Origin of the sequence: Bifidobacterium sp. ESL0764, assembly GCF_029395515.1 — a bacterium.
In the GTDB taxonomy this organism is placed as follows: domain Bacteria; phylum Actinomycetota; class Actinomycetes; order Actinomycetales; family Bifidobacteriaceae; genus Bifidobacterium.
Genome location: NZ_CP113919.1, coordinates 346,028 through 576,713, shown reverse-complemented (window position 1 = coordinate 576,713; position 230,686 = coordinate 346,028). Strand labels below are relative to the sequence as shown.

Below are 230,686 nucleotides of genomic sequence, written 5' to 3'. Positions count from 1 at the left end.
GAGAAATCGATTTCGTCACCAATGGCGTGGATGGCCCAGCCTACTATCAGGTCTCGGAATCGGTCCACAACCCCAAAACCTTGGAGCGCGAGCTCTCCTCGTTCCGCTCCATCGACGACAACTACCCCAAGACCCTCATCACCCTGGACGACGAACGCCCCACCAGCCACAACGGCATTCGTCAGGTTTACGCCCTTGATTGGCTGTTGGAGGGATAAGACCAAAAAAACTTGTGCGCCGAATAGCGACAGACCGCAATTCCCCACACGAAAGAAACGTCATTCTGCGCTATCCTGGACATAACGTTTTCTCAAAGGATGTTATTGATATGGATACTGCACCAGTGCAGGTTGTCGGAGCTGCAATAAGAAGGAACGACACAATTCTTTGTGCACAAAGAGGACCGGCAAAATCCTTGGCTGGGTATTGGGAATTTCCTGGCGGGAAAATCGAACGCGGTGAAACACCAGAGGAAGCGTTACGACGTGAAATCAAAGAAGAACTGCTCTGTGATATCAAGGTTGGCTCCAAAATATGCTCAGCTCAGCAACACTATGATTTCGGGACCATCGAACTTACCACCTTCTTATGCTCCCTTGTCGACAGTGAACCCGAACTCACTGAACACACCCAGCTTCGTTGGATCCCCCAAAGCGAACTCAAAACACTGAATTGGGCTCCGGCCGATCGAGAAACAGTGCAACATCTAGCGGTGGAGAACCGGACAGGTGAGAAAGACGATGACTGAACACGAAGCAAACAAGGAAAACATGACTTACGAAACCGCGCCTTCGAACGATTCATTGGTGGAAGCGATAACCTCAGGATTCATCCATCAAAATCCCAATGCCGACAACACCCTTACTCCGACCCTTATTGCGAATCGCAATGGGTTGACCATGGAGGAATCCATAGAATCCGAGTTGGATCAATGTCATGATTTTGACATGTCTGTCGCATTCCTCAACAATGAGGAACTCAAAAGCCTCAAACAATATTTTCTGAATTTCGGTAAAGAAACAAGCGAGCGATCAGGTCGCATCATTACCTCTACCTATAACTATTTCAACAAACCTGAAGCCTTCAAAACCCTTCTGCAAATTCAGAATTGCACCAATATCAAGATATATATTTGGCAAGCCGATTCTGAAAATCATGGTTCGACCTCGATACCAAGCTATCGTTATCATCCAAAAGGGTATGTCTTCCGTCATCGCACCGAAGGCGGAAAAGAACTGGATTCAACCTACATTGGCAGCTCGAATCTGACATCCAGCGCGCTCAAGCTTAACAAAGAATGGAACCTCAGAGTTTCCTCACAGACCAACAGCGGTCTGACTCAACAAATCAACAACGAGATCGATGACCAGTTGAGTGAATCAGTCCAGCTCACGGACGAATGGCTGAAACAATACGAGGAAGATTTCAAACATTATGCTCCTGTGCAACGCGTCCTGCCACAGCCTAAAATCACGACGATCGAACCCAACGCCATGCAGCAGGAAGCGCTGATGAATCTGGCTCAGCTGCGAAAAGCCGGAGAAAGTCAAGCCATCATCGTTTCGGCCACGGGAACCGGCAAAACATATCTTTCGGCATTTGATGTACGACAATGCAGACCAAAGCGAATGCTTTACGTCGCCCAGCAGCAACAGATACTCAAGAAATCCATGGAGTCCTACCAAAAAGTGCTCGGCTGCGAAGATGAAGATCTAGGCCTGCTTTCCGGAACAAGCAAGCAGGGCAATCGCAAATATGTTTTCGCGACAGTGCAAACGCTGGTCAACAATCTGGATTCCTACGAGCCAAATTCCTTTGACTATATTCTTATCGACGAGGCGCATCATTCCGCAGCAGATTCCTACAGGAAAGTGCTAAATCACTTCACGCCGGATTTTCTCCTCGGCATGACGGCGACGCCAGAACGGACCGACGACGCCGACATCTTTGGCCTGTTCGGCAACAACATTGCCTATAACATTCGTCTCCAACGAGCGTTGGAAGAGAACATGCTGTGCCCGTTCCATTATTACGGCGTCCATGAGTATATCGAGGACAAGCCTGATCCAAATACGATAGGCGAACTCAATAGAAGCATTGACGTGGCACAAACCGGAGAGCGCACGGCACTCAACGGATGGATACAGAAATTGGTATCGCCTCAGCGCGTCCACTACATCATCGACAGATTGCAAACTTATGAAGATCCAGGAACTCCGGTAAAAGGCTTGGTCTTTTGTAGCTTGCAAAAAGAGGCGAAAGAACTCTCGGCCTTGTTCAATGCTCAATGGAATCAGCAAGCCGAACGCAAATACCACACGACAGCTGTCACCGGGGATAATGCAGTCGACCGAGACGAAGCTATCAGACAGCTTGAAAAAGGAGAACTCGACTACATCTTCACCGTCGATCTCTTCAATGAAGGCGTCGACATTCCCTCGCTGAACCAGATCGTCATGCTGCGTCAGACCAAATCCAGCATTATTTTCACCCAACAGCTTGGCCGCGGCCTGCGTAAATACCCCGGTAAAGAATCCGTCACCATCATCGATTTCATCGGCAACTACGCGAACAACTATCTCATCCCTATTGCCCTCTATGGCAATACTGGCGATCGGGACATCGAACGTAAAAATCTGCAGCGAAAATCGATCGGTCTTTCTTCGGTAAGCTTCGATCCCATTGCCGAGAAAAGGGTGTTGGCATCGATCGATAAGGCGGATCTCTCCGAAATGCGGTTACTTTCCAGCCAATACCGGCAGCTACGAAACCAGCTGAACCGCATTCCCATGCTCACCGATTTTGCCAAAACGGATCCGTCATTAATCTGTACATTGGCGGACAAGAAGGATAGCTATCTGCAATTCGTCCGTTCCCGCGAGCAGAGCCTTTCCCGTGGCAAGAACACGCAGACATCATATCTCGAGTTGCTGCAACCCACCGACGCGCGGGAAGACGGGGTTCTTAAAATGCTGACCTCAACATTACTGCGCGGATTGAGACCACATGAATTAATGGTTCTGGCAGACCTTTGCGATATCACGTTGCCGGACACATCCAACACCTCGGTTGAGCATCATATCGCTCGTTACCTTGGGCCAGATTCCAATCACGAGCTCTCAGCCGAAAATCTGAGAGCAACGCTATCGGCTCAATTCCCCCAGGCGGACAACAGCCCGGAGCAGATCGCACAAGCATTCCACGTGCTTGATCTGACGTATTTCACTACGAAAAACAAAGAACGTTTCGGCAATGTGCCACTGATACGTCAGACCGAAAACGGTACATTCATCATCGAGGATTGGCTGCTGCAATCGCTACGCTCAAATTCAACGTTCGCCCAGTTCTTCGCCGATACCATACAAGCAGGCCTGTTTAACTGCCAGGAACGATACAAGCAAATCTCAAATACGTCACTCGAACGCACACGCGGATTCATCTATGGAGAGAAATACAGTATCTTCGACGTCATGAGGCTGTGCGGATGGAAGAACGAGCAGGTACCGCAAAACGTGGGCGGCTACAAGCTTGACCGTGAGACGGATTCATTGCCCATTTTCATCAAGTACAAAGCAAGCCAGTATGGTGACCGATTCCTCAACACCAGCGAAATCGAGTGGTTCAGCAAGAATCAGAGAACGTTGAACTCAAATGAATTTGTCTGGCTCATGACCAATGCCAAAGGACCGGAATGGCAACGTTCTCACTTCGTCCCGATCTTCATTCGTCGTAAACAAGAGGAGAAGGAAAAGACCTATTATTACGTGGGCCATGTCGCCGCCGTCACCGGCATTCATCCGGACCACAACCTTGCCGACGACGGAAGAGAGCTGAATGTCGTCATTTCTACGCTTCGTCTCGACAAGCCCGTTGACCCGGAACTGTTCAGACACCTGACCGGCAAATCCGCCCTATAATGTCAAACCATTCGTTGTATCGAGTTGCACATGCAAATACCTTGGCTCACATCGCCCGCATACGATCAGCACGCTCGGTGAGCCAAACCTTGATGACGGCTTGGCGACTGATGCCGACGCGCGCAGCCTCGCCATCAAGGACGCCAATTAGCCATTCCGGCATCTGAAGGCTCAGAGAACGTTGCTCTTCCTTATCTTTATTGGGCTTACGCAATGTACTCATATCGGCATAATCAAGTATGCTCTCGTCACCATTGTCAAAGATGCGGTCGAGTTCAGCCGCTTTTCTCATTTTCATATATCCGTTCCTCCTTGGGATGCGAACGTCTAACACTGATAATTCTTGTACGATCTTTGCGATAAGTGATGATGGCGGTCCAATGCTTGCCGCGCATCATGCCGACAATCGCCCAACGTGGCTCATCGGTATAAGCAAGACGCACTTCGATGAAATCCGGATCGTCCCATAGCACTTGTGCCTGTTCAAAATCAACGCCATGCTTGACAAGATTTCGTGAGCTTTTATCCGGGTCATATTCAAAATCCACTCGTCATCACCTCCTTTATCCTTCTTTTATTTTAATATTGTTATTATATCAAAGTGATCCCATATATAATATTTATTTGCTATAGAATAAACTGACTTCTTCACTGAGGTCGAATCAGTAGCTTTCGCATTTATGCCGATACCAATGCAAATCCCATAAAACCAACATCGACTAGCACTATCACTTCATATAGCACCCTACATTGACTCAGTTCTCAAAACGTCGCAAAAGACGGTGTTCGTAATGCGTAAAACGTCGCAGAAAGTACCCTTTGCAATACGTAAAACGTCGCAGAAAAGCGCGCAAACCTTTATATTCCAACGGTTTACAAGACCACTGGCAAAAGCATAAAAAATCAGAGATTTTACTTATTAACGATAGGCATAAAACACCTTGCCAAACAACATTGGCCGGGCTTGTTGCGGAGAGACAAGACCGGCCAATGAGGGTTACTCAATTATCGATACGCATTCGGCGACCGCGACGAGTGGGGCCGGTGCCGAACGCGAAACTAAGCGATCAGAACTCGGTGATGACGGAACGGATGACCTTGCCCTGCTTGAGCTGGACGTAGGCCTCGTCGATCTGGCTGAGGTTGATGTGCTGGCTGACGATGTCGTGCATGTTCAGGCGGCCGTCGACGGCAAGGTCGGCGTACATCGGAATGTCGTGCTTGATGTTGGTCGAGCCCATCCAGACACCCTTGAAACCGCGCTGGTGCACCAGCAGGTCGGCCGGGTTGATCTCAAGGTTGATGGTCGCGTCGGGCTTGGCCAGGCCGATGCAGTATGCGGTGCCGTCAACGCCGAGCATATCCCAGCACTGCTTCATCGTCGACTCGAAGCCGATGGCCTCGAACGCCTCGTCAACACCGCCGTTGGTGAGCTCGCGAACCTTGGCGACCGGATCCTCCTTGGAGGAGTTGACCACGTCGGTGGCGCCGAACTTCTTCGCAAACTCGAGCTTGTTGTCCAAGAGATCGATGGCGATGATCTTCTTCGCACCGCAAATGCGAGCGCCGGAGATGATGTTCAAACCAATGCCACCGGTGCCCACGACGGCCACGGTGTCGCCAGGACGAACGTGCGCGGTGTTGATGGCAGCACCCGCGCCGGTGATGGTGGCGCAGCCGATGCAGGCGGCCTCATCCCACTTCACCTCGTTGTTGACCACGGCGAGCTGATTCTCATGAATCAGCGCCTTGTCGGCGAAACCGCCGGTGCCGAAGGCCTGCGTGATCGGGCGGCCGTCGGGGAAGGACAGGCGCGGCTTCTCGCCGGGCTTACGCACGCACTCCTGCTGCTGGCTGCAAGACTGCGGATGGCCGTTGAGGCAGTTGGCGCAATGGCCGCACACCTGCTCGAGCGAAGCGACGACGTGATCGCCGACCTTGATACCCTGGACCTCGGGGCCAACAGCCTCGACGATGCCCGCGACCTCATGGCCGATGACGGCCGGGAACGGGAAGAACTGGTCGTCATCCTCGACCAGATGCAGGTCGGAGTGGCACAGACCGCTCGCCTGCACGTCCACCAGTACCTCGGCGCCGATCGGGTCGTCGATGATGATCTCCTCGGGCTGGGCAAATCCCTTGCCGACGCCGTACGCTACGGATGCTTTGATCTTCTGAGGCATGGTTATGCTCCTCTATAGTTCTATAGTTGAAATGTAACGTAGGTCACATTACAGCATCGAATCCGACTTTTGCAACCGTCGGCGAATCGTCGCGTTTCCACAACAATTGCAAACATTCGCAACGCAGAAGAATCACATCACATAACCAGCAACCGCACATAAACGCAAATAACAGCTCAAAATATACCATCGTTCACAGCCGCAAAAGCCGCTCACCGCCGCTCGCGCCGCACGACTTTCTCACGTAATACACTGACGCCAATACTCACGGAGCACCCTCACACGACGTCCTCGCGCGACAGCACCACACAACGCCATCACGCATAGGTGAACGTCATCGGATCGTGACCAGCGCGAGTCGGCCCGTCCAATGCGTCGATCTGCGCATGCTCGTCTGGCGTCAAAGCAAAGCCGAAGAGATCGAGGTTCTCGCGCTGGCGATCGGTATGGACGGACTTGGGGATGATGATGGTGCCGTTTTCGATATGCCAACGCAGGATGGCCTGAGCAGACGAAACACCGTGGGCTGAAGCGATGCGGGCGATGGTGCCGTCGCCGGCGTTGAGGTCGGCGCCGCGGGCCATCGGCGAATACGCCTCCACCGCGATGCCGTGCTCACGGCAGAACGCGACCACTTCGCGCTGCTGCCAGGTGGGATGCAGCTCGATCTGGTTGACGGTCGGCCACTCCCCCGTTTCGCGGTGCAGCCGCTCGAGATGCTCCGGCAGGAAATTGCAGACGCCGAGCGTACGCACACGCCCTTCGTCGCGCAGCTTCATCAGCGCCTTCCACGTCTCGCCCGAACGCCAGTTGAACGGCGTCGGCCAATGCAGCATATACATGTCGACGTAATCGAGGCGCAAATCACCCATCTGGCGGTCAAAGGCCTTGAGCGCGTTGTCGTAACCCTGCTCGGAGTCCTTGAGTTTGGTGGTCACCCACAGGGTCTTGCGCGCCTGGCCAGTATTGAAGCCCGTTTCCGCGAGCGCACGGCCGACGCCCGGCTCGTTGTTGTACCCCGCGGCAGCGTCGATATGGCGGTAGCCGACCTCAAGCCCGGACTTGACAACGCTGGTCACCTCATCATCGCCGATACGCAGCACACCCAGCCCGACCTGTGGAATCTTGTTGCCATCACTCAACGTGACATTCGGAATTTCCGGTGCAGTTCCAACGGTTTCTTCAGCATTCATCGCAATAGCTCCTTTTGTCGTCAACTGGTATCCAGACTACTAGCCAACCCGAAAAACCGCGCCGGCTAGAGCGTGATGACGCGATCGGCGATCTGCATCGTAGAAGAGCGATGGGAGACCAACACGATGGAGACCGGACGCTCGTTGGCCAGCGTGTTGATGGAATGAAGAATCACCGATTCATTCAAAGCGTCGACACGACTCGTAGGTTCGTCGAAAAGCACCAAGGAGGCGCCGGTAAGGAAGATTCTCGCCAGACTGATGCGCTGACGTTCGCCTTCGGAAAGTCTGTAGCCGAGCTCGCCTACCTGCGTGTTCAGGCCGTCCGGCAAAGCCTCGATAAGACTGTCGATCGAAGCGCGTTCAAGCGCCTCATGCATCTGCAAATCAGAGGCGTGCTGGTCGGCGATCAGAAGATTATCGCGAATCGTTCCGTCGAACAGATACGTGTCCTGATCCATCATCGTCTCCACACGACGGCGATAATGCGCCTCGACGCCGGCCAAAGGCTCGCCGGAGAAATCGACGGAGCCGCCCTGCGGGTCCCAATAGCGCATCATGAGCTTCAAGATCGTGGATTTGCCATGTCCAGACGGGCCTTGCACTCCAAGAATCCCCGAGTGCAACGTGGTGAGGTTGAAGTCTTTCAGCACCAACGCAGAAGCAGGAATGGAAGTCGAACCGTTGGAAGAAAGCGGATAGCCGAAAGTCACATCCTTGAGCGAGACGGTTTCGAATTTCGGCGTGTCCTTTCCGGTCTCTTGAACCGCAGGCACTTCGTCGAACAAGGCGAACATGCGCCTGGCAGCCGCCAGCGGTTGGTTGAGATTCCCGGGCAAGTCGCTCAACGCAAGAGCAGGGCCGAACGAGCCGAAAATGAGCATCACTGCAACCACACACCTGGCCATCGAGACAGGATCGGCCGTAACGATGCCGAACATGATCCTCACCGCCACAAATGTAGCGGCCACGACACAAACCGCGCCAAGACCACCGAACACGCCATCTTTGCGGCTCAGCCTGCCCTCGAAAAGCCACAGACTTTTGTCTTCCGCGATGATATCGGTCAGACGACGGCGGCCTTGGTTGAATCTGATGATCTCATCCATACCGTGCATATCATCGATAAGCCTGTCGCCGAGTTTGGCGGAATCGGAACGAATTCTCGCGCCTATCCCGCGCACATTACCCGTATAAAGACGAGGCAGGACAAAGCCTACGACCAGATGGACGGCAATGAGCAACAGCGCGAACCAAGGATCGAGGGTGAACAGCGCCACCGCAAACACCACCGAAGTCGTCACCGCGATGACGACAGGAGAAATGGCGTGGGCAAAGAACGTCTCGAGCAACTCGACATCGGAGGTCACCAACGTCGTCAAGTCGCCTTTGCCTCGTCCGGCCAGTTTCGCCGGGGCAAGACGACGAAGGGATTCGAAGGCCTTTGAGCGGAACAGCGAGACCACACGGAAGCTCATCTCGCGGTTCATGTATTCCTCGGCATAATGCATGAAGCTCTTAAGAATGGCACACACCACCACGCCAACAATTGCGAAGGCGACATTCACGCTCCAAACCGGATGGCCGAAGAACGCCATCAAAGCCAGTACGCCGAAAACAGGCATGAAGGTTTCCGCAAGCCGTTCAATGGTCCCGCATAGGCTTGCACCGACGATGAACGGGGTCAGGCGCCCGACGCATCCGAGCAGCCTCAACGTCAGATGGAAGGTTCCCATATCCTTGTTTTCGCCGTGGGGACGATTGGCGACGTCCAGTATCGCATCTGCTTCATCGTGTTGTTTTGCAGGTTCGTCACTCCGTTTTCCATCGGAATGCCGACTGATCGCCGTGGCCGAAACAGGGTTGAGCGGAGAAGACGCGGTGACCCCGGACTTTTTCAGTGAAGTCCTTCCCCCGGCATATTTCGGGCGCTGCGCGCGATCCGTGGTGGCTTTGCCCGTTGCAACATGTACACGAGCGGCTTCGGTTTTTACCCGATGCCCGGCCGCGGCAACAGCGTCCGAGCGATGACGCGTCTGCTTCGTATTCGTTTTATCCGTTTTATCCGTTTTGGTTTTCGCGGCATCTCGAGTCTCAGGCCGATTGCCGAAATCATCGAACTCGTCATGATCCTGATAATCGAGCAACCCAAAATCAAATGGCCTGTGCACCTCATGTTCGGCGGATCGGGACTTGGCATAGGCACTTCCCCAGCTGTTACGATGCGAGACATGCTCGATTGATGCCTGGGTGGCGAACATCGTGGCGTATCGGCCTTCAATGGCCATCAGTTCGTCGTGAGTGCCGCTTTCCACCACACGTCCGCCGTCCAGAACGACGATATTGCTGGCATCCCTGGCCTGAGAAAGACGATGGGTGATGACGATGACCGTATGCGTTCTGGCCAAATCGCGGATTGCCCCGTCAATCAGTTCCTCGCTTTCGGCGTCGACACTGCTGGTGGCCTCGTCGAACACGTAAATCGGGCTGTCACGCAGCAACGCCCTGGCGATGGCGAGACGCTGACGCTGCCCGCCCGAAAGATTGCCGGCGTCCGGTTCTACACGCATATCGAGTCGCTGAGGCTGGGAATAGACGAAATCGTCGATATGGGCGCCTTCAAGCGCGAGCCACATTTCGTTGGCCGTGGCATCGGGCTTGGCCATCAGAAGGTTTTCGCGCAAGGAACCGGTAAAGAGATGACTGCGGGAATCGACGAGTGTGACCGCATCGCACAGCGAACGGTTCTTGAGACTGTGCAATTCACAGCTGCCCACGCTTCCCAGCACGCGGTAACCCAGTCGGATCGAACCAACATAGTCGTTGCGGGTACCGGCGATCAGCGCGCCGATAGTGGATTTGCCGGAACCGCTCACCCCGACAATGGCGGTGAAACCGTTGGCACGGGCACTGAAACTAACACCGTCCAAGGCTTTGTGAGGTTGAGAGCCGTCGCCGTCTTTGTGTCCGGCCGCGTTTCTTACAGCAGCGTCATTTCTGCAGACAGCATTATCGACGGACACAGCATTGTCGGATTCGGAATCGACGGGCTCATATGTGTAATCGACATTGCGGAAGGTAATCGAACAATCCTCTACGCCTTGCGGCAATGCCGCCTGTCCGTCCCCGGTCACCGGAACATCCAGCATCGCATAGATCCGTTTGATCGAAGCCAACCCGTTCAAGGCCGTATCACAACACGTTGCAAGGCGACGCAACGGGACGAAGAAACTGACACAAAGCAGTATGGTGACCAATGCGGCGGGAAGCTTCAGATGACCGCTGGCCACCTGGGCGATGACGATGGCAATGGCACCTGCAGTGCCGCCATAAGAGACCAGGTCCAAAACGAAGTGCGAGCGAAGTTCAAGGCGAAGGACCTTCATGGAGGTTTTCCGGAAATCTTCCGATTTCCGGTCCATACGTCGGGCGGCAGCCTCGTCGGCGTCGAAGGTCTTCAGCGTTTCCAGCCCCTGAACATTGTCGAGGAACGTGGCACCCATATCCGTGTATGCGTCCCAATATCTATCAAATGCGCGAGAAGTGGCCACCGACACCCACCAGACAATGCCGATGACGATGGGAACGCAGACCAGAAGCAAGCCTGCCGTCGGTGCGTTCAACGGCAGAATCGTCACGAACAGCGTCAAAGGACCGAGAACGGCGAAAACCAACTGGGGCAGATAATCTTCAAAGTAACTTTGTATATGATCGACGCCTTCGCCCAGCGATTGCACGACATCGGCGGTTTTCACGTGCTCCGAATACGTAGGGCCCAAATCGAGCATCTTGTTATACAGACGTTCCCGCAAGGCGATTTTGACACGTTCCGAGGCTTCCGTGCCGAAGAAATGCGAGGCACGTATGGCCAGGTATTTGATGATCGCGACGACCACCAGCGCGAAGATGAAGGCCGAATAGCCTTGCGGCACGGCCTGGAAATCCTTCAGCAGCTTGTTGACGAGCGACGGCTTGACACCGTCGTTGGCACTGGTAAGCACCGGAAAAAGATTGCCGAGCAGACCAACGGCGATGAACGCGAATCCGATATCAGAGAGCAGAGAAACCCAAAGGCTCAGCACTTTCGCGACGACGAATGCGCCACTGCGGTCAACGAGGGTGAAAAGCCGACGGTCGAACATAAAAGCACCTTTCCAGCGGCAATCCTGACGGCTACGTCTGACTATTCGACGCATTCCTGAAGTTGCCTATTACACAATACTGTAGGCCGAATACGATGCTATCTTGAAGCGAAATTCATCACAAAAGCACTAAATTCATAGGGTTTACGACACACTGGAAAACGGACATCTCGCTATTGAGGCCCCCGTTTTTGCCTTCGTTACGGCCTTGTCGTTTGGCGCGCGATAACGCGGGAATCCACGGTAAGCAGTTCAGGGGTCGAGACCTTCCCCTTGATTCTGCCGATGATACGTTCCACAGCCGTGGGAGCCGTCCAGTTCAGGCGCGAATCCATCGTGGTCAGCGGCGTCTGCAGATACGAGGACTCCTCAATATTGTCAAAGCCGATGACCTGCACCTGATCGGGAACCTTGATGCCGTTCGTCGCGAGCGCCGAAAGCGCCCCTATGGCGAGCTGGTCGTTGAGGGCGATCAGCCCATCGAACGCAATATCGTCATCGATCAGCCCTTGCGTCGCACGGGCTCCAGCGCCTATGCTCCAATCCTGTGAAGTGATGCCGATAAGTTCAGGGACAAGTCGCACATGACGCCGGTTGCATTCCTCGACAATGCCTTTCAGACGTAGCTGATCATTGCCTTCCACGGCATTCAACAATGACCGCTCATCGAGCGGCTTGCGCGCGCCGACGACGGCAAGACGTAAGCTGCCATGTTCGAGCAGGTATTGCGCGGCTTTCGCCGCCGCCTGAACATCGTCCGGAGTCACATGATCCACACGCCCCCAAGTGGTACGCGAGCCAACAACCACAAGCGGGTAATCGACATCGAAATCCTCGGGCGAAATGTCCTCCAGCTCGCTCATCGAAAGAATGATGCCGTCCGAAACCGTCGGATTGAATGTTTGCAATACTTCCCTGGCTCCTTTTGCCGAGCCCTCCGCATAGGTGGTGACATAGACCGAATAATCGCGTTTGCGGGCCTCATCGATCACACGGTTCGCCAATTCCGCAAGATAAGGCGGAGTCAGGGACGGCACGGCAAGGGTGATGAACCCGGTGAGCCCACGGTTCAAGTTGCGTGCGGCGACATTGACGCGGTAACCGAGGTCCGCGATAACCGATTGGACGCGAAGACGCGTGGCATCGGTCATGCGACCGGTACCGTTGATGACGTTGGATGCCGTTTTGAGCGACACCCCGGCGGCCTGCGCGACATTTCTCAGCGTGACATGCCTGTGATCGCCAGCCTGATCATCATGGATCGCACCTTCGGTCATCGTTCAGCCTCCTTTGCCGCACTCTTCAATGTAGCATCACCACACGTTTGCCGAGTGATCAATATCCCGTTGCGTTCGAGGACAAGAGCAGCATCCTCGGCCTGAACGCGAACAGTTGCCTCGCCATCAGCCATTTGCAGACCGCCTTCGGCAATTTGTCGGTCAGCTCCAGCGTTTTCAACACGACCTCGATAAAGGAAGACGACTTCTCCGCCGACATGATCGATACGAACTGGCTGACGGCCACGAGTGAGGTAGAAATCGAAGGCGAATCCTTCGCCGTTGCGACGGATATGGACCAAATCGGAACACGCATTGAACGCGTCCACGTTGTCAAGGGCGTCGACAGAACCCCGCATCGTCGTCTGCTCAACGTTATCGACACCGGCCCCGGAATGCGCCTGGGTCATCCCTAACTGCAAGTATCGCCGCAGGAACGACGCCAGCGCTTCCTGATCCAAGTCACAGCCGATGTAATAGGCCCGCCCTTTGCCATAACCATTACGAGTAATCGCCGGAATGCCTTCCAGCTCCCAATCCTTTGCCTCGTCTCCTTGGTAGCTGGCAAGCACCGTAACGCAATCAGCGACCGACCCGATGACCGTCTGCCAAAGCCTTGAAACGGCGCCGTTCGAAAGCTGCACGGAATCGTACTCTCCATCGATAGACCCAAGGATATTGAATTCTTCGCCCGACACCCCCAGGATTTTACGCAGCAGCCCGTTGCCGGCCCCCGGATAGCCGCCAAGACCCACATGGAAGTCCTCGTCGACAAGCCCTGTGGCGTAACCGACGATCACCGTTCCGCCGCGGGCAACGAACCGCTCAATACGTTGCGTTTGTTGATCGGAAAGCGACAAGACAGTAGGCAACACAATCGTGGTATATCCGCTGAAATCCCCGCGTAACGGCACGACGTCGGCACGGTGCCCCGCGTCCAGAAATGCGCTGTACCAAGTTGAGACATCGTCGAGATGGCTGAGCTTTCTGGTCGGCAGCGTCTTGCACTCGCTCGCCCACTGCGATTGCGCATCGAAAAGGATGGCCGTATCCGCCTGTTCGACCTTGCTGCCTTGCAGGCCGGCCTTCGAAAGCGTTTTCAAGGCCTCGCCAAGCTCGCACACTTCGCGGAAGATCTTGGTCTGCTCTCCGGCGTGAGGAATCATAGCGGAATGAAAGGCTTCCGACCCGGCTTCGGACTGACGGACTTGGAAGAAATTGATGGCATCGGCGCCCATGGCCACATGCGCCAGAGCATCACGGACCAATTCGCCGCCGCGTTTTCTGGCATTGACAGGCTTCCACTGCACCGCCGAGGTCGAATGCTCCATCAAGTACCAAGGCAGACGCAGCGAAATCGAGTCTACCAACGCATCGCCGCACAATAAGGCGTCGAGATGCTTCGCACCCGGTTCAAAATACTGGTCGTTGGAGACGAAATCGACCTCGTCGCTCCAATCGGCATAGTCCATCACGCATTGATCCGCGGCGACCATGAAATTCGTGGTCAACGGCTTGCCGGGGCAGATTTCGGCGATGGCATCGCGCTCGGCGGCAAAGAAATCCTTCAGGGCATCGGAGCCGAAACGCTCGAAATCCAGTTGAAGACCCGGATTGATCATCACGTCATCACCGGGATGCATCGGCAGCTGGATCTGGTCGAACGAACGCACCTGTTGGGACCAGAACGCGGTGCCCCAGGCCTCGTTGACAGCCTCGATGGTGCCGTAGCGCGCCTTGCACCACTGGCGGAAGGCATGCTGCGAATCCGGCGAATAATCATGGCGATTGTTCCAGCCGTATTCGTTGCCGACATGCCACGAGACCACATAGGGGTTGTCCTTATAATGCTCGGCCATCTTGCGGCACATCGAAAGAGCGTATTTGCGGAAAACCGGACTTGACGGACTCCATGACTGCCTCGAACCGGGGTGGACGATCGTGCCGTCCGATTCGAGCGGAAGCACCTCGGGATGCATCTGATACAGCCACATCGGCGCAGTTGCCGTGGCCGAGGACATATTCACCGCGATACCGGCCTTGCCGAGTTTTTCGACGATGCGGTCGAGCCAATCGAAATCCCAGGTCTGCGGATCGGGCTGGATGCGGCCCCAGCTGAAGATGGCCAAAGCCACGACGTTGACCCCGGCCTCCTTCATCAGGCGAATGTCGTCGTCCCAAGTCTCCTCCGGCCACTGCTCAGGGTTATAGTCGCCGCCGTAGGCGATGCCCCGTCCGTCAGGCGTCAGCAGATTCGGCCAGCGAAAAGCACGACCAGAACCTTTCGCCGAACGGCTAACGGTTGGCATGTGGGAGACAGACATGTTGGTTATTCCTTATTCCATGGCTCAAACAAATGGATCCTTGACCCATTGCAGCAGAATGCTTCCAGTGTCGTTTGCCCGGTTTGTCGCGTATTTACCCAGGATGTCTGAACGATATCCCGTCGCAGCGACCGACCGAATCCGGCAATGGACACCGGAAGCGTTCTCAATCAATCAATGTGTTTGCGGTTTGTCTTTTGACAACATCTGCAGCCAACCCGAACTGCCGATATCGTTCCGCGACAGACAGGGCCGCGGCAACGACGTCATGCACGGCACTCCAGCCATGTCGATCACGGCCATGAACGCCGCATCATCGGCGTCAGCCAACCCGCCGCAACCGACAACCCGCCGCAACCGTGTCTGTGCGGATCGCCAAAACCAAACCGCAGCACCTATCACTTGACGGTTACGGTGTAGCCTTCCTGCTTGCCGTGGTCGGCGAGCTTCTGGGCATAATTGCTCATGGCCTTCTCAAGTGTGATGTCCTTGTGATAAGCCTTGGAAATCTCATCGCCATAAGCGGTCTGGGCAAACGGGTTGTAGGGCAGATACTGGAACTTCTCAGTCGGACGCTGCGCGCCCTCGGCCAGAATCTTGTTGACGTTCTGGCCGCCGAAGTAGTCGTTGACCTTCTTGTTGGCCGCACTGTTCGGATCGGTGAAGGAGCTCGAATTGAGGATCTTCTTCAAACTGCTGAACGTGCCGCTGTCGGCCATCTGCTGGGCACCGGCGTCGTGGGTCATGTAACGCACGAACTTGTAGGCCGCGGCTTGAGACTTGTTGGCCTTCGGCACGGCGAGCGCGGAACCGCCGTCTTCTGCGGATACCTGCTTGCCGGCTTCCCATTGCGGCAGCGAGCCGACGCGCCAGTTGCCCTTCTGGTCGGGAGCGCCGCTCATGAGGTTGACCGGCATCCATGCGCCGATGGTCAGCGAGGCGAGGGTGCCGTCGTTCAGCTCACGGTTCCATTCGTCCGACCAGTTCGCGGTCTTGGTGTCGATAAGGTCTTCGTCGATCAGCTTCTGACGGAACTCGATGTACTTCTTCATGCCCGGGTCCTTGGTCATATCGATGGTGATCTTCTCGCCGTCGACCTTCCAAGGCTTGGCACCGGCCTGCCAGGCCTGCGCGGTGAAGGGCTGATAGTCGCCCGAGGCACCCGAGCTGTTGGTGATGTAGGAGCCGGCGGCCTTGATCTTCTTGGCAGCCTCGTAGTAATCGTCCCAAGTCTTGATCGACTCGCCGTCGACCCCGGCCTTGTCGAAAACGGCCTTGTTGTAGAAGAACATCTCAGGGCCTGCATCGATCGGCAGCGCATAGGGCTTGGCATTGTATTGCAGCTTGTTCCACGGTCCGGCGGTGAAATCGTCCGCCAGCTTGTCGGCGCCGAACTGGCTCAGATCCGCAAGATCGCCGGTGACCGCGAACTGCGTGACCGTCGGGTCTTCGAGCATCACCACATCCGGGATACCCTTTTTGGCCGCCACCGCGTTGGACAATGCGGTCGAAGTCTTTTCCGCAGTACCGGTGTTGTTGAACTTCACCTTCACGCCGGGGTTGTCTTTCTCGAAGTTCGCGATGATCTTCTTCATCGAGTTACCGGTATCCCAGCCCCAAAAGATCAGATCGGCCTTCGATTCCGAACCTTTGTTGCCGTCCGAATTGCCCGAGCCGCAGCCGGCCAGGCCAATCATCGTCGCCGCCGCAGCTACAACCGCAACAATTCTCTTTGCATTACCCATTTTGGCTCCTTTGTCTGTGCATCCATGCGCTACCATCTGCGCACTATATTGGGCAAACCGATAAAACCGTCCAAACACAGCTTTTCTTTTCGGATACTCAATTGCTTGATACAACTGTGTATCGCTTACGTTTTCTATGGTACACAGTTGTTTCAATTTGTCAATCCGAACAGGTAAGTCTGGATTATTGGATTTTTACATTATCGCTATCGGTATCCGCAACCGCCCAGACAGCACGCCGGCATCCTAAAATCTGAAATCTTCCGATAACGAAGTTGGGCGTCTCACGGTATTTCCATGAGACGCCCAACCCGATGTATTCGAATGACTGCGATCGGTTACCTACCAATCGGCATCATCGAACGAACTTTTTCAGCAGTGGTTGTCGAGGCGGTGATACATCTCGGAGAGCTCGAGTTCGCGCTCGAAGTCGCGCGGCGTGGTGTTCTCGTCGATGGCGGCCAGTTCGACGCCGGCGATGCGGGCGAAGTCCTCCCAGCCTTCACGGCCGAAGGAGGTGGTCATGCAGGTGTGGTGCGAGCCGCCGGCGCGCAGCCAGCACTCGGCCGCGCTCTTGAGCGACGGACGGGGCTGCCAGAGACCGCGTGCGCACGGCAGGGCCTTCAAGGAACCTTCCGGCTCGACCACGTCGACCACGTCCATCAGCAGGCGGAAGCGTTCACGCATGTCGGCCATGGAGATGACGGTTGCGGCCTTGTGCGGGGCGACAGTGAAGACCAGGCGCACCGGGTCGGACTTGTTGCCGATGCCGAGCGGATGGATCTCGAGCTTCGGCTTGGCGATCGTGCCGACCGAGGGCGAGACCTCGAGCATGTGCGAGCCCATGTCCATCTCGTGACCCGGCACAAAGTTGTAGGAATAGTCCTCCATCAGGCTCGAGCCGCCCTCAAGGCCGTAGCCCATGACGCTGGCGATACGCACCAGCACCGAGGTCTTCCAGTCGCCTTCGGCGGAGAAGCCGTAGCCGTACTCGCTGGGCAGGCGCTGGGCGCCCACGCCCGGCAGCTGCGGCAGGGTGCCGAGGTCCTCGAAGTTGTCGACCGCGGCGGTGGCGCCGTTGTCCTTCATCATGTTGACCATCGCGGCCTCTTCCTTGGCGGCGATGAACAGCTCTTCATAGCGGGCGTCCAGGAGCTCCGGGGCCACGTCGTACTTGGCCTTGTAGTCCTCGATGATGGCCTTGACCTGATCGTCCTTCACCTTGTCGTAGTATCCGCACAGCTCGTTGACGGCCCAGGTGTTGACCTGCGTGCCGAAGACGCGCTCGACCTCGGTCTTGTCGCCCTCGGTGACCGCGACGTTGCGCATATTGTCGCCCCAGCGCATCACGCGCATGTTCTGGGCCTCGTTCCAGCCGGCGCAAGCGCGAACCCATGTGGCGATGCGCTCGGCGACCTCAGGGTCGGTGTAGTGGCCGACGACGATCTTGCGCGGGATGCCGAGGCGGGTGAGGATGTAGCCGAATTCACGGTCGCCGTGGGCGGACTGGTTGAGGTTCATGAAGTCCATGTCGATGGTGTCCCACGGAATCTCCTTGTGGAACTGGGTGTTGAGCTGCAGCAGCGGCTTGGTCAGCACCTGCAGGCCGCGGATCCACATCTTGGCCGGCGAGAACGTGTGCATCCAGGCGATCACGCCGATGCAGCTGGGATCGGCGCTGGCCTCTGTCATGAATTCCTTGACACCGTCGGAGGACTTCAGGGTGGGCTTCAAAACGAGCTTCACGGGGATCTTGCCGGTGGCGTTCAACGCATCGACGATCTTGGTGGATTGCTCGGCGACCTGACGCAGCGCTTCCTCACCGTAGAGGTCCTGCGAGCCGACGCCGAACCAGATGGTCTTGCCTTCGAATGGGTTTTCGAATGTCATCATTACTTCCTTTTGTTTCTGTTATGTTCTTCGTTGATGATTGGTATTCATTACTGGATTCCACCGCGTTCAGGACGTTCGAATTCATTGAACGGCCTGAACGCGGCGTTAACCAAAATTCTCAGCTTTCCAGATCGATGGTCTTGATGGCGGCCTTTTCGATCGGCAGCGCGCGCGTGAACCGGGCGAAGAAGTCCTCGAAACCAGCGACGTCCTTCGGATCGGGTTCTTCGGTGGTCGATGCGGCATCGGCGAATACACGCTGGTCGAGATATACATCCAGCGGAGTGTCTTTGTGCCAGAGGTAGTCGGCGAGCACCGCCATGCCCCAAGCCCCGCCTTCGGCCGCCGTCGACATGACCTTGATCGGGGTGTTGAACGCGGCGGCGAGAATCTTCTGCGCCACCTTCGGGGTGGTGAAGATGCCGCCGTGGCCGACCATCGAGTCGACCTTGACGTGCTCGTCCTTGGTCATGATGTCCATGCCGATCTTGACCGGCGAGAACGCGCCGAAGAGCTGGGCACGCATGAAGTTCGCAAGGCTCATCTTGCTTTCGGGGCCACGGGCGAAGACCGGGCGGCCTTCTTCGAGCCCTGCCAGGAATTCGCCGGAATAGAAGCAGTAGTTGATCAGACCGCCGGCGTCGGCGTCGGCGTCCGGGCCGATTGCCGTGCGGAACAGCGTGCCGTAGAGTGTGCCGGCGTCGAGCGGGGTGCCGATGGCCTTGGCGAACTCGCTGAATACCTTCATCCACGCGTTCAAGTCGGAGGTGAAGTTGTTGGCGTGGCTCATGCCGCACGGGTCGCCGGCCGGTGTGGAGACCAGGTCGACTTCCGGGTGCAGGCGTTCGAGCGGATGGTCAAGCACGACGGAGGCGAAGATGGAGGTGCCGGCCGAGACGTTGCCGGTGCCCACGCGCACGGAGTTGGTGGCCACCATGCCGGTGCCGGAATCGCCTTCGGGCGGTGCCAGCGGCGTGCCGGGCTGCAGGGTGCCGGTCGGGTCGAGCAGCTTCGCGCCTTCAGCCGTCAGCGTTCCTGCGTCGCTTCCCGCCACCAGCGGTGTCGGCAGCAGATCCTCGATCTTCCAAGGCTGCGAGGCGACCTCGGGCAGCGCGGAGAACTGGGCGAGCATATGCTTGTTGAAGCCGTGGGTCTCGGGGTCGATCGGGAACATGCCGGAGGCATCGTCGATGCCGAGCACCTTCTTGCCCGTGAGCTTCCAGTGGACGTAGCCGGCCAGCGTGGTGAAGAACGCGACGGACGGCACGTGCTCCTCCTTGTTGAGGATGCACTGGTAAAGATGGGCGATGGACCAACGCTCGGGGATGTTGTACTGGAAGAGCTGGGAGAGCTTTTCGTGGGCGTCGTGCGTGTTGGAATTGCGCCAGGTGCGGAAGGGCACGAGCAGCTTGCCGTCCTTATCGAAGGCGAGATAGCCGTGCATCATCGCGGAGAAGCCCATCGTGCCGATCTTGGTCAGCTTCTCGCCGTAGGCGTTCTCGACGTCGTAGGCGAGCGAGGCGTACGCCGCCTGCAGGCCGGACCACACCTCGTCGAGCGAGTAGGTCCACAGGCCGTTTTCCAGGTGGTTCTCCCAGCCGTGGTCGCCGGCGGCAATCGTCGAATACGTGTCGTCGATGAGTACGGCCTTGATACGGGTCGAGCCGAATTCGATACCCAGCGAGGTTTTGCCCGCGCGTATCTTTTCGGCTATCGCCGCCACGTGTTCCGTGGTATCCAATGCAACTGTCATGGTGATCTAGCTCCTTTACTATCGCTCTGGCTACGGCGTTTGCAGGGAATTTGCCGTCGCCTGCGACAAAGCACGTGCCCCGTCAATCGCCACGAGCATATTCCTCCAGCCCACAAGTACCGCATGAACGTAGCGATATCGTATCGCCGATAATGTGAACGCTCACATCTTGATAGTCCCTATCTTACACGCAGCCGTTGCCAAGTCCGCGTTTTCGCAACGTTGCGCCGGATTTACGGTTTTCCTTCGGAATCTGGCCGATACCTCACCCTTAACCGGAACCTGACCGATGCCCATCCTTCTGCCGGAACCCAATCGATAAATCGAACCTCGCGTTCACCACGATCACACGGACAACGATCATGTGGATAACCAGAGCTCGAGACCGGCAAACCGTGGATAAGCCAAAACGACACGCCCGAGAATGTGGATAACCAGGAGCATCCGACCACAGCACCCGTTTTTGGCACGGTTTGCGAGCCGAATTCTCTAAGCTACGAAGAACAGACGAAAGCAATACGTCATCATATTTTGTCTAGTGTGGGATTGCAATTTTATACAAGTGCAGGATTGTGTTTTATATCTAGTGGAGGGTTTAGTATATGGTCTTAAGGAAATGGCCCATCAAACAGATACGCAAAGAAGCCAAAGCAAAGGGTATAGAGATACGGGAACGACAGGGAGGAAACCACGAGATTTTCTATCTAGACGATGTGAAAATCCCTATACCCCGACATAACGATCTTGAAAAAAATACCGCCCGACAAATCATTAAAGAGGCATCGGTCAAATTAGGAAAGGACTGGCTGAAATGAGAAGGAGATTCATAAAGAAAGACTATCTGGGGACGACCGCCGACGGCAAACCGACAGTACACAAAGAGAGTTATCCAGTTACCATCGAAGCGGGCGAGAAATACTGGATACTCACCATTCCCGGTGTCGGGGTGACCCAGGCACGCAAACTCAGCGAAGTGGACGACATGGCTCGCGACCTCATCGAGATCATGACCGGAGACCAAAACTTCGCCATGACCAAAGAAGTGAAGTTCCCCGAAGAGGTGGAAGCCCACCTGGAAGCCATGAAACGCTACCGCGAGCAGTCCAAGAAAGCGAACACGCTGGCGGCCCGGGAGTCCCGCAAAGCCGCGAAAGGATTGCGCCAGATCGGCCTCACCTTGCGGCAAATCGGCCAGGCCATGGGCATCTCCTACCAGCGCGCCAGCCAGCTGGTCAACGGCTGAGACCTTGACTTGCACAATATTTGCAAATGTCAAATGAGAAGACACGAATTCATAAAAAATCAAGAAATCTTGAATTTTGTCTAAATAATTGGCGTTTTGCAAGACATTTATATAAAATCGAGTCATGGAAGAGGCACAATCATCGCCAAGACGCGAACTACGTATTGTCATCATCGACGATGACCCCTGCGCATTGGAGCACGAAGCCAGCATCGTGGGCAGTGTCCAAAATCGCGACGGTTGCCATATCAAAATATGGCCGACGACAAAACTCGACGCGGGGATTCACCAATGTCTATATTCTCCTCGTCAACCTGATGTGCTCATCATCGATTTATCCGTCAACAGCGACATTATTGAACCCATTCTGAAAACAATCAAGGATTCCCGACCAGACATCATTCTCATCGGCATCACCGCCCACATCAACAGACACATCAATTCGACCGCTTCCCAACAGTATCTTCGCTGCATTATCAACAAGGCCGAGCTGAACCACGCACTTCCTGCCGAGCTCAAAGAGATCTATCACCAAAAGATATTGCATCCTCCTACCCAGCCGCTCGAACCGAAAAGGACCATCCCTCCCTCTCATTGCACAAACAGGCAAACGACACAACGCCGCAAACAGCGGGAACGGAAATCCCACAATCCTCATCGTTCGGCAAACGACGATGACGACCCCAACAGGCGGCAAACACGGACTACCCACAAAGGCGTGGCTTCAGACCCTGAACACGTTGCCTGCCAAACAGATCAATTGACAAATCCGAACACACCAATTCAACAACGGATTGCAACTCAAGGCCGCTATGGCGATGCACTCCCTGCGTCCGTAAATCTTCAAAGCGCTGATTCATCCGGCGATAACGACCTAGTACAGACACAGGAGCGTATGACTGCTACACTGCGCTTTCAACAAAAGCCCCTGCCTCTCTCACCGGCCGAATTACGCGTCATCAATCTGTGCTCGCAAGGAATGGGAACGGACGAGGTCGCCGAGCATCTGAGTATTTCCTCCAACACCGTTTATTCGCATCGAAGCCACATCATGGGCAAATACCACACACATTCCTGGCACGAGGCACTCACCATCTATGAGGAAAGGACGAAGAACGGAACCTCATAAGGCACCGAAGGCGCATAGTCCGTAAGGAAAATGCGCCAAGTCGAATCTTGGATCGTTCGCGTAATCCGAGAAAGATATCGACAGCAAGGAAACTCAGCAAGAAGCACAACCGACGCTAGGCAAGCTTGAAACCCAGCTCCTTGGCGGCATCTGCCGGAACCGGGTCTTCGCACCAATAATCCTCGAGATTTTCGTCGGTCGCCAAAGAACGGATCTCGGCCTGATCGATGTAGACCTCGCCGCTTAAATGATCGGTTTCGTGCTGGAAGATGCGGGCCGGCCAGCCGTGCAGGCGTTCCTCGTGTTTGTTGCCATCCTCGTCCTGCCAACGGGCGACGATGTCGAGCCAACGACGGCGAACAGCCTGATAGCCGGAGAAGCTCAGGCAGCCTTCGTAGAAGCTGCGCTGCTCGGAGCCGATGGGTTCATAGGTCGGATTGATGATGGCACGGAACGGGAATTCGGCGATTTCGCGCGGATCGTTCGTGTCGTCGATGACGTTTTCGTTGTCGTCATCGGTCACGCTGTTCTCTACGTCTGGCGTATCCTGGCCGTTGTTGCCACCGACATGACCTTCGGGGTTGTCGTCGACACCCCTGCCGCCGACGCGCACATGGTCTTCCACCACGGCGATACGCAGGCCGAGACCGATCTGCGGAGCAGCCAGGCCGACGCCCGGCGCCTCAAGCATCGTGACGCGCATGGCCTCAATGAGTTTAGATAGCGTGCGCTTGCTCAGCTGGCCATCATATTCCACCGCATTCTGACGCAGCACGGGCTCCCCCATCTGCACGATGGGCAGAATCTTCTCCTTGCCGCCGGTTTTGATCAGGTGCTCGACCGCACGATTGAGTTCGGTGTCGACTTTGGAATTTCGGGAGAACATCAGATCGCCAGCTCCTGCGCAACCACGGCGGCCAGACGCTGGCAGACCTCATCGGCCTGCTGTTGCGTTTCGGCCTCGACCATCACGCGGACCAACGGCTCGGTGCCACTGGGACGCAGCAGCACACGGCCGGTGCTGCCAAGCAGCTTTTCCTCGCGTGCCACGGCATCCTGCACCTTGGCGTTGGTGGGCGCGGCCTTCTTGTCGACCTTGGGAACGTTGATGAGCTGCTGCGGCAGCTGCGGGAAGTCGGCGGCGAGTTCCTTCAAGGACTTGCCGGACTTGACGACCTCGTTGCACAGGGTGAGCGCGGTCAGCGTGCCGTCGCCGGTGGTGGCGAACTCACGGTTGATGACGTGGCCGGACTGCTCGCCGCCGATGGAATAATCGCCCTTGAGCATTTCCTCAAGGACGTAGCGGTCGCCGACGTTGGTCTGCACCGTCGAGATGCCCATGTCTTTCAGCGCCAGCTTGAGACCGAGGTTGCTCATCACGGTGACCACCAGCGTATTGTGGTTGAGCTTGCCTTCGCGCTTCTTGGCACGCGCGAGGATGCCCATTTCCTGATCGCCGTTGACCATGTTGCCGTCTTCGTCCACAGCCAGGCAGCGGTCCGCGTCACCGTCGAAGGCCACGCCCATCGCGGCACCGGAGGCCTTGACCATCGCCTGCAGCTGCTCGGGGTGGGTGGAACCGGCCTTCTTGTTGATGTTGTAGCCGTCAGGCGAAGCGTTGATGACCAGCACCTCGGCTCCGGCACGGCGCAAGGCCTCGGGCGCGACCACGGAAGTGGCGCCATTGGCGCAATCGGCCACGATCTTCAGGCCCTTCAGCGGCTTGGGCTGGGTCTTGTCGGGCGCAATCGGCGCAATGGCCGAAACCAGGTGGTCGATATACATATTGGTGGCGGTATTGATGTCATGACTTACGCGGCCTACGCCGGCACCGGTCGGACGATCCCAATCCTTGCCAAGCACCGCTTCAATCTCGTCCTCCTTCTTGTCCGGAAGCTTGAAGCCGCCGCGAGCGAAGAACTTGATGCCGTTGTCGGGCATGGGGTTGTGGGAAGCGGAGATGACAGCGCCCATTTCGACGTTGAGTTCGCTGGTCAGATACGCCACGCCGGGAGTCGGGATAATGCCGGCATCGATGACGTCGAACCCCCCAGCGCTCATGCCCGCCGCGAGCGCCGAAGCGAGGAAATCGCCGGAAACACGGGTGTCACGGCCGATCAACGCACGCCGACGGCCCTCCTTGTGCTCTTCCTCGGTTCCAGACGAATCGCCAAGCACACGCACCGCCGCGTCGCCCAGGTCGAGCGCCAGCCTTGCGGTCAAATCCCTGTTCGCCAGTCCGCGAACGCCATCGGTTCCAAACATATTAGGCATGCTGCTTTTATCCTCCGCTTGCACGAATAGTACTGGACTTCATCTTACTCAAGAGACTTCACGTGCGCCGCACCGCCCCGCAACACTGCCCGATTTCGTCGCATTTGCCCAGACTCGCCTGACTGGCGGTGAACAGGTTCCGGGCGTAGTGGCCATGTATGCGAAACCCCACCGCGGATTACATGCGGCGGGGTTTCACTTCTGTGGCTGTTACCAGACGAATTACTTCAGGCTGGCGTTGTAGGCGGCGACCTTCACCGCGCGGCGGGAGGACTCGACGTTGCCGATGATGATGTTGCGCAGGGCGCGCGCGGCGTCCTGGTGAGCATCGAGCCATTCGTCACCCAGACGAACCAGCTCGGCGGCGTCCGCGTGGGCCGGATAGAGGTCGTTCAAGAGCGACTCGGCCATGTGGAAGGTGCGGTTCTCCCAGATCCAGTCGGCGGTCTCGAAATACTTGGCGGCATAGGGCTCGGCGAGCTTGCCGCTCAGATTGCCGGAGAAGCCGAGCGCCGCGGCCTCGAGCTGGGAGTTGGTCAGGCTCAGGTCGCGGATGGAGGCGTCCCAGGCCCATGCCTTGGCAACGGCTGTCGGCACGGAGGCCTTGGCGCCATAGGCGAACTCGCGGTTGTCGGTGGTATCGCGCAGCTTCAGTTCTGCGTCGATCGCCTCGTTGTCCATCTCGCCCACGGCGGCGAGCGCCTTGGTGAGCGCCCAGCGCATGTTGTTGTCGATCTCGAGGCCTTTGAGCTTGAGCGCCCCGGAGAGCAGGCCCTTGACGTTGGAGACGAACGGGGCGTCGCCCTGCGCGCCGTAGTCCAGATAGGCGCTGACCAGCTGGAACTGCTCGTCGCTGCCGGCCTCGGCCTCGTTGGCCAGGTCCCACAGGCCCTCGGCGACGTGCTTACGCACGGCCTCGCGGCGGGCGGGCGCCACATACTGCGTGGCGGTGACCTTCAGGCAACGCAACGCGTAGCGGAAGGTGGTGGACTCATGCTCGGTGGAGAGCATCTTCAGGCTCACGTCGAGGAAGCGCTCGGCCGGGAACTGCGCGTCGCGAGTCATGTCCCAGAAGGCCAGCCACACCACGGCGCGGGCCAGGGCGTCGTCGAACTCGAAGAGATGTTCGGCGGCGAAGTCGCGCGACTTGGCGTCGAAGCGCAGCTTGGTGTAGGTCAGGTCATCGTCGTTGAGCATGATGAAGTCGGGACGGGCCTTGCCGGCGGCTTCGGCGGCCACGGTGGTCTCGCCGGTGACATCGAGCTCGATACGATCGGTACGCACGATCTTGCCGGTCGCCGCGTCGCGGTTGTAGAAGCCGATGCCCATGCGGTGCGCGCGCAGCACCGGGTGATCGGCTGGCGCGGTCTGCGTCAGCGTGAGCGACTTGATGGTGCCATCGCCGTTCTCCTCGACGTCGGCCGAGATGGTGTTGATGCCGGACTCCTCGAGCCACTGCTTGCTCCAGGTCTTCAGGTCGCGGCCACTCGCGGCCTCGAGCTCGACCAGCAGGTCCTTCAGCGTGGCGTTGTCGTACTGGTGCTTGTTCAAGTAGCTGTTGATGCCCTTGAAGAACTTCTCACGGCCGACGTAGGCCACCAGCTGCTTCAGCACGGAGCCGCCCTTGGCGTAGGTGATGCCGTCGAAGTTGACCTCGGTGTCGTGCAGGTCGTTGATCGGCGCGGTGATCGGGTGAGTGGTCGGCAGCTGGTCCTGGTTCAGGGCCCAGCTCTTCTCGCCGGAGGTGAAGGTGGCCCAGGAATCGGTCCAATCGGTGGCCTCGGCGGTGGACAAGGAGGACATGAACTCGGCGAAGGACTCGTTCAGCCACAGGTCGTTCCACCACTTCATCGTCACCAGGTCGCCGAACCACATGTGCGCCAGCTCGTGCAGGACGGTGACGACGCGGCGCTCGGCCAGCGCGTCGGTGACCTTGGAGCCGAAAACGTAGGAGTCGCGGATGGTGACCATGCCGATGTTCTCCATGGCACCCGCGTTGTATTCAGGCACGTAGATCTGGTCGAACTTGGCATACGGATACGGCACGCCCCAGGTCTTGGCATAGAAGGCGAAGCCCTTCTTGGTGATGTCGAAGAGATAGTCCGCGTCTTTGGCGAAATCGTCCTTCAGGGACTGGCGGCAATACTGGGCCATCGGCACGGTGCGACCGTCCTCGTTGGCGTAAGTGGTGTGCCACTCGGCGTATGGGCCGGCGCAAATCGCGGTGAGGTAGGAACTCATCTTCGGCGTGGTCTCGAAGACCCAACGCTTGGTGCGCTCGGCCGGATGCGACTGCAGCGTGCCTTCCTCGGTCATCGCGTCAAGCTCGGCGGTGGAGGCGACCGGCATGTTGGAGGTGACGAGCCAGGATTGTGGCGCAGTGACCTCGAAGTCGAAGATGGCCTTGATGTCGGGCTGGTCGAAGACGGCGTAGACGCGGCGGGCGTCCGGCACCTCGAACTGGGAGTAGAGGTAGACGTTGTCGTCGGCCGGGTCGACCGAGCGGTGCAGGCCCTCGCCCGTGGTGGAGTACTGGCAGGAGGAGACGACCTTCAGGGTGTTGTGCGCCAACAGGTTCGGCAGCTCAATGCGATTATCGACATAATACTTCGACGGATCGAGCGTTTCGCCGTTGAGCTCGATGGCGCTGACCTCGTCGGCGATGAGGTCAGCGAAGCTGGAACTCCCGGCTTTCGCGTCAAACGTGATGACGGCAACTGACGGGAAATTCTTCGGCCCCTTCGTAAGGTCAAGGTCAACATGATAGCTGACCGGACCGGTGATGATCGACTTGCGTTCCTCGGCCTCGACACGGGTAAGATTCGCTCCTGGCATTTCGCTCCTTTTGAGATTGGGAAATAATACGATAATTCCATTATGCCAGCCGGAGCCGTCACCGGACAGTATTTTCAGCCAAAGCCATGATTGGACGTCGATTTCAAGGTCGGGATATACCCCCAAAAAATCTCGCGACGGGTCATGGACACACGCAAAATCGGGACAATACGGTCAATGATGTCTAGCAGCGCTTTATGCTAAAAGAGTTGAGAGAATATCGGGAAAGCTGTGTCACCATGAACATTAGCTATGAACGCTCGGGGTGCAAGCAGTTTTTCAAAAAGCATCGCGATGACGAAAAGACCATCAAAGCCTGCATTGAAAAGGCCCTGGCGACGCAGCTGGAGACCGGAATGTCGAAGGTCAAGCGCGCGGTGTCGGCGCGAGTGAACGGGCAATGCGTCTACGAATGCCGTATCAATCTCAAACGCACGGGCTCGGCGCGGGTCGCGTTCGTCATCAACGAAAACAACACCGATATCGATGTGCTCTTCATCTCCTCGGTGCTGCAGAAAGACGAATTCACCCATATGCTCGAACGAGATCTGAAGGAGGCCGGGCTATGCGACTGATTCCTGTGAAACAAGCGCTGAGCATGATGGAGAACGCGACGCCGGCGAAATCGGAATATAAAAAACTCACGTTCTGGACCGCCAAAAAAGACCGTTCGCTCTGCCTCGAACACGACGGAAACGGCCTGATTCTGCACGAGCTGGGCTATCGCGAGGAAAGCACGGCCTTCACTTCGGACAAGCACGACGTCCACGAATGCAAGCACGCCGTCAAACAGGCGTTCAAGCGCGAGTTCCCCCGCAGCCACAAGGTCTACGTTTCCGCGGTGAAATAACAAACAATATCAGAGCGGCGACCACCAAGCCTGGTAGCCACCGCTCTTATTAATTGCGTATCAATCTATCCTGTATGAACCAGTCATACCAGCGCATATTCTTGCGGATAGTGCTGCGCAAGCTGCTTGAGCAGCAGATGGCGCGCCAGCCAGAGCGCGAGCAGCGGCAGGGCGAAACCGACGGTGACGTCGGAGAGGAAATGGGCGCCTTGCATCATACGGCTCAACATGACGACCAACGCGTAAACCAGCGCAAGCCCAAAAACCATGCCCTCCTTGCTTTTCCAGCGCGGCTCGACCAGGGCGAGCAGGCAGAGCGACAAGGTTGAGCCGGCCCACAGGGAATGGCCGGAGGGGAAGGATTTGATATTGTCGGCCACACCACCAGCGGCGACGAGATAGTGCTTGCCATTCGGGTGATACCACGGCGTGAACAGGTCAAGATCGCCCTGCATCGCGCGGAAACGGACACGGCCCCAGAGGATTTTGGCGACTTCCAGCACACCCATCGAACACAGGAACACCGCCACGATCACGATGCCGGCCCAACGATAGCGCTGCTTCAACTCGTCGGGAATCTTATAGACGATGGCGGCGATCAGGATGGCGACGATGACGCCGTAGGCGACGCCGAACAGATGGCAGTATTTGTAGCACAATGCGAGTCCCACCAACGTCGAACCGAGGTAGACAAGGCCTGAAAGCACAAGTTTCGCAAGATTCTCTCGTACGAATCTGTAGGTCCAGAAGAGCAACGCCGCACCAATCATCAGTACGGTCGCGCCGATAAGCGGAGCCAGCCGCTCAAAGAACGCCGAAAAACCATTACCGGGCATGTACAGCGCCTGATCGATGCGCAGGTCAGCGAATGTGCCGATGATCAACAACACCAACGCGCCGATCGCCGTGACAGGAAACATCTTTTTCATACGTTCATTCCTTGTGGTCCATATCATTGTTCTTGTTCAGACCACTGCCGTATCACACGCCTCAAGCATATACCGCGACAGCCTCGGCCATCTGAAACCAAGTCAGGCCGTACAACGACTCAATACTCTATGCCGTCAAAAGCCCAGCACGACGCCGGCCAGCCAGAGGTTCGAGAAACGTTCACATAGCAATTTCCCCGGCAGGCCGGAACCTGTCGGGGAAATGCGATGATCATTGAGCGACGATGCTTGGCATCATACCGACCTCACACCGCAAGCGGCCGATGCTCAGCTCAGCCTCACCTGCCAGACGGAGTGCCGTCGATGACGTCGTGGGCGACGTCGGCGATGACCGGGACGATCATCGGCTTGCGATGAAGCTGACGGGAGACCCAGCCGCCGATGGTGCGGCGCATGATCTGCTGGAGCTTGTGGGTGTCGTGGGTGCCCTGCATCATCGCGTCCTCGAGCTGGCCGACGATCTGGCGACGCACCTTGTCGAGATCGCTCTCGTCATCGGGAATCGCGTTCATGTAGACCTTCGGGCCCGAGATGACGTTCTTGGCGTCGGTGTCGACCACGGCGAAGATGGAGACGAAGCCTTCGGTGCCGAGAATCTTGCGCTTCTCGAGCTCCTCGTCGGTCAGCTCGCCGACGGTGTCTCCATCGACGTAGACGTAGGCGCATGGCACGGATCCGACGACCGCGGCCTGGCCGTGATAGAGATCGACCACATCACCGTCTTCGGCGAGCACGACGTTCTTCGGATCGACGCCGGTCTTGACGGCGACCAAGCCGTTGGCGACCAGGTGGCGGTTCTCGCCGTGGATCGGCATGACGCACTTGGGCTTCAGGATGTTGTAGAAGTAGGTGAGCTCGCCCTCGTTGGAGTGGCCGGAGACGTGGATCTTCGCGTTGTCGCGGTTGACCACGCGCGCGCCCTTCTGGACGAGCTTGTTGATCATGCCGTAGACCTCGTTCTCGTTGCCGGGAATGAGGGAGCTGGCCATCACGACGGTGTCGAACTCGTTGATGGTGATATCGCGGTGGGTGCCATCGGCGATGCGGCCGAGCGCGGCCATCGGCTCGCCCTGCGAACCGGTGCACATGTAGACCAGCTTGTTGTCTTGGATATCCTTGGCCTTCTTCAGATCGACCACGGTGCCTTCGGGGATATGCAGATAGCCGAGGTCGGCGGCGATGGACATGTTGCGCACCATCGAACGGCCGACGAAGACGACCTTGCGGCCGACCTTGTGCGCGGCGTCGACGACCTGCTGGACGCGGTGAACGTGGCTGGAGAAGGAGGCGACGATGATCTTGCGGGTGGCCTCGCTGAAGGCTCGCTCGAGCTCGGGGCCGATGGTGCTTTCGGGACGCACGAAGCCGGGGACCTCGGCGTTGGTGGAATCGACCATCACCAGGTCGACGCCCTTCTCGCCGAGCTTGCCGAATTCCACCAAATCTGTAATACGATGGTCGATGGGCAGCTGGTCGAGTTTGAAGTCGCCGGTGTCGATGACGGTGCCGGCAGGCGTGTTGATGCACACAGCCAAGGCATCCGGGATGGAGTGCGTGACGGCGACGAACTCGAGGTTGAACGGGCCGACCTTGAGCTTGTCGCGGCCGTTGACCTCGACGCAACGCGGGTTCTGATGATGCTCCTCGCACTTGGCCTTGACGAAGGCGAGCGTGAGCTTCGAGCCGATCAGCGGGATGTCAGGGCGAAGGTTCAGCAGGTAGGGCACGCCGCCGATGTGGTCTTCGTGACCGTGGGTCAGCACGAGCGCCTCGATATCGTCAAGCCTGTCCTTGATATAGCTGAAATCAGGGAGGATGAGATCGACGCCGGGCTGCTCCTCGTCGGGGAAGAGCACACCGCAATCGACCAGCAGCAGATGGCCGTTGTATTCGACCACGTTCATGTTGCGGCCGATCTCGCCCAAGCCGCCGAGCGGGACGATGCGCATCGAGCCCTTGCGGTACTTCGGCGGGGCGATCAGCACGGCGTCCTGGTTGGGCGAGGTGCCGGGAGTGCGCGAAACCGTACGCGGGTTGGAACGGCGGCCACCAGAGCGGCTTCCGCCACGTGGGGCACGAGACGAATTCGAGCCGCTCGACCGACGTCCGCCCGAATGGGAGGAGCTACGGGATTCGCTACGCTTGCTGCTTGTGCGTTTCTCACCGCTCTTGGCACTCGTGCGCTTTTCGGAATTCTCGGCAACTTCTTCGCTTTTGCGAGCGCGTGCCTTGCTGGCGCTGCCACGGCGATGCGTGGCGGTAGTTTTTTCTTTTGTTTCTGTCATATTCTTTAACTGTTTTCTGTTTTCTTAGTGTCCGCACCTGTGTGTGGACGAGGTATAAAAACAGCGGACAAAAGCCCGCTGGACACTTACGCGCCGCCGACTTCCCCGCTGCAATGAGTAGTGCTTTTGCCTTGCTGTATCGTCAAAACCTTCTTAAAACCTAGGCATCCAGGATACCGGCAGCGACCATACCCTGATGGGCACGCTCAAATTCCGCTTGGCCCGGACCGACATTCGGCAGACGCATCGTGGTCTCGTCGAGCCATCCGCGCTCGTGCAGCGCGGCCTTGGCGAGCACACCCTGGAATCCGGTGCCGTTGATGGCATCGACCAGCGGGGCCAGACGAACCGCAAGACGCTGGGCCTGACGGATATCACCGCGGTCAAAGGCATCGGCGAGCTGGCGCATCGGGTCGGACGCGACGTGGGCAATCACCGAAATGATGCCGACGGCTCCGATGGAAAGGAACGGCAAGAACAGCGCATCGTCGCCGGAGTACCAGGTCAGGCCGGTTTCCATACGCTTGCGCACCGCTCCGGCGATGTCCCCCGTGGCGTCCTTGACCGCCTTGATATTCTCGAGCCCGGCCAGACGACGGTAAGTCTCCAGTTCAAGATGCACGCCCGTACGTCCTGGGACGTCGTAGACGATGATCGGCTTGTCCGCCGATTCGTTGACCGCCTGATAATGGCGGAAAATGCCTTCCTGCGAAGGACGGGAATAATAAGGAGCGACCACCAGCACCGCGTCGGCGCCGGCCTCCTGCGTCTGCTCGACCATACGTACCGTATGGGCGGTGTCGTTGGAACCCGCGCCGGAAATCACCGGCACGTCGACGGCCTCCTTGACCACTTCAACGAGCTTGACCTTCTCATCCATGTGGGTGACCGGGGATTCACCGGTGGTGCCGTTGACCAGCAGACCGTCGGCACCGGAGGCGACCAAATGCTTGGCCAATGCCGCGGATGCCTCGAAATCGATGGAACCATCATCGTGCATCGGCGTGACCATAGCGGGAATAACACGGCCGAATGGCGCCGGATCAAGAAGATGCATAGAAGACTCACTCATACTTCAACGCTACTTGCCGGGCGGGACGCTTAACGTCCCTACCTTAAAGGTCGAGGAACGCGTCGAGGCCTACGGTCAGGCCGGGGTGGGAACCGGAGGCGAGGTTGCGCACGGCCAACAGGACGCCGGACATGAAGGAGGCGCGGTCGAAGCTGTCGGCGCGGATGACGAGCTGCTCGCCGGTGTTGCCCAGCAGGACTTCCTCGTGGGCGTTTAGGCCCTGCAAGCGCACGGCATGGACGTGGACACCGTCGACGACCTGACCGCGCGAGGCCGCCTCACCTTGCGTACCATCGGGCATCGGGGAGCAACCGGCCTGCTTTCGGGCCTCGGCGATCGCCTGGGCGGTGTGGATGGCGGTGCCGGAAGGGGCGTCGACCTTGTCGGGGTGGTGCAGCTCGATGACCTCGGCGGACGTGAAGTATTTGGCGGCCTGCGCGGCGAACTTGTCGGCCAGGACCGCGGAGATGGCGAAGTTCGGGGCGATGAAGACCGCCTGATCGTGGCGCGGTGCCTTGGCAAGTGCGGCCTTGACCTGATCGAGCTTCTCGGCGGTCCAACCGGTGGTACCGACCACGACGTTGACACCTTGAGCCACGAGTTTCAGCACATTATCCAGTGAGGCGTTCGGCACGGTGAACTCCACCGCTACGTCGGTGTTGTCCGGCGTAATGGCGGCGATATCGTCATTCTCACCGACTTGCTGCGCGACTTGCATATCGTCCGCGGCCTTGACCGCCTCGACCACACTGCCGCCCATGCGTCCCTGCGCACCGACCACTGAAACTCTGATCATCACTCCTACCTTCCAGCCTAAAAAACAATTCATCGTCAATCGTACAACGACAATCTCACGCTCCCCCGCATTTCCGTTATTTTGTATATGTTGGTGCCACCAAGTGAGCGAAATTCAACAGATTTAGGAGTCATTTGCCAGAATAACGCCATCTTGGTGCACCAAGATGGCCGATTTTTAAAGAATTGATGCCGATTTACCTGATATCGATGCGCTTGGTGCACCAAGACCACCCTAAAATTGCACTTTTCACATTTAAAACCGAACGACACGCCGAAATGTGGATAACTCCGAGCATTCGACCACAGTACCCGTTTTAGCTTCACTCGGAAGGCAATAGCATTTACGCTTGAATGCATGACAAACATTTATGATACGCAAAGCATCGCTTACCAACAGCTCGATGCCATCCGCAATGAAACGACAGACTCCCTTCACGGCCTAACCGCGATATTCGGCAAAGGGATAATCGCCTGTCACACTACGGCACTCAAATTGTTACGCATTGAACTGCCCTCACATTCCAGCATCAACCAGGATAAGATCCATATCCTCACCGACAGGAGCAACGCCGACCGATTGCCCAATGCCGAACTCATCTCCTGCCATACATCAAGAATCCATTTTGAACCCATTGATGTCGACGAAGTGATCTCAGCGGTTCCGCCCGTATTCGTTTGGTGGCAGATGGCCGCTTATCTCGACTGGACAGAGCTTATCGTTCTCGGCGATAGCATGATGCGCGGGAACCATGCCATTCGACGTCTTTCGCTCAGTGATTTTCAAATGTTTATGGACAAGCTGCACCCGAATACACCACAATTGAAGAAATGCGCGACCTCATTGAGTTTTATGCGAGAGAATACGGATTCATCAATGGAAAGTCGTCTACGGATACAGCTGGCGAGACTGGGCCTAGGCGGTCTGAAAGTCAATGCCCAGGTTGCCGATCCTGAAGAAGGACATAACTGGTCGATTGATCTCGCATGGCCGAAACACCATATCGGAATTGAATATGACGGACAATATCATTTCGACAAGGCACAGGTAATCTCGGATACGCACAAAAGGCAACGACTTAGAAAAGCGGGATGGAAGATCATCACCGTCTACGCCCAAGACTTCTATGATCTCGTCGAATTTGGCACGTATTCGGATATCTTCAAAACCATCATCTCCGCGTTGCAACAGGCATCAGGCAAACGAGTATTGGCACATGAACCATTCACTGACGCAAAGATGATCAGGCACGGCGACAACCTTCTTCTTCGCCGACGATACAGGAGATGCAGCAGTCTCGCAGCATCTGGCAACAAAACCACAATAACCGGATAAAAAGCGGCAAATCACCGATACACGGGATCATGCAATTCTCGATTTTTCTTTTATAACAAATTCACGCTCGTTTTCGGGGTCTTGGTGCCACCAAGACCCCGAATTATATAAGAATGAGTGTGAATTCACTCAATTTTGGCCTGCTTGGTGCACCAAGCAAGGGTTTTTTAATGAATATGGTCTTATATGTGGCAAAAAACGGGGACTTGGTGGCACCAACAACACGAAAATGAGACGAAATGAACATTGTGGGCCGCGGCTTGCGTCGACTGCGGCTTTACAACGGCAGCATTGGGGCACGAAACGTATATCCCTGACTCCGCACGCCACATATCACCATCAGCAACTCGGGATGTCACTGCGTCTCAGCGTCTACGCGCCAAAGCCCAGCCGAGCACGGCCAGAGGCACGGCGGCGAAGGTGGTGGCGATCGGCAGGAGCAGACCGACATGCGGACTGGAGACGTCGAGCACCATGCCGGCCAGCGACGAGCCAAAGGACGTGCCGACCGTGCCGGCGGTGGTGACCCACGAGAGGCCTTCGGTGAGGCTCGTAGGCGGGACGATGTCTTTGATGATCAGGTTGCCGGTGGCGAACAGCGGCGAGACGCACAGGCCGGAAAGCACCGAGAAGACGCCGAGCAGGATGAGATTGTCCATCGCCAGGCGGCAGAGCACGTAGCCGCAGGTCAGCAGTGCCAGGTAGACCACCATATGCTTCCAGTTGGAGCCCTTGGGTTTGTGCGAGCCGAAGATGAACGCACCGACGCAGGAGCCGACGGCGAACATGGCCAGCTGAAGTCCCAGGAACTGGCTGCGGCCGATGGCCTTCATCATCGCGGTGACCGAGACGTCGAACTCGTTGAAGCTCATGTTGAAGACCACGAAGACGACCAGCAGTGGAATCACGCCGCCGTAGAGCAGCACGCTTTTGGGCTTCGGAGCGTGGGTGTGCAGCTGTTTGAGGCTCACCCCGTCCTCTTCGAGGCGCAGGCCTTCGTCGCCGCCACGATTGGCTGAGGCGGCCTTGACGTCGGCGTCCATGGGAGAGGCCGCGACGACCGCCACGCTTTCCAGAACGGGCGGCTGGGTGCCTTTAAGACTGAAGAAAACCGCTCCTCCGAGCGCGCAGGCGATGGTGGGCACGAAAAGCTGGGAGACGGGGCTGACCGACGTGGCGAGCCCTGCGGCGAGGATCGGGCCCAAAATAAAGACCATCTCATCAATGCCGGCCTCGAGCGCATAGGCCGTGTCAAGCAGGTCGCTGTCTTTCGGGTCGCGCAGCGCGTAGGCCCAGCGGGTACGCACCAGCGCGCCGAACGCGAACTGGGTCAGGCCCATCAAAATGGCCAGCACGAACAGGACGGGAATGGAGACGCGCGCCCACGCGGCGAACGCGAAAACCAGCATGAACAGCACGGAGACTACCAGCGCGGGCCAGCCGACCTTGCGCTGGCCGAACCGGTCGAAAAGACGGGCATAGAACGGCGTGACGACGGCGACGGCTAGGATGTAGGCCGCGCTCATCGTGCCGGCAATCGTCCAGTTGTTGTACATATGGTTCAACGCAAGCACGATCCCCAGGCTCATCATCGAGATCGGAAGCCTGGCCACCGCTCCGGAAATACAGAACGCTTTGGCCCCGGGAATGGCGAAAAGCCGCCCGTACGGCGACTTGTGACGCTGGCTCGACGAAGAACGCACCACGTTGCTCATTTACTTTCCACGATCCTTTCCGACAAGTCAGGATGAGGGGCGGCATCAAAATCGCGGTTTCCCCATGCCGAAACCAGCGAATCATCGCAAGACATGTCAACTACATCATTCAATGCTTTCAATGTATGTATCCAGTCTATCCGTTCTAGTCGGACGAAAGCCCGCAGCGTAACTCTTCGGTTCCGATACAGAAACGGAATCATGGAACAAACCTTGCCGAATACACGAAAAGCGGCACACGGCCGCTTTCCGAAATCCGGCAAAGGCAAACATACCAATCCATCGGTATTCATTGCATGATATCAACCGCGGTTCGTACCGCTCTCAAAGATCTATGCAACGACCTGCTTGACCTTGGCGGGGACGCCGGCGTAGATGAACATCTTGGTGGGAGCCAGCTGCGGGTCGCGGCCGTCGTCGGGGTGACGCTGCTCGTCGCGCTCGGCGACTCGCTTGAGGCCATGACGGTCGTAGAAGCTTACGTCGCAATCCGAGTCGGTGTGCAGATAGAACATCGGCACTTGCGAGCGCTCGAAATAATCCATGGTGCGGCTCCACAGCGCTCCGCCGACACCGTGGCCTCGGGAGGCGGAGGAGACCAGGAACAGCTCGACTTCGGCAGGCGCCTTGGCGTTGATACCGGACTGGCGCTCCATGCGCCGCTCGATCTCGAAGCCGAGTTCCGTGTCCGCCAGCGCGTTGTGCCCGGCCGGGGTGGAGTTGAGCCGTTCATCGATTTTCGCCATTTCCTGCGCGATGTTGCCGAACATCACCGGCTGGCCGGGAACCCGGGAAAGCGCGACGCCCATGAATTCGCCGTTCTTGTGCGCGATTTCGCCGCGCGTCGACGGCGCGATATAATGCAATACAAAGTGGTAGGAGAGCAGCATCGAAAGCTTACTGTCGTTGCCGGTAAGTCCATAATGTCCCCAGGTCTCGTCGAACTGCCGGGTAATGGCCTCGACGTCACTCCAGATCATCGGGGAATACACCACTCCGATTCCGCCGTCACCGTTCGCAATATTGTGCATACGTCCTTTTCCTCCGTAGTTATTGAGCGCCTGGCGCCTGCCGGCCCCTACCGGCACGGCCGTTCATCTTCCGGCCAGAAACTTTGTTGAAAGTCAAGTCAAAAATCAAACCACTACATCATACCCATCATCTGTTACGCTGCGAGCCATACTCGCCCAATCGGCGCGTTTGAACGCTCGCTGAGCGCAAACCACGGATACTATAGCACCGCGCGTTATACATCTTTGCCTTTTGTGTCTAGCTTTTAGCGCAAACACCTGCCACGTTTACCAACATTCGCCCCTCAGCGCCGACGTTTCGTCCTCATCGCTGACCGCTAGTCCTCATCGCCGGAAACCGGGATCCCGGCGTTCAGCTCCTTCAGGATTTCGGGTTTGGACTTGGGCTTGGCATGTTCCTCACGGCGGTCCTCGCTGGCGACACTGACGTAATACAATGTGGCGTCGATGCTGTCGAGCGGAATGCCTTTCATCTGCGCGAACATCAGCCGGTACATGTCGAGCTGGGCAAGTTTGCGGTCGATGTCCTCCGGCGTCATCGGCCTCTTGCCGGTCTTCCAATCGACGATGGTGAAGCGTTTCGTCGCATCGGTTTCATCGAGCCCGCCATAGAAAACCGCGTCAAGTTTGCCATTGACGATGCGGTCACCGAGCTCGGGGATGGCGACGACGATCTGCTCTTCGGCAGCATACGGGCGGCGCGACGCCCAACGGCCTTCGACCAGTCTGCGCTGCCACGCGAGAATCTTGCGATCCGTCGCGCTCTGTTCGGGCTGGGGGTGCCGTTCGGCTTGCTCGAGACCGGCGATCAGCGAGGCGCGGGTCTCGTGCTCACCGCCAGCCGCAATGGCCGCAACACCGTCGTCGGCAGGCATGTCGGCAACCTCATCGACACCGTACGCATCGATGAAGCGCTGCGCCCAGGCATGGAAACGCGTGCCGGCCTGCGCTGCCGGCGAGGCCACGCGAGGAATCGGACGCACAAGGGCGCGCCAATACTCACGGCTCTCCCTGGCGCTCATGTTGCCGGCGCTGGCCTGCAACGAAGTGACATTCTGGCGGCGGCTGGCAAGAATGCGCTCACCGCGCCGACGAACGACGACATCCAATGCGTCGGTGGTTTCGGCGCAGGAAGCGTTGCGGTGCGGGCAACTGGCCACCGCGTCGGATACGTCGTCGAACGCGTTACCAGGCATGCTGTCATTGCCGTTCCAGGACGCGCCCCCACCATTGCCGTTCCCACTGTCATTACCGAACAAACGATCGGCTCTGCTACCGTCGCCGTTTTGCACGACTTGCGTTGACGGCATCAGATCGTCGTCGGCCAGCAGCATACGAGTGCGCTTGGCGAGCGACTGACCTTCGGGCAAATCGGCGGCTATGCGGTCGACCGCAAGTGCGACGGCATCGGTTTCATCTTGGATGCCGGATTCTCGAGCTTGGGCTGCGACGGGGTTGCCGGCCTCGCCTTGGACGTCGGCTGCCCCGCCATCGCCGGCCCTGCTGCTCTCGACCCGACCCACCAGACGCTCGCGCATCTGCCGGGTCAATACAGCCGAACGATGCAACCGACCCGCCATCGACTCACTCAACGAGGCGGGCCACGGCAAGGTTTCGTCCGTCTGCTCTCGTTCGTCCTCGTCCAAAGGCGTCTGCCAAGCCTCCTCGACGATGGCCCGTTCATATTCCTTGGCGTTTGAGCCGACAAAAAGGCCGTCTGGCCTGGGAGCGTTCAATTGTGCCAACGAGCGGGGATCGTCCGAATCCGCATCTGCTGCACTTCCGGTTTCGACATCGCTATTGCCAGCACCGGCATGCCCAACCGCCGGATTATCACTTTGTGATATATCCTCGATACTCGCGCCTTCAACATAGGCCAAGTTGCCGCTATCGCTATCGGAGACCTGCGTATCGTCCTCGACCACGACCACATCATCCCGGTATGCCAAAGCGTCATGCACTTCGGTAAGGAAATTCGAGGGCTTGGCATCGTGGCCCGATCCGGCCGCCGCGGGGTCGCGCGAGAGTTCGGCGTGACGGCTGTAGGTCATCAATACTTCTTCGCGGGCGCGCGTCAACGCGACGTAGGCGAGCCGGCGTTCGTCGGCGTGCAACCGGCGGCCGTATTCCTCCTGCTGCGACAGATAGATTGCGCCACTGCCGTCACAAGACGTGGTTGTGCCCGAATCAAGCGCGTCGCCGTCACTTCCGTCGATCGCGTCGAAGGCCCGCATCAGCCCCTCGGACTCGTTGCCCACCACCTCCACGCTGGAAAGCTGTCGCAACGCCTCAAGCGGGTCGCTGCCCACGGCCGCATCGTGCGGGAAGCGGGGCAGGATATCGGCGTCGGCACGCACCGGGACTGGCACGGCAGCGGGGTTGTCGAGCCAGGTATTGGCCGTCTCGTGGTATTGCGGAGCCTGCCAGACGCCTTCTTTCAAGCCGCCGATATGATCTTCGTCCAGATCGATCTTGAGCCTGTCGCCCTGATTGGACGGGAAGCCCGTGGCCTTCATACCGACCATGGCCACGGCATCCCATTCAAGGCCCTTGGACTGGTGGATGGTCATCAGCACCACGTCGACCGGTTCGTCGGGCACCGCCGCCGTCTCGTCGGGGATGCTCTTCAGGGAATCCACCCAGGAGACGAATCCGCGCAGCGTTGGCGTGGCACCTTCAGTGATTTCCTGCGTATAGGTGTTGACCAGATCCACCAAAGCGTTCATCGGCGAACGAGCCAGAGCCGGATCCACCTGTTTTCCAGATTCCTGAATGGCCTGGGCCACGACCGTATCGATATCGAGACCGAGCGCTTCGATGGCGGTTTCGATGATTTCGACAAGGGCATGGTTGGCGACGGCATTGACCTGCCGCAAAACTCCCGCCGCATGACGGATGGCGGCAAGTCCGGACGCGCTGAAAAGCGAGGCGACACGAGGCGAATCCAAGGTCGCCCCAAGCTTGTCGTCGCTCAGAGCATCGGCGAGAAAGACCATGTTGGGCACCTGATCGCGATGCTCGGCGACCAGTTTCGCTCTCTGGTCCGGTTTGGCATCGGCCGGCACCAGCCCGGCCTGGGCCAGCGCGCGGAACCGGTATTCGTCGTTGCGACGGCTGGCGAGTCTGGCCAAAGCGTTCAGGTCATGGCTGCCCAAGCCGAAGCGAGGCGTTGCCAAAAGCCGCATCAAGGCACCGGAGTCCGTGTGATCGGCAACGACGTGCAGCAGGGCCAGTACATCGCGGATTTCAGGGCGGTCCAGAAGGGCCGAATACCCCACGGTCAACGTCGTCAATCCGGCTTTTTGCAACCTTAAAGCGAATTGCGGCATGGTGCTCTTGCCTCTAAACAGGACGGCCACATGCGGACGGACGTCTTTGCGTCCCGGGTCTTTGGGCGTATGCCTGGCGATGGAGGTTTTGGCGAACCGTACCACGGCATCGATCTCCTGGCCGAGCGTGTCGAAAACGAGCACGCCCAACGTGCCTTCCTTGGCTGTGTCGATCGTGGTCAACGCCGGCACCGGCACCTCACGCATCGGCGAACTCGATGGCGTCGCCTGAGGCGTGCGCAGCGGCTGGGTCAGGTCGTTGGCGGCTTCGAGCACCACTCGGGCATTGCGTCGGGTGACGCTCAGCGAATACGGTTTGGCACTCTCGTCCATGCCGAAGTCGCGTTGGAACATGCGGAACGCGCCCGGGCTGGCACCACGCCAGGCATAGATGGACTGGAAGGGGTCACCCACGGCATTGACCGCGGAATGCCGTGATGGTGACGCAGAAGAAGTGGAATCGTCAGGATGGAACAAGGCGGCGATCAGCGCGGCCTGGGTGGTGGACGTGTCCTGATATTCGTCGAGCAGGACGTGGGTGTAACGGCGGCGCAGACGCTCGCCGATCGAGGGGAAACGGGTGATCAATGCGTAGGCGGCGACGGTGAAATCGTTGAATTCCGCCATATTGAGCTGCTGCTTGCGTTCGTGGTAACGCTCGACCAAGGTCAACAGGACTTCGCGTTTTTGGGCGACGCTACGCAACCCCGCGCTGCGAAAGACGGCGAGACCATGGCCAGCTGCACGGTAATCGGCGATGCGCTCGGCGAATTGCTCGTCGCGCTCCTTCTTCCTGCGCTTCGGCGGCTTGCCGGGTTTCGGTTCGTCTTCCGGCACAGTTTCCTCGCCAATGACAGCGTCCATCTGCGCGATGAACGCCTGATCCCACGCGCGTATACGGGCGATGGCGTCGGGGACGCTCACGCAATGCTCGCCGATCATCGAGCCGCTGATGGCGTTGGAAAGGCTCAGCACGCTGGCGACGATATCGGCAAATCCCCCGAATCCCTGCCCTCGCAGGATGTCCATGTTCTCGTCGATGACGGAGACTGCAAGCTGGTGGGCTCCGGCCTCGCTCAGCGGCTGGGTGTTCTGGTCGAAGCCGACCAGCAGGCCGTATTGGCGCACGATGGACTGGAAAAAGGCATCGTAGGTGGAGACCTGCGGCTTGAGGAACACGTTGGCGCGACGCGGGGCGCCGGCAACGCTCGCCACGGCCTCGTTCGCCCGTGCGTTTTCAGCCACCGCGCCAGACACACGGCCCAGCAGCTCGGAGGCGGCCTTGCGCGTGAAGGTCAGCCCGAGGATCTTCTCGGGCGGCACGCCGACCTCGATCAGGTTGATGATGCGACGGGTCATGGTGTAGGTTTTGCCCGATCCGGCACCGGCGACCACGAGCACGTCGGCGTCCTGGGGCGCGTTGATGACGGCCGCCTGCTCGGGGCTGTCGGTATTGGCGGTCTTGACAGTATCACCGGTATCGCCGGTACTGCGTTTCATCCCGTTACGGTTATCATATTCGGATACATTCATACCGACCTGTACGCCTTCGATATCATCGAACCGGCCCAACCGTTCGCCTTCCGCCATCTCAGCCCCTCCTGACTTCATAGACCGTATCCACCTCGCCGGCGCAGGCCGGACACACCGTTTTCATCCTGCACCAGGTCACGTGGTCGGGTTGCGGCCGCGCGACCAGCACACTCGAACGGGAGGCCGCAGCAGCGTAGAAGATACGCGAGATCATCGTCAGCGCCCACACCGCTTGGGTGCCACGCAGCGAAAGGAACTGCTGCCAGGCGTGTTCGCCCACACCTTGTGGCGCGTCGGCCGGCAGGTCGGCAATATCCGCGAGTTTCTGCAAATCGGCATAGTGGCTGCGCGGCGTGAAACCGCCGCTGTTCAACGCCCCGCCGTGGAAAAGCGGCGGCTGGAACAGCGTTTCCGGAACCCGATAGCCATAGGCCGGAGCCGGCGTCGAGTCGACATCGAACAGGGCGCTTTGGGTGATGTCGGGCATGGCCTTCAAGGCCTCGACCCCGTGCAATCCGGCATTGGGCAGCACACTCGAAGTCCCTCTCCCATCGTTTTCTCCGGACCAATCCGCTTCGGGGAACGCCAGACCGAGCTGGTAGCAGACCAGCTGCAAATCGTTGAACATCTGCTTGGCCGTGTGCTTGTGCCCGGTTTTCCAATCGATCAGGCGCACATGCGCCTTGCCGTCGCCCAAGTCCCGCCATTCCAGCCGATCGATACGCCCGGTCAGACGCACCTGCAGATCCGTGTTCATGCCCTCAGGCCAGCCGCCGTTGAGTGCCGCCATGATACCTGCGAGATCATCGGCTCCAATCGGATCGATGCCGTCGATGGCGTTATAGGCCGCGCAGATGTCGTCAAGGCCGAACCGTGCCGCGAACGCATACTCGCTATCCGCATGCTGCAAACGGCCCACGGCGAAGTTCTTGAGATTGCCGTAAGGGTAATCCTTGCCATTCGAAGTCACAAAGTAGGTCGCGATATCGGTGAGCGTCTGCTGCGCACCTTCGTCCTTGCTTTCCGCCTTGTAGCGCTGCTCGGGGTCGTCAATGGCATCGAGGTCATCGGCAAGTTCATGGTACATCTCCATCATGCGAGCCGCGATCGCCTCGATACGTTCGTTTTCGGGCTTTTCTGCCATGAAATTCGGGGAATCCAGGCCGGCCTCGCCGGCAAGCTGGGCGACTTTGTGGATCAACGTGCCGAAACCGGTGGCCGCGTTCGACGGACGCGGGCCGGCGAACTGGCTTTCGAGCATCCAGCAGACCGGGCATGCCCAGATTCGGTCGACCTGCGAGGGGGAAAGCGTTACCGTGGGAGCCGAGGACGATGAATCATTGTTGTTCGATGCGTTGCGTGAAGGTTGGGCGGCCTGCAAGCCCGCGGGCAAAACGGTTTTATCGGATTGTGATGATTTCGAGGCATCCGCTTTTGTTCCGACTTCTGAACGCACACCTGCTTCACCGTGCAGGTTGAAGGTATACGGCCAGCTTTCGGGATCGGCCGCTTCGAGCCCGGCGTCGCCAAGCAATGCCAGCGACACGGCGGCATCCTGAATCCGCACCGAAGATGCGGCGTCAGACATGGCCTCCGATTGCAACGGACCGGCCGCAACGTCAGTCGAGTCAGCGTCCTTGCGCGCTGCGCTTGCAACAGCATCCGTCTGACGCATCAGCTCGATGCGCGAGGCCGCCACCAGCCCACGCGGGTCGGCATCAAGGCCGGCAAAGCGGCCGGAATCCGCAAGCGGCGTGTAATCCCGGGCCGCCGGATCCGCGTCGCGCACGCGATCGAAGCGTTCGGGCACGTAGGTATAGAGAAAATCGGACGGGACGGCGTCATCGCTCAGCACGGCGCTCAGCGTCACCTGCTCGCTCGCCCTCGTCAGCGCCACCAGGAAGCTTTTCTGTTCGGCCGAAAGCACCTGGGCAAGCTCCGGGTCTCCTCCGGCCATGCCCGGCTCGAGCTCGTCGCGCATGCCGCCGTGCAGGACGACGTCGGCAAGGTTCTCGCCGCCGAACATGGTGTTGCGCGCTGCCAGGTTCGGCCAGACATCCTGCTGGATTTCGGCGATGAACACGAAGGGCCAATGGCCGGCCGCGGCACCGGCGGGGGTGGTGAGTGTGACCGCCTGATCGATGGGCGCGACCTTGGCCAACGAATCGGCCTCAATGCGCATCGAACGGACGCTGGAAATGAAGTCCCCGACGATTTGCTTTTCGCCCGCGCCGGAAGCGTAGGCGAAAAGCCGCATCATCACGTCCAGCCGGTCGTTGGCGGCACGGCCGTCGGCGTTGTTGGCGAGCGCTGCCACCTGCCAGGAATCGGCCACATGACAGGCATCCCATGCCAGCCCGAGCGCATACTGCGGCTCACGGCTCGGCAAGGCGGCCAGTCCCTTTTCGACTTTGGCCACCAAATCCCAGACATGGCCGAAAGCCCGAGAATAAAGGCCGCCACCCACTTTGCCAATCAATTCCAGAACCGCTGCGGCGTCACCGGCAGATTCAGCTTCGGTCTGCGATGCGTCGTCCATGTCGGCAACATCGAACGCCAGCATGATATACATCGCATCCACGCCGAAGGGCATATCACCTTCGCTCTGCTGTCCGTCATCTGAAAGAAGGCTGTTATCGACTTCGATATCGCCCGTCGTACGTTGCGCGACAGCCCGATCCCGTAACGCCTTCCACATAGTTTGCAGACGCGGCAGTTGCGCGGTGACGTCCAAAGACTGCCTGGCTCCTTCGCCATTCGCCGCGGTGGTTTCGTTGTCCGTTTCCCCGTCGATCACCTGAGCCAACGAGGCGATGGCCTTCATCACCGATTCCACCGGGGACAGACGCGCCGGGTAAGCCGCGGAAGACGAACGCAGGCTCACCAACGGACTTTCCAACAAGGTCTGCACGCGGCTACGCACATATCTTGCCGTCTCGGCCAACGACATGCCGGAAGCATCGATACCGTCGTGGCGCAGCTTCGCCAGTTCCAGCAACGCAAACAGCCCCTGCACGCTCGGATCGTCCTTGAGCGGTCTGGTGACCGCCGAGTAACGAACCGGCACCCCGTCGCCGCGCAACCGCTCGCCGAACGCGCGCACCGTGTCGTTGTCGTGGGCGATCACCGCGAAATCATTCCACTGCCGGCCGCTTGAAAGATGCGCTTCCTTGATGCGCCAGACCACATCGTCCAGCTCCTCGCGCGAGTTGCGATACAGCAAGGTTCTTACGCTGCCGTCCTTCGGTTTCGGGTCGTTTGCGTCCAAGGTCTCGATAGGAAAGCTTGCGGCCAGGCGCGGCAGTTTTCCGGGCCGGTCGGGCAATGCCACGGAAGTTTGTTCGTTGGCGGCGATGGAAAGCGAGACGCGTGAAGCCAGCAGATCGAGATATGAGGACGACGCGGCGGAATGATTGCCCAAAACCGGTTCACCATTATTGCTGTGCCCGACGGCCCGGGAAGGGCCGGTTTCGACAAGTCCGTTTTCATTCGCCGAATCCGGAGAATCATTGTGTCCCGCGCCATCTTGCGCGTCATAAGATCTGCCCGAGACACTCGCGGCCTGGCAAATCCTTCGCGTCGGCAGTGTCATCGTCTCGGCCGAAAGCGGTGGCTGCTGCGCGCGCATGAACAGATACTCGGGGTAGGAACCGCGGAAGGTCTGCACGGCTTCGTCGGGATTGCCCACCAGAAGCAGCCTCACGCCACGTCGTGCCAACGCCTCGAGGAACGAAAGCCCGGCCAACGTCAGATCCTGGAAGTCGTCGATCACCACGAATGTCGGCAGCACCCGCGCGTCCACTTGTGTAGCCGCCAGCGCACCTTCAACCAGCAGGCGCGAGGAATCGAGCCGGAACTCACCCGGATAGCCGTCGACCACGGCCTGCATATACTCTTTTCGCAGGGCGAATGCCAGCCGCCACTGGACACCGAGCCGTTCGTCGCGCAAGCTGTAGGCATCGCTTGCATTCCGCGAATCCGCAAGCAAACGGAGGACCTCGTCTTCGCGCGCGGCCCCCAGACCCAGCTCGTCCATACGAGCCAGCATGTCTCGCAATTGCATTACAAACGCATCGTTGATACCTCGCGCAAAGAGTACGTCGCTGCTCCCGATGCCCTTCGAGGTGGAGCGGGGTTGCGATGTCGTGTCACGAACCGTTGTTGCGCCTTGCCTGCGGGAGGCCGAGCCGCGCGAGCCTCTGCCCGCCGCGCTTCCGTCATCGCCGTAGACGGTATCGACCCAATCGTCCGCGGCAAAATACCGTCGCATCAGCTCGCAGGTATCGCACAGCTCGCCGGCTCGGGCGTGCCCGACATGCACCGCCACGACCTGACGCAACAAGGCGTCCTGCTCCGCCCCGTTCAAGAGTTTCGGCAGGGGCTCGTGGCGACTCTCACGAATCCGCGAAATCATACGAAAGGCGATGGCGGAAAGTGTGGTCACCGGCCGGGCGCTTGAAGTGGAACGGACCTCACGAATGATTCGGTCGGAAAGCCTGTCGGCAGCCTGACGCCCGGAAACCGCCATGGAAACCCTGCCGTCGCCGAACCGCTGGATGCCCTCGAGCGTCGCCGCCAGTGCGAATTCGGTTTTGCCGCTCCTTGGCGCACCGGCCACCAGAAGCGTGCGGGCGCCGGTTTCGCAGGCATCGTCCAGCTTCGTTTTCACCGCATCCATTGCGGCGTAACCACTGAAATCCAACGTTTCGTTCCCACTCATAGCCATAGTCAAAGTCTAAAGGCCGGTATGGTCGCGAAGGTATAAGAAAACCTTCACGCACCCGACAGAGGCCACTTACCCTTGCTGCATTCCTGCCCTGGGGGGATTGGGTGACATAACGCCACGTGAAGGCTTAACCAGTATACCCCATACCGGGACCGAGCACACGACCTTCGACAATCCGTTTTAGAGCTAGCCGACAAACTCAGTATCCAATTGCCGCGCATCAGCCGAAAAACGAAATACGCACAAACAACATCTCAATTCGAATCCATTCACCGAACGGCATAAAACCGATGATTTGCACGCGCCCTACCAAGGCACGCACCACCGCGCATACGGCAACTCGCCGACGAGCATCATCAACCTGCGCCCAACCGCCACAATCGGAGTGCCCACTGGCTTGTAGTATGGAGACGATACGCGTCACGCCGATGGCGCAACACAATTGACGGAACGCCTTGCCGATGGACCGCGGAGGCTGAAAGGAAACAGATGAGCGACAACAAGAACAATACGCAACTGCCCGATCTGGTGGTCGTAGGGGCGGGGCTGTTCGGCCTCACCGTGGCCCAGCAGGCGGCCGAGCACGGCCACAGCGTCGAGATCATCGACGTGCGCGAACACATCGGCGGCAACGCTTACTCCTACATGGACGAGGAGACCGGCGCCGAGATCCACCAGTACGGCGCGCATCTCTTCCACACCTCCAACAAGCGCGTGTGGGATTACGTCAACCGTTTCACGAGCTTCACCAACTACCAGCACCGCGTCTACGCCACGCACGACGGCGAGGTCTACCCCATGCCGATCAACCTGGGCACGATCAACCAGTTCTTCCACGCGCACTACACACCGGGTGAGGCCAAGGCGCTCATCGACGAGCAGGCCGGCGAACTGGCCGGCACCGATCCGGAGAACCTCAACGACAAGGGCATCCAGCTCATCGGCCGGCCGCTCTACGAGGCGTTCATCAAGAACTACACCAGCAAGCAGTGGCAGACCGCGCCGGAAGACCTGCCGGCGTCGATCATCAAGCGCCTGCCCGTGCGCTTCAACTATGACAACCACTATTTCAAGGACACTTGGGAGGGCCTGCCCACCGACGGCTACACCGCCTGGATGCAGCGCATGATCGACGACCCGAAGATCCACGTGACGCTCGGCGTCGACTTCTTCGATGACAGCCAGCCGTTCAACAAGAAGGCCGTCGTCGGCCGCGTGCCCGTGGTCTATACCGGCCCGGTCGACAAGTACTTCGACTACCAGCTCGGCGACCTCAAGTGGCGCACCGTCGATTTCAAGGAGCAGCGCTACGACGAGGGCGACCATTTCGGCTGCCCGGTGATGAATTTCGTGGACGCCGACGTGCCCTACACCCGCGCCATCGAGTTCAAGAACTTCAACCCGGAGCGTCGCGAGTCCCAGAACCCCGACAAGACCGTGGTCTGGGAGGAGTACAGCCGCGCCGCCGGCCGCGACGACGAGCCCTACTACCCCATCAACACCACCGATGACCAGAAACTCTACCAGCAGTACAAGGACCTGGCCGCGCGCGAACCGCAGGTCGTCTTCGGCGGCAGGCTGGGCACCTACGCCTACTACGACATGCACCAGGTCATCAACAGCGCCCTGATCGCCTACGACAAGCAGGTCGGCCCGCTGCTGAGCAAGTAAGCAGTAGCACGAACCTTACCGAATGCGCCTTTTCCGATATCTCATTTACAGATGTCGGAAAAGGCGTATTTTGTATTATGCCGACATATTGATGCTGGTAAACGGACTATAACACGACGTCAAAGTCCGTTTACCAGCAGCAAACGCAAGGACGAACGCATCCAGACTACAGTGACATCCATGGCATACGACGATGGCCGCCACCTGCTTCATGCAGATGACGGCCATCAGATCAATTCAACCGGAACGACGCATAAGCGTCACTCACTCAGGCGTGCCAGACGTCCTTGCCGTTGTCCTTGGCGGTCTTCACATCGGCGTCGAGTTCGGCTTCATCGGCCTCGACTTCGCCGGCGATGTACTTCTCGACGAGGTGGCGGGCCTCGGAATCCTCATGCTGCACGGCCGGGGACTTCATGAAGTAGGAGCTCGGCGCGAGAATCGGGCCGGAGAGGTGGCGGTCGAGCGCGATCTTGGCGGCGCGCACGGCGTCGATGACGATGCCGGCGGAGTTCGGCGAATCCCAGTCCTCAAGCTTGTACTCAAGGCTGATCGGCACGTCGCCGAAGGTGGTGCCTTCCAAGCGCACGAACGCGAGCTTGCGGTCGTCGAGCCACGCCACATAGTCGGACGGACCGATATGGACGTTATGCGGATCCATCTCGTGAGGCACGATCGAGGTGACGGCGCGGGTCTTGGAGACCTTCTTGGACTCCAAGCGCGAGCGCTGCAGCATGTTCATGAAGTCCATGTTGCCGCCGACGTTCAACTGATAGGTGCGGTCGAGACGCACGCCGCGGTCCTCGAAGAGGCGGGCCATCACGCGGTGGGTGATGGTGGCGCCGACCTGGCTCTTGATGTCGTCGCCGATGATCGGCACGCCGGCGTCGCGGAACTTCTGCGCCCACTCCGGGTCGGAGGCGATGAAGACGGGCAGGCAGTTGACGAAGGCGCAGCCGGCGTCCATCGCGGCCTGCGCGTAGGCCTTGTCGGCCTGCTCCGAGCCGACGGGCATGTAGCTGACCAGCACGTCGACCTTCTTGTCGCGCAGCACCTGGGCCACGTCGACCGGCTCGGCGTCGGACTCGGTGATCATCTTCTTGTAGTACTCGCCCAAGCCGTCGTAGGTCGGCCCGCGCAGCACCTCGACACCCTTGTTCGGCACGTCGCAGAACTTGTAGGTGTTATTCTGCGAGGCGCCGATGGCCTCGGAAATATCCTTGCCGACCTTCAACGCATCGACGTCGAACGCCGTCACAAACTCAATGTCGCGGACCCGGTAGCCGCCGAAGTTGTTGTGCATCAGGCCGGGGATCTTCTCATCATCCTTCGCGTCCTTGTAATACTCGACACCTTGAATCAGGGACGAGGCACAATTGCCGATGCCTGCCACTGCCACGCGAATACTCATATTGACTCCTTTATTTCACGTGCAAAATTCCATTTACGAGTCTAGCCCTTTATAACGAAAAGGGCATCAGCACATAACTTCATACATAACCAATGTAACAGAAATCGCATAAATGGATACTCATCAACCGTATGATAGAGCTTAGGCAAGGATTATGCCCGTATTTGCGAAAACAACAGCGAGCCGAGAAAGCCTCCCTATCTTTCGTTACCGAAACTGCACAACTAAACCACTTTTGCCCGCCAATCCCAGTCGTTTTTCAGGGGCAACCATTACGGTAGTTGGCATGGTCACAGAGTTTCGCACGGCTTCGGCGCGCGCCGCAGGCACAGGTAGGACAAAGCCCAAACGCAAACACCAACACGCCAAGACAGCGCGCGGCCAATACCCACGCCGCAGCGCCAACGCCGCGAACAACCGTCCGAGAAAACAGGGCCCACAACGCAAAGCACCAAAAAAGCACAAACATCGTATTCTCAAATGGACGCTGGGCATCATCGCCCTGCTCGCCCTCGTCGGAGCCGGTGTGTTCGCCTACCTTTACGCCACCACCGAAATTCCTCTCCCAGAAAAAATCGCGATGGCCGAGAAAACGAAAGTCTATTACGCAGACGGCACCACGCCCGTCGGCGATTTCGCCACCCAGAACCGTGAAATCATCAGTTGCGACGCCCTGCCCAAATACATCGGGCAATCCATGGTGGCCAGTGAAAACCAGACGTTCTACCAAGACACCGGCGTCGATTTCAAAGGCATTGCGCGCGCCTTCCTCAACAACGTCAGCGGCGGCGCACGCCAAGGCGCCTCCACCATCACCCAGCAATACGCGGAACGCTATTATATGGGCGACACCCACACCTACTCCGGCAAGGTGCGCGAAGCGATTCTGGCGATGAAGATCACGAAGTCGCAGGACAAGGACAAGGTCCTGTGCAACTATATGAACACGATTTATCTGGGACGCGGAGCCTACGGCATCGAGGCCGCGTCGAAGGCCTACTTCAACAAAGACGCCAAAGACATGACCATGCCCGAGGCGGCGCTGCTGGCCGGCATCATTCCAGCTCCTTCGAACTGGGACCCGGCGGTCAACCCCAAGCGCGCGCAGCAACGCTATACACGCGTCATCGGCATCATGGAGCGCCAGCACTACATCAGCGCCAAAGACGCCGCGGCCAACCCGAAAATGCCGTCGACCGTGCCTCCGCAATCGCAGCAAAGCTCGTACAAAGGCACCAACGGCTATATCCTGCAGATGGTGCGGGACGAACTGACCGGCAGCGGGGCCTTCACCCGCGACGACATCGACACCGGCGGCTATACCATCGTCACCACCATCGACAAAGGCAAGCAGGATCTGATGTTCAAGGTCGCCAGCCCCTCGCAGGACGGCAACGGGTTGGTGCCTGCCGGCGTGCAAATCGGCGGCATGAGCGTCAATCCCAAGGACGGATCGATCATCTCGCTGTACGGCGGCGACGACTACCTGACCAAGCCGCTCAACAACGCGACCCAGGCCCTCTACGAACCCGGGTCGACGATGAAACCGTTCGCGCTGATGGCCACGGCCGAGGAAGGCGTCAACCTCAGCACGACCTTCAACGGCAACTCCCCGCGCACGTTCACCAATATCAACACGCCGGTGCAGAACTTCGGCAACCAGAGCTTCGGCTACACCAACCTCTACAACGCCACGGCGAACTCGGTGAACACCATCTACATGGACCTGCAGCAGCATCTGGGAACCAAGAAGGTGGCCCAGACCGCCCAGGCCGCGGGCATGGACCCGAAGCTCGTGACCGGAGACAACGCCTTCACCGTGTTGGGCAACGACAGCGTGCATGTCAAAGACATCGCCCAGGCCTATTCCACCATCGCCAACCAGGGCAACAAACCGACGCTGCATATCGTCGCGTCCGTCAAGGACTCGCAGGGCAAGGACATGTACCGCTCACCCACCGACACCACGAGGGTCTTCAGCGCCAATGACGCCGCGCTCGTGACCAAGGCGATGACAGGAACCGTGCAATATGGCACCGCGACCGAAGCGCTCAAAATCGGCAAGGCCGTGGCCGGCAAATCCGGCACCGCCAACGATTCGACGGCAGGCAGCTTCGCCGGCTTCTCGCCAAACACCGTGACCGTGTTCGCGATGTGGAACCCCGACCCGAACAACAAGGGCAAGCCCCTGCCGATGCCGTCCATCGGCTATTACGGCACCGGCAGCGACTACCCGGTGCACCTGTTCACCCAATACATGAGGCAGGCGCTGGCCGACACGCCCAACGAGGCGTTCCCCGTGGCCAAGGACGAAGGCAAGATCGGCGGCCCCGACGGCACGTGGGGCACGGGGGCAGGTTCCTCATATTCCGGGTGGGGAAGCCGCAAGTATTACAGCTCCGAAGGTATAGATTCCAGCAACACCGGTAGCACCACAGGCGGCAGTAACGAGACCAGCGCCGGAACCGAGTCCAACGACTCCGACAGCTCATCCGAGGCAACGGAGACGACCGAGGGTTCCACCAACACTGATAGCGGCGAAAGCGGCAACGCCGAATCTTCGTCGCAATAAAGCCATTAGGGCTGGAACGGCAACAAGCAGCCACAACAAGAAACCAAACAAATCGGATTCCGCCGAATAAACCAAAAGCGGGCTTGCCTATGGAAAGCAAGCCCGCTTTTGGTATCCCTCGATATCTATTGCTTGATACCTCTTGATACCTCTTGATACCTCTTGGACCGTATGGAACCCTAGCGTATCGAACGGTTGATCGCGGAGATGACCGCCTTCAGCGAGCTGGTGGTAATCGACGAATCGATGCCGACGCCCCAGATGATTTTGGCATTGGCCTCGCCACCGATCTGGCACTCGACGTACGAGGCGGCCATCGCGTCGGTGCCGGCGGTCATCGCGTGCTCGGCATAATCCATGACGCTGACGGAAATGGCGATGGACGAAAGCGCGTTGAGGAAGGCGTCAAGCGGGCCGTTGCCGGCGCCACTGACCTCGCGCTCGATCGGGTCGGCGCCCGGCTCGGCACCGCGGTCCAAGAGCTTGGCCTTCAACACGGTGTCGGAACCGTCCGCGCCCGAGGAAACCGAGACGTTCAAGAGCTTCAGGCGGCCCCACGATTGCAGATCGTCGTCGCCATTGTCGCCCACGGCCTCGCCGATCGCGAACGCGCCGTTTTCCTCGACCGGAAGGTACTCGTCCTTGAAGAGCCTCCAGATATCGTCGTCCTTGACCTCTTTGTCGGTCTTGTCGGCGTAGTCCTGCACGACCTTCTCGAATTCGATCTGCAGGCGCTTCGGGAGGTCGAGGTTGTGGTTGGTCTTGAGCAAGTAGGCCATGCCGCCCTTGCCGGACTGCGAATTGACGCGGATGATGGCCTTGTAGCTGCGGCCGATGTCCTTGGGGTCGATGGGCAGGTAGGGTACGAGCCAGACGAAATCGTCGAGGTTCGCGCCACGCTCTTCGGCCGCGGCCTGACGGGCCTCGAGCCCCTTCTTGATGGCGTCCTGATGGGAGCCGGAGAAGGCGGTGAACACGAAGCTGCCGGCGTAGGGATGACGCTCGGAGATGGTGAGCTGGTTGCAGTATTCGACGGTCTTGCGAATCTTCGGAACATCCGAATAATCGATCTGCGGATCAACACCTTGCGTGAGCATGTTGAGGCCCAGCGTCACCAGATCGACGTTGCCGGTACGTTCGCCGTTGCCCAAGAGGCATCCTTCGACGCGGTCGGCCCCGGCGAGCACAGCCAGTTCCGCTGCTGCCACGCCCATGCCCTCGTCGTTGTGTGGATGCAGCGAAAGCACGATGGAATCGCGGTCTTTGAGGTTGCGGGAGACATACTCGACCTCGTCGGCGAAGACGTTCGGCGTGGTCATCTCGACGGTGGCCGGCAGGTTGATGATCATCTTGTGCTCCGGCGTCGGCTTGATGACGTCGATGACGGCGTTGCACACCTCGACGGCGTAATCCGGCTCGGTGCCGGTGAACGATTCCGGCGAATACTCGTAATACAAATCGGTGTCGCCGGCTGCCCCTTCGAGGTCCTTGCACAGTTCGGCCGCATCGGTCGCCAGCTTCTTGATGCCCGCCTTGTCCTTGCGGAAGACGACCTCGCGCTGCAGTACGGAAACGGAATTATAGAAATGCACGACCGCACGCTTGGCACCGCGCAGACATTCGTAGGTCTTGCGGATCAGATGTTCGCGGGCCTGGGTCAGCACGACGATGGTGACATCATCGGGGATGAGCTCGCGTTCGATCAGCAGACGCACGAAATCGTAATCCGTGTCGGAAGCCGAGGGGAAACCGACTTCGATCTCTTTGAAGCCCATCGAAATCAAGAGGTTCCAGAAACGCAGCTTGCGCTCGGAATCCATCGGGTTGACCAGCGCCTGGTTGCCGTCGCGCAGATCGACCGAGCACCAGCGCGGGGCGCGGCGCAGTTTTTTAGTCGGCCAGGTGCGTTCGGGGTAATCGAACGGAACCTGCTTGTCGTAGGCCACATACTTCGTATACGGCATTTTGCTGGGCTTCTGCGGTTCTCCTACGAAACGCCGGGGAGGCAGCAGCAGGTCATTGTTACCTCCATTGGATTGTGCGGCAACCGCCGCGAGATCAAATACCGATGATGCTTGATCCTGACCCATCACTCCTCCTTTTCTTTTTTGTTGCGTACCGCACGTTGCGACACGACTACAACGAGATGCCGTCACCGTGATGATGACGGATATAAAGACTTACTATAGCCGCAACCAAGGCAGGCGGCACAACTGTTTCGGGATGCGACATCTTTGTGTCCCAAAAGTCCGAAACCCCTCCCGAATCGACATCTTTCAGCTATGTTGGTGCCACCAACCCCCATCAAAAACGCCACTTTTCACATCAATCTCGCTCAAACGGCCATCTTGGTGCACCAAGATGGCGAAAAATAGCACTTTCGACACCAAATCACCCAAAAACAGGGGACTTGGTGGCACCAACATCAATCAAAAAGGGACTTTTGACTTTGATGCCGATGACGGGTCAGTGGAACAGGGAGATGCCTCGCCTGGCCTGGCAGTAGGCGTTGCCGAGCCACGTGTGACGGGAGGTGGGCCAGACCGAGCCCAGACGCGGGGCGTTCTGACTCATCCAGATGCTCGGCACGCGGCCGTCGGCGCTGCGGGAACCGAGCAGGTTGAAGCCGTTTTTCTTCACCAGCCAATCGGGATGCTGGGTGGCGATGGCGAGGCCCTCTTCAAGGGTCAGCGGCATACGCTCGTCGGAATCGATGAGCTTACGGGCCACGTCCGGCTCGCGGTTGACGTAGACGGTGCCGGTGTGCGGATCGACCACCAGATAGAACGGGCCTTCCGGCGGCTCGAAACCCGCCTGCGGCAGGAAGCTGGCGACATCGCGCGGCGGCATGGTGGTGAATCCGGCCATGCGGTTGATGCTGGTTCGGGCGATCAACGATTCGGGGCTGACCAGCTCGTGGGTGGGCACCAGAAGGATGTTCTCGCCCAAGTCGCTGTCTTTCAGCGCGTCGATCAACGGCCGCGCGAGCGCACGGAACGCCGCCGCGCTCATATCCGCGACGTCGGGATAGCCCAACGCCACGATGCGATCCAGTTGTTTCTGCGCTTCTTTTGATGCCTTCGACATACCCCCAGTATGCCACGCGACCGGTATGTCAGGCGCAACAGATACACGCCGAAGCACTCATCATACGATTACGACTGCTTCTGCGGTACCTATGCAGAGATACTCACACTTTTGCACCATATTCTGTGATTATCTCCGCATACTCATAGCCCCTGCAAAGATAATCACAGTTTCGGGCCCTTTTTTATGATTAAAATTGCACCCATGCAGAGATAATCACACATTTGGGCACATTTTCGTGATTATCTCTGTAGCTGGCGAACTTCAGTCAGTAGGCTCGTTCACCTCACTGCCCAAGTTGCTCTAAAAAACAAGATTCTGAACCGTTTTCGCTGATTTTGCTCGCATCGCCAAATGACGTTGCGATGAAAATCAGCGATTTGAAGTTCTTTCGGCGATTTTCATCGCATTAACGACGCGACGAGTCATGCGCCGAAGTGCTTGCGTGCCACGATCTCGGCCAGTTCGACGGCGTTCAGGGCGGCGCCCTTGCGCAGGTTGTCGTTGGCGATGAAGAACGCCAGTCCCTTCTTGCCGTCGACGGCCTGGTCCTGGCGGATGCGGCCGACGAAACTCGGGTCCTTGCCGGCGGCCAGCTGCGGGGTGGGGATGTCGGCAAGCTCGACGCCCGGCGCGTTCTTCAGCACCTCGCGGGCCATGTCGGGGGTGACGTCGCGTTCGAATTCGGCGTTGACCGACATGCCATGCGCGGTGAAAACGCCGACGCGCACGCAGGTGCAGGAGGCGGCGAGGTCGGGCAAGTGCAGAATCTTGCGGCTTTCGTTACGCAACTTCTGCTCCTCGTCGGTCTCCTCGCTGCCGTCGTCGACGATGGCGCCGATGAACGGCACGGCGTTGAAGGCAATGGTGCGCACGACCTTGGTAGGCTTGGGGAAATCGATGGCGGAACCGTCGAAGACGAGCTTGTCGGCACCTTGGTCGACAGCGGCCTTGGCTTCGTTCATCAACTGCTCGACGCCTGCGCGTCCGGCTCCCGAAACCGCCTGATAAGAGCTGACAATCAGCCGCTTCAGGCCGAAGTGGGTATCGAGTGCCTTCAGCACCGGAATGCAGGCCATGGTGGTGCAGTTCGGGTTCGCGACAATGCGACGGGGAATGTCGTCAAGATCGTCGGGATTGGCCTCGGCCACCACCAGCGGCACGTCGTCGTGCATACGCCATTGCGAGGAGTTGTCGATGACATAGGCGCCGGCCTCGGCGAATTTCGGCGCCCAGACCTTCGAAGTGCCGCCGCCGGCGGAGAAGATTGCGATATCGATGCCCCTGAGATCGGCTTTGGCCACGTCCTCGACCACGATGCTGCGGTCGCGCCATTTGAGCACGGTGCCCGCCGAGTGTGAGGAAGCCAGGAAACGCAGATTATCAATGGGGAAATTCCGCTCGTCAAGCACGCGACGCATGACCATGCCGACCTGTCCGGTGGCCCCCAGCACCGCAACGTTGACCTTGCGTTGTTCTCCGTTAGATTCAGCCATCTGTTTCCTCCCCTTTGGCGGCCGTCCACTCGTGGCTTCCGCAGCCGCAACCTCATGAGACATCCATCGCTCCAAAGTGAAACACTGCGGGGCGCTACGTGCCACATCATAGCGCAAGGTACTGCGCGGGGACGGCTGCACGCAGCTTTATGAGACATGACAGAAGCGGATACCCGATTACGCAAATGGACGGTGATTGATCACCGACACCGCCGATCATCGAACCACTCATATCCAACCCCGTTATCGGCCATATCCACGTTATGCCCGGGCGCATCGCATCTGGCTGGTTGGCCAATACGAGGCGCCCATATGCTTTTCAAGTCAATGACTTCACCGAACGATATGACAGCCAGCGATGCACGGCGTTCAGCGGCCGGTGCCGCCGTAGACCACCGCTTCCACCTGATCGGCGTCGAGGCCGTACGCTGTGTGCAACGCGCGCACCGCGTCGTCGAGTTGGTCGAGCGGGACGAGGGCGGCGATGCGGATCTCGGAGGTCGAGATCATCATCACGTTGATATGCTTGGCGCTCAGGGATTCGAAGAACTTGGCGGCGAGACCGGAATGGGTTTTCATGCCCACGCCCACCACCGCGACCTTGCCGACCTCGGAATCGACGAAATAGGAACCGTAACCGAGCTCGGCCTTTTTGCCGTCGAGCGCTTTCTCCACCGTTTTCACCGTGGCATCGGGCACAGTGAAGGAGATGTCGGCCTTGCCCGTCGAAGCTCCTGCCTGCACGATCATGTCGACGTTGATGCCGCTTTTGGCCAGCTCGGTAAACACGCGTGCGGCCATGCCGGGCTCGTCGGGAACGCCGCGCACCGTCACGAGGGATTCGGTGCGGTCGTGCGCAACGCCGGAAATCACCGGGGTCTCGGGGCCGAGATCCGGGAAGATGTCGCCCATCGATTTGTTGTCGGTTTCGCCGGTTTTGCCTTGATCGCTCAAATTCACGCCCTCGTCTTTCGTGTTGTCACTGCTCATTGTGTTTCCTTTGCTCTCTTGCCGTTGAAGTTCATATCCATATATTTTCTTGATGAATCCGTGCTAACCGGCCCATTCTCGGATTGTTTAATCCAGATTCGGCAATTTGCGCGCATCGACACCCTCCGGCACCACCAACGTGCCCATCCGGTGCGAGAACGAGCTGCGCACATGCAACGGCATATTGAAACGCTGGGCGTATTCGACGCAACGCAAGGCGAGGACCTTCGAACCGCAGGAGGCCATTTCGAGGATGGCATCGTAGCCGATGGAGGGGATGCGCCGCGCGCTGGGAACGATGCGCGGGTCCGCGGTGAAGATGCCGTCCACGTCGGTGTAGATCTCGCAGATATCGGCACCCATTGCCACTGCGAGCGCCACCGCCGAGGTATCGGAACCGCCACGGCCCAACGTGGTGTAATCGCCATCGGCGTTGATGCCTTGGAATCCGGCGACAATGGCGATCTTGCCATCGTCGACGACATGGGCCACGCGCTCGGGTTTCACTGATTTGATATGTGCCGCTCCGAAACGGGCGTCGGTCATGAAGCCAGCCTGCGAACCGGTGAAGGAGTAGGCGCGCTCGCCGTCGGCGTGGATGGCCATCGCCAGAAGGCTCATCGAGATGCGCTCGCCAGCGGTCATCAGCATGTCCATCTCGCGGGCGGGAGGATTGGAATCGATGCTCATCGCCTGGTCAATCAGGTCGTCGGTGGTGTCCCCCATCGCCGAAACGACGACGGCGACGTTGTTGCCCTTACGTTTTGTCTCCACGATCCTTTTGGCGACGCGCTTGATGGACTCGGCGTCGGCCACGGAGGACCCGCCGTATTTCTGCACGATCAGCGCCACAATTCTCCCCTTGTTCTCTCCGGCAGATGCATCTGAAAAATGCATGCCGCCACATCTCGACATCGACCAACAAAAGGCATGACACAAGAAAAATGCGACGTAACCCGTTCTTATGGCCGACTTTTGACAGTAATGATTGAATTATAGGCCAGTCTCCCGCCCGACTGGGCCGCTTATCACCATACGGGCATACGATGCGAGCGCTCAGGCTTTTCTCAATGCCAAGGCAAGCCCGATGAACAGTTTCCTCCAATGCTTTCGAAGGCAGCGCTCAGGCTTCCTGGCGGCCCTCCAAGGCACGGCCCAGCGTGATTTCATCCGCGTATTCCAAGTCACTACCAACTGGCAAACCGCTGGCAAGACGCGTGACCTTGAGACCGAGCGGAGAAAGCAAGCGGCTGAGATAAGTCACCGTGGCTTCCCCCTCGATATTGGGGTCCAGCGCCAGAATGATCTCTTTGACTTCGTCGGTTTTAAGCCTGTCAAGCAGCTTGGGAATGGCCAGGTCGCCTGGGCCGACGTTGGCCATCGGGTTGATGGCGCCGCCCAGCACATGATAGACGCCGTGGAACTCGCGGGTGCGCTCGATGCTCATCACGTCTTTCGGCTCCTCGACCACGCAGATGATGGAATGGTCGCGGCGCGGATCCGAGCAGACCGGGCACGGGCTCGTCTCGCACACATTGCCGCAAATCTCGCAGAAGCGCACCTTCTCCTTGACCTCACGGATGGCGTCGGCGAGGTCCTGAGCCTCCTCGTCACTGGCCGAAAGCAGATAGAAAGCTATGCGCTGGGCACCCTTGGGACCGATGCCCGGCAGGCGCGCGAAACCATCGATAAGACGCTGTATCGCGCCGTCATAAGCCAATGCCATCTACTTGCTACCTCTCCTCTTCGGGATGCTTTTCCGCCGGTTTGATGTTCTTGGGATTCTTCGGATCGTCCGCCTTGAAGGTCTCGACCTTCTTGACATCGAACAGCTTGGAAAGCTCATCCAGCCCCACGGCCGTGACATCACCCAACGACTGGTCGCTCATCGAATAGTCATCGTCCTCGGCCGCTACCCGTGGACGCTGATCGGCGTCTTCGGCCGAGTCATCGGCATATTGGAACCGTGCGGCCACGTCTCCCCTGTCATCGGGATTAGCGGCGGGGCTGCCGTTCGGGGCAGCGGACCGTGATCGAGAATTATTCGATTCCGCAGCTATCGGCTTCCTCCCAGCATCTATACCGTCCGGTGAGGCATAGGAGCCGTTGGCGGATGAATCCGGCGGCCTCGTCTGCCAATTGTCGGGACCGGAAGCGGATGTCGCGTTGCGCGCCGCACCTGTGTCTCCCGACTGCCGGCCTGCAGAATCACCGTCGGTTCCGGCTGCGCCGGAGCTGGAACCGGCTGCAGCCTGATCGGACGAAGGCGTGGCCCATGGGTCGATGCCGTCGCTCAGATCAGGCACCGCGACATGCTTCTTGTGATGCTCGACAGCCTGATTCGCCGATCCTTCGACGGGCGCAGGCCGGCCTGTAGCGTTGCCATCGAACTGTTGCGAGGCGTTGCCGCCGGAAGTCGCCGCCGCTTGTCGTCCTCCGGTTGAATTCGTTGCTGTACCGTTGCCAGAGCCCGGCGCCGGCAGCGGATTCATCCACGGATCGTAATCGTCGTCCATCGGATTTTGCGATCCTGGGCTCATGGCCATCGGGTTCGCAAGGTTCTGCGCATCATGTTCCCGGTTCGTTGCGGGTACACCTGCTCCTGCGGCATCACCTTGCGATGAACCGTTTCCGGGTTTCGTGTCAGTACTATCGGCTCGACTTACGGTCTCGCCGTTCCTGCCGTTCCCGCCTACCGGATAAGCGGCTCGATGGGAGGAATCATCGGATTCGCCGGCGGCATCGGCTTGCGCCTTCTTCTGTTCCTTGGGAGCCGAGGCGCTATGCCCGCTCTGCCCGGCGGCCATACCCAGCCCTCCGGTCGCAGAGACCTTGGCAAGCGCGATATCACGCTTGACCTTGGCAAGTTCTTCGGGCTTCATACGCTTGGTGGAAACGACTTTTTCACCGTTCGCGGCCACCCCGGTCGGAGCGATCATCGTGTGAGGCCCAAAGACGGAGCGCACCCCGGCGAGCACCACGTTGGCGGCCTTCTGACCGTTGTGTTCGGCATCAGAGGCAAGCGCCAAAGCGAAGGCATGCTGGCTCAAGGGGCAATCAAAGGTCATCGACAGGCGAGACTTGCCGGCATCGTTTCTCGCCAACGAAACCGTGGGCACCTTGTCGTGCGCGACATACCCACGCACATCCTCCGGCAATGACTTGAGCACGATATCCCATCGTTGCTCGACGGTTGCATTCGGATCGACGTTCACCTGTACCGGCGCAGCCGTCTGAGCGCCTTGCTGTCGTTCAGGGTTGGAACCGGCTGCGTTGGTTGCTGCATTGGGATCAGAAGAATGCCGATCTGGTTGCATTCCACCGTTCGCATTACCTTGCCATCCGTGAGGTTCACCGATACCGGCCGACGCAGATACAGATGCGGTGCCTGTGCCCGCAACCGGCGAATCGGGATTATTGCCAACCTGCTGAGTCCGTGAAGCGTTATGCTGCTCCGGAGCTTGGGAAGCGGCTGCCGGGCCGGCACCTGCCTGACGATTGTTTTGCCGCTGGTTCGCAGCGTTTCTGCTCGAACCGATGAAGCCACCACGGCTCTGCGGCGCATTGTTGCCTTGCCGGGACCCGTTGTTGGCGGCAGCAGGCTGTGATGAGCCCGTACTCGCGGCACCGGTTCCGGCTTGGACCGCACTCGGCGCAAAACCGTTCTCGCGGCCGGCCAGCAGTTTCGCGGCCAAGAGTTCCAGACGCATACGAGGAGAAATCGCACCGGTCATATTGCCCAAGGTGTCGTTGATGGTCTCGGCCATCGCCGTAAGGGTCGAAAGCCCCAACGCTTTGGACTGGCGGTGCAAATCGCTCATGTCCTCGACCGCAGAGTCGTCGCTCAGCACGTTTTCGGCTTTCTCACCACCGAGGGTGAGCACGAGCAAATCACGGACACGCGAGAGCAGATCCTCTACGAACCGTCTGGGTTCGAAGCCGCCTACCACGACCTTTTCAACCACGCCGTAAAGTCTCTCGCCGTCCTTGTCGATAACGGCGTCAATCGCCTCGCCGATAAGTTCGTCGGGGGTAAACCCAAGCAGAGCCACCGCGGAATCGTACGACACCTCGTTGTCTACGGCTCCGGCCATCAGCTGATCGAGCACGGAAAGCGTGTCTCGCACCGAACCGCCGCCGGCCCGCATGGTGAGCTTCAGCACACCTGGTTCCAGATCGATCTGCTCCTTGTCGCACACCTCTTCCAGATACGGCCCCATGACCTCAGGCGGCACCAGACGGAACGGGTAATGATGGGTACGCGAACGAATCGTCGAGATTACCTTGTCCGGCTCCGTGGTGGCGAAAATGAACATGACGTGTTCCGGCGGCTCCTCCACGATCTTCAACAGGGCGTTGAACCCCTGCTGGGTGACCATGTGGGCCTCGTCGAGGATGAAGATCTTGTATCGATCGCGAGCCGGGGCGAAAGCGGCGCGTTCACGCAGCTCACGCGCGTCCTCAACGCCGTTGTGGCTGGCGGCATCGATCTCGACCACGTCGATCGAACCGGGGCCGCCGGTAGCCAGGTCCTTGCAGCTTTCGCATTCGCCGCATGGATGCGAGGTCGGGCCCTTGGCACAATTGATGCACCGGGCCAGGATTCGCGCGGAACTGGTCTTGCCGCAGCCGCGCGGCCCGCTGAAGAGATAGGCATGGGTGAGCTTGCCTTCATCCAATGCCCGGGAAAGCGGGACGGTGACCTGATCCTGCCCTATGATGCCGTCAAATGTGTCTGGCCGATACCGTCGATACAATGCAAGTGCCATAGTTCTAACCTACCTTCACCCGACTATTTTTCACCATGCCTCAGCGGCGAAATCACTCGTTTCCCCATCACATCGCTTCAGCGCTGCGCCCACCTGACAGAATCGGCTTCACAGCTTTCACGCCCTGACGTTCAGGCATTGACACCATGGCACCGGCACATGAAATGGTGACCCGGCTGTGAACGAATGCGATTGTGCGGTGTTCTTACGAACATTCTACCGGCCCGGCACGAGCCATACGGGAGACCAACGGGGCGAACGGAACTGCCGTTTTCACCCCGACCTTGACGGTGACATCTTCCTCATTCACCTTGCATGCAATGAGGGAGGACTTGTTCAACGTCGAGGCCAGTCTGGCTTTGAGGCACGGGTCGAAATCACCATCCCGTGCGGACGCCGCTCCGGCGATGGCGGCCTGGTCGGCGGCGGACCGGGCCTGAGAGACACAGACCAGCAGGTTGCCGCCCAAGGCGATCGCCGACAGAAAAATCGCCGTGACGGCAATCAGCATGACCCCGTTGATGGTTCCGGAGCCTTCATCACGTACATGAAGAATCCGAGATCGAGGGTGTTCAACAGAATCAGATGAACCGGCAGAAGCAGCCAAACAATCCGAATCAACCGAATCAGTCGAACCCGCCGAAATACCCGAACCCGCCGGACTAACCGCACTCACCAAACCAGTGGAGATAGTTGAATTCGTCGAGCCGGCAGAACCGACACACCACGATCGCGTTGATGCTTGGCGGCGACGCTCCTGGTCTTGTATCGAAACATTTGAATCGATGCATTTGGCCCTTTCTCGGTCGAGACAACTTTTCTGCCGGCCCATTATTGCATCACTCCAGTCGCCTTGCCGACCACGGCCATCGGCAAGACATGCATGGGATCGGGCACGACGCGGCAACTCACCGTCACGTTGACCTGCTTGAACCCTCGCGATATGGAGACACTGGCATCACCGCCGGCGGCATCTCGCGCAGCCAAACGGGCTTCGGAGTCACTGTTGGACACCACTGCCACCCTTGCCGCGGCAGAGGCGGCGTCCTGACAGTTCATCTCCACCGTGACCGCCCGGGCCAGCATCATCAACAGCACCGCCATCGCCATCACCGCCGGAAGCACCACGGCAAATTCAGCGGTGACGGCACCCTCGTCGCTCCCCCGTTCCGGCCAATGAGCGCAACGGCCGGAACAACGATGCCGGTTGTCTGCCACGCGAGCGCGCAACTTCTGCGACAGGCGACGTGCGTAAGCCAATGGAGAGCGACCGGCTGCGCCAGTTGTACTGGCCGCCATTGGCGTGCGGCACCTATCCTGCCGATCAATCAATCCTTGCGATTGCATCTTCTGAAGTGTCATCGTGCTCTGCCTCCTGCCCGCAACCCGCATCGTCCGTTTCCGTCGTTTCCTTACCGATGATCCAAGAAAACTCAGACCACCTTGAGCGCTTTCTTGACCAACGCCATCAGCAGCGTCTTTACGGCACCGGATTTGAGCAAAGCCACCAGCACCGCCGCAAACCCCGTGGCGGCGACAAGAACCACCGCATATTCCGCCGTCGCCGCGCCCTCGTCGGGTTGCGCCATCGCCGTGCGGAAACGGGCATCGAGCAGACACAGCTGCCCCTTGACCTGCCTTGAACGCTCGGACAAGCGGGAAGCAAAACCCGTGACGGCACCGGTTCCGGTTTGATCCATCGTCATCAATTCCTTAGCCATGATTACTCCTTTGATTTCTTCGAAATTTGGCATCGCAGCCGCTGCGGTTGCGACACTCCTAGTCTGACAGAAGTTCCTCGTTTACCGAGGGGATTTCGGGCACTGTGGTCGGATGCTCGGGGTTATGCACATTCCGGGCGTGTCGCGCTTTTCATCCACAAAAAATGTGCATCGAATGTGGAATCGAAGAAAAGTTATCAACATCAACCGATATCGGCTCAGCGCCCGATGAAGGAACCTATGGCGGGAACGATGCCGATGAGCATGAACGAGGGCAGAAAACACAGGCCCGTGGGCAAAAGAAGCCTGACCGAAAGCCTCTGGGCTGATTGCTCGATGGAGGCACGGGCCCTGGCATCCAGCTGCTCGACGGCGCTTTCCAACGGACCGACGGGAGAAACGCCACGAGTCCACGTGCTTTTCAGGGCATCGTCAATGACGGTTAACGCTTCTAGGGCGGCAGCGACCTCATCCGAAGCCGAATCATCGTCGCCATTCTGCCGTTTCCGGGCATTCTTGGCCGTCGAACCTGATTCTTGCCCGTTACCTTCTCCACTCTTTTGACAGGCCAGAGAAGCCGCGAACCATGCGTCCTCCCAGCTGAACCCGAGCATCAAGGAACGCGAGGCCCGGCAAAGTCCGTCTCCCAGCGTTCCGCCTACAATCGAGCCGATGACCTCGAGGGCATGGGGAATCGACGAACCTTCGCGCATGGCCACCGCCATCATCTCCAAAATAACCCCTAGTGACGGACGGGCCGCAAAACCTGCGCTCAAAGCCTTCAATTGCCGTGAAAGCATCCGCGCAGGCGGGTTCCATAAAATCCATGCGACAGCCGCCAAACACCCTGAAACAAGTGCATTCATTGCCACCGACCTTTGCTTTTGCGATATGTTTCGGATCGTGGTTTCATGACTCTCGCGGCTTTGCATTCAATCCGCTATCCAACACGGCTTCCGCGTCAACCCCCACGTCAAATGCGGCCTTTACCACGACCCTCTGTCCAATTTCTCACTGCGGTTACGCAAAACAGCAAGCCTCGACCTCTTCTATCCTGCCGATTTGCGTTCTCCGCTCCGCCCTCTTTGCGCCGCATCCACACCATCCATCAACGCTTTCATCCACAGCATTCCCAACGCATACGTTCCCACTCCCAGCAGCAGACAAACCTGCCCCGCACTGTTGCCGAAAAGAAACGCAATCGGCTCCGCTCCCATCAGCTGTGCCAAAACGAGTGTGGCCAAAGGCAATAGGGAGAGGAGCTTTACGGTGGAACGCGGCACGGTGAAGGCATTGTCTTTCAGATTCTTCATCATCCGGTTGCGTTTATAGGACGAAGCCACCGCATCCAGACAATGCGAGGCCTCGCATCCAAGTGTTTGGCTGAGCCTGCAGGCCAGGTCCAGCTCAACCGCCGCCTGATCCGCCTGTTCCGGCGTTTCCTTTGGCCCTAATCGCGAATGCAGGATGTCTTGCAACTGCGCCAGATCGGGCATCGACGCGGTCTCGCACAACGGTTCGCCCTGCATCTGCTCGGCAAAAGCCTCCTCAAGCGAACCACCAGCTTTGACCGACGCCCTCAGAGCATCGACGCACGAAAGAATACCGGCCTTGTGCATCGGTGTCGTCGCCGCGGAAGCCGAACCCAGAGCCCGATGTTTGCCGGCAACATTGGGCCATCCAAAGCAAAGAACCGCAACCGTCAGCAGCAACCCGGCCATCAAAGCACTGCAATCCATATAATCACCCCGTCCAATGCCTCAAGAAGGCGTCCCATCCGGGCCCGGGAACCGGCATTCCCGCTCCGTCCCAAGTCGCTATCGCCTCGCCGACAAAACGCTCGGAATCCTTGGAAAGCCGACCAATCTGCGCAATCCGCCGTTTGCCGTTGCTGCGCTCAAGATGCAGGACGACGTCAAACGCCCCGGCGGCAAGCATCGACAGAGCCGGCGCGCTAAGTCCGGCCAAAAGCCCCAAGGACACCAATCGGGAGGGCACACGGTCGACGCTGTCGGCGTGCAGGGTGACCATGCCGCCATGATGCCCCGAGTTGAATGCCCGCAGCAGGTCGGCGATCTCCTCGCCTCGGCATTCTCCCAGAATGATGCGGTCCGGGCGCATACGCAACGTGGCCTTCACCAATTCCGGCAGACCTATCGCCCCCGCACCTTCCACATTGGCCTCGCGAACGACCAGTGAGACATGATTGCCACGACCGAGCGTGCCCAGTTCCCGCACCTCCTCGACACTGACCACGCGCTCGGCAGGATCGGCTTGGGCGAGCAATGCCTTGAGCAGTGTGGTCTTGCCGGCTCCAGTACCGCCGGTAATCAGTATCGTCGCACGTTTGCAAACCAGGCCGCACAGCAGCGGGAACCATGAAGACGGAAACAGGCCACGCGCCCCAAGCCCGCTCAGCCTCGGGACCGTTCGGCTCGGAAAACGTATGGAAATGCTCGCGCCCATAGACACAATCGGCGCAATGACCGCATGGATACGAATACCTTCGACACTGGAGGCGTCGGCGATCGGGCAGGCGTCATCGAGCCGCTTGCCCAGTTGCGCGCACAGCTGGGTCGCGTATTCGCGGACGACCTGTGGCGAACGAAACGGCACTGCCGGGCGGTATTCGCTCATTCCACTACCCCGATCGACCCACACCCGGCCCTCGCAGGTCACGGCGATATCGGTCAGCGCAGGCTCATGGGCCAGCTCCTCCAGAGGTCCGAACATCATCGCTGCTCATCTCCTTCAACGGCGTCGCTAAGGGCATTGGCCAACTGCGTCATCACCGAACGGTCGGACTTCGAGATTTTGAGCCCAAGCCCTTCCAGCGCATCGCTGATTCTCGCGCTGTTGAGGCACATCGGTCCAAGGACCCGATGCCCCAAATACTCGCTGGCCTCGTTGACACTCACCACGCCCCGTCGCCGTGACGTTCCTCTCGGCTCGATGCCTACAATCGCCGCGAGACGCACAGGTGCGGGGTTTTCGAAGTTTCGGATACCGCCCTCTTCCTTCGCGATATCCGCGCCATTCGAACGAGAGGATAGACGATCAGAGAGATCGCAGGAGCCATCGGTCCCATCAGCACAGCTGGCGCCACCTCGACCGGACGAGCTTATACGCCCCGAAGAGACCCGCTGCATCAAGGCCCTGCAACGGGCAAGGCCGAGCACGGAAAGTTCGGTCACCAGAACGACGGGTGCGTGCCGCAACTGTGGAACCATATCGATAACCCTGCCACGCGAGCCGTCGACCAGCACTATGTCCACGCTGCGTTCCAAAGCCGCCATCGCAGCCTCGGCCTCCCACCATTCGGGCACCTCACTGTTCCATGAATCGAATGCCAGGACGGGAATGCCTTCCCAATGCGGAAGCCGTTTGCACAGCACTTCGCCGTCGATTTTGCCCAACGGCGCGTTCAGGGTGCCGAACCGCAGTCCCTTGTCGTTTTCAAGTCCTAGAAGAACATCGAGCCCACCGGAAGCAAAGTCCGCATCTACCAATGCGGTGCGTCTGCCCCGATTTTTGAGCTGCAAGGCGGTCAGCGAACAGAGCCCGCTTAGCCCCACTCCCCCACTCGCCGAGAGGAAAACCGCCGAGCGCCTGCCGACCGCGCGGGCAGCAACGCTTTTGATTTCCGACAAGTCCTGAGATGAAGTCCGGCCGTCTTGCTCCTTGCGTTCCTCTTGTATCTCTTGCATCGCAAAGGCCTCGCTTGCCTTCTCTGCGCGCAACGCCGGAGGTCTCGTAAGCGTCGTTACCACCACGGGAGCGGTCTGAGAGCGACGAACCTTTCTTTCCTGCGCCATGGCAGGACGGGGCATCGGCGCGGCCGAGGGCGAAGCGAAGGGGGTTGCCTTCCACGCAACGGATGGCCACGTTCCGGCCGGCAGGCTTCCGAAAGCCTGCACAAAACCTCGCGTCCGTGGTATAGCAGACGCATTCAACGGCAGATCAGGCGTATTCAAGGATTGCGGGGAACTCGGCAATGCGAGCACGGGCAACGGGCGAGGCGAGCGACACGGCCGGGGTTTCGCACACGACGGCGACCTTGCCGGAGGCGGAATCGAGGAAATCACGGAAGCCGGCTTTTGCGCCCGCAACCTCCTGACGGGTCTTCCTCTCACCTCGGCAGGCAGCAATATCCTTTTGTGCCGCGCAAAGGGCATATCCGTACGTGCTGGCCGAGGAATCGATAGTGCATTGTTCATATATCCATTCAATCCACTTCCTACCCGGGAACGCAAGCTGAAACGGGTAGTGTGGTCGAATGATAGGGGTTATCCACATTTGAGGCGTGTCGCGGGAAAAATTGCCGAACGATGCACATTCATCCACAACAAACACATCCATAACAAACAAACTGGCCTGCAACCCAATCAAGCAGGTTGCAGGCCAGTTATCGTCTATCGGGCGATTGTCGGGTTATCGGAGTGAATCAATCAAACACGTAATCACCCGGCCGATCAGTCAGTCAGTCGCTCAGTCATCGAACGGATCGAAGTCACGGCGGACACGGCGGCGCGGACGCTCGCTGCGCTCTTCGCGGTCCTCGCGATATTCGTCATAATGATCGTCGGTGGCATAGCGCGGGTTGCGATCGTTGCGACGGCCACCACCGCGGTGTCCTTCGTGACGATCGGAACGACGGTAATCATCGCGATCTTCACGACGGCGACGCGGACGATCCTCAAAATCAGCATCGTCACGATCCTCACGGTCGTCACGACTACGGCGAGAACGACGGTCGTCGCGATCATCGCGATCGGAACGACGACGATCCTCACGGTCCTCACGACGGCGACGCGGACGATCCTCAAAATCAGCATCGTCACGATCCTCACGGTCGTCACGACTACGGCGAGAACGACGGTCATCACGATCATCGCGATCGGAACGACGACGATCATCTCGATCGTGGTCATGGTCACGGTGGCCGCGATAGCCACGCCCGCCACGCTCGTCACGGTCATGGTCACGATGGCCACGACCACCGCCGCGTGGGCCGGATTCCTGATCCTCGAAGCCGGGAATGGCCAGCGAGATCTTTCCGCGGTCGTCGACGCCCTGAACGGTCACCTCAACGGTGTCGCCTTCCTTCAGCACGTCTTCGACGGCGTCGATACGCTCGCCGTTGGTGAGGTTACGAATCTGCGAGATATGCAGCAGGCCGTCGGTGCCGGGGGTCAGATTGACGAACGCGCCGAAGCTCGTGGTCTTGACGACCTTGCCGTTGAAGTTCTCGCCGACAGCGGGAACGTGCGGATGCGCGATCGCGTCGATGGTCTCCTTGGCCTTCTCGGCCCCGTCGCCGCCTTCGGAAGCGATGTAGACGGTACCGTCGTCCTCAACAGAAACGTCGGCGCCGGTCTCTTCCTGAATCTGGTTGATCATCTTGCCCTTGGGCCCGATGATCTCGCCGATCTTGTCGACCGGAACGGTGGTGGTGAGGATGCGCGGGGCGTACGGGCTCATCTCGGCCGGAGCGTCGATGCACTCGTTGATGACCTCGAGGATCGTGGTGCGGGCTTCCTTCGCCTGCTGCAGGGCTGCGGCCAGAACGTCGGCGGGGATGCCGTCGAGCTTGGTGTCGAGCTGAAGCGCGGTGATGAACTCGGAGGTGCCGGCGACCTTGAAGTCCATGTCGCCGAACGCGTCTTCGGCGCCCAGGATGTCGGTCAGGGTCTTGTAGATGTGCTTGCCGTCGACGTCACCGGAGATGAGGCCCATCGCGATGCCCGCGACCGGAGCCTTCAGCGGAACGCCAGCGTCGAGCAGCGAGAGCGTGGAGGCGCAGACGGAGCCCATGGAGGTCGAGCCGTTGGAACCGATGGCCTCGGAGACCTGGCGGATGGCGTACGGGAAGTCTTCCTTGCTGGGAAGCACCGGCACGAGCGCCTTCTCGGCGAGCGCACCGTGGCCGACCTCGCGACGCTTCGGGGAGCCGACACGGCCGGTCTCACCGGTCGAATACGGCGGCATCTCGTAATTGTGCATGTAACGCTTGGTGGACGGTCCGGAGATGGCGTCGAGCGTCTGCTCCATCTTCAGCATATTGAGCGTGGTGACGCCGAGAATCTGGGTCTCGCCACGCTGGAAGAGCGCGGAACCGTGCACGCGCGGCACGATGCCGACTTCGGCGGAAAGCGTGCGAATGTCGCGCAGGCCGCGGCCATCGATACGGAAGTCCTCGGTCAGGACGCGACGGCGCACGATCTGGCGCTGCAGTTCCTTGAAGGCGTTGCCGAGTTCCTTTTCCTTTTCGGCGTCGTCCATGTCGGTGAATTCGTCGGCGAGACGCGCGCGGACGTCTTCCTTGATCTCGTGGATGCGCTCCTGGCGCGGCAGCTTGGCCGCGATGGAGAGGGCGTCGTTGAGGTCGGCGTGGGCAATTTCGTCGATGCGCTTGTAGAGCTCGTCCGTATATTCCGGGAAGAGTTGGAATTCCTTGTCGTTGCCCTTGCCGGCCTTTTCCTTGAGCTCGTTCTGAGCCTCGCAGATGACCTTGATGAACGGCTTGGCGGCTTCCAGCCCACCGGCCACGACTTCCTCATCCGGCTTGATCTGGCCCTCGTCGTAGATGAGGTTCCAGGCGTTCTTGCCGGCGCCAGCCTCGATCATGGCGATGGCGACGTCGCCGTTTTCGACGACACGGCCGGCCACGACGAGCTCGAAGACCGCGCGGTCACGCTCGCTCCAACGCGGGAAGGCGACCCACTGGCCGTCGACCAACGCCAGGCGCACACCGGAGACCGGGCCTTCGAAAGGCAGGCCGGAGATCATGGTGGAAGCCGAAGCCGCGTTCAACGCGATCATGTCGTAGGCGTCGTCCGGGTTGCAGGCAAGCACGGTCTCGACGACCTGCACCTCGTTGCGCAGCGTGTGCGGGAAGAGCGGACGCAGCGGGCGGTCGATGATACGGCAGGCCAGGATGGCGTCGTTCGAAGGACGGCCTTCGCGGCGGAAGAACGAGCCCGGGATCTTGCCCGCGGCATACATCTTCTCTTCCACATCGACGGTCAGCGGGAAGAAATCGTAGTTCTCCTTCGGGCTGGACCCGGCGGTGGTGGTCGAAAGGACCATCGAATCGTCATCGAGGTAGGCGGCTACGGCGCCGTCCGCCTGCTGGGCCAAACGGCCCGTTTCGAAGCGCAAGGTGCGCTTGCCAAATGTTCCATTGTCAATAACGGCCTCTACGGCCTTGATTTCGGGACCCTCCAAGGGTTCCTCCTTTGTTTAATTTCTTATCTATCCAACATACTGCAAAATGCTTTGTCAACGTCCGACCTTGGTTGCTGTAAGGCTTACTTGGCCTCACCAACGTTGGTGGACGGCACATTGACTTTCACTTCTCAGTCCGAAACAGCATTGACGGCTCTCACGCCGGAACGCATATCCAGATATTTCAATTATCGACCCTCACCTTAGGGCCGTCGGTTTCAACACCAGCGAACATTTCTAGACGTTTACCAACATCCATGTCCAATCAAATCAAACCTCTGAAAAAGCCCGAGCGCGGAGCCCGGGCATACAACAGCTATCGACGAAGACCAAGACGCTCGACCAAGGAGCGGTAACGGTTGATGTCGACCTTCTTCAGATAGTTGAGAAGACGACGACGATCGCCGACCATCAGCAGCAGGCCACGACGAGAGTGGTTGTCGTGCTGGTGGCTCTTCAGGTGCTCGGTCAGATCGGAGATACGCTTGCTCAGCAGCGCAACCTGAACCTCGGGAGATCCCGTGTCGCCTTCGTGCGTCGCATACTTGGTTACGATCTCGTGCTTTTCTTCAGCCGTAAGTGCCACGGCATCCTCCTTATAGTTGCTGCGCGGTGCCGCCGGCATTATGCCGAAGCGCTCTCTATCCGCGGGCGAATACACGCCAAGTTTCAAGTATAGGAACAGGTACGGATGAATAGACATTCATGTTTCCATCAACGGTCATCGCCCCGATATCTGACTATCCGTCGAGCTGTCGCGAACCGGAACGATGCGATGAAAATCAGCGCGAATCAGCCTCCGAATCATGAGAATGCTCACACCACCGATTGAACCTGCGAGGAAAATCAGCAAAAACACCGATAAATCCTGATTTTCATCGCATCTTCATTTGGGCTTGCGAGGAAAATCAAGAATCTGGGACGAAAATGCTGATTTTCATCGCATGATCGAAATCGATATGCGTCAGACGGCGGCGAGCAGACCGCTGAAGAGAACGATCAAGAGGGCGATGCCTTCGATGACGAAGTACATCAGGAACGAGGCCCAGCTACGGGTCAGCACGTTCAACGGCGAATCCTTCCTGATGCAGACAAGCAGGCCGACGAAAACGATCGCGTAGACACCCGCCGCGATCAACGCCGCGATGATGCCGAGGTTCGCCGCGTTCGGCAGCATGGATGAGGAACCGTACATGACGTAGGTGGAATACCAGAACTGGAATTTCAGAAGCGAGACCCCCGCGATCAGCTGTTCGAAAGCCAGCAGAAGCAGGAACAGGATACGCCACAGCCAGGCATGTGCCTCGACGAAAGAAAGCGCGAAAGTGGCGAGGGCGAAGACGGTCACCGCCCACGAGACCAGCGCAACACCCTGCGGCGCAAACGGGCTCAAGAGCTTGACGATCTGTGTGGTGTGACGCACGGCGAGCACACGCCCGAACCAGTAGGGGCCGATAATCGCGACCAGCAGAATGACCAGGTAGACCACCCAGCGTATGGGGCGGAACTGGCTGCGCTTGATGTCGGCCAGGGAAAGGTCGGTCTGTGGGATGGAAGCCTCGGGGTGCTTGGAAACGCTGACCTTCTCGACCTTGCCTTCCACGATCTCGACGGCCTCGTTGTGCTTTCGCGTTTTCTCGGCCTTTTGGGCGACGCTGGAAACCGGCGTCTTCTGCGCAGTATCTTGTGAGGACTTGCGGTCTGCATCTGTCGAATCATTCGTCATGGCCATGCCTCATTGATCTGATGAACCTTCTGTGCATTGCCCCATCAAGGTTTCCGGCGTTACCAGCGTCAATCACATCGTTCGTGACACCGAAAACGACGGCGAGGCGATATCTTATACAACGCTATAAGTTCGCAAATTCATTTACCGCCGCAATGGAGCGGATGACGGGAATCGAACCCGCGTAATCAGTTTGGAAGACTGAGGCTCTACCATTGAGCTACATCCGCGTGCCGTTCGTTGCGACCACAAAGCCGCACAAAACAACGACTTTCAGTATACACGAAGCATGGAATTGGCGACACCTACCGGTTTTGCGTCCGTGCAGAGCCTCGAGACCGGGCGCACGAGGGCATTCCAAAGGAACCTGGCACACATCAGATTGCCGATGCAACAGACAAGGACACCTCATGACACATCATCGCAACAATCACAGCAGCGGCATGGCAGCGAACAATACATCCGACGCCAATCGACGTTCCGTGCTGCGCCGACGTCATTATCCGTTTTTGGAAATGGCGGAATCCGACCATCCTTTCGTTCCCGGGAAGACGTAAAAGTACGGAAGCACCGATAACCATCGTTCGGCGCTTCCGTACTGTTCATTCACCCGGCCTATGAAGCAATCATCGATTGCCGATGGCCAGGCTCAATGCCGTCACTTGGCGACTTCGGCATACGCTTTCCTGAGCTCCTTGGCGAGGGCCTCGGCCACGTCGGCACCGAGCAGCATCGACATGCCGCCGACCGGGCAGCTGTCGAGGAACATCACGATCAGCTGGCTGTCGGGAATGATGTTGTGGCCGAACTGCTGGTCGAGTTTGGCCACGACCTTGTCGACCACAGGACCGCCGATCGGATCGTCCTTCCATTCCTTGAACGTGGACCATTGCGTGAGCTGGGCGGTCTTGCCGTCGTCGTCGAGATCGACGAAGACGGTGTCGGCGATGTCACGCGAGGACGTGGCGACCTCGATGCCGTAGGTGCCCTCCTCGACCTTCCAGTCGGCGAATCGCTCGGACCAGTAGGCGAACGCGCGCGAATCCAAGTCAATGGAGACCTCAGCGGACTCGCCAGGCTCAAGATAGACCTTCCTGAAGCCCTTGAGTTCGTGGACGGGGCGCGCGACGGCTTCTTTGGGCGGAGCGACGTAGAACTGCACGACTTCCGCACCTGCAACGGAACCGGTGTTCTTCACCGTGGCGGTGACGCGAGCGGATTGTGGACCGGTTTTCTCGGCTTTGGCGCCAGAGACCTCGAACGTGGTGTACGACAGCCCATAGCCAAACGGATACACGACGGGCTTATGGAAGGTGTCGTAGTAACGATAGCCGACGAAGACGCCCTCGCCATAGTCGACGTGGCCTTCCTCGCCCGGCCAGTTCATCATGGTCGGATCGTCGTCCAGATCGTTGATGATGGTCTGGGCGAGTTTGCCGGACGGGTTCGCGTCGCCGAAGACGATATCGGCGGTGGCTGCGCCGCCGGCCTGGCCCAGCAGCCACGCCTCAAGGATGGACTTGGCGTCGTCGGCCCACGGCATGGAGACCGAGGAACCGTTGGAGAGGATGACCACAACGTTCTTGTTGGCAGCGGCGACTTCCTTCAGCAGCTCGACCTGCTTGGTAGGAATATCGAGCGAAGTGCGGTCGAAACCTTCGGATTCATAAGAGGCGGGCAGGCCGAGGAAGAGCAGCACGGTGTCGGCGCCCTTGGCGGTGTTGACCGCCTCGGTGGTCAGAGCCGAGTCCTGCACGTCGTCATCGAGCGTGAAGCCGGGCGCGAAGGCCGCATCGACGCCGCGATCCTTCAGGGCATCGAGGAAGCTGGTGAGCTTGTTCGGGTTAATCAGCGACGAACCGGCGCCCTGATAGCGCGGGGTACGGGCGAACTCACCGATGACGGCGAGCTTGGTGCCGGGGGCAACCGGCAGCAGGCCGCCTTCGTTTTTCAGCAGAACCATGGACTCGCGAGCGGCGCGACGGGCGACCTCGTCATGCGCATCGACATCATAACGGTAACCTGCCGCCCCCTTCTCCATCGCCGGACGGGTCTTCGAGACCAGATCGATCATGCCTTGCGCCATCTTCTCCAACTGCTCGGGCTTGATCTCGCCGTTGCGGACGGCGTGCACGATCTTCTCGTCGGTGTTGGTCGGCGGCATCTCAAGGTTCAGGCCGGCGTTCAGGGCCGCGGCACGGTCGTGGACGGCGCCCCAGTCGGACATGACGATGCCCTTGAAGCCCCACTCCCCGCGCAGCAGGTCGGTCAGCAGCCACTTGTTCTGCGAGGAATAGACATCGTTGATCTTGTTGTAGGAGCACATGATCGTCCACGGCTGGGCGGTTTTGACGATGTGTTCGAAACCGGGTAGGTAGATTTCGCGCAGGGTGCGCTGGGACATGTTGGCGCTCACACGCATGCGGTCGGTTTCCTGGTTGTTGGCCGCGAAGTGCTTGAGCGAAGTGCCGATGCCCTTGGACTGGATGCCTTCGACCTCGCCCACGGCCTCGTGGCCGGCCAGGTACGGGTCCTCGCTCCAGAACTCGAAGCAGCGTCCGCCCAGAGGGTTGCGCTTGATGTTGATGCCGGGGCCGAGAATGACGGCGACCTGCTCCTGGACGCACTCCTCGCCCATGGCCTCTCCGGTCTCGCGCACCAGATCCGGGTTCCAGCTTGACGACATGCCTGCGGCCGGCGGGAAGCAGGTGGCGGGCACGGCCTTGTCGACGTCCATGCCTTCTAGGTTCTGAGCCTTGCGCAGTCCGTGCGGGCCGTCGGTGATCGTGTAGTTCGGCAGACCCTTGCCCTCGACCTTGCCGATGCTCCACGGGTTGGTGCCGCTGGTCAGCGCCGCCTGCTCTTCTACGCTGAGGTCCTTCGCGTTGGTCACTGGTGTTGTTTGATTGGTCATTATGCAACCTTTCCCTATGTCTGGCCGGTCTCATCGCTGAAGCCCGCGCTACACCTATATTCATTCGGTTTTCGCCAATCCGGCCATTCCTGAATTCCAGGATAACCACTTAGTTACCGACCGGTAGGTAGCTATATTTTAACACAATCTATCGTCGTCGATACCATACAAAACATCGAAAAATGAACATCACAAAAATGCCGCCCTCGACAGGAATTCTGCCCTGCCGGGGCGGCAGCGTCACGGCTATCTCGGTGATTATCCCGACGACTGGCTTGACGACCAGCTCTCGCCGGAAACCACTGTTGAATAACCCCAGAACCCTATCAATCACCGGTCGCCGAAACGAGACGGCCTTCGCCTTGAGCTCGGCAATTTACGCCCGGACATCGCTTACCAGCAGCACAACGGCCGACGCCACCGGCCCATCGTGGCTGAGGGACACATGCCAACGTAACGAATCCCTCGCCCCCAGCGACTCCTGCAACGTTGCGTCACACGCGGGAGCCAAGACGACATGCGGCCGCGAGCGCGAATCGTCGAGAATCTCAAGCAAGCCCCACGGAAAATCATCAAGCGTGTACGGGTTCGTCCGATCACCCAGCGCTTCGCACCACGCCTTGAGCACGGCTTCCTTGCCGGCCCATTTAGCGGCCAGATGCGTCGCCTCGGCGTCGTGCTTGGCTTTGGCGCGTGCGGCCGCCTGCCGCAGCTCGCGCGCGGAAAACAACAGCTTGCCCCGCGCGCCCGGCTCCCCCAACTGCTCGGCGAACGCTGCGACGTCGACGACATCGTGCCCTAACCCGAGCACGGCAGAACCATACGGTTTTGCTCCATCGTCGGTTTTCTTTACCTCAATCACGCTTTTATGCTACCCGCCCGATATGAGATTGGCGAGTGCCCGGCATACCTGCTAAAAAACGCACGACAAAGAGCGGCGGACGATATCATCGATACCATCCGCCGCTCTTCAGTCAACCCTTGAATCGGTTCCAGGATCAGGAAGGCAAACGGTCCTTCACCTTTTCACCGATCAGAGCTCAATCCCCTCTCCGGTCGCACCATTGAAGTGCTGAGCGCTCTCTTGGTTGTTGCGCTTGTTCTTCTCGTAGATGTAGGTCGATACAGCGACCACCACCAGGAGAAGCAGCAGGAGCCACCACCAATTGAAGCCCTTGCTCTGAGTGGTTTCAACGGACTTGGTTGTCGGCGAGGCGAAGGAGCACCTCGGCAAGCCTTCATAGTCCGAATCGGTCCACGCGGCAGGCGTGCCGTAAGCAGTCTCGTCGGCCTCGAGCCACGCGACCTTCTTGGCATGCTTCTTCTTGGTGCTCAGACGGCGGGCCACATCGTCGGGCATGCACTTCGGACGTGCCTTCTGCTTCGGCGTGGCCTTCACCGTGGTGTCCTGCTGGCCACCAGGCGCAGGCGTCGGAACCGGAGCCACGGCGTTCGGAGCCACACCAACAGCGACGCGGTACGGGATGTAGCGGTAGACGACGGACGGACGCGGAGCCAGCGGAGCAGGTGCTGCAGCGCCACCGTTGTTGCCGTTGCCGTTGTTGTTGCCGCCGTTACCATTGTTACCGGCATTGCCATGGTTGTTGTTGGCATTGTGGTTATTGTTGTTGCCGTTGTTGTCACCATTGCCGCTGCCATCACCATTGCCCGGATTCGGGTTAGGGTTAGGATTCGGCGTTGGAATCGGCGTTGGAATCGGCGTCGGGCTCGGGCTCGGATTGGGCTTCGAACCATCCGACGTGCCCTTCTTCTCCCACTGCGCGTAGAAGGTGAACACACCGGGGGTCAGATGGCAGACACTATCCTTTTGGTAGCTTCCTCCCTTGCCGTCAGCCTGAACGTTCCAGCCAGTGAACCGATATCCCGAGACCGTGAACGACGAACCCTTGAGTGTGTAATTGAACGCGGTCGGATCCGTGACGCCGTTCTTGCCCTTTTCAAGCGTGTACGACTCATCGCTCATCTTGCCCTCGGCGCTGGTGCCAGCTGGCGCATTCGCCGCGTACTTGATGGCGTAACGAGCCTTCGTCGGACGTATGATCGGGCTAGGCGAAGCATGGTCGCTCCACTGGGCATACAGTGTGGTCAGACCCGGCGCCAGAGACATCGAGCCGCCCGCCTTGTATTGAGCTCCGCTGCCGTCGGCCTTGGTGTTCCAGCCGACGAACTTGTAGCCGGAGACCGAGTAGGCATTGGCCTTCGCAGAATGCTGATAGTGCAGATAATCGACGCCACCGGTCACGTCCACATTGAGATTCTCGTCAGGCATCGAGCCGCTGGGCACCACGCCGGCAGGGGCGTTCGCGTCGTAACGAACCACATAACGTACATGGCTCACCGGTTTGATAGGCGTGGTCGGCACAGAGGACTTCTTCTGCCATTGTGCATAAAGATGGAATGTCGTACCAGGAACGGTGAAACCGACAAGCCCATCGCCGGGTTTGAATTCGTCACCAGAACCATCCGGCATCGAATTCCAGCCGACAAACGTGTAGTTGTTGACGGTGTAGCCGGATTCAGGAATCTCTGCCTGAAGCTTCGTAGCATCAGGACCGACAACACGAACATCCTCCGTCGTGCCTTCAGCGGTGGTTCCATCAGGCGCGTTCGACAAGAAGACCACTTTACCGAACACCTGCCAGACATACGTGCCGGCAAAACCGTCTTCCTGAGTATGAGTGGCAAAGCTTCCGCTATCATCAGTGGCTTCGCTGGTCCAAGAGCCATCATCCTTCGTCCAACGACCGGTATAGCCGTTGGCCTCGGTCGCACCGGCCTCACTGGGTGTAGCGGCGTCGAAGAACGAGGCCTGCAAATGCGCGTCCGGCCCCAACTTCAGAGTGGAGAGATAGTACGGCAGAGCGCCCTTGCCGTCGGTAACACCATGCGTGTCAAAGTTCGACAAATCCAAGGAAGTGATGCCATAGGCACCGAGGAACATATACCGCATATTCGTCAAAGCCGGAGTCTTCCAACCTTCTATACCTGGTATCTTGGTCGCACTTACGTTCAAGAACATGTAGCTCATATCGGTGACCTTGGAGGTATCCCAACCTGTAAGATCAAGCGACGTCAGATTGTCATCGCCTTCGAACATCTCCTTCATTGTCTGAACACAGGGTGTCTTCCAAGCAGAAAGATCAAGCGACGTCAGAGCGCGATCATTCTTGAACATACCATTCATCCACTCGACCTTGCTGGTGTCCCATCCAGACAGATCACCGACACCGGCGAGCTTGTCATCATCAGCGAACATGTTCGCCATACTTGTCGCCGAACCAGTCTTCCAAGCCGAAAGATCGAGTGACTCAAGATTTTCATCAGACTCGAACATTTCATCGAAATTCACAACCTTGCTGACATTCCAATGTTCGATTCCCGGCATTGAAGTCACGGGAGTCACTGCAAACATTGAATCCATGCTCTTGGCGTTGCTCACGTCCCAGTGAGACAAATCCCCAAAATCGCTTATTCCGGTATTCTCGAACATCGATTCAAAGCTAAGTGATTGCCCCACCTTCCAGTTCGAAAGATCGCCAACGGAAGTGAGATTCGGATTATAGGCGAACATACTACTAAACCTTGGGGAATTATGCACATCCCACTTCGACAAATCACCGATATTGGACAAATGGGAAGATGTGCCGGGGTAGTCGATATAGAACATACGGCTCAAATAGTCAATGGCCGTTACATCCCAATCCTCAAGCCCCGAGATGGTGGTCAATGATAAATCGCCTTTGAACATATCTTCAGTATGTATCTCGTTGTTCGTCTTCCATTTGCTGTCGGCGTTATGACCAGCCAATCCCTGGCCAACAACCGTACGTGACGTGCCCCATCCGGTCAGGTCGATGTCTTGCAATTGAGGATCGTACTCAAAGTACATATCTACTGTTTTTGTTGTTCCTGGTTCCGATGCTGCAAGCAGAGAGAAATCCACATTCCCTATATTGTCGATATGCTTGAGCGCAGGTAAAAACGCATAACCAAAGTAGCTGAAGTCATGTTGCGAATCCTGCATCAATTGCGTATGAGGTGCATCATCGAACACGATACGAGTCAGAGAATTCTTGTAATTGAGAAGATCCGAATGTCCATAGCACTCGTGCTTCATACAGCCATAAGGGTCAAAATAGCTATCCAGATCATAAATGCCGGCACCGTAATGAAGAACGATTTCCTCGCCCTCATGTTTCAACTTCCAGTGAACCTGATGATCGCCGTTGGAATCGCCGCCGAAGTCGCCCTCATCGATAACCGAGGGGTCGCTCTGCGCCTGCGGCTGCTGGGCCGGCTGGGCGCTTTGCGCGGCAGGCGCCTGTTTGGGCTGCGCGGCCGGAGCGGCCGAAATCTTCAGGGACTGATCGCTCTTGTCTACGGTCTTCTGCTGCGTGGCGGAATCGCCAGCCCCTGCCTGTGACAAGGTCTTGTCCGCCTCTTGCACCGGGCTGGCCGGCTGCTTCAGATCGGCATTCGCTTCGGCGAGTTTGCTCGCATCGCTGCCGGCATCCCCGTTCTGGGCCTCCTGAACACTCGATTGACCTTCGGCAGCGCTCGGGCTGACTTGATCGGCCGACGCCGCAGCACCCGTTCCGAGAGCCATTGCCGAGGCGACAAGCAGACCGATCAACGCTTTATTCCACGATCTCATTGTTCCTCCCTTTCCTTTTACCGCTCTTCATTTCGGTTTAGGGCATGCTTTTAACTGCCATACCCACGAATCGCCATTACACTGTTATTACATTAAAAACGTTACACGTATCACATTTTGCTCGATAGGTTTTAGTACAAGTGGTCAGAAATGGCAGGTAAAAGGCTCAAAAACGGCCGTGAAAATGATGATTATTCTCTTAAAAGGGCTTTTTCCGCCTTTATTCGCTGCCAGGAAAATGCCGGAAAACGAACGTTTCGCCTATCACCAGCCGCGTTTTAGGTGTCAAAGCATTCGACTTGTCCGAAAAAGACACCGTGCGAGGAGCCACTTTCATCAATTCTTCCGATTACGCGAACCTTGCAGACCTGATTCAAGCCGATTCCAGAGGAAAGGGAATACGTCGGCTGAAAACCGCAAGACGGCGCTATGCGGGCGCCCTGTGAAAAGCTATCGCAGCCTGACTGCGAGAACACATCAAATATCAAATGGAAAACAACTGAACACCATCAGCAACAGTGGCCATGCCACCGACCGCGACGCGACAACGGATACACCCGCTGCCCCGACCTATCCGAGGGACTTACCTGACGATGAACCGACCATCATAGTGTTGCGCGTACATGTTGTGCCGGGCCTTGCTGGACTCGTAATTGTAGGCCACGATCAGAACCACGAAAGTGAGTGCCGCGAACGCCGCCAACACCGACCAGTCGAAATGCAGAGGAACACTCGCGGAAATAGCGGAACGCGGCTGGGTCGCGACGCACTGCTGGACATCAGCGTTCGAGGCATCACCGCAAGCCGCATTGTCTCCCTCGATAGGAGTGACGGGAACCTTACCAGGCTCGGGGGTGGGAGTGACGGGCTTATTCGGCACGGTGACGGAAATCTGATCGAACTGAGCAACGTTGGAATCCGTTTGCGCGTTGGCCGCGACCGGCGCAGCAACCATAGCAATAGCGACAAAGCAACCAATCACGATTTTTTTCAACGACTTCATGATTCCTCCCTTTTGCTTAGCTCGCTCTCACCATCCACCAGCCTCGAACCATCAAGGGGCGATGGACCTTTATTGGTCATACTGTGTAACATATCACAATATCGAGGACCAACACCCAGGCTTTCGACAAGAAACAAGTATGACGGCCTGACCGGTTGCAAACGGGGCATGAACGAAGCAGCGGGAACCGAATCAGGCCTTATGACACTCACCTCGAAATCGTAACGGAATCCAGATCACGGTGGCGGGCGAGGATGTAGCCGTTGTTCCTGGAGGCAAGCAGCAGCAGGAACAGTGGAACGAGGAAGACCAACAACCACCAGAAGTTGAACTGCACGCCGACGGCCGCGGTCGGGGCCGACGCTTCGATCGCGCACTTCGGCAGGCCGTTGTAGTCGGAGAGGCTCCATGCCGCGTTTTGGGCGTACGGGGCATCCGTGGACTCGAGCCAATTGGCGGGCTGGGTAGCGCGCTTGCCCGATTGCATCCTGTTATAGACATCGGCGGGAACGCAGGTGGGACGCTGGCGCTGCTGCGGAGCCGCTGGCGCCGTGGCATTGTTGTCGGAGCCGGCAGGAGCAGGAGTTCTTCCGACGTTGCCGGCGACGCGGGCCATCGGTGCGGGCGCGGGCAAAACGGCGGCGGGGGCGGGCAAGGTAGCGACTTGCGGCACAATACCATTATTCTGAGTGGGATTGTCGGCGCTGTCGTCGTCGTTACTGCCGTTATCGGCAGTGCCGCCATCGTGGCCGCCATCGTCTTTACCGGGTGTCGGCGTCGGGCTCGGAGACGGAGCCGGACTGGGTTCCGGGCTCGGCGTCGGCGTGGGCTCGGGCGTCGGCGACGGACTCGGGCTCGGAGCAGGGGCAGGAGTCGGGCTCGGCGTAGGCGTCGGTTCTGGCGTAGGCGTAGGCGACGGAGCCGGCACCGGGGCGGAATCCTTCTGCCACTCGGCATAGTACGTCGTGACACCGGGAGCCACCTTGACGATGCTCCCCGCCGGATAGGTCCCGCCACTTAAGTCCTCTTCGGTATTCCATCCGACGAACGTATACCCTTCAACCGCATAACCGTTCTGAGCGATCGTCCGATTGTAATGCAAGAAATTGCCTGCGGAAGCGAGCTCGATGCTGAATTCGTCGTCGGGCACGGACCCGGTGGCCGTCAATCCGGCAGGCGGACGGGACTCATAGCGCAAAGTGTAGTGCAGCAAAGCCGGTCCGACGGGCACGGTGGGATGGACCGGCTCAACCGGCTCAACAGGCTTAACCGGCCCAACCGGCGCAGGCTTCTTCTTCCACTTTGCAGCGAGACGGACGCTCTGGCCACGCTTGAAGCCGGTGATGACATCGCCCTGTGCATATTGCGTCTGTTTGCCATCCTTGCCGGTATTCCACCCGACGAACGTGTAATCCTTGGCACTGAACATCACAGGCGGAACCGTGATCTTGATCTTCTCGGCATAGGCACCAACCTTGCGTATCGTCATTGGCTTGCCGGTGATCTTCGCTCCTTTCGGAGCGTTCTTCCTGAATCTCACCTCGGCGAATTCCTGCCAGCGGTAGGTGCCGCCGCCAAACTCGTCGGAACCCGTCAGCGTCGCGAGCGACTGATCGTCATCGCCGGCATCGCTGGTCCATGTGTTGTCGCCTTTCGTCCAGCGACCCGTGTATCCGGACTTCTCGGTGGCACCGCCGCCCAGAGGATCCGAATAGCTGAAGCAGGAGACGTCCAGCTTGGTGTCCGGCCCCAGTTTGAGCTCGCTCAGATGCGGCGAAAACGCCCACGACCAATACCTGACATTTCGGGTGTCCCAGCCGGAAAGGTCGAGCGAGGTAAGGTTGTCGGCACCATAGAAAGCCTCCTCGATATTGATGACGTTGGAGACGTTCAGGTCTTTCAGCCCCTTGACTTCCTTCAGCGCGTGATTGTTGCGGAATATTGCGTGTATGGCACCTCGCGCGGAATCGGTATGCCAGCCGGTCAGGTCGAGCGAGGTGAGCGACGCATCGTCCTTGAAGAAGGCATCGAAGCTCGTGTTTTTGCTGACGTCCCACTTGCCGATGCCCGGCAGCTCGGTCAGATTCCTCATTCCTTCGAAGAACCCCGGCATACTGCGCATGCTGCCCATGCCCCAATTCGAAACGTTGCCGAAAGAGACGATGCCCGTGTAAGCGAACATGAATTCCGCCCTCGTGTCTTCGCGAAGATTCCAATGGGAAAGATCGCCGATATCGGTAAGGTTGCTGTCGCCGTAGAACATGTATTCGGACTCGGTGACATTGCCCAGATCCCAGCGCGACAGATCGCCGATGTCCCTCAACGGGGAATGCTCATAGTCGGTGAAGCCCGGCGTACGGAACATCGCGCTGGTATCCACCACGGCCGACATATCCCAATTGTCCAGACCGACGATGGTGGTCAGACTGGGGTCGTAATGGAACATATCGTTCATCTTGATAGACACACCGGTCTTCCATTTGCTGGAAGCGCTGACACCGGGAAGGCCGGCGCCCGGGGCGGTACGGCCGCTCCCCCAACCGGTCAGGTCGACGCTCGGCAGGCTGTCATCGCCGTCGAAGAACCCAGACAGATCGAGTTTGCCGGTCTGCCCTTGAAGACGGCTGAAATCAAGATCACCGACATTATCGATGCGCGTGACGTTCGGGAAGCCGGAGCAGGCACCGTTACCGCTCGTCGCCACCACATGCGTGTTGGGGGCATCGTCGAAAACGATGCGCACGATCTTCTCATACAGCGGTTTGGCATCCGGGTTGACCTGGAGTACCAGCATCGGCGAACCGCTGTTGGCATCGCCGAGCACACCCGGGCCGATATGCAGCACGTCCTGATTCGGGGCGATTTCCTGGACATACCAGTGCACCTCCGGGCTGCCCTTCTCGCGGTTGCGCCAATCGGCCTGGAACTTGATCGAGGGGTCCGGGTTGGCCTGCGCCTGGGGCTGTTGCGCGGCAAGTGGTGCGGCAACAGGCTGAGACGCCTTAGCATCCGCCTCGGAGTGTGCGTCTGAAGATGTTGACTTGCCTGAAGCAGTTGACTGCTGCGGCGAAACAACGCCTTTCTGAGAAGACGAGACGGAAGAGGAAGCAGAAGAGTCCGTCTGGCTTGCAACATCCTGCGGCTCGACGGTTTCATCGGCCGACGCCGCCGTGGCGAACGGCCCGGCAATCATCGCGGCAGCGGCGAGCATGCCGATTATCGCTTTGTTCAAAGACTTCATCGCTTCTCTTCCTTTCCCACGGTTCTTCACCATCCGCCGTTTGCATGGATGACGGATTCAGCCGCTCAACGCACCACCCATATTCCATGAGTACTAATTATTAGTATAACAATGCATTACTAGAAACGTTTGAAATAAATGGACCCATTTGTCAATCTGCGTTCGCCTCGCCGTCGGACAAAATGAAAAATATCGTCTCGTCGACAGACACCATCAATGTGGTATTTGTCACACAACCTTTGTGAGAGTAGGTGTATCACAGATAATGCACACCCAAGAAACACCCAAGAAAAATGGTATATTTCAGTAACTTCCGATTAAAGAAAAACGTTCTCTGCAGTAAAAAACCTCAATAAAATATTCTGAGAGCATAATACAACCGTTGCGAGAATACATAATCCCATGTCAGCCACAAATCATAACAATTCCAATAGATTCGCGTTATCGGATCACAAGAGCCGACCAAAAGCAAGAAGTCCGTCACGGCACAGAAACCGGAGACGGACTGTCTTATGTCAACCGTTCAACGAAGAAATGAAATTTCTTTGTCTCTCTATCGATTACTCGAAGTAGCCGTCGGCGCCGAGACGGGCGTCGGGGTTCAGGAGCATCGCCTTCTCGACCTCGTGGGAATCGTAGGCCTTGCTGTCTTCGTGGAAGCGGCGGTAGGCGTTCTCTCCATAGAGAGGCCGTCCATCACACCGCACGCAGCCTCGTGCCGGTATGTCGAGACAAATAATCCGCCAACGCCCTGCGGATAATCTCGCTGGCACTGCTCTGAGTGCTTCTGGCATATCCGGTCAATGCCTCATCAAGTTCACTCGAAAGACGAAATTGACGCTTGGGACTGCGACCCACTCCACGTGCATGAGCTTGCCCGAGATTAGGCTTACCGACCTGACGAAGAAATTCGGTGCCCTTTGCAGCCGCATCACTTCCAACGGCGACGACCTTGCCCGAATCAACGGGCCCGTCAGATTCCGCCCAGGACGTCAGCTGATCGATATCAATTTTTGTCATTTCGTTCACCTTCCATAAGTTTTTTAAATTTATTCCGCAATTCCATGCAATGAAAAAACCGCGTCACCGTGCTCATCAATAAATGTCATGACTTCAATCGGCGTGCCATCCAACGCAGGCCCAACCCATAATGTCGGATTCGGATTGCCTTGGACGCGGGATATATCAAAATCACCCTTCACCCATTGCGCATGCGCGATCGCGCTCAACGCATCAGCCTGCGTGAATCCGTGTCTGGCCGCACTAGAAAGAAATTTGACCTCCATGTGCATTATGGTACTACCATTTAGAACGATGTCAAATGCCCGCCATCGTTCAACAACCGTTCACCCATACCCTCATAAAACAAAGATTCCCTTTGAAGAAATCCAAAGGGAACCTTTGCCATCTGTGAGCAGCTACATCATCAGCATCCGCTCTCCATACCGATTACTCGAAGTAGCCGTCGGCGCCGAGACGGGCGTCGGGGTTCAAGAGCATCGCCTTCTCGACCTCGTGGGAATCGTAGGCCTTGCTGTCTTCGCGGAAGCGGCGGTTGTCGATCTCCTCGTAGAGCGGGGCCTCACCCATCATGCCGAGCAGACGGCGACGTTCGCCACGGGCCAGACGCTCGTTGGCGCGCTTGCGCCACGCCTCGAGCGCATCCTGGCCGTACTCGTTGGCGACGGCCGCCTCGAAAGCGCCGGGGTGCACGAGGGCGACGAAGCCGGAGACGTGTCCGAAACCGAGCGAGGTGACCAGGCCGGCCTTGATGGAGCCGATGTTGAGCGGCTTGCGCAGCCAGACCATGTGGTCGTCCTTGCGCATCTTTGGGTCGACGCAGTCCAGAGCCGCGTTGGCCGGAATGACGCCGGAGCGGAAGAGCTGGGTGAGCCCGTCGATCTGGAAGATCGCGGCACCGCCCATCGCGTGACCCGTCAGGCTCTTCTGGGAGATGACGAACAACGGGTTGCCGTCATTGCGGCCGATGGCGTGCTGGATGGAGTTGTGCAGCTCGGATTCGTTGGAATCGTTGGCGTTGGTGGAGGTGTCGTGCTTGGAGACCACCGCGATGTCGTCGGCAGCGACGCCGAGACGTGCCAGCTGGCGGACCAGCTGGGAGTCCTTGCCACCCTGAGCCGCGGCGAGGGCACCAAGGCCCGGAGCCGGGATCGAGGTGTGTGCGCCGTCGGCGAAGCTGTGGACGTAGCCGACCACGGCCGCCACCGGCAGGCCCAACTTCCACGCGATATCACCACGGGTGACGAGCATCGTGCCGCCGCCCTCGCTCTCGACGAAGCCGTCGCGGCGACGGTCGTTGGAACGGGAGAAGAAGCGGTCGGAGATGCCCTTGCCATACATCACGTTCGCATCCGCCGTGGCGCCCATGTTGCCGAAGCCGATCACGGAGTCCACGCCGATGTCGTCGATCGCGCCGGTGACCACGAAGTCCGCCTTGTGCAGGGCGATCTTGTCGACGCCCTCCTCTAGCGAGACCGCAGCGGTGGCGCAGGCCGAGACCGGCTGGATCATGTTGCCGTAACCGCCGATGTAGGACTGCATGACGTGCGCGGCGACGACGTTCGGCAGGGCCTCCTGCAGGATGTCGGTCGGGATCTCGTGGCCGAGGAAGCGGTCGAGATAGAGCTTGCGCATGCTGGCCATGCCGCCGAAACCGGTGCCCTGCGTGCTGGCGACCATCGAAGGATGAATCGTCTGCAGGACCTCCGAGGGCGTGAAGCCGGCGGAGAGGTAGGCGTCGACGGTGGTGACGATGTTCCACAGGGCGATCTGGTCGACCTCGCCGACCATGGAGGCCGGGATGCCCCAGCGTACCGGGTCGAAGCCCTTCGGGAACTGGCCACCGACCGTGCGGCTCATCGCGAAGCGCTTGGGCACACGGATCAGGGAGCCGGGCTTGCGGGTCACCGACCATTCGCCGGACTCCTCGTCGCGGGCGATGGAGGTGTGCTCGGCGTCCATGATGACATACTGCTGGGCGGCTTCCTCATCGGGCACGGAGAAGGTGACCTCGTGGTCGAGGTAAATCTCCACCTCGCCGCTGGCCGTGTCGTCCTTGTAGTCGCCGCCCATGCCGTTGTCGAAGGGACGCAGGCCGGAACGGGCCACGACCTCGTCGTGGTAGCGCTCGGCGATGTCCGCCTCGGGCACGAGGTTGCCGTCGGTGTCGTACCAGCCGGCCTTCGGACTGTCCTGCCAAGTGACCAGGCCCATGTTCCAAGCCAGCTCGAGCACCGCTCCGGCGGAGAGATCGACGCTGCCATCGGAGTGGATGCCCAGCTCGGCCTCAAAGCGGGTACGGCCGGAACCCCACGGACCCAGCTCGCCGATGGAGACGATGACGATCTGGTCTTCCGGCTTGACGGTGACATTGCGCCAGTCCGCCAGATCGACCTCGGCCTGACGCGGCGGGTCCGGGGTGGGCAGCGCCTTGATGAGCGTCGCCTTGCCGTCCTTATGATCAGCGTTGCCGGTATCGGTGTCGTCATCGGCGCTTGCCGCCGCGGAGTTGGCCTGATCGGCTTCCGCCTCGGCGCGCAACGCCTTGATGTCGATGGGCTCGCTGCCCAATCCACCGGTCAAATCGGCGGCAAGCGGGGCTTCGACGGCCTTTTGACGCGCCTCGTCGTCCGCCAGATCGAGCAATTGCTGCGCGATTTCAGCGGTGGAATACGTGCGGATGCCGTGACGCTCGACCACGTCGACCAGCGGGTCGTTGCCGCCCATCAGGCCGGTGCCTCGCACCCAGCCGATCAGCGGGTGGGCGAAGGTGACACGTCCAGACCAGTCCTTCTCGGCGCGGGCACGGGTGACGATGGCGTCGAACGAGGACTTGACCTCGCCGTACGCGCCGTCGCCGCCGAAGACGCCGCGGTTCGGGGAGCCGGGCAGCACGACGTGGAGCTTGTGCTGCACATCGGTGTCGCCGCCGATGGCCGCGAAGCCGGTGATCGCGCGTTCGACGCCCCAGAGCATCAGGCGCGCCTGAGATTCGAAGAGCTGGCCGGAATCAGCCATGGTACCGTGTACCGGGGGCGCCGCGAACGGGAAGAAGAGGCTCGGCTCGTAGGCCGGCTTCAGGATCGTGGTGGTGGCGCCGGTGGTCTTCTTGGAGACACCGCCGACCCAACGCACCAACGCATCGACGTCACGATAGCTCGAGAGGTTGGCCGGAACCAGCCAGAGCTTCGCGTCGCCCACCGCGTGCTCGCGGTAGACCTGCTCGGCCCAGGCCTTCACCGACTGCCTGAAGCTGTGGGACGTGGCGATAACCGTCGCGCCGCCCGCCAGCAGGCCTTCGACGACCTGGCCGGCGATGGAGTTCGGGGCCACGCCGGTGACCACGGCGACGTCGCCGGCGAAGCGGGACGCCTTCGGGTCGTTCTTGGCATCGCTGCGCGCCTCGACCGCGATGCGGTTGAAGGTGGAGGCGAGAATGCTGTTGCCATCGGTTTCGGCCTTGGAAGCGAACCAGGTGGCCTGATCGGCGACCTCAGGGCCTGCGCCGATGAAGCTCAGCGCGGAGACTTTCTGATCGTGGTTGTAATAGAGACGGGCGAGGTCCTCACGCGCGGTGGCCCAGCGGTCATCGAGCAACAGGGCCTTGCGCTCGTCGAAGCGCGGGGCGACCTGCTCGGGCCAGTCGCTGCCGAGCTCGGCTTCGACGGCCTCGAGAACGGCGGCGTCATCATCCTCGTCGGCATCGGCGGCGGGGGCCTTGATGTCGAGCTCATCGAGCACGAAGCGCGCGGTCTTGGCAAGCACGCCGTCGGCACCGGTGACCTTTTGCGCGAACGCGTCAAGGGCAGCGGAATCGACCACGGAGCCGCCGGCACCACCGGCGCTCGGCAACGCGACGGTCACGTTGTGATCGGCCGCCACCTTCTGCACGGCGGCGTCGATCAGGGCGTTGGCCGCAGTGGCATTGGACGCTTGCTCAGTGCTGAGGCTGGCCAGATCGCCGCCACGTGACGAGGAGCCCTCACGGGTCTCGAGCACCAATGTGGCGAGCACCGCGTAGGCCCAACCCTGGCCGAGCTGCCAGGTGTCGGTGACGCGCTTTTCGACCTGCGCCAGCTTCACGCCGGCAGCGCCGAAGAGGCTCTTGATGCGGTCTCGCACGATGTCGGAGAGCACCGGCCCGAAGGGCTTGTAGTGCGGGGCGACCTTGTTGACCAAGGCGAAGAGATCGGTGATCGATGCCTCGGCGGCGCCGTCCACACTCGCCACGCCCAGCTCGGAGCTGATGTCCATTAAGAGCTGGTTGCGACGCGAGGAGACGCCATTGGTCAGGGTGTCGGTAGTGTCGGTTTCGCCGATCTGGTCAGGACGCACCTTGGCCGCGTAGGCCAGGAGCATGCCGATGCCGTCGGAAGCGGTGAAAGGCAGGTCGGCGGGACGTTCGCCGGAACCAGCGGCCGGAGCCGGAGCAGCGGCAACTGGTGCGGATGCAACAGCAGCGGAAGCGACGGTAGCAGGAGACGACTCAGGTGCTGGCTGGGCTGCGGCGGGAGCAGCAGTTTCAGCAGACAAATCAGCATCGTCATTATCTTCTTCAGGGACAAGGCTGTCGGAATCCGTCATATAGACGCGCTGCTCGTCGCGGCCGAGATTGTAGACCGAGACCTCGGCGCCCGAGAAGTCGGGCAGACGCAGGGTCTTGGTAGCCAGGTTGGCCAGCGTCGGCTGGTTGCCGAGACCGACTTCGACGTAGTTCTCCACGCCGAGACCGCCTTGGGCCGGGTCGCCGAACATGATCGCCTGCGTCTCGATCCAACGCACCGGGGAGGCGAACTGCCAAGCCAGAAGCTCGGTGAAGAGCAGACGGCCGAGCTTCTGCTCGTCGGCGGCGTAGGAATCCCACACCTTCGGGTCGTCAAGCGCTTCCTGAATGCGGGTGGACGGCACCACGTCGACGATCTTCCGCGCGAATTCCTTCGTCATCTCGAAGGGCGCTGCCACCAGGTTCGGGATATAGCGGCCGACCAGGCGGTCATAGTCGATATGCGCCGGAAGCAGGGTGTCGAGCTTGTTGCGGAAGTCGGGCACGCCCTTGCGCAGCAGCATGGAGTGGAACGGCACGTCGATGCCGGGCACATACATAAGCGCGGGTTTGCCGCCGTATTCCTTGACACGACGCGCGGAATCGGCCTTCAGCGCCTCGAGACCCTTGAGCGTTCCGGCGATGACGTACTGCTGGCCCGAGAGATTGTAGTTGACGATCTGCAGGAACTCGCCGCTCGCCTCACTGACGGACTTCACATAGTCGTCCACACCGTCGTCGCCCACACCGAACTGGTTCGGGCGCAGCGCGGCCATACGGTAGTTGGAACGACCCTGCTCGTCGCGTTCGATGAGGCTGTTCATCGCGGAACCACGCTGGAAGACCAGCTCGAGCACCGTCTCGAAGGGGATGATGCCGGCGAAGGAGCTCAGCGCGTTGTACTCGCCCAGCGAGTGGCCGGCGAAGTAGGCGGGCCAGATGTCGCTGCCGGCCTCGCGCAGGCGGGAGGTCTGGGCGTAGGCGACGGTGGCGAGCGCCACCTGCGTGAACTGCGTGAGATTCAGCAGGCCATCGGGATGATGGTAGGTCACGCCGTTGGCCGTGAGCGTCTTCGGGTTGTCGCGCACGATGGCCAGTATCGAGAAGCCGAGCTTTTCGCGGGTGAGCTTGTCGGCCCGCTCCCAGGTCTCACGCGCGGCGGCGGACTTGGCACGTTCATCGAGGACCATGCCCTGCTGCTGGATGCCCTGGCCCGGGTAGACGTAAGCGGAACGGCGGGCGCGGACGGCGGCGGTGCCGCGCGAGACGATGTTGCCGTCGATGCGGCAGGTGACCTCCAGTGTCATGCCGCCGTGACGCAGCTTGCCGATACGCTCGACCGAGATCTCGACCTTGTCGCCGAGCTGCACCATGCCGTACATGTTGTAGGTCCAGCCGGCGATCTCGTAATGCGCGCCCTTGTCGTCGCGCGCCTGCACGACGTGCTGGGCGGCGGCGGAGAGCCACATGCCGTGCACCAGCGGGGCCTTCAAACCGGAAACCGCGGCGCCGCGGCGCGAGGTGTGGATCGGGTTGAAGTCGCCGGAGGTACGCGCGAAGGCGGTCATCTCGCCCGGCGCGGTCAACGTGACGCGACGCAGCATGCGACGCGGGGTGGCCACAACCTGCTCAAGACCCTTCTCTTCGGCCTCGTCAAACGGCGTGCCTGCGCCGGTGTGAGCCTTGCGATAGGTGAGATAGTCGCCGTAATCAGGCACATCGACCGGCAGATCGTCGGAATAGGAACGGCCACGCACGGCGAAACGCTCGACCTCGTGGGCCAAAACAGTGCCGTTGATGGCGGTATGGGTGACGTGGATGGTGACGATACGGCCGGATGCGGACTCGGCGTAGGCATCGGCCCAGCTGGTCAGGTCGATCTTCTCGCCGACATGACCCAGCAGCTCATCTTCGGTGACCTCGAGCTCCATCTGATGGTCGAGGTGGACCGCGTTTAAGAGGCCTTCGATGACCGGGTAGCCGTGGACGTAGACCGAGCCGAGCGCGGTGTAGATCGCGGGCCAGGCCGGGCCGACCAGAGCGTCCGGGGCGATGCGCGAGGCGTTCAGGGAGCCGGGCATATTGCCGGCGGTGGCGGCCTCGTGGTCGTAGCCGAGGTTGGCGGAGAAGGTGTAGCTGGAGTGCGCCCGCCCATAGGGGAAGGCCTTCTTGTCGCTCATCTCCTCGATTTCGGGCATCGCCGTGAGCTTGTCGCCGGTGATGGCGGTGTTGCCGATGCCGGCGGTGTCGGCAAGCATCGCGTAGACGTGCTTCGGGAGGCGCTCGCGGTCGACCACCGGGAAGAGACCGGATTCGGTGGGCTTGACATTGAGCGGGATGACGATGTCGCGCACGGCGTGCTTGCTCAGTCCGCCGTCGGGATCATCGTCCCAGAAGGTGTCGAGGTGGATATCGAGGTCGAACATCTGGGTGCCGTCCTCGTCGCCCACCGGACGAATTTCGTAATACTTGTCGCCGTTCGGCGTGCCGAAGGCGGGATTCGTCATCAGATGGCCGACCCAGGAGATATTCGGCGACTTGCGGATGAAGTCTTCGGCGTCGCTGGCCGCATCGAGCTCCGCGAACGCCTGTTGCGGCTGGGTTCCCCCGTTGATCTCGCGAGTGCGCTCGAGCGCGGCGGCCTCGAAACGGCCGAGGATGGAACCGATCGGCTCGTCGACGGTGGTGATGCCGGCCACGGAAATCGGGCCGGGGATGGCACGTACAGAATCGGCGGAATAGCGCGGATCCTCGGACTGCCAAAGCTGGTCCTGGCCCCACCAACGCAGCAGGTCGTTATCAATCTGCGGCACGAAGGGCATCGGCTTGTGGTACTCGTGGATCAGGGTCGGGAACCAGGCCACGTCACTCGGGGTCACGGTGACCTCGGCGGCGCGCGGATAGGCTTGCTGCAAACGCTCGATGGCGGCTTGCGGGTCGTTCTCGACATCGGCGCGGGAGGTGAACAGCGAGGCGAACTCACCGCTCTCCTGATCGCAGACGCGGGCCTCGGCGCGCTGCAGCAGGTGCAGGAAGCGGTCGGCGTAGGTCGGGTCAGCCCAGGGGTAGGAAAGTTCGGCGAAGCGCTGCGCCCACTGGACGTAGGTCATCTTGTCGAGATCGCCGAAGTAGGGACGCGAGGTCTTGGAAAGAGCCTCGATAATCTCATCACGACGGCTTTCGAGCTCTTCGGGATGCTTCATCACGCGAACCAGCAGGCGGCCGCAGCGGGCGGAGGCGTTCTCCAGCTCGTAGATGTCGGCGTGCAGGTGGCTCAGGCCGCTGGCGACGCCGCCTTTCGCGACCTGTCCGGCGGCCACCCAGTTCTCACCCAGGGGTGCGAACGGGTCGGAGTCGTCGGGTTTCGGCGAGATTCCCGGGGTCTCCACAAGCATGCGCTTGACGTCGGGGTTGGTGTGGGCCTCCTTGGCCGTCATCGCGGCGGTGCCGATCAACACACCATCGACGGGCATGTCGGGCTTGCCGTAGGCACGCGACCATTGCCCGGAAATGTAATCGGCCGCGCGGTCGGGGGTGCCGATGCCGCCGCCGGCGACCAACACGAGGTTGGAGCAGGCGCGCACGTCGGCGTAGGTGTCCATCAGCAGCACATCGAGGGATTCCCAGGAATGGTGGCCGCCGGCGGCCCCGCCTTCGACCTCCATGATGACGCAGACCGGGGCGACGGCCTTGGCAATGCGCACGACCTGACGAATCTGGTCGACGGTGCCGGGCTTGAAGGCGACGTAGGGGAAGCCCTGCTCGTTGAGATTGGCGACAAGCTGTTTGGCTTCGTCGAGCTCGGGAATGCCGGCGGAAATCACGACGCCGTCGATCGGGGTTCCGGAAGCGCGCTTCTTGGCGACGATGCCGGCGGGGCCGAACTGCATGTTCCACAGGTAGCGGTCCATGAACATCGCGTTGAACTCGATGGTGCGGCCCTCTTCGAGCTGGCGATCGAGCGCGGCGACGTTACGGTCGAAAACGGCCGGAGTCACCTGACCGCCACCGGCCATTTCCGTCCAGTAACCGGCGTTCGCGGCGGCGGCGACGATGTCCGCGTTGACGGTGGTCGGGGTCATGCCTGCCAGCAGCACCGGCGGCTTGCCGGTCAGGTCGCTGAACTTGGTGCGGATCTTGTCGCCCGCGGGTGTGGAAATCACCTTCGGGGCAAACTTACGCCAATCCTGCGTGCGGTTCGGTTCCTTTTCCATCGTGGAAAGCGCGGCGCGAGCCTCTTCGCTGTCGGCCTCGACCACGCCGACGCCGGTGCCCTGCACCAGAGCGCCCACGAGCTTGCCGACGGTGTTGCCCGGGCCCATGTCCACGATCCACAGCTTGGTCGGATCGTTGCTCTTGAGCAACGTGTCGGTGCGTGAGGCCCAATCGACATGGTTGACCAGCACTTCACTGGCCAGCGTGCGGGCACGATCGGCGTCCAGCCCGCAGGCCTGCGCCCACTTGACGGTGGACTCGACGGCCTCGGCCATCAGCGGGGAATGGAAGGGAACGGTGACCTCGAGGTATTCGCAGATCGGGTCAAAGACCTCGCCGCCGCGCACCTTGTCCGCGCGCAGCTTGGCCTGACGACGGTGCTCCTTGCCGACCTCGACGACGAACGCCGCCAGATCCTCGGGATGCCCGGAAAGTACATAGTTGTCGGTGGCGTTGGTCACGGCGAAGGCGATGGGACCGCGGGGCTTGACCACCCGGCTGACCAGCACCTCGATCTGACGCTTGTTCGCGCCGCGCACCGAGAGCATCGGGGTGGCCTCGCCGAACTTGGTGGAGACCGGGAGCAGACGGGACTGGCGGGTGCCGGCGGCGCCGATCAGGCGCGCGATGGCGAGAATCTCGTCGATGGCGTCGCGGGCTTCGTCGATGGAACCTGCCGCCTCAATGGCGTCGACCATGTGTTCGGCGATGATGCCTTGGGAATGGCCGAGGACGGCGACCGGCTTGGCTTTCGCTACGCTATAGCCGAGGCCTTCGGCGTCGATCAGCGCGCCCAGCTGCGCCAGGGCGATGCCGGGAACGCTGGCGGCCGCGTCGGCGGCGTGGCCGAGACGAGCCGGATTGGCCTTGAAGCCGAAGAGGTCGACCGTGCCGCCCATCGTGGCGAGCAGATCGGGGGTGACCGCCGAAAGCAGGCGGGCCGAAGCGTCGGCGTGCGCCTTGAGCTTCGCTGCGAGCGTCGGGTCGGTGCACTCGTCAGCCAGGGAGCTGACCCAGGGCGTGGATTGACCGCCGAAGACGAGCGCATGGGGCTCAGCGCTCAGACGATTCAAGAAGAAGGTGTTTTCAGTCATTGTCTTCCTTATATTTGGTTGGAATTCTCGTGAATACGGTTATTGCAAAAAATCAAGAGATCGACGGCGGACAATCCAGTACGTGGCCAGTCAGTTCAGTGACCATCTTATCGGTCACGTCTTGGATTGCGCTTTGTGCTCAAACGCTGCACGGGCCTACATGGGCTGGTTCCCATGGTGTTTGTCGGTGCGGCGCGTACGCTTCTTACCACGCAGCAGCCGCAGGGATTCGGCGATGGCGTCGCGCGTCTGCTCCGGGTCGATCATCGCGTCGATCTGGCCGGTTTCCAGCGAAAGGTTCGCGTTGAGTGTCTCGCTTTCGTACTGGTCGATGTATTGCTGGCGCAGAGCCTCAACGTCCTGGCCACGTTCGGCCGCCTTGTGCAGGTCCTTGCGGTGGATGATATTGACCGCGCCCGAAGCGCCGAGCACCGCGATCTGGCTGGACGGCCAGGCGTAGTTGACGTCCGCGCCGATGGCCTTGGAACCCATGACGATATAGGCGCCGCCGAAAGCCTTGCGCAGCACCACCGAGACCATCGGCACCTGAGCGTTGGCGTAGGCGTAGATGACCTTGGCGCCGCGGCGGATGATGCCCGCGTGCTCCTGGTCGCTGCCGGGCTTGTAGCCAGGGGTGTCCACCAACGTGACCACGGGCAGGTTGAACGCGTCGCAAAGGCGTACGAACCGTGCGATCTTCTCGCTGGAATTGACGTCGAGAATGCCGGCCTGCTCGTTGGGCTGGTTGGCCACGATGCCCACCGGATGGCCTTCGATGCAAGCGAAACCGACCACCGCGCACTTGGCGTAGAGCTCCTGCACCTGAACGAATTCGCCGTAGTCGACGATGCAGCGGATGACCTCGCAGATATCGTAAGGCTGACGGTCGTTGTCGGGAACGATGGTGCTCAGACGCTCGGCCGTGGCACGGTCCGAACGGGTGGCCGCGTAGGCGTAGATTGGCGGCTTGTCCTCGGAACTTGAAGGCAGATAGGCAAGCACCGTACGCGCGTAATCGATGGCGTCGGCCTCGTCCTCGCCCAAATAATGCGCTACGCCGGAGACCGCGTTGTGCACTTTGCCGCCGCCGAGGTCCTCCATCGAGATCGTCTCGCCGGTCACGGATTTGACGACGTCAGGGCCGGTGACGAACATATTGGAGTTCTGGCGGGTCATGATGATCAGGTCGGTCAGGGCCGGGCAGTAGACCGCGCCACCCGCGCAGGGTCCGAGAATCAGCGAAAGCTGCGGGATATAGCCGCTCGCCTCGCAGGTCTTGCGGAAGATGTGGCCGTACTGGGTCAGCGCCTCGACGCCTTCCTGGATGCGCGCGCCGCCGGAATCGATCAGCGCGACGACCGGAATCTTCAAGTCGAGCGCCATGTCCATCAAATGGCAGATCTTCTCGCCTTCGGCATGGCCGAGCGTGCCGCCGCGCACGGAGAAGTCCTGCGCGTAGACGGCGACCTTGCGACCGTAGACGTCGCCGAAACCGGTGATGACGGCCGAGCCGGCGATGCCCTTGTTGATGTTGCCGCCGCAGAATCGGCCGATCTCCTGGAACGTGCCGGTGTCGAAGAGCAGGTCGAGGCGCTCGCGGGCGGTGAACTTGCCTTTGGCGCTCTGGCGATCGTGGGCGTGGTTTTCGGCGTCACGAGCCAGTTCGGCGGCTCGGGCCACGGAGGCGCGAATCGGCTGCTGCTCGATCGGTTTGTCGCTCTGGATGGCCTTTTCAACGGCCGTGGTGGTCATGATGTCGGTCATCAGCGCTCCCCTCCCTGCTTCGCGTCGTCCTTGGCGTTGTCGTTCGCACCGGACTTTTCGCGCTGCGCAGCACCGTCCACGTCGATCTTCATCAGCGTGGTGCCGGCGTCCACGGAATCGGACGGACCCACGAAGATCTTCTGTACCGTGCCGTTGACGGGCGCGTAGACGTAGTTTTCCATTTTCATGCTCTCGAGCACCGCCAGCAGGTCGCCCTTGGCAACGTTCTGCCCTTCGGCGACGTTGACGCGGGTGACGATGGCCTGCATCGGCGAGTCGATGACGCCGGACTTGCCGTCGTTGACCTTCGCGCGCTCTTCGACGGCTCCCGACGAGGAACCGCGCAGCGGCTGAGTCGGGCGACGCGAGCCGCGGGCCCGGGCCGAACCGGTGAGGTTGTCGACGATGTCGCGCGGAACGGTGAGCTTCACGCGCTTGTTGTCGACCTCGATGACGAAGGAATCGGTTTCCTGCTTCTTGGGCTGCTGTTCCTCGCCAGCCGAAAGCGAGGCAGGCTGGCCGCTGCCGGCGGTGTCAGGCTTGCGGTTGAGGTACTTGCGCTCGAGCCACTTGGTATAGACGGAGAAGGGATGATTTTCGGCGGTGAACTCCGGATCGTTGAAAATCGTCTCGAACAGCGACTTCGGGGTGGGCACGCCTTCCAGATTGAATTCCTTCAACGCGCGACGCACGCGGGCGACCGCCGTCTGGCGGTCCTGCGCGGTGACGACGAGCTTGCCCATCATCGAATCGAATTTCGGGGAGACCACGTCGCCGACCTTCACGCCCGAATCGATGCGGATGCCCGGGCCGCTGGGCCAATCCAGACGAGTCAGAGTGCCGCCGGACGGGGTGAGGTTCTTGTCCGGGTCCTCGCTGGTGATGCGCAGCTCAAAAGCGTGGCCGTGGCTCTGCGGCGCCTGGGTGAGCTCGCCGCCGTTGGCGATGTTGATCTGTTCGCGCACCAGGTCGAGGCCGCTGACCTGCTCGGAGACGGTGTGCTCGACCTGCAGGCGCGGGTTGACCTCGAGGAAGTAGACCTTGTGCTGCGCGGTGACCATGAACTCGCAGGTGCCAAGGCCGACGTAATCGACGGCGCCGAACAGGCTGCGGGAGTAGCGCTCGAGCTGCTCGGTCTCGTCGTCGGTGAGGAACGGCGCCGGGGCCTCCTCGATGAGCTTCTGGTTGCGGCGCTGCACGGTGCAGTCGCGCGTGGAGTAGACGGTGAAGTTGCCGTGGCTGTCGCGTCCGGACTGGGTTTCGACGTGGCGCGCCTTGTCGATGAACAGTTCGACGAAGTATTCGCCCAGGTCACCGCCTTCGAGGGCGTCGTGGTTCATGTAGAAGCTGCGCAGCTCGTCGTCGTTGTGCACGAGGGTGATGCCTTTGCCGCCACCGCCGTCGGTGCGCTTCATCATCACCGGATAGCCGTTGATCTGCGCGAAGGTAAGCAGCTCGCGCATGTTGCTGACCGGCTCGGAGAGACCCGGCACCGGAGGCACGTGCGCGCGCTTGGCCACACGCCGTGCGGTGATCTTGTCGCCGAGGTCCGTCAGGGCCGTCGGGCTCGGCCCGATCCATGTGGCGCCGGCCTTGATGACCTTGTCGGCGAACGAGGCGATTTCGGAAAGATAGCCGTAGCCAGGGTGGACGGCATCGGCCCCGCTTCGGCGCAGCACGTCGATAATCAAGTCTTCGTCCATATAGGAACGGTAGGAATCCCCATGCAGCAGATAGGCTTCGTCGGCCATCTCTACATATTGTGCATCTCTGTCCTGCTCGGCGTAGATCGCTACGGTCGGTATCCCCATTTCGTGAGCCGTACGAATAACCCGCAACGCGATTTCGCCGCGGTTCGCCACCAACAGTTTATTGACATTTTTGACCATAGGTTCCAACCTATCGTCTATTCCCCACCAGAGGTACCGCACAAATCGACAAAATCGCCCGCCCGCTTTTGTAGGTTTGCACAAACCTCAGGCCAGCACACCCACGTCGCCGGTTTTGACCACGTGACAGGCGCCGGACCCGTCCCGTATCGTCAGCGAAGCGTCGGCATTGAGGGAAAGCGCCTTGCCGGTAAGCGTTGAACCATCGGTGAATCTCGCCTCGACCTGCCGTCCCAGCGTCCAGCATCTGCTGCGCGTCTCGCCGAGCAACTTCGGCAATTCGGTTTGCGGATCGGCGACGAAAGTCGCCAAACGTCTTTTCAGGGACACCGCCAGACGCGCGGCGACCATGTCACGCATCCTCGCGGAATCGGGCAATGGGCCGTAAAGCAGCTGCAATGAAGTGGAAATCGGGGTCGGCAGATTTTCCCGCGCGATATCGAGATTGATGCCGATGCCGAACATCAGGCCGACGGCAGGTTCGCGGGTCTCGTCACCGTTTTCTTCCATACCTCCGGCAATGTTGAAACGCCCCGTCCTCTGCGGCAACGAGACCATCTCGGAGAGAATGCCGCCGAGTTTGTGCCCCTCATAGAAAATGTCATTGGGCCATTTGAGCTCAAGGTCGCCGGCTCGGTCAAGCGGTTTCGCACCGCACTCGGCCAACGCCCCATGCAAGGCGTCGAGCGCGGCAAGGCCGGCAATGATCGTGAACCATCCGCTGTAATGCGAATTGCTCACCAGGCGCTCCGGCAGCGCGGTGCAAAACGTCACCAGCAACGAGGCCCCACCGGCCTTGTCGCCCCACTTCCGCCCGAGACGCCCGTGCCCGGCGCTCTGCACATCGGCGCATATCGCAATCAAACGCGGCCCGCCCTGTGCATCAATAACGCTCAGCCCGCCACTTGCCATCAGCTTCCGGGCCAGGATATTGGTCGAGTCAACGGCCGCAAGCGTCACCAGCTCATCCACGGCTCCGCAGGTTTCCGCCATCTGCGGCCTACGCGCCCCAGCCTGACGCGCAAAATCCGCATATTGCGCCTCGATCTGCCCTACACACCGCGCAATCGAAAAATCGGTCTCATCATTCATACCGGTCACTGTATGCGTGCCCGACGTCGAAATCCTTTGTGGTTTGCTACAAATCGAGCGGCGGACGGGACCGGCGAGGTTGATATCAGACGATAGAATGCCGGTTATGAACAATTCCGAGCCGACGAATGCAGCAAACCGCCAAAACGACGGTGAACCGTATTCGCAGGCGTCGGAAGGCGAAAGCCGGCCCGCTGCTTGCTCGTATTCGGCAACCAACGATCCGGGTTCCACGGCGGATACCGACACCTCCACGAAGTCCGCGACGTCAACGCGTTTCGGCGGGCTTTTCGCTTTCCTGCGCTGGGCGCTGGCGGTGGCGGCAAGCCTGTGGATCGCGGTGTGCACCTCGCTCGGGCCGTTGTACCGGCAATACGAGCTCAATCCCGCAATCGCCACGATACGAGCCTTCTCGTGGAATAATGCGGCCATCTTCGCGGGAACGTTCGTCATCTGCATGGCCGTCATCGTCGAGCTCGTCCGTTTCGGACGCGGGCAATGTCTGATTCCTTATGATTTCGGAATTCGTGCGAAACTCGCCGCGAGACGCGAGCGCCGTCGAACCCGCAAGCTTGCCAACAGCAAAGCAAGAAATCTAGACACCGGTTCAACAAGCGCGTCATCCGGCCAGTCAAACGGCAGACAGAACGCAAAACTAGACAATCGGCTTTGGCTACGCACCAGGATTCGGCAACGCATCGGGCACATCGCTTCAGGCATCCGTCGTGGAACGCACCGCGGCATGATGGCAGCCACCGACAAATGGTGGAAAATCGCCCTTATCCTCATCATCGGCTGGCTCTGGGTTCCCATCACTCTCGTCGCGGCGTTCGGCGCGGATATCCGCAGCCAGTTCCGCGAATTCAGCTGGGCCTGGAACCAATGGACGGGAATGAGGCAGCCCTATATCGGCTTCTTCTCCTTCGTGCCGATGGACATCTACCCCACCGCCCACTACCTGTGGCCTGCCAAACCCACCTATCTGACCGATCAGCACAATATCGTGCTCACGCTGATTTACGGCGCCGCCGGAACGGTTTCCCGCTATTTCACCGGCTCCAACGACTGGGGCATCGTCGTGCTCGCCTCGGGCCAGCTGCTCTTCGCGGCATTCTGCCTGGCCGCCACCGCGAACCGTTTCTTCAACCATCCCTGGCTCAAGCCCCGTAAACGCCTTGTCGATCTTCTCTCGGCTTCGTCTTGCAAGACAGGCCGGCCGGACTTTCAGACGGAAAAAGTCGAACGTTCAAGGTTCGTCGGCCCGCTTCCCCGCTTTTTCATCCTCCTGTTCTTCCTGGTCTGCCCCCTGGTGCTGTTTTCTACGATAAGCCTGACCAAATCGCCGTTGTTCGCCTTTGCATTCGTCTGGTGGTTCGGCGTGGGTTACGAAGTGCTGTGTACCGCGAAATCGCACCGACCTCGGCCAAGCAAGAAACCGACATCACCGGCAACCTCTCGAAAACCAGACACCATAGGCGACAGCGAGGCTGCGAATGCTGGCGGCGCCAACGATACAGCCACAGACCTCGACTGCGAACCCTCTTACGACCGAATCGTCCTTCACCTGCGCAAACGCACCTTCATCGCGCTTTTTCTTTCGACAGTGGTCATGATGATCTCGGCGAAATACGCGATATATATCATCCTTTTCGAGCTGGTGATAGCCCTGCTCGCCGACCGTAAACGCTGGAAAACCTATATCATCGGCATGCTGTTGCCGGTCATCGCCTTCCAGGGCGCGGTCGGGCTGGCCACGCGCGACGGCGCCATCATCAACGGCGATCCCATCGAAAGCCACGGCGTCCAGCTTCAGCAGATCGCGCGCGTCGCCGTGCTCAACCCGAACGGCATCCCGCAGGATGCCAGGAACAAGCTGGCCCCGATCTTCAACCTCGACCAGATGGCCGAAGCCTACTACCAGCAGGACGCCGACCCGGTGAAATCGTCGGGAATCCAGACGAAACGCGTCAGCTATCGCTGGCGAACGGTGACAAAAAAGGATATGAAGAACTTCAACGCCGCATGGCTCGAAATCGTCAAGGCCAACCCGCGCATCGCGCTCGACGCACTGCTGGCCAAAAGCTACGGGTATTTCGACATCATGGATCCGCCGTATATCGACATGACCTATTACGTCGTCTACGCCGGCAACGGGAACTTCACCGACTGGATCGGCAACTGGTGCTCCGACTGGCGTAAAAAAGTCACCAACTGGGCGAAGGACTGGAGCTCAAAGCCCATGCTCGGCTGGCTTACCCACGGCAACAGCTACGTCATCTTCACCTTGCTCTTAGGCGCAGCCGAAGTCATCCTGCGCCGTTGGAAAACGCTGGCCACCCACCTTCCGCTGCTGCTGCTCATGGGGGTCATGGTCACCTCCCCGGCCAATAATTTCGAGCGTCATATGCTCCCACTGGTCTTCGTTCTGGGCTTTGTGCTCCTGACGTTCTGGCAGGATTCACGGATACCACGCACACAGGCGCGTGCGAGACAAGTCAATGGCGTCGACAATGCCGACACAGCCGGCGTAGCCGACAAACCAGACACCGCGGTCAGCTCAATTTGCGGGATCGACAGACTAGAATCGTAAGTATGAGCATGCACGATAGCGACAACAACGGCACGGAGTCGCGGAAACCAGCCGATTTTCTGAGCCTCGCCGCAGGCTCGGCCGACATCGTGCACGGTAAAGAAGTTATGGGCCAGAGACTTTCCAGCGACCAAAACCAGACATCGCCAATCACCGTCATCGCCGATAGCCATGACAGCGAAAAGGCGGCCGCACAGGCAAAGGCCTTCGAAGCGCTGGGCAACCGCGAAAATCTGGAGACCATAGCCTTCGAATGCCTGGCCCGCGGAATCCACGACGAACGGGTCGTCTCCCTGCTGCACGTGTTGGGCTGGCCGGAAACGTTCAGCTGTTTCACCATCGCAGGCGTTCCCGCGATCACGTACGAAACGGCGAAATCCATCTTCATCAAAGGCGCCCACGACCTTGGCAGCCGATATTGCCTGGTCGGACGCAGCCACGGATTGACCATCGGCCTTGTCGTGGTCCAAGGCGCAGCCACCCCAGAGGTGACGTGCACGGCGGTGATGAAAGCGTTCGACCGCGAAAAGCCGGTATGCCTCGGGCCTACACGACGCAATGTCGCCGGGGCCGCACGATCATTGGGCGCCGTGCTTTGCGCGTTCCACGTCATGCCTGCGATACATCCGATGCCCCGGCCGGCCAGAGCCTCCGATATGCTGCCGGAACGCGCACTCGTCGGGGATACCGACGCCATCGACGAGCTGTACCAGAGCGTCTATCAAAGTCTCAAAAGCGAGAACGAAAACGACCCGACCCTGCCGACCGTCTCGGCGTTCCTCAACTTCGGCGGATCGCTGGAAGCCACGGGCAAGGCTCTGAACGTCCATCCGAACACCGTTCGCTACCGCATCAAACGCGCCGCCGATGCCACTGGATGGGACGCCAACGACCCGCGCGACGCCTACGTGCTGCGTACCGCCATCACCATCGGCGCCATCCGCGATGCCGAAAACGCAATCAACATTTAATGCCGCGGCACCGGCCCCAGCGAGTGGCGCTGAATCATTTCGGCAGGGATGAGACCGACCCCGTGGGCGTTGGATACGAACGTGGTTTCCCCGCCTTCGCCGAGCAGACGCAAGGTCTCGCGCATCGCGGCCGTGCCAAGGCCTTCAAAGTCGGAACGAACGGTGGTCAGCGGCGGCCACATGTCATTGACGCCGGTCATGTCGTCAAAACCGACGACGCTGACATCCTGCGGAATACGCAAGCCGTGCTCGTGCAGGGCGCGGGTCACACCGATCGCCTGGGCGTCGTTGGCGGTGACGATGACGGTGGGTTTTTCGGCACCGGCCGAGCCGATGCTTTCCAGCTCGTGGTTCATGCGCGCGTAAGCCTCGGAAGAATCCCAAGAATTGCAACGAATCTCACGCGATTCGATACGAAACTGGGAGGACGCCTTGCGCCAGCCGAGCAACCGTGTCACCGCATCGCGCCATTGCACGGGACCTGCGAAATACAGCGCCGAACGGTGGCCGAAGCGGGCGATGAGGCGCGCCACCTCGTGCATCGCGCCCCATTGATCGATACCGACCAAAGCCGTGCGGCCGCGGCCTTCGGCGTCCATCAAGCCGCCGGCCCGGCTCATCGAGATGTTGCCGTGGGTTGAGGTGATCAGGACGCGCGGTTCTGAAAGCCTGGTGCTGCAAGCCGCCGAAAACATGATATCCGTAGGGGTCAGGAAAATGAACGCGTCGACGTTCTGCTCTTCGAAGGTGCGGCACAGATCCTCGAATTCGCTTTGCGTGCAGCGCGCCTCGTGCACCATGGAGACCATGAGGAAGAGGCCGTGGCGACGCACGATGGTCTCGATGGCGGAAATCGCGGAAATGGGCCCAAGAAAACTGAGTCCGCCGGCGATCAGCCCTATGGTGCGGGAACGGTGTGAAGCCAATGTCCGAGCGGAATTGCTGGGGCGGTAGCCGAGCACGTCGATGGCGTGCTGGACTTTGGTGCGGGTCGCGTCAGAGACCTCGGAGGAATGATTGATGACGCGGGAAACCGTCTGATGGCTGACGCCCGCCATTTTGGCGACCTCGAACATCGACGGCCGTTTGCCCGGATTGCGTTGAGCGCTCATTCCTGTCTCCCTTTGCTTTTCCGGTGCTTGGCCCAGCAAGACACACCTTCAGTGAACGCTCACAAGTCTACTCGGTCTTGCCTATCGGGATGGTTGCGTGACGCGCTTTGCCTTCCCGGTTCGTCTTCCAGCCATTTGCAGCGTCTTTCGTTTCAGAGAAGATGCCAACTGGTACGGTGCAGCGGGGTCGGGCCATATTCGGCGATGGCAGCGCGATGCGCGGCGGAACCGTAGCCCTTGTTGTGCTGCCATTGGTATGGCGCGTAATTCGGGTTGCCCTGCGCCAGCGCGACCATAAGCCTGTCACGCGTCACCTTGGCGATGACGGACGCCGTGGAGACGAGCGCACAGCTCTGGTCGGCCTTCACCTTGGTGGTCACGACCGGCAAAATCGGGACGATCGGGGCGTCGAACGTTCCGGCGGCCTTGGAAATATAATCGTTCGGCCCATCCAGAATCGCTCCGACGCGAAGCGGGTCGGAGCCGACGTTCAGCTCCCGTTCCACCGCACCCACCGCACGCAGGGCCGCGATACCCAGCGCGTAGGTTATGCCCCACTCGTCGATTTCCTTGTTGCTGGCCTGCCCGACCGCGCTGGCCGCGCACCACGAACGCAAATCCTCGAACATCGCCTCGCGTTTATGCTCGCTCAGCAGCTTGGAATCGGCGACGCCGCCCGGCACGTCAAGCCCGCCTTCCGCCAAATCACGAGCCCATACCGCGGCCGCCCCGACCATCACCGGGCCTGCGAGTGCACCCCGGCCCACTTCGTCGAACCCGACGATGAGGTCAAAACCGCCGCCAGCCAGTTCACGTTCCAAATCCAAGGTCGGCGGTGCAACGTGGTGGGCCGTGCCGCGACGCTTGCGTGCGGTGTCACCATTGGCTTCCGAAGCCGCTTCGACGTCCATATATCATGCCTTCCAGCAATCTTCCATTACCCAAAACGAGGATACCCCACCACAGACGCGCCTCAAATTGCCATAACGTAATACGATATTACCAACTTGCTTAATTACCCGTCATCATGTCTACGTATTTCAGCTTATGATTTCGGCACACCAGGAACGGCGGCGAACACCTCACGATGCGACTTGACCACCTTGAAATGGCTGAATGGCCAGAAGGTCAGCATCGCCACCCCGCTGATATTGGCCATCGGCACCAGCCCGCCGTTGCCATCGTCGGCATGATAACGAGAATCGGCGGAATTGCCGCGGTTGTCTCCCAACACGAAAACGTTGCCGGCACTCACTTTGGTTTTGAACGAGAAATTGCTGGGTTCGCTGCCGGGCTTGATATAGGCGGCTTCGTCGATCGCCACGCCGTTGACGGTGACCGGGGAACCGCTGCCTTTGCAGGCCACCACATCACCGGGCATGCCGACGATCCGCTTGATGAGGTCGTCGGACCCGTGATTGTCGGTGCCTGCGAGCCAGTGAGCCGGGTCTTTGAAAACGATGACATCGCCGCGTTTGAGCTTGTTCATCGGCCGCGCGAGACGGTTGGTGACCAGCCGGTCGCCGATCTGGATGGTGTCCTCCATCGAGCCGGACGGAATCTCATAGACCCCGATGACGAATACCCGCAGCAGCACCAGGACGAGCACGAACACGGCGAACGGGATCACGAAGCTCAGGAAGCCTTGCAACGACGTGTCGTCAACGGACTCGGAATCGGCGTGCTCCGGATTGCTGCGCAGGGCGCGCGGCCGGGGTTCGGGGCTCACCCCGTAATCCGCGACCTCGATGATATGCGAATCGGCTTCGCGTCGCTCATCGTCACGCATATCATCCCCTGCCATCCGAGCCTCCTGCCGTATGTATATGCATGTCCACGTTCGCGGCCGCCCGAAACGGCGACCCAACGATAACCGAAAACCATCATAGTCTGTGGGATGGTACAGCGATGTCATGCATATGTATTACTTTCTCAAGAGTCGCAAAACGCCTGCCTACCCCCTCTGCCGACTCCCCGATAGCTCTTCTCTACCGGCCTTCAGGGATACCGGTCTTCACGCCGCGTAAACCCGAAATCAGCGCAAAAGCAAAAACGGCGGCCGGAACATAGTGTCCGACTGCCGTTTCGCACAAAAGCCGTTAGGCCTGCATTCACGCCTTGGCGCTGTTGTCCTGACGCTCGGTGATACGAGCGGCCTTGCCACGCAGGGCACGCAGGTAATAGAGCTTGGCGCGACGAACGCGACCGTGACGAGTCACCTTGATGGAATCGATCACCGGGGAGTGCAGCGGGAAGCGACGCTCCACGCCGCAGCCGAAGCTGACCTTGCGGACGATGAACGTCTCACGCAGGCCGGCGCCCTGGCGCGCGATCACAATGCCGGTGAACGCCTGAAGACGGGAGTTGTTGCCCTCCTGAATCTTGACGTTGACCTCGACGGTGTCGCCGGGACGGAACTCCGGGATAGAATCCGAGGGCTTCATGTGCTTGGCATCAAATGCCTCAATAGCGTTAACCATTGTTTCACCTGTCGCTGCCGCATATCAGCGTACATGTCAGGGGCGGCGCCGCACTTTCGTGCCATGGCGGCAAATGATGCCGAACGCGCCCGTTACTTTTCCGCCGGAACCCGACGGAATGTTGCCGATTCGCCGCTGCGGGAGCGTCCGAACCAACGGACGAAGCCACAAGGCTGAACCCAAATGAAGAAGCGAACCCATGCGGCAGCCCGCCTCTTGGCATAACAAACTTTTATTTTAGCGAAATACGGCGACACACGCGTTATGTATTCGATGACGTATTTTTCTCCATCCAAAATCACACAACGACAGCTGTTCGGCGACCACTTTCTGGCACAATCCCAAACGAATGCAAGAAAACGGCCGCTGGCAGCCGCTAAATGACCGTTTTCTGGCACAGCCTGCCTGAAATGCAAGAAATAGGCCGCTTATTACAACCCGTCAGTATCCACTTTCTGGCACAACGACTCACCGATGCCAGAAAGTGGACATTGAGACAAGCCAAGCAACAGAAACACGATTGCCAAATCAATACAGACACGAAGATACCCGATCGAAACGAACCAATTTGACAAGCCACGTCGAAACCCTTATTTTAGTGGCGGTAATTGTTCCTGCGCCATAGCACCGAGTCGAAGGAGGTGGGGATCATGACAAGCGATCTTCCTAGTAGTATCAACGATCTGCATCATTTGTGCAACACTGCACAACCCCATCTCGACACGATGACCCGGTGCTGGATGTGAAATCGTTCAGTTTGCCTGTAACGCTACGAGCGTAAGACAGCGTGAAACGATTCCGCCTTACCTGCCAAGGATTCCGTCTTCGAGATCCCTTTCAAATTAATTAAACGTATCCGTCACGCCAAAAAATTACGGACATACCGGCAAATAACCGCATCAAGGATTCACGATTCGCAACCCGTAGTCTGCGCCTGCCGACTTCAGGATTGAGGGCCGGCATTGCAGGAATCGTACATTTCTGATGCCCGGTTTTCCGGTGGCCTGGTTTACCGAGCGTGCCCAGTTTGCCAGGTATATCTGATTCGCTAAGAATACCAGGTTTCCAGCAATATCTGGCAACGTCAACCGCACGTTGCGCAATGCGCCGACGCCACGATACGCCGTTCATGAGGAATCATCATGACCAATTTCTCCTTCAATTTCAACCGTGCCGCACCAGGGACATCGAACGCGGGGCGAAACGCCAGCTTTACCAAACGCCTTATCTCGGACTGTGTGGTGGCCGTCGGCATCCTTGCGCTCTTCGGCCTGATCGCATGGATCCTGCCGGCCATCAACTCTCCGGTGGGGCCGAAAGGCATCCCCTCCACCGTCTCGACCGACCCGCGCAACCTGCCCTATTACGCGCTGCGTTCCGTCTTCCGCATGGCCATCGCCCTGTTCTTCTCGCTGATGTTCACCTTCGTCTACGGACTGGCCGCGGCGCGCTCGCGCAGGCTCGGCAAGGTGCTCATTCCCCTGCTCGACATCCTGCAATCCGTGCCGATCCTGGGCTTCCTCTCGGCGACCGTGACCATCTGGCTGGCGCTTTTCCCCGGCTCGATGATGGGCGTCGAGGCCGCGTCGATTTTCGCCATCTTCACCTCGCAGGCCTGGAATATGACCTTCTCGTTCTACCGGTCGCTCAAGAGCGAGCCCAAGGAACTCGATGAGGCGGCACGCAACCTGCGGCTGACCCGCTGGCAACGTTTCTGGGTGCTGGACGTTCCCAATTCCATGATTCCGTTGCTCTGGAACATGATGATGAGCGTCGGCGGCGGCTGGTTCTTCCTGACCGCCTCGGAAATGATCTCGGTTGGTAACCGCACCTATGCGCTGTCCGGCATCGGCAGCTACGTCGAGGCTGCGGCGAGCGAAGAGAACCCCGGCAAAATCGGCTGGGCCATCCTGATCATGGTCATCGTCGTGCTTTTGATCGATGTTTTGGTTTGGAAGCCGCTCACCGCTTGGGCCGAAAAGTTCCGCATCACGCAAAGCGAATCGAGCGAGCCTAAGCGCAGCGCCGTTTTGACGCTGATCCGCCAGTCGCATATCGACGATTTCCTCGCCCGCATCTTCCGTCCCGTCGGCGAATTGCTCGACTGGGCCACCCGTCCGCTCGGCCGCACCGGCTCGAAGTGGGGTGCCAAACCCGGACGCCGTCGCGCTGGTGATGTGGTCTTTGATGTCATTGTCGGTGTTCTGGTCATCGCCGGAGCCGCAGAGCTGATCGTCGCCATCGCCCGGACCACCGGATTGGGCGAGCTCGGGCGGGCTTTCGGCTTGGGCGGCCTCACTTTCCTGCGTGTGGCGCTGTTGACCGTGGTCTGCTCGGTGATCTGGGTGCCGCTCGGGGCCATCATCGGCATGAATCCCAAGATTTCGCGGTTGGTGCAGCCTCTGGTGCAGGTGCTGGCGAGCTTCCCGGCCAACTTCATCTTCCCGTTCGTGGTCATGGTTTTCGTCGCACTCGGCGTCGACATCAACTGGGGCTCGATCCTCCTGATGGCACTGGGCACACAGTGGTACATTCTCTTCAACGTCATCGCCGGCGCGTCCGCCATCCCCGACGACCTCATCGAAATGACCAAAAACTTCGGCATTACCGGATGGATGAAATGGAAGACGCTCATCCTGCCGGCGGTTTTCGGCTCGTGGGTCACCGGCGGCATCACCGCGGCCGGCGGCGCGTGGAACGCTTCCATCGTCTCGGAAATCGTCAGTTACGGACGCCACACGCTCGTCGCCCGCGGCCTCGGTTCCTATATCGCCGAAGCCACCGCGCACGCCGAAAGCATGAAGACGCTGATCGGCGTGGCCGTGATGGCCATTTTCGTCGTCGCCGTCAACCGACTGTTCTGGAACCCCCTGCAACGCCTCGCCGACCGTCGTTTCGTCGTCGGATGAGTTAAGGAGATTCGATGAGCATGATAAGCAGAAACTCGAGTGTCCGTTTTCTTGCATTCTCAATCATCGATGCTAGAAAACCGCCACTCACAGCCCCGCAATGGCCGGTTTCTTGCATAACCGAACACAAAAGCAAGAAAACAGCCGCTGATGACTCCTCAGTAACCACTTTCTTGCACCGCTGAACGCAAAAGCAAGAAAACGGTCACTGGCTGCTTCTAACTGAACGGTTTTCGGCAAATCCGATTGCTAATGCTGAAAACCAATCAATAGTACCGACCGAATAAATCGTTTGGAAACCACCAAACAAAGGAATCCATCATGAACTTCAACAAGCTTTACAAGACCGTTGCCAGCGGCACGCAAACCGGCACCGGTATCACCACCGAAACCCGCACCCGTGGCCACCACAATCCGAAATATGCCGACCTCGACGCGAACGGCACCCATACCGTCATCGAGGCCAGCCACATCAGCCAGCGCTTCACCTCCGAAAAAGGAGGCGAGACCACCGTCCTCGACGATATTTCCTTCAACCTGCACGAAGGCGAAATCGTCGCGATCCTCGGACGCAGCGGCGCCGGCAAATCGACATTCCTGCGGATTCTGGCCGGACTCATCCAGCCAACCAGCGGGCAGGTTTCATACCGAGGCAAGGCACTCAATGGCCCAAACCCTGGAGTTGCACTGGTCTTCCAGACCTTCGCGCTCATGCCGTGGCTCACCGTTGAAGACAATGTGGAGCTCGGGCTCGAGGCGCGCGGGGTGCCGCGCGAAGAACGCCACAAGCGCGCGCTGGCTGCCATCGATGCGATCGGCCTTGACGGCTTCGAATCCGCCTATCCGAAGGAGCTTTCCGGCGGGATGAAGCAGCGCATCGGCATCGCCCGCGCACTCGTGCTGCGCCCGGATGCCCTGTTCATGGATGAGCCGTTCAGCGCTCTGGACGTGCTCACCGCCGAAAACCTACGTCAGGAAGTGCTGAAGCTTTGGAACAGCAACCGCAGCGGCATCAAATCCATCCTCATCGTCACCCACAACATCGAGGAGGCGGTGCAGATGGCCGACCGAGTGGTCGTTCTGGGTTCACACCCCGGTCACCTCATCGCGCAGGTTCCGGTCAATCTGCCGCGCCCGCGCGACAAGCACTCCCCCGAATTCGAGGCGATGGTCGACAAGCTCTACACCATCCTGACCGGTCAGGAGTCGCAGCGCAGCCGTGCCAATGCGGTAAACGACAATGCCGAAAACACGGAGGCGGGTACGGCGGTCAAATCTGGTACCACGGAGAAATCCTCGTCAGACGGCTACGGCTACGACACCACCGATTCCGGCCATGTCAAAGGTTCACAAGAAGCAAAACGTTCAGACAACCTCACACAAGGCGACGGCACCGCCCAAACCGGAGGTGCGAACGATACAGACGTCCAGACCAGCGCACTGGGCCGCCATAGCACCACGACAAAACGCGACGGCGACAACGCTACCAACGGTTATGACACCATCGCGCCGGCACCGGACGTAGACGGCTCACACGGACAGGCCAACAAGCACGACCACGCCGGAGGCCTATCGCAGCATGATACCAGCAGCGGCAACGGCAAGAACGGCAATGCCAATGCCAATGGCACCGACGACAGCGGGAGCATGAGCAGCGACAGCCGCACAGACCGTAACCGACACGACGATTCCAATGATGCCGACAACGCGCAAGCGAAAGCCAACGCAAAACTGACAGCTCACGAAAATGTCGTCAAGACGAAAAAGAACGGTGCACCGGATGAGCTGCTCCCGAACGCCACTCCCGGCGGCCTTGCAGGCCTGCTTGACGTCGTCTCGAATTATGAGGGTGGCGTGGATCTGGCAGACCTCGCGGCCGACCTTTCCTTCGAGGTGGATGACCTCTTCCCGCTCATCGACGCTGGCACGATGCTCGGCCTGCTGACCGTCAGCCGCGGCCATTGCACTGTCACCCGCGACGGTGATCGTTGGTGCCACGCCGACGTACTCGAAGCCAAGAAGCTCTTCGCCCAGCTGATCATGGACCATGCGCCGCTGGTACGCACCATCGACTGGGCGCTGCGCAACCATCCAGACAAGGGCCTGCGCGGCGAGCTCATCCTCGACCTTTTGCGCAGCCAGCACACCGACGAGGAAGCGCAACAGCAGTTCGATATCGCGGTGACCTGGGGCCGTTACGGCGAGCTCTTCGACTACGACGCCGACGACGACCAGCTCACCCTCGACGACGCCAACCGGTGAGCCAAGCCGATCCGCCGATTCAGTGCGTTGAAAAGCAGATGCTTGCTACGCGCTCTCTGCTTTTCAACGCAACCCAGCCGACGATGCGATGAAAATCAGCATGATCAGCCGATTTCCGTGATTTTGCTCGCATGATCAATTGAAGTTGCGATGAAAATCAGCATTCCGGGCCCTTTTTCGTGATTTTCATCGCATCAACAGCACCGCGCACACCGATGAGCCGGCGGCCAGCCACCATCCGCATCATTGCCAACCGCTCATGAACGCATTGCCCGGCACACGGAACGCCAGTTGGCGCAAAATCTTATTGTCCACTCCCAACGCAGCGGCATAAATCAGGTACTGGCCCCACAGCGAGAGGTCCTCGACGCCGCGCGCCGAAAAATCGCTGAAGTCGTTCATGTATTCCACCAATCCTACCAATCGGATCGCAGCAAGCCGGCCGTTTGGGCTCAGCTCGACATAGCGCATCAGCGTCACCACCATAAACGCCAGGAACACCGCAGGCAGCCCCAGCGCGAGCGCGACCTTCTGATACCCCATATCCCAGATTTGCAGCAGGATATAGTAGCCGAGACCTACGAAACAGGCGATTGCCACCAACACGCCCACAGCGACACGTGAGAACTGGGTCAGCCTCAGCCCCATATATTCCTCATTGGCCGCACTCGTAAAGCCCCATTGAAGCTCCGGGCCTTCGTCCCACACCTGTTGTGCATCGTTGAACCGGTTGATCACATCGGCTTCGGCGGGATCGGTGTCGTGCGCATGGCGCGGGCCACTGGCCACTGCCCGGTCCCAGCTTTGGGTGGAGTTGCGTAGCTGGTTCAAGTCGAAGGTACGTGAGCCCTGCCACGCGGCGAACGCCTGCAGGTACTCGAGCAACGCCAGTTCGGATTCGCACAGCCGCGGGGACGCGGCAGAAGTCTCGCCACCGTCCTGCGAGCCTTGCGTACTTTGCGAGTTTTGCGTGCCCTGCGAGCCTTGCGTACTTTGCGTACCCTGCGAACCTTGCGTACCCTGCGCACCTTGCAGCCCCAGTGTGCCCTGCCCGTTCTTCGTATGTTGCGCACCTTGCGCCGCCGCCAAAAGCCGTACCGTAACCGTCCGTCCGTCGGCGGGCTTGGCGATACCGCCGAAGATGACGGCCAGACGCGGATGCCGGCGAATATACCTGCCGAGGGCGGTGCGCCACAGCAGATGGCTGAGCCATATACCGATACGGCTTGTCGGCGCGATTCGGTGCGGGGACGGGCCATGGCCATCCCCGTCTTCACGGCTTTGCCGGTCTTCATTCTTCCGGCCCGCTTCGGCACAGGCCTGTATCCGCTCGACGTCCGCGGTCTGCAGGTCGATGCCTTCGTACCACGAAGCCGCGCCTGGATAGAGCGCCACCACTTTCTTGTCGGCCAACGACAGCAGGGTGGAGAGCATCGCCCGTGTCTCGCGGCTCGAGGCTGCGACCATCGAGGAGCCGGGCGGCTGGACCTCGTCGATGAACCGTGCGGCGCAGGCCGGACTCATCGACGGGATGTCCTGGCAATAGGGAATGTCACCACGGACACTGGTCCGTCGGTTGGTGAAGACAATCATGATGCCGCCAAAGACGAGGAACGCCAGCAATATCATCGCAAACGCGAATGCCAGTGAATGCCAATCGGAAGACGAATCCTGGTCGGTCTTTCCGGCATTATCATCGTCATCAGAATCGGAATCGTTATTCCGACCCGTGTTCTCAGCACCAGCATCATCCTTCCGATCCGTGTCCTCGGCACTGCCCTTGTCCCGGAATTTGCCCCTGGTCCCGTCCCATACGGCGTCGTGCGCGACCTGCCCCATGCCGGAAGCGTCGAATATGGCGGCGAATTCCGTCGACGAAGCCGCGGAGACGTCGTAAGCGTCAAAATCAAACCGTCTGGCACCGTCGCGTTTCACCGATTTCCGGCCGGGAAAGCCCACAAAGCCTTTCGGCGTGCCCTTGGTACCTTTGGGAAGCGTCAGCCGCATATGCATGTGCTTGGCCGGGCCGGTATCCGTGTTGCCGTACGTGTCGTAGCGGAAGTACGCATGGTTGCCGCAACGAGTGACGACATCCTTCAACGTCATGGAAACGTCGTATTTGAGGCTTTCGGCCGATTTCACCGGTGGGATCGCCCAAGTCAGGGTGACCATATCCATCTTCCGCGCGTTCTTTGCATCCGTTGCCGTCAACGGGGCAGCGCCAGAGCTCGTGGCGGGAGCATAATCCTTGACTTCTTTGCCCACCATGGTATCCGCCGTCCACATACCGGGCTGGAATTTCTTCTTGTCGGATGCGTTGGACCACTGATACTGCCAATCCTGCGGCACATGCCGATAGACCTGTCCGGTCGCGGCATCGCGGACACTCACGTCGGTCACCGCGCCCAGTTGGGCCCCAGGGAACCGATAGAACGTCGGCTCGTCAGTCAGGTCGATCCACGTAAGGAGATCATCCCACTCAAGTGCCCGATTATTGGCCCACTCCTCGGCGAGCTTCACATCGAAATGCTCGTTCAGCCGCACGTCGCCATTGGGCTGCACCGCCATGTCATAATCCACGGAATTATAGGAGATCCTGGGCTTGGCATCGAAGTCGTGCGACTGGTCGATCACCATTGCGCTGCTGCCGAACGAGCTGTCGGGACGGGCAGCGCAGCCGGGGTTCTTCTCCACCCACGTGGTCTTGTAGGACTCCTCCGCTTTGGTTTCGGCGTCGGCCACGCTGTCGGAATACGGAATGATCATGCACAGCGCGACCACCAGCGTGCAAACCAGGCAGAAGGGAATCTGCCGAATAATGCGTCTGAAATTAAGACTATGACCCACAGCCATCACCTTCCACCGAAACTGCCACCGCCCGAGCCACCTCCGGAACCACCGAAGCTACCACCGCCTCCACCACCGAAGCCGCCCCCTCCGCTGAAACTGCTCATACTGGCAAAGCCAGAGCTTAACTGACCGCCAAGGTCGGCAAAATTGCCGAGGTCGAAGTTTGCAGACGAATAGCCCTGCACGTCGTGGCTCGCAGAGTAGAGCGGCCAGTAAAGCAGACTGCCTGAAGCGTTGGTATCAAGCCAATTGTCATCGGTCATCTGTGGCCAGACTTTGGTCATGCCCTTGGCCAGTTTGTCGCTGATGCCAAAGGCAGTGGCGTAGATGAGATATTGATCCCAAAGCGCCAGGTCCTGTGGCTCGCTCTCCTTGAAATCACCGAAATCAAGGAGATATTTACACAACCCCAGCAACTGGCCGGCGAGCAGATTGCCTTTCTTGCTGAGCATGACTTTCTGCAACAGTGATATTTCGACAATCAACACGAACACCACGGGCAGGAAGATCTTGAGCATCCTGGCAATATCGCCGTGCAAATACAGCGCTTCTGCTCCAAACAGTTTGGCCGCAGTAAGAGGATCGCTCATAAACATCATGTAGAGGTAGCCAAAGCCAAGCACACCGGCCACCAGCAGGATGCCCTCAAATACCGTATACACCGTCGATGCCTTAGTCAGCTTCATGGCACGGTATTCGGCCTCCACCCTGAGCACGAAGTTCGACTCGCGGCTGGCGCCTTCCGACCAATTCGAGAGCCTGTCGTGGACATCCTTGAAATCGAAGACGTCGGAACCGAGCCGTTCACCCATCGCTTGTAAGAGCTCCATCAGCGCAATCTCCGGCCCGGTGAGCGTGCTCACAATCGGATCTTCTAGAATTTGAGCACCCTTGGTGGCTTTTGGAACCTTTGTCAACAACACGATGGTAGTCGTCTTGCGTCCACCAAAACCAGTGGTCTTTGCGACGGTGTCGACCAAACCGCCCTTTTCCTTGCCGATTCTTTCATACAACGGTTCTTTGGCACTCGGGGCATTGCTGTGCCGGCCGTAAGGCTTGGCGGCCGCGCCAGACGATTGCCCGTCGAATTCACCGGCTGCGCCACGTTTCATGCAATCGCCGATTTCCTTGTCAGTGACGTGTGCCCAGTCGATTCCGGCGTACCACTGGGATTCGCCTGGATAGATGCCGATGGCCTTTTTGCTTTGCAACGAGAGCATGGCGGCGGCAAGCTGACGCGAGTCGAGCTTCGAATCACCTTGAGTCCCTTGCATCTCGTCAAGGAATTGAGCTGCCGCCGTCGCGCTGATTTTCGGAATATCACGATAATACTCGACTGGCCCGTGGTAGCTGCCCTTGCGGTTGGTATACGCCACGAACACCGCGCCGATAGCCATGGCGACGAGTTCCAAGATGACGAAAGGCAGATAGATATTCCAATGTCGACGGGCAGGCCGTTGAAGGTTGGGGTTGGAAGACTTTTGCTCGTCACGCTCCTGATCGATCACCTTTTGCTTGTGTTTGCCTGCGATGCGATGCCGCACCTGTCCCATGACCGAAGACGGAAACATCGTCACCAAATCGACATGTCTGCCCGGCACAACCTCAAAGGCATGCGCCGAAAGAGTGCCGTCGGGATTCGGATATACCGAACCTCTACCAACGTAATGCATCCATTCATTGGTGTCGTTTTGCTTGACCCCATCAGGGAAGGCGACGGTGGCATCGAAATTGCGTACCGGTGTTCCGTTGGTATCGCCCATAGGTTCCCATTTAAGGTAAGCCACGTCGTCGTAGACCTGCACCGCGTCCTTGAACGTCATATCAACATCGAATTTCAGCGAACTTGCGTAATCGGTAGACGGTATATTCCAGCCAATTTCGATGGTATCGTCGCCACCTGCCCACACGTTCGTTGCCGCACCAGGCTGAGCACCCGTCGTTGCAGCCGAAGACCCAGCCGCGCCAGACGATTGATCATACTGGTCAGACTTCATTGCGGCCGGAAGGTAAGGCGTGTGCCCGGTGCCGTTCTTGCCGCCCACGTCTTCGGCGTACCACTGATTGGCATGATTCGTATCCCAATTGCGATCGGTGATGTCGCCGCTGGTGCCGTGCGCATACTCCTGCCCGTTGCTTGTGTTTTTCACGGACACGTCGACGATGTCGCTTAAAGGACCCTTCGCCTTATCGGAGCGGTTGAGCGTATAACGTTGGTAGAGCTGACGCCACGGCTTGGCCTTACCATCCTTGTCTTCACGTGTCTGAAGCTCCATATCGATGTGCTCGGTAAGGTGCAAGTCTCCGTTTGGCAGCACCTTCACGTCGTCTTCGAGCGAGTTATAGACCAGGTCGGCATTCATTTTTTTCAAATCCGACTCGTAAGGATTATAGGGCCGAACGCGCGAGCCGCAGCCCACCACTCCGAGGCCGATCATCGCCGTCAGTATCAAAGCCGCAAGCAATACCTTGGCAATTCGCTTGAGATTCAGGCTTTTCCCGCTCATATGTCTTGGCTCTTTTCTCTCAATTCGATTCCTTCAATATTGCTTCCTACCGTCCACCGAAGCTGCCGCCGCCGGCTCCGCCGCCTGAGCCGCCGAAACCGCCACCACCGCCGAGCGACGCGCCCAAGCTGCCGAAACCGGAACTCAGCTGCGCGCCCAGATCGGCGAAACCGCCGCTGGCGCCAAGGCCCGAAGCGGCGGAGGGCGAGACGCCGGTCCACGCCGAACCGCAATACGTCCAGTAGAGCAGCGAGCCTTGGGCGTTCTCGTCAAGCCAGGCCGCGTCGGCGAGCGCCGGCTGCACCTCAGCCATCTTGCGCACCAGCTCCCCGCTGATGCCCAGCGCGGTGGCGTAAATCAGGTATTGGTCCCAGAGCGCCAAGTCCTGCGGGCCGCGAGAGGAGAAATCGCTGAAATCCTCCATATACTTGCGCAAGCCAAGCACCGGGCCCGCCGCCTTGCGCCCGTCAGTACTCAACGTCTCATTGGGCATCAGCGACAGGAACAACACAGCGATAAACGCCGCCACCGACGCAGCAATGAGCGCCAAGTCGGGCAGCCCCACCCGGTAGAGATGCCAAAGGTAAAGGCCCGCAATCAGCGCGGCCACCACGAGCAGCGCGCAAACCTTGAATATCGTCTCGCCTTGCGAATGTGCAAGCGTGAAGTGCTTGAATTCCTCGTCCGCCTCGGTTCTGAATGCTTGGTAGAGATCGCCACCTTCGGTCCACTTACGACTCTTTTTGTGCAGTTGCTTCAGATCGAAGACGTGCGAATCGATATGATCGGCGAAGGATTTGAGCAGCTTGAGCAGCGCTTGTTCAGAAAAAGTCAGATCCAGCTTGTCGTGACGCTGGGAATCAGGCAAGGTATCGTCGTGAATCTGGTAGGCCAACGGCAAAATCACGATCGTGTTGGTCTTTACTCCGAGCGACGAAGCGTTGCCCCGCACACGCTGCGCGACCTGGGAGGAGTCGGCCTGCGCAAGGTCAAGTCCTTCGTACCATTCGGCCTTGCCCGGGTAGATGGCGATGAGTTTTTTGCGCGTCAGGGAAAGCATCGCGGCCGCCATTTGACGGGAAGCCAGTCGCCGGACGTACTTCGTACCGACGACACGGCTGCCGAATCTGGATGACGGCGAACCTTCCAGAATGTCCATCAGATGGGCGGCGGCCACCGGCGTGATCTGCGGGATGTCGCGGTAATAATCCACTTCTCCCCGATACGATGTTTCAGGCGCGACGCGGACGAACTTGACGATGAGATAGCCCAGCGCAATCAGCGCCACCACAACGGAGACCACCAGCCAGATGAGATTGGCCGCGCTGACCACCGCCGTCTTCAATCGTTCGGTCTTCTCGTGGCTGACGACCGCCTGCGCATGGTCGCCGGATTGCGTGTGCCGCACCTTGCCCATCGACGAAGCCGGCGATATCGACACCAGATCGACGTGCCGGCGGGCCCCGACGTGACGCGCGTTGAACTCGATGGTGCGGCTGCCGTGAGCCGATATATCGCCGTTGCCTGCAAAATGTAGCCACTGCTGAGGCAGGTTTACCGACGATATGTCCGTCTTGCCGGACTGAGATCCATCGGATTTGGCCCGGCCCTTGGGCAACGTCACCCGTGCGTGCAGATTGTCGATCGGCACGCTGTTGTCGTCCCCCACCGGTTCCCACTTGAAGTAGGCCACGTCGTCGTAGCGCGTGACCACGTCCTTGAAGGTCATAGCGATGTCGAATTTCATGCTGTCTGCGGTATAGGTCGCCGGGATGTTCCAGCCGATCTCGATGGTATCGCCTGATTCGCCCGTGGCGCAGGTGCCGTCGTCATCGCGCGTATCGGCAGCGGCGTGGACACGCGGTTTGATTGAGGATTGGACTCGGGATTGGGAACGGGCTTCGATTGGAGCCACGAGTCGGCCTGCACGGGGACGGACCCGCTGAACGTAGCTTGAGGGGTTGCCGGAATTACCCGAATTATTGCCGCCTTGCTCTGGAACACTGGGATCATTGGAATTCAGCTGGGGGCCAACCACGCCTCCATAGGAACCATCGAACATACCGTTGTCAATCGGACGGTCGTCATCCGTTTTCTTGCTAGGCCCGGCGGCCCCGGCGGGCTTGTAGCGCACGGAGGAGCCGCACGAGACGTTGACCGCGTACCAAGTCCGGGCGAATTCACTGTCCCACCCGTCGTCAGGCAGGTATTTGAGATCGGAGTCGTCGGCCAGATCGCCGGTCGCATATTCCTCGCCGGTTCTGGCGTCCTTCACCGACACGTCCGTGATGGCGCTCAATTGCTTGGAATCGAGCTTGTAACGCAGAAAGAGCTGATGCCACGGGGCTTTGTCGCCATCGCTGTCACGCCGTTTGCCCAGCTTCACATCCACATGCTCTACCACACGCAGGTCGCCGTTGGGGCGCACCGTCATGTCGTAATCGAGTGACCGATAGCTCATGGTGCCATCGCCGGAAGGCGCCAGTACCAACACCACCAAAGCCGTGACCACCGCCGCGAGAATCAGCGACGAGACGACGGCCCGCAGCCTCACCGACCAGTCTTTGTCCCCCTTCATAACCTCTTCTTCTTCCATCTGCGTTTCCAGTTATCCAGCCAGCTCAGCGGCCGCCGAAGCTGCCGCCACCCGAGCCGCCGCCGGAACCACCGAAGCTGCCACCGCCGCTGAAACCACCACCGGAACCACCATCGGAGTCGCTGAAGGAGTCGGCGAACGTGGACTGGAGGGTGTCGAAGCCGGAGGCGATCTGCGAGCCGAAATCGCCCAAACCACCGAAGCTGTCAACACCGGAAAGCGTCTGCCCCGCGTCGGCGCCTGCCGCGCCATTGCCGCCGCCCACGCCGTCGACCGACGGGTAGTACGACCAGTAGAGCAGCGAATCGCCGGCGTTGCCGTCCAGCCAGGACGAGTCGGTGAGGTTCGGGAACACCTGCGCCATCCGCTTGGTGACTTTCCCACTGATTCCGAAAGCCGTGGCATAGACGAGATACTGGTCCCAAAGCGCCAGATCGGGCACGTCACGCTCGGAAAAGTCGCTGAAGTCCTCCATATACCTGCGCAGGCCGAGCAATTGCGTGCCCATCTGCCTGCCCGCCGGCGTCAAGACCTTGAATTTCAACAGCCTGAAGAGGAATGCGAATACGAAAATCACCGGCACACCGAGGATAAGCGACAGCCCCCACTGGCCATGGAACTGGTCGCAGACGGCCCCGTAATCGTCCGTTCCGGAACCCAATTCGCTGAAAGCGAGGCCGTCGATGATCAGGGATTCCAAAGCCCCGACGACAACCAGCACCACGGCCGCAACATAAGAGAACACGAAGTGCTTGGAGTACTCGCCACTCGCGTATTCGGTGTCGACGCTGGTAAAGAACCTGTCCTGCGCCTTTGCGCCCTTCTCCCAATCGCCGAGCCGATCGTTGACCTGGCTCAAGTCGAAGGTCGGGGAACCAAGCTTGGTGGAAATGTCCATGAGCATGGTCAACAGGCTTTTCTCCGACTTCGAGAGTTTCCGTCCTTTGCCGGCAGCTCTGGACGATTTCGGCAGTACCGCGATGGTGACGGTGTCCGCTTTTTCGCCTTCGCCCAGCGCCCGGTCAAGGCATGTGCCGGCCTGTTTGCTGACGTCGGCGGCCGGGGCGGCGAGGTCGAGCCCCGAATACCAATCCGCCTTGCCCGGATACACTGCAATACGTTTCTTGCTCGCCAGCTCAAGCAGAGTGGACGCCGTCTGCCGCGATGCCAGGCTGGCGTCACCGACGTCATCAGGCATGAGGTCATCCATCAGGTCGGCGGCGACGCCGGGCGTGATAGACGGGATGTCGCGCACATAATCCACGTCTCCGAGTATCCAAGCCCTCCTGTTGCTGGCGATGACCGCGGCGATACCCACCGCAAGAGCGAGAATCACCGGCAGCGCGATGTACTCGATCAGCACAAAACGGGTGTCGCCGCTGTTTTTGACGGAGTTTCTCTGCTCATATTCCATCCACGAGACCACGTCCTCCTTAGCGGCCCTGTGGACGCGGTAGCGGACCTGGCCCATACCGTGATGGCCGAACATGGAGACCAAGTCGATATGATTCCTGGCGGGAACGTGCTCGGCACTCATCTCGATGCTGCGCTGCCCCGTCCGCCTGATGGTACCGTTGCCGGGATAATCCATCCACTGACGCATCGTGCCGGCTTTCGTGCCCTGCGGCAGGGCGACCTTAGCATGGAAACGCCCGATGGGGACGCCGTTGTCGTCGGCAACGGGCTCCCACTTCATATAGGCCACGTCGTTGTAGACCTTGACGACGTCCTTGAAGGTCATCGTCACGTCGAATTTCATGCTTTCGACCGACGTGGTGGTCGGAATGTTCCAGCCGATTTCGATGACGTCGCGCGCCGCGCCCATTTCCGAAGGCTTTGTGCCGGGGTACCAGTCGCGCGAGGAATATTTCGTATCGGAATTCGAATCGGAATCTGTTGTACCTGAATCTGCGTCTGTATCCGCGTTCTTGTCGCCTCCGGCCTGCGTTTGCTGCCGGCTCTGCGTCTGCCCCTGCAGAATCTGCTGCCTTTGCTGCCTCTTCGCCATGTCGTCCTGCTGCTTCTTGACGTCGTATTTGGCCGAGCTCATGGCCGCGGGCCGGTAATCCACGCCGGGCTTGTCGTCATCCACATTCGCATCAGGCCCCAGATTGCGCGCGTACCAAGTCCCGGCCTGCGTCACGTCCCAGCGTGAGCTGTGCAGGGCGTTGGGAGAATCCGCGTCGCCATGGCGATAGGTCTGGCCCGTGGTCACGTTTTTGACCGAGACGTCGGTGATGGCGCTGAGCGTGTCCTCGTCGTCCTCGATCTCATCCGCCGCTTTGCCCGGGGCGTCAGCCAAGCAGTAACGCTGGAACAGTTCACGCCACGGTTTGGCGTGGTCGTCATCCCCCTTGCGCTTGCCCAGCTTGACGTCGATATGCTGGGTAATCCGCAAATCGCCGTTCGGCATCACCACAACATCGTCATCGAGCAAATTGTAGCTCATCTGGTTTCCGCTGCCGCTGCCCTGCCAAGCGCAGAATCCGTAGAAGCCGACGACGACCACAACCACCACCAGGGCCACCAGAGCCGCTTTGCCGAGCCGTTTGAGGCTGTAGACCTCGCCCATCACCACGCGCCTTCCTACGATTTCATGTTGCGTATCAGAACCACAGCTTCACCGGCAACCTCAGAACTTGACCTGCGGCACCGCCTTGTCGGATTCGGCGACCTGGAAATACTGGGCCTGGCTGAAGTGGAACATGCCGGCGATCACATTGGAAGGGAACGTCTGGACGGCCGTGTTGAGCTTCTGCACCACATCGTTGTAGAACTGACGGGCGTAGGCGATCTTCTGCTCAAGATCGGAGAGCTGGTCCTGCAACTGCAGGAAGTTCTGGTTGGCCTTGAGGTCGGGATACGCCTCAGCGGTGGCTTGCAGAGCCATCAAAGCGTTACTCAGAGCCGACTCGGCCTGGGCACGATCGGCGGTGGTCGCGGAAGAGCTGCCGGCCGCCTTGACCGCTTCGGCGCGCGCCTCGGTCACCTTCTGGAAAACCTGCGATTCGTGGGTCGCGTAGCCCTTGACGGTCTCAACCAGATTCGGCACCAGATCCGTGCGCCGCTTGAGCTGCACGTCGATCTGCGAAAACCCGTTCTGCACGCGGTTGCGCAACGCGACCAGATGGTTATAGGCCGCGACGCCCCACACCAAAAGAATGATGACGATGGCCAAAACGATCAGCAATGCAATTATCCCCGCGCTCATATCTTCTCCGTTCTCTGACGAACATGTTCAGCTGACGTCGCTTCATTCTCGACATTCGGCTTCACCACCGGACAGCTTCTCTCAACCATGATACAAGGACCCTGGCTCTTGAAAGGCGGGGAAGGCTAAACACATTGCCGAAGGCACTGATACAATGCTCAACGAGAACAGATCACGGTCCTATCATCTTGACGATATGAAAGAGACGGCCAACATTGCGTCAATGGAAGAAGCGGTCGGAAGACACGCAAATACCGGTATCGGACGAGAATCTATCCATCGACGACACCTCATCCCAACTCGATTCGACGCGCTCAGGCCGAATATCCATCGAAAGCAACGTCGATGACGAAGACGAAGACAACCGAGTTGAGCGCGAAAGCAAGCCGTGGCTGGACCAAAGTGACAACAGACACGGCAAAACCGGCAATAACGGGATCCACGAAGATGCCGAAAACGAGGATGAAGACAGCGATGGCGACGGCAACGAAGACAATCAGAAAGACGATACCGGATATAACGTCGCCGACGGCAATGAAGACGATACCGCAGAAGACGACGACAGCGATGACGCGGACGATATCGACGACGATGAAGAAGACAGTGACGAAGACGAAGACGACGATGACGACGACAGCAAAGAAAGCAGCGACAAACCCAAGTCGAAAATCGCGAGCGTCTGCGCCTTCCTCTTTGTCATAGCGCTTATTGCCGCACCGTTCGTCCTTCCGCACCTCGGCGGCCATTCCGCCTCGTCGTCCTCGGCTTCAGACGACAAGGCATTCGAAGAGAGCGTAAGAAAATCCCATATCCTCAACAAGGCGAACGACACGTTCACCGCGGATATCCAGAAGCCACAAGACCAACTCGGTAACGCACTCTATATCATCACCCAAAGCAGCGGCATGAACGGCCCAGCCGACACCATCGAGCAGGACGATCTCGACGATCTCAAGGCCGCCACGGCCACGGTGGCCAATTCGGGAAGCAAATTCACCAAAACGCAGGCCTACCGCGATTACGGCAATATCCGCAAGGCCTACCAGGCATACCAAGCCAAAAATAAGAAGTACGTCAACGTACTCAACAACTTCAGCGATTCGGTGGTCGGCTACACCGCCACCATCAAAACCTGCCAAGAGGACGCGCAAAAATACACAAACCTCAACGATGACCCCGATTCCGTCAATACCATACAGACCATCATCACCAACTGCGAGACCTCCGCGCAAAGCGTCACCGCGTCCAAAGACCCGTTCATCAAAGCCTACGCAAACGCGTCCCTCAAACGCATGGGCAAAGCGCAAAAACTGCTCGAGCAAATCAAAGCTCTCGGCTCACGTGACGAGATCATGAACAATCCTGAAAAATCGCAGAAATACTGGACAATAGAAGACAAAATCAGGATTTATCTCTACGAGACCAAAGAATACGGAGACGGCAATCCTGTCTACAAAGAACTGGACGACGCGAAGCCGAGCAAGGAAATGAAAGACCTGTACACGACGATATACACCATCAAATAAGCTGCCCCGCCCGTTTTCCATCGCTAATCGGTAGCCACTGAGTAAGTTGCGTTGAAAAGCACGTTTTCGGGGCCTTTTCATGCTTTTGAACGCATCGACGCTAGCTACTGCGTTGAAAAGCAGAAAAGTGAGGCCAACAATCAGCTTTTCAACGCATCATACGCACGCATCATACGCTCAGAAACACAAAAGTGCTCAGTCACCCGAGTATGGTGACTGAGCACTTTGCCCGCATTGCTACCCTCGTCCAAACATCAAGTCGGAAGAAGGCACAATGCCTCAGCGCTTTTGACTACTTGCGATGCGCGCGATAGAAACGGATGAGGCTCTGGGTGGAGGCGTCCTGCGCCGCCAGCGCGTCATCGTCCTGCGAGATCGCAGGAGTGATCTGGCGGGCAAGCTGCTTGCCGAGCTCGACGCCCCACTGGTCGAAGGAGTCGATGCCCCAGACCGTGCCCTCGGTGAAGGTGATGTGCTCATAAAGCGCGATCAGCTCGCCCAGCGAGAACGGGGTCAGCGCGTCGCCGAAGATCGAGGTGGTCGGACGGTTGCCGCTGAAAACGCGGGCCGGCACAATGGCCTCCGGCGTGCCCTCGGCACGAACCTCGTCGGCGGTCTTGCCGAACGCGAGCGCCTTGGTCTGCGCCAGGTAGTTGCCGAGGAAGAGCTCGTGCACGTCCTGGTCGCCATCCTTGGCCGGGTTCGGGGTGTTGGCGAAGGCGATGAAGTCGGCGGGGATGAGCTGCGTGCCCTGATGGATCAGCTGGTAGAAGGCGTGCTGGCCGTTGGTGCCGGGCTCGCCCCAGAAGACCTCACCGGTATCGCAGGTCACCGGGGTGCCGTCCCAGCGCACGGACTTGCCGTTGGATTCCATCGTGAGCTGCTGCAGATAGGCCGGGAAGCGATGCAGGTACTGGTCGTAGGGCAGCACGGCATGGGTGGCCGCGTGGAAGAAGTTGCGGTACCAGACGTTCAACATGCCCATCAGCGCAATGACGTTCTTCTCAATCGGGGTGTTGGCGAAGTACTCATCCATCTCGTGGAAGCCGGCGAGGAATTCCTCGAAGCGCTTCGGTCCGCAGACGATGGCGATGGAGGTGCCGACCGCGGAATCCACGGAATAGCGGCCGCCGACCCAGTTCCAGAAGCCGAAGGCGTTGGTCGGGTCGATGCCGAACTCCTCGACGCCCTTCAGGTTGGTGGAGACGGCGATGAAGTGCTTGCGGATAGCTTCGGCGCGCTTGGCGTCCGATCCGTCGATGGCGCCGGAGGCCTTGAGTCCGTTCAAGAGCCAAGTGCGGGCCTCGCGGGCGTTGGTGAGCGTCTCGAGGGTGGTGAAGGTTTTGGAGACGACGATGAACATCGTGGTCTCGGGGTCGAGGTCCTTCGTCTTCTCGGTGATGTCGTTGGGATCGATGTTGGAGACGTAGCGGGCGGAAATGCCGGCGTCTGCGTAAGGCTTCAACGCCTCATAGACCATGACCGGGCCCAGGTCGGAGCCGCCGATGCCGATGTTGACGACAGTCTCGATCTTCTTGCCGGTCACGCCGCGCCATTCGCCGCTGCGTACCTTGTCGGCGAACGCGTAGATCTTGTCGAGCACCTCGTGCACGTCCTTGACCACGTCCTGGCCGTCGACGATGTACTTGCCTTCGTCGGAAACCGGGCGGCGCAGCGCGGTGTGCAGCACAGCGCGGTCCTCGGTGTTGTTGATGTGGACGCCGGAATACATGGCCTTACGGCGGCCTTCGAGGTCAACCGCTTTGGCGAGGGCAGCGAAGAGCTGCAGGGTCTCGGGCTTGATGAGGTCCTTGGAGAGGTCGAAGTGCAGATCGCCGGCATCGAAGCTCAGCGACTCTACGCGATCGGGTTCGTCGGCAAACCACTTCTTGAGGTCGATGCCTTCGCTCTGTAGTTCGTCAAAATGCTTTTGCAGCGCCGCCCACTCCGGGGTCTTGGTGGCGTCGACAGGAGGATTGATGGCCATATTATTAAGGTCCTTTCATCACGTGCCGCGGGGGCTTCATGGCTTTGTCGTTGCTTATCCGAAAATGCCGTTTCCCCGCTTGCTACATAGCACCAAGTTACTCACAAAAGCGGACACAACAGCACAAAAAGCGTCGTGCCGATAAACCCTGTTGCACGACTGATTTCAAACTCAATCAACAACTTTTCAAGCGTAATAAAAATCCACGTTCCACGAGGCACCATCTACCGAATGAGAGGTAAACAGACGTATATCGACACCGCTGAAATTCAGGCCCCCACCAAGACACGGCCGCTGACCAACCGATTAAGGCTCACCTTTTCCTCAGCAGCTTCAAGCACCAGTTCACGGTGCTGCTCCGGAGTGACCCGCACGACGAACCTTCCGGAATAGTGACGGTCCGCGATGGGATCAGGCACCTTCTCACCATTGGCTTGCATATCGGCCACTGTTTCCGCCGTCATATCAAGGATGCCCTGAAACGCTTCAATCTGGCTGGAAGACAGCCATGAAAGACTCGGAAACTCTGCGACCGTGCCCACGAATTCGCCATCTTCCGGACTCCAACTGACTCGATATGTGTAATGATGAATATCGCTCATTTTTTTCCTAACGTATGGTCATCGACCATTTTATCTATGGCCTTCAGGATCTGACGAACTTGGTACGCCCTCGCCTTGCCATGCTCGTTTTGGATATTTACCCTCGGATCACCCGGCCAAGGCGTCTTGTAGAGGCAATGGCTCGTGGAACGCTGGCAAGGTCGGCCGAAATAGGCCTCGCACACCTTCTGCAAATCTTCATAGCGCACGCCTTTCGGGCTGCTGTGCATCTTCCCGACCAGCTTCCCTATATCTCCCATTGCACCTTAGTATCACTATTGACACTATAGTGCAAGATCGCATCGGAAGTGATCAGAAGCCTTATGCCACAACCTTTGACACAATCGGATTGTGAACGGACAACCGCTTTCGCTCAAGACCTGCTCCCGACACGTCAGTAGGCCTTCCGCCCACAGGACCGACCGACCATCGCCGGCTTCATCGCCAGCGTCACCATCCCGCCCGAACTAGCGACCACCGACTTCAAGCACCGTCAGTCCCCAAGGAACAGAATCTCTCTACGATCCAGACAAAGCAGCTGTCCACAATCGCAACGAATCCGATTTCCGCCATACCGCAATCCGTCTACGCCAACTTGACCAAGCGCAACAAGGGCTGACGGACGAAACGGTCGAAGAGACAGATGATGACGACAAGCGCCAAGGCGACGACAATGGCCGTCAGGAACCATACCACCTCCCAGAAAGCAAAGTGTAATACAGAACCTGCGAGCGCGGCTGCGGCTACATGTTTCAGGGGGATAGCCGTGAAATACGTCTGGACGATTCCCATGATGCTGTAACCCAACGCCTGAGCGATATAAAAGCCCAGAATCCCCGACGCCAGCGCCTCGAGTGCAGCCTTAGTCTTTCCAGCCGGAGGCGCTGCAGCGGACCCAGCAGTTTGCATCTCGGCGGCAGATCTCACATTTCCGTTCCGTGGCAAGGAAACGCCCTCGTCATTGGTAACCTTACGGACACGCCCGCCGCAAACCGCGATCATCAACGAAGAGAGCGCCAAAAGGAACGAAATCACCGAAGTCGATTTGAACGACAGCGCCGACAGCAGGCCATAATCGTCACGCGCGACGAGCACCGCCGAAAGCACCATCGCCAGAACCGCCACACACGCAATCACCGCGAGCCAAAAACGCCTGGTCAGCCACGCCGGTTCTCGCTTTGAAGTCTTGCCCGAAACCTCGCCCGCCGCAACATTCCTGCGCGACCGCCGGATCACACTACCCAATACCCCGGCAATGATGAAGGAGGCAAGATAGCTCACCGCACCGATCTGCTTACGCCAATTCATAGCGGAGAGCTGGCCGAAATCCCCACGTGCGCCCAGTGCGACGTAAGCGTTCAGCGCGTATAGCGCCACCAGCGCAATCCCCACCAAGCCAGCCTGCCAACGTTTCCGGCAACGCCCGGCCACCCAGCCGATGACCGGCGCGAGCGCGATGAAGAACATATACAGCCAGATGAATTCGAGGTTGTAGGTGACCCACCACATGGTTCCGGCATCGCTGACCGGCATGAGCCAGCGGTTCACGGCCATGAATATCACGGCGTAGAACACTACCGCGGCAACCACTTTCAATATGCGGTGAGCGGTCGAACGAAGCTGGCCAGCCCAGTAATGAGGCTCACGCGAGCGTTCGGCGGCCTTCGGGACAAGGAAGAATCCCGAAATCATAAAGAACACATGGTTGCCCCACGCCCCCAGCAATTCGAGAACGGCCACAGCCCATACCAGCGGACGGGTCGAGGCCAGAACCGCGAGCGCCGGGATGAGTGCCCCGGAACGGCTCGCCATCGCCGCAGCCTGAGGGCCCAGAGCCACTATCTGCCCATACGTGGGCAGAAACGCGTGGAAGACGGCGATGCCGCCGATGGCCAAAAGCCGTAGCAGTTCAACAGAGAACATACGACGGCGGGACGGCGCCCGGCGGACAGAAGAACCGGCAGGAGCGGAAGGAGCGGAAGGACTAGAGGATGTCGTCACAGCCAACCCGCTCAAGATAGGCGACCAGATCCTTGACCTCCTGGCTACGGGCGCGCGGCGCGACGAGCAGCGCGTCGGGGGTGTCGGCGATGACCATATCGTTGACGCCGAGCAGTGCGATGGTGCGTTCGGTCAGCGGCATCACCACGTCTCCGGCGCTGTCGAGGCTGACGACCTTGTCACCGTCGCCCAGGATCTTGATGTTGCGGGTGCCGGTACTGGGCAGAAGCGCCGCCACGGAATTGAAGTCGCCGATGTCGTCCCAGCCGAAGTCGCCTGGAACCATCGCCACGCCGCCGGCCACGCTCAACGGCTCGGCCACCGCGTAATCGAACGCGATTTTCTCGATGCCCGGCCAGTAAGTCGCCATCGCCTCATCGATGGCCTCGTTGTCTATAGCGGCCTCATTGCCGGCATCAGCGTCGTTACCGCCGTCGACGTCAGCGGCACCACCGGAATCGTCGTCATTGTCGTCATCGCCGCCAATAGCTCCAATCACATCCGCATGATCTCCGTCTTCGCCGTTATCACCATTTCCGGTCTCGATTGCCGTACGCTTCGCCGCAGCGATTTCGGCCTCGGAGGCGGCCTCATCACTATCAGCATCGCTATCGACGGCCATATAGGCATCGGCGATATGCGAAATCGCGTCATACATATCGGGCTTATATTCGCGCAAATGCTCAAGCAACACGTCGGCACGCATCACGAACATGCCGGCGTTCCAGCGATATTCACCGGTGGAAAGGTAGGCCTGAGCCGTGGCCGAATCCGGTTTCTCGACAAAACGCTCCACCAGACGCGCGCTTGGCGCCTCGGGAATTTCACCGGCCAGCGACCGGCCTTGATGGATATAGCCGAACGCCGTCGACGGCCGCGAGGCGGCAATGCCGATCGTGGTCACATACCCGGCACGCGCAGCCGCCACGGCCTGCCGCACCGCCTCGGCGAACGCCTCCTTGCCTCGAATGACATGATCGGCCGCGAACGACCCGACGACGATCTTCTCTCCATGCCGCCTAGCCAGAATAGCCGTGGCCAGCGCGATAGCCGCCGTCGAATCCCGCGGCACCGGCTCGGCAAAAACGTTGGATTCCTTGAGCTCCGGCAGCTGCGCCTCGACCGCGGCGACGTGCCTCCAGCCCGTGCTCACCACGATGCGGTCGGAGCCGGCAAGCCGCGCGAGCCGGTCGAACGTGGACTGAATGAGCGTGCGTCCGCTGCCCATCAAATCGTAAAGGAACTTCGGCCTGGCCCCTCGGCTCAGCGGCCAAAGACGCGAGCCGGTGCCCCCGGCCGGGATGATGGCGTAAAAATCTTCAAAACCTTTGCTTGGCGTCGATACCGCCGGCTTTTCATTTTCCAAGTTGCCCATCCCTTTTCGCGCGATTCCCAGCCTGCCTGCTCCTTATATTTTCTTATATATTGTCGCGCGGGCCTTTGTCATTGCCGGCTTCGCTCATGTCTTTCAACGTCACATCGCCCTGATTCCCCGCAATTCCATAGTTTCCACGGCCAAATTCCCTCGCAATTTCACGATTGTATGGTAAAAACAAGCCCTAAAAACCAAGTCAGCCCAACGAGACACGGCCGAACGCGACGCTCATGGACAAAATACACAGTATCCGGTATTATTATTGTTTTGTGCGCGAGTGGTGCATACCGCTCGGGCAATTGCCGCTTTAGCTCAGTTGGTAGAGCGTCTCACTCGTAATGAGAAGGTCGACAGTTCGATTCTGTCAAGCGGCTCTCTTTTTCGCTTCGTTTCTTGGCAGTATCATCTTATTCATTTACGCCTCATTGCGATGTTGCCGATGAATTTCAACGATATTTTTGCACCGTTATCACCCAAAACCCATGAGAAAAGCACCGAATCATCCGCGGACCAGTGCTTTTCTCACAGATTTTACGCTCACTTGCTCGCTGTGGCGATGGCCTTACGCTCGGTGTCGGCGTTCGGCAGGAAGAACGAGGCGGCGAGGCCGATGAGTGCGAAGACGACCATGAGGATGAAGCCCCAGTTGTAGCCGATGGCTTGGGCTGCGGCCTTGCCGGCAGAGGCCTGAGACGTCGCGGCCAGCGAGATGACGAGCATCGCGAGCGCCGTACCCAGCGACCCGCCGACCTGACGCACCGTGGACGAGGCGGCATTGGCATGGGCGGTGAGGCGGGCTGCGCTCAGGTTGATACCGGCGGTGAACGTGGTCATCATCGTGCATGAAATGCCGACCATGCGCAGCGCATAGCACAGGCCGATAAGCCACAGGCTGGTTTTCGCGCTGAACCAGAGCATCGGCACCGAACCGAGCAAGAGCATCAGGAAGCCGAAGAGCGAGAGCTTCTTGATGCCGAGCTTGTCGTAAAGCGTGCCGGAAATCGGGTTGCAGACCACCATCACCAAGGCACCGGGCATCATCACCAGGCCGCTGGCCAGCGCCGATTCGCCGCGTGTGGTCTGCAGGTAGAGCGGCAACACCAGTTCGATGCCGACCATGGCGATGTTCGAGATGGTGCTTAAGAGCGTGCACAGATTGAAACGTGCGTTGCCGAAGACGTGGAGGTCAAGCAATGGCTTGGAAAGCCTGAACTGGCGGATGCAGAAAAGCGCCATGATGACCACGCCGACGACGAACAGCACCGCAAGCAGCAACGTGATGCGCCCGGTGTTGCCGACCTCGGAAAGCGCATAAAGAATAAGGCCAAAGCCGAAGATGGACTCTGCGAAGGAGATGACGTCGGTGGTGCTGTGGTGCGGCGAGGTGACGTTACGTACCAGCGGGACGGCGAGAATCGCGGTGACGGCGCTGGCGAGCGCGAGGATGACGAACAGCGTTTTCCAACCCGAGACCTTGAGAATCAGGCCGGAAATCGTGGGGCCGACCGCCGGGCCGAAACCGATGACCAGGCCGGTGATGCCCATAGCCATGCCGCGTTTTTCGGGCGGGAACATCATGAGGATGACGTTCTGGATGAACGGCATGAGTCCGCCGGCGGCAATCGCCTCGATAATGCGGCCCGCGAGCAGCACCCAGAAGTTCGGCGCGAAAATGCAGATCACCGAGCCGACAAGGAAAACGGCCATCAAGGTCACGAACGTGGTGCGCAGGTTGAAGGACTCGAACACCCACGCCGACATCGGAATCATCAGCCCGACCACCAGCAGGTAGGCGGTCGTCAGCCATTGCGCCGTGGCCTGGCCGACGGCGAACGCGCCCATAATCGTCGGCAGCGCGTTGTTCAGAAACGTCTCGGCCATCAACGCCGTGAACGACCCCAGCAGCAGCACCGCCATCATCAGCCCGCGCTGACGCGGAGTAATCGACGCTACGGTGCCTTCACTCCCAGCTGACTTCGGCTGTGCAGATCGCACGTTGCTCTCCCGCCCCGATTCGGATGGTATGGATTGCTCAGATACCGGCCGCGCACCCAAAGCGTTGCGCTCCCCGTCTTTGCGCTTTTGCGATTGTTGATTTGTCATTGCCAACCTTTCCTAATTTATAGCAAGCTACAGTTTTGATATATAAAGATACCTTTTTAACGAGTACCATCACACTTATTCCGCAAAATTCGCGACGACTCGTTTGAGAGCGCCGACCAACCTCTTCTGCTCGGCCTGCGACAAACCGTCGGTAATACGCGCGTTGATCTGCCCCATCACGGCGTGGATATCGTCAATATGAGCGTCCATCAGCCGCTGCCCCGCGGCAGTGAGCTCGAGCAGAATCTGCCGGCGGTCGCTTTCCAGCTGCGAAGTCTCGATAAGCCCGGCACTCTCGAGCCGTTTGACGATACCCCGAATCGTGGGATGGCTCAGCACGAAGCGGTCGGCGATCTCACGCTGGGTGACGCAGCGCCCGCGAGCGTCGTGCAGATAGACCATCAGGGTGATCTGCGGCCCGGTGAGGCTGTATCCCTCGAACATCGAAGCGACACGGTTGTTGAGTTCCTTTTCGATCAGGGTATTCGCCACCTTAATCAGCGGGCCCAAGCCATCGACACCGGCTGCCTCAACACCCGTATTTTCCATATCCATAGCCTGCTACACTAATCCCCTCTCATGACTTACCGCAAACCTTCCAATTATGGCAGAGCCTTTTGCATTGAGGTCAGTAAAACTATATTTGGTCAAATCTATGAACATTAATCATTTTGCCGCATAGCCATTGTTATCAATGTGAGGAATCAATCATTTTTAATTACTATTTTCCGATATTCACAGCCGATTCGCACGTATAATGATAGAACGTTTTAAGTTATTGCAAGGAGGCAAAATATGAAAGCTGTTCGTTATTACGGTAAGGAACACGTCCAGATCGACGACATTCCGGAACCACAACTCAAGCCAGGAACCATCAAGATCCACCCCGCTTTCACCGGGCTGTGCGGCTCCGACCTGCATCTCTACTATGACGGCGAGCAGAACGGCGGCAACTCGGCCACCGAGCCGCACCCGCTTTCCGGCGAGACGCTGCCAGTCGTCTTCGGCCACGAATTCTCCGGCACCGTCGAGGCCATCGCCGATGACGTCGACACCGATCTGAAGGTCGGCGACCGCGTGGTCGTGGAACCGGTCATGGTCTGCGGCGAATGCGACGCCTGCAAAACCGGCAACTACAACGTCTGCGAGAAGCTGGGCTTCATTGGCATCAACGGCGGTGGCGGCGGCATGAGCGAACATATCGTCGTCGAGGCCAAGCGTGTCTTCCCCGTCGGCGACATGCCGCTCGACCAGGCCGCGCTCATCGAGCCGCTTTCGGTGGCCTACCACGCCGTTCGTCGCACCGACGTCAAGGCGGGAGACACCGTAGTGGTCGGAGGCGCAGGCCCCATCGGTCTGCTCGTCGGCACCGTGCTCAAGGCCAAGGGCGCCAAGGTCATCATCTCCGAGCTTTCCGAAGCCCGCAAGAACAAGGCCTTGGAATCCGGAGCCGCAGACATCGTCGTCGACCCGAGCAAGGAAGACCTCAACGAACGTGTGCGCAAGGAAACCAACGGCAAGGGCGCGGATATCGCCTTCGATTGTGCGGGCGTCGGCGTCGTGGTCCACCAGCTGCTGTCGTGCCTCAAGCAGGAAGGCAAGCTGGAAATCGTCGCGGTGCACGTCAAGCCGCTCGAAATCAACGTCACCAACGAGCTGACCTTCGCCGAACGCGACATCCAGGCATCGCTCGGCTACGCCAACGACCACGCGAAGGTCATCGAGATGGTGCGCGAGAAGGGCATCGACCTCTCGCCGTTCATCACCGACAAGATCAAGGCGGAGGACATCGTCAAGGACGGCTTCGAGAAGCTGCGCCACGACGGCGAGCACCACGTCAAGATCCTCGTCCAGCTCTGAGGAGCTCTGCAACCCTAAAGAGCCAATAGCCTTCTCGGTCTTATTCCGAGATCACATTGCCAACAATCGGGCCGTCGCCTTTTGGTAGCGGCCCGTTTCCATGCGCTTTCTCCACCGAACCTTCAGTATAGCTTGGGCCAAACAGGTGGCTCGTTTCAGACGAACGGCTTGATCCCAAAGACTCGTTTCAGACGAATCGTCGGTTTCAGACGAACGATTCGTTTCGCCGGCTTACAGGCCGAGCTCCTTGACCCATTGAGCCAAGGTATCCTCGCTGTCGTCAGAGGTGAAGCGACGACCCGTCTTCCATGTCGCTTTGGGCGCGCAGGCGTGCAGATGCTCGCCGTTCGCACCGTCCAGGCTGCCGCCGGAGGTGGCGAACGTGACGATGGTCTTGCCGGAGAAGTCCTGGCTTTCGAGGAACGTACGCACGATCTGCGGCGCGACGCCGTACCAAATCGGATAGCCGACGAACACCACGTCATAGGCGCTGACGTCAATGGAATCCGCCATCTTGGGGCGCGCATCGACGACATGCTCCACGTTCGCCCGGCATTTCTCGTCATCGGCCTTGAGATCGGAGGCGATATACGGCATCGACGGCTTGATCTCCTCGATATCGGCGTTGGCGGCACCAGCCAGTTTTTGCGCCACGGCGCGAGTGTTGCCGGACACGGAAAAATACGTTACCAATGTTTTGTCAGCCATGAAGTTCCCTTCCTCCTGATAATCATTGACTTTTCTGAACTCAATGACATCAAGACACAGTGTAAGCCGGGCCCACCCAAAAGTGACATATCTCACAAGTTTCATCGTTTCTTATTACATTGGACATCAACAAATATCGAGACGTTGGTTGCCGGTTATACGGATCTGCAGAAATTCTGCGACCTCAATGGCTATACGATCACACCGATTGAGCTCTGAGGCAGGACGGTTCTCTTCAACCCGAAATCATTCGTGAGTTCATTTTGAGTTCAACCCGTCATTATTTGGGGTGATTTGACGTGATTTACGATGAAGTCGGAAACAATGCTTGACACCTCGAAACGCACCCCGACATGTTATCTTGATTCCCGTTCTTAAGGTGCGCGCAAAGGGACTCGAACCCTAGCTACCAGCGAAATTATGACACTAAAAAACGTTGGTATATCAACGTTTTATGAGTTCCTATGCCATCTTCGAAACGTCCTGTGAGTTCATTCTGAGTTCACTTCGGAGAAGAATCGCATTCATGGACTCGCGGACCGAATCAAGATCCGGCACGACTTCCGCTCATTCGCCGGCCATTATTCCCAGGCCGCGGAGATAATCACAAAAAAGTGGCGATAATCGTGATTATCTCCGCACCAGAACATCATTTGCAACGATAATCACAGAAACGAGGCGATTTTTGTGTAGAACCAGCGTCCGGGCTGGTTCGGGCTCGTGCGGTTGTAGGATCATATCGGCTGGCAGTTCGGCGTCGTCCGATTGTCGATGAAAGCCAGACCATCACACCTCGCGCGCCATCAGGTAGTCGGTCTGCTTGTCATCGCCCTGCCAGAACGCGTGTTGGCCGACGCGCACGAAGCCTTTGCCGGTATAGAAGCGTTTCGCGGGCTCGTTGTGTTCCCACACGCCGAGCCACACCTTGTTGAGGTCGCGTTCACGAGCCGTTTGCAGCGCCAGGTTCATCAGCCGGGTGCCGAGTCCGCAGCCTTTGAACGCCTTTCGGATGTAAAGCCGTTGGAGCTCCATCGCGCCAGGCCCCATATCCTCAAGCTGCGCCGAGCCAAAATTCAGCTTCATATAGCCTGCGGGCGTTCCGTCTAGCACGTCGGAAGGCATCGAGATGACGAAAAACATCGAATCGTGATTGGCCAGTTCATCACGCAGCACGGGCACGGCGTAAGACTCTTCGAGGAATTTACGCATATCGGCGTCCGAGCTCGTGCCGCCAAAGGTATCGAAGTACGTTTCGACGCTCAGTTTGTGCAGCATCTGGGCATCGCTAACACCACATTTCCTGATAACTCCCGCAACCTTTGAGTCCGGATTTACCGTATTCATCGGATTCGCAGCATTCGTCTGATTGGCCATCAGATTATCACCCCGTTTCGCTCTTCGATATTGTAGAGTCTCGGCCGACTTTCAGCTTGCAAAATCCTGGGATTCCATTCACAGCAACGCATAGGGCAGATTCATCGTATTTTCGACCTGTATCTGTGCACATGAGAAACATCACAAGATAGCGTCGAACATCCCAAATATCGGTATCAAAGGCCATCTATGGGAACTATATTCTTGTATAGGCAGTGCCGAAGTCTATGATATGACACGGTAGAGCGAATCAACGTCCACAGCAACACCAGCGAAAAGAGAGAAACCAAGTCCATGTCAGCACTCATTCAACCGGCGACACTGCTGCTCATCATCCTGCTCGGGTATCTGTTCAAACGGACCGGCATTTTAGGCGCGAAGGACTACCGCGTGGTGCAGGTGCTGGAATTCGACATCATCCTGCCCGGCGCCATCACCTATTCTTTCGCCACCAACCCGCACCAGCTCAACCTTCTGCTGCTTTCCTGCTTCTCGTTTTTCGCATCCTTGATTCCGCCGCTGCTCATCTTCGTGTCCACGCGTCACCGACCGGTCGCCGACCGCGCGTTCCTGATGCTCAACGGAAGCGGGTTCAACGTCGGCTGCTTCTGCTTCCCGATGGTCCAGGCTTTTCTGGGCCCCGCCGCTTTGGTCCCCGCCGCCATGTTCGACATCGGCAATGACATCATGGTCGCCGCCGGAACGAACGTGATGACGCAGAATCTCCTGCACATCGTCCCCGGCAAAACCCTGGCCGAGCAGAATGCCGGAGACGCCCCGACCTTGCCCCGCATCAAAGCCACCGACCGCGACGCACGCCGCCTGCAACGCCGGGCATTGATCCGCAATGTCGTCAAAGGCTTCGTCACCTCGCCGGCGTTCGACACCTATATCCTGATGCTGGTATTGATGTTCTTCAACTTCCGCTTCCCGCACTGGATCGCGCAGGTCTGCCAGCCGTTCTCCGCGGCCAACGCCTTCTGCTCGATGGTGATGGTGGGCATGCTGACCGATCTGCCCGCCTCCTTGCGCGACCTCAAATTCGTCGGCGAGGTCATGGCCTGGCGCCTGCCCTGCGCGATTATTCTCGCGTTGCTGGCGTGGTATATCCTGCCGTTCAGCCCGCTCATTCGCGAGACCGCGGTGATGTGCTGCCTCGCACCGACCGCCATCTTCTCGACGATGTTCACCGACAAGGTGCTCGGCAACGCCAAACTCGCCGGTTTCATCCTCTGCCTGACCGCAGTGATCGGCACAATTCTGATGACCGCCGCACATTTCATCATCCACATGTAGCGGCACACTCGAACATGAGCCGATACCCGCCAATCGGCTCGCCAGAAAGCCTTATAACGTATCAAATCCAATCATAACGTAACATTACAAAACGCTTAGAGGACGACCACACGGTTCCGCCCCTATAGCTTCTTCCACCGTCAGCCCATAAGTTCAGGAAGCAGGGTGCCGCGCTTTTGTCATGAATGCAACGCAGCCGAAACCATATAACGTTCGAAGCCGCAACATTATGGCATCAACGTTTTCGCGTGCCTACCTGCATCAGCCGATGAGCTGCCTGACTGCCGGGGCCAACGCGACGAATGCTTTGTGACGGTGCGAAATCGCATTCTTTTCCTCAGCGGTCATTTCGGCACTGGTCAGTTTTTCACCGTCGTCGTTCAACCGTCCGGGCTGATCGTTCGGCACGAAGATCGGATCGTAGCCGAAACCGTTGCTGCCCCGGCGTGCGCGAATGATGACGCCGTGCATCTCGCCGAGTTTGGTCGTCTCCTGCGCCTGCGGCACCGAGCCATCCGCACGACGCTCGACGCACTGTTCCGGCACCACCAAAGCGGCATCGCAGCAGAACCGTGCGCCGCGCTTGGCGTCCGGAATATCCGCGATCTGGGCGAGCAGCAGATCGATGTTGGCCTCGTCGTCGCCGTGCACACCCGACCAGCGCGCCGAGAGGATACCCGGAGCAGCGCCCAGCACATCGACGATCAGCCCGCTGTCGTCGGCGAGCGCCGGCAACCCGGTGCGCCGCGCCACGTCGCGTGCCTTGAGCAGCGCGTTCTCTTCGAAGGTGACACCGGTTTCAACAGGATCCGGCAGATTCATCGAACCGGCGGAAACCAGCTCGACGTGTCGGGCAGCCTCGCCCAGCTCCTCGACGATAATGGTACGGATTTCGGGCAGTTTGCCCTCGTTATGCGTGGCCACGACGATTTTCATGATAGATTCCCAGCCCTTGTCTGTTTCCTACTCGTTTCAGCGTGAATACGTCGCAAACTCTCGGTCAACTTCGACTAGCAGCACTTTTACGACGTCCATTACGCTATTGGCGTCGCAAATCTCCTATCAGCCTCAGCCAATGGCGCATTTGCGACGCTCAAAACCTTGCGAACTTCCTCAGTCCTTGGCGAGCGCCTCGTTCTGCGCACGCTGCAGCTCCTTGTTGCCCTTTTCGGCCAGCTCGAGCAGCACGTTGAGCTCGTCGCGAGTGAAAGGACGGTGCTCAGCGGTGCCCTGGATCTCGATGAACTTGCCGGAGCCGGTCATGGCGACGTTCATGTCGGTCATGGCCTGGCTGTCCTCGATATAAGGCAAATCGAGCATCGGCGTGCCGTTGATAATCCCCACGGAAACCGCGGAGATCTGATCCTTGATCGCTTTTTGTGCCGAACGGATATGCTTGTGCTTCTCGGCCCAATGCAGCGCATCGACCAAAGCCACATACGCACCGGTCACGGAAGCCGTACGGGTGCCGCCGTCTGCCTGTAATACGTCACAGTCCAGCTGCACCTGGTTCTCGCCCAGCGCCTTCATATCGATGACACCGCGCAGGCAACGGCCGACCAAGCGGCTGATCTCCTGTGTGCGCCCGCCGACCTTGCCTCTCACGGATTCGCGCGGCGTGCGCTCGGAAGTGGCGCGCGGCAGCATCGCATACTCCGCAGTGACCCAGCCGAGCCCGGAATCCTTGCGCCAACGCGGCACGCCCGTGGCGAACGTCGCGGTGCACATCACGCGGGTGTTGCCGCATTCGATGAGCACGGAACCTTCCGGAGCGTCGGTGAAATGACGGGTGATCTTGACGGGGCGCAGCTCGTCGACGGCACGCCCGTCAGGACGCACCACAGTGTTATCGTTCAGTAAATCCTTGATTTGAGCCATACCGCCAACCTACCATCAGGCGGTCACGTCATTGCGCAACGTTCAATATTCGTTCAAATGCGTTGTTTCTAGCAGCTCACACACTTTTATGCTGGAAACAACGCATTTATAGTTTCCAATTAGGTTGTTTCCAGCACAAATGTGTGCAAAATGCTGGAAACAACGCAAAATTACGCGTTTTCCGACACCAGTTATGAGGAAACCGGAAAAGCACATCCGCTCAGTTGCGAACGGTGCCGATCAGCGGCTTCTTCGGCATCACCTTGTCGATCAGGAACAGCACCAGGCCGAGAATGGCGAAACCGATGATGCAGAAGACGATATTGATCCACATCTGGTTCCAGCCGATCTTGTTGACGTCGATGAACCCGTACGGATACGGATTGCCGTGCGCCTCCGGGCCGGAATGCGGCCAAAGTTGAGCGCGGATGAGCACGAACGCCAGGTAGAACGGGAAGTAGATGAGCCAGGTGAGCACGTAATGCCACTTGAAGCGCTTGTGAGCGTCGAAGAGGATGAAGTCGATGGTCGCGAGGATCGGTGCGGCCTTGTGCAGGATGACGTTGGTCATGATGCCGAACACGTACTTCGAGGTGAGCGGGTTGGCCGGCGGCAGCAGCGTGGCCGCGACGATGCCGGTGATCAGGATGTAGAGCGTCAGGATGCCCTTGAGCCAGGCGGGAGGCTGCTTGCCGTCGATCAGGCACGCGACGCCGGCCCACAGCATCACCAGGCCGAGCAGGAAGTTGGTTTCGTAGGTAAAGTAGACCCAATAGCTGGGTTCGCCCCACGCCACGCTCGTCCAGGCGAGACACAGGAACGCGATGATGAGGCGGTAGATTCCGACAAAATATTTCATGACGGCCAGTTTAGGGATAAGCCGAGAAAACACAGTCTTGCATCAAGGCCAGCCACGACACGGATTCAGCCCACCTATACCATCGACATCGACGGCTTTTGCACCTTTGAGAATCTTGAATCCGATGTTCAGCACCGAAGGATACCGAAACCTCCAGCACACTTAGAGTGCATCAATCCACAGCTGTGAAAGCATCCATCAGCAATCAATCATTATGTCGAGATGCCGGTCGGATCCCCATACTTCCAACGCTAAAACAACAAATCGTAGGTGCGATTCACGGAGCGCGCCGAGAGCCGACACCGAGCAAACCACGCCGAAATGTCTACTTATAGTCATTACTACTATTAATCGCCGCGCCGCGTTAGAATCGAGGTGGAAAAGCAACGCGGCCGGTCAGCCCGGCGACGCAAATCTCGTGCCCAGGCCGGCGATGCCGACAATGCAAAGGGCGCGGAAGGCACACCCCAGGGAGGCATGTGATGCTGGATTATTCACCGGCTTTGATGACCGATATGTACGAATACACGATGTTGGACGCGGCTCTGCGCGACGGTACCGCGAACCGCAAGTGCGTTTTCGAGATCTTTACGCGCCACCTGCCCGTAGGCCGCCGTTACGGCGTCGTCGCCGGCACCGGCCGCATCCTCGACGCGCTCGAGCGCTTCCACCTGAACGACGACGACCTCAGGTTCCTCTCCGATCGCAAGGTGGTGAGCCCCAAGACCATCGAATGGCTCAAAAACTTCAAGTTCACCGGCTCGATCAAGGGCTATCGCGAAGGCGAAATGTATTTCCCCGACTCCCCGATCCTGGAGGTCGAAGGCACGTTCGGCGAGTGCACGCTGCTTGAGACGCTGCTGCTTTCTATTCTGAATTATGATTCCGCAGTAGCTGCTGCGGCTTCACGTATGTCCAGCGCCGCCGGCAATCGCCCGTGCATGGACATGGGTGGCCGTCGGGCCAACGAGTGGGCCGCAGTCGCCGCCGCCCGTGCGGCAGTGGTCGGCGGGTTCCAAGGCACCGCGAACCTGCTCGCCGCCCAGCTTTACGGCCTCAAGGCCATCGGCACCTCGGCCCACTGCTTCACCCTCGTCCACGATTCCGAGCGCGACGCCTTCGCCTCGCAGGTCAAGGCGATGAGCGCGAACACCACGCTTCTGGTCGATACGTATGACATCAAGGAAGCCATCAAGACCGCCGTCGAGGTGGCCGGCCCCGAGCTCGGCTGCGTGCGCATCGATTCCGGCGACCTCGCCGAACTGGCCCAGCAGACCCGCAACCAGCTCGACGCTTTGGGCGCCAAGAACACGAAGATCACGGTGACCAACGACCTCGACGAGTATGCGCTGGCCGCCCTGCAATCCGCCCCGGTCGACTCCTACGGCGTCGGCACGATGCTGGTGACCGGCTCCGGCGCCCCGACCTGCGCGATGGTCTACAAGCTCACCGAACGCGAAGGCGAAGGCGGCGAAATGGTTCCCGTCGCCAAGCATTCCGAGAACAAGGCCACCGTCCCCGGCCGCAAGCTTGCCTTCCGCTCCTATGAATATGGCCTGGCCACCGCCGAACACGTCATTTCGGGCTCCGAGGAAAAGCTCGCCGCCTTCCAGCCCGAAGACGGCTGGAAGGATCTGATGGTCACCTACATGGACCACGGCGAGGCCGACAAGCAGTATCAGGGCCACGACGCCATCACCGCTGCGCACGACTACCATGCAAAGGCCCTGGCCGAGCTGCCGATCACCGCGCAGTCGCTGATGAAGGGCGATCCTTCAATCCCCACGCAGATCGACGTGCTCTAAAGAACGTACTCGCAGCATCATAATCTGCTGCCCCGGCATCAATTTGCTCATTTTGGGGGTTCTTGGTGCACCAAGTACCCCCAAATACGACGCTTTGGGGTGAATTCTTCAGAAAACGGGGTTCTTGGTGCACCAAGAGCCCCAAAATTTGACGAATATCACTCAATTCTTTATATAGTCGCCCTCTTGGCGCACCAAGAGGTACAAAATAAAGCAAAAGGCTGTGCATACCGTCGATTTCTGGTATGCCCAGCCTTTGTTATGTAAACGGCGAAACAATAATCGTCTCCGCGCAAGAAACCTGACTTTACTTGTCGGTCATTTCCTCGTAGATACGTTTGCAGTCCGGGCAGACCGGATATTGTGACGGATCGTGTTTCGGCACCCAGATCTTGCCGCACAGCGCCACCACGGGCCGTCCGGTGAGCTGGGACTCGCGCATACGGTCACGCGAAACGTAATGCGCAAAGCGATCGGCATCGCCGTTGTCGTCGAGCTTGCGCTCCTCCTTGGTTTCCGGACGCTCGAGCACCGCCGTCCCCGCGCCCGAATCCGAATCTTCGGAAGGATTCTCGAACCCCGCCATATCGAGCCAATCGTTCGGCCGCCCATCACTATTCAACATTTCGAAAAAACCAGTCATCACGTCTCCTTATTCGGCTATACAGTCACATGTCAATCACCGCAATACCGCCTATATCATAACGTCCGGCGTTTACCGTAAACAACGATGAACATGTCATTCATCTCTAGGCATCACAGCGATTCGATGTTGCGTTTATCAAGAGCGAAAACATCAAAAGACAACAATCACCGGCACCTTGAAGACCCGGGCAACAGCGGAAATCAGCGTCAGGCGTTATTCTTGGGAGTATGACTATTGCAGTGTGCCCAGGCTCGTATGATCCAGTCACGGCAGGGCATTTGGATGTTATCGAACGCAGTGCGCGCATTTTCGAGACGGTACATGTCGTCGTGGCTGTGAACTGCGCGAAAACCCCGATGTTTTCCGAAGAGACCCGCGTGGACGTCATCAGGCGGGCCTTGGTAAAAGACGGATACCCCAACGTCGTCGTCGCCTCCACCGACGGGCTGATCACCGATTATTGCACCAAAGTCGGAGCATCGGTCATCATCAAGGGTCTGCGGCAGAACGGCGACTACGAGGCCGAGCTCGGCATGGCGCTGGTGAACCGCAAACTTTCCGGCGTCGAGACGATGTTCCTGCCGGCCAACCCGATTCTTGAGCATATCTCCAGCACCATCGTCAAAGATGTGGCGCGCCACGGTGGCGACGTCACCGGTATGGTGCCCAATTGCGTGGTCGGTATGCTCGCCGAACAACTTCAAAAAGAAAAGAGTCAATGATGGTGGACGAAAAAGACCTCAACGACGAGGAAGACGATACCCTTTCCAAGGTCATTCCGATCGACGACCTTTCGCCGAACCACAGCGTAAAGGACAGTGAAGCCGAAAGCTCCGTTGAGCACGAGGAAACTTACGATGCCGACGATTCCGACATTGCCGACAACGACGATGCGCCCTCTGTGAAAGCCACCAAGCCGCTTTTCGCCTCGCCTGCCGACCTTCCTGACCTGCGGGAACATCGCAGCGAAGATTCCGGCTATGATGCTGGATCCGATTCCGAATCGGCCACAGAAGATAACGCCGAAAGCAAAAGCCGCGACGAATTCACCACGGTTTATGACATCATCGATCAGATGACTTCCTCCATCGAGGAGACCAAACCGAGCATTTTCACCCCCGGCATGGTGCGCCTCGACCGTGACGAGTTCCTCGACCAGCTTGGACAGCTCAAAGCCATGCTGCCCGTCCAGCTTGAACGTGCCTCCTCGCTGATGCGCGAGGCCGAACGTAGGCTGCAGAACGCGCAGAGCCAGGCGCAGGCCATCGTTACCAAGGCGCAGAGCCAAGCCGCGCAGATCAAGCAGAACGCCGAGGAGCAGGCGCAGATTCTCGCCGGCCAGGAGCGTGTCGTGGATCTGGCGCAGCAAAAGGCACGCGCTATCGTCGACAGCGCTCAGACCAGGTCGACCAAGCTGGTACAAGGGGCCAACGCCTATTGCGCCGACGTGATGAAAGCCCTGAAAGAGCAGGTCTCCACCTACGACCGCGACATTCGCAACGGCATCGACGTCATCGACAAACGCCAGCGCGAGGCGGCCCAACAGCTTCAAACCACCGAAGCCGACGCGATGGCCCAAAGCCAGGCGTCAGCGAAGAAAACCGAATAGCATTATAGTACAGACAAGATCATGGAATCTTGAAGATCCGAAAGAACGATAAACATATATGAGCAGACCTGAAGATTCGCAATGGGCCGTCTGTGTAGGGCAGATCATCTCGCGGCCCGGCCAGAGCAAAACCGTTGACGCCGACTTTCCGGCACCAAGCGGCATCGGCGACAATGTCATCGGAGTCAAGGAAGGCGCACCGGTAAAGGTGAACGGTTCCTTCGACTCCATCGTCGACGGACTGATTTTCACCGGCCATTTCGACGCGCCGGTCCACGCCGAATGCGTACGATGCCTCACACCTCTCAAACGCGACTGGGGCATGGATGTCACCGCGTTCTTCCCCTTTGATTCCGCCAAAGCGAGCGTCAACGCCGATAACGGGCACGGCAAGCACGACGAAGATATCGACATCATCGCCGGCGAGGACGAGTCGGAAGACACCTACCCGCTGAGCCCGGATTGCAACTACGCCGACCTCGAAGCGCTGCTGCGCGACACCTTGGTCGAGAACCTGCCGCTGCAGCCGTTGTGCAGGCCGGATTGCAAGGGGCTGTGCTCGCAGTGCGGCATCAACCTGAACGACAACCCCGATCACCATCACGACGTGGTCGACAACCGTTTCGCGGCTTTGGCCGGTCTCAAGGCCGAGCTGGAGAAGGAAGCGAAACAAGGCAAGTAGAGCTTGTACCGAGATTGCGTTAGACTTGTCTACGCTTAAGCTCAATTTGTTCGAACGAAATAGAGGAATACCATGGCACTGCCAAAGTACAAGACTTCGCGAGCCAATACGCATTCGCGCCGCTCCAACTGGAAGGCCAGCGCGGCCAAGACCGTCGCCTGCCCCAATTGTGGTGCGCCGACCCTGCCGCATATGGCTTGCCCGAGCTGCGGTTCGTTCCGCGGCCGCGTGTATCGCGAGGCTATCAGCAAGTCGCTGAGCAAGTGAAACACTAGCAGATAAAAGCCCTGCCATCGACGGGTGGCGGGGCTTTTGCATCTCTACTTACGTTCGGCTTTAATCTAAAAAACACCATCATACCGCCACGCAGATGTATTACAGTAACCAATACGGTTCGGCTATACCTGACGATATTCGATATCGCAGTATTCGCCATCAACCGGCTTGGTGCCCGCAATATGTTCGTCGGGGTTATATCCGTATAAAAGGACCATCATGACCGATTCACACAACACCGAAAACACCATTCCCGATTCGGGCTTGCACCAAACTACAGCAGCCTTGCAAACCGGTGCAGCCAAACCTGCAACTATCGCCGCAAACCAAAAACCCACTGCAGCTTCGCACACCGGCGCAGCCGAATCGGCAACTTCCGCTTCCGGCAGAGAACCCGCTGGAGCGCCCCAAACCGAAACCGCCAGACCTGGTTCCCCGCAGCAAGAGCTGCTCGACCGGCTGGGCACCACGCTTTCGCCGGATATGCTGGTGATGGCGCTCACCCACCGCTCCTTCTCGCACGAGCACGAGGGCGCGCCGAATTACGAACGCTTGGAATTCCTGGGCGATGCGGTGCTCGAGTTCGTCTCCACCGAAACCCTGTATCGTGTCCATCCCGACATGAACGAAGGCCAGCTGGCGAAGATGCGGGCGATGGCCGTCTCGGAAAAGGCGCTTTCGCAGATCGCGCGCGAAAAGCTCCAGGTCGGGCCCTATATCCTGCTCGGCCACGGCGAAGCGGAATCAGGCGGAGCCGAGAAAAGCTCGATCCTCTGCGATATCGTCGAATCCCTGATCGGCGCGACGTTCGTGGAACACGGCATTGATGAGGCACGCAAAGTCGTGCACCATCTTGTCGATGACGAGCTCAAAAAAGTGGCCACGGAAGGCCCGGCGCTGGACTGGAAGACCTCACTGACCGTCAAAGCACACGGCATGGGGCTTGAAGACCCGCGCTACCGCATGGCCGTCAGCGGCCCGGAATATGCACAAGTCTTCACCGCTCGCGCCGTCGTCGGAGACGATGACGAAGTGCTCGGTGTCGGCACCGGTTCCAGCAAACGCAAGGCCCAACTCGCCGCGGCAAAAGCCGCATGGACGGAATTGGACACGAATCCGAGCCGCCATCAGGCTAAAAAGCACCATCATCACAACGATGGAAAATCGTAGCGAAAATAGCGAATCCTCGAATCCCCACAGACTTGCGACACCCCGCCAATATTTGGGCAATAAGCGTTTTCCGCACATGCAAGGCGCTATGATATTGAGCACATCGGCACAGCGCCACGGCCTGCCACGAACGGGCGAGCGAACACCGAGCGTCATTACCATGCAGACGTACACCATACGCAGCAGGTCAGAAGACAATTCCTACAAACCCGAAGAGATAAGAGGAACGATGGTGTCACCAACGCCTTTACAGGCATTCAGCGGGGTGCAGAAAGCACCGACGAAGACAAGCAAACAGACTCTCGTCGACGGCGAGAAGATGACCGGCGCACAGGCGCTGATCCGCGCGCTGGAAGATCTGGGCGTGCAGGACGTTTTCGGCATTCCAGGCGGCGCCATCCTGCCGGTGTATCACCAGATTCACGACGACACCAAGTTCCGTTTCGTGCTGATGCGCCATGAGCAGGGCGCGGGTCACGCGGCCGAGGGGTATGCCGTCGCCACCGGGCGCGTGGGCGTGTGCATCGTGACCTCCGGGCCGGGCGCCACGAACATGGTCACCCCGATCGCCGACGCGAATATGGATTCGGTTCCGCTCGTCGTCATCTCCGGGCAGGTCGGCATCGATTCAATCGGCACCGACGCCTTCCAGGAAGCCGACACCGTCGGCATCACCTACCCCGTGGTCAAGCATTCCTACCTCGTCACCGACGCACAGGACATCCCACGCGTGCTCGCCGAAGCGCACTATATCGCACGTTCCGGTCGCCCTGGCCCCGTCGTCGTCGACGTTTCCAAGACCGCGCAGGTCGGTGAAATGTATTACTCTTGGCCGCAAAAAATGATACTCCCCGGCTATAATCCCACGACCAAGCCTCACGGCCATGTCCTGCGCGAGGCCGCAAAACTCTTCGAGCAGTCCTATCGTCCGGTGCTCTATGTCGGCGGCGGCGCCATGCGTTCCAACGCCGGTGCGCAGGTCAAACAGCTCGCCGACCTCACCGACTCCCCCATCGTCACCACGCTCCCCGCTCGCGGCATCGTGCCGGATTCCGATCCGAAAGTGCTGGGAATGCTGGGGATGCACGGCACGTTGGCGGCGACGGCTGCGACGCAGAAATGCGACTTGCTGGTGGCCATCGGCGCACGCTTCGACGACCGCGTGACCGGCAAGATGGAGGCTTTCGCCCCCGCCGCCCGCGTCATCCACATCGACATCGACCCGGCCGAAATCGGCAAACGCCGCCAGCCAGATGTGCCGATCGTCGGCGACGTCGCGGAAGTGCTTGACGCCCTGAACGCCGAGATCAAGCGCGGGCAGGCCATACGCGGCGCGACGAATCTCAAGCCGTGGTGGAATCTCATCAACTCGTGGCGCGAAAAATACCCCATGAAGTATGACGAAGAGACCCCCGATGGCACGCTTTCGCCGCAGTGGGTCGTCGAGGAGCTTTCACGTCAGGCCGCGCCTTCCACCATCTGGGTTTCCGGCGTGGGCCAGCACCAGATGTGGGCCTCGCAGCTGATCGATTTCGAAAACCCGCATTCCTGGATTTCCTCGGGCGGCTTGGGAACCATGGGCTTCGGCCTTCCGGCCGCCATCGGCGCGCGCGTCGGTTCGGCCCGTGATTTCGGCGGCAAAAAGCCGGTCTGGCTGATCGACGGCGACGGCAGCTTCCAGATGACAAGCGAGGAGCTCGCGGCAGCGTTCATCGACAATGCGCCGGTGAAAATCGCGATTCTGAATAATTCCGTCTACGGCATGGTGCGTCAGTGGCAGACGCTTTTCTACGACCAGCATTATTCGCAGACCAGCATTCAGGACGGTGAAAATACCGAAGATATCATCAACGTCCCCGATTTCGTGAAACTCGCCGAGGCGTATAGCTGCGTCGGCATTCGCGCGAGAACGCAGGACGAGGCGAGAGCCGCGATCAAGCGAGCCAACGAGATCAACGACCGTCCGGTATTGATCGACTTCCGCGTCTACAAGGACGCGATGGTCTGGCCGATGGTGGCCGCCGGGCAGTCCAATGACACCGTCACCTACAAGCCGGGCGTGCAGCCGTTGTTGCACAATGACGGCCCGGATTCAGGTTCAGATTCGAATGCCGACGAGCCTCAGAACGATACCGGCAAACCAGCCGTTGCCGACGGCACTACGACTGCAGGAAAAACAGAAGAATAAGGACAAGGCGAAAGGAACATCATGGCAATCTACCCCGCATCCACTCCGCACAGCGAGCGCCACACCCTCTCCGTCCTGGTCGAGAACCGCCCGGGCGTGCTGGCGCGCATCGCCGGCCTCTTCGCCCGCCGTGCCTTCAACATCAACTCGCTTTCCGTCTCCCCCACCGAGCGCCCCGACATCTCGCGCGTCACCGTGACCGCCGACGTCGAGCAGGTGCCGCTGGAACAGATCATCAAACAGCTCAACAAACTGCTGCACGTCCTGAAAATCGTCGATCTCGACAATATGGACGCCGTCGAACGCGAGCTGGTGCTGATCAAGGTCGCCGCCAACGAGACGAACCGTTCCGACGTACTGGAAATCGTGCGTCTCTTCCGCGTGCGCGTGGTCGATGTGCACCCCGAGTCCCTGACCATCGAGGCCACCGGCGCCGAGGGCAAGATCGATGCGTTGCTCGGTCTTTTGCACGATTACGGCATCATCGAGCTGGTCCGTTCCGGCGCCGTCGCCGTGACCCGCGGCCCGCACGCCTTGAGCGAAAAGGTGGTCGGCAGCGAGATTCGAGGACGCTGACCAACTCTGATTCATCTGTTTAAAGGTGGGTATGATTTCAAACCATACCCACCTTTTGTTTTCCTTGTGCAGGCTCACATTGTATTGCAATTATATTCGGCAATACCTTCGTGTCCTTGCTACTGCACTCATCGGAAATAGCTCTTATTGATCCTTGGAAATACAAAGGATGGCAAATCGGCCTATTCGACCTGCTCGGAGAGGTCCATCCATTCGGCTTCCAGGGTGTCCTTTTCGTCGGAGTTGGCGTTCAACTGCTCATTGAGTTTGCCCAAACCCTCGTAATCGGCTGGGTCGTGTTGTGCCATCTGCTGCTCGATCTTCGCTTTTTCGGTTTCGAGTTTGGCCAGCTTGCGCTCGATGGCCGAAAGACGACGAGTGGCGTCGTGGAAGGCCTTGCCGGTCAGCTTTGGCGCGCCGGATTGCGAATCGGAACCTTCGTCACCGCTATCAGCGTTTCCACTTGCGTTTAACGGCTGCGATCCAGCCGCGCCGCCGCTGCCCGCAGCCGAACCCTTGCGCGATGACTTACCACCGCGATTGTCACCGGCAATCTCATCGAGCGTGGCGCCGTTCTCTATCTTGCGCACCATCTCAAGGTAATCGTCGACACCGCCGGGAAGGTGACGGACCTTGCCGCCAATCAATGCGAACTGCTCGTCGGTGACGCGTTCCAGCAAATAGCGATCGTGGGAAACCACAATCAAGGTGCCCGGCCACGAATCCAGCAAATCCTCCATTACCGCGAGCATATCCGTATCGAGGTCGTTGCCCGGCTCGTCGAGGATGAGCACATTCGGCTCGTCAAGCAGAATCAGCAGCAGCTGCATACGACGTTTCTGACCTCCGGAAAGGTCGGCGATTGGTGTCATCAATTGCGCAGCCGAGAAGCCGAGCCGTTCCATCAGCTGGCTGGTCGAAACTTCTTTGCCGTCGACCTCGTAGGTCGGCTTATAGCGGCTCAGCACTTCCTTGATCTTGTACTTGTTGAGCTTCTCCAACTCGTCAAGACGCTGCGAAAGCACTGCGAACTTCACGGTCTTGCCGATCTTCACGTGCCCCTTCGTCGGTGTCAACGTCCCGTCGATGATCTTCAGCAGGGTCGACTTGCCGGCGCCGTTCGCGCCCACGATGCCGAACCGGTCACCCGGGCCGATAAGCCAAGTCACATCGTCAAGAATCTTACGACCACTAACCGTCACTCGCTGCGCCGACGAAGTCACTGCGGGCACGTCCACGGCTTCCGATTCGCCGCCGTTCGTCTCGTCGGCATCTGTTGCCCGCTTATCAGCTGCACTGTTTGCCTGATCGGCAGACACTTCGGCTTCGTTCGTTTCCGCAGCAACCGGCGTTTCCCCGGCCGCAGCGTTCACCGCCTTGGCATCGACCAGCCGGTCGTCGTCCAAATCGTCGACAGCCAGCTCGACGGAACCGATGACTTTCGGCTCCTCGTACAAGGCCGGGACGATATCGACGCGGGATGCGGAGTCAGCGCCCGAAATGTCGCTCGAAGCCGTTGCCCCTTCAGACGCGTTCAATGCAACAGATGGAGATTCGCCGTTGAGATGCTCGAAAATCTGCGTGACGTCATTGAGGTCGACGACCTGCTTGCCCAGGCGCGAAGTCGCCATCTGCTTGAGCTGTAACGTATTACGCAACGGCGGCACGTCGTCGATCAATTCGTGCGCCTGCTTGACGTGGAACTTCTGCTTGGTGGCGCGCGCACGGGCGCCGCGGGTCAGCCACGCCAATTCCTTGCGCGCCAGGTTGCGCCGGCGTTCCTCGCGGATGTCGGCCTGCCGATCGCGCTCGACACGCTGAAGCATGTAGGCGCTGTAGCCGCCTTCGAAGGGGTCGATCACCCCGTCGTGAACCTCCCACATCGACTCGCAGACCTCGTCGAGGAACCAGCGGTCGTGGGTGACCAGCAGCAGCGCGCCCGACCCTGCGGCCCAACGGTTCTTCAGGTGTTCGGCAAGCCAGTGAATGGTGACGATATCCAAATGATTCGTAGGTTCGTCAAGCGCCAGAATGTCCCAATCCTTGAGCAAAAGCCGTGTCAGATCCGCCCGACGACGCTGCCCGCCGGAAAGCGAACCGATTTTCACGTCAAGGCTCAGGCCGCCCAGCAGCGCCTCCACGACCTCGCGCGAACGGGTGTCGGAAGCCCACTGATAGTCCTCACGCCCCTCGAGCGCAGCCTGACGCAAAGTGGCGTTGTCATCCAGCGGATCGCGCTGGTCAAGCATGCCGAAGGTCAGACCGTTGCGAGTGGTCACACGCCCGGAATCAGGCTGTTGCGTACCGGCAAGCAGGTGCAGCAATGTGGATTTACCGTCGCCGTTCTTGCCGACGATACCGATGCGGTCGCCTTCGAAGACGCCGAGCGTGGCATCGGTGAAAATGGTTTTGGTCGCGAAATCGAGCGAAACGTGTTCAAGTCCCAAGTCATAAGTCGGCATAGTGATTCGATGGTACCGCCGCCTATCAACAGTTTGCGCCGTAAACCGAATACAGGCTCGCGTCATTTTGTGATTATCGCTGCATCGAGCGCCAAGTTACAGAGAAAATCACGATTTCGGGCCATATTCTGTGATTTGCTCTGCATAATCACCGAACACACGACGATAATCACAGTTTCCGGCCTGATTCTGTGATTATCTCTGCATCACGCACTCAACGCACGGGCGCTGGCGGCGCAACGCACAGCAAACGCGGAGAAGACCTGTTCGGCGAGCGGCTGCAGCTCGACGTCGTAACGCTTGAAATCCTCGCGAATCTTCTCGATCTGGCTTTTCTTCATACCCTCGATCATGCTCGGCTCGGTGAGCCATTCGTCCAGCAAGGTCGGCGTGACCTCGAGGTGAAATTGCAGCCCGAGCGCGCTTTTGTAGCTGAACGCCTGGTTTTCGGTATATTTCGACGACGCGAGCAGCTGACCACCTTCGGGTACGGAGACGACGTCGTTATGCCAGTTGAGCACGTTCATCTGATCGGTCCACATCGGCAACCAATCGCTTTTGGCGACCCGCTTGATCGGTGCAAAGCCGACCTCAGAGCATTTGCCGCTTTGCAGTTTGCCGCCGAGCGCGGTGGCGATGATCTGGTGGCCCAAGCAGATGCCGAGCACCGGTTTGCCGGCCTTCACGGCCTTACGCACCAGCTTTGCCTCGGTTTTAAGCCCGGGATATTCTTTAAAATCCAGCGCCCCCATCGGCCCGCCCATCACGACCAGCCCTGCAATCTCCTCGCTTTTCGGCAGATCGGGATCAGACTGCGCAGCGATGCTCAACGTTTCGCTGGTCATGCCGAGATCATCAAGATTATCAAGGATTCGTCCCGGCTTTTCGCAGGGAACATGTTGCAGAATAAACACTTTCGGCGTCGTCATGATTCCATTGTGACATTTCGTCACCCCAAAATCTTCGTCAATTGACTTCAAGCGAACGTCGCGAATCCGTTTTGTCGGCAAAAGCCAATAGTCTTGTAAGTTATGGGAAACGCCACAAAACCGCAGAATTCCAACCTTTCGCAAGCATCAACGTCGCAGGGCCGCTCGCAGGCCGCCGCTGACCTGAAGCTGTATAACACGGCCACGCACGAAGTGTCCGCGTTCACTTCGATCGTGCCCGGCAAGGTTGGCATCTACGTCTGCGGTGCGACCGTGCAGAGTTCGCCGCATATCGGGCATATCCGCGCGGCGGTCGCCTTCGACATCGTGCGGCGTTGGCTGCAGAAACTTGGATACGAGGTCACCTTCATCCGCAACGTCACCGATATCGACGACAAGATTTTGGACAAGGCCGCGGCGGCCGGCCAGCAGTGGTGGGCACGCGCCTATTATTATGAGCGCGAATTCACCCGCGCCTACGACACGCTCGGCGTGTTGCCCCCGACCTACGAGCCCCGAGCCACCGGCCATATCGGCGACATGGTCGACCTTATCCAACGCTTGATCGACCGCGGCCACGCCTATGTGATCACCGACGAAAACGGCAAACCCACCGGCAATGTGTTCTTCGACGTGGCCAGTTGGCCGCATTACGGCGAGCTCACCCACCAGAAGCAAAGCGCCGGCGAAACGTATGACGAGGCCAGCGCCATCACCGACAGCATGGGCCCTAGCGTCGACCAGTCCGGCGACGACAAATACAATCCCGTCGACCCGGCCGATTACGACCCGGCCAAGCACGATCCCCGCGATTTCGCATTGTGGAAGGCCTCAAAGCCCAGCGACCCAGAAACCGCGCGCTGGAAGACGCCGTTCGGCACCGGACGCCCGGGCTGGCATATCGAATGCTCCGCAATGAGCCACCGCTACCTCGATGGCATGTTCGACATCCACGGCGGCGGCCTCGACCTGCGCTTCCCCCACCACGAAAACGAGATGGCGCAGACGCGCGCGGCCGGCTACGAATCCGCGAACGTCTGGATGCACTCGGCGTGGGTCACGGCCAAGGGCGAGAAGATGTCGAAGTCGCTGGGCAACGGGCTTTCCGTGCCGAGCGTCCTCGCCCAGAACTCGGCTTGGGTGGTGCGCTACGCCTTGGGCGGTGTGCAATACCGTTCCATGCTCGAGTGGAGCGATCAGACACTCGCCGAGGCCAACGCGGCCTACAAACGCATCATGAACTTCATCAATGGAGCCGGAAGAGCACTCAAGAAGGAGAACCGACTCTCTGAGACATTGACCGGAATCGAAGATAATGGCCAGCCAAATAACAGTGACTTCGAAAACATCAACGCGGATGCATTGTCGAAGGACTTCACCGCGGCGATGAACAACGACATCAATGTTTCCGGCGCCTTGGCGGCGATTTTCGTTGATATTAAAAAAGGCAATTCATTATCGGGGTACCTGTCCAATATCAAAGCGACACGAAAATTACTGGCAGAGAAAACGGACCAACCCGAGGCCGTAGAGAAAGAACTGCTGAGCCAGATGGCGTACATCGTCTCCGAATTGGGCAAGACGGAACCGCAACTCAGCGGAAAACAGCTCCGGGAAAAAGTCTCACGAGTCTTCGACCAGCCTGCAAAAGAGATACTTCGACAACATACGGGTAAGGATTCCATGCCTGCAAGGCTTCCGAATAACCTCTACTACATCTTTTACGATACGGTTTATCCCCAGGAGAGTACGGACGTCACAAGCCTTGGCGACCTGCAACGCGCGGAGGAACGAAAACTGGGCGAAACCCTGATCAGCGTGCGCGCGATGCTCGACACCTTGGGTCTGGATCCATTGGCCGAACCTTGGAATGCGGCAGCATCAACAGGCGGAGCCAATACCCAAAGCACCGACGCCCAAGCCGAGCACCGTCTGCTTAATCAGCTGATCGCGCACCAGCTCGACGCGCGCAACGCCGCGCGCAAGGCCAAGAATTTCGAGCTCGCCGACAAGATTCGCGACGGTCTCGGCGAGCTGGGGATCACCATCGAAGACAAGCCCTCCGGCTCCACCTGGTCGCTGAAATAATCGGCCAACCCGATGATTTGAACACCCTGCGCACTTCCAGCATACCGTAATACAATTACGTCGGAACGCAGTAACGACACACCGACGGCAGGCCGACAGTTCATCGCGAGCATCGAATCCCTTTCCTCTTTATTCGACGAGGAGAGGGATTCGCGTTTTATCGGCTTTGAGCTCAATCGCGCTCGTCTGCCGCAAGAAACCTCGAGGTAACGGCGAACGTTGCACATAACGCCCGTGCATTGCATATCTTCTGTCAGCTTTTATATACGAAAAATCGAACAACCTCCGATTTTCGCGGTTTATAATGCGAAAATCTCGCGTTGGCGTTAAATAAAGGCAGATACGTTTAAACGTCAAATATTGACGTAGCTTTCAAAGACATTTGTTGCAGCAACCCTTAATTAGACAATTAAAAGTAAAAAGCCGAACAAATATAGGGATTCCAATACTTTTCGCCCGCCAATGATCGTATTTTGCAAGACGCGAAATATAGTATTTATCTAACTGATGTGTTACACTTGATACAAACGTAAAATGTTGCCGTTGATGTGGGGCCGCCTTAAAGGTTACACTCACACGGCTTGCATACGAAAAGAGCTGATGAAATGCGTAAGAATCTTAAAGTGGTGCTGGGGACGGTGATTGTCGCCGCGATGCTGAGCGTTCCCGTTATCTCGCAGGCCGCCAATCCAGAACCCGACCCCGCCGGGCAAGGCGACATTCCAACCTCGCAAACTGCAGGCAACGATGCTTCCGCAGCGGCGACGCCCTCAACGATAGGTACACCTTCGACGCTAGGAGCGCCTTCAACAGCAAGTGCACCGGCGACGCCGAGCACGCAGAGCAAAAGCGACTGCACCGACGCGACCGGCGCGATGAGCCATGGCAAATGGACAGTATCCCACAGCGCAGAATACAACGGCGAGTGCACGCTCACCTTCACCGCCACGGATCCGAACGTCGAGAACGACTTCACCAGCTTCAAGTCCGACAGCCCCGACTCCCCCTACGCACACATTTATACTCACACTCCGCAGTTCCAGCGCGTTAAGCACATCGTCTTCGACGGCGTGAACAAGACGAAGCTGCCCGAGAACTCGAGATTCTTGTTCGGCGACTGGAACTGGGACGGCGGCGGCGAGGCCAACGGACGCTCGCTGGCCTCGTTCAAGAGCAACAACCACGTCGACACCAGCGAGGTGAGGAACATGGAGGGACTGTTCCAGTCCGACCACGACCTGAGCGACCTGGACCTGAGCGGCTGGGACACCAGCAACCTGCAGGTCATGAGGTCGATGTTCGACAACACCTCGATGAAGTCGCTGGACCTGAGCGGCCTGAACGTCAGCAACGTCACCGACATGAACCATCTGTTCTACAATCTCAACACCATCGAGTCGCTGGACCTGAGCGGCTGGGACACCAGCAAAGTCATCGACACGAATGAGATGTTCTTCGGCACGCACATCCACACCCTCACCCTTGGACCCAAGACCAAGCTCGACCTCATCTACAACCAGTGGGGCGGCAATCCCACCAAGGTGACGAAGCTGTCGGACGGCACCACCGGCGTGACCGAAGCAACCGGCGACACAAGCACGATCAAGACGTGGACTTTGCGCAACAAGATACTCGGCTTCGACAAGCAAGACCCCAACTATAACCGCGCCGGCACCTACACCGTGGGCGCGGTCACGAACCGCACTTTCACCCTCAACGCGAATCTGCCGCAAGGCTATACGGCCGATGCTGCCGCGGAAGGCTTCACCGCCGACGCCAACGGCAACCTGACGCGAGTCTTCCCCATGACCAACGCACAGGGCGTGCCGATGCCGACCTACGACGCTGACGGTAACATGACCAACCACAACATCTCGCACAACATTATGTCCAGCAATCCTGCTGTTCCTGCCGATCCGTTCACGCTCAAGGCGAACGAAGGCACCTCTGACGAATACACGTTCGAAGGTTGGAGCGAGGGCCCTGCGTCTACCACCGCGACAGTCAAGAGTGGTGACACCGTCGACTTGCTGAACAGTGATGTCACCCTGTACGCCGTATGGAAGCTGGTGCCTAAGCCTGCACCGGTCGTACCGCCGACGACGCCAAGCGAACCGACCCAACCTACCGAGCCCACAAAGCCGACTCCCGGTACTTCCAAGCCGACCAAGCCTGCACCTAGCGATGGTGAGCAGACTCCGTCCGAGTCCAAGCCCGACAAGACCTCTGACAACACCGGTAAGATCGACAAGACTCCTTCCAAGAGCCCAGCCGCTGACGCTACGAAGCAACCTACCAATACGGTGAGGCCCAATGCTCCGGCAATCCCGATTGCCACTTCGCCGGTTTCCCTGCCGATGGTCACCAATGCGCCGGCCGCTCCGCAGAGTCGCATCCAGCGCGCTGTTCCTCAGGTTGCGCCCCAACAAGCCGCACCCGACCAGAACGCAGACTCCGCTCCGAACGTCATCGGCGAGAAGAACGACCAGAAGAAACGTGCATGTGCAGCAGCCTATCTGCAGAACGGACTGGTTTCGCCTGCTGCATACGTCCAGTGCAGCGCTGAAGGCAATGCCAACGCAACAGCGACTGTGTCTCCTACGGCCGCACGGAGCAATCCGGCCGTTGGCATAGCAATGCTGGCCATGCTGATTGCTTTGGCGATGTTCGCAGGTATCTTCATGCGCCAGAACAATCTGTTGATTGCCCGTCACCATGAAGACGTGCAGCACTAAACCAGCTGTCTGCCTGAAAGACAGCGATATATAAAGATATAAAAGGAATCTTCCTGGCAGGCGAACAGTTGCCAGGAAGATTCCTTTATTTCTCCTTACGAACCGGTAGAATAGGGCTCATTATGGCAGCATTCAGTTCTTTGACAGACAGGCTCTCGGGCGCGTTCAAGCACCTCAAGAGCAAAGGCAAACTCACCGAAGCGGATATCGACGGCACCATCCGCGAGATTCGCCGCGCCCTGCTGGACGCCGATGTGGCGCTCGACGTGGTGCGTTCCTTTACTTCCCGCATCCGCGAGCGCGCGCTCGGCGAAGAGGTCTCCAAGGCCCTGAACCCGGCGCAGCAGGTGGTGAAGATCGTCAACGAGGAGCTCACGCAGATCCTCGGCGCAGGCGTCGACCGTCCGCTTGCCTTCGCGAAGAACCCACCCACCATCATCATGCTGGCGGGCCTTCAGGGCGCCGGCAAGACGACGCTGGCAGGCAAGCTCGGCTATTGGCTCAAGGACGCGGGCCACACCCCGCTGCTGGTCGCGGCCGACTTGCAGCGGCCGAACGCGGTGACCCAGCTGCAAGTGGTTGGCGAGCGTGCCGACGTACCGGTCTATGCTCCCGAAAAGGGCGTGCAGTCCGATGGAGGCGAGGCACTCGCCGCTCCCGGCCAGACCACCGGAGACCCGGTGAAGGTCGCCCGCGACTCAATTGCGTACGCCAAAGACAAGCTCTACGACACGGTCATCATCGATACCGCAGGTCGTTTGGGTGTCGACGAGGAGCTGATGGCCCAGGCCCGCGACATCCGCGACGCCGTCAACCCCAACGAGATCCTCTTCGTCATCGACGCGATGATCGGCCAGGACGCAGTGCAGACCGCCGAGGCCTTCAACAAGGGCGTGGACTTCACCGGCGTGGTGCTCTCCAAGCTCGACGGTGACGCACGAGGCGGTGCGGCGCTTTCCGTCGCAACGGTCACCGGCAAGCCGATTCTCTTCGTCTCCAACGGCGAGGGGCTCAAGGACTTCGAGGTTTTCCACCCCGACCGCATGGCCTCCCGCATCCTCGACATGGGCGATATCCTCACCCTCATCGAGCAGGCGCAGAAGGAGTTCGACGAGCAGGAAGCGATGGAGTCCGCCCAGAAGATGGCGAAAGGCACCTATGGCCTCGACGACTTCATGGAACAGCTCGAGCAGGTGCGCAAGCTTGGCTCAATGAAAAGCCTCTTGGGCATGATTCCCGGCATGGCCGCACATCGCAAGGAGCTCGAGGCCCTCGACGAGCACGAGATCGACCGCACCGAAGCCATCATTCACTCGATGACCCCGGCCGAACGCCGCGATCCCTCCATCATCGACGGCTCCCGTCGCGCCCGCATCGCATACGGTTCCGGCAACACCGTCTCGGCAGTCAATGGCCTGCTGCAACGCTTCGAGCAGGCGGCCAAGATGATGAAGCGTATGACCAACAAGGTCGGCGGCGGTATCCCCGGCTTCGGTGGCCCCGCCATGGGCGGCGGCTACGGCGGTAAGAAGAACAAGAAAGGCAAGAAGAAGGGCAAGTCCAAGTCGGGCAACCCGATGAAGCGCGAGGCCGAAGAAAAAGCGTTGCGTCAAAAACTCGCCGGCAAGAAGAACTCCGGCGGTTCCGCTTTCGCCAAGAAACCGCAGAACCCCGCCCTCCCGGCAGGCCTGCAGGAAGCCATGCAAGCGGCCGGCAGCGACGAGAACGGCACCCCGAATCTCCCGCCGAACTTCGGCGGCGGCCTATCCGGCCTGCTTGGCTGAACCACTCTGACTGCGGTCGGCTTGCGCCGGCCGCGTATTTCCTTTTTCGTCGCCGGCGGACAGGCATGGCGCATTCCCTATCAAGCCTTGAAGGAGGGTCCATGTCCATCGCACTGTCGGTGCTGCTCGTCATTGTCTCCCTGTGGTGGGCGTTGCGCTTTCTGCCGGCCGGCGCCGACGGGCACGGCCCGCTGCCGTATCTCATCGCGTTCGTCCGCTTTCTCTGGATACCGTCGGTGATCATTCTGGCGGCAGCGCTTGCACTCCAGCATTGGGCCGTCGCCGTCTGCGCCGCGATAGTAACCTTGCTCACCGGTCTGTTCGCCTCGCCTTGGTACAGAGTCAAGAATCATTATTTCGCCCGACAAATCCAAGCTCGAACGCAGGAGCAATCACAATCTCAGGAGCAATCACAGCAACACGAACCGCTGGAACACCCAAACGGCGACGGTTCCTTTACCGTCATGACGCTGAACTGCCGTTACGGTCTTGCCGACCCGCAGGCCATCGTCGACGCTATACGCGGCAATGACGTATCCGTATTGGCCCTGCAGGAACTCACGCAAGACCTCGTCTCCGCGCTCGATAAGGCGGGCATCAACGAACTGCTCCCCTACCGTCAGCTCGGGCGTGCGCAGAAAAGCGACAACGGCGGCTTCAACGGCATTTTCTCGGCGGCCGAGCCGAGTGCACAAACCGAGCGCACCGTCGACATCGCCGCAGCCGACGTGCCGTGCTGTGCAATCGAGGGAGTGACCGTGTACAGCGCGCATCCCAAATCCCCGATGCGCGGCTGCAGTCAATGGGCCAAAGGCATCATCAATCTCGCAACGCTGACCTCGCAAACACCCAGTGACAGCGCATACACGCCGCTGGACACAAGCAACGGCGAGAGCCTTGCAAACAGCCAAATGCACCAAGCCAAAACGGCGGTACAGACCGATAGCCCAGAGCCAGTGCAGACCGACGGCCCGCAAAGCGAGACGGCCCGAAAGCCCGAAACCGTCATCATGGGCGATCTCAACTCGAACCTTGACCACCCCAGCTTCCGCAAGCTGCTCGACGCGGGGCTGTGCGACGCGGGTCTCGCCGCCTCGCACGCCCACGCCGCGAGTTTCCCGCAATGGCTGGTTTGGCCACGCCTGGAACTTGACCATATCCTGACTACCTCAGGCATCCAATCGTCGCAGGTACGTACCCTGGCCATCCCCGGAAGCGATCATTTCGCACTGCTCGCCCAGCTACGCCGCATATAGCCGCTCCATGTTTGCTAGTAGCAAAACGCGAGCCTTATCCGACAATATTACGAGCCGCTTTCCCGGATGCGGATGCATCGCTAGACCCAAGCAATATGCGGCTTTTATCGGTTGAATCTTTGTCCTGAGACATCCTCCGAAAGCGTATAAAACTAGACATACCGTATCTGTCTATTGACTTTATACGAGAGTGTCCATATGCTGTCCTTTTGGTTGCTATGCAGACGACTTGAAACGATACTAAAAGTATGAATTCAATGTCGAATGCAAAGAAGGATATTATGAACGACACACAAAATGCAGACATTCAATTCAATATCTCCGTTAGCAAAGACCAGCTCGCACTTATGAAACGGGCTGCGGCACTTGAGGAGAGACCAGTTGCGGACTGGGCGGCGGACAAGCTGCTCGAGGCCGCCGACCAGAGCGTGGAGCAGGAGGTGACGCTTCAGGAGGTCAACGAGGAATTCGACAAGATCCTCGCGACTTTCGAGGTCCCCGCAAACGTCTGATACGAGCGGATATTCCTCCAATAGATGAGTTACAGACGGTTTCAAAGAACCGTTGATGGTTGATTTGTTGAGGGTGGCATCCTTTCCACAGGATGCCACCCTCTTTGATATCCACATTCAGCAGGCCGGGTTATATAGGTTGGAATGCGGATTTATGCTGTTTCCGCGCCGTTGCCCACAGCCCGCTTAATGCAGGCGTTTTGCCGCCGCTTCGATTTCGGATCTTGACGGGCATGTGGCCGGCCCCGTATGTCTTGTCGACAGTCCGGCAGCACAGTTGGCAAGCTTCAATGCCTGGACGATATCGTCCGATTCAAGCAGAGTCGCACACAAGACCCCTGCATGGGTATCCCCGGCACCGTTCGTATCCACGGCATTGACTTCTAGCGCCGGAATATGTATGACATTTTGTTTGCGGTCGTCTCGTCCATCGCAATACCATGCGCCCAAAGCGCCGACACGCACGATAACGGGATCGCCGAAATACCGGGCAAGCGAGCGGCACTGCCCCGCGTAATCCCTGTCCCCACAACCCGCATCAACGCCGAAACGCGAACAGAGAATCGCGGTCTCGCGCTCATTCATCGTCCATATCGGATGCAGACCGCGTAGACTCCGCAAAGATTCATCGTCGATATCGGCAATCATGGGGCTGGTGTCAAAGACGACATAGCCCTTGCTCCATCCCGCGTTTTTCGCGGCAAACCTTCGTATCGCCTCGGCGTTCTTTTTATGGCAGAACGAATATCCGCTCAGATAGACCACATCTCCGGCAACAAGCTCGATATTCTCGTAGGAATCTTCCGGCACCTGCGTCTCGGCGCCTCTGGTCGACACAAACGTGCGTTCGCCGTCGGGTTCGGTCATCGCGATGCTGTAACCGGTGTCGATGCCCGGCAATTGGGCTCCGTCAATGCCGACACCGATCGAAGACAGCGCTTTGCGAGCTACATCCGCCATCGGACCGGTACCGACGGCACCCAGATACGACGCACGCGCCCCCATCTGCCGGGCGGCGTATAGCACGTTGTAACCACCGCCGGCGCTCATCGCCTGATTGGTCGCGAAGATGTCTCCCCCGCGTTCGGGCAGATGATCGACGGACAGCGTCAGGTCCACACACACCTGAGCCAGATGAAGCAATTCAGGTTCACGCATGTTCGACCTCTTTCTGATCTGTTTGCAGCGTATTCCGTTGCGTTCCAGGCCCGCCCGGCTCTGTTTCAGACGTATTCCGTTGCGTTCCGGGCCTACCCGGCTCTGTTTCAGACGTATCTCGTTGCGTTCCAGGCCCGCCCGGCGCTACTCTGCCCACGGACTGTTTCGTTTCCTTTGCTTCGTGCGCACGGATCCGAAGCAACGGTTTCACCGATTTCGCAAGCTCAAGATGCGAGACGGCGGCGACTTGCCCGGTCAGTGTTTCCGGGAACGCGTCCGCCCCGAGCGCAGCGCCGAGCATGGCTCCACAAATGGCACCGATCGTGTCGGTGTCCCCGCCGATATTGGCCGCGGTAAGCAATGCCTTCAACGGTTGGTCTGCATAGCGATATGCCAGCGCGAAAGCCACGGCAACCGACTCATCGGCTTCGACCGACGTGCCGAATTCCAAGCGCAGCCGCTCGACGAACTCATCGTCGCCGCCGATACTTTGCGCGGCCTTGATGGCAGATTTCGCACGTGCGACGACACTGGCCTTCGGACTCCAGGCAGCTTTCTCGTAGGACGCGTTTTCGGCCAGCCTCAACGCGAGATCCAGCGAGATTCGCGGCGTTTCTCCGGAAACGCCGAAGCTGACGGCGGCGGCGACCAACAGCGCACTTTGGAAACCCGGAACGGTGTTATGGGTCACGCGGCAGGATTCATAGACGTAACCGGCGAACGACGGCCGGCCCGCATCGTGGGCGATGCCCACCGGCGCCACGCGCATCGCCGCGCCATTCGTCGTGCCCGTGCGGCCGGTCTTGCTGATATCCGCGCCGTTCCTGACCTGCTCTAGCGCCAGTTTCGTGGAAGGCCCAAGCAGATCGAGGGAACCGCGACGTTTCATATCGTCCTCCCAAGCCAACAGCTTGGAAGCCAGACGAGCCGAATCGATATGGCCGCACCCTTCAGCGATAAGGCCCGCCACCAGAAGCGCCTGTTCGGTATCGTCGGTCACCGAGCCTGCGGCCATGCCGGGGGCGATCGGCTGGTCGGCTATCGCGTCCACCAGCCCTGTCACCTTGCCGTAGGCCGCCCCAATCCATTCGTGGCTCATGCTCTGCGTCGGCATACCGATAGCGTCACCGAGCGAAAGCCCCCGCAAAGCCCCCAGCGCGTGGTCTTGCCAGATATCTGAACCGACCTCCATGTCATTGCCTCCGACTGGTTCGCATTAACGAACTATAAATCTAGTCATAAAATTTAGTCATTCTGACCATAACTCAAGCTCCAGCCACGCTCAAGCAAGATTCCGAGCCGGAATGCGAGCAAAGATATCTATCCAGCGGGCGAGCTATAGTTGATAAGTTATTCACGGGTGCGGGGCCCTCTCATTCCCGCAGGCCGTGAGGGACAACGCGGATTCAAGCAAGTATGCCCCACATACGAGTGCGAAACCGCAATGATACCTACAAGGAGAGCCACAATGGCTACCAAGATTCGTCTGAAGCGCATGGGCAAGAAGTTCCACGCTGTCTACCGCATCGTCATCATGGATTCGCGCAAGAAGCGTGATGGCAAGTCGATCGAGGAGATCGGACAGTACGATCCGAACCAGCAGCCTTCGCTGATCAAGATTGATTCTGAGCGCGCTCAGTATTGGCTCGGCGTCGGCGCGCAGCCGAGCGAACCGGTGCTGAACCTGCTGAAGATCACCGGTGACTGGCAGAAGTTCAAGGGTCTGCCGGGCGCCGAGGGCACGCTGAAGACCGCCGAAGCCGGCCCGGATGCCGCCGCTCGCGTCGAGGCCGCTGAGGCCGACGCGCAGAAGCGCAAGGCCAAGCAGTCCGAAGCCAAGGCTAAGGCCGAGGCCGAGAAGGCCGCCGAAGCCGCCAAGGCTGATGAGGCGAAGGCCGACGAGGCCGGTGCTGAAGAAGCTGCCGCCGAAGAGACCGAGAAGGCTGAGTAATCATGCTCGCGCAAGCTGTGGAACATCTCATTTCCAATATCGTCGACTTCCCCGATGATGTGTCGGTGAAGTCCCACGAAAACGCCCGCGGCGAATTGTTGCGGGTGCGTGTGAACCCTGAAGACATCGGACGCGTGATCGGCCGCTCTGGCCGCACCGCCAATGCCATCCGCTCTGTGGTGCAGGCTCTGTCCGACCACAAGGTGCGCGTCGACATCATGGATGTACGCCGGTGAATCGCGACGAAACCATTTCGCAGCAGGCAGACCCTCAGCAGCGTGAACTGTTGAGGGTCTGCCGTATCGGGCGTGCGCAGGGGCTCAAAGGCGAAGTCAACGTTCGCACGTTTACCGACGAACCGGAACGCCGGTTTGCCGCCGGGTCGGTGTTGACCACCAAAGACGGCGAGCGAACCTACACCGTCGCACACTCCCGCACGTTCAAGGATCGCTGGATCCTGCATTTTACGGGCGTCAGCAACCGCGACGCTTCCGAGGCCCTGAACGGTTTGGAACTGTACGTCGAGGCCGACGATCCCGAGGAAATGGCCGAAGAGGACGCTTGGTACCCCAAGGATCTTATCGGGCTTGAGGCTCGCGTCGTGGACAATCCGACCAACGGAATCAGTGCGGCAAAAGCCGGACAGATTATCGGCAAGGTCGTGGACGTCATCGATGGCCCTGCACAATCGCTGCTGAAAATACGCTTGACGAACCCCGTTATCGAGCAGAAAGACGGAAGTTTTAGTGCCGCATCAGCCCCCGAAACCGACGAGGAAGACAACGAGAAAAACATCAACACCGCTTTGGTCCCATTCGTCGATGAACTCGTGCCGGACATCGATCTTCATAGCAACCGCATCACCATCGATCCGCCAATCGGTCTGATTCCCCTGCTTTGAGCGCCGTCAATCGCGTCCAATCTCCGCCATCAGTTTTGAATTCGTCATTTTATCCTCTCTTGGTGCCACCAAGCAACGGTTTTTCTCTAAAATCATGCACATTTCTGCGATTTAGAGGGGTCTTGGTGCACCAAGTACCCCCTCAATCACAAGAATGAAGTCTCAATCTCATTTTTTTGGGGTACTTGGTGCACCAAGACCCCTCTAAATGAGTGTTTTCACACAATAGACGATGCGTGGCGCAACAATAAGACCACCATGAAACATCATGGACCGCTTATTCGAGCTCTGATCTCTTCATGCTCGCCGACGGATGGGCATGCGATATGGTTGAAGACATGAAAATCGATATCGTGTCCGTGTTTCCCGAATATTTCGAAGCCCTCAACGTCGGCCTGTTTGGCAAAGCCATCGAGCGCGGACTACTTGACGTGAAGACGCACGATCTGCGCGACTGGACCCACGATGTGCACCATTCCGTCGATGACACCCCGGTCGGCGGCGGCGCCGGCATGGTGATGAAGCCAGAGGTCTGGGCCGAATGCCTGGATGATCTGCTTGGGATGGAACCAGTTGATATCGCGGATAATGACACTGCGGCAAGACCATCCACCACCATCACGGCCAAAGATGATGGTCACGGAAAAGTATCGGCAACATCGACGAGCTCGGACGATATCGACAAGGCAATAAACCAATCCCGCTCGATCGATCGCGACGGAATTGAACCCACCAACAGATTGAATTTAACCGCAAACGACGAAACAGCGGGAACAATCGTAGACAACATCACGATATCGTCGCCGGCCACCGGAACCTCTGCCGCCACAGTTAAAAACAATCCGGAAGACGGCTCGCCGGCTCCGAGTGCGACACAGCAAGAACACAGCAAACCAATTCTTATTTTCCCGAACCCTTCGGCCCCGCTGTTCACACAGCGCGACGCGACCGAGCTTTCGCGGGCCGGGCACCTGCTCTTCGGTTGCGGACGCTACGAGGGTTATGACGCACGAATCCCCCGCTATTACCGGGCCCAGGGCGTCGACGTGCGCGAATACTCCATCGGCGACTACGTGCTGAACGGCGGCGAAGTGGCCGTCTCGGTAATGCTCGAGGCCATCACCCGCTTGATGCCCGGATTCATGGGCAATCCCGACTCCATCGTCGAGGAGTCCTACACCGGCTCGAACGCGCTTTTGGAACACTACCAGTACACGAAACCGGCCGTCTGGCGCGGCATGGGAGTGCCCGACGTGCTGACCAGCGGCGACCACGGCAAGGTCGACCGTTTCCGCCGCGACGAGGCCATCGTCCACACCGACAGCCTCCGCCCCGACCTCATCGAGCAACTCGACTGCACGGCGCTGGACAAGGCCGACCGCAAAACCCTGATGGCGCTGGGCTGGGAGGTCTCCGGCCCTCACCCACGTAAGTTGCACGATTAATACCGTTCATTCAGCTAGGCTAATCAATTATGTTTATCAATAACATGAACACTTGTTCAGGCCATAATGTCATTGATAAATAACATAATCCTGAATGATAAAAGCATCTTTCACACGGTTTCGATGTAGTAGACCGCGGTTTCGCCGTAATCACGCTGGTCGGCGGTGTGCCAGCCTTCCGGAAGCGTCAATGGGTCGGAGCGGGTGGAGCGCTCGAAAACGATAAGCGTGCGCTCGTCTGTGGCCGGGGACGCGGCCAGGTCGGCGACGAGCTGGTTGCATTCCTCCGTGGTGAGGGCGTAGGGCGGATCGGCGAAGATGACGTCGAACGCGGGACCATCATAGCCAGGGGCGATGCGCTCGGCGCGCTTGCGCATCACGCGGGCCTTCATCGTGCGGGCGTCCCAAGAACGATTGCGTTTGAGGTTGCCCAACGTCTTGTCGATCAACGAGGCGGCTGGGCCGGCCGATTCCACGGCCACCAGCTCGTCGGCGCCTCGCGAAAGCGCCTCGATGCCCAGCGCACCGGTTCCGGCGAAGAGGTCGAGCACGCGCCCGCCGTCGAGCATCCCCCACGCCTCGAGCTTCGAGAAGATGGCCTCTTTGGTCCGGTCGGTCGTCGGTCGGGTGCCCGGCTTGGCCTTAGCCAGCTCGAACCCTTTGAATCGTCCCGCAATCACACGCATATTCGCCATCGTAGCCTGTCACGGCGATAGCTGCGTTGCAAGCCCACATCACTCAAGTGCAAAAAGTGCGAATTAAGCAACCTAAACAGCACCTTTCGCACACGCAAGCGCAAAAAGTGCCAACTGGCACCATCAACTCGCACCTTTCGCACATGCAAGTGCAAAAAGTGCCAATTAGAAACGGCAATTCGCACTTTTTGCGCATGAATGCAGGAGCGGCACGCGTCACATCAGTTGCTGAGGATCTCGGACTCGCCGCCGCGAGTGAAGTCGAGGACGGCTCCGGCGAGTTGGGGCTGGTCGGCCAGGCTCGGGTCGTGCTTGAGCAGCGCTTCGGCGGCCTCTCGGGCGTCGGCGATGATCTTGGCGTCTTTGACCACGCGCAGGAGCTTCAGGCCGGACTTGCCGCCGGACTGGGCGTCACCCAACACGTCGCCGGCGCCGCGCAGCTCGAGGTCGGCCTGTGCGATTTCGGCGCCGTCGAGCGAACCTTCGATGACCTTCAGCCGTTGCTCGGCGATGCTGCCCGGCTCGGCGCGCGAGACGAGGAACGCCCAGGAATCCGTGCCGCCGCGGCCCACACGGCCACGCAGCTGGTGCAACTGGGAGAGGCCGTAACGATCGGCGTCGAAAATGGTGATGCAACTCGCCTGCGGCACGTCGACACCCACCTCGATGACCGTGGTCGCCACGAGAATCGGCGTCTTGCCCGACTCGAAATCGGCCATCACCTGCCGCTTGGTTTCATCGTCGTCGCGACCGGTCAACGTCGCGAATGCGATGCCCTTGAACTGCGGCAGGCTCGAAAGCCGGTCTGCGATCTCATCGACGGCGTGCAGCGGCAGCTTGGGCTCGCTCGGTGTGCCGTCGCCGTTTTCGTCGCCATAATCGTCGATCTCCACGAAGTCGTCGTTGTTTTCTTCCTCCGCACGGCCGGATCTTGACGCCTTCGAGCCACCCGTTGAAGCTTCGTTCTGTGCTTCGTCGGCGTCGATACGCGGGCAGACGATATACGCCCGCTCCCCCGCGTCGATGCGGCGGCGGATGTGCACGAACATCTGGCCCATCGTGTGTCCGTCGGCCTCGGGCACGATGAACGTGCGAATCGGCTTACGACCGCCAGGCAACTCGGTGAGCCACGAAATATCGAGGTCGCCGAACCACGTCATCGCGGCGGTGCGCGGAATCGGGGTGGCCGTCATCACCAGCAGATGCGGCGTCTTCTCGCCCTTCTCACGCAATATCTCGCGCTGCTCGACGCCGAAACGATGCTGTTCGTCGATGACCACCAGCGCCAGGTTCGGCGCCTGGAACATCTTGGAGAACGCGGCGTGCGTGGCGATGATGATGCCCGGCTCGCCGCTGGCCGCGGTCGCGAGCGCTCTGCGTCGGGCCGCCAGTTTCATGCCTCCGGTCAGCAGCGTCACCGGGATGGCCGAGGAATCGCTTTCAGATTTATCTGTATTACTTTTCTTGCCATCGGCGTCCCCGTTGCCGTCATCGTGATCAGCGCCTTTTGCCGACTTACCGGAACCGCCGTCGGCAAGCTTGGCAACCATACCGCTGATAGTTTCGAAATGCTGCTCGGCGAGCACCTGTGTCGGCGCGACCAACACGGCCTGATTGCCGGACCCGACGGCCTGCAGCATGGCTGCGAGCGCCACCACGGTCTTGCCGCTGCCGACCTCGCCCTGCAGCAGCCGCTGCATCGGATACGCGCGGCCCATGTCCTCGCAGATGGTGTCGATGACGTCTTGCTGGCCGCCGGTGAGCGTGAACGGCAGCGAGTCAACGAACCGGCTACGTAACCCAGAATCCTCGCATTCGAAAGTCTCGGCCTTGCGAGCGTTTTCACGGTTTTGCAGCACCGAGATCTGCGAGACGAACGCCTCCTCGTAGCGCAGCGTCGCCAGCGCCTCATGGAACGCTTTCGTCGACTGCGGGTCGTGGATGGCGGCGAACGCGTCGGCCCGGTGCATCAAGTTCTTTTTCGCGATGACGTCCTGCGGCAAAATATCGGGGATCGCGTCGCGCAGGGCGAGGATTTTCGACTTGCTGTCGGCAACTTGATTATCGGCAATGTTATCGGCCTTGCCAGCGTTATCGGTAACGGCGCCATCAGCCACTGTATTATCGGCAGCGTCATCATCGCCCACACTTGTCGACGACATAATATTACGCGTGACAGAACCACCTTCAGTATCACCGTTTTTCTGAAGTTTCGCCTCACCGCTGGCACGCAAGGCATCGAGCATCGCGACAATGGACTCATGGATGTGTTCGCTGGAAATGCGCGAGGTGGCGTGATAGACCGGCCGCGGCCGGCAGACGTGCTGCAAGGCCTCGTAGGCGGTCGAAGCGTCGAATCTCAGAGCATTGACGTTGGCACTGGCACGCGCGGCTGCAGCGGCGGAAGACAAACGTGCACTGCCGGCAACGCCTGAGCGCGCACCAGCAGAAGCGGACGAACCGGCAGCCTGTGCGTTCGACGCCGGCTGGGAATGCGAAGCTAAAACGCCAGAGTCGGCAGTAGCAGCATTAGCATTCCGACTTCCATCGGCTTGGTTGGAAATATCATCGAAAGAAAGTTCGCCGGCACTTACGGAACCTGACGTCGCGGCCGGACCAGCGAAAACGTTTGCACCTTCCGGCATCACCGTGAGCACTTCAGGGTGGGTGAATTGCAGCTGGCCGTTGAATTCGGTGGGTGTGCCGGCGAGCACAACGTCGGCGCCGGAATGCAGGCGACCGCTCATCCAGTCCATATACTGCTTTTTATGCGAGAAAAAGACGAGCCGGCAACTCGACCCGGCCACCTGCCGGCTCGCGGCGAACGCACCGTCATCGACGACGGCTTCCAACCGAAATCCCCTACGTCCGCCCATCGGGATGACCCGCGCAAAGCGCACCACCGCCGCAAACGCCATCGGCATGCCGGCCTTGGCCTCACGGATGGAACGCCCCGGCACCGGCTCGGTGACACGGAACGGATAGTAGGTCAACGCGTCGCCCACGCTCACCACGCCGAGCCCTTTGAGCGCACTGACCCGCCGTTTGTTGGCGATCAGCGAGGAAATCGGGGTGTTCAGGGTGACGGTATTGCTCATGGTTCCATTCTATTGAAGCCCGACGAACGGCTTGAAAAACCTGACATATCTTGCCTTGCATTCGACGACATCACTGCATAAAAACGAGAACCCGATACATTCATTTGTATCACAAAATAGCTGAAACCGCCGTTCACTACAGAAATCCCGCACAAGCCGACAGATACGTTTCGCGATATAGCCATATTGGCCTAACCACAAAATCTATCCGCCGACTCGTGCGGGATCATGAAGCCGTTTATATGGCGACTACCAATCGCCATTGGCTAACTCGTCAGCGCTTCGAGGCGTCGTCCGACTTGGTCTGGCGGGCCATGCCGAAGGAGACCACGAACGCGACGACGGCCAGCGCCAACGCGAAGATGAAGCCCCAGCGCGAGCCGGTGACGAAGGCCATCGCCTTGCCACCGGTGTGCGAGGAGGCCTGGCCGGCCGCCAGCAGGATGGTCGCCACGGCGGTGATAACCGCGCCCAAGACCTGCTGCATGGTGTTCAAAATGGTGGAGCCGTCGGTCGACAGGTGCTGCGGCAGCGAGGCGAGCGCCGAGGACTGGGCCGGGTTCATCGCCATCGGAATGCCGATCATCAGCACGACGTGCGCGAAGATGATATAGGCGATGGAGGTGGTCGGGCCGGCCAGCATCAGCAGGATGACGCCGATCATGGAGAGCACGAGGCCACCGCGCACGAGCCACTTCGGTCCGACGACGTCGAAGAGACGGCCGGAGAGCATGGATACCAGCGCGTTGACGACGCCGCCGGGCAGCATCACCAGGCCGGTCATGGCGACCTTCACGCCCATGCCGTTCTGCAGCTCCTGCGGCATCAGATACATGGTGGCCAGGGTGATGCCGAAGTTCATCATCACGATCAGCGCTCCGACAGTGAACTGGCGGATGCCGAGCGCATGCAGGTCAATGATCGGGTTGGCCATATGCAGCTGGCGGTAGCTGTAGAAGGCGACCGCGAGAACGCCGATGACGAGAATCAGGATGACCTGCCAGGTGAAGCCGAGGTCGCTGATGAGGCTCACGCCGAGCACCAAGCCGCCAAAGCCCAAGATGGAGGCGATGCAGGAAATCAGGTCGATCTTCGGACGGGTCAGCGCGTAGGCGTTGACCATCCAGATGGCGGCGGCGACGAACGCAAGCGCCGCGATGATCGCGAAGAAGAAGAAAATCGCGCGCCAGGAGAACGCGCCGATGAGCGCGCCGGAAAGGGTCGGGCCGATGGCCGGGGCGAACATGACCACCAGACCGGCCATGCCCATCGCGGCACCGATCTTGTTCAAGGGGAAGACCTCGAGGATCACAGCGAACATCATCGGCAGCACGAGTCCGGTCGAGATGCCCTGGATCATACGGCCGACCAGCAGCACGATGAACATGGACGTCGGTGCGAAGCCGGAGACCAACGAGCCGATGAAGAACATCGCCAGCGCGAAAAGCAGCAGCGGCTTGGCGGGAACCCACTTCAAAAGCAAGCTGGTGAACGGCAGCACGATGCCGATGACGAGCATGTAGCCCACCACCATCCACTGCGCGGTGCCCGGGCCGATGCCGAAGCTCTTGCTCAGGTCGGGCAGCGCGATGTTCATTGCGGTCTCGCTGAGCATCCCCAGGAACGCCCCGAGGTAGAGCCCGAGCATCGTCAGGTTCGGGTGCTTGACGTCCACGCGCGCCTTCATCGCGCCTTTCGGTGTCTGCGACTGTTCATTATGCTGCGTTTTCCCGTTTTCGGGCGCAACTGTCTGCGACATGGTAGAACCCATGTTTGTTCTTCTCCATTTCATACCCGCGTCTTATCGCCGTTTACGGTTGCACGGGCCATTCGTGTATCGCGCCTTGAAGCGCGCTTCCATTGCAAGGGTGACGCAGGAACGCGTCCACTTTATTTTCCAGGAACCCCTCAATTCCCAAAGCAAAGTTTGATTATTAGCGTGCCGTTGGACAACCACGTCAGCGCCCGGCATAACGTGAGCCTCGCCACGCCGCCGTATCCCGCTAATAGTCACTTCTTGCGCGCGATACAAGGTCAGCTGTGTAAAAAGTGACAATTAGCCTGTCTATTTGTCACCTTTTGCACATATCCGCCAAGCAGGCATGAAAAACCTCCGACGCCGAAACGTACGGAGGTTTTCAAAATTGCTTTCACATGGCAAGCGGCTAAGCCCCGATTACGGCTTGGCCGTTGCGATTGCGTCAGCGGCGATACCCACTTCGGAATTCTCGGCGGTGTCGCCTTCGGCCTGTGAGCTTTCCTCAAGCAACTCACGGTCTTCCTCGGAGCGAACCTCGTCATTTTCATCGTTCAAGTTGTCCACAGGGAACTTGAACACGAGCGTCAGCAGGAAGGCGACCACCATGGCAACTACACAGGAAATCACGTAGGTCACGAAGCCATGGCCGAAGAAAACCGGCAAGGTGGCGATGCTGGGAAGCGCGAAAGCATGGGCCTGGACACCGGAATATCCGGCAATGGCGCCACCCACTCCGCCGCCGATGCACACCGCGGCAAGAGGCATCTTACGCGGGAGGTTCACGCCGAACATAGCCGGTTCCGTAATGCCGAACAAAGCCGAGATACTGGCGGAAATACACGTCGTCTTGAACGGTGCGTCATGGCTTTTGAGCATGACGGCCAACGCGGCTCCTGCCTGGGCAAAGACGGGAGGACCCATCAGAGCGAGTACCGTATCGTGCCCGGAAACCGCCAGATTGTTCATGCCGATGAGAATCAGGCTCCAATGGAAACCGAAGATGACCATCGGCTGCACGGCAGCGCCCAGCAGCAGACCTGCGACGATCGGCGAAAGCGCATACACCCATTCGTATCCGGCAGCGAGGCCGTCACCGACCACTTTGCCGAACGGTCCGAACAGCAGCAATGTCACCGAGCCGACGAACAGGACGCAGATCAGCGGCGTGAGGAATCCACGAATCACTTCCGGCAGGACCTTGTCGAGCCACTGCTGCACAAAGCGCAACAAGCCTATCGCCAGAATGATGGGCAACACGCTTGAAGCGTATTTGACGCCCAGCATCGGTATGCCGAAGAAGGACAGCGTAGTGCCCTTTTCCTGCACTTTCACCAGCGCCGGATACAGCATCAGGCAGGCGATGACGACGGCGATATACGGATTGGTCTTGAATTGCTTGGCGGACGTATACGCAAGCATGACGGGCAGGAAGGTGAACACACACGATGCCATCGCGTCAAGCACCAGATACGTATTGCCGGAAGCGTCCAGTACCTTGCAGCTGGTGAGGATGATCAGCACACCCTTCATGATGCCCGCCGCGGAGAGCAGGTTCACAATCGGCAGGAAAATCCCGGAAATACCATCGATGACGATGTTCAGAAGACTCTTTTTCTTGGCCATGTCATTCACTCGCTTTGAAAGTTGTTGACCAGCACCTTGCCTTCAGGCACCTTTTCCTCTTCGTCGTTTTCGCCGTTGGGCGTTTGTTTCGACTTTTCGATCGACCCGTCCACATCTTCCTTGTTGACGAAGTACTCACGTTCGTCGACGCCACGCAGATAGCATTGCAAGGCGCCCACGAGGTTGGCGTCATTGCGGAATTTGCAGCTGACCACATCCGCTTGGGAGACAAAGTACGGGCAGGTCGCATACAGCTTCTGCAGATTGGCGCGTATGGCTTCGATGAACGCAGGCTGAGCCGAGATGCCGCCACCGATGGCAAACCGTTCCGGATCGACGATGTTCTGAATATTGAATATCTGCACCGCGATGTCATGGGCATAATGATCCAGGCAATCCAACGCCTCGGGCTCCCCCGCGTTCACCGCTTCAAAGAATTTCACACCATTGATGGAATCCGGATCCACGCCCTTGATGTTCGCATAATTCGCGCACAGGGCAGGCGTTCCACATTGGTTGCCCCAAACCCCTTCACGGGTCGGCCCTTCATCGTGCGAAGTAATGATGTAGCTCACTTCGCCGGCCGAGAAGTGCGGGCCACGATGAAGCACATGGTTCTTGATGATGCCGCCGCCAATCATGGTTCCGAACAGCAGGACAAAGCCATCGCTCACGTCCTTCAGCGCACCGACGGTCGCCTCCGCGGTAGCCGCGCACTTCGCGTCGTTGTCCATCACGATACGCACCGGGCAATGACTGAACAGCTCATGACGAAGATAAAAATCGTCGTTATATCGCAACGCTCCGCCCATCGCGCAATATCCCTCGTCCGAATCAATGATGCCCGGCATCGAGATGGCAATGCCCTGCACCCCGGGCTCCTGCTTGAAAAGCTGAGTCAACGCCGCAATCAATTCATCACGACCTTCCTGCGGGGTGGGAATCGACCCACGGGAGGTAATCGAGCTGTTCTCCAACATATACGCATATTTGATATTGGTTCCGCCGATATCAATGGCCAGAATTTTCATGATGCATCCTTGCGTTATCCATACCTGTTATTCGAAGTTTCAGGGCACAATACGCCCCGGAATTTCGCAAAAAGTTGAATTTTGAAGGTGCAATGCCAAATCGGCACCGACCGCGCATTGCGCCTTGAAATGTTCGTCTCGTTGTGTTGACGTCGGTTTGCCGGCAGCTTCATTGGCTAAAGCCACCGGCGGAACCGACAATCTTGATAACTACGATGACATGGAGGAGACATCCCCCATACCATCGAGGCGACTACGACTACAGAGTGGCCATAGTCTTTCCGGAGCCGACAAGACCTTCGAAATCGGCCACGAAATCATCTACCGCCGCATCGATCGCAGCGTTCTTGGTAAGGGCGTCGATAACCGAAGAGGCTATCGTCGCCGCGCCCACGCCATGAACCGCCAGGTCAAGCACCTGCTGCGAGTTCTTGAAGCTCGCAGCGAGAACCTCGCAATGCAGGTTGTTGGCCTTGAAGATGTCATGGATCTTGCACGCGACGTCGACTCCGTCGTAACCCATATTGTCGATGCGGTTGATGTACGGGGCGGCATACACTGCTCCGGCCTTCGCCGCTATGAACGCCTGCAAAGGCGTATAGATCGCGGTCGCGGTGACGTTGATGCCTTCGCCCGACAGCTGCTTGATGGCCTTGAACCCTTCCGGAACGCTCGGAATCTTGGGGAACGTGTTGTCTCCCAGCTCCTTGACGATCCGATGGGCATCGGCGACCATGCCTTTGGCGTCTTTGGCGACCACCTGCGCGTGCAGCTCGCGATCCGGCCCGATAATCGAGCGAATCTCGTGCAGCACCTCGAAAGGCGGGCGTCCGGCCTTCGCCAGAATCGAGGGGTTGGTGGTCACACCATCGATCGGATAATACTCAACCAAGCGTTTGATGGCCTCGGTATCCGCATCATCAATGATGAGTTTCATGGTTATTTCCTTTCATTGCCAACAGTTCAGCGACCAATCGCGGATCGCGGGTTACAGCGTCTGCTCCGTCCGCTCGATGATGTCGTCCTGGGTCGCCTTGGACAGCACCACGAAGAACGCGCTATAACCGGCGACGCGAACGATCAGATCACGATGCTTTTCAGGATGGACCTGCGCATCAAGCAACGTTTCACGGGAGACGACGTTGTATTGCACGTGATAGCCGTGAAGCTTGTCGAAGAACGCACGGGTCAGCAACGCGAGTTTCTGCCTGTTCTCCATCTTCGAAAGCACCTGCGGGGTCATCTTCTGGTTGAGCAGCACACCTCCGGTGATGTCATCGGTGGGCAGCTTGGAGACCGACTTGAACACGGCGGTCGGGCCGTGCTGATCGGCGGAATGCGAAGGGCTGCAACCTTCGGCAAGGGGCTCGCCTGCGGCACGGCCGTCAGGGGTGGCCAACGTCCCGGCGCCCTGGGGCACATTCGCCGAAATCGAGCTGGTACCGGCGTAGTAAATCCCGCCGATCGGCCCGCGGCCGTAGCGGGTATTGTGGTACTTCTTCATCTCATCGATGTAGATGTCATACGCCTGGCGAATCAGCGAATCGACGTAATCATCGTCGTTGCCGTACTTCGGCGCCGCCTTCATCAGCTCACGGATATGTTCGTTCTTTTCGCCCTGCCAATTGTCCTGCATGGCGTTCCACAGCTCTTCAGGCGTCACCTTCTTCTCTTCGAAGACCACCTTCTTCATGGCGGCGAGAGAATCGGCAAGATTGGCGATGCCCACCTGCAGATCGGAGATGAAGTCGTAGACGGCTCCGCCTTCCTTCATGTTCAGTCCGCGTTCGATGCAGTCGTCGGTCAGGCAGGAGCAGAGGATATCCGCCGTATCGTGTTCAAGCACCATATCGCAGGTCGCGTCGATGATGACGCACTGACGGCACATCTCGCGGATGACCTTGTCCCAGCACTGCATAACCTGATCGAAACTCGTAAAGTCCTTGAAATGCCCGGTGCCCTCAACGAGCTTCTTGCCGCTTTGCGGGTCGACACCGTTGTTCATGGCAATCAGCAGCGCCTTCGGGAAATTGAGGAAGCTCATGCCGGTGCAGCGATAGCCCCATTTGCCCGGCACTGCCGTTTCCACGCAGCCGATAGCCGAGTAATTGTAGGCATCCTCGCGGGCCACACCCTTTTCGATGAAGCTGGGAATGATGACCTCGTCGTCGTTGAAGGCGGGCATACCGAAACCGCAACGAACGACTTCGATGCACTCGTTCATGAAATCATCCGGAAGGTTCTCATGATAACGGACGGTGAGGTTCGGCTGGGTGAGATGGCACTGGGCCACAGACTTCAGGATCAGCCAGCTCATGGGGTTGGTGGCGTCGCGCGCTTCGCCGTCCACCAGCTTCTGGCCGCCCACGGTGACATTCTGGTAGAGCGGTGAACCTGCGGAGAACTGGGTGTGGCTCCACGGGCGGACCTTGTTGATGGTGAAGGTTTTGAGCCACAGATTGCACATCAGCTCATCGGCCTCATCAGCCGTGATCCGACCGGTTTTCAGATCGTTTTCATAGTACGGCCACAGATATTGGTCCATGCGACCATACGAAAGCGAATGACCGTTGGACTCGAGCTGCAGCGTGAGGTGGATCAGCCAGACCGATTGCACCGCTTCGCGCAAGGTGCGCGCCGGCTCATACGGCACGTGGTCCAGCGCTTCGGCGATCCCACACAGTTCCGAAGCACGACGTTCGTCGCCCTTTTGCGAGCATTGTGTGGCTTGCTGGCGAGCCAACGAGGCATATCGGCCGGCGAATTCCTTGACCGCATCGGCCACGATGAGAATGGCCCGATAGAAGTAGCTCTTATGAATGTTGCGATAATCCGTCAGATCGAGAGCGTCAAGCTTTTCCTGGGCACGCCGTGCATAATCCTTCAATCCCAGCTTCAGCAATCCCTCATAATTGACGGCGCAATGGGCGTCGCCCGAAGTGATATTGCCTTCGGACTTGATGATGCCAAGGTCATAGAAGAGCTTGGAATGAGGAGGGAAGGCAGCCAATCCGCGGTCCTGAAGCGTATTGTGCTTCCAGAACGGATAGATGGAACGCAGCTTTTCCTTGTTCTCCTCCGTGATGGTGAACACATCACCATCTCGCTTTTCAAACTGGTCGAGCTCGTCAATCACCCAGTCCATCGCGTACTCCGGGAAAATCGGCGCCGACCTGTTCTTCGAAGCCTGGTTTCCGGCGATGACCGTCTCGGGCTCAATGAAAATCGGCATCTGCTCAAGAATCTCTTTGAGCATGATGGCACGCTTGATGGCCAAAGGCTGATCCTGCTGCTCCTGATAGACCTTGGTCGTGATCATTGCCCGATCGACATCGATCTGCGGCACTGCATCCAACAGCTGATCGCGGAAAGAGTTCATCCTGTCAGTGAGCTTTCCAAAATGTGAATCACTCATCGTACTTTCCTTTCATAAATGTAAGCTACATCACTTACGTAGCTTCAGAATAACGAAAGAAAGTCTTTTTGTCAATTTCGTAAGCGATTTATCTTTTGTTCGTAAATAAAAAACTTTCGATTAGATCTCTTCAAGCCATATCTATTCGTCAATGCCAAAGTCAACGAGAAGGCATGGAAACAACGCTTGCAAAAAGCTTTAAACAATAAAAGATCGTCTACTACTCCGCCACTAAAAGCTGCAATAACCATCCGCAGCGCAAATCCGAAACAAGGCAGATAACGGCCACATATGAGCGGAAAAGCCCATTTAGAATAATATTTCCTCTAAAACTAAATATCAGACCGTGACGATGTCGACACCGTGCCGGTCCAGCATCTTCCTGGCCGCATCCGAAAGACCGTCATCCGTGAACGTCGACACGTCTTTGTTACCGAAATCAAGAGGCACGGTACCCCGTCGAGAGAACTTGCTGCTTTCGGTGACCACGACCACGCGGCCTGCATGTTGCGCCATATCGCACACGGTCTCGGCACGCAGGGAATCACGGTTGGCAAACCCGGTTTCCTCGCTGTAGCCGTCGGTGCCGGCAAACAGGATATCGACGTACATGCCTTTCAGACAGCGCTCGACCATCGGCCCCACCATGACCTGCGCCGTCTGCTGGTATATCCCACCTAAGAGAATGATTTGGCTTTGTGATTTGCCACGCACATATCCGGCGACAAACGCGCTGTTGGTGATGATGGTGAGGTCGTTTTTGCTCGCAACCAGTTCGGCAGCCAACAGAGCGCAGGTGCTGCCGTTCTCGATCATCACCGTATCGCCGTCGTGGACGCATTCGGCTGCACGCCTGGCGATTTTCAGCTTTTCCTCGTAATGGTAGGCAAGCCGGCTTTCCATGTTGTCGGCGCTTTTGAGCACGGCGAACCCATGCTCTCGATCAATGATGCCGCGCTTTTCGAGCCCGCTCAGATCCTTGCGCATGGTGACTTCGGAAACCCCGAGTTCCTCGGCAAGCGTGGCGACCTCAATACGTTTGTGCTCGGTGAGCAACTCGAGAATACGATTCGTCCTCGTTTCCATTGATACGCCTTCCGTAATCAGGTTCACGCTTGGTCTACCCTGCCAGCCTAACACCCAATACCAAGGAATAACAAACAGATCGGCTTTCGAACAAAAGCTTTTCTCTTACTCAAGAGAAGTTCTTGCCCTTTGTCGACTTCACAGAAACGGTAAGGCCGAAACCTATAAGAAAGCCTCCACGCCCTCGTCAAGATACATCTGTCTGAAATCCTCGATATCTTCGGGATGTGTGTTGGGCACGCCTTTGAACGCATAGTCCTCACGGCCCAGCAACTCGTACTTCGATTCGCCGAAATTATGGAACGGCAGCAGCTGCACTTTATCGACCCCTATTGCCTTGAGTTTTCGGGCCATGCCTCTTGCATCGTCAAGCGAATCATTGAAACCGGGAATGACAGGAGTGCGAATCAACAGGTCTTTGCCCGTTGAAACCGCATAGGCCATGTTTTTAAGGATCAGCTCGTTGCCGACACCGGTGCCCCGCCTGTGAAGGTTCGTGTCATACTGCTTCATATCCATGAAAATATGGTCGAGATGCCCGATGGCGGCTCTGAAAACTTTTTCGGGCACATGGCCGGTCGTCTCGATACTGGTGTCGATGCCATGAGCGTTGAGCTTATCGAGCAGCTCGACACAGAAATGCCCCCAAACCAACGGTTCACCGCCGGAAAGTGTGACGCCTCCCCCGCCTTCCTCGTAGAACGGCTCGTCCTGCAGACATTCCTCAAGCACGTCATCACTCGTGCGCCTCACTCCGACAACAGAGAGACCGGGGCAATCCTTCAATGCTTCATCGACCTGCGCGTCGCCTATTTGCAGGCGAGTCACGTCCGGCCCTCGCCGCGCACCAGTTTTAATGAAACCGACTTTACGGGCGAGAGCATCGGAGGCGTCGCAGCCATCGCAAGAACGCTCATCCCACTCAATCTCAGGAGTCTTCTTCTGACTCTCCGGATTGGAGCACCAGCCGCACCGCAATGGGCAGCCTTTGAGAAAGACCACGGTTCGTATGCCCGGGCCGTCGTTAAGACTGAACTTCTGAACATTGAAAACAATCGCGGATTCCAACATTGCCTCTTTCGAACGATGTGCAGCAACGTAATTCATATCCAAAAATTACGTTCAAAACTAATATAACTTACGTTCGTAATTAAAGCAAGATTGAAATCACTTATCTAAATCCAACCCGGAATTTTTGATCTCGCTCCCGCCAATGGTCACTTCTTGGAGAGCAGCTGTGTAAAAAGTGACAATTAGCCTGTCTATTTGTCACCTTTTGCACATATCCGCCAAACGGCGCCGTGCCAACAAACCGTGTTGCGCCAAGGCATGAAAAAACCTCCGACGCCGAAACGTACGGAGGCTTGGAAAATTGCTTTCCGCGTTTTCACGCAACCACGCGCTGAACCTTGCCGGCCTTGAGGCACTTGGCGCACACGCGAACGCGGACGTTCTGTCCGTCGATAGTGGTGTGAACCGACTGCAGGTTCGGGCTGAAGGTGCGCTTATTGCGGATATGTGAATGCGAAACGCTGTAACCGGTCTGCGGTCCCTTGCCGCACACTGCGCAACGAGCTGCCATAATGGACTCCCTAAACTGTTTTGACTTGCAAGTCTTGATGCCCCTATCCTGCGTTTTGACGCACAACAGCGACACACAACTTATCAAGTATACAACCGGGGCCGACCAAGGACAAAGACAGTGTAATAACGCACGGTTTTTCATGCCCAACATTCGTCATTATCATGACGTAAGCAGAAAAAATACCATCGAATACAAGCCGTGTGGACCCATCCGGAAAATTATGCCCGCAGCGTATATTACGAACGTCTTTTTTTAAAAATATTCTGTCGAATTTTCGAGAAGAGAATCCTTTATAATATACAGTCGCATGATTTTATTCAATGTATAAATTCTATTTCATTCCTTAAATATGCAATCGACTTTCTCCAATGCTTACAGCGTAATATCAGAGCCCAACGGTTGACTCATTCAACGGGAATGCTAATATGCATGACTGTTCACTTAGGCTGACTCTTTTCATTTCACCGTCTCCATTCAACCGCTCAACTACTGATATCACCCTTTGCCGCCCACAACGACGGCAACGATAAACCGTACCGCGCGTCAAGGCAAAAATCCGCGCAGTACGACTCGGCGTTGACGTCAGAGCTTGTTTTATGTTCCAAATCAAAAGCCGAAACAAAAGAACCTTACGAATAACCAATAGCCGATAATTAATAAAAATTCGTCTGTTATTCGTCAACTTTTTCTTGTCGAATAACGTCATCAACGCCATCGCCGAGAAATGCCATTCTAGATTCCGGTCAGCGGCAGCACGACCGTCGGCGACCCGGCAGGATAATCACCAAGGTGCACGGGTTCACCGTCATCGGCCGCGCGGAAAAGGCTCAGGTTGTCGCTGACCTCGTTGGCCACGACGAGCATATTGCCGACGGCCAGGATATGACGCGGACGTTCGCCGCCGCTGGAAACACCGCGGCCTTTCCAGCCCGGATCGCCTTCTTCGGTCAGACGGCTCAGCCTGCTGCCGTCCCAATACAACGTCACGATGCGATCGGAGCCCCGCAGCCCCACGTAAACATAGCCGCGTGAAAACGGCGAGCCCCCACGGCTTTCTTCGCTGCCGCCAAGATGGCGGGATTCCGGCACGAAAGCCAAGGAAGCGGCCTGATCGGGGCTCTTCCCTTTGTCGCCGCCGAGACTGACGGTTTGAGCCACTCTGAATTCCTCGATTTGTTCATTCCCGTCCTTGCTTCGCCTCGCCTCGTCGCCTCCGTTCGGTTCAAGGACGGTGACCGTACAGCCCCATTCATCGACGACGGCGATGCGCCAATCGCCGCCTTCCGCCAGCTCACCGGACGGCCCCGGCAAGATGTGCATATCCCGCGGGCCAGTGCCGGGGGACAGAGAAACAAACCCCGTGCGAACCAGACGCGAACCGATCCAGCGATGAATATAGATGCGGTCGGCGCCCAAATCCGTCGTGAGCACGCGTCCGTCGGGCAGGGGAAGAATCCAATGCGCGTGCGGCCCTTCTTGCGCCGGCAATGGCCCATGATGGTCGCGATCGCCGTCAAGCACCTGCGCCACCGGCCCCAGCACATCGCCCTCGCCGATAGGCAGAACGCAGACCGTGCCGTCCGCGTAATCGGCGGTGATCAGATGGTGGCCAAGCTGGCGGTCAACGGCAATCGCCGCATGAGTAGGTCCGGACCCGGCAGGCAATTTCACCCGTGAAATTTCCTTTAGCGTCATCTCTGCGTTTTCGTCGAAAGCATCGTCCGATGCGGCGGGCGACCCGGTGCCCTTATTCACGATTCGTAACGTTGCCACTTCGTCCGTGTCCTCAAGAACCGCAAAAACCGTATCGCCCTCACGCAAAAGCCAGGAAGGGGAAGGCACAACGGAAGCGACACCGGCAGGCACGATTCTCGGCGAACGCAACGATATATCTTCTTTCGCTGTATGTTGTTCTTCTTCGACGTCCGTCGGCATTTCCGAAACCTGTTTCACGTCAAACGCTTTTGCATCCGCACAGGTAGGCAACACCAACAAGTAACGCTCGACGCCTTTGCTCTTTTCGTGATGGATGGCGCCAAAGCCACCAACCAATAACCGATAGATCTGAATATTCATATTTTTAATCTATCGCGCTTTAGCTATTCATCCTATTATTCATAGCTTATTTTTAATTAATGTGATTTACGTCACATTTTAATTTATAACAATACATTTTTCCGTATAAAAAATTATGCTTTATAAAAAAATTTATCTTGTTTAATATACATAAGCCTATGTATGCCAGAAAGACGAAAAGTTTTCTCTACGCGATAATCATCATTTAACGAAACTCGTCAACCGTTATCCTTTAGAATCAGTACAGAAATTCTTTACATAGAATTTTCTCAATCATCAGGAGGCTCAGAATGTCTAGACCCCGACAAGACTCAAATCAATTGCCGGCTACGACGCGCATGGAGAATGCGTTCTGGAAGTTGCTTGAGGAACGCGATTATCCCAAAATCACCGTCACCGACATCGTCAACATGGCAGGCGTCAACCGTAACTCTTTCTACTACCACTATTGCAAACTCAACAATCTTGCCGAAACCGCAATCCAGCACGCCGTCGAAGGCATCGACCGTGCACTGCCTGAATTCACCCTGGATCCAGCCAAGGCGTGGAACGGCGTCGTCATGCAGCTCATCGGCGTGCCCGCGAACCGCATCCACCTCGACCACCTCGCTTTGACCGTGGGCAAACACAGCTCTCCGTTCCTGCTGTTCACCGTGCACGACGCGATTCGCGACAGCTTTATCAAATGGCAACACCTTGACCGCGAGATGACGATCAATCAAGACGTCCTACTGGAATTTTCGGTAGGCGGCCTACTTGCGGTCTCCGGCATGTGGTCCAAGCTTTCCCGCGAGACGACGGTCGAGCAGTGGAGCAATCTCGACGCGGCGGTGGTCGCAAGAACGCTCTATTTGGCGGTCTCCGGCGACAGCATGCCCGGTTTCTGGGTGCAGATGTTCCGCAGCGCGTTGGAGAAAGGCGACGACTCGTTGCTCAAGAGCATTGCCGAGGCAGAAAGCAAAGACAGGGATTTCAAGCATGAGGTCGATGGCCTGCTTGAAGACCTTCAAAATATGCAGCACCAACATGTCGACGGTTTCAGAGGAAACACCTCGCTCATGGGCGGCATCGGCCACACTGCTTGATGTTCGCTTTCGTCGATCCAACCGGCCAAAGCTTACGGGGGTAAGCTAAAGCCTTATGGAACAATTGCTGGACTGGCTTAAGGTGCATGATAGTCGCATCGCATTTCTGCTTATCGTCTTTGTCGTGGCCCTTGTGGCCGCAAAAGCAGTCTCCCGGTGGCTCAAGAAGCTGCTCAATCATTCCGGCATTCCGAACGCGTCGATTTTCGTCAATCTCGCATTGGTGTCAATCTGGATCATTGCCGTGGCCATGGTGCTGCAGCCGGTTTTCGGCATCAACCCGACCACCATCGTCACCGCCCTTGGCATTGGAGGCCTGGCCATTTCGCTGGGTCTCAAAGACACCATCGCCAACATCATCTCCGGTTTCGGCCTGATGATCGGCCATGTCATCCATCCCGGCGATCAGGTCCGCATCCAAGGCATCACGGGGACCGTCGAAGACATCACCTGGCGGCAGACCATGGTGCGCGAACGCAATGGCAACCAGCTCATCATCCCCAATTCGGTGCTCAATACCTCGTCGCTGGAGCGGCTCACAGCGGAAGGCGAGGCGTGCGTGAGCGTCGACTTCACGCTGCGGCCGGGCACCGATATCAAGGTGGCGGCAAAACGCGTGGTGAGCATACTGAAAACCGCGACTTCGGACTTCACCGACCGCAGGAATCCGCCGCAAGTCAACTTCACCGGGTTCTCGCCGGAGGGGATACAAGGCCGGGTGCTGCTCTTCGCCAATCCCGGAATCAATCAGGAACGTGTTCGCGATTGCGCCGTGCGCGCGCTGGCCAAGGAAGATTTCATCATCTGAACCTGCACTTCGATGCAGAGATAATCACACTTTTCGACGTCATTCTGTGATTACTGCTGCATATCCAAGCCAAATGCAGAGATAATCACACTCTCAGGCACCATTCCGTGATTACCTCTGCATACACGAACCCGATGCAGAGACAATCACACTCTCAGGCACCATTCCGTGATTACCTCTGCATACACGAACCCGATGCAGAGACAATCACACTCTCAGGCACCATTCCGTGATTACCTCTGCATATCCGAAACAAGTGCAGAGACAATCACACTCTCAGGCGTCATTTCGTGATTATCTCTGCATACACGAACCAAGTGCAGAGATAATCACACTCTCAGGCACCATTCCGTGATTATCTCTGCATACACGAACCCGATGCAGAGATAATCACACTTTTGGACGCAATTGTGTGATTATCTCTGTATATCCGAACCAGATGCACATTCGCGGGCACAATCTGCGATTACGCGTTGAACAGCGCCGCGATCATCAGGAGTACCGAGATCACGATGAAGATGATGACTCCCGGATTGCCGAGCACCGTCTTGGCGCGGGTGCCTCTGGGCAATTCCTCGGGCGCCCGGTAAAACACGAGTTTCTTGCGTTCGATAATCGCGACGACGATGCCGAGGATGAACATCACGACGTCGAATACCAGATAGGCCAGGAACGGCGTGACTTCACCACCTTGACCCGAGGCGAACGCCTTCTTCATTCCGCCGACGATGTCCGCGTTGACGGCGGTCCTCACGGGTTTGCTCATCGTCAGGAGGGTCACTTGCGGCAGGAACCCGCCGAAGAAATTGAACGTCATGTGCATGGCGATGGTATAGCGCAGCTTGCCGGTGCGCACGTAGACGTAGGCCAGCAGCAGGCCGAAACCGAAGGCATAGAAGAACTGGAACAGGTTGCCGTGGAACAGGCCGAAGGCAAAGGCGGAGACCAGAATCGCGGTTTTCTCGCCATATTGCTGCATCCGGTCGATCAGCAGCCGGCGGAACAGCCATTCTTCGAAAATCGGGGCGATGATCACCGTGAACAGCAGGATGCTGATCGGGTCGAGGTTTTCGATGAGTTCGTTGATGCTGCTTTGCGCCTGATCATGCGAAAGCAGGCCCGAAAGGATGTTGCCGATGATATTGCCGATATCCGCCAGCGGGAACGATATCGCCATCAGCGCCAGGAACATGCCCACGCCCATATCGCTCGTCTTGCGTTTCACCTTGGGTATCGTGCGGAAAACCAGCAGGGAAAGCGGGATCGCGATGGCGTACAGCGGACCGTTGCCCATCAGCAATTGCGCCCACATGGGCAGCTTCGCCGGGTCGACGAACGCTCTCGCCACTTCCCCGACGATCATCGTCATCGCATACCAGACCACAACGACCAGATCCAAGGCATACCCGATGTTCGAGAACCGCTTGCGCACAACGCCGATCCAGCGGTACATCGGCGCCTGCCACGCCGGATTGGGCTGGTGCCAATAGCCGTTGGAACCCGGGTGCGCGAACGGTGAAGATGGCTGCTGCATATATTGAGGCTGCATTTGAGGCTGCATCGGGTATTGGTAGCCTGTGCAGGGTCGGAATTGCTGCTGATACTGGGGTTGGTATTGAGGCTGCGGCCCAAACTGCTGCGGCTGGTACGAGGGGTATTGATAGGCCTGATATTGCGGCTGCTGGTATGGCCGGTCTTGCTGGTACGGCTGGTATTGTTGCGAAGGATACTGGCCTGATTGCCGGTACTGAGGCTGGCCTTGATACATCTGGTACAGGGATTGCTGATAACCGGACTGCGGCTGAGACTGCTGATCTTGAGGATTGTACGGCTGGCCCTGCCAACCTTGGTATTGTTGGCCGGGCCGGTACTGAGGCTGACCTTGATCTGGCTGGTACTGCGATTGCTGGCCGCCAACTTGCGTTTGATATGGCTGGTACGCCTGCGGCTGATCCTGCGGGTACGGCCGGGTCTGAAGATCGGGGCCGTGAGGCTGAACTTGATACTGAGACGCGGATGGCTGAGCCTGAAATGTCTGGGATGCCTGAGCCTGCGGGTAGTACTGCTGTGATTGAGAAGATTGCGGCTGCGGGGCCTGCGAGTTCAAGGCGCGATAAGCCGATTGCGGCTGATATTGCGAAGGCCGCGACGAACCGGATTCTTCGTGCGTTCCCGATTGCGGAGTCTCTTCTTCAGAACGGTTATCGTCGTTCATATTGCGTTACATACCCTCTCGGATTATTAACCAACCTACCTATGTTCCCTCATTATATAAACGACATAATGAAAGATTCATGAAACGAGACTATCAAAAATACGTCAAATTTATCAATTTATAATGTATCGACTTACCGCAACACGCCTTCGATGAGACGGGTAATCAGCTCGGTATAGCCCACTCCGGTCGCCTCCCAAGCCTTGGGATACATCGAAATCGGCGTGAAGCCCGGCATGGTGTTGATTTCGTTGACCATCACCTCGCCGCTCTTCGTGACGAACGTATCGACCCGCGACAGTCCCGCCCCGTCGACGGCCTTGAACGCACGAACCGCAATCTGCTGCGCGCGCTTCAGCGTTTCTTGCGGCAGGTCCGCCGGGACCTCGACGTGCGACGCCTCGGAATCGGTGTATTTGCTGTCGAAATCGTAGAACTGGTCGCCGCCGGCGGCACGATGGTCGAGCACGATCTCACCGGGCAGCGCCGACTTCGGCTCCTCGCCGGCCACAGGGTTGAGCACGGCGCATTCGATCTCGCGCCCGTCGATGCCCTGCTCCACCAGCACCTTCCAGTCGTGGTGTGAAGCCTCGAACAGCGCAGCGGCAAGCTCCCCGGCGTCTCCCTCGCGTTCCAGCTTAGTGACACCGAAGCTCGACCCGGCGCGCGACGGCTTGACGAACAACGGGTAACGCAGCTTGGCGGCCTCGATGTGTTTCATCGCCTCGGCGGCGTCGTCTTCGAACTCGTTGGCCTCGCTGAAATCACGGGTGTCGAATGTGACCCCGGGAGCCACGGGAATGCCTGCCTGGGAAAGCACAATCTTCGTGAACGCCTTGTCCATGCAGGCAGCCGAGGCGAAGACGCCACAGCCGACGTATGGCACTCCCATCATCTCAAGCAATCCCTGCACCGTGCCGTCCTCGCCGTACGGACCGTGCAAAACGGGGAATACCGCGTCCACATAGCCGAGCGAAGTCAGGGTTCCGTCCGATTCGCGCACGTAGAAACCGTTGTTGCCACGGGACATGTCGAGAACCACCGGCTTAACTGTGCTGGTAGCGCCGTCGGCATCGGACGCTTCGACGGTGGGCATCGCGCCGTCGGAAAGGTCAAAATCGCGCGGGTCAGTGCCGCCCATCACCCATTCGCCGGCTTTGGTGATGCCGATGGGAATGGGCTCGAAACGCTCGGTGTCCATGGCCTTCAAGACCCCTGCGGTGGAAATGCAGGAAATCGAATGTTCATCCGCCCTGCCGCCGTACAAAACCACCACGCGCTGCTTACGCATATTCCCTCGCTTTTGTTAAGAAATCGAATCTGAATCCCAAGCGTACACGGCGCATAAACGACACTCCGATGTCAGTGCCTCTCATTCACAAACCCGGTGCAGATATTGGTTCAAACACAGAAACGCCTGGCCCGAATCTCTCCAGGCCAGGCAGGCTTCAACGACTATTTCCGTCGATGCTTCCAGCATGTCACCACTACGCAACCGGTTAAGGTCACGAGCAGCACATCAGCCACGACGTTATCCGCCCTGGCCGCCAACGCAGCTGCAATCAGCGCGAAGGACTGGATGATTTCAGGGCCGTCAAAACCCTTGTTACGAGTAGGCATAGTAATACCTATCTTTCTTTTCATACCACGCCACGATGGGCGCGGCGGGGACAATACGGCCGGAAAGCCATACGGTCGTACAAGATCCGGACGAAGGAACTTGAGGACAAACTCATCCTACCGCGCAATACATATATCTCGTCAGTGATATACTGATTGTGTTGGTTGTGGCAGGACGACTCATCAGAATTTGGTGGCCGATAAAGCTTTATTTGATGAGGCCGCAACCGATAAGGGACAGTTACGGTTCCTTCTTTTTATGCCACAGGCCCCGGTGCTTTGCAAGTAAGCATCGGGGCCGGGGTTTATCTCAAGCTGATTATGCGCTCTGCGGCGCGGGACGTCACTCTTCCGTGATATCACCCTTGACGAGCTCGGACAGCATCTGCTCGCAGGTCAGCCCCTGTTTGAGTACCTTGTTCATCGCGCTGGCGAGCGGGGTCGGCACGCCAAGCTCCGCGCCCATACGCACCACGGCCTCCGTTGTCGGCACGCCTTCGGCCACACCGTTGCTGACTTTGGTGGCCTCCTCGACGCTCATACCCTTCCCAAGATTTGCGCCGAAGGTGTAGTTACGGCTCAAGGGCGATCCGCAGGTGGCGATCAGATCGCCAACGCCGGCAAGCCCTTGGAACGTTTTGGCTTCGGCGTGCGTGGCCTTGCCCAGCGCGGCAAGTTCCGCCAGGCCGCGCGTCTCGATCATCGCCGCCGTGTTCTCGCCGTATCCAGCTCCGCGGGCCATACCCACCGCGAGCGCCACGACGTTCTTGAGCGACCCGCACATTTCCACACCGATGACGTCGGTGGTTACAAACGCTTTGAAATATGGGGTTTTGCAGGCTTGCGCGACGATTTTGGCGTTGTCGATATCGGCGCAGGCCACCACCGTGGCGCCCGGCTGTCGATCGGCCACCTCCTTACTCAGGTTCGGCCCGGAAACCGCGGCGAAACGCCCAGCAGGCAAATTACCCAGTGCCTCGCGCACGACCTCATCCATCCGCTTGCCGGTGGTGCGCTCGATGCCCTTCATCAGTGAGACCACAATGGTCTGCGAGCCGATGAACGGCGCAAACGGTTCCAGCGCCTCGCGCGCATGCTGGGCCGCGATGGCGACCACGACGATCTGCGCATCGTTTACAGCCTCGGCCCGCTCTCCGGTGGCGGTCATATTATCCGGAAGCTGCTTGACGCTGGGAAGCCGCACGCCATTGTAATGCTTGTCGCGTATGCTTTCGACGATTTCCGGCTCGCGCGCCCACATCGTCACGTCGTTGCCCGCGTCCGCAAGCACCTGGCCGAACGCCGTCCCCCAAGCGCCTGCCCCGAGTACTGTCACCTTCATAATCTGCTCCTTCGCATCCACGATGCAACCCATAATAGCGTCAATCACCTATCAAGGGCCATGCCAATCCTTCGGATGCCACCGCCTTCAAGAACCTAACCATTGTGCCGCAACCCATGTAATTTCATCAATCCGTACCTCGCGCGGCCCACAGACCCCACATTTCCCCCTTCATATGCACGCAACCCTCATTCCTCATTCAGATGGGAATGTTGGTGGCACCAAGATACCCATTTTCAAGCAAAATTCACAAATATTCATCGAAATTCGCCTTCTTGGTGCACCAAGAGGGTCTTTTTAGGGCAAATCGACGGCAATTCATCGAAAAAGGCAGGGGTTGGCGGCACCAAGATGGCTGATATCGGAGAAATGAAGACAGTTGAGGCGAGTGAGGTGATTAAGACGATTGAGGTGGGTGAGATGGGCGAGATGGGCGAGACGAATGAGACGAATGAGACACAGTACTGGCACTCTGCTTATGCCGGGAATAGCCCGCCTGCATCACAGGTGCACCATCATTGGCAACAGAACCGATACACCACGTTGATAGATTACTGGCAACATCTACGCCCGACCGATACACCACGTTGATGCCATCACGGTCATATCGGGCGATTCCATGGCGGCACCTGCACGCGAAACGATACGTCAGCACCACGCTCTGCGAAATCAGCGACGTGGTTTGCGGCTCATCGTCCGAAAGTCCCAATAGCCCTCGGCCGGCGGCTGCTCGCCGCGGATTTCGGCCATGATCTGCTCCATCCTCTCGCGGATACGCGTGGTGAGTTCCGTGACCAGCTCCATCGGCGGCTCGGCGCCCCACGTTTCGGCGTCCTTGAGCAGGTCGCCATAATCCAGCGCGGCGTCGTAACACATCACCACGTTCTTGCGCGGCCACGGCCACCAATGGTTGATGCTCGCTGCACCCCACGTCACCGCGCAATAGAGCGGCACCTGGCGGCCGAGCCGGCGCGAGGATTCGAGCGCGATGATGCCGACGCCGTCCTTGAGGCTCATCGGCCATTTGAGCGGGTCACGCGAGAGCGTGCCTTCCGGCCAGACAGTGAGCGGACGGCCCGAGGTGATGATGTCGATGGATTCCTTTTCGATCTCGATGGCCTTGCCACTGCGGCGCGGCACGGGCTGCATACCCACCAGCTGGAACCACTTGCCGATCACCGGCCAGTGCGCCATCTCGGCCTTGGCCATATAGCGCGGGCGACGACCCATATGGAACAGCGCGTCCATCGGAATAAAAACGTCATACATCGTGACGTGCGTGGCCGCCGTAATGAACGGGCCGGTTTCCGGAACACGCTCAAGCCCCCACGCATAGACCTTGCTGTGCGCGCGAAGCACCGCGGAAACGGCATCGAGCAAGCGCTTGGTACCCTTGGGATTCTGCGCCTCGATCTCGGCGGTGTTCGCTTTGCGCGGGCCGGTCGGGAAATACTGTGTCGGATCGACCAGGTGATGGCGACGCCCCAACAGCTCCACCTGCGCATCGCTCAGCGGCTTGACCGCTGAACGCGGAGAAGGTTTTCCTTTGGAAGTCATGACCCTATTGTGCCTCAGGGCTGCGAACTCATACCGCAACACGCTCATGCGAAGAGGCAAACCACGGTTGCCACGAACGATACCAGACACTTACCGCATTGGGCTCATGCCGCAATTGCAAAATCCATATCACCGGCATCGAACACATCAGCTACACGAATTTCCGTCCTCATCCCAACACGCCGTACTGATACCGACCGACGGTATGTATAATAAGAGCAACAAGCTTTCATCGGTTTAGTCGAAGACTCTGCGAGAATCGAAGAATCGTTGGATGAATCCGTCCTTCGTATTCCGCTCTACCGGCGGGCCGGTAATCCAGTACTAAGGAGACGCAGATGGCACGCAACGCACATCCCGAGGTGACCAGACGCCGCATACTCGACGCGGCGCAGAAGCTGTTCGCCGCCAAAGGCTACGAAAACACCTCGGTGCAGGACATCATCGACGAGCTCGGCGACCTCTCCAAAGGCGCGATCTATCACCATTTCAAGTCCAAACTGGACATCCTCGAGGCTGTCAGCGCCGCAGACAACCAAAAGGCCCTCGACCGCTACGCCGCGGTTCTGGAATGCAAGGACCTGAACGGCCTGCAGAAAATTCGCGAGCTCATTCTTTCCAACATCACCGACACCGAACACATCGAGCGGCTCAAGGGCACGCTCTCAACCATCAAGGATCCGCAGGAAATGGCCGAAAGTCTCCACACCTGGACGCGCATTCTACCGAACGACATGCGCACGCTCATCGATTGCGGCATTGAGGACGGCTCGATCATCACGGATTATCCGCAGGAGGCCGCCGAACTGCTCACGCTACTGATGAATCTCTGGTTCCTGCCGAATTTCTACCCCGGCACCCGGAGCGTTTTGCGACACCGCTCGCAATGCCTGGCCACCATCTGCGTTTCGCTCGGCGTGCCGGCGATCACCCGCGACATGACCGAGCAGTTCGCCGATTTCTACGCGCAGATCCAAGGCCCCGATGCCGAGGATTCCACCGCTGAGGCAGCTGCTGAAGTTAACAATGCCAACGCTCAAACCGCAGAAACAGAATCAAAAGGACACAGCGATTAACAGCCGCATCCTTTAAGCTCCTGCGACAGATTAAAAATACAAAGCAGGCAACAGCACCCAATATCTACGATTAGCATTGTTTATTTTACATACCGTCGGTCGGTATCAATTAATCAACACTGAATGAAGGAAGAACCATGACAACCATTGCCGACACCGGAACCCAACAGACCACAAGCAAAACAGCACTCGGAAACCCGACCTGCCCAAACGCTCGCGTATCGACAAGGCCACAGCAGACAGGCGAGATCGGCAGTAGCAACGAATCCCAGCAGCCAAGCAAGCCGGCGCCGTCGCCGCTGCGTTCCGGCAACTTCGTCCTGCTCATCGCCGGGCAGGGCCTCTCGCTTTTCGGCAACACCATGCTGCGCTTCGCGATGTCGATGTGGGTGCTCGACGAAACCGGCTCGGCCACCGTCTTCGCAACGCTCCTCTCCATCTCCATTGTGCCGACCATTGCCTTGATGCCGTTCGGCGGGGTCATCGCCGACCGCGTCAACCGCCGCACCATGATGGTCGCGCTCGACGCCGTCAGCGGCTGCGTGGTGCTCGCCGCGACGCTCAGCTTCAGCTTCATGCAAGCCCACACCATCGCCTCGATCGCGGTGCTGCTCATCGCCTTGTCCGTGCTCGATGCGCTCGAATCCCCCACCGTCAGCGCCGCCATCCCCCAAATGCTCGGCCGCACGGACACCGTACTCCTGCGCCGCGCTCAGGCGATTTCCAGCCAGGTCAACGCCGTCATGCAGATTATCCCGACCTTCGCCGGCGGTGCGCTGTACGCGCTGATCGGCATCCGCACCATGATGGCCGGCAGCACCGTCTGCTTTTTCGTCACCGCCAGCCTGGAATGCTTCATCAAGCTGAATCCGGTACGCCGCGCCGATAGAGCCACAGCGCATCCAGACCAATCCGCATCAAACCGAAGAAAAGCACACATAACCAAGACTCACGCAGCCGCCGCAGAAAACGGATGCCTCACTCCGACAATCGCGACGAGAACCGATGATCCAGTATCATCAACGGCATCAGCAGCGCCACCATTGCAACCAGCCCGCGATAATCCACCTGTCTGGCGCCATATTCTTTCGGTCTTCCTTGCCGATACCCGTGACGCCGCCACGTTTGTCAAGGCCAACCCGACCCTGCTGGAACTCTGCGTCGTCATCGCCGCCCTGAATTTCTTCTTGAGCGGCGTCTCCTCCGTCGGCTCCCCATACATCATCCGCACCGCGCTACATTTCGGAGCCGACGTCTACGGCTATTGTGACGGGATCATGAGCATCGTCTCTCTGCTCGACACCCTACTGACCACGGCACTGGCCGCCAAGCTCCTCATGCGACATATGCCCACAACCATCGTCGCGGCCGCCCTCTGCTTCGCACCGATCGCCGTGGTCTTCGCACTGCCGGCGGGAAGGTCCACGAAGCTGATCACGTTCATCGCCGCCTTCTGCCTGCTCACTCTGGCCATCGATTTCACCAATATCGTCATCAGCCCGACCCTGATGACGCTGATTCCCGACGAACTGATGGGCAAGATCATGGCGCTTGTCAACGCGGTCTGTCTGTGCGCTTCCCCGTTGGGACAGATGACCTACGGCCTACTGTTCGACCGCGTGGCCATCACGCCGATTGTGGTCGGCACCGGAGTCTGCCTAGCCATCGGCGCATTGATTCTTACGCCGATGTGCAGAAGGTTCGGACGTGAAGAATCCGCGCAATAATAATCAAACCGGAACAATTCTTTGTCTGCTCACCAAAGCAGCCATGTGGCCACCACCCCAGCATCTAATATGTCTTTTTACTTGCTTGTTCGGTTTGTCTAAGTAAAAAGCAACATTTAGACGGTCTATTTGTGTCTTTTTACCTGCCAGGCTCGAGCAAGCAAGTAAAAAGGCACAAATAGAGACCGCCCCGGGACGAGGGACAACAACCAACTGATTCTCATTGCCCCAAAGACGCGGGAAACACCAGCAAAAGACGCGATTATTTCTGTGGCGGAGCCGGAGGCGCACCGACCAGCCCGAGACGCGTCAACGGGGAGGCGGTCAACTGACGGACGGCGAGCGTGAGGCCGAACATCAGGCAACCCACGCCGAGGATGGCGGCCATGCTCAGTGCGCACGCGCCGTTCTTGGCCCACATCGCCATCATGCCGAGCCCGGGATAGATCTGCCAAAGCATGTAGCCGGCATAAGCACAGGAGACGAGACCGAAAGTGATCATAATGCTGCCGACAATCTGTACGCTGGCCGACGACATGCGGCTTCCCGGGCTGTCCATCCCGGATTTGCGCGTGAGGGCGAGCGCCAGCATCATCAGTCCGCCGCCGATCAACAGCGACATCAATACGTCTGAGGGCCGATGCCAACGCCCGACGATCAGCGATGCCGCAACGAGGATGCTATACGCTCCGCCGAGCAACGCAACCAGTGCGCGCCAGACGCGCGGAACCGCGACGAGCAAGACCAGCACCGACCCTACGGCAAGCAACGTATGCCCAGACGGAGCGCTGTTTTCATGCGTAGAAAGGACGCGAATGATCATCGGCCGGGGCAGCAGACGTTTGAGCCACGCGGCGCCAAAGGCGACGACGCCGAATACGGCCATCTGCCCCAAAAGCCACCAACGCCTGCGAACCGCTGCGACGATGAAGGCGATCACCGCAATCGACAAGCTGATCGCCACAATCACCACGCCTCGGTTGAGCACATTCGAAACGGCGATAATCCAGCTTGGAGCGCTGGTGTTGAAGCTGCGCCATACGAGTTCGTCGAAGCTCTGGCCTTCCAAAGTGTGCACGCCGAACCAGTAAATCGCGGCCGCCGCCGCAAAGCAGAGCAGAGCAAGCGCCACGGCAAGCACGCAACTGGACACACGCGGGTGGACGGTCAGCGGGTCGATCCGGACAAGCCCCTTTTCAATCTCGTCCTCCTGCGCGGAAACATCTGCGTCCGAGATCGCGGAAGAAAACTCGACATCGGAGTTGCTCGAACCCGCGCCGGCAACGAAAACGCTGTTCGTCGAGGCCTTGTCATCATCAGACGTGGCATTTTCACTGCCAAACGCGACGAAACTCACAGGCTCGGACTGAATTGGAGTTGGAGTCGGAGTCGGAGCTGCGCCTTGAGTGGAAACCGGCATTCCCGCCTGCGCTTGAGGAGGCGCTGGAATCTCGATCCTGGCCTGATTGCGTGACGAATTTTCTTGCGCGCCATCCGCCGGTACATTCTGCTCTTTGGAGTCGTCAGTCATAGTTGTTTAGTGTAGATGGCACAGACTACGAGCATGCGATGAAGCCACGGCATCACACGAACTCGATCTTGAGCTTGCGGCCCAGCCCCTTGGCGATTTGGGCAAGCGTCCTGACCGTCGGAATGGAGTTGCCCCTTTCGATACGCGAGTAGTTCGAAGGTCTCATACCGCATCTTTTCGCCACTTCAGCCTGAGTCATATGAGCTTCAATCCGAGCACCCATAATCGCTATCGCAGCTTCATGCTCAGGCCTACTACGCTCATACTCTTCCGCAAATTTCGGATCGCGGCTTTTACGCTCAGCAATATACCTATCCAAATCATCCATAAGTTATTCACGCCTTCCTTTCCAACCAATCTTTGCGATATCGTTTCGCCCTAGATAACTCAACAAGTGGCAGCTTATTCTGCTTTTTCACAAACCCATTGGTAATGGTGATTCGACGCCCTTTCATGAAAAAATACTGCGCACGAACATCATTCGTCGACTGTCGAACACGTAACTCGAGAATTCTCCATAGCGTCACCTATTGAATTATCAATTTTGATATTATCATTTTTGATATGTTTCGCAAGTTCATCAATCATCGCCTTTCCATCTTCCGTTGCATTCCATTTCAAGCAAACCCTGCTATACGCTGTGAAGCAAGCCAAAACGGGTACTGTGGTCGAATGATTGGGGTTATCCACATTTGAGGCGTGTCGAGGGTTAACGTCCAAAATTATGCACATTTCGGGCTTGATAGCGAGGATAACGAAATGAGTTATTCACAATATGGTGAATTTTACGTTTTGGAGGTGCCATAGCTCTACGGCAGTGCTTAGAGTAAGGATATGGCACAGATTTTTGACGCACCCTCGAAGGCATTGCTCCGCAGCCAGATAGCCGAGCACATCGCCGAAACCGAGAAGTCCGACAAGCGCAAAGCGCTGCCGGAGGAACAGCCCCTGCCCCCGGACCGCTATTTCGACCGTGAGCTGAGCTGGCTCAAATTCAACAAACGCGTCCTTGAGATGGCGGAGGACCCTGAAGTCCCACTCTTGGAACGCGCCAACTTTGCCGGTATTTTCGCCTCGAACCTCGACGAATATTTCATGGTGCGCGTGGCCGGGCTCAAACGCCGCATCGATACCGGCATAGCCGTGACGAGCGCCTCGGGCCTGAGCCCACGCCAGCAGCTACGCTCCATCAGCGAGACCGCACACGAGCTGCAGACCGAGCACGCCAACAAGGCCATCAAGCACATCCTGCCTGAACTGGCCCGCGAACACATCGTTCTGCTCAGTTGGGACCGGCTCACCAGCGCCGAGCAGGAACGGCTTTCACGCTATTACCGCCAGCAGGTCTTCCCGGTCCTGACACCGCTCGCCTTCGACCCCGCGCATCCGTTCCCCTACATTTCCGGCGGATCGCTGAATCTCGCCGTATTGGTGGAGAACCCGAACAGCGGCAAGACGCATTTCGCGCGCGTCAAGGTGCCCGACAACCTGAACCGTCTGGTGCCCGTCGATGACCTGACGGACGAGGAAAGCCGCGAGGAACGCTATGGCTTCATCACCATGGAGAACCTCATCATCGCCCACCTCGAATCGCTCTTCCCCGGCATGATCATCAAGGAGGCGCGTTCCTTCCGCGTCACCCGCAACGAGGATATCGACGTGGAGGAGGATGACGCCGAAAACCTCCTGAACGCCATGGAGAAGGAACTGCTTCGCCGCCGCTTCGGGCCGCCGATCCGCCTCGAGATCAGCGACGCCACCAGCCCGTTCCTCTCCCAGCTTCTGGCACGCCGTCTGCGCGTCAACGAGGAGGAGATCTTCCGTCTTCCCGCGCCGTTGGACATGAAGCTCATGTTCGAGCTGCAGGACATCGACCGGCCGGACCTCAAGAACAAGCCGTTCATCCCCACCACCAACCGCCAGATTGCCACGGTCGAATCCAGCCGCGCACAGGACATCTTCGCCGCCATCCGCGAGCGCGATATCCTGCTGCACCACCCTTATGATTCGTTCTCCACTTCGGTGCAGGCCTTCCTGGCCCAGGCTGCGGCCGACCCGAGGGTCCTGGCCATCAAGCAGACGCTCTACCGGACTTCCAGCAATTCGCCGATCATCGACGCGCTGGTCGATGCCGCACAGGCCGGCAAACAGGTCTTGGCACTGGTCGAGATCAAAGCACGTTTCGATGAGGATGCCAACATCGCGTGGGCCCGCAAGCTCGAACGCGCCGGCGTCCACGTCGTCTATGGCATCGTTGGGCTGAAGACCCACTGCAAGCTTTCGCTGGTCGTGCGTCAAGAGGCGGACGGTCTGCGTCGCTACTGCCACGTCGGCACGGGCAACTACAACCCGAAAACCGCCCGCCAGTATACCGATCTCGGCCTGCTGACCTGCGATCCGGTGGTCGGGCAGGACTTGACCCGCCTGTTCAACCAGCTTTCCGGTTACGCGCCGCGCTCCAGCTTCCATCGTCTGCTGGTCGCCCCGCGCACGTGCCGCAGCGGCCTCATCCAGCGTATCCGCCGCGAGGAGGACGCGGCACGAGCCGGTCATGAAGCATGGATCAAGATCAAGGTCAACTCCATCGTCGACGAAAAGACCATTGACGCGCTCTATCGCGCCAGTCAAGCCGGGGTCAAAATCGACATCGTGGTACGTGGCATCTGCGCGCTCAAACCTGGTGCCCCGGGCCTGAGCGAGAACATCCGGGTGCATTCCATCCTCGGGCGTTTCCTCGAACACAGCCGTATCTACGCCTTCGCCAATTCCGCCGGCCCGCAGATCGGTGAGGGGCCGGCAGCCGGGCCGGAAGTCTGGATCGGTTCGGCCGACCTGATGCACCGCAATCTCGACCGCCGCGTGGAGGCACTGGTACGCATCACCGACCCCGAGGAAGTCGCTTCGCTGATCGATTACGTCGATTTGCAGATGGCCGATACCACCTCGTCCTGGCACATGCAGCCGGACGGCACCTATATCCGCCATTCGCACGATTTGGACGGTAAGCCTCTGGTCGATTGCCAGGAGCTGCTGATCAAGACCCATCAACGTGGTCGCAAGTAAGATCAAGAAGTAGGCGGTAGATGACCTCCGAGCTCAAACCATCACATGTCGTTGAATCGGCGGGAGGGATACCTTACCGTTGGATTGCCACCGGTAAGGCCAAAAGCCTCGACGAACGAGCCGAAAAAGCAAGCAAATTCGCCGAGGCACGTGCCTCTCACAGCACCAGCAAACGCAAGCGGCAGAAGCACAGACTGCCTTTGAGCGAAGCGGAGATCCACTTCCGCGCCATCATCACGCAACTGGAAGTCTGCTTGGTACATCGTCCGAAATACGACGATTGGAGCTGGCCGAAAGGCAAGCTCGAGGAACACGAATCCAGCCGTCACGCGGCAATACGCGAGATGGAAGAGGAAACCGGAGTGCCGGTGGCCTTGGGCCCGAGCATCGGTGAAGTCGAGTATCCGCTCAACGCCGAAGGCAAAAAATCGAAACACACCAAAACAGGATCCAAAACCGCAACAATCTACACCAAGCATGTCGTCTATTGGATGGCCCATCCGATTGCGCCGGAAACCGCGAAAAGCCGAAAACAGGTCGTTGGCACCATCAAGCACGCAAAAACCAGCGAAATCGACGAGGTGAGATGGCTGACCATCCCTCAGGCCCGAAAGCTACTTTCGCATCCGCTTGACCGCGATATCCTCGACCAATTCGTCGACCGCATCCAGGAGGGTGCGCTTAAGGCCCAGAAACTGATCATCGTGCGTCACAGCAAGGCCGTGGCCCGCAAAAAGTGGAACGGCACCGACGCCGACCGCCCCATCATTCCCCGCGGCGCTGCGGCAAGTTTTGCGCTCAACCAAGAATTGGGCTGCTACGCCCCGCAAAAACTCGCTTCGTCCCCTTGGCTGCGCTGCATGGAGACGCTGGAACCATACGCCTGGCATACGGGACTTGAGATCACACAACTTCCGGCGCTGACCGAAGACGCCTTTGCGGCCGACCCTGAGGCGACCTGGCAATGCGTCCGTGAGGTCATCGATGATCTGTTTGCCGAAACCGATGGCCTAAGCGCTGCGAAATGTGCGGTGCAAGCCGGCACCAAGGCCGTGGTCAAGATCAGCGACACCGGTGATGCCGATCTTCCATCAGCGAATACCGCCGGCAACCCCGCCAGTGACGCGGCAAACGCCGGCAAAATCGAAAGCTCTTCCAAAGCGATACCACGTTCGGACACGAATACCGCGAATCCACAACCGTTGGCACAAAGCTCGCAGCCATCCGGCCAACACGACGAGACCGACAATGCTGCGATTGACTTAACCGCGAAACAGAAGGCGGCAGCCACGCCGATGAACGCACCAAAACAATACAGCCGAACTACCGCGATCTGCATGCACCGGCCCGTCATCGGCGACATTTTCGAGCATCTGCGCCCCATGTGCGCCTCGAAATCACTGGCCAAGCAGCTCATCGCCAAATCGCCTTATATGCCGACCGGTAATGCGGTAGCATTGTTCATCGTGAAAGACGCGGAAGGCCCGCGCATCATCGATATCCAAAGAATGGCTCCAGTTGTCTACTAATACAGTGCATTACAGTTCCGGCTCCGTCAATTCCGCCCATCCGGGCTTCGCGCCCGCGCGAACGGGTTCCTCACGTCCGGCCCGTCCAGCCCAACTCGATCCGGCGTTGACCGAGAAGATGGCCGGCGGCATGGATCCGGAGGAGATCAACGAGATGAGCCACGCCTCGGCGCAGGCCATGCTCGACCGCGTGCACCATACGCAGGACCCGAAGATCGTGCAGCGCGTGCTCACCCTGGTCGACCGCGAAGGCGTCGATATCATCGCGGAGCTGTGGAGCAGATCGGAACCCGATTCCCTGCCCGGCATCCTATGGCGACTGTATCTGCTGCGCACCTGGATGCGCCGCAACCAGCGATCGCTGGCAAGCCTGTATCGCATCGCCGAACCCGAGGACACCGCAGCCTCGGCCATCGCCGGCGTCGACACACCGCCCAGCGCGGAAGACATCGTACATACCGCGGATTCCATACTTTCCGGGGCGTTCACCGGTGATTTCGCAGTCGCGTTGGAACGTGCCTCGGCCTTTATCGACGTGATTGCCAAGGGCCTCGCGATACGTGCGAAAATGCTGACCGGCAGGGCGCGCAAAGTCGAGGCCGCTCAGGCCGCCCGACGCGAAGCGCATCTGCGCGACCTGCAGCGTGAGATCGAAGCTGCCGAAGCCGCTCAAGAAGCTCAGCAAGTTGCCGACGAGGCTGCCGACAAAAGCGGCGCCGACCAGCAAAATCACGGCAATGGCGGAAACAGCCGAAACAAGAACGCAGAAACAGGCCATACCGGAAACCAAACCAACGGGCATACGGCGACCGAGAATCCCGACAATCTCAATCCCTCCGGCAACAGTGCCGACACGACCGACCGCGGAAATCACCATGAAAATAATCACACCGAATACGGCGACAGCAATCGCAACGGCACCACAGCCAACCGCTACAATTCCGCTCTGAACGACGCCGAAACGCGCTACCGGGCAGGCAAAGGCCCGGCGAGCTCGGCCGGCCCGGCATCGAACGACCCGCGCACTGTGGCTGCACGCTTGCTGCACACCGGCAGCAACCTCATGACCACTTCCGCAGATTTCCGCCACGGGGCCGGCCTCTGGCGTCAAGGAAAACTCGAGTAATTCGCTGGCCTACAGCCGACCGGAATCCGTACTTTACGCGCTCGGCGTGTAAACGGAGGACGACCCGTTATACTTGGAAGTTGCGCTGGACCGTGCTTAAGCCCCGGGCTTCATTTTTTGCCGCTGCGAGCGGCGTTCGCGCCGACAGGCGCTTTCGCGGTTCAGCGTTTTACTTTTCATTATTACCATTTCCACGCTGAATTTGATTCTGGCCTATACCCCCTGAATAGCGACACTAATCCGACTTATATGAAGTACAAACATTGCAAAATGCGTCGTTACCAGCAGCATAGGGGGTATATGTGCTGGAAACAACGCATCCAGTAACGTTAAATGCGTCTTTTCCAGCACATATACCTCACTTACCGCTGGAAACAACGCATTTATCAGCGGTCCCGGTCAATTACCGGATTCACTGTTTTACTGCGTTTACTGAGATATTTGTGCCGATATGCACAATTTCGGTTTTCGATTTTCAAAAAGACACGGCAAGGCATATCCTTGGAAGTATGCAAGTACATGTTTTGGATCACCCGCTGGTCGAGCACAAGCTCACCGTTCTGCGGGATAAGAACACACCCTCCAACATCTTCCGCGAGCTCATCAGCGAACTGGTGACGCTCGAGGCCTACGAAGCCACGCGCAACCTCGACGTGGTCGACCGCGATATCGAGACGCCGATCGCCAAGATGACCGGCAAGCACCTCGCCAGCCCGCGCCCCATGGTCGTCCCGATCCTACGCGCCGGCTTGGGAATGCTCGATGGCATGACCCGCCTGCTGCCCACCGCCGAAGTCGGATTCCTCGGCATGAAGCGCGACGAGGACACCCTCGACATCATCACCTACGCCAACCGCCTGCCCGATGACCTCACCGGCCGTCAGTGCTTCCTCCTGGACCCGATGCTCGCCACCGGCGGCACCACCGTCGCAGCCACGCACTATCTGGCCGAGCGCGGCGCCAAGGACATCACCTCGATCAACATCTTGGCGGCGACCCCTGGCTTGAAGCACGTCGAAGAGACGCTCGACCCATCCATCGACTTCAAGGTCGTGGTGTGCGGCGTCGATGAGAGGCTCAACGAGCACGGCTATATCGTCCCGGGCCTCGGCGACGCTGGCGACCGTCTCTACGGCCTGATCGACTGAGCCAGGGCTCAGCCGGACTTATCCGTTTTAGAAAGCCTTTCCGAACAACGTTTCGCCAAAGGCTTTCCTTGTATCTGAAGATGTGGGGGTTATAGGCCAAATATTCTGGCCTATAACCCCCACATGGTGGATACGCCCGCTGAATCCGACAAGTCCGTAACAGTTGACTCGACGCGAACACGTCCGCCGCTACTTGCCTTTGGCGGCTTTCTTCGCTTTGCGGCCTTTGAAATAGATGTCGAAGACGATCCAGGCGCCGAGGATGAACGCGACGACATAACCCATGAAACCGACCACGGGGATGCCGAAAACGATGGGCTTCATGCCGGCGTAGTAGACGATGGACGAACCGACAAACAGGCCGACCACGATCAGCGCCATGGTCAGGCGATTGATCATGTCGGAAATCTGCTTCAGCGGCTCCTCACTGCCGACGATCTCCATGTTCATCCGCAGCTGGCCGCGGGTGAGCATACGCATGGCGACCTTGCTCTCCGCAAGCGCATCGAGCGACCCGTGCAGCGCTTTGTTGCCTTCGATGCCAAGCGACTTGATCTCGTCGGCGGCGACCTCGTCCAAGCGTTTGCTGGTGGTGGCATGGTCGGTGATGATCTGGATCATGTTGACGTCGGGAATGAACTCGTCCAGAGTGCCTTCGAGCGTGACCATCGCGCGGCTCATTGTCGTAATGGTCGAAGGGACCTCGATGCCGTGACGTTGCGCAAGATTGGTCAGCGCCATCGCGAACTCGGCGACATTGAGATCGGCGAGATCGACCTTGCCATATTCCTCCACGATCACGTCAAGATCGCTCAATAGCTGCGGATAATCCTCGGAATCAGGTTGGACGTCGGCAAACCTCAGCAAACCATCGGCGAGCGCCGGCGAATCCTGCTTGCCCACGGCGAAAATCATTTGCCGCAGCACCTGACGCGTTTTGCGGTCGAGACGGCCGACCATCCCCAGATCGATCAGCACGATCTTGCCGCCGGAAATGATGACGTTACCCGGGTGGGGGTCAGCGTGGAAGAAGCCGTTGTCGAGAATCTGCGCCGCGTAGTTGTCGACCAGTTTGGTGCCGATCTCCTTGAGATCGTAGCCTTCCTCGATGAGTTTGCCGGTATGGTTCAACGAAATGCCGTCGATATAATCCATCACCACGACGTGCTGGGTGCAGAGGTCCATATACGGTTTCGGGCAGTCCATATAGCGGTATGGCTCGCAGAAACGCTTGAATTCTGCGAGATGCCGCGCCTCTATCAAAAAGTCCGTCTCATCCTCGAACGTGTCCCAAAGCTCTTCGACCACACCGCCGAGGTCGACCACCTGCATGCTGGAGCCCATGAAGCGCGTGGCGGCCTTGGCAATCGAACGCATGATGGAGACGTCCTGCGCCATCGTCTGCCGCACGCCCGGCCGCTGCACCTTCACGGCGACATCCTCGCCGGTGACCAGGGTGGCGCGATGCACCTGGGCCAAGGAAGCGGAACCCAACGGCTTGGGATCGATGTCGGCGAAAATCTCATCGACCGGACGCCCGTATTCCTGCTCCAGCGTTTCAACAACCGTCTGATATGGCATCGGATCGGCATCGGCGCGCAATTTCGCCAGTTCGTCACAATATTGCTGTGGCAGAATCTCCGAACGCATCGAAAGCATCTGGCCGGCTTTGACGAAAGTCGGGCCGAGCGCCTCCAGCATCATCCGCATCTTGCGGGGCGTAATCCCCTTGGTGACATCGAACTGGCTCATGATCTTGACGATCTGGCCGAGGCGTTTGACATTGCCGCGACGGGTCAGGTGGTAGCGTTGCGCAAACGATTCGCGCCGACCGAAAAGGCTGATTTCGTCGTCGTCAGCGGCTGAGGCGACCGAGTCAGCCAAACTGGCCGAGGCTGTCGAGGCGGCTGAGCTGGGCGCTGACACAGACGTATCTTCAGAGGCTTTTTTCGAATCGGGCCCTTGGGGATGGAACTCCTCGGGCTCGGCCTTCCTAGACCGGGGCTTTTCCGGCTGAGATTTGCTGAGCTGAGACTCCCCCGGCTGGGTCTCTTTCAACGTAGATTTTTCTGACGGAGATCCCTTAGACTCAGACCCTTTTGACTGAGGTTCTTCCGTCCCGGCACTATTTTCAGATTTGCCGAAATTACCGAGATTGTCGGCGCTAGTCACTTCTTCGGAGTCATTTTGGACATAATGGCCTTTCAGCGCGGCATTGGAAACCTTATCGTCCATCGTCACCTGAAATCAAAATCTACAGCTATAGGATTTATTCGGCTTTTTCGTCGCCTTCATCGGACTTGTCGACGTCCGGCTTGCTGCCCTCGGCCTCGTCCTTGGCTTTGGCGTCCTGCGCTTTCATATCGTCTTTGACTTCCTGCGCCTTGTGCTTGAGCTCGGTGTTGAGCGTCCTGCCCTGCTCCACCGTCAGCTCGCCCTTCTTGACCAGCGCGTCGACGATTTCCTGCCCTTTTTCAGCGGTAGTCGCCATTGCTCCGATGCCGGCCAGAAACACGGTGCGCAGCCCGTCGCCCAGTTTGTAATCAGCCATGATTCCTCTTTCACTAGTAGTGACACCCGTACTACTAATCTAGCCTATTTGCAAAGAATATCCCAGCAGTGGAAATAGGACCATCCGGTGTACTGCCAAGTTACACTACGAAAACGATAAGTTCAGCATCGTCGGCCCAACCGCCTCGATGGAGCATTACGAATGCGGCAAACATAGCCTTTCAGATTGATGCCGTGCCTGTAAAACCGGTTACCCTCTAAAAACAAATACAACGACATTGACTATATAATTACATAAAATACCAAATATCAGTAATGATGGTTATTTTTTAGGAGGCTACAATGCCGAATTCGAACAGTTTGTACGTCGGTATAAGCCAAGCGAATCGATATATCTCCGACTTGTCGGATCGACTCAACGCAGCCTAAGAAAATCTCAACCGCCTACGCGAACTGCTCTCTTACGTCTCCCAGAAGCAAAACAGCTTTCTGAACAATCAAGGACGACGTCAACGCAGCTTCAGCAAAGAAGCCAGTACCAACAACGACAAACAGGAGTGCAATCAAATATGAGTAAATCAGTCAGTATTTTCAATGATGCTGCAACCATGGAGATACCGGACGATTTCGAGTGTGGTTCACCGCAAAAAACATCGTTTCGGCAAAGAGGCGACATCGGCCAGCTCAAAAACAAACTTCGGATATGGCGCAGCTTATTACACGCAACGCGCATTGTCTCTTCGCGCATGTACTTTTATAATCCGAACAAACCCGACACACGCATTGTTTGCTCGGATGCAGCCAATACAGCATGGCCTTCCGATTTAGCCCAAGCCACCAAAAGCCTTGAAAAAGCAGTATATACAACCTATAAAAACCCGACTGACGTCAAAACCACCATCCGCCACGACAAAAACGGCGAGCCGCTGCTTGCGATGGCATATAGCCTGACGATTGAGACGGGAATATGGTACGTCTTGTTAATCACCTTACCGATTCGCGGGCATATGAATGGCATAACGATGAAATGTACAGCTGAAGATGCCGAAATCCGATGGAGCCAGTTCATGGCAGCCGCCGACTCCATCACGATTCTCAAACCCTGATATCGCCTCGTCGCTACGGCTGTGCGATTTCTTTGCTATCGCGGGCGCGTTGCGGCGACGCGACGGGCGCTGGCAGCCAGAGCGTCGATATGGGCGAGTTCGGCTTTTTGCGCGTCGCTTTGCTGCGGCTGGAATTGGCCGTAACGATGCGTGGCAGCGGCGTTGATGAGGAAGTCGGAAACCTTGGGGTTCTTGGGCAACAACGGGCCGTGCATGTAAGTGCCGATGACGTTGCGGACGCGGGCGCCTTCACTATGATCCTCACCATTGTTGCCGCAACCCTCGTGGTCGACGTGGCCGAACGGTGTCACGCCGTCACGCAGGAACGTCTGGCCGGAATGGTTCTCGTAGCCGATGACATCGCCGAACTGGTCGGAATGCTCCAGCAGATTGCCGATCATACGTTTCTCGCGGCCTTCGGTATAGACGCCGAAAATGCCGATGCCGTCAAGTTTCGTGCCGTCGATGGTCTCGAAATACTCGCCGAAGAGCTGATACATGCCGCAGATCATCAGCATCGGCACGTCCTGTTGCGCCAAGGCACGCAAGGTGTCCGCCCGCTTGAAGAAGTCATCGGCAATCTTTTCCTGCCCGCTGTCCTGCCCGCCGCCGCCGAGAATCATATCGACATGCTCCGGCCACGGGTCACCTTGGTTATAGGCGTGGATGACCGGCTCGTAGCCATACAGCGCAAGCCGGCGCTTGATGGTGAGCACATTGCCCCAGTCGCCGTAGATGTTCATGTCCTTGGGATAGATGGACATCACGTCGATAGGTCGAGCGGACATTTGCGAATCCTGCGAAGAAGCGTGCGAGGGCTGCATATGTTCGTTCCGGTTTTCGGTCTGATTTTCGGTCTGTTTATCAGCCATCACATTCACTTCCCCACCCCGGCGTCGGCGACTTCGGCGTATTTGCCGAGCTCCGAGCGCACCTTGAGCATCGCGGTATACGTGCAATAGATATGTTTCGGCGTGCCGGGATCGGTCGTGACGAATTTGCGCACGGCCTCCTCGACGTTCGTATCGGTCTGCCCGACCGTGACACCTTCATATTCCAGCCGCAACGCCATATCCCACGCGCGAACGCCCGAGACCATCTTCACGCCGGTGTCGCGCAGCGAAGTGAAATCGACATCCCAGAGCCAACTCATATCGCGGCCGTCGGCATATTCGTCATTGATGACGATCATCGTATCGTGACCTACGGGTGCGAAACTCGAAAGCGACATCCTGAAACCCATCGGGTTCTTGACCAACAGCAGCTCGACCGGAGCGCCGTCGACCTCGATGACTTCGCCGCGCCCGAAAGCCGGGGTGACGCGTGAAAGGGCGCGCATCAGGCGTTCGTCGCGGGCCCTGGGCAAGGTGGTGTCCGCGTTCTTGATCTGCTCGGTGACCGCACGGACGACCGCGAGCGCCGCAGCCGCGTTGAAGAGATTATAGACGCCCTCGAGCTGGACCGTGGTCTCAAATTCGGCGTCATCCATCACGAATTCCGCCTCATGGTCGCCCACACGGCTGAGCACCACGTCCGCGAGACGCTGGGAAGCCAACGAATCCGCCAAGGCCGGGGAGGCGGAAACCGTCTCCCGCGCGTCGAGCTTGGGAATGATCCTGTTGCCTGACGAATCGAAGGTATCATGCGGGTTTGGACCGCCTGCCTGTTGGCTGGCCCGTGTGCCAGACGCTGTCGCCGCCGATGCGGACGCTCCGTCTTGACTTGCGAAATCAACCTCGCTGTCGGAGTCACCAGAAGCACCGGACGATTTCTTGGACACGTCATTTTCACTATGAGTGCCGGCAGTGGCGACGGCACTGGCCAATGCCGTGTTGACACCCTGCACATTCGCCGCGGCTTTCTGCGCCGCAGACAAATCCCCGGCATGCATGTCATCGTCGGAGGGGAACAGTTTGCGCAGCTCGTCGGAAAGCCCGAAATAACGGACCTGCGTGCCCTGCGGCACCACGTGGGCGAGCGCTGCGATTCGTCGGTCCTCACGGTTCAAGACCACGGTTCCGGTCGTACTGGCAGCGACGTGGCTTAGGAGCCGGGCCGTATTGTCGATCTCGCCGAAGCGGTCGAGCTGATCGCGCATGACATTCAGAAGCAAGGAATACCGCGGCTTGACTTGGTGCACGAAATGTACCGCATACGCCTCATCGAGCTCCAGCACCGCGATGTCGGCATCAAGCTTGCCCCCAGCCGAAACTTCGGTCAAGAGCGCCGAAACGACGCCACGGGTGAAGTTGGAGCCGGTGGGGTTAGTGAACACCTTGAGATTGAGGTCTTTCAGGATCGAGGCGATCATGCGGGTGGTCGTGGTCTTGCCGTTGGTTCCCGAAACCAGAACGACGCCGTAAGGCAACTGACCAAGCGTACGCGCCAAAAAAGTCGGGTCGATTTTCTCCACGACTTCGCCAGGCAACGCGCTGCCGCCGTGGTGGAGCAGGCGCGAAAGCCCACGGACGGCCTTGCCGATGGTGGGCGTGGCGAATGCTGTCCAAGGCTTGTGCGGCGTTGAAGTTTCGTTGGACATGTCGTGTTCCTTACCGTCGGCAAGCGCATCTGCGCTGCTGTTGTCACGAATATTCATGATTCATCGACCTTCTATAACCGTACCCGCTGAACCGACGATTGGCCGAAAAGCTTTGTGTGGTATAGCGACCATCAGATCCCCTGGTTGAAATCCTGCGGCATATCGTGGAAGCGGGAGTATTCGCCCTGGAAGGCCAGCGGGAATGTGCCGGTTTTGCCGTTACGGTGCTTGGCCAGGATGATGTCGGCCTCGCCTGGCCGGTCCTCCTCGTTGTAGAAGTCGGGGCGGTGGACCAGGAAAACCACGTCGGCGTCCTGCTCGATGGAGCCGGATTCACGCAAGTCGGCGAGCTGCGGCTTCTTGTCGTTACGCATCTCGGGGCCGCGGTTGAGCTGAGAAAGCGCGACCACCGGCACCTCAAGCTCCTTGGCGAGCAGCTTCAGCGCACGCGAGAAGCCGGAGACCTCCTGCTGGCGGCTCTCCTCCTGCTTGCCCGAGCTCATCAGCTGCAGGTAATCGATGATGACCAGCTTCAGGTCGTTGGTCTGCTTCAGGCGACGGCATTTCGCGCGAATCTCCATCAGGCTCATGTTCGGGCTGTCGTCGAGGAACAGCGGCGCGTTCTGCATGGCGGTCCAGAAGTCGTTCAACGTGTTCCAGCGCTCCGGGGTCAAACTGTCGTTGTCTGCGCGGCGCAGGGCGACCAGCGGGATGCCGGTTTCGGCGGAGATGATACGCTGGGCCAGCTCGGTTTTGCTCATTTCAAGCGAGAAGATGACGGTGGTCAGGTTATTGTGCAGCGCGGCCGAACGCGCGAAATCCACGCCCAGCGTCGACTTGCCCATTGCCGGGCGGCCGGCGACCACGATCATCTGGCCGGGCTGCAGTCCCTGCGTCTCGTCGTCGATGCCCTTGAAACCGGTGGGCACACCCTTCTCAATGGTGCCGTTCTGCAAGGCGTCGAGCTGGTCGAGCGCATCGTGGACCACCGGACCGATGGCCTCGTAATCCTGCCGCACCTTGCCGACGCTCATCTCGTAGACCTCGGACTGGGCCAAATTCACCACATCTTCGGCCTGCGAACCTTCCGCGGAATAGCCGAGCTGTGCGATTTTCGTGCCGGCGGCGATGACATTACGCAGGATGGCCCGCTGGTGGACGATCTCGGCGTAATACGTAGCGTTGGCCGCGGTCGGCACGGCGGCCACCAGGCTGTGCAGGTAATCGGCACCGCCCACCTTTTCGAGGTTGCCGTCTTTTAAGAGCGTGTTGGCGACCAGCACCGCGTCGACGGGCTCCGAGGCCGAAAACAGCGTGATGATCGCTTCGTAGATGGTCTGATGCTTGGGTTGGTAGAAATCGGTGACGTCGATCATCTGCGAGACCTCGCCGATGGCGTCCTTGCTCATCAGCATCCCGCCCAATACGGCCATTTCCGCGTCGTCGTCGTGCGGAGGAACACGGTCGAACAACGTCACATTGCTCGCGGAAGTGTCGCCGTTGAAGGTATCTTTACGTGAATTGAAGTCGCGGTTCGAACGCGTCGAGTCCCAGGAATTTCCGTCAGCCATGCCGTCAAGCTTAACCAAGCTGCCGTAAAAAATCTGCGTTTCGAGGGCTCTTCCTCCGAAAGCTCTACAACATCACAGCAAGAATGTTCGTTTCGGTTTCGACCTCACATTGCGACACGCACGGACTTTTCTGTGTGGATAGAAAAATAAGTTATCCACATTTTGGGCGTGTCACTGGGGACAATGCACAGAGTTATCCACACTATGGGGATAACTCTGTGAACAACATGGGGATAGATACCGCACTCACCGATGTTGACTTGCATAATATCGTATCTCGTGATAGCTTCTTCATCTTTTGAAAAGAGCAACAGCAGATATATTCTCTACACAATTTCGCGACGATATTGCTAAATTCTGTCGTAAAATTACCGATGAAATTCCGCCGAAACAATATCGAAAATCTCCCCGTCGGAACATCCGGCGAGGAGATTACGAAACGTTACGAAGCCCTGTTTAGCCTCAGTCGATATCGGCGCCGAGGGCGGCGAGCTTGCCGCGGAAGTCGGCGTAACCGCGGTCGATCAGGCTGATGCCCTGCACGTTCGACGGGCCCTTGGCCGCGAGCGCCGCGATGAGGTGGCTGAAGCCGCCGCGCAGGTCGGGCACATCGATATCGCGCCCCTCGAGCGGCGTGGGCCCGAAGATGACGGCGGAATGCTTGTAATTGCGCTGCTGGAAGCGACACGGCAGGCTGCCGAGGCATTCGCGGTAGAGCTGGATGGTCGCGCCCATCTTCACCAGCGGCTTGGTGAAGCCGAAACGGTTCTCGTAGACGGTCTCGTGCACGATCGAGAGGCCGTTGGCCTGGGTCAGAGCCACGACGAGCGGCTGCTGCCAATCGGTCATGAAGCCGGGGTGCACGTCGGTCTCGATGGCCACAGGCTTCAAGTCCCCGCCCGGATGCCAGAAACGGATGCCCTCGTCGGTGACATCGAATTCGCCGCCTATCTTGCGGTAGACGTTCAAGAAAGTCATCATCTCGGGCTGCGTGGCGCCTTTCACGAAGATGTCGCCATGGGTGGCCAGCGCGGCCGAAGCCCAACTCGCGGCCTCGATGCGGTCGGTCAGCGCGGTGTGGGTGAAGCCCTTGAGCTCCTTGACGCCTTCGATGCGGAAAGTGCGGTCGACGTCGACGGAGATGATCGCGCCCATTTTCTGCAGCACGGCGACCAAGTCCATGATCTCGGGCTCGGTGGCCGCGCCGGAAAGCTCGGTCTTGCCCTCGGCCTGGACGGCGGCGAGCAGGGTCTGCTCGGTGGCGCCGACGGACGGATAGGGCAGGTGGATCTTCGCGCCGTGCAGGCCGTCGGGCGCGGTGATATGGATGCCGTCGGCATGTTCCTTGTCGACGTTCGCGCCAAGCCGACGCAGGGTCTCCAAATGGAAGTCAATCGGCCGGCCGCCGATATTGCACCCGCCGAGCTGCGGGATAAACGCCTCGCCCAAGCGGTGCAGCAACGGGCCGGAGAAGAGAATCGGAATGCGCGAGGAACCGGAGAGCGTGTCCACGTCGGCCACGTCTGCGAGGCGGACGTTGGTCGCGTCGATCTTCAACGTGCCCTTGTCGTCGTTCCAATCGACGGTCGCGCCGTGCAGACGCAGCAAATCGGAAACCACGTGCACATCGCGAATCTCGGGAACGTTCTTCAGCACGGAGACGCCTGGCGCGAGCAGTGCGGCCACCATGGCCTTGCTTACGAAATTCTTGGCGCCGCGCACCTTGATGGTGCCATTGAGCGGTTTGCCGCCTTCGACGTGCAGGACGTCTTTTGTGGTATCTGCGTTACTTGCCAAAGCCAACCTCTTTCGTTGTCACCACTATGCTACGCGGAGCACACTAATTAGATGTTCATACCCAGTGTGCCACAGCGGTTGTGGCGGCTCGGTGAAGCAAGGTCGAAATGCGCCCGAGGCCGAACGACGATAGACAATCTTTTAGATATGCCCGGCCGCAACACCCTTTCCGGAACATCCCACCGTTTTCAGACCAAGCGCAATAAGATCGCGAATAACCTCCGTTCTTCTCTTACCTTCGCTTTTCGCCACACCTTCAACAGCTTGAAGCTGAGCCTCGCTGAGCCTTATACCGACAGTTCGCATCGGCTCTTTATATAGACGGGGACGGCCGTATCGCCTTCTCGTTTTCGTTCGCCCCGCTCTGCCCACATATATGCCTCGTTGCGCATCATTCGCCCAAGAATCAATGGAATCCATGGAAATGACGTTCCCGTTTTTGTCGTGATATACCATGCTGATTTCCTCCCAAAATATACTGCGTTTCCCATTTGCCGACGTTCATTTCACTGAGAAATTTCTTCGTACACTGCATCGCGTGAAACACAATATACGTTTCGTGTCGATTGTTGTGTCCGTCGCCGGATCCTTCTTCCCTTTCCCGATAATCAATAAAAGCTAGCATTTCGAGCGCACGCCCAGTATCGTCGAAGCCAACTGCCATATACTGCGTAGGCTCTTTGGAAAAACGGGGTGTCAGATGTCGATATCTCTTAAACGCGTATTCGACATTCTTCTTGGTCACATCCGGATGATTTTCAGATACTCTGTCCAAGACCTCGACGTCCACGCTCGCCTCCTTCAATTTCAGTATACATTTTCGTGCACGAAAATCAAAACATGTTAATCAAAAGAATATGGCGGGATGATCAATCCCGCCACTTAACAAAATTGAGCTTTAAGCACCAATGGGTCCGGCCCACAATCCATCATCCTCCACCGGACGGGCGGACCGAACCGGGCGCTCGGGGGCATGACGCTCAGGGAGGGTCTTGGGCTTGAAGGGGAAACGCTCGGCGCGCATCGCCTCGTAGGCGGCGATGGCGTCCTCGTGCTGCAGCGTCAGATCGATGTCGTCGTAGCCGTTCATCAGGCGCCAGCGCGTGTAATCGTTGACATCGAAGGGCAGGGTGACGTCGCCGCAGGTCACGGTGCGCTCCCCCAGATCGACGGTCATGTCGCGGCCTGGTTCCTCCTCCAAGAGCTTCCAGAGCAATTCGACGCTCTCCTGCGGCATGATCGCGGCCAGTACGCCGTTCTTGGCGGTATTGCCGTAGAAGATGTCCGCGAAACGTGGACTGATGATGACGCGGAACCCGTAGTCACGCAGCGCCCACACGGCGTGCTCACGTGACGAGCCGATGCCGAAATCGGGACCGGCGACCAGAATCCTGCCTTTATTCTGATACTCGGGCTTGTTCAGAATGAACTCCGGATCGCGACGCCACGCATAAAACAGCGCGTCCTCGAAGCCTGTCTTGGTCACCCTCTTCAAAAAGACCGCGGGAATGATCTGATCGGTGTCGACGTTCGAACGCCGAAGCGGGACGCCGACGCCGGTAACCTTCGTAAGTTTCTCCATAATATTTTCCTTTTCTATCAATGTCTTCACATACCGATGTCGCTCGCCCGATAACATCGCCAAACTTCACCCGTCCCATATCGCACATTTCGCACACGCCGATGAAATAAGCGCGAATTATCCGGCCCAATCCGCACTTTTTTCACTCGCCGGGTTGAAAAGTGCGAATTACTTGACTAATTCGCACTTTTCGCACACGAAAGTACGGAATGTGCAGGATAGGGAGCCGACCGAGCAGACGCAGTTGCCCGCTACAGATCGGCGGGGCTGGAGATCGTGCCGCGGATGGCCGTGGCGGCGGCGACCAGAGGGCTGGCCAGGTGCGTGCGCCCGCCCTTGCCCTGACGACCTTCGAAGTTGCGGTTGGAGGTCGAGATCGAGCGTTCGCCGGGCACGAGCTTGTCGGGGTTCATCCCCAAGCACATCGAACAGCCGGCGTTGCGCCATTCCGCGCCGAAGTCCTTGAAGATCTGGTCAAGCCCTTCGTCCTCGGCCTGCAGGCGGGCTCGCGACGAAGCCGGCACGACCAGCACGCGGTGGATGGAATCGGCCTTGTGATGGCCTTTCATCACCGAGGCGGCGGCGCGCAAGTCTTCGATGCGGCCGTTGGTGCAGGAGCCGATGAAGACGGTGTCCACCGGAATCGACTTGATCGGGGTTCCAGGCTTCAGGCCCATATATTCCAAGGCGGATTGTGTGGCCTGCCGCTGGTCGGCGTCGGCGATATCGGCCGGGTCGGGCACATCGGTGTTGATCGGCGCACCCTGGCCGGGGTTGGTGCCCCAGGTGACGTAAGGAGCCAAGTCGGAGGCGTTGATGGTGACTTCTTTATCGAACGTCGCGTCGTCATCCGTGCGCAGCGTCTTCCAATAGGCCACGGCCTTGTCCCACATCTCGCCGGTCGGCGCGTACGGGCGGCCTTTCAGGTATTCGAACGTGGTCTCGTCGGGGGCGATCATGCCCGCGCGTGCACCGCCCTCGATGGACATGTTGCAGATGGTCATGCGCGCCTCCATGGAGAGTGCGCGAATCGCCGAACCGCGGTATTCGATGACGTGCCCCTGCCCGCCGCCGATGCCGATTTTCGCAATGATCGCCAAAATAATGTCTTTCGCGGTGACACCGCGCGGCAACGTGCCCTCGACGTTGACGGCCATGGTCTTGAACGGTTTCAACGACAAGGTCTGCGTGGCCATGACGTGCTCGACCTCCGAGGTACCGATGCCGAAGGCGAGCGCCCCGAACGCGCCGTGCGTGGAGGTGTGGGAATCGCCGCAGACGATGGTCATGCCCGGCTGGGTGAGCCCCAGATTGGGTGCGAACGCGTGGACGATGCCCTGGTCGGCGTCGCCCAGCGGATGCAGCAGCACGCCGAATTCCTTGCAGTTGCGTTCCAGCGTCGAAAGCTGCTTGGCGGAGGTCTTGTCGGGATTGGGCTTGTCGATGTCGACCGTGGGCGTGTTGTGGTCTTCGGTGGCGATGAGCAGGTCGGTGTGGCGCGGTTTGCGCCCGGCCAGTCGCAGGCCCTCGAACGCCTGTGGACTGGTGACCTCGTGCATGAGCATGAGGTCGATGTAGAGCAGGTCCGGGGCACCGTCTTTGCCCTGGTACACCAGATGATCGGCCCATACTTTTTCGGCCAATGTGCTTGCCATACGACCTCCTTCGTCGATTTTGGGGCCGCGACCCCGTCTATAGTTCGATGACAACCGCGCGGATTTTTTCGGCTGCGATAATTCTGAGTATCGGCGTCTGTCAACAATATGGACAACTTTGTTTCATATTTTGAGATGGATACAGTGATAGACCCCACTGTATAATATTCATGTATGGACTCATTATCGAAGGATCCCCAAGCGGCGCGGACCTTACGCGCGCCCCAAGCAACCGGCAATACCACTCAAAATTCGAATCATGCTGCGATTCATGACGAGATTCATTCCGGGGTCGGGGTCCTCGATAAGACCGTCAAGATTCTCGAGGCCCTCGAAAGCGGGCCTTCCACATTAGGACAACTCGTCGCGGCCACCGGTTTGGCACGGCCTACCGCGCATCGCCTGGCCATCGCGCTGGAACGCCACCGCTTTGTGCTGCGCGACCAGCACGGTCGCTTCATCCTGGGCTCGCGTTTCGCCGAACTGGCCACGGCCGCCGGCGAAGACCGACTGCTCACCGCCGCCGGGCCGATCCTCCAGACGCTTCTGGACCGCACCGGCGAATCCGCGCAGATCTACCGCCGCCAGGGCGACCAGCGCGTCTGCATCGCCGCCGTCGAACGGGCCAGCGGGCTGCACGATTCCATCCCCGTGGGTGCCATGCTTTCGATGCAGGCCGGCAGCGCCGCGCAGATCCTCGTCGCATGGGAGGATTCCGAACGGCTGCATCAGGGCTTGCGCCACGCCAAATTCACCACTTCCACGCTGGCGACCGTGCGCCGCCGCGGCTGGGCCGATTCGGTCAACGAACGCGAGGAAGGCGTCTGCTCGGTTTCCGCGCCAATCCGCAATTCCTCCGGCCAGGTCATCGCCGCCATCTCCATCTCCGGGCCGTCCGGACGCATGGGCCCCTCGCCGGGCCGCCGTTACGCCCCATACGTGATGGCCGGCGGCAAATACCTCACCAACGCGCTGATGAAGGCCAGCGCCGGAAGATAGACGACACCCAACACACGTTCAATGCGAAATCCGGATAATCGATTGGAATGTCGGTTATCCGGATTTTCGTATATTCCGCCTCAACCGGCGGCTTCTCGTCTCAACCTGCAGCAGCGCGGCTGACTGCCGGCTTCTCGGCTCACTTCTTCAGATGCATCTTGCGCAGGATCTGGGCAAGCAGGCGCGGGCGACGCAGGAGGTTCGTCCCCTCTTTCGCGGCGTCGGGAGTGCCGTTGAGGGCGTACGTGTAGGCTTTGCCGGAACTGGCCTTGCCGACCAGATCGCCGAACTCAAGCAGTTGGGTGCGCGGCTCGTACGGGTGTCGGATGTCGAATTCGAGCAGACGCGCGGCACGCTGGGCCGGGGCCGGGCCGTAGGAGCCGAAGCCGCAGGTCGGCGTGGCAACCAGCGTCAGCCCGTCGGTGGTGCCGACGAAACGGTTGCGGTGATCGTGGCCGGCAAGCAACGCGAAATAGCCGTCGCCCGACTTCAAAATGTCGAATTCGCCGGTGTCGGTATCGGGGCAGCTGATGCCCTCGCCGAGGAAGCTGCCGGGCAGTGTCTTATTCTCGTCAATGACGTAATTGTGGCCGGCAAACGTGCGATAGCCCTCTACGGCGTGTGCGGCGGTGGCCGGGACCTCTTTCAGCAAATCGTAATACTGCGGTACAGGGATATGCTGGAATACCATCGATTTGGCACCAATCAGCGACGGAGCGACCTTGAGGAAATCGAGCGCACGCTGGCTCGGCGCGCCATAGCCGCCAAGCTTGCCGTAATCGCCGGAGTTGAAGACCACGAGGCCAAGCACGCTATCGCTTTTACGATCTTCAGCGACAGGCAAAAGGAATGTGCCTGCCTCGCAAGGGTAGATGTATTGGTCCGGCAAGCCGCTGCCGGGCTGCTTGCGGGGACGGTCCGAACGCTTGATTGGAGGCTCGGGATTGAGGCAACCCGGGAATTCGCGATAGATCTCGTCGAGCTCCGCGCAGGAAAGCCCGCACTGAAAATCATGGTTGCCGTAGGTGACCGCCCACGGAATCCTACGCTCGATCAGCGGGGAGAGGAACTGCGAAATCTCTTGGCGCACGAGCTCGCGGGTGTGCTCAAGTTCGGTGTCGCGCTGGCTGGTCGCCGCCGCGCCCATCGGCCATTTCTGCGGTGTCCACGTGCGCTTGCGGAAGGTTTTGGCATAGGCCTGGTCGTAACCGGCGATCTGGTTGCCGGAGAAAATGACGATGTCGGGACGGGAGCTGTCGAGCGCCGCCTCGATGAGCTTGATGGTGTCTTTGTTCACTTTCGGCCCGTCCTGGATATCCGCCAACACCAGAACGCGGAACTTGCCGGAATCGTGGAACTGCAGGCGGCCGAGGCGGGCGGAGACGGAAACGGGCCGCATATCGTCGGGGTCGACAGGACGAATACGAGGTTTCGAAAGATCCGAAGCGGCTCTGTCCGCAAGCGTTAATCCAGCCATTACCTATCCTTTTTGCCTGAGTCTTAAAGCGTTACGTCGTGATGTCGCCCATGACATCACGCCATCCCACATTGCATAACCAACTTACCGCGCCGAACCCGACCTGACAACCCGACGCCCTGCACCGCGTGGCAGCCTTGGCGACACGCCGGGTCTATGACACCTCCGATACCCTCGATATCCCCGATATCCTCAGCAAGGCGACGGCGAAGCGCGGGCGTAGAGCGATAACCGTAGGTACGGAAAAAGCCCCGCAACCGTTAAGCTGCGAGGCTTCTGCATCTTTGCTGGGGTACCTGGACTCGAACCAAGAACAACTGAACCAGAATCAGCCGTGTTGCCAATTACACCATACCCCAATTGGCTTGGTGCTGTAGCCGATTAGCAACTATAGCACTTCGTACCTCCAACCGGATTTGAACCGGTGTTGGCGCCGTGAGAGGGCGTAGTCCTAGACCGCTAGACGATGGAGGCTTAACTTATCGCTGCCCTTCCCAAGGCAACAAATGAATAGTCTAGCGAAAACCTGGGCCATGCGCAACCCGGCGTGTTGACTTCGCCTGAAGCCGAACGCAGGCGGCCGTTTCCGGGCATACGTCATACGTCATACGGCATGGTGAAACCGCCAGTCCCGAGATCTGGGCTTGATGCTGGCAAACAGCACATAACCGCACGCAAAAGTCCGTTTACCAGCAGCAACATGGACGCCAAACAGAGCGATGCTGGAAAACAGCACACAACCACCCGCAAAAGTCCGTTTACCAGCAGCAACATGGACGCCAAGCAGAGTGATGCTGGAAACCGCACCTTAAACACACCAAAAATCCGTTTACCAGCAGCAACAATGCGCATTTAGCAGATTGACGCTGGTAAACGGACTTTTGTGGTCGGCTTCCTAGCGGGAAGTCGCAAGCGACACGGCTTTACAGGTGCTGCTTGAGGCCCTTGAGACGGGCGAGCGTCAACGGCTTGCCGACGATCTCCATGGATTCGAAGAGCGGCGGGGAGACGCGGCGGCCGGACATGGCCACGCGCACCGGGCCGAACGCCAGGCGCGGCTTGAAACCGCCGTCCTCGACCAGCGCCTTGTTGAGCGTCTCATGAAGGTTGTCGGTCTTCCAATCGGCCTTGGCGACATCGGAAAGCGCGGCGATGGCCTTGTCGAGTACCTCGGGCGCGGAATCCTTGAGTGTCTTCCGAGCGTCGTCGGAAGGCTCAATGTATTCGGCCTCGCTTAGAAGGCTGCCGGCCATGCCGGAGACCTCACCCAGCAGACGCACACGCGGCTGGACCAGCGGCGCAGCGGCCGTCAGGATCGTGCGCTCACGGTCGGTCAGTTTATCCCACGAATCGGCGGAGACCACGCCGTCGCGGTGCAGGTAGGGCACGGAACGGTTGAGGAAGTCCTGGACTCCAAGCATACGGATGTGCTCGGCGTTGATGGAGATGGCCTTGTCGATGTCGAAGTGGGCCGGGTTGGCCTTGACGTCGCGGATGTCGAACTTCTCGACCATCTCGTCCATGCTGAACACGTCGCGGTCGGGCGCGATCGACCAGCCAAGCAGCGCGAGATAATTGAGCAGTCCTTCGGGGATGAAGCCGTTGTCGCGATGCAGGAAGAGGTTGGACTCCGGGTCGCGCTTGGAGAGCTTTTTCTTGCCCTTGCCCATGACGTAGGGCATATGGCCGAACAGCGGCATTTCTTTGGCAATGCCGAGCTTGATGAGGTAGCGGTAGAGCACGACCTGACGCGGCGTGGAGCTCAGCAGGTCCTCGCCACGCAGCACGACGTTGATGCGCATGAGCGCGTCATCGACCGGGTTGGTGAGCGTGTAGAGCGGGTCGCCGTTGGGGCGCACGATAACGTAATCGGGCACGGAGCCGGCCTTGAACTCGATGTGGCCGCGGATGAGGTCGTCGAAGGCGATGTCCTCGTCGGGCATCTTCACGCGCAGCGCGGGCTTACGGCCCTCAGCGCGGAAAGCGGCCTTCTGCTCCTCGGTCAGGTTACGGTCGTAGCCGTCGTAGCCGAACGCCTTGGGACGGCCTGCGGCGACGTTGCGCGCCTCGATCTCGTCGGCGGTGGAATAGGATTCGTAGGCGAAGCCGGCGTCGAGCAGTTTCTGGGCGACGTCCTTATAGATATCGCCGCGCTCGGACTGGCGGTACGGGCCGTCAGGACCACCGACGTTGATGCCCTCGTCCCAGTCGATATGAAGCCAGTTCAGGGCCTCGATGATCTGGTTGTAGCTTTCCTCGGAATCGCGCTCGTTGTCCGTGTCTTCGATGCGGAAGACAAAGGTGCCGTGCGTGTGACGCGCCTCGGCCCAGTTGAACAGGGCGGTGCGCACCATGCCGACGTGCGGGGTGCCGGTGGGCGACGGGCAGAAGCGAACACGAACGTCTTTGGGCAGTTCAGGTCTAGAATCAGTTGCGTTTTCAGTCATAACTCCATTATGCCGCGCGTGATTGACGTGAAGGCAAAATCCGGGTAACAAAAGTATCACAAATAACAGCCGCCAAGAAACGCCATAAGAATCGAAAATCATATAGCAACAACTTCGCGAACCGGGAAACAACACGTATGTATGGAGAGCATCAATCACCCAGAGGCAACCGCCCAGAATCCGAATACTGATACCTGAATACGGTTTTCTGAACCTCGGGATCTCCAGGTTGCCGGAAAATGACCTTCATGCCTCTAGGTACGACGCAACGCACGTCGGCCACTTTGGTACGCCCCTCGACCCGAATCGACCATGAAACATGAACGAGGCCCATATTCGTAGCCACACTTCCGCTTGCATCATTCAAGCCCAGCCAATGAGGCGCAATCAGGACGGTTCGGAAACCGGGGGCACCGGGCTTAACCCCCAATATGGCAGACGGAAACTCATGCAACGCAAGAGCAGACCAGCCATGGCAATCGCTACGAGGCTCATCATTGCTTTCGGCACAGGTGGTCAGATGATTCGCAAGCATATCCTTCCATGGTTTCCAAAGTCGCTTGGTACGTGAATACAAACCCACCTTTTCCAATGCCTCAAAAAGATATAAGGACATCGCAACGGAACATTGCGCGTAACGATGCGGAAAGTCCAAAGTTGTTTCCAGACATTTCCTGGCACGCTCAACATCACAGGTATCCGTCAATGCAGCAAAGACCTGACAATGCTGGCTCACATCGGAAGATCCCGGCCCGTCGGTGTAAAGACCGGACGCATTGACGCAATGGGCATTGACCGCTCGTTGCGTATCCTTTGCCCATTGGCGATATTGTCGTGCCTTATCATCGATTCCCAAATAGTCGTCAATCCGTGAAGCCAGCTGTAATCCCCAGACATACATCAGACTTTCCTGCGTCAATGGTCCCGATGCAAAGGCCGGCGGCACGCCACGAGTCGAATCCCACTCAGGCGCCCAATCAACAAATGACCAATGAGAGCCGTCCGTACCCATATTCCCTATTCTTGCGACCAGCCCGTTTTCATCCAAGTTCTTATGGAAGAACCCAAGGATACGATCGACAACGCGCATATTGCGACGCAGTAAAACCCGATTGCCAAAATACATCATATGATCATATAAAAGCGCAATGTAATATATGGAGTTATTGGCCAGAAAACGTGTCCGTTCTGGCGCGTAAGGCGTTCTCCCGTCTGGTCTTGGCTGTGTTCGAGTTGACCGTGTTCCATGGAGGTCATGAACAACCCGGTATGAGCCGCGTGCGGCAACACGATGAAACGGAACGGTCGGAACAGCTCAGGCAGGATCCGGTGGCGGTGCGGCCGCTGCGGCGCCTCGTCCACCCAGAAACGCGACAACAGGGCGGCCGACCTGGAGAAGGGCCTGATCTGGCTGTTCTCCAAGGACGGGCAGGCCTCCGACGGGACGACCGGACGCACCGCCACCAGATACCCCAACGCCACCAACTAGAGACACGTTTTTGGTCAATAACCCTTATAAAACGTTGAAAAACCAACATTTTAACCCACTACACCATTGCCAGAATTAGTTCTCAGCAACAAATCAGCAACATTTTCTGTAAAATACCGTTGAAAGCTCCTCAAGACACGACCAATATATTGCGTTACATCGCTGATCAAAAATGCTAACGCTCTGTTTGTGATCTTATCAGTGAACCTGCCCTTGAATCAGAAGCATGCTAACTCCCGGTTTCAAAGACATGCTCAACGGCATGAGGCGCCGTGTCCGTGACCTGCGCCGCAAGCAGGGCCAGCGGTCACCGAAGCTCTCCACCCTCTACACCCTCGCCAAGGCGCTCGATTGCGACATGCGCGACTTCTTCGCCTGACCCGGTCGCAGTGCACACCCGATGGGCCTGTCTCGTCTTCTCAACACTGATCCGACGCTGTCTGTTTTATGCATCAAATAGCCAGTATGTGTCTCACATCACCATTATGCTTACGCTCTGTAAGAGTTCTTTAAAAAGGGATGCCATTCCACGACGGAACAGCGTCAGGGGAGCGAAAAATGACTCAACCAGCACCGACAGGACCAGCGTTGGCGGAGGGCCTCGCAGACGCGGCAAACCTATTCACCGCCGCCGTGGACAGCAGCCAGCGACTTGAAACGGCTTCGGCGGTGTCCCCGCTGGTGGCACCGGCCCAGAAAGAGCTGAAGCAGAAGCACGGCGGCTGGAAAGCCTTCTGCATCGGCTTGGCGGTCTTCCTGGCGTTCGTAATAATCATCGCCCCTATTGTCAACATGCTGCTGAGCGGCATTTACGAAATCCTTCATTCAGGCAAGGAACCCGGTGCGGCAATCTATTACACATTGATATTAATAGGTATTGCCGTCGGCATCGCCTCGGGCTATCTCGCCGGCAACATGATCCACAAGAAGAACGCACCGAAGGCGGAGGCAACGCTCAAACGCTGCGAGCAGGACCGTCAGGCGCAGATGGCAGCGGCCCAGCGCGACCTCGTCTCGGTGAGGCAGGCCTACGCGCAACGGGTCGCGCCCTGGTACCCGCAGGAATACAGCACCGCCGAAGCCGCGAGCTTCATGAGCCAGGCCGTCCGCTTGGGACGCGCCGACACGCTGGGATCGGCCATCAACCTCTACGAGACCCACATGCACGAGATGCGCATGGAAGACAATCAGCAGCAGCAAATCGCCCTGCAAAAGGTCAACAACGCGCTGTCCGTCATGCAGATCGGCGCGACGATCTTCGCCGGCAGCCAGGTGGCCGGATCGGTCGACCGCAACACCAGCGCGGTCAGCGCAGCAGGGGCCAGCATCACCGGCGCGGTCAATGCGGCAGGGTCCAGCATCACCAACTCCATCAACAACCTGCGCCACCGCTGACACGCCAAGCGGCATGGTCTAAAGAATTTGCAACAAAGAAACACACCGATTTGGTCATACATAAACAGAAGATAATCATGGACGCTTCAGCCGACGTCGCACAATGGACTCAACTCGCCGATCCACTCCGCAAACACTAATCGGCAATGCCGCTAACACAAACGGCGTTCACGCTGTCACCGCACAGCAAGATGGCGTACTCATCATCTTCAGCGACATGGATGAGCAAGGCAATAGGAGCGCCTTGCTCATCAGTTACAGTCGTCCACTTCCCACATCAGAACCGCATTCAGATCCATTCACCGAACCAGCAACAGCCAGCACCGAAACCCCTTCAGATACAAACCTTACAACTCCTAGTAACCCTACCGGTTTAACAGTGACAAAACTCTTCGTGAATCTGTGCGGTGAACGTTTTCGGGTTCAGGATCCAGCGATGCTCAAACTCGACTCAATGAATATCGAGTTCATATCCTTGAACCTCAAATTCGATGGTTGGGACGGAAACCTGGCTGCTCTCTCCGAAGACGATCTCAACACCCTGACCGGAATCATCAAAAAGGCCAGCCCCGATTTGCCCACTCCGACCTCTCCGTCCGACGCGCGATCCATCAATGCCAACGTAGTACGCTGGCTGCAAAAACCACGGGCAAACATCTTGGATGCAGACGTCACACGCGCCGGGAACCTGTTGGTCACCCTCTTTGGACCTTACCAACAAAACGAAGAGAACGACAATGCATCATACTTTGATGACGAATCCGAATCCGTTTATTAGTGACATCACAATCCCACCAGCAAACCTGTACTTTGAGGAGATCACTACATGATGGCAAACTATCGCAATGTCCTTTTCGGCACCGTTGAAACGACAATGACTGGTGCCAAGGTGTACTGCTTGTATCAAACCGACACAAGGGGAATCAACAACCTACCCACCGATGCGCCCATAGGCCCTATGGGGAGAATACCAACCAGGCCAGATCCATCCCCTTCCGTTGCTACAGCCAAGTGCCTCAAAAAAATGGCCTGTCAATAACGCCACCGCGGCTGCTGTGGTTGATGCCATCAAAGATTTCACCTCAACCGAACCCGAGCAGCTTAGGTTCTTATCGCCAACACACGGATGGAAAACCGAAATCAAGCAACTCCGGACCCAACTGATGGCTGATACTACCGTTAGGAATACCATTCATACCGTCAAAGGCTGGGATTGCGGCAATTACACAGGCACAGTCGAGGACGCCAACGCCACAGGCGTTCTTGTCATCTACAACGGCATGAACGAGCAAGGCCGAAGGAGCGCCGTACTCGTCACAAGCACGGCAGCTCTCGAAACAGCCGAAGAAAAAGAATCGCTTCGAAAAGATTATGGCTTAATCGGGTATGAATACGATGACGGTTCAATTGAGGAAAACCCCGGTATATATGCCGATGACCTTGAACTCCCGATGTTTTTCGAAAAACTCGACATACCAGAAGGCGAGGCAGCAACCGTCTACGGCTTAGTGAACCTATTCGACGAATTCACCGCAAGCGCCGACACAAAGGCCATCAATCCGGGAGAAAGTTTCAAGGAAGCCGTCGAAGAAGTCACAAGAAACCATGCATCATCTCCAGATACAGAGTCATTAGCCGTCAAGATCGTACACAATCTCCTCAGTAATCCGACAGGCATCCTCGACGCGGATTCCACTGGCAATGGAGCCGTAATAGCCATACCGTCTTCCAGCCACAAAATCAGCAGTAAAAGCAATCCTGATCAATGCGACGACTCAGACGAGTTCGACGACTTCACCAGCAGACTCATCATTCTGGCAAAGAAGGACACGACGGAGAACGGACAACCGTGTTTCACCATCTCCACCACATACTTCTCCCGTAGCTATTACAACGAGATGATCAGTACCGAATTGCTTTGCGACGATGACATATACAGCTCTGAAAGCATCAGCGCCGAAGCCATGATTCACCGTACAGTCGAACTGGCCCAAGACGACAAAGATGCAGCGAAAATTGCTGATGCGATTCGGGAAATCGCTCAAATGGCAAATCGGAATTAGCAAGCGGCTTTTATCAACTGCTTGAAGCACTGCCAAGGTTGCGGTGTCGCCACGTCTAGGACCGGGGCGACACCGACCGAGCGCTGGCCATTCTCGACCGCATCGGCCTCACCCTCAACGTCATCATCGGCGGCGCAAATTGCACCATCAGCGTGCGGCTACACCGCGAACACGCCACCGCCCAAAACGGCAAGGCCAAGTGACAACAAAACAACGGCCGTCCGCACCTTGCAAAAGACACGGACGGCCATACCGGTGAGCCCCGAAAAGGCAGAAAGTTACGCCTTCTGCGGCGTGAGGCCATTGATAAGGTTGCGGCGCACGTATTCGCTGACGCTAACCCCCATCACCTTGGCCTGGCGTTCGACCAGCCCCCACACCGAATCGCTCACACGGATGGTACGAGGTTTCAGTGGCTCGCTCTTGACCTCCCAGGCACGTCCCTCGAACGGCCTGATCTCAGCGCCTTGGAAGCCGTTTTCGGCTTCCTGCGCCCACTGGTCGACCATCTCGTCGGTGATGACGGTGCCGTTGTCAGCTATAAATTTCTGGCTCATGACCTCCCCTTTCTGATTTCGTCAATAAAGCCCTTGGTGGCATGGTTCGCGTGGATGACAAGCGGCGTGCCGTCGACCAGACGAACAAAGACCAGCTCGATACGCCGGCCTTGACCATCGAAACCGACCGTCGCCCACCTCGGTGGCTCACTGGCGCGATCCCGATACCTGATCGTCGCACCCGACACACCCGTCTCGAAAGCCGAGATGATCTGTCGGTCACTCAGCCCGTGGGTCCTGGCATGTGGATGGATGATGATACGCATACCATACAGCATACATGAGAGAATACGAAACAGTAAGCGTATCACGAACACATCACGCAGAAAGAAGGACAAATGTGAGAGCGATGCGAATAATGCTCAGACACCAGAAGACGGAGCCGAATAGCCAACAACAAAATCAGCAACAGATCAGCAACAATTTAACAAAATCATAGTAATTTCTGCAATTTATTTGAATCACAGATGTTGATAAATCAAGAATTTCAGGAGACTTCATTGACATTGAAAGAGCGGATGACGGGAGTCGAACCCGCCTCTGAAGCTTGGGAAGCTTCCATTCTACCGATGAACTACATCCGCAGTAATGTACCTGTGTTCACAAGCACATACAAAAGGAAAGTTTAGCACACAGGCGCGAAGGCACGCGCCATAAGATTCATCGACGACTTCGAGTACCGATTGGCAACGACGAGCGACGCGTTTAATAAGCGACCTGCGCCGGGCCCTCTGAACCCAGCCGGTCGCCCCGTGGCCCGGCACCTACACCCTGCATTTCCTGAGCCATCTGCATCAGGCGATTGATACGCTCCTGGGTCGGTGGATGCGTGGAGAAGAGACGGCTGAAGCCCTCGTCGGAGAAGGGGTTGGCAATCATCATCGCGGCGGCGGACTGGGTGCCGGCGGTCTGCGGCATCGGGTTGGCGACCGCTCCGGACGTGATCTTATTGAGGGCCGAGGCAAGCGCTGCCGGGTCGCCGGTGAGTTTGCTTCCGTCTTCATCCGCGTCGTATTCGCGGGTTCGGGAAATCGCCAGCTGAATCAGCGAGGCGCCGATCGGCGCGAGAATTGAGCTAAGCGCCACGCCAAGCAGCCCGAAAATCCCGGAATCACGGTCGTCGTTATCTCGCCCGCCGCCGAAGAACATCAGCATGTAACCCAGATACGTGATTACCGTCGCCATCGCACTGGCCACGGCGGAGGTGAGGATGTCGTGGTTATAGACGTGCATCAGCTCGTGGCCGAGCACACCGCGCAACTCTCGCTCGTTCAGGATCTGTAGAATGCCCTGCGTGCAACATACGGCGGCATGACGCTCGTTTCGGCCGGTGGCGAACGCGTTCGGGCTCATGGTCGGCGCGATGTAAATGCGCGGCATCGGCTTGCCGGCGCGTGCGGAAAGTTCGCGCACGATGCGGTAAAGCTCGGGCGCCTGCTGCTCCGAGACCTGCTGCGCGCCCATCGAAGCAATGGATATGCGGTCAGAGAACCAATAGGAGATGAAGGTCGAAGCCAGCCCGATGAAAATGTAGTAAATGAGCGTGTCACGGCTGGCACCGGTAAGCCACCAAATAAGCATGATGATGGCCCACATCACCGCGAAAAGCAATGTGGTTTTAAGACCGTTCAAGTGGCCGTGTACTTTAATCTTGCCGCCCATACACCAAAGCCTAACGAATCAGCCTGTATTTTCGCTGAACGCGTGCTGATTCGCGCAGCATTCACAATTTCGAAGCTGCGATGAAAATCAAGAAAACGGCACCGAAATGCTGATTATCATCGCATGTTCAATCGAACATGCGAGCATACTCACGAAAACATGGGTAAAATACTGATTTTCATCGCATCCATCATTTCTCCATATAGGAGCGAGCACGCGAACGGCGCCAAGCTTCACGTGGAAACCTGACGCCGATGCGATCAGCGAATAGCCCGCAACCTCAGCACACTAGTGCTGCAGCCGCCCTTCGCCGGTGAGTAGTCGCCGCGCTCAGCCTTGAGCGAGCGCACGCAGCTGGTCGGGGTCGATGACTTTCTTGTGCTCGCGACCTTCCTTCGCGCCCTCGGCACGCTCGTAGGTGTCGACCTTCTTCCAGCCGGCGAAGTCGATGGGCTTGACGCCGCGCGAGGCGAGCAGGCGGTCGATGGACTCGGGATCGCGGTCGGCGGCGATGCAGCCCTTGCCGGCCCCGTCGGCGTCTTCGACCTTGGAGAGGTCTTCGAGCATGTTGCCGACGATCAGCAACGCGTCGGACTTGGTGGAACCGATGAGCCCGACCGGCCCACGTTTGGCCCAGCCCGTGGCGTAAAGGCGCGGGCGAACGGTGCTCTTGCCGGTTTCGGCCGTGAACGCGGGCTCGGCGAGGATGCGGCCGTCTTCGTTGGCCAGCACGCTGCGCTGCTCGTCGTAGGCCACGCCCG

164 protein-coding genes, 5 tRNA genes, 1 other RNA gene and 1 pseudogene (2 of these 171 cut by a window edge) are annotated in these 230,686 nt (G+C 58.6%); 54 read left to right on the top strand and 117 right to left on the bottom strand.

Annotated elements, in window-relative coordinates:
• From OZX71_RS02020 to OZX71_RS02010, 3 genes are all read left to right on the top strand, one after another.
• Positions 1-218, top strand: partial view of an ATP-binding protein gene (locus OZX71_RS02020; protein WP_277160313.1) — the 3' end only. 979 nt of this gene lie to the left of the window's left edge; only the last 218 of its 1,197 coding nucleotides appear in the window; the start codon falls outside the window, past its left edge; the stop codon is at positions 216-218.
• A gap of 110 nt (positions 219-328) precedes the next feature.
• Positions 329-748, top strand: coding sequence for a (deoxy)nucleoside triphosphate pyrophosphohydrolase (locus OZX71_RS02015; RefSeq protein ID WP_277160312.1), 420 nt, complete (start codon positions 329-331; stop codon positions 746-748).
• Between the two features lie 22 nt (positions 749-770).
• Positions 771-3,917 carry a DUF3427 domain-containing protein gene (locus OZX71_RS02010; protein WP_277160627.1) on the top strand — a complete coding sequence of 1,049 codons (3,147 nt, stop codon included), beginning with the start codon at positions 771-773 and terminating at the stop codon, positions 3,915-3,917.
• 46 nt (positions 3,918-3,963) lie between these two features.
• Here OZX71_RS02010 and OZX71_RS02005 read toward each other — a convergent pair whose 3' ends face one another.
• The 7 genes from OZX71_RS02005 to OZX71_RS01975 all read right to left on the bottom strand — a co-directional run bounded on the left by OZX71_RS02005 (position 3,964) and on the right by OZX71_RS01975 (position 15,021).
• Complete coding sequence (locus OZX71_RS02005) at positions 3,964-4,215, bottom strand: antitoxin (protein ID WP_277145625.1); 252 nt, start codon at positions 4,213-4,215, stop codon at positions 3,964-3,966.
• A complete protein-coding gene (locus OZX71_RS02000; protein WP_277160311.1) occupies positions 4,193-4,465 on the bottom strand; it encodes a BrnT family toxin in 273 nt (90 codons plus the stop codon). Before OZX71_RS02000 ends, OZX71_RS02005 begins: the two co-directional genes overlap by 23 nt.
• A 519-nt stretch (positions 4,466-4,984) precedes the next feature.
• The gene (locus OZX71_RS01995) at positions 4,985-6,100 is read right to left on the bottom strand and encodes a Zn-dependent alcohol dehydrogenase (RefSeq protein WP_277160310.1); all 1,116 of its coding nucleotides are present in this window, start codon (positions 6,098-6,100) and stop codon (positions 4,985-4,987) included.
• Between the two features lie 317 nt (positions 6,101-6,417).
• Complete coding sequence (locus OZX71_RS01990; RefSeq protein WP_277160309.1) at positions 6,418-7,293, bottom strand: aldo/keto reductase; 876 nt, start codon at positions 7,291-7,293, stop codon at positions 6,418-6,420.
• Positions 7,294-7,358: 65 nt separating this feature from the next.
• Positions 7,359-11,435 (bottom strand): ATP-binding cassette domain-containing protein, encoded by a 4,077-nt coding sequence (locus OZX71_RS01985; RefSeq protein ID WP_277160308.1) that lies wholly within the window; start codon positions 11,433-11,435, stop codon positions 7,359-7,361.
• A 200-nt stretch (positions 11,436-11,635) separates the two neighbouring features.
• Positions 11,636-12,712 carry a LacI family DNA-binding transcriptional regulator gene (locus tag OZX71_RS01980; RefSeq protein WP_277160307.1) on the bottom strand — a complete coding sequence of 359 codons (1,077 nt, stop codon included), beginning with the start codon at positions 12,710-12,712 and terminating at the stop codon, positions 11,636-11,638.
• Entirely contained in the window at positions 12,709-15,021 is a 2,313-nt protein-coding gene (locus OZX71_RS01975) for a beta-galactosidase (RefSeq protein WP_277160306.1), read from the bottom strand. The genes OZX71_RS01980 and OZX71_RS01975 overlap by 4 nt, the downstream gene beginning before the upstream one ends.
• 13 nt (positions 15,022-15,034) lie before the next feature.
• Between OZX71_RS01975 and OZX71_RS01970 the strand changes: the two genes are divergently transcribed.
• Positions 15,035-15,442, top strand: coding sequence for a hypothetical protein (locus tag OZX71_RS01970; protein WP_277160305.1), 408 nt, complete (start codon positions 15,035-15,037; stop codon positions 15,440-15,442).
• Here the strand turns inward: OZX71_RS01970 and OZX71_RS01965 are convergent.
• The 3 genes from OZX71_RS01965 to OZX71_RS01955 all read right to left on the bottom strand — a co-directional run bounded on the left by OZX71_RS01965 (position 15,435) and on the right by OZX71_RS01955 (position 20,427).
• On the bottom strand, positions 15,435-16,781 hold the full coding sequence (locus tag OZX71_RS01965; RefSeq protein WP_277160304.1) for a sugar ABC transporter substrate-binding protein: 1,347 nt from the start codon (positions 16,779-16,781) through the stop codon (positions 15,435-15,437). The genes OZX71_RS01970 and OZX71_RS01965 overlap by 8 nt on opposite strands.
• 372 nt (positions 16,782-17,153) lie before the next feature.
• Positions 17,154-18,671, bottom strand: a complete 1,518-nt coding sequence (gene araA, locus OZX71_RS01960; RefSeq protein WP_277160626.1) for an L-arabinose isomerase — start codon at positions 18,669-18,671, stop codon at positions 17,154-17,156.
• 121 nt (positions 18,672-18,792) lie between these two features.
• On the bottom strand, positions 18,793-20,427 hold the full coding sequence (locus OZX71_RS01955; RefSeq protein ID WP_277145632.1) for an FGGY-family carbohydrate kinase: 1,635 nt from the start codon (positions 20,425-20,427) through the stop codon (positions 18,793-18,795).
• 811 nt (positions 20,428-21,238) lie between these two features.
• On the opposite strand from OZX71_RS01955, the gene OZX71_RS01950 reads away from it, so the two are divergent.
• Together OZX71_RS01950 and OZX71_RS01945 are read left to right on the top strand one after the other, a co-directional pair.
• The gene (locus tag OZX71_RS01950) at positions 21,239-21,670 is read left to right on the top strand and encodes a hypothetical protein (RefSeq protein WP_277160303.1); all 432 of its coding nucleotides are present in this window, start codon (positions 21,239-21,241) and stop codon (positions 21,668-21,670) included.
• 124 nt (positions 21,671-21,794) lie between these two features.
• A complete protein-coding gene (locus OZX71_RS01945) occupies positions 21,795-22,799 on the top strand; it encodes a response regulator transcription factor (RefSeq protein ID WP_277160302.1) in 1,005 nt (334 codons plus the stop codon).
• 115 nt (positions 22,800-22,914) lie between these two features.
• On the opposite strand, the gene OZX71_RS01940 is transcribed toward OZX71_RS01945, so the two are convergent.
• The 3 genes from OZX71_RS01940 to pepN form a co-directional block, all read right to left on the bottom strand.
• Positions 22,915-23,685 carry a peptide deformylase gene (locus OZX71_RS01940; RefSeq protein ID WP_277145635.1) on the bottom strand — a complete coding sequence of 257 codons (771 nt, stop codon included), beginning with the start codon at positions 23,683-23,685 and terminating at the stop codon, positions 22,915-22,917.
• Positions 23,685-25,073 carry a phosphoglucosamine mutase gene (glmM, locus tag OZX71_RS01935; protein ID WP_277160301.1) on the bottom strand — a complete coding sequence of 463 codons (1,389 nt, stop codon included), beginning with the start codon at positions 25,071-25,073 and terminating at the stop codon, positions 23,685-23,687. The genes OZX71_RS01940 and glmM overlap by 1 nt, the downstream gene beginning before the upstream one ends.
• Before the next feature lie 222 nt (positions 25,074-25,295).
• Positions 25,296-27,908 carry an aminopeptidase N gene (gene pepN / locus OZX71_RS01930; protein ID WP_277160300.1) on the bottom strand — a complete coding sequence of 871 codons (2,613 nt, stop codon included), beginning with the start codon at positions 27,906-27,908 and terminating at the stop codon, positions 25,296-25,298.
• Positions 27,909-28,147: 239 nt separating this feature from the next.
• Here pepN and OZX71_RS01925 point away from each other — a divergent pair, with 239 nt between their 5' ends.
• Together OZX71_RS01925 and OZX71_RS01920 are read left to right on the top strand one after the other, a co-directional pair.
• Positions 28,148-28,483: a hypothetical protein gene (locus tag OZX71_RS01925; RefSeq protein ID WP_277160299.1), complete on the top strand. Its 336-nt coding sequence runs from the start codon at positions 28,148-28,150 to the stop codon at positions 28,481-28,483.
• Positions 28,474-28,758, top strand: coding sequence for a hypothetical protein (locus tag OZX71_RS01920; protein ID WP_277145639.1), 285 nt, complete (start codon positions 28,474-28,476; stop codon positions 28,756-28,758). The genes OZX71_RS01925 and OZX71_RS01920 overlap by 10 nt, the downstream gene beginning before the upstream one ends.
• An 83-nt stretch (positions 28,759-28,841) precedes the next feature.
• Here OZX71_RS01920 and OZX71_RS01915 read toward each other — a convergent pair whose 3' ends face one another.
• From OZX71_RS01915 to dapB, 4 genes are all read right to left on the bottom strand, one after another.
• Positions 28,842-29,687: a phosphatase PAP2 family protein gene (locus tag OZX71_RS01915; RefSeq protein ID WP_277160298.1), complete on the bottom strand. Its 846-nt coding sequence runs from the start codon at positions 29,685-29,687 to the stop codon at positions 28,842-28,844.
• Positions 29,688-29,986: 299 nt separating this feature from the next.
• A complete protein-coding gene (locus OZX71_RS01910) occupies positions 29,987-31,993 on the bottom strand; it encodes a ribonuclease J (RefSeq protein WP_277160297.1) in 2,007 nt (668 codons plus the stop codon).
• A gap of 160 nt (positions 31,994-32,153) precedes the next feature.
• The gene (gene dapA, locus OZX71_RS01905) at positions 32,154-33,065 is read right to left on the bottom strand and encodes a 4-hydroxy-tetrahydrodipicolinate synthase (RefSeq protein WP_277160296.1); all 912 of its coding nucleotides are present in this window, start codon (positions 33,063-33,065) and stop codon (positions 32,154-32,156) included.
• 43 nt (positions 33,066-33,108) lie between these two features.
• Positions 33,109-33,861 carry a 4-hydroxy-tetrahydrodipicolinate reductase gene (gene dapB, locus OZX71_RS01900; protein WP_277145643.1) on the bottom strand — a complete coding sequence of 251 codons (753 nt, stop codon included), beginning with the start codon at positions 33,859-33,861 and terminating at the stop codon, positions 33,109-33,111.
• Positions 33,862-34,218: 357 nt separating this feature from the next.
• On the opposite strand from dapB, the gene OZX71_RS01895 reads away from it, so the two are divergent.
• Positions 34,219-35,196 carry a hypothetical protein gene (locus OZX71_RS01895; RefSeq protein WP_277160295.1) on the top strand — a complete coding sequence of 326 codons (978 nt, stop codon included), beginning with the start codon at positions 34,219-34,221 and terminating at the stop codon, positions 35,194-35,196.
• A gap of 365 nt (positions 35,197-35,561) precedes the next feature.
• Here OZX71_RS01895 and OZX71_RS01890 read toward each other — a convergent pair whose 3' ends face one another.
• The 5 genes from OZX71_RS01890 to ffs all read right to left on the bottom strand — a co-directional run bounded on the left by OZX71_RS01890 (position 35,562) and on the right by ffs (position 47,662).
• Positions 35,562-36,911, bottom strand: coding sequence for an MFS transporter (locus OZX71_RS01890; protein ID WP_277160294.1), 1,350 nt, complete (start codon positions 36,909-36,911; stop codon positions 35,562-35,564).
• A 332-nt stretch (positions 36,912-37,243) separates the two neighbouring features.
• Positions 37,244-37,942: a GNAT family N-acetyltransferase gene (locus tag OZX71_RS01885; protein ID WP_277160293.1), complete on the bottom strand. Its 699-nt coding sequence runs from the start codon at positions 37,940-37,942 to the stop codon at positions 37,244-37,246.
• Positions 37,943-38,259: 317 nt separating this feature from the next.
• Complete coding sequence (locus OZX71_RS01880) at positions 38,260-42,771, bottom strand: UvrD-helicase domain-containing protein (protein ID WP_277160625.1); 4,512 nt, start codon at positions 42,769-42,771, stop codon at positions 38,260-38,262.
• A 91-nt stretch (positions 42,772-42,862) separates the two neighbouring features.
• Positions 42,863-47,524, bottom strand: coding sequence for a PD-(D/E)XK nuclease family protein (locus OZX71_RS01875; protein WP_277160292.1), 4,662 nt, complete (start codon positions 47,522-47,524; stop codon positions 42,863-42,865).
• Between the two features lie 41 nt (positions 47,525-47,565).
• An RNA gene (gene ffs / locus OZX71_RS01870) (signal recognition particle sRNA small type) lies at positions 47,566-47,662 on the bottom strand.
• A gap of 357 nt (positions 47,663-48,019) precedes the next feature.
• On the opposite strand from ffs, the gene glf reads away from it, so the two are divergent.
• A complete protein-coding gene (glf, locus tag OZX71_RS01865) occupies positions 48,020-49,201 on the top strand; it encodes a UDP-galactopyranose mutase (RefSeq protein WP_277160291.1) in 1,182 nt (393 codons plus the stop codon).
• Between the two features lie 268 nt (positions 49,202-49,469).
• Here glf and OZX71_RS01860 read toward each other — a convergent pair whose 3' ends face one another.
• Entirely contained in the window at positions 49,470-50,612 is a 1,143-nt protein-coding gene (locus OZX71_RS01860) for an inositol-3-phosphate synthase (protein ID WP_277160290.1), read from the bottom strand.
• Between the two features lie 286 nt (positions 50,613-50,898).
• Here OZX71_RS01860 and OZX71_RS01855 point away from each other — a divergent pair, with 286 nt between their 5' ends.
• Complete coding sequence (locus OZX71_RS01855) at positions 50,899-53,184, top strand: transglycosylase domain-containing protein (RefSeq protein WP_277160289.1); 2,286 nt, start codon at positions 50,899-50,901, stop codon at positions 53,182-53,184.
• A 179-nt stretch (positions 53,185-53,363) separates the two neighbouring features.
• Here the strand turns inward: OZX71_RS01855 and leuA are convergent, their stop codons facing one another.
• From leuA to OZX71_RS01700, 31 genes are all read right to left on the bottom strand, one after another.
• Positions 53,364-55,274 (bottom strand): 2-isopropylmalate synthase, encoded by a 1,911-nt coding sequence (gene leuA, locus OZX71_RS01850; protein WP_277160288.1) that lies wholly within the window; start codon positions 55,272-55,274, stop codon positions 53,364-53,366.
• A 376-nt stretch (positions 55,275-55,650) separates the two neighbouring features.
• Positions 55,651-56,271, bottom strand: a complete 621-nt coding sequence (locus OZX71_RS01845) for a DUF5701 family protein (RefSeq protein WP_277160287.1) — start codon at positions 56,269-56,271, stop codon at positions 55,651-55,653.
• A 425-nt stretch (positions 56,272-56,696) separates the two neighbouring features.
• Entirely contained in the window at positions 56,697-57,767 is a 1,071-nt protein-coding gene (locus tag OZX71_RS01840; RefSeq protein WP_277160286.1) for an aspartate-semialdehyde dehydrogenase, read from the bottom strand.
• A 369-nt stretch (positions 57,768-58,136) separates the two neighbouring features.
• Positions 58,137-58,679, bottom strand: a complete 543-nt coding sequence (locus tag OZX71_RS01835) for an ACT domain-containing protein (RefSeq protein ID WP_277147443.1) — start codon at positions 58,677-58,679, stop codon at positions 58,137-58,139.
• Between the two features lie 165 nt (positions 58,680-58,844).
• Complete coding sequence (locus OZX71_RS01830) at positions 58,845-59,609, bottom strand: aspartate kinase (RefSeq protein ID WP_277147445.1); 765 nt, start codon at positions 59,607-59,609, stop codon at positions 58,845-58,847.
• Between the two features lie 271 nt (positions 59,610-59,880).
• On the bottom strand, positions 59,881-60,483 hold the full coding sequence (gene recR / locus OZX71_RS01825) for a recombination mediator RecR (protein WP_277145654.1): 603 nt from the start codon (positions 60,481-60,483) through the stop codon (positions 59,881-59,883).
• A 7-nt stretch (positions 60,484-60,490) separates the two neighbouring features.
• A complete protein-coding gene (dnaX, locus tag OZX71_RS01820; protein ID WP_277160285.1) occupies positions 60,491-63,526 on the bottom strand; it encodes a DNA polymerase III subunit gamma/tau in 3,036 nt (1,011 codons plus the stop codon).
• A 205-nt stretch (positions 63,527-63,731) separates the two neighbouring features.
• A complete protein-coding gene (locus tag OZX71_RS01815; RefSeq protein ID WP_277160284.1) occupies positions 63,732-64,358 on the bottom strand; it encodes an Rv3654c family TadE-like protein in 627 nt (208 codons plus the stop codon).
• Entirely contained in the window at positions 64,358-64,825 is a 468-nt protein-coding gene (locus OZX71_RS01810) for a TadE family type IV pilus minor pilin (RefSeq protein ID WP_277160283.1), read from the bottom strand. Before OZX71_RS01810 ends, OZX71_RS01815 begins: the two co-directional genes overlap by 1 nt.
• A 134-nt stretch (positions 64,826-64,959) precedes the next feature.
• A complete protein-coding gene (locus OZX71_RS01805) occupies positions 64,960-65,247 on the bottom strand; it encodes a DUF4244 domain-containing protein (protein ID WP_348519483.1) in 288 nt (95 codons plus the stop codon).
• A 218-nt stretch (positions 65,248-65,465) separates the two neighbouring features.
• On the bottom strand, positions 65,466-65,981 hold the full coding sequence (locus OZX71_RS01800) for a hypothetical protein (RefSeq protein ID WP_277145657.1): 516 nt from the start codon (positions 65,979-65,981) through the stop codon (positions 65,466-65,468).
• A gap of 315 nt (positions 65,982-66,296) precedes the next feature.
• Complete coding sequence (locus OZX71_RS01795; RefSeq protein WP_277145658.1) at positions 66,297-66,986, bottom strand: hypothetical protein; 690 nt, start codon at positions 66,984-66,986, stop codon at positions 66,297-66,299.
• 4 nt (positions 66,987-66,990) lie between these two features.
• On the bottom strand, positions 66,991-67,983 hold the full coding sequence (locus tag OZX71_RS01790; protein ID WP_277160282.1) for an ATPase, T2SS/T4P/T4SS family: 993 nt from the start codon (positions 67,981-67,983) through the stop codon (positions 66,991-66,993).
• On the bottom strand, positions 67,980-69,062 hold the full coding sequence (locus tag OZX71_RS01785; protein WP_277160281.1) for a hypothetical protein: 1,083 nt from the start codon (positions 69,060-69,062) through the stop codon (positions 67,980-67,982). Before OZX71_RS01785 ends, OZX71_RS01790 begins: the two co-directional genes overlap by 4 nt.
• Positions 69,063-69,207: 145 nt before the next feature.
• On the bottom strand, positions 69,208-69,636 hold the full coding sequence (locus OZX71_RS01780) for a hypothetical protein (RefSeq protein ID WP_277160280.1): 429 nt from the start codon (positions 69,634-69,636) through the stop codon (positions 69,208-69,210).
• Positions 69,637-69,735: 99 nt separating this feature from the next.
• Positions 69,736-72,474, bottom strand: coding sequence for a polyribonucleotide nucleotidyltransferase (locus OZX71_RS01775; protein WP_277160278.1), 2,739 nt, complete (start codon positions 72,472-72,474; stop codon positions 69,736-69,738).
• Between the two features lie 316 nt (positions 72,475-72,790).
• On the bottom strand, positions 72,791-73,060 hold the full coding sequence (rpsO, locus tag OZX71_RS01770) for a 30S ribosomal protein S15 (RefSeq protein WP_277145663.1): 270 nt from the start codon (positions 73,058-73,060) through the stop codon (positions 72,791-72,793).
• A 378-nt stretch (positions 73,061-73,438) separates the two neighbouring features.
• Positions 73,439-74,200 carry a hypothetical protein gene (locus OZX71_RS01765; protein ID WP_277160277.1) on the bottom strand — a complete coding sequence of 254 codons (762 nt, stop codon included), beginning with the start codon at positions 74,198-74,200 and terminating at the stop codon, positions 73,439-73,441.
• Between the two features lie 156 nt (positions 74,201-74,356).
• Positions 74,357-74,430, bottom strand: a tRNA-Gly gene (locus OZX71_RS01760).
• 428 nt (positions 74,431-74,858) lie between these two features.
• Positions 74,859-77,114, bottom strand: coding sequence for an exo-alpha-(1->6)-L-arabinopyranosidase (locus OZX71_RS01755; protein ID WP_277160276.1), 2,256 nt, complete (start codon positions 77,112-77,114; stop codon positions 74,859-74,861).
• Positions 77,115-77,490: 376 nt separating this feature from the next.
• Complete coding sequence (locus OZX71_RS01750) at positions 77,491-77,925, bottom strand: 4'-phosphopantetheinyl transferase superfamily protein (protein WP_277160624.1); 435 nt, start codon at positions 77,923-77,925, stop codon at positions 77,491-77,493.
• A gap of 222 nt (positions 77,926-78,147) precedes the next feature.
• Positions 78,148-81,789 carry a BspA family leucine-rich repeat surface protein gene (locus tag OZX71_RS01745; protein ID WP_277160275.1) on the bottom strand — a complete coding sequence of 1,214 codons (3,642 nt, stop codon included), beginning with the start codon at positions 81,787-81,789 and terminating at the stop codon, positions 78,148-78,150.
• A gap of 583 nt (positions 81,790-82,372) precedes the next feature.
• Positions 82,373-82,792 carry a hypothetical protein gene (locus tag OZX71_RS01740; protein WP_277160274.1) on the bottom strand — a complete coding sequence of 140 codons (420 nt, stop codon included), beginning with the start codon at positions 82,790-82,792 and terminating at the stop codon, positions 82,373-82,375.
• A gap of 208 nt (positions 82,793-83,000) precedes the next feature.
• Positions 83,001-86,033, bottom strand: coding sequence for a BspA family leucine-rich repeat surface protein (locus OZX71_RS01735; protein WP_277160273.1), 3,033 nt, complete (start codon positions 86,031-86,033; stop codon positions 83,001-83,003).
• 560 nt (positions 86,034-86,593) lie between these two features.
• Positions 86,594-86,740, bottom strand: a complete 147-nt coding sequence (locus OZX71_RS01730) for a hypothetical protein (RefSeq protein ID WP_277160272.1) — start codon at positions 86,738-86,740, stop codon at positions 86,594-86,596.
• Positions 86,730-87,053, bottom strand: coding sequence for a ribbon-helix-helix protein, CopG family (locus OZX71_RS01725; RefSeq protein WP_277160271.1), 324 nt, complete (start codon positions 87,051-87,053; stop codon positions 86,730-86,732). Before OZX71_RS01725 ends, OZX71_RS01730 begins: the two co-directional genes overlap by 11 nt.
• A gap of 29 nt (positions 87,054-87,082) precedes the next feature.
• On the bottom strand, positions 87,083-87,319 hold the full coding sequence (locus tag OZX71_RS01720; protein ID WP_277160270.1) for a hypothetical protein: 237 nt from the start codon (positions 87,317-87,319) through the stop codon (positions 87,083-87,085).
• Between the two features lie 163 nt (positions 87,320-87,482).
• Entirely contained in the window at positions 87,483-96,905 is a 9,423-nt protein-coding gene (locus OZX71_RS01715) for a type I polyketide synthase (protein ID WP_277160269.1), read from the bottom strand.
• Positions 96,906-97,061: 156 nt separating this feature from the next.
• Complete coding sequence (locus OZX71_RS01710; RefSeq protein WP_277160268.1) at positions 97,062-98,669, bottom strand: acyl-CoA carboxylase subunit beta; 1,608 nt, start codon at positions 98,667-98,669, stop codon at positions 97,062-97,064.
• Complete coding sequence (locus OZX71_RS01705; RefSeq protein ID WP_277160267.1) at positions 98,669-100,558, bottom strand: biotin carboxylase N-terminal domain-containing protein; 1,890 nt, start codon at positions 100,556-100,558, stop codon at positions 98,669-98,671. The genes OZX71_RS01710 and OZX71_RS01705 overlap by 1 nt, the downstream gene beginning before the upstream one ends.
• 87 nt (positions 100,559-100,645) lie before the next feature.
• A complete protein-coding gene (locus OZX71_RS01700) occupies positions 100,646-101,650 on the bottom strand; it encodes a biotin--[acetyl-CoA-carboxylase] ligase (protein WP_277160266.1) in 1,005 nt (334 codons plus the stop codon).
• Between the two features lie 106 nt (positions 101,651-101,756).
• On the opposite strand from OZX71_RS01700, the gene OZX71_RS01695 reads away from it, so the two are divergent.
• Positions 101,757-104,240 carry a DUF6020 family protein gene (locus tag OZX71_RS01695; RefSeq protein WP_277160265.1) on the top strand — a complete coding sequence of 828 codons (2,484 nt, stop codon included), beginning with the start codon at positions 101,757-101,759 and terminating at the stop codon, positions 104,238-104,240.
• A 2-nt stretch (positions 104,241-104,242) separates the two neighbouring features.
• Complete coding sequence (locus tag OZX71_RS01690; RefSeq protein ID WP_277160264.1) at positions 104,243-105,211, top strand: helix-turn-helix domain-containing protein; 969 nt, start codon at positions 104,243-104,245, stop codon at positions 105,209-105,211.
• On the opposite strand, the gene OZX71_RS01685 is transcribed toward OZX71_RS01690, so the two are convergent.
• The 4 genes from OZX71_RS01685 to rplS form a co-directional block, all read right to left on the bottom strand.
• On the bottom strand, positions 105,208-106,323 hold the full coding sequence (locus OZX71_RS01685; protein WP_277160263.1) for a LacI family DNA-binding transcriptional regulator: 1,116 nt from the start codon (positions 106,321-106,323) through the stop codon (positions 105,208-105,210). The two genes, OZX71_RS01690 and OZX71_RS01685, sit on opposite strands and share 4 nt — an antisense overlap.
• Positions 106,324-106,475: 152 nt before the next feature.
• Entirely contained in the window at positions 106,476-107,234 is a 759-nt protein-coding gene (locus OZX71_RS01680) for a ribonuclease HII (protein WP_277160262.1), read from the bottom strand.
• A gap of 134 nt (positions 107,235-107,368) precedes the next feature.
• A complete protein-coding gene (lepB, locus tag OZX71_RS01675; protein WP_277160261.1) occupies positions 107,369-108,127 on the bottom strand; it encodes a signal peptidase I in 759 nt (252 codons plus the stop codon).
• 307 nt (positions 108,128-108,434) lie between these two features.
• The gene (gene rplS / locus OZX71_RS01670) at positions 108,435-108,803 is read right to left on the bottom strand and encodes a 50S ribosomal protein L19 (RefSeq protein ID WP_277145678.1); all 369 of its coding nucleotides are present in this window, start codon (positions 108,801-108,803) and stop codon (positions 108,435-108,437) included.
• Between the two features lie 1,142 nt (positions 108,804-109,945).
• On the opposite strand from rplS, the gene OZX71_RS01665 reads away from it, so the two are divergent.
• Together OZX71_RS01665 and OZX71_RS01660 are read left to right on the top strand one after the other, a co-directional pair.
• Complete coding sequence (locus OZX71_RS01665; protein WP_277160260.1) at positions 109,946-111,712, top strand: ABC transporter permease subunit; 1,767 nt, start codon at positions 109,946-109,948, stop codon at positions 111,710-111,712.
• 321 nt (positions 111,713-112,033) lie between these two features.
• Positions 112,034-113,974: a nitrate/sulfonate/bicarbonate ABC transporter ATP-binding protein gene (locus OZX71_RS01660; protein ID WP_277160259.1), complete on the top strand. Its 1,941-nt coding sequence runs from the start codon at positions 112,034-112,036 to the stop codon at positions 113,972-113,974.
• A gap of 243 nt (positions 113,975-114,217) precedes the next feature.
• Here OZX71_RS01660 and OZX71_RS01655 read toward each other — a convergent pair whose 3' ends face one another.
• The 5 genes from OZX71_RS01655 to OZX71_RS01635 are packed head-to-tail and all read right to left on the bottom strand — an operon-like array spanning position 114,218 to position 125,138.
• The gene (locus OZX71_RS01655) at positions 114,218-116,821 is read right to left on the bottom strand and encodes a DUF2207 domain-containing protein (protein WP_277160258.1); all 2,604 of its coding nucleotides are present in this window, start codon (positions 116,819-116,821) and stop codon (positions 114,218-114,220) included.
• 5 nt (positions 116,822-116,826) lie between these two features.
• Positions 116,827-119,331 carry a DUF2207 domain-containing protein gene (locus OZX71_RS01650; protein ID WP_277160257.1) on the bottom strand — a complete coding sequence of 835 codons (2,505 nt, stop codon included), beginning with the start codon at positions 119,329-119,331 and terminating at the stop codon, positions 116,827-116,829.
• Positions 119,332-119,377: 46 nt separating this feature from the next.
• Complete coding sequence (locus tag OZX71_RS01645) at positions 119,378-121,909, bottom strand: DUF2207 domain-containing protein (protein ID WP_277160256.1); 2,532 nt, start codon at positions 121,907-121,909, stop codon at positions 119,378-119,380.
• Positions 121,910-121,952: 43 nt separating this feature from the next.
• Positions 121,953-124,499 carry a DUF2207 domain-containing protein gene (locus OZX71_RS01640; RefSeq protein ID WP_277160255.1) on the bottom strand — a complete coding sequence of 849 codons (2,547 nt, stop codon included), beginning with the start codon at positions 124,497-124,499 and terminating at the stop codon, positions 121,953-121,955.
• A gap of 60 nt (positions 124,500-124,559) precedes the next feature.
• The gene (locus tag OZX71_RS01635) at positions 124,560-125,138 is read right to left on the bottom strand and encodes a LemA family protein (protein ID WP_277160254.1); all 579 of its coding nucleotides are present in this window, start codon (positions 125,136-125,138) and stop codon (positions 124,560-124,562) included.
• A 215-nt stretch (positions 125,139-125,353) separates the two neighbouring features.
• On the opposite strand from OZX71_RS01635, the gene OZX71_RS01630 reads away from it, so the two are divergent.
• Positions 125,354-126,664 (top strand): hypothetical protein, encoded by a 1,311-nt coding sequence (locus tag OZX71_RS01630; RefSeq protein ID WP_277160253.1) that lies wholly within the window; start codon positions 125,354-125,356, stop codon positions 126,662-126,664.
• Positions 126,665-126,956: 292 nt separating this feature from the next.
• Here the strand turns inward: OZX71_RS01630 and pgi are convergent, their stop codons facing one another.
• The 5 genes from pgi to OZX71_RS01605 all read right to left on the bottom strand — a co-directional run bounded on the left by pgi (position 126,957) and on the right by OZX71_RS01605 (position 132,620).
• Positions 126,957-128,651, bottom strand: a complete 1,695-nt coding sequence (pgi, locus tag OZX71_RS01625; RefSeq protein WP_277160252.1) for a glucose-6-phosphate isomerase — start codon at positions 128,649-128,651, stop codon at positions 126,957-126,959.
• 269 nt (positions 128,652-128,920) lie between these two features.
• Complete coding sequence (locus OZX71_RS01620; RefSeq protein ID WP_277145689.1) at positions 128,921-129,253, bottom strand: type II toxin-antitoxin system HicB family antitoxin; 333 nt, start codon at positions 129,251-129,253, stop codon at positions 128,921-128,923.
• Positions 129,250-129,513 carry a hypothetical protein gene (locus OZX71_RS01615; protein ID WP_277160251.1) on the bottom strand — a complete coding sequence of 88 codons (264 nt, stop codon included), beginning with the start codon at positions 129,511-129,513 and terminating at the stop codon, positions 129,250-129,252. Before OZX71_RS01615 ends, OZX71_RS01620 begins: the two co-directional genes overlap by 4 nt.
• A 325-nt stretch (positions 129,514-129,838) precedes the next feature.
• A complete protein-coding gene (locus OZX71_RS01610) occupies positions 129,839-131,269 on the bottom strand; it encodes an acyltransferase family protein (RefSeq protein WP_277160250.1) in 1,431 nt (476 codons plus the stop codon).
• Complete coding sequence (locus OZX71_RS01605) at positions 131,238-132,620, bottom strand: sugar phosphate nucleotidyltransferase (protein ID WP_277160249.1); 1,383 nt, start codon at positions 132,618-132,620, stop codon at positions 131,238-131,240. The genes OZX71_RS01610 and OZX71_RS01605 overlap by 32 nt, the downstream gene beginning before the upstream one ends.
• Before the next feature lie 310 nt (positions 132,621-132,930).
• Between OZX71_RS01605 and OZX71_RS01600 the strand changes: the two genes are divergently transcribed.
• A tRNA-Thr gene (locus OZX71_RS01600) sits at positions 132,931-133,003 on the top strand.
• A gap of 163 nt (positions 133,004-133,166) precedes the next feature.
• On the opposite strand, the gene OZX71_RS01595 is transcribed toward OZX71_RS01600, so the two are convergent.
• Positions 133,167-134,732, bottom strand: coding sequence for an MDR family MFS transporter (locus OZX71_RS01595; RefSeq protein ID WP_277160248.1), 1,566 nt, complete (start codon positions 134,730-134,732; stop codon positions 133,167-133,169).
• A gap of 75 nt (positions 134,733-134,807) precedes the next feature.
• Positions 134,808-135,287: a MarR family transcriptional regulator gene (locus OZX71_RS01590; RefSeq protein ID WP_277145694.1), complete on the bottom strand. Its 480-nt coding sequence runs from the start codon at positions 135,285-135,287 to the stop codon at positions 134,808-134,810.
• A 240-nt stretch (positions 135,288-135,527) separates the two neighbouring features.
• On the opposite strand from OZX71_RS01590, the gene OZX71_RS01585 reads away from it, so the two are divergent.
• On the top strand, positions 135,528-136,592 hold the full coding sequence (locus tag OZX71_RS01585; protein ID WP_277145695.1) for a 2,3-butanediol dehydrogenase: 1,065 nt from the start codon (positions 135,528-135,530) through the stop codon (positions 136,590-136,592).
• A 231-nt stretch (positions 136,593-136,823) separates the two neighbouring features.
• Here the strand turns inward: OZX71_RS01585 and OZX71_RS01580 are convergent, their stop codons facing one another.
• The gene (locus OZX71_RS01580) at positions 136,824-137,300 is read right to left on the bottom strand and encodes a flavodoxin (RefSeq protein ID WP_277160247.1); all 477 of its coding nucleotides are present in this window, start codon (positions 137,298-137,300) and stop codon (positions 136,824-136,826) included.
• A 786-nt stretch (positions 137,301-138,086) separates the two neighbouring features.
• Positions 138,087-138,674, bottom strand: coding sequence for a GNAT family N-acetyltransferase (locus OZX71_RS01575; protein WP_277160246.1), 588 nt, complete (start codon positions 138,672-138,674; stop codon positions 138,087-138,089).
• Between the two features lie 294 nt (positions 138,675-138,968).
• Between OZX71_RS01575 and OZX71_RS01570 the strand changes: the two genes are divergently transcribed.
• Positions 138,969-139,970 (top strand): AEC family transporter, encoded by a 1,002-nt coding sequence (locus tag OZX71_RS01570; protein WP_277145698.1) that lies wholly within the window; start codon positions 138,969-138,971, stop codon positions 139,968-139,970.
• A gap of 261 nt (positions 139,971-140,231) precedes the next feature.
• Here the strand turns inward: OZX71_RS01570 and OZX71_RS01565 are convergent, their stop codons facing one another.
• The 3 genes from OZX71_RS01565 to OZX71_RS01555 all read right to left on the bottom strand — a co-directional run bounded on the left by OZX71_RS01565 (position 140,232) and on the right by OZX71_RS01555 (position 142,707).
• Positions 140,232-140,906 carry a non-canonical purine NTP pyrophosphatase gene (locus OZX71_RS01565; protein WP_277160245.1) on the bottom strand — a complete coding sequence of 225 codons (675 nt, stop codon included), beginning with the start codon at positions 140,904-140,906 and terminating at the stop codon, positions 140,232-140,234.
• Between the two features lie 177 nt (positions 140,907-141,083).
• On the bottom strand, positions 141,084-141,848 hold the full coding sequence (gene rph, locus OZX71_RS01560; protein ID WP_277160243.1) for a ribonuclease PH: 765 nt from the start codon (positions 141,846-141,848) through the stop codon (positions 141,084-141,086).
• A 220-nt stretch (positions 141,849-142,068) separates the two neighbouring features.
• The gene (locus OZX71_RS01555; RefSeq protein WP_277160242.1) at positions 142,069-142,707 is read right to left on the bottom strand and encodes a Pr6Pr family membrane protein; all 639 of its coding nucleotides are present in this window, start codon (positions 142,705-142,707) and stop codon (positions 142,069-142,071) included.
• Between the two features lie 482 nt (positions 142,708-143,189).
• On the opposite strand from OZX71_RS01555, the gene OZX71_RS01550 reads away from it, so the two are divergent.
• A complete protein-coding gene (locus tag OZX71_RS01550; RefSeq protein ID WP_277160241.1) occupies positions 143,190-144,512 on the top strand; it encodes a nicotinate phosphoribosyltransferase in 1,323 nt (440 codons plus the stop codon).
• 307 nt (positions 144,513-144,819) lie between these two features.
• On the opposite strand, the gene OZX71_RS01545 is transcribed toward OZX71_RS01550, so the two are convergent.
• Positions 144,820-145,155 carry a DUF3039 domain-containing protein gene (locus OZX71_RS01545; protein WP_277160240.1) on the bottom strand — a complete coding sequence of 112 codons (336 nt, stop codon included), beginning with the start codon at positions 145,153-145,155 and terminating at the stop codon, positions 144,820-144,822.
• A 230-nt stretch (positions 145,156-145,385) separates the two neighbouring features.
• Between OZX71_RS01545 and coaD the strand changes: the two genes are divergently transcribed.
• From coaD to ilvN, 7 genes are all read left to right on the top strand, one after another.
• Positions 145,386-145,880, top strand: a complete 495-nt coding sequence (gene coaD, locus OZX71_RS01540; protein WP_277145703.1) for a pantetheine-phosphate adenylyltransferase — start codon at positions 145,386-145,388, stop codon at positions 145,878-145,880.
• Positions 145,877-146,767, top strand: coding sequence for a cell division protein (locus tag OZX71_RS01535; protein WP_277160239.1), 891 nt, complete (start codon positions 145,877-145,879; stop codon positions 146,765-146,767). Before coaD ends, OZX71_RS01535 begins: the two co-directional genes overlap by 4 nt.
• A 58-nt stretch (positions 146,768-146,825) precedes the next feature.
• Entirely contained in the window at positions 146,826-147,449 is a 624-nt protein-coding gene (locus OZX71_RS01530) for a DUF177 domain-containing protein (protein ID WP_277160238.1), read from the top strand.
• A gap of 72 nt (positions 147,450-147,521) precedes the next feature.
• Positions 147,522-147,716: a 50S ribosomal protein L32 gene (gene rpmF, locus OZX71_RS01525; RefSeq protein ID WP_277142447.1), complete on the top strand. Its 195-nt coding sequence runs from the start codon at positions 147,522-147,524 to the stop codon at positions 147,714-147,716.
• Between the two features lie 492 nt (positions 147,717-148,208).
• The gene (gene rnc, locus OZX71_RS01520; RefSeq protein ID WP_277160623.1) at positions 148,209-148,895 is read left to right on the top strand and encodes a ribonuclease III; all 687 of its coding nucleotides are present in this window, start codon (positions 148,209-148,211) and stop codon (positions 148,893-148,895) included.
• Between the two features lie 229 nt (positions 148,896-149,124).
• Complete coding sequence (locus OZX71_RS01515) at positions 149,125-151,083, top strand: acetolactate synthase large subunit (protein ID WP_277160237.1); 1,959 nt, start codon at positions 149,125-149,127, stop codon at positions 151,081-151,083.
• Positions 151,084-151,104: 21 nt separating this feature from the next.
• Positions 151,105-151,659, top strand: a complete 555-nt coding sequence (gene ilvN / locus OZX71_RS01510) for an acetolactate synthase small subunit (RefSeq protein WP_277160236.1) — start codon at positions 151,105-151,107, stop codon at positions 151,657-151,659.
• A 182-nt stretch (positions 151,660-151,841) separates the two neighbouring features.
• Here ilvN and OZX71_RS01505 read toward each other — a convergent pair whose 3' ends face one another.
• A complete protein-coding gene (locus tag OZX71_RS01505; protein ID WP_277160235.1) occupies positions 151,842-154,121 on the bottom strand; it encodes an ABC-F family ATP-binding cassette domain-containing protein in 2,280 nt (759 codons plus the stop codon).
• A 206-nt stretch (positions 154,122-154,327) separates the two neighbouring features.
• The gene (locus OZX71_RS01500) at positions 154,328-155,050 is read right to left on the bottom strand and encodes a type 1 glutamine amidotransferase (RefSeq protein ID WP_277160234.1); all 723 of its coding nucleotides are present in this window, start codon (positions 155,048-155,050) and stop codon (positions 154,328-154,330) included.
• Positions 155,051-155,152: 102 nt separating this feature from the next.
• On the opposite strand from OZX71_RS01500, the gene cysS reads away from it, so the two are divergent.
• The 5 genes from cysS to OZX71_RS01475 all read left to right on the top strand — a co-directional run bounded on the left by cysS (position 155,153) and on the right by OZX71_RS01475 (position 163,425).
• Complete coding sequence (gene cysS, locus OZX71_RS01495; protein WP_277160233.1) at positions 155,153-157,138, top strand: cysteine--tRNA ligase; 1,986 nt, start codon at positions 155,153-155,155, stop codon at positions 157,136-157,138.
• A gap of 605 nt (positions 157,139-157,743) precedes the next feature.
• A complete protein-coding gene (locus OZX71_RS01490; protein WP_277160232.1) occupies positions 157,744-159,873 on the top strand; it encodes a BspA family leucine-rich repeat surface protein in 2,130 nt (709 codons plus the stop codon).
• 122 nt (positions 159,874-159,995) lie between these two features.
• The gene (ffh, locus tag OZX71_RS01485; RefSeq protein WP_277160231.1) at positions 159,996-161,657 is read left to right on the top strand and encodes a signal recognition particle protein; all 1,662 of its coding nucleotides are present in this window, start codon (positions 159,996-159,998) and stop codon (positions 161,655-161,657) included.
• 101 nt (positions 161,658-161,758) lie between these two features.
• Positions 161,759-162,913, top strand: coding sequence for an endonuclease/exonuclease/phosphatase family protein (locus OZX71_RS01480; RefSeq protein WP_277160230.1), 1,155 nt, complete (start codon positions 161,759-161,761; stop codon positions 162,911-162,913).
• Between the two features lie 281 nt (positions 162,914-163,194).
• Positions 163,195-163,425: a DUF1778 domain-containing protein gene (locus OZX71_RS01475; RefSeq protein WP_277145715.1), complete on the top strand. Its 231-nt coding sequence runs from the start codon at positions 163,195-163,197 to the stop codon at positions 163,423-163,425.
• 186 nt (positions 163,426-163,611) lie between these two features.
• Here OZX71_RS01475 and OZX71_RS01470 read toward each other — a convergent pair whose 3' ends face one another.
• Positions 163,612-164,583 (bottom strand): PfkB family carbohydrate kinase, encoded by a 972-nt coding sequence (locus OZX71_RS01470; protein WP_277160229.1) that lies wholly within the window; start codon positions 164,581-164,583, stop codon positions 163,612-163,614.
• The gene (locus tag OZX71_RS01465; RefSeq protein WP_277160228.1) at positions 164,576-165,775 is read right to left on the bottom strand and encodes an ADP-ribosylglycohydrolase family protein; all 1,200 of its coding nucleotides are present in this window, start codon (positions 165,773-165,775) and stop codon (positions 164,576-164,578) included. Before OZX71_RS01465 ends, OZX71_RS01470 begins: the two co-directional genes overlap by 8 nt.
• A gap of 276 nt (positions 165,776-166,051) precedes the next feature.
• On the opposite strand from OZX71_RS01465, the gene rpsP reads away from it, so the two are divergent.
• The 4 genes from rpsP (at position 166,052) to OZX71_RS01445 (ending at position 168,880) form a co-directional block, all read left to right on the top strand.
• Positions 166,052-166,534: a 30S ribosomal protein S16 gene (rpsP, locus tag OZX71_RS01460; protein ID WP_277145718.1), complete on the top strand. Its 483-nt coding sequence runs from the start codon at positions 166,052-166,054 to the stop codon at positions 166,532-166,534.
• Between the two features lie 2 nt (positions 166,535-166,536).
• Positions 166,537-166,770, top strand: coding sequence for an RNA-binding protein (locus OZX71_RS01455; protein WP_277145719.1), 234 nt, complete (start codon positions 166,537-166,539; stop codon positions 166,768-166,770).
• 14 nt (positions 166,771-166,784) lie between these two features.
• Positions 166,785-167,435 carry a ribosome maturation factor RimM gene (gene rimM / locus OZX71_RS01450; protein ID WP_277160622.1) on the top strand — a complete coding sequence of 217 codons (651 nt, stop codon included), beginning with the start codon at positions 166,785-166,787 and terminating at the stop codon, positions 167,433-167,435.
• Between the two features lie 338 nt (positions 167,436-167,773).
• Positions 167,774-168,880, top strand: coding sequence for a tRNA (guanine(37)-N(1))-methyltransferase (locus tag OZX71_RS01445; protein WP_277160226.1), 1,107 nt, complete (start codon positions 167,774-167,776; stop codon positions 168,878-168,880).
• Positions 168,881-168,990: 110 nt separating this feature from the next.
• Here OZX71_RS01445 and rsmD read toward each other — a convergent pair whose 3' ends face one another.
• The 11 genes from rsmD to OZX71_RS01390 all read right to left on the bottom strand — a co-directional run bounded on the left by rsmD (position 168,991) and on the right by OZX71_RS01390 (position 185,248).
• Positions 168,991-169,566 (bottom strand): 16S rRNA (guanine(966)-N(2))-methyltransferase RsmD, encoded by a 576-nt coding sequence (gene rsmD / locus OZX71_RS01440; RefSeq protein ID WP_277160225.1) that lies wholly within the window; start codon positions 169,564-169,566, stop codon positions 168,991-168,993.
• 230 nt (positions 169,567-169,796) lie between these two features.
• Positions 169,797-172,673: an ATP-dependent DNA helicase RecG gene (locus tag OZX71_RS01435; protein ID WP_277160224.1), complete on the bottom strand. Its 2,877-nt coding sequence runs from the start codon at positions 172,671-172,673 to the stop codon at positions 169,797-169,799.
• A gap of 274 nt (positions 172,674-172,947) precedes the next feature.
• A complete protein-coding gene (locus OZX71_RS01430; RefSeq protein WP_277160223.1) occupies positions 172,948-174,444 on the bottom strand; it encodes an MFS transporter in 1,497 nt (498 codons plus the stop codon).
• Between the two features lie 405 nt (positions 174,445-174,849).
• Positions 174,850-176,055, bottom strand: a complete 1,206-nt coding sequence (locus tag OZX71_RS01425) for a PTS transporter subunit EIIC (protein ID WP_277160222.1) — start codon at positions 176,053-176,055, stop codon at positions 174,850-174,852.
• 5 nt (positions 176,056-176,060) lie between these two features.
• Positions 176,061-177,086: an ROK family protein gene (locus OZX71_RS01420; RefSeq protein ID WP_277160221.1), complete on the bottom strand. Its 1,026-nt coding sequence runs from the start codon at positions 177,084-177,086 to the stop codon at positions 176,061-176,063.
• Between the two features lie 259 nt (positions 177,087-177,345).
• A complete protein-coding gene (locus OZX71_RS01415) occupies positions 177,346-178,023 on the bottom strand; it encodes a transaldolase family protein (RefSeq protein WP_277160220.1) in 678 nt (225 codons plus the stop codon).
• A gap of 51 nt (positions 178,024-178,074) precedes the next feature.
• Positions 178,075-180,501 (bottom strand): glycyl radical protein, encoded by a 2,427-nt coding sequence (locus OZX71_RS01410; RefSeq protein ID WP_277160219.1) that lies wholly within the window; start codon positions 180,499-180,501, stop codon positions 178,075-178,077.
• A 339-nt stretch (positions 180,502-180,840) separates the two neighbouring features.
• Positions 180,841-181,587: a DeoR/GlpR family DNA-binding transcription regulator gene (locus tag OZX71_RS01405; protein WP_277160218.1), complete on the bottom strand. Its 747-nt coding sequence runs from the start codon at positions 181,585-181,587 to the stop codon at positions 180,841-180,843.
• Between the two features lie 162 nt (positions 181,588-181,749).
• Positions 181,750-182,658: a glycyl-radical enzyme activating protein gene (locus tag OZX71_RS01400; RefSeq protein WP_277160217.1), complete on the bottom strand. Its 909-nt coding sequence runs from the start codon at positions 182,656-182,658 to the stop codon at positions 181,750-181,752.
• 316 nt (positions 182,659-182,974) lie between these two features.
• Positions 182,975-183,169: a 50S ribosomal protein L28 gene (rpmB, locus tag OZX71_RS01395; RefSeq protein ID WP_277145730.1), complete on the bottom strand. Its 195-nt coding sequence runs from the start codon at positions 183,167-183,169 to the stop codon at positions 182,975-182,977.
• Positions 183,170-183,904: 735 nt separating this feature from the next.
• On the bottom strand, positions 183,905-185,248 hold the full coding sequence (locus OZX71_RS01390) for a beta-propeller fold lactonase family protein (protein WP_277160216.1): 1,344 nt from the start codon (positions 185,246-185,248) through the stop codon (positions 183,905-183,907).
• A 320-nt stretch (positions 185,249-185,568) separates the two neighbouring features.
• Between OZX71_RS01390 and OZX71_RS01385 the strand changes: the two genes are divergently transcribed.
• Together OZX71_RS01385 and OZX71_RS01380 are read left to right on the top strand one after the other, a co-directional pair.
• A complete protein-coding gene (locus OZX71_RS01385; RefSeq protein WP_277145732.1) occupies positions 185,569-186,333 on the top strand; it encodes a TetR/AcrR family transcriptional regulator in 765 nt (254 codons plus the stop codon).
• A 55-nt stretch (positions 186,334-186,388) separates the two neighbouring features.
• The gene (locus tag OZX71_RS01380) at positions 186,389-187,141 is read left to right on the top strand and encodes a mechanosensitive ion channel domain-containing protein (protein ID WP_277160215.1); all 753 of its coding nucleotides are present in this window, start codon (positions 186,389-186,391) and stop codon (positions 187,139-187,141) included.
• Between the two features lie 466 nt (positions 187,142-187,607).
• Here the strand turns inward: OZX71_RS01380 and OZX71_RS01375 are convergent, their stop codons facing one another.
• On the bottom strand, positions 187,608-188,675 hold the full coding sequence (locus tag OZX71_RS01375) for a CPBP family intramembrane glutamic endopeptidase (protein ID WP_277160214.1): 1,068 nt from the start codon (positions 188,673-188,675) through the stop codon (positions 187,608-187,610).
• Here OZX71_RS01375 and OZX71_RS01370 point away from each other — a divergent pair.
• On the top strand, positions 188,663-189,439 hold the full coding sequence (locus OZX71_RS01370; RefSeq protein WP_277145735.1) for a hypothetical protein: 777 nt from the start codon (positions 188,663-188,665) through the stop codon (positions 189,437-189,439). The genes OZX71_RS01375 and OZX71_RS01370 overlap by 13 nt on opposite strands.
• A gap of 50 nt (positions 189,440-189,489) precedes the next feature.
• Here the strand turns inward: OZX71_RS01370 and OZX71_RS01365 are convergent, their stop codons facing one another.
• The 3 genes from OZX71_RS01365 to OZX71_RS01355 form a co-directional block, all read right to left on the bottom strand.
• The gene (locus OZX71_RS01365; RefSeq protein ID WP_277160213.1) at positions 189,490-190,647 is read right to left on the bottom strand and encodes a D-alanine--D-alanine ligase family protein; all 1,158 of its coding nucleotides are present in this window, start codon (positions 190,645-190,647) and stop codon (positions 189,490-189,492) included.
• Between the two features lie 164 nt (positions 190,648-190,811).
• Entirely contained in the window at positions 190,812-190,976 is a 165-nt protein-coding gene (locus OZX71_RS01360; RefSeq protein ID WP_277145737.1) for a hypothetical protein, read from the bottom strand.
• Positions 190,977-191,319: 343 nt separating this feature from the next.
• Entirely contained in the window at positions 191,320-192,318 is a 999-nt protein-coding gene (locus tag OZX71_RS01355; protein ID WP_277160212.1) for an NAD(P)H-dependent glycerol-3-phosphate dehydrogenase, read from the bottom strand.
• A 351-nt stretch (positions 192,319-192,669) separates the two neighbouring features.
• On the opposite strand from OZX71_RS01355, the gene OZX71_RS01350 reads away from it, so the two are divergent.
• Entirely contained in the window at positions 192,670-192,909 is a 240-nt protein-coding gene (locus OZX71_RS01350) for a hypothetical protein (protein ID WP_277160211.1), read from the top strand.
• A gap of 78 nt (positions 192,910-192,987) precedes the next feature.
• Here the strand turns inward: OZX71_RS01350 and OZX71_RS01345 are convergent, their stop codons facing one another.
• Positions 192,988-193,875 carry a lysophospholipid acyltransferase family protein gene (locus OZX71_RS01345; protein WP_277160210.1) on the bottom strand — a complete coding sequence of 296 codons (888 nt, stop codon included), beginning with the start codon at positions 193,873-193,875 and terminating at the stop codon, positions 192,988-192,990.
• 338 nt (positions 193,876-194,213) lie between these two features.
• Here OZX71_RS01345 and OZX71_RS01340 point away from each other — a divergent pair, with 338 nt between their 5' ends.
• On the top strand, positions 194,214-194,951 hold the full coding sequence (locus OZX71_RS01340) for a TetR/AcrR family transcriptional regulator (protein WP_277160209.1): 738 nt from the start codon (positions 194,214-194,216) through the stop codon (positions 194,949-194,951).
• 137 nt (positions 194,952-195,088) lie between these two features.
• Positions 195,089-196,678 (top strand): MFS transporter, encoded by a 1,590-nt coding sequence (locus OZX71_RS01335; protein WP_277160208.1) that lies wholly within the window; start codon positions 195,089-195,091, stop codon positions 196,676-196,678.
• Positions 196,679-196,940: 262 nt separating this feature from the next.
• On the opposite strand, the gene OZX71_RS01330 is transcribed toward OZX71_RS01335, so the two are convergent.
• Both OZX71_RS01330 and OZX71_RS01325 read right to left on the bottom strand, forming a co-directional pair.
• On the bottom strand, positions 196,941-198,209 hold the full coding sequence (locus tag OZX71_RS01330; RefSeq protein ID WP_277160207.1) for a phosphatase PAP2 family protein: 1,269 nt from the start codon (positions 198,207-198,209) through the stop codon (positions 196,941-196,943).
• 52 nt (positions 198,210-198,261) lie between these two features.
• Positions 198,262-198,537 carry a helix-turn-helix transcriptional regulator gene (locus tag OZX71_RS01325; protein WP_277160206.1) on the bottom strand — a complete coding sequence of 92 codons (276 nt, stop codon included), beginning with the start codon at positions 198,535-198,537 and terminating at the stop codon, positions 198,262-198,264.
• Positions 198,538-199,043: 506 nt separating this feature from the next.
• Here OZX71_RS01325 and OZX71_RS01320 point away from each other — a divergent pair.
• The 4 genes and pseudogenes from OZX71_RS01320 (at position 199,044) to upp (ending at position 205,075) form a co-directional block, all read left to right on the top strand.
• Positions 199,044-201,272 carry an RNA degradosome polyphosphate kinase gene (locus OZX71_RS01320; protein ID WP_277160205.1) on the top strand — a complete coding sequence of 743 codons (2,229 nt, stop codon included), beginning with the start codon at positions 199,044-199,046 and terminating at the stop codon, positions 201,270-201,272.
• Between the two features lie 20 nt (positions 201,273-201,292).
• On the top strand, positions 201,293-202,801 hold the full coding sequence (locus tag OZX71_RS01315) for an NUDIX hydrolase (protein WP_277160204.1): 1,509 nt from the start codon (positions 201,293-201,295) through the stop codon (positions 202,799-202,801).
• A gap of 4 nt (positions 202,802-202,805) precedes the next feature.
• Positions 202,806-203,387, top strand: a pseudogene (locus OZX71_RS01310) (hypothetical protein); the annotation flags it as partial.
• A gap of 1,049 nt (positions 203,388-204,436) precedes the next feature.
• Positions 204,437-205,075, top strand: coding sequence for a uracil phosphoribosyltransferase (gene upp, locus OZX71_RS01305; RefSeq protein WP_277145748.1), 639 nt, complete (start codon positions 204,437-204,439; stop codon positions 205,073-205,075).
• Between the two features lie 189 nt (positions 205,076-205,264).
• Here upp and OZX71_RS01300 read toward each other — a convergent pair whose 3' ends face one another.
• Together OZX71_RS01300 and OZX71_RS01295 are read right to left on the bottom strand one after the other, a co-directional pair.
• On the bottom strand, positions 205,265-206,959 hold the full coding sequence (locus OZX71_RS01300) for a lipopolysaccharide core heptose(II) kinase RfaY (protein ID WP_277160621.1): 1,695 nt from the start codon (positions 206,957-206,959) through the stop codon (positions 205,265-205,267).
• Between the two features lie 385 nt (positions 206,960-207,344).
• Complete coding sequence (locus OZX71_RS01295) at positions 207,345-207,626, bottom strand: phasin family protein (RefSeq protein ID WP_277160203.1); 282 nt, start codon at positions 207,624-207,626, stop codon at positions 207,345-207,347.
• Positions 207,627-208,155: 529 nt separating this feature from the next.
• Here OZX71_RS01295 and OZX71_RS01290 point away from each other — a divergent pair.
• On the top strand, positions 208,156-208,692 hold the full coding sequence (locus tag OZX71_RS01290; protein ID WP_277160202.1) for a hypothetical protein: 537 nt from the start codon (positions 208,156-208,158) through the stop codon (positions 208,690-208,692).
• Positions 208,693-208,727: 35 nt separating this feature from the next.
• Here OZX71_RS01290 and OZX71_RS01285 read toward each other — a convergent pair whose 3' ends face one another.
• The 7 genes from OZX71_RS01285 to leuC all read right to left on the bottom strand — a co-directional run bounded on the left by OZX71_RS01285 (position 208,728) and on the right by leuC (position 217,836).
• Positions 208,728-209,480: a glutamine amidotransferase gene (locus OZX71_RS01285; RefSeq protein ID WP_277160620.1), complete on the bottom strand. Its 753-nt coding sequence runs from the start codon at positions 209,478-209,480 to the stop codon at positions 208,728-208,730.
• A gap of 89 nt (positions 209,481-209,569) precedes the next feature.
• On the bottom strand, positions 209,570-211,231 hold the full coding sequence (locus tag OZX71_RS01280; protein ID WP_277160619.1) for a MurT ligase domain-containing protein: 1,662 nt from the start codon (positions 211,229-211,231) through the stop codon (positions 209,570-209,572).
• Positions 211,232-211,362: 131 nt separating this feature from the next.
• Positions 211,363-212,802 carry a replicative DNA helicase gene (dnaB, locus tag OZX71_RS01275; RefSeq protein ID WP_277145751.1) on the bottom strand — a complete coding sequence of 480 codons (1,440 nt, stop codon included), beginning with the start codon at positions 212,800-212,802 and terminating at the stop codon, positions 211,363-211,365.
• 462 nt (positions 212,803-213,264) lie between these two features.
• The gene (gene murA / locus OZX71_RS01270; protein ID WP_277145752.1) at positions 213,265-214,599 is read right to left on the bottom strand and encodes a UDP-N-acetylglucosamine 1-carboxyvinyltransferase; all 1,335 of its coding nucleotides are present in this window, start codon (positions 214,597-214,599) and stop codon (positions 213,265-213,267) included.
• A 406-nt stretch (positions 214,600-215,005) separates the two neighbouring features.
• Entirely contained in the window at positions 215,006-215,389 is a 384-nt protein-coding gene (locus OZX71_RS01265) for a hypothetical protein (RefSeq protein WP_277145753.1), read from the bottom strand.
• A 108-nt stretch (positions 215,390-215,497) separates the two neighbouring features.
• Positions 215,498-216,181 (bottom strand): 3-isopropylmalate dehydratase small subunit, encoded by a 684-nt coding sequence (leuD, locus tag OZX71_RS01260; RefSeq protein WP_277160201.1) that lies wholly within the window; start codon positions 216,179-216,181, stop codon positions 215,498-215,500.
• 251 nt (positions 216,182-216,432) lie between these two features.
• Complete coding sequence (leuC, locus tag OZX71_RS01255; protein ID WP_277145755.1) at positions 216,433-217,836, bottom strand: 3-isopropylmalate dehydratase large subunit; 1,404 nt, start codon at positions 217,834-217,836, stop codon at positions 216,433-216,435.
• A 174-nt stretch (positions 217,837-218,010) separates the two neighbouring features.
• On the opposite strand from leuC, the gene OZX71_RS01250 reads away from it, so the two are divergent.
• Positions 218,011-218,835 carry an IclR family transcriptional regulator gene (locus OZX71_RS01250; RefSeq protein ID WP_277145756.1) on the top strand — a complete coding sequence of 275 codons (825 nt, stop codon included), beginning with the start codon at positions 218,011-218,013 and terminating at the stop codon, positions 218,833-218,835.
• Positions 218,836-218,974: 139 nt separating this feature from the next.
• Here the strand turns inward: OZX71_RS01250 and OZX71_RS01245 are convergent, their stop codons facing one another.
• The 3 genes from OZX71_RS01245 to OZX71_RS01235 all read right to left on the bottom strand — a co-directional run bounded on the left by OZX71_RS01245 (position 218,975) and on the right by OZX71_RS01235 (position 220,786).
• On the bottom strand, positions 218,975-220,312 hold the full coding sequence (locus OZX71_RS01245) for a metallophosphoesterase (RefSeq protein ID WP_277160200.1): 1,338 nt from the start codon (positions 220,310-220,312) through the stop codon (positions 218,975-218,977).
• Positions 220,313-220,599: 287 nt separating this feature from the next.
• Positions 220,600-220,671, bottom strand: a tRNA-Gln gene (locus OZX71_RS01240).
• Positions 220,672-220,713: 42 nt separating this feature from the next.
• Positions 220,714-220,786: transfer RNA gene (locus tag OZX71_RS01235), tRNA-Glu, on the bottom strand.
• 226 nt (positions 220,787-221,012) lie between these two features.
• On the opposite strand from OZX71_RS01235, the gene OZX71_RS01230 reads away from it, so the two are divergent.
• A complete protein-coding gene (locus OZX71_RS01230) occupies positions 221,013-221,168 on the top strand; it encodes a hypothetical protein (protein WP_277160199.1) in 156 nt (51 codons plus the stop codon).
• Positions 221,169-221,235: 67 nt separating this feature from the next.
• Here OZX71_RS01230 and gltX read toward each other — a convergent pair whose 3' ends face one another.
• Entirely contained in the window at positions 221,236-222,759 is a 1,524-nt protein-coding gene (gene gltX / locus OZX71_RS01225; RefSeq protein WP_277160198.1) for a glutamate--tRNA ligase, read from the bottom strand.
• Positions 222,760-222,910: 151 nt separating this feature from the next.
• A complete protein-coding gene (locus tag OZX71_RS01220; RefSeq protein ID WP_277160197.1) occupies positions 222,911-223,888 on the bottom strand; it encodes an alpha-L-rhamnosidase C-terminal domain-containing protein in 978 nt (325 codons plus the stop codon).
• 162 nt (positions 223,889-224,050) lie between these two features.
• On the opposite strand from OZX71_RS01220, the gene OZX71_RS01215 reads away from it, so the two are divergent.
• From OZX71_RS01215 to OZX71_RS01195, 5 genes are all read left to right on the top strand, one after another.
• The gene (locus OZX71_RS01215) at positions 224,051-224,248 is read left to right on the top strand and encodes a hypothetical protein (protein ID WP_277160705.1); all 198 of its coding nucleotides are present in this window, start codon (positions 224,051-224,053) and stop codon (positions 224,246-224,248) included.
• A gap of 226 nt (positions 224,249-224,474) precedes the next feature.
• Positions 224,475-224,627 carry a hypothetical protein gene (locus OZX71_RS01210; protein ID WP_277160196.1) on the top strand — a complete coding sequence of 51 codons (153 nt, stop codon included), beginning with the start codon at positions 224,475-224,477 and terminating at the stop codon, positions 224,625-224,627.
• A 179-nt stretch (positions 224,628-224,806) separates the two neighbouring features.
• Positions 224,807-225,643: a hypothetical protein gene (locus tag OZX71_RS01205; protein ID WP_277160195.1), complete on the top strand. Its 837-nt coding sequence runs from the start codon at positions 224,807-224,809 to the stop codon at positions 225,641-225,643.
• Between the two features lie 103 nt (positions 225,644-225,746).
• Positions 225,747-226,421: a hypothetical protein gene (locus OZX71_RS01200; protein WP_277160194.1), complete on the top strand. Its 675-nt coding sequence runs from the start codon at positions 225,747-225,749 to the stop codon at positions 226,419-226,421.
• Positions 226,422-226,806: 385 nt separating this feature from the next.
• Complete coding sequence (locus OZX71_RS01195; protein ID WP_277160193.1) at positions 226,807-227,706, top strand: hypothetical protein; 900 nt, start codon at positions 226,807-226,809, stop codon at positions 227,704-227,706.
• A 278-nt stretch (positions 227,707-227,984) separates the two neighbouring features.
• Here OZX71_RS01195 and OZX71_RS01190 read toward each other — a convergent pair whose 3' ends face one another.
• From OZX71_RS01190 to OZX71_RS01170, 5 genes are all read right to left on the bottom strand, one after another.
• Complete coding sequence (locus tag OZX71_RS01190; protein ID WP_277160192.1) at positions 227,985-228,263, bottom strand: hypothetical protein; 279 nt, start codon at positions 228,261-228,263, stop codon at positions 227,985-227,987.
• Positions 228,260-228,529 carry a hypothetical protein gene (locus tag OZX71_RS01185; protein WP_277160191.1) on the bottom strand — a complete coding sequence of 90 codons (270 nt, stop codon included), beginning with the start codon at positions 228,527-228,529 and terminating at the stop codon, positions 228,260-228,262. The genes OZX71_RS01190 and OZX71_RS01185 overlap by 4 nt, the downstream gene beginning before the upstream one ends.
• Before the next feature lie 247 nt (positions 228,530-228,776).
• A tRNA-Gly gene (locus OZX71_RS01180) sits at positions 228,777-228,847 on the bottom strand.
• Between the two features lie 121 nt (positions 228,848-228,968).
• Positions 228,969-229,925 carry a zinc metalloprotease HtpX gene (htpX, locus tag OZX71_RS01175; protein ID WP_277160190.1) on the bottom strand — a complete coding sequence of 319 codons (957 nt, stop codon included), beginning with the start codon at positions 229,923-229,925 and terminating at the stop codon, positions 228,969-228,971.
• 330 nt (positions 229,926-230,255) lie between these two features.
• On the bottom strand, positions 230,256-230,686 hold the end of the coding sequence (locus tag OZX71_RS01170; RefSeq protein WP_277160189.1) for an FAD-dependent oxidoreductase. It continues 1,048 nt past the right edge of the window; the window shows 431 of its 1,479 coding nt (coding positions 1,049-1,479); its start codon lies off the right edge, out of view; its stop codon occupies positions 230,256-230,258.

Excerpts from the sequence above, each read along its gene's own strand:
- OZX71_RS01895 (WP_277160295.1), top strand. The coding sequence starts at position 34,219 with ATGACAAACATTTATGATACGCAAAGCATCGCTTACCAACAGCTCGAT.
- OZX71_RS01940 (WP_277145635.1), bottom strand. The coding sequence starts at position 23,685 with ATGTTCTCCCGAAATTCCAAAGTCGACACCGAACTCAATCGTGCGGTC.
- OZX71_RS01615 (WP_277160251.1), bottom strand. The coding sequence starts at position 129,513 with ATGGGAGATATAGGGAAGCTGGTCGGGAAGATGCACAGCAGCCCGAAA.
- OZX71_RS01465 (WP_277160228.1), bottom strand. The coding sequence starts at position 165,775 with ATGGAGGTCGGTTCAGATATCTGGCAAGACCACGCGCTGGGGGCTTTG.
- OZX71_RS01700 (WP_277160266.1), bottom strand. The coding sequence starts at position 101,650 with ATGAATGATGAGACCGATTTTTCGATTGCGCGGTGTGTAGGGCAGATC.
- OZX71_RS01635 (WP_277160254.1), bottom strand. The coding sequence starts at position 125,138 with ATGAGCGCGGGGATAATTGCATTGCTGATCGTTTTGGCCATCGTCATC.
- OZX71_RS01550 (WP_277160241.1), top strand. The coding sequence starts at position 143,190 with ATGCTGGATTATTCACCGGCTTTGATGACCGATATGTACGAATACACG.
- leuD (WP_277160201.1), bottom strand. The coding sequence starts at position 216,181 with ATGGAGAAACTTACGAAGGTTACCGGCGTCGGCGTCCCGCTTCGGCGT.
- OZX71_RS01725 (WP_277160271.1), bottom strand. The coding sequence starts at position 87,053 with ATGACAAAAATTGATATCGATCAGCTGACGTCCTGGGCGGAATCTGAC.
- OZX71_RS01950 (WP_277160303.1), top strand. The coding sequence starts at position 21,239 with ATGAGAAGGAGATTCATAAAGAAAGACTATCTGGGGACGACCGCCGAC.
- OZX71_RS01835 (WP_277147443.1), bottom strand. The coding sequence starts at position 58,679 with ATGGGCGACATCTTCCCGGATCTCGGCCCCGAGACCCCGGTGATTTCC.
- pepN (WP_277160300.1), bottom strand. The coding sequence starts at position 27,908 with ATGCCAGGAGCGAATCTTACCCGTGTCGAGGCCGAGGAACGCAAGTCG.
- glf (WP_277160291.1), top strand. The coding sequence starts at position 48,020 with ATGAGCGACAACAAGAACAATACGCAACTGCCCGATCTGGTGGTCGTA.
- OZX71_RS01660 (WP_277160259.1), top strand. The coding sequence starts at position 112,034 with ATGAACTTCAACAAGCTTTACAAGACCGTTGCCAGCGGCACGCAAACC.
- OZX71_RS01195 (WP_277160193.1), top strand. The coding sequence starts at position 226,807 with ATGGCTGATACTACCGTTAGGAATACCATTCATACCGTCAAAGGCTGG.
- OZX71_RS01360 (WP_277145737.1), bottom strand. The coding sequence starts at position 190,976 with ATGCCTACTCGTAACAAGGGTTTTGACGGCCCTGAAATCATCCAGTCC.
- OZX71_RS01740 (WP_277160274.1), bottom strand. The coding sequence starts at position 82,792 with ATGAAGTCGTTGAAAAAAATCGTGATTGGTTGCTTTGTCGCTATTGCT.
- OZX71_RS01910 (WP_277160297.1), bottom strand. The coding sequence starts at position 31,993 with ATGACAGAAACAAAAGAAAAAACTACCGCCACGCATCGCCGTGGCAGC.
- OZX71_RS01695 (WP_277160265.1), top strand. The coding sequence starts at position 101,757 with ATGAACAATTCCGAGCCGACGAATGCAGCAAACCGCCAAAACGACGGT.
- OZX71_RS01355 (WP_277160212.1), bottom strand. The coding sequence starts at position 192,318 with ATGAAGGTGACAGTACTCGGGGCAGGCGCTTGGGGGACGGCGTTCGGC.
- leuC (WP_277145755.1), bottom strand. The coding sequence starts at position 217,836 with ATGGCAAGCACATTGGCCGAAAAAGTATGGGCCGATCATCTGGTGTAC.
- pgi (WP_277160252.1), bottom strand. The coding sequence starts at position 128,651 with ATGGCCATCAATCCTCCTGTCGACGCCACCAAGACCCCGGAGTGGGCG.
- OZX71_RS01480 (WP_277160230.1), top strand. The coding sequence starts at position 161,759 with ATGTCCATCGCACTGTCGGTGCTGCTCGTCATTGTCTCCCTGTGGTGG.
- OZX71_RS01205 (WP_277160195.1), top strand. The coding sequence starts at position 224,807 with ATGACTCAACCAGCACCGACAGGACCAGCGTTGGCGGAGGGCCTCGCA.
- OZX71_RS01365 (WP_277160213.1), bottom strand. The coding sequence starts at position 190,647 with ATGCGTAAGCAGCGCGTGGTGGTTTTGTACGGCGGCAGGGCGGATGAA.
- OZX71_RS01375 (WP_277160214.1), bottom strand. The coding sequence starts at position 188,675 with ATGCAGCAGCCATCTTCACCGTTCGCGCACCCGGGTTCCAACGGCTAT.
- OZX71_RS01815 (WP_277160284.1), bottom strand. The coding sequence starts at position 64,358 with ATGGGCCGGCAGAAAAGTTGTCTCGACCGAGAAAGGGCCAAATGCATC.
- OZX71_RS01745 (WP_277160275.1), bottom strand. The coding sequence starts at position 81,789 with ATGAGATCGTGGAATAAAGCGTTGATCGGTCTGCTTGTCGCCTCGGCA.
- rph (WP_277160243.1), bottom strand. The coding sequence starts at position 141,848 with ATGGCTCAAATCAAGGATTTACTGAACGATAACACTGTGGTGCGTCCT.
- OZX71_RS01285 (WP_277160620.1), bottom strand. The coding sequence starts at position 209,480 with ATGTCCGCTCGACCTATCGACGTGATGTCCATCTATCCCAAGGACATG.
- OZX71_RS01505 (WP_277160235.1), bottom strand. The coding sequence starts at position 154,121 with ATGCCGACTTATGACTTGGGACTTGAACACGTTTCGCTCGATTTCGCG.
- OZX71_RS01210 (WP_277160196.1), top strand. The coding sequence starts at position 224,475 with ATGCTAACTCCCGGTTTCAAAGACATGCTCAACGGCATGAGGCGCCGT.
- OZX71_RS01665 (WP_277160260.1), top strand. The coding sequence starts at position 109,946 with ATGACCAATTTCTCCTTCAATTTCAACCGTGCCGCACCAGGGACATCG.
- OZX71_RS01470 (WP_277160229.1), bottom strand. The coding sequence starts at position 164,583 with ATGCGTGAACCTGAATTGCTTCATCTGGCTCAGGTGTGTGTGGACCTG.
- OZX71_RS01585 (WP_277145695.1), top strand. The coding sequence starts at position 135,528 with ATGAAAGCTGTTCGTTATTACGGTAAGGAACACGTCCAGATCGACGAC.
- OZX71_RS01545 (WP_277160240.1), bottom strand. The coding sequence starts at position 145,155 with ATGACTGGTTTTTTCGAAATGTTGAATAGTGATGGGCGGCCGAACGAT.
- OZX71_RS01405 (WP_277160218.1), bottom strand. The coding sequence starts at position 181,587 with ATGGAAACGAGGACGAATCGTATTCTCGAGTTGCTCACCGAGCACAAA.
- OZX71_RS01320 (WP_277160205.1), top strand. The coding sequence starts at position 199,044 with ATGGCACAGATTTTTGACGCACCCTCGAAGGCATTGCTCCGCAGCCAG.
- OZX71_RS01430 (WP_277160223.1), bottom strand. The coding sequence starts at position 174,444 with ATGGGTTCTACCATGTCGCAGACAGTTGCGCCCGAAAACGGGAAAACG.
- OZX71_RS01715 (WP_277160269.1), bottom strand. The coding sequence starts at position 96,905 with ATGACTGAAAACACCTTCTTCTTGAATCGTCTGAGCGCTGAGCCCCAT.
- OZX71_RS01515 (WP_277160237.1), top strand. The coding sequence starts at position 149,125 with ATGGTGTCACCAACGCCTTTACAGGCATTCAGCGGGGTGCAGAAAGCA.
- OZX71_RS01315 (WP_277160204.1), top strand. The coding sequence starts at position 201,293 with ATGACCTCCGAGCTCAAACCATCACATGTCGTTGAATCGGCGGGAGGG.
- OZX71_RS01220 (WP_277160197.1), bottom strand. The coding sequence starts at position 223,888 with ATGATGTATTTTGGCAATCGGGTTTTACTGCGTCGCAATATGCGCGTT.
- OZX71_RS01425 (WP_277160222.1), bottom strand. The coding sequence starts at position 176,055 with ATGGCCAAGAAAAAGAGTCTTCTGAACATCGTCATCGATGGTATTTCC.
- OZX71_RS01985 (WP_277160308.1), bottom strand. The coding sequence starts at position 11,435 with ATGTTCGACCGTCGGCTTTTCACCCTCGTTGACCGCAGTGGCGCATTC.
- OZX71_RS01980 (WP_277160307.1), bottom strand. The coding sequence starts at position 12,712 with ATGACCGAAGGTGCGATCCATGATGATCAGGCTGGCGATCACAGGCAT.
- OZX71_RS01685 (WP_277160263.1), bottom strand. The coding sequence starts at position 106,323 with ATGAGCGCTCAACGCAATCCGGGCAAACGGCCGTCGATGTTCGAGGTC.
- OZX71_RS01380 (WP_277160215.1), top strand. The coding sequence starts at position 186,389 with ATGGAACAATTGCTGGACTGGCTTAAGGTGCATGATAGTCGCATCGCA.
- OZX71_RS01795 (WP_277145658.1), bottom strand. The coding sequence starts at position 66,986 with ATGGATTGCAGTGCTTTGATGGCCGGGTTGCTGCTGACGGTTGCGGTT.
- OZX71_RS01350 (WP_277160211.1), top strand. The coding sequence starts at position 192,670 with ATGGCTGATATCGGAGAAATGAAGACAGTTGAGGCGAGTGAGGTGATT.
- OZX71_RS01875 (WP_277160292.1), bottom strand. The coding sequence starts at position 47,524 with ATGAGTGGGAACGAAACGTTGGATTTCAGTGGTTACGCCGCAATGGAT.
- OZX71_RS01880 (WP_277160625.1), bottom strand. The coding sequence starts at position 42,771 with ATGAAACGCAGTACCGGCGATACCGGTGATACTGTCAAGACCGCCAAT.
- OZX71_RS02005 (WP_277145625.1), bottom strand. The coding sequence starts at position 4,215 with ATGAAAATGAGAAAAGCGGCTGAACTCGACCGCATCTTTGACAATGGT.
- OZX71_RS01325 (WP_277160206.1), bottom strand. The coding sequence starts at position 198,537 with ATGGATGATTTGGATAGGTATATTGCTGAGCGTAAAAGCCGCGATCCG.
- OZX71_RS01530 (WP_277160238.1), top strand. The coding sequence starts at position 146,826 with ATGAGCAGACCTGAAGATTCGCAATGGGCCGTCTGTGTAGGGCAGATC.
- dapA (WP_277160296.1), bottom strand. The coding sequence starts at position 33,065 with ATGAGTGAGTCTTCTATGCATCTTCTTGATCCGGCGCCATTCGGCCGT.
- gltX (WP_277160198.1), bottom strand. The coding sequence starts at position 222,759 with ATGACTGAAAACGCAACTGATTCTAGACCTGAACTGCCCAAAGACGTT.
- OZX71_RS01565 (WP_277160245.1), bottom strand. The coding sequence starts at position 140,906 with ATGAAAATCGTCGTGGCCACGCATAACGAGGGCAAACTGCCCGAAATC.
- OZX71_RS01720 (WP_277160270.1), bottom strand. The coding sequence starts at position 87,319 with ATGGAGGTCAAATTTCTTTCTAGTGCGGCCAGACACGGATTCACGCAG.
- OZX71_RS01215 (WP_277160705.1), top strand. The coding sequence starts at position 224,051 with ATGAAACGGAACGGTCGGAACAGCTCAGGCAGGATCCGGTGGCGGTGC.
- OZX71_RS01640 (WP_277160255.1), bottom strand. The coding sequence starts at position 124,499 with ATGGGCGAGGTCTACAGCCTCAAACGGCTCGGCAAAGCGGCTCTGGTG.
- leuA (WP_277160288.1), bottom strand. The coding sequence starts at position 55,274 with ATGGGTCAGGATCAAGCATCATCGGTATTTGATCTCGCGGCGGTTGCC.
- OZX71_RS02015 (WP_277160312.1), top strand. The coding sequence starts at position 329 with ATGGATACTGCACCAGTGCAGGTTGTCGGAGCTGCAATAAGAAGGAAC.
- OZX71_RS01690 (WP_277160264.1), top strand. The coding sequence starts at position 104,243 with ATGAGCATGCACGATAGCGACAACAACGGCACGGAGTCGCGGAAACCA.
- OZX71_RS01860 (WP_277160290.1), bottom strand. The coding sequence starts at position 50,612 with ATGAGTATTCGCGTGGCAGTGGCAGGCATCGGCAATTGTGCCTCGTCC.
- OZX71_RS02010 (WP_277160627.1), top strand. The coding sequence starts at position 771 with ATGACTTACGAAACCGCGCCTTCGAACGATTCATTGGTGGAAGCGATA.
- OZX71_RS01345 (WP_277160210.1), bottom strand. The coding sequence starts at position 193,875 with ATGACTTCCAAAGGAAAACCTTCTCCGCGTTCAGCGGTCAAGCCGCTG.
- OZX71_RS01410 (WP_277160219.1), bottom strand. The coding sequence starts at position 180,501 with ATGAGTGATTCACATTTTGGAAAGCTCACTGACAGGATGAACTCTTTC.
- OZX71_RS01370 (WP_277145735.1), top strand. The coding sequence starts at position 188,663 with ATGGCTGCTGCATATATTGAGGCTGCATTTGAGGCTGCATCGGGTATT.
- OZX71_RS01735 (WP_277160273.1), bottom strand. The coding sequence starts at position 86,033 with ATGAAGTCTTTGAACAAAGCGATAATCGGCATGCTCGCCGCTGCCGCG.
- OZX71_RS01680 (WP_277160262.1), bottom strand. The coding sequence starts at position 107,234 with ATGGACGTCGAAGCGGCTTCGGAAGCCAATGGTGACACCGCACGCAAG.
- OZX71_RS01590 (WP_277145694.1), bottom strand. The coding sequence starts at position 135,287 with ATGGATATGGAAAATACGGGTGTTGAGGCAGCCGGTGTCGATGGCTTG.
- OZX71_RS01500 (WP_277160234.1), bottom strand. The coding sequence starts at position 155,050 with ATGACGACGCCGAAAGTGTTTATTCTGCAACATGTTCCCTGCGAAAAG.
- OZX71_RS01535 (WP_277160239.1), top strand. The coding sequence starts at position 145,877 with ATGATGGTGGACGAAAAAGACCTCAACGACGAGGAAGACGATACCCTT.
- OZX71_RS01580 (WP_277160247.1), bottom strand. The coding sequence starts at position 137,300 with ATGGCTGACAAAACATTGGTAACGTATTTTTCCGTGTCCGGCAACACT.
- OZX71_RS01645 (WP_277160256.1), bottom strand. The coding sequence starts at position 121,909 with ATGAAGGGGGACAAAGACTGGTCGGTGAGGCTGCGGGCCGTCGTCTCG.
- OZX71_RS01415 (WP_277160220.1), bottom strand. The coding sequence starts at position 178,023 with ATGAAACTCATCATTGATGATGCGGATACCGAGGCCATCAAACGCTTG.
- OZX71_RS01340 (WP_277160209.1), top strand. The coding sequence starts at position 194,214 with ATGGCACGCAACGCACATCCCGAGGTGACCAGACGCCGCATACTCGAC.
- OZX71_RS01335 (WP_277160208.1), top strand. The coding sequence starts at position 195,089 with ATGACAACCATTGCCGACACCGGAACCCAACAGACCACAAGCAAAACA.
- rnc (WP_277160623.1), top strand. The coding sequence starts at position 148,209 with ATGCTGGTGATGGCGCTCACCCACCGCTCCTTCTCGCACGAGCACGAG.
- OZX71_RS01915 (WP_277160298.1), bottom strand. The coding sequence starts at position 29,687 with ATGAAAAAGATGTTTCCTGTCACGGCGATCGGCGCGTTGGTGTTGTTG.
- OZX71_RS01755 (WP_277160276.1), bottom strand. The coding sequence starts at position 77,114 with ATGACCAATCAAACAACACCAGTGACCAACGCGAAGGACCTCAGCGTA.
- dnaX (WP_277160285.1), bottom strand. The coding sequence starts at position 63,526 with ATGGCACTTGCATTGTATCGACGGTATCGGCCAGACACATTTGACGGC.
- OZX71_RS01475 (WP_277145715.1), top strand. The coding sequence starts at position 163,195 with ATGAACGACACACAAAATGCAGACATTCAATTCAATATCTCCGTTAGC.
- rpsP (WP_277145718.1), top strand. The coding sequence starts at position 166,052 with ATGGCTACCAAGATTCGTCTGAAGCGCATGGGCAAGAAGTTCCACGCT.
- OZX71_RS01620 (WP_277145689.1), bottom strand. The coding sequence starts at position 129,253 with ATGAGCGATATTCATCATTACACATATCGAGTCAGTTGGAGTCCGGAA.
- OZX71_RS01710 (WP_277160268.1), bottom strand. The coding sequence starts at position 98,669 with ATGACCGACATCATGACCACCACGGCCGTTGAAAAGGCCATCCAGAGC.
- OZX71_RS01490 (WP_277160232.1), top strand. The coding sequence starts at position 157,744 with ATGCGTAAGAATCTTAAAGTGGTGCTGGGGACGGTGATTGTCGCCGCG.
- OZX71_RS01455 (WP_277145719.1), top strand. The coding sequence starts at position 166,537 with ATGCTCGCGCAAGCTGTGGAACATCTCATTTCCAATATCGTCGACTTC.
- OZX71_RS01810 (WP_277160283.1), bottom strand. The coding sequence starts at position 64,825 with ATGGCGGCCAGTACAACTGGCGCAGCCGGTCGCTCTCCATTGGCTTAC.
- OZX71_RS01390 (WP_277160216.1), bottom strand. The coding sequence starts at position 185,248 with ATGAATATTCAGATCTATCGGTTATTGGTTGGTGGCTTTGGCGCCATC.
- OZX71_RS01230 (WP_277160199.1), top strand. The coding sequence starts at position 221,013 with ATGGACGCCAAACAGAGCGATGCTGGAAAACAGCACACAACCACCCGC.
- OZX71_RS01975 (WP_277160306.1), bottom strand. The coding sequence starts at position 15,021 with ATGCCAACCGTTAGCCGTTCGGCGAAAGGTTCTGGTCGTGCTTTTCGC.
- OZX71_RS01970 (WP_277160305.1), top strand. The coding sequence starts at position 15,035 with ATGTTGGTTATTCCTTATTCCATGGCTCAAACAAATGGATCCTTGACC.
- OZX71_RS01570 (WP_277145698.1), top strand. The coding sequence starts at position 138,969 with ATGTCAGCACTCATTCAACCGGCGACACTGCTGCTCATCATCCTGCTC.
- OZX71_RS01705 (WP_277160267.1), bottom strand. The coding sequence starts at position 100,558 with ATGGTCAAAAATGTCAATAAACTGTTGGTGGCGAACCGCGGCGAAATC.
- OZX71_RS01445 (WP_277160226.1), top strand. The coding sequence starts at position 167,774 with ATGAAAATCGATATCGTGTCCGTGTTTCCCGAATATTTCGAAGCCCTC.
- rpmB (WP_277145730.1), bottom strand. The coding sequence starts at position 183,169 with ATGGCAGCTCGTTGCGCAGTGTGCGGCAAGGGACCGCAGACCGGTTAC.
- dnaB (WP_277145751.1), bottom strand. The coding sequence starts at position 212,802 with ATGGCTGACGGAAATTCCTGGGACTCGACGCGTTCGAACCGCGACTTC.
- glmM (WP_277160301.1), bottom strand. The coding sequence starts at position 25,073 with ATGCCTAATATGTTTGGAACCGATGGCGTTCGCGGACTGGCGAACAGG.
- OZX71_RS01965 (WP_277160304.1), bottom strand. The coding sequence starts at position 16,781 with ATGGGTAATGCAAAGAGAATTGTTGCGGTTGTAGCTGCGGCGGCGACG.
- coaD (WP_277145703.1), top strand. The coding sequence starts at position 145,386 with ATGACTATTGCAGTGTGCCCAGGCTCGTATGATCCAGTCACGGCAGGG.
- araA (WP_277160626.1), bottom strand. The coding sequence starts at position 18,671 with ATGACATTCGAAAACCCATTCGAAGGCAAGACCATCTGGTTCGGCGTC.
- OZX71_RS01330 (WP_277160207.1), bottom strand. The coding sequence starts at position 198,209 with ATGACTGACGACTCCAAAGAGCAGAATGTACCGGCGGATGGCGCGCAA.
- OZX71_RS01190 (WP_277160192.1), bottom strand. The coding sequence starts at position 228,263 with ATGAGCCAGAAATTTATAGCTGACAACGGCACCGTCATCACCGACGAG.
- ffh (WP_277160231.1), top strand. The coding sequence starts at position 159,996 with ATGGCAGCATTCAGTTCTTTGACAGACAGGCTCTCGGGCGCGTTCAAG.
- recR (WP_277145654.1), bottom strand. The coding sequence starts at position 60,483 with ATGGCATTGGCTTATGACGGCGCGATACAGCGTCTTATCGATGGTTTC.
- cysS (WP_277160233.1), top strand. The coding sequence starts at position 155,153 with ATGGGAAACGCCACAAAACCGCAGAATTCCAACCTTTCGCAAGCATCA.
- OZX71_RS01435 (WP_277160224.1), bottom strand. The coding sequence starts at position 172,673 with ATGAGCAATACCGTCACCCTGAACACCCCGATTTCCTCGCTGATCGCC.
- upp (WP_277145748.1), top strand. The coding sequence starts at position 204,437 with ATGCAAGTACATGTTTTGGATCACCCGCTGGTCGAGCACAAGCTCACC.
- OZX71_RS01920 (WP_277145639.1), top strand. The coding sequence starts at position 28,474 with ATGCGACTGATTCCTGTGAAACAAGCGCTGAGCATGATGGAGAACGCG.
- OZX71_RS01790 (WP_277160282.1), bottom strand. The coding sequence starts at position 67,983 with ATGATGTTCGGACCTCTGGAGGAGCTGGCCCATGAGCCTGCGCTGACC.
- OZX71_RS01785 (WP_277160281.1), bottom strand. The coding sequence starts at position 69,062 with ATGGCGCAGGAAAGAAAGGTTCGTCGCTCTCAGACCGCTCCCGTGGTG.
- OZX71_RS01575 (WP_277160246.1), bottom strand. The coding sequence starts at position 138,674 with ATGGCCAATCAGACGAATGCTGCGAATCCGATGAATACGGTAAATCCG.
- OZX71_RS01280 (WP_277160619.1), bottom strand. The coding sequence starts at position 211,231 with ATGTCCAACGAAACTTCAACGCCGCACAAGCCTTGGACAGCATTCGCC.
- rplS (WP_277145678.1), bottom strand. The coding sequence starts at position 108,803 with ATGGTTAACGCTATTGAGGCATTTGATGCCAAGCACATGAAGCCCTCG.
- OZX71_RS01295 (WP_277160203.1), bottom strand. The coding sequence starts at position 207,626 with ATGGCTGATTACAAACTGGGCGACGGGCTGCGCACCGTGTTTCTGGCC.
- OZX71_RS01250 (WP_277145756.1), top strand. The coding sequence starts at position 218,011 with ATGGACTCATTATCGAAGGATCCCCAAGCGGCGCGGACCTTACGCGCG.
- OZX71_RS01595 (WP_277160248.1), bottom strand. The coding sequence starts at position 134,732 with ATGACAAATCAACAATCGCAAAAGCGCAAAGACGGGGAGCGCAACGCT.
- OZX71_RS01845 (WP_277160287.1), bottom strand. The coding sequence starts at position 56,271 with ATGTCGAAGGCATCAAAAGAAGCGCAGAAACAACTGGATCGCATCGTG.
- OZX71_RS01855 (WP_277160289.1), top strand. The coding sequence starts at position 50,899 with ATGGTCACAGAGTTTCGCACGGCTTCGGCGCGCGCCGCAGGCACAGGT.
- OZX71_RS01890 (WP_277160294.1), bottom strand. The coding sequence starts at position 36,911 with ATGAGCAACGTGGTGCGTTCTTCGTCGAGCCAGCGTCACAAGTCGCCG.
- lepB (WP_277160261.1), bottom strand. The coding sequence starts at position 108,127 with ATGGCAGGGGATGATATGCGTGACGATGAGCGACGCGAAGCCGATTCG.
- OZX71_RS01990 (WP_277160309.1), bottom strand. The coding sequence starts at position 7,293 with ATGAATGCTGAAGAAACCGTTGGAACTGCACCGGAAATTCCGAATGTC.
- OZX71_RS01290 (WP_277160202.1), top strand. The coding sequence starts at position 208,156 with ATGAGTAAATCAGTCAGTATTTTCAATGATGCTGCAACCATGGAGATA.
- OZX71_RS01185 (WP_277160191.1), bottom strand. The coding sequence starts at position 228,529 with ATGCGTATCATCATCCATCCACATGCCAGGACCCACGGGCTGAGTGAC.
- OZX71_RS01805 (WP_348519483.1), bottom strand. The coding sequence starts at position 65,247 with ATGGCTAAGGAATTGATGACGATGGATCAAACCGGAACCGGTGCCGTC.
- rsmD (WP_277160225.1), bottom strand. The coding sequence starts at position 169,566 with ATGCGTGTGATTGCGGGACGATTCAAAGGGTTCGAGCTGGCTAAGGCC.
- OZX71_RS01650 (WP_277160257.1), bottom strand. The coding sequence starts at position 119,331 with ATGAGCGGGAAAAGCCTGAATCTCAAGCGAATTGCCAAGGTATTGCTT.
- OZX71_RS01200 (WP_277160194.1), top strand. The coding sequence starts at position 225,747 with ATGGACTCAACTCGCCGATCCACTCCGCAAACACTAATCGGCAATGCC.
- OZX71_RS01885 (WP_277160293.1), bottom strand. The coding sequence starts at position 37,942 with ATGCACAATATTGCGAACGGTGACGGCGGAATCGGAGTGGTGTATTCC.
- OZX71_RS01995 (WP_277160310.1), bottom strand. The coding sequence starts at position 6,100 with ATGCCTCAGAAGATCAAAGCATCCGTAGCGTACGGCGTCGGCAAGGGA.
- OZX71_RS01925 (WP_277160299.1), top strand. The coding sequence starts at position 28,148 with ATGAACATTAGCTATGAACGCTCGGGGTGCAAGCAGTTTTTCAAAAAG.
- OZX71_RS01840 (WP_277160286.1), bottom strand. The coding sequence starts at position 57,767 with ATGGCTGAATCTAACGGAGAACAACGCAAGGTCAACGTTGCGGTGCTG.
- OZX71_RS01765 (WP_277160277.1), bottom strand. The coding sequence starts at position 74,200 with ATGACGAATGATTCGACAGATGCAGACCGCAAGTCCTCACAAGATACT.
- dapB (WP_277145643.1), bottom strand. The coding sequence starts at position 33,861 with ATGATCAGAGTTTCAGTGGTCGGTGCGCAGGGACGCATGGGCGGCAGT.
- ilvN (WP_277160236.1), top strand. The coding sequence starts at position 151,105 with ATGGCAATCTACCCCGCATCCACTCCGCACAGCGAGCGCCACACCCTC.
- OZX71_RS01245 (WP_277160200.1), bottom strand. The coding sequence starts at position 220,312 with ATGGCTGGATTAACGCTTGCGGACAGAGCCGCTTCGGATCTTTCGAAA.
- OZX71_RS01400 (WP_277160217.1), bottom strand. The coding sequence starts at position 182,658 with ATGTTGGAATCCGCGATTGTTTTCAATGTTCAGAAGTTCAGTCTTAAC.
- OZX71_RS01420 (WP_277160221.1), bottom strand. The coding sequence starts at position 177,086 with ATGAAAATTCTGGCCATTGATATCGGCGGAACCAATATCAAATATGCG.
- rpmF (WP_277142447.1), top strand. The coding sequence starts at position 147,522 with ATGGCACTGCCAAAGTACAAGACTTCGCGAGCCAATACGCATTCGCGC.
- OZX71_RS01555 (WP_277160242.1), bottom strand. The coding sequence starts at position 142,707 with ATGAAATATTTTGTCGGAATCTACCGCCTCATCATCGCGTTCCTGTGT.
- htpX (WP_277160190.1), bottom strand. The coding sequence starts at position 229,925 with ATGGGCGGCAAGATTAAAGTACACGGCCACTTGAACGGTCTTAAAACC.
- OZX71_RS01955 (WP_277145632.1), bottom strand. The coding sequence starts at position 20,427 with ATGACAGTTGCATTGGATACCACGGAACACGTGGCGGCGATAGCCGAA.
- OZX71_RS01945 (WP_277160302.1), top strand. The coding sequence starts at position 21,795 with ATGGAAGAGGCACAATCATCGCCAAGACGCGAACTACGTATTGTCATC.